General features: G+C 36.1%; 136 protein-coding genes, 1 tRNA gene, 2 rRNA genes and 1 riboswitch. Of the genes, 70 read left to right on the plus strand and 69 right to left on the minus strand.

Features of this window, described 5'->3' with window-relative positions:
• The first annotated feature begins 317 nt into the window (after positions 1-317).
• The 4 genes from B9Y84_RS13090 to rimK are packed head-to-tail and all read left to right on the plus strand — an operon-like array spanning position 318 to position 4,790.
• Positions 318-1,646 carry an O-acetylhomoserine aminocarboxypropyltransferase/cysteine synthase family protein gene (locus tag B9Y84_RS13090; RefSeq protein ID WP_085517832.1) on the plus strand — a complete coding sequence of 443 codons (1,329 nt, stop codon included), beginning with the start codon at positions 318-320 and terminating at the stop codon, positions 1,644-1,646.
• Complete coding sequence (locus tag B9Y84_RS13095) at positions 1,633-2,649, plus strand: homoserine O-acetyltransferase family protein (protein WP_085517833.1); 1,017 nt, start codon at positions 1,633-1,635, stop codon at positions 2,647-2,649. Before B9Y84_RS13090 ends, B9Y84_RS13095 begins: the two co-directional genes overlap by 14 nt.
• On the plus strand, positions 2,636-3,829 hold the full coding sequence (locus B9Y84_RS13100; RefSeq protein ID WP_085517834.1) for a homoserine dehydrogenase: 1,194 nt from the start codon (positions 2,636-2,638) through the stop codon (positions 3,827-3,829). The genes B9Y84_RS13095 and B9Y84_RS13100 overlap by 14 nt, the downstream gene beginning before the upstream one ends.
• Before the next feature lie 49 nt (positions 3,830-3,878).
• Complete coding sequence (gene rimK / locus B9Y84_RS13105) at positions 3,879-4,790, plus strand: 30S ribosomal protein S6--L-glutamate ligase (protein ID WP_085517835.1); 912 nt, start codon at positions 3,879-3,881, stop codon at positions 4,788-4,790.
• 183 nt (positions 4,791-4,973) lie between these two features.
• Here the strand turns inward: rimK and clpX are convergent, their stop codons facing one another.
• The 4 genes from clpX to B9Y84_RS13125 form a co-directional block, all read right to left on the minus strand.
• Positions 4,974-6,212 carry an ATP-dependent Clp protease ATP-binding subunit ClpX gene (gene clpX / locus B9Y84_RS13110; protein ID WP_085517836.1) on the minus strand — a complete coding sequence of 413 codons (1,239 nt, stop codon included), beginning with the start codon at positions 6,210-6,212 and terminating at the stop codon, positions 4,974-4,976.
• On the minus strand, positions 6,212-6,880 hold the full coding sequence (locus B9Y84_RS13115; protein WP_085517837.1) for a ClpP family protease: 669 nt from the start codon (positions 6,878-6,880) through the stop codon (positions 6,212-6,214). The genes clpX and B9Y84_RS13115 overlap by 1 nt, the downstream gene beginning before the upstream one ends.
• 82 nt (positions 6,881-6,962) lie before the next feature.
• Positions 6,963-8,306, minus strand: coding sequence for a trigger factor (tig, locus tag B9Y84_RS13120; protein WP_085517838.1), 1,344 nt, complete (start codon positions 8,304-8,306; stop codon positions 6,963-6,965).
• Positions 8,307-8,392: 86 nt separating this feature from the next.
• A tRNA-Leu gene (locus B9Y84_RS13125) sits at positions 8,393-8,474 on the minus strand.
• Between the two features lie 102 nt (positions 8,475-8,576).
• Between B9Y84_RS13125 and B9Y84_RS13130 the strand changes: the two genes are divergently transcribed.
• From B9Y84_RS13130 to B9Y84_RS13145, 4 genes are all read left to right on the plus strand, one after another.
• A complete protein-coding gene (locus tag B9Y84_RS13130) occupies positions 8,577-10,787 on the plus strand; it encodes a RelA/SpoT family protein (protein WP_085517839.1) in 2,211 nt (736 codons plus the stop codon).
• A gap of 47 nt (positions 10,788-10,834) precedes the next feature.
• Positions 10,835-11,308: a Fur family transcriptional regulator gene (locus B9Y84_RS13135; RefSeq protein WP_085517840.1), complete on the plus strand. Its 474-nt coding sequence runs from the start codon at positions 10,835-10,837 to the stop codon at positions 11,306-11,308.
• 22 nt (positions 11,309-11,330) lie between these two features.
• Positions 11,331-11,669 (plus strand): STAS domain-containing protein, encoded by a 339-nt coding sequence (locus tag B9Y84_RS13140; RefSeq protein ID WP_085517841.1) that lies wholly within the window; start codon positions 11,331-11,333, stop codon positions 11,667-11,669.
• 86 nt (positions 11,670-11,755) lie between these two features.
• On the plus strand, positions 11,756-13,027 hold the full coding sequence (locus B9Y84_RS13145; protein ID WP_085517842.1) for an adenylosuccinate synthase: 1,272 nt from the start codon (positions 11,756-11,758) through the stop codon (positions 13,025-13,027).
• Positions 13,028-13,309: 282 nt separating this feature from the next.
• Here B9Y84_RS13145 and B9Y84_RS13150 read toward each other — a convergent pair whose 3' ends face one another.
• The 6 genes from B9Y84_RS13150 to B9Y84_RS13175 form a co-directional block, all read right to left on the minus strand.
• On the minus strand, positions 13,310-14,761 hold the full coding sequence (locus B9Y84_RS13150) for a M20/M25/M40 family metallo-hydrolase (RefSeq protein ID WP_085517843.1): 1,452 nt from the start codon (positions 14,759-14,761) through the stop codon (positions 13,310-13,312).
• 628 nt (positions 14,762-15,389) lie between these two features.
• Positions 15,390-15,977: a DUF6624 domain-containing protein gene (locus B9Y84_RS13155; RefSeq protein WP_085517844.1), complete on the minus strand. Its 588-nt coding sequence runs from the start codon at positions 15,975-15,977 to the stop codon at positions 15,390-15,392.
• Between the two features lie 82 nt (positions 15,978-16,059).
• Positions 16,060-17,067 carry a ligase-associated DNA damage response exonuclease gene (locus B9Y84_RS13160; protein ID WP_085517845.1) on the minus strand — a complete coding sequence of 336 codons (1,008 nt, stop codon included), beginning with the start codon at positions 17,065-17,067 and terminating at the stop codon, positions 16,060-16,062.
• Positions 17,068-17,086: 19 nt separating this feature from the next.
• Positions 17,087-17,542 carry a MarR family winged helix-turn-helix transcriptional regulator gene (locus tag B9Y84_RS13165; RefSeq protein ID WP_085517846.1) on the minus strand — a complete coding sequence of 152 codons (456 nt, stop codon included), beginning with the start codon at positions 17,540-17,542 and terminating at the stop codon, positions 17,087-17,089.
• Between the two features lie 61 nt (positions 17,543-17,603).
• A complete protein-coding gene (locus B9Y84_RS13170) occupies positions 17,604-18,818 on the minus strand; it encodes a chorismate-binding protein (RefSeq protein WP_085517847.1) in 1,215 nt (404 codons plus the stop codon).
• A gap of 2 nt (positions 18,819-18,820) precedes the next feature.
• The gene (locus B9Y84_RS13175; RefSeq protein ID WP_176223796.1) at positions 18,821-19,246 is read right to left on the minus strand and encodes a hotdog fold thioesterase; all 426 of its coding nucleotides are present in this window, start codon (positions 19,244-19,246) and stop codon (positions 18,821-18,823) included.
• Positions 19,247-19,352: 106 nt separating this feature from the next.
• Between B9Y84_RS13175 and B9Y84_RS13180 the strand changes: the two genes are divergently transcribed.
• A complete protein-coding gene (locus B9Y84_RS13180) occupies positions 19,353-19,973 on the plus strand; it encodes a histidine phosphatase family protein (protein WP_085517849.1) in 621 nt (206 codons plus the stop codon).
• A 351-nt stretch (positions 19,974-20,324) separates the two neighbouring features.
• On the opposite strand, the gene B9Y84_RS13185 is transcribed toward B9Y84_RS13180, so the two are convergent.
• The gene (locus B9Y84_RS13185; protein ID WP_085517850.1) at positions 20,325-21,665 is read right to left on the minus strand and encodes a short-chain fatty acid transporter; all 1,341 of its coding nucleotides are present in this window, start codon (positions 21,663-21,665) and stop codon (positions 20,325-20,327) included.
• Between the two features lie 60 nt (positions 21,666-21,725).
• A complete protein-coding gene (locus B9Y84_RS13190; protein ID WP_085517851.1) occupies positions 21,726-22,730 on the minus strand; it encodes an acyl-CoA reductase in 1,005 nt (334 codons plus the stop codon).
• Positions 22,731-22,922: 192 nt separating this feature from the next.
• Here B9Y84_RS13190 and B9Y84_RS13195 point away from each other — a divergent pair, with 192 nt between their 5' ends.
• Positions 22,923-23,366: an OsmC family protein gene (locus tag B9Y84_RS13195; protein WP_085517852.1), complete on the plus strand. Its 444-nt coding sequence runs from the start codon at positions 22,923-22,925 to the stop codon at positions 23,364-23,366.
• A 35-nt stretch (positions 23,367-23,401) separates the two neighbouring features.
• On the opposite strand, the gene B9Y84_RS13200 is transcribed toward B9Y84_RS13195, so the two are convergent.
• The 9 genes from B9Y84_RS13200 to B9Y84_RS13240 form a co-directional block, all read right to left on the minus strand.
• On the minus strand, positions 23,402-24,076 hold the full coding sequence (locus tag B9Y84_RS13200; RefSeq protein WP_085517853.1) for a KdsC family phosphatase: 675 nt from the start codon (positions 24,074-24,076) through the stop codon (positions 23,402-23,404).
• Complete coding sequence (aroF, locus tag B9Y84_RS13205; RefSeq protein WP_085517854.1) at positions 24,076-25,074, minus strand: 3-deoxy-7-phosphoheptulonate synthase; 999 nt, start codon at positions 25,072-25,074, stop codon at positions 24,076-24,078. Before aroF ends, B9Y84_RS13200 begins: the two co-directional genes overlap by 1 nt.
• A complete protein-coding gene (locus B9Y84_RS13210) occupies positions 25,071-26,072 on the minus strand; it encodes a CBS domain-containing protein (protein WP_085517855.1) in 1,002 nt (333 codons plus the stop codon). Before B9Y84_RS13210 ends, aroF begins: the two co-directional genes overlap by 4 nt.
• Positions 26,073-26,289: 217 nt before the next feature.
• Positions 26,290-27,123: a shikimate dehydrogenase family protein gene (locus tag B9Y84_RS13215; RefSeq protein WP_085517856.1), complete on the minus strand. Its 834-nt coding sequence runs from the start codon at positions 27,121-27,123 to the stop codon at positions 26,290-26,292.
• Positions 27,124-27,133: 10 nt separating this feature from the next.
• Positions 27,134-27,958 (minus strand): ATP-grasp domain-containing protein, encoded by an 825-nt coding sequence (locus B9Y84_RS13220; protein WP_245830868.1) that lies wholly within the window; start codon positions 27,956-27,958, stop codon positions 27,134-27,136.
• A gap of 61 nt (positions 27,959-28,019) precedes the next feature.
• Entirely contained in the window at positions 28,020-30,527 is a 2,508-nt protein-coding gene (locus B9Y84_RS13225) for a DUF5686 and carboxypeptidase regulatory-like domain-containing protein (RefSeq protein ID WP_085517857.1), read from the minus strand.
• A gap of 140 nt (positions 30,528-30,667) precedes the next feature.
• On the minus strand, positions 30,668-31,915 hold the full coding sequence (locus tag B9Y84_RS13230; RefSeq protein WP_085517858.1) for a hypothetical protein: 1,248 nt from the start codon (positions 31,913-31,915) through the stop codon (positions 30,668-30,670).
• A 216-nt stretch (positions 31,916-32,131) separates the two neighbouring features.
• Positions 32,132-32,905, minus strand: a complete 774-nt coding sequence (locus B9Y84_RS13235) for an anti-sigma factor family protein (protein ID WP_085517859.1) — start codon at positions 32,903-32,905, stop codon at positions 32,132-32,134.
• On the minus strand, positions 32,895-33,506 hold the full coding sequence (locus B9Y84_RS13240; protein WP_085517860.1) for an RNA polymerase sigma factor: 612 nt from the start codon (positions 33,504-33,506) through the stop codon (positions 32,895-32,897). Before B9Y84_RS13240 ends, B9Y84_RS13235 begins: the two co-directional genes overlap by 11 nt.
• Before the next feature lie 212 nt (positions 33,507-33,718).
• Here B9Y84_RS13240 and B9Y84_RS13245 point away from each other — a divergent pair, with 212 nt between their 5' ends.
• Complete coding sequence (locus B9Y84_RS13245; protein ID WP_085517861.1) at positions 33,719-35,674, plus strand: fructose-1,6-bisphosphatase; 1,956 nt, start codon at positions 33,719-33,721, stop codon at positions 35,672-35,674.
• Between the two features lie 148 nt (positions 35,675-35,822).
• Positions 35,823-36,107 (plus strand): hypothetical protein, encoded by a 285-nt coding sequence (locus tag B9Y84_RS13250; RefSeq protein ID WP_085517862.1) that lies wholly within the window; start codon positions 35,823-35,825, stop codon positions 36,105-36,107.
• A 6-nt stretch (positions 36,108-36,113) separates the two neighbouring features.
• Here the strand turns inward: B9Y84_RS13250 and B9Y84_RS13255 are convergent, their stop codons facing one another.
• From B9Y84_RS13255 to B9Y84_RS13285, 8 genes are all read right to left on the minus strand, one after another.
• Positions 36,114-37,451 carry an MBL fold metallo-hydrolase gene (locus B9Y84_RS13255; protein WP_085517977.1) on the minus strand — a complete coding sequence of 446 codons (1,338 nt, stop codon included), beginning with the start codon at positions 37,449-37,451 and terminating at the stop codon, positions 36,114-36,116.
• 185 nt (positions 37,452-37,636) lie between these two features.
• The gene (locus tag B9Y84_RS13260) at positions 37,637-38,452 is read right to left on the minus strand and encodes a sulfite exporter TauE/SafE family protein (protein WP_085517863.1); all 816 of its coding nucleotides are present in this window, start codon (positions 38,450-38,452) and stop codon (positions 37,637-37,639) included.
• A 91-nt stretch (positions 38,453-38,543) separates the two neighbouring features.
• Positions 38,544-39,068 carry an inosine/xanthosine triphosphatase gene (yjjX, locus tag B9Y84_RS13265; protein WP_085517864.1) on the minus strand — a complete coding sequence of 175 codons (525 nt, stop codon included), beginning with the start codon at positions 39,066-39,068 and terminating at the stop codon, positions 38,544-38,546.
• 94 nt (positions 39,069-39,162) lie between these two features.
• A complete protein-coding gene (katG, locus tag B9Y84_RS13270; protein ID WP_085517865.1) occupies positions 39,163-41,433 on the minus strand; it encodes a catalase/peroxidase HPI in 2,271 nt (756 codons plus the stop codon).
• 177 nt (positions 41,434-41,610) lie between these two features.
• Positions 41,611-42,210: a class I SAM-dependent methyltransferase gene (locus tag B9Y84_RS13275; RefSeq protein WP_085517866.1), complete on the minus strand. Its 600-nt coding sequence runs from the start codon at positions 42,208-42,210 to the stop codon at positions 41,611-41,613.
• 51 nt (positions 42,211-42,261) lie between these two features.
• On the minus strand, positions 42,262-42,468 hold the full coding sequence (locus tag B9Y84_RS20430) for a hypothetical protein (protein WP_139828035.1): 207 nt from the start codon (positions 42,466-42,468) through the stop codon (positions 42,262-42,264).
• Positions 42,465-42,779 carry a rhodanese-like domain-containing protein gene (locus B9Y84_RS13280; protein WP_085517867.1) on the minus strand — a complete coding sequence of 105 codons (315 nt, stop codon included), beginning with the start codon at positions 42,777-42,779 and terminating at the stop codon, positions 42,465-42,467. The genes B9Y84_RS20430 and B9Y84_RS13280 overlap by 4 nt, the downstream gene beginning before the upstream one ends.
• On the minus strand, positions 42,776-43,039 hold the full coding sequence (locus tag B9Y84_RS13285) for a rhodanese-like domain-containing protein (protein WP_085517868.1): 264 nt from the start codon (positions 43,037-43,039) through the stop codon (positions 42,776-42,778). Before B9Y84_RS13285 ends, B9Y84_RS13280 begins: the two co-directional genes overlap by 4 nt.
• Before the next feature lie 512 nt (positions 43,040-43,551).
• On the opposite strand from B9Y84_RS13285, the gene B9Y84_RS13290 reads away from it, so the two are divergent.
• The 4 genes from B9Y84_RS13290 (at position 43,552) to B9Y84_RS13305 (ending at position 47,897) form a co-directional block, all read left to right on the plus strand.
• Positions 43,552-44,034, plus strand: a complete 483-nt coding sequence (locus B9Y84_RS13290) for a DUF4293 domain-containing protein (RefSeq protein ID WP_085517869.1) — start codon at positions 43,552-43,554, stop codon at positions 44,032-44,034.
• Between the two features lie 216 nt (positions 44,035-44,250).
• Positions 44,251-46,215 carry a hypothetical protein gene (locus B9Y84_RS13295; RefSeq protein WP_085517870.1) on the plus strand — a complete coding sequence of 655 codons (1,965 nt, stop codon included), beginning with the start codon at positions 44,251-44,253 and terminating at the stop codon, positions 46,213-46,215.
• Between the two features lie 5 nt (positions 46,216-46,220).
• A complete protein-coding gene (locus B9Y84_RS13300) occupies positions 46,221-47,021 on the plus strand; it encodes a DUF2490 domain-containing protein (RefSeq protein WP_176223797.1) in 801 nt (266 codons plus the stop codon).
• A gap of 6 nt (positions 47,022-47,027) precedes the next feature.
• On the plus strand, positions 47,028-47,897 hold the full coding sequence (locus B9Y84_RS13305; RefSeq protein WP_085517872.1) for an MORN repeat-containing protein: 870 nt from the start codon (positions 47,028-47,030) through the stop codon (positions 47,895-47,897).
• Positions 47,898-47,911: 14 nt separating this feature from the next.
• On the opposite strand, the gene B9Y84_RS13310 is transcribed toward B9Y84_RS13305, so the two are convergent.
• Both B9Y84_RS13310 and B9Y84_RS13315 read right to left on the minus strand, forming a co-directional pair.
• Positions 47,912-48,544 carry an outer membrane beta-barrel protein gene (locus B9Y84_RS13310; protein ID WP_085517873.1) on the minus strand — a complete coding sequence of 211 codons (633 nt, stop codon included), beginning with the start codon at positions 48,542-48,544 and terminating at the stop codon, positions 47,912-47,914.
• A 63-nt stretch (positions 48,545-48,607) separates the two neighbouring features.
• On the minus strand, positions 48,608-49,399 hold the full coding sequence (locus B9Y84_RS13315) for a DUF4197 domain-containing protein (RefSeq protein ID WP_085517874.1): 792 nt from the start codon (positions 49,397-49,399) through the stop codon (positions 48,608-48,610).
• A 131-nt stretch (positions 49,400-49,530) separates the two neighbouring features.
• Between B9Y84_RS13315 and htpG the strand changes: the two genes are divergently transcribed.
• The 3 genes from htpG to crcB all read left to right on the plus strand — a co-directional run bounded on the left by htpG (position 49,531) and on the right by crcB (position 52,808).
• Positions 49,531-51,420 carry a molecular chaperone HtpG gene (gene htpG / locus B9Y84_RS13320; RefSeq protein WP_085517875.1) on the plus strand — a complete coding sequence of 630 codons (1,890 nt, stop codon included), beginning with the start codon at positions 49,531-49,533 and terminating at the stop codon, positions 51,418-51,420.
• 129 nt (positions 51,421-51,549) lie between these two features.
• Positions 51,550-52,440: a toxin-antitoxin system YwqK family antitoxin gene (locus tag B9Y84_RS13325; RefSeq protein ID WP_085517876.1), complete on the plus strand. Its 891-nt coding sequence runs from the start codon at positions 51,550-51,552 to the stop codon at positions 52,438-52,440.
• On the plus strand, positions 52,437-52,808 hold the full coding sequence (gene crcB, locus B9Y84_RS13330; RefSeq protein WP_245830869.1) for a fluoride efflux transporter CrcB: 372 nt from the start codon (positions 52,437-52,439) through the stop codon (positions 52,806-52,808). Before B9Y84_RS13325 ends, crcB begins: the two co-directional genes overlap by 4 nt.
• Before the next feature lie 70 nt (positions 52,809-52,878).
• On the opposite strand, the gene B9Y84_RS13335 is transcribed toward crcB, so the two are convergent.
• Complete coding sequence (locus tag B9Y84_RS13335; RefSeq protein WP_085517877.1) at positions 52,879-53,820, minus strand: hypothetical protein; 942 nt, start codon at positions 53,818-53,820, stop codon at positions 52,879-52,881.
• Positions 53,821-54,292: 472 nt separating this feature from the next.
• Between B9Y84_RS13335 and B9Y84_RS13340 the strand changes: the two genes are divergently transcribed.
• The gene (locus B9Y84_RS13340; protein ID WP_085517878.1) at positions 54,293-58,636 is read left to right on the plus strand and encodes a T9SS type A sorting domain-containing protein; all 4,344 of its coding nucleotides are present in this window, start codon (positions 54,293-54,295) and stop codon (positions 58,634-58,636) included.
• A 248-nt stretch (positions 58,637-58,884) separates the two neighbouring features.
• On the opposite strand, the gene porU2 is transcribed toward B9Y84_RS13340, so the two are convergent.
• Both porU2 and B9Y84_RS13350 read right to left on the minus strand, forming a co-directional pair.
• Complete coding sequence (gene porU2 / locus B9Y84_RS13345) at positions 58,885-63,888, minus strand: putative type IX secretion system sortase PorU2 (protein WP_085517879.1); 5,004 nt, start codon at positions 63,886-63,888, stop codon at positions 58,885-58,887.
• Positions 63,875-64,951: a putative type IX sorting system protein PorV2 gene (locus tag B9Y84_RS13350; RefSeq protein WP_085517880.1), complete on the minus strand. Its 1,077-nt coding sequence runs from the start codon at positions 64,949-64,951 to the stop codon at positions 63,875-63,877. Before B9Y84_RS13350 ends, porU2 begins: the two co-directional genes overlap by 14 nt.
• A 365-nt stretch (positions 64,952-65,316) precedes the next feature.
• On the opposite strand from B9Y84_RS13350, the gene B9Y84_RS13355 reads away from it, so the two are divergent.
• From B9Y84_RS13355 to B9Y84_RS13370, 4 genes are all read left to right on the plus strand, one after another.
• Positions 65,317-65,691 (plus strand): PadR family transcriptional regulator, encoded by a 375-nt coding sequence (locus B9Y84_RS13355; protein ID WP_085517881.1) that lies wholly within the window; start codon positions 65,317-65,319, stop codon positions 65,689-65,691.
• Between the two features lie 53 nt (positions 65,692-65,744).
• Positions 65,745-68,237 (plus strand): PspC domain-containing protein, encoded by a 2,493-nt coding sequence (locus B9Y84_RS13360; protein ID WP_085517882.1) that lies wholly within the window; start codon positions 65,745-65,747, stop codon positions 68,235-68,237.
• A 105-nt stretch (positions 68,238-68,342) separates the two neighbouring features.
• Positions 68,343-69,722 (plus strand): MBL fold metallo-hydrolase RNA specificity domain-containing protein, encoded by a 1,380-nt coding sequence (locus tag B9Y84_RS13365; RefSeq protein WP_085517883.1) that lies wholly within the window; start codon positions 68,343-68,345, stop codon positions 69,720-69,722.
• A gap of 163 nt (positions 69,723-69,885) precedes the next feature.
• Positions 69,886-71,295 carry an MBL fold metallo-hydrolase gene (locus B9Y84_RS13370; RefSeq protein WP_085517884.1) on the plus strand — a complete coding sequence of 470 codons (1,410 nt, stop codon included), beginning with the start codon at positions 69,886-69,888 and terminating at the stop codon, positions 71,293-71,295.
• Between the two features lie 119 nt (positions 71,296-71,414).
• Here B9Y84_RS13370 and B9Y84_RS13375 read toward each other — a convergent pair whose 3' ends face one another.
• From B9Y84_RS13375 to B9Y84_RS13390, 4 genes are all read right to left on the minus strand, one after another.
• A complete protein-coding gene (locus tag B9Y84_RS13375) occupies positions 71,415-72,149 on the minus strand; it encodes a LytR/AlgR family response regulator transcription factor (protein WP_085517885.1) in 735 nt (244 codons plus the stop codon).
• A complete protein-coding gene (locus B9Y84_RS13380) occupies positions 72,146-73,186 on the minus strand; it encodes a sensor histidine kinase (RefSeq protein WP_085517886.1) in 1,041 nt (346 codons plus the stop codon). The genes B9Y84_RS13375 and B9Y84_RS13380 overlap by 4 nt, the downstream gene beginning before the upstream one ends.
• 8 nt (positions 73,187-73,194) lie before the next feature.
• A complete protein-coding gene (locus B9Y84_RS13385; RefSeq protein WP_085517887.1) occupies positions 73,195-73,938 on the minus strand; it encodes a LiaF transmembrane domain-containing protein in 744 nt (247 codons plus the stop codon).
• Positions 73,939-74,123: 185 nt separating this feature from the next.
• Positions 74,124-77,375: a S41 family peptidase gene (locus tag B9Y84_RS13390; protein ID WP_085517888.1), complete on the minus strand. Its 3,252-nt coding sequence runs from the start codon at positions 77,373-77,375 to the stop codon at positions 74,124-74,126.
• 236 nt (positions 77,376-77,611) lie between these two features.
• On the opposite strand from B9Y84_RS13390, the gene B9Y84_RS13395 reads away from it, so the two are divergent.
• The 3 genes from B9Y84_RS13395 to B9Y84_RS13405 are packed head-to-tail and all read left to right on the plus strand — an operon-like array spanning position 77,612 to position 80,173.
• Positions 77,612-78,190: an RNA polymerase sigma factor gene (locus tag B9Y84_RS13395; RefSeq protein WP_085517889.1), complete on the plus strand. Its 579-nt coding sequence runs from the start codon at positions 77,612-77,614 to the stop codon at positions 78,188-78,190.
• The gene (locus B9Y84_RS13400) at positions 78,177-78,836 is read left to right on the plus strand and encodes a hypothetical protein (RefSeq protein WP_085517890.1); all 660 of its coding nucleotides are present in this window, start codon (positions 78,177-78,179) and stop codon (positions 78,834-78,836) included. The genes B9Y84_RS13395 and B9Y84_RS13400 overlap by 14 nt, the downstream gene beginning before the upstream one ends.
• Before the next feature lie 20 nt (positions 78,837-78,856).
• A complete protein-coding gene (locus B9Y84_RS13405; protein WP_085517891.1) occupies positions 78,857-80,173 on the plus strand; it encodes an outer membrane beta-barrel protein in 1,317 nt (438 codons plus the stop codon).
• A 796-nt stretch (positions 80,174-80,969) separates the two neighbouring features.
• On the opposite strand, the gene B9Y84_RS13410 is transcribed toward B9Y84_RS13405, so the two are convergent.
• Complete coding sequence (locus B9Y84_RS13410) at positions 80,970-82,526, minus strand: M20/M25/M40 family metallo-hydrolase (protein ID WP_085517892.1); 1,557 nt, start codon at positions 82,524-82,526, stop codon at positions 80,970-80,972.
• 223 nt (positions 82,527-82,749) lie between these two features.
• On the opposite strand from B9Y84_RS13410, the gene B9Y84_RS13415 reads away from it, so the two are divergent.
• Positions 82,750-83,952, plus strand: a complete 1,203-nt coding sequence (locus B9Y84_RS13415) for an MFS transporter (RefSeq protein ID WP_085517893.1) — start codon at positions 82,750-82,752, stop codon at positions 83,950-83,952.
• A gap of 70 nt (positions 83,953-84,022) precedes the next feature.
• On the opposite strand, the gene B9Y84_RS13420 is transcribed toward B9Y84_RS13415, so the two are convergent.
• The 3 genes from B9Y84_RS13420 to B9Y84_RS13430 are packed head-to-tail and all read right to left on the minus strand — an operon-like array spanning position 84,023 to position 88,525.
• A complete protein-coding gene (locus B9Y84_RS13420) occupies positions 84,023-86,560 on the minus strand; it encodes a YbcC family protein (RefSeq protein WP_085517894.1) in 2,538 nt (845 codons plus the stop codon).
• A gap of 59 nt (positions 86,561-86,619) precedes the next feature.
• Complete coding sequence (locus B9Y84_RS13425) at positions 86,620-88,227, minus strand: proton-conducting transporter transmembrane domain-containing protein (RefSeq protein ID WP_085517895.1); 1,608 nt, start codon at positions 88,225-88,227, stop codon at positions 86,620-86,622.
• Positions 88,228-88,237: 10 nt separating this feature from the next.
• Entirely contained in the window at positions 88,238-88,525 is a 288-nt protein-coding gene (locus tag B9Y84_RS13430; RefSeq protein ID WP_085517896.1) for a hypothetical protein, read from the minus strand.
• A 106-nt stretch (positions 88,526-88,631) separates the two neighbouring features.
• On the opposite strand from B9Y84_RS13430, the gene B9Y84_RS13435 reads away from it, so the two are divergent.
• The 7 genes from B9Y84_RS13435 (at position 88,632) to B9Y84_RS13460 (ending at position 95,611) form a co-directional block, all read left to right on the plus strand.
• The gene (locus B9Y84_RS13435; protein ID WP_085517897.1) at positions 88,632-89,528 is read left to right on the plus strand and encodes a LysR family transcriptional regulator; all 897 of its coding nucleotides are present in this window, start codon (positions 88,632-88,634) and stop codon (positions 89,526-89,528) included.
• A 410-nt stretch (positions 89,529-89,938) separates the two neighbouring features.
• Positions 89,939-90,168, plus strand: a riboswitch (cobalamin riboswitch).
• A gap of 93 nt (positions 90,169-90,261) precedes the next feature.
• Positions 90,262-92,151 carry a TonB-dependent receptor gene (locus B9Y84_RS13440; protein ID WP_085517898.1) on the plus strand — a complete coding sequence of 630 codons (1,890 nt, stop codon included), beginning with the start codon at positions 90,262-90,264 and terminating at the stop codon, positions 92,149-92,151.
• A complete protein-coding gene (locus B9Y84_RS13445) occupies positions 92,148-93,260 on the plus strand; it encodes a DUF5074 domain-containing protein (protein ID WP_085517899.1) in 1,113 nt (370 codons plus the stop codon). Before B9Y84_RS13440 ends, B9Y84_RS13445 begins: the two co-directional genes overlap by 4 nt.
• A 63-nt stretch (positions 93,261-93,323) precedes the next feature.
• The gene (locus B9Y84_RS13450; RefSeq protein ID WP_085517900.1) at positions 93,324-93,704 is read left to right on the plus strand and encodes an acyl-CoA thioesterase; all 381 of its coding nucleotides are present in this window, start codon (positions 93,324-93,326) and stop codon (positions 93,702-93,704) included.
• Complete coding sequence (locus B9Y84_RS20655; protein ID WP_176223799.1) at positions 93,701-93,859, plus strand: C1orf53 family protein; 159 nt, start codon at positions 93,701-93,703, stop codon at positions 93,857-93,859. Before B9Y84_RS13450 ends, B9Y84_RS20655 begins: the two co-directional genes overlap by 4 nt.
• A gap of 95 nt (positions 93,860-93,954) precedes the next feature.
• Positions 93,955-94,902, plus strand: a complete 948-nt coding sequence (locus B9Y84_RS13455) for a DUF3667 domain-containing protein (RefSeq protein WP_176223800.1) — start codon at positions 93,955-93,957, stop codon at positions 94,900-94,902.
• 1 nt (position 94,903) lies between these two features.
• Positions 94,904-95,611, plus strand: coding sequence for a Dph6-related ATP pyrophosphatase (locus tag B9Y84_RS13460; RefSeq protein ID WP_085517902.1), 708 nt, complete (start codon positions 94,904-94,906; stop codon positions 95,609-95,611).
• A 43-nt stretch (positions 95,612-95,654) separates the two neighbouring features.
• Here B9Y84_RS13460 and B9Y84_RS13465 read toward each other — a convergent pair whose 3' ends face one another.
• Positions 95,655-97,859: a choice-of-anchor B family protein gene (locus B9Y84_RS13465; RefSeq protein ID WP_085517903.1), complete on the minus strand. Its 2,205-nt coding sequence runs from the start codon at positions 97,857-97,859 to the stop codon at positions 95,655-95,657.
• Positions 97,860-97,865: 6 nt separating this feature from the next.
• Positions 97,866-98,861: a methylmalonyl Co-A mutase-associated GTPase MeaB gene (gene meaB / locus B9Y84_RS13470; RefSeq protein ID WP_085517904.1), complete on the minus strand. Its 996-nt coding sequence runs from the start codon at positions 98,859-98,861 to the stop codon at positions 97,866-97,868.
• Between the two features lie 128 nt (positions 98,862-98,989).
• Here meaB and B9Y84_RS13475 point away from each other — a divergent pair, with 128 nt between their 5' ends.
• Together B9Y84_RS13475 and B9Y84_RS13480 are read left to right on the plus strand one after the other, a co-directional pair.
• The gene (locus B9Y84_RS13475; protein WP_085517905.1) at positions 98,990-100,264 is read left to right on the plus strand and encodes a CHASE2 domain-containing protein; all 1,275 of its coding nucleotides are present in this window, start codon (positions 98,990-98,992) and stop codon (positions 100,262-100,264) included.
• A 10-nt stretch (positions 100,265-100,274) separates the two neighbouring features.
• A complete protein-coding gene (locus tag B9Y84_RS13480; RefSeq protein WP_085517906.1) occupies positions 100,275-101,201 on the plus strand; it encodes a hypothetical protein in 927 nt (308 codons plus the stop codon).
• A 54-nt stretch (positions 101,202-101,255) separates the two neighbouring features.
• Here B9Y84_RS13480 and B9Y84_RS13485 read toward each other — a convergent pair whose 3' ends face one another.
• Positions 101,256-101,936: a Crp/Fnr family transcriptional regulator gene (locus B9Y84_RS13485; protein ID WP_085517907.1), complete on the minus strand. Its 681-nt coding sequence runs from the start codon at positions 101,934-101,936 to the stop codon at positions 101,256-101,258.
• Positions 101,937-102,073: 137 nt separating this feature from the next.
• On the opposite strand from B9Y84_RS13485, the gene B9Y84_RS13490 reads away from it, so the two are divergent.
• The 3 genes from B9Y84_RS13490 to B9Y84_RS13500 are packed head-to-tail and all read left to right on the plus strand — an operon-like array spanning position 102,074 to position 103,742.
• Positions 102,074-102,604 (plus strand): CopD family protein, encoded by a 531-nt coding sequence (locus B9Y84_RS13490; RefSeq protein ID WP_085517908.1) that lies wholly within the window; start codon positions 102,074-102,076, stop codon positions 102,602-102,604.
• A gap of 24 nt (positions 102,605-102,628) precedes the next feature.
• Positions 102,629-103,291, plus strand: coding sequence for an SCO family protein (locus B9Y84_RS13495; protein WP_085517909.1), 663 nt, complete (start codon positions 102,629-102,631; stop codon positions 103,289-103,291).
• Positions 103,281-103,742, plus strand: coding sequence for a c-type cytochrome (locus tag B9Y84_RS13500; RefSeq protein ID WP_085517910.1), 462 nt, complete (start codon positions 103,281-103,283; stop codon positions 103,740-103,742). Before B9Y84_RS13495 ends, B9Y84_RS13500 begins: the two co-directional genes overlap by 11 nt.
• A gap of 3 nt (positions 103,743-103,745) precedes the next feature.
• On the opposite strand, the gene B9Y84_RS13505 is transcribed toward B9Y84_RS13500, so the two are convergent.
• The 3 genes from B9Y84_RS13505 to recA form a co-directional block, all read right to left on the minus strand.
• Positions 103,746-104,138 carry a hypothetical protein gene (locus B9Y84_RS13505; protein ID WP_085517911.1) on the minus strand — a complete coding sequence of 131 codons (393 nt, stop codon included), beginning with the start codon at positions 104,136-104,138 and terminating at the stop codon, positions 103,746-103,748.
• 63 nt (positions 104,139-104,201) lie between these two features.
• The gene (locus B9Y84_RS13510; RefSeq protein WP_085517912.1) at positions 104,202-104,816 is read right to left on the minus strand and encodes a DUF3267 domain-containing protein; all 615 of its coding nucleotides are present in this window, start codon (positions 104,814-104,816) and stop codon (positions 104,202-104,204) included.
• Between the two features lie 132 nt (positions 104,817-104,948).
• The gene (gene recA, locus B9Y84_RS13515) at positions 104,949-105,980 is read right to left on the minus strand and encodes a recombinase RecA (protein WP_085517913.1); all 1,032 of its coding nucleotides are present in this window, start codon (positions 105,978-105,980) and stop codon (positions 104,949-104,951) included.
• A gap of 103 nt (positions 105,981-106,083) precedes the next feature.
• Here recA and B9Y84_RS13520 point away from each other — a divergent pair, with 103 nt between their 5' ends.
• The 5 genes from B9Y84_RS13520 to B9Y84_RS13540 all read left to right on the plus strand — a co-directional run bounded on the left by B9Y84_RS13520 (position 106,084) and on the right by B9Y84_RS13540 (position 110,872).
• Positions 106,084-107,214, plus strand: coding sequence for a hypothetical protein (locus B9Y84_RS13520; RefSeq protein WP_085517914.1), 1,131 nt, complete (start codon positions 106,084-106,086; stop codon positions 107,212-107,214).
• Entirely contained in the window at positions 107,211-108,245 is a 1,035-nt protein-coding gene (locus B9Y84_RS13525; RefSeq protein ID WP_085517915.1) for an aminopeptidase, read from the plus strand. Before B9Y84_RS13520 ends, B9Y84_RS13525 begins: the two co-directional genes overlap by 4 nt.
• 111 nt (positions 108,246-108,356) lie before the next feature.
• Complete coding sequence (locus tag B9Y84_RS13530) at positions 108,357-109,046, plus strand: response regulator transcription factor (RefSeq protein WP_085517916.1); 690 nt, start codon at positions 108,357-108,359, stop codon at positions 109,044-109,046.
• A gap of 8 nt (positions 109,047-109,054) precedes the next feature.
• Entirely contained in the window at positions 109,055-110,140 is a 1,086-nt protein-coding gene (locus B9Y84_RS13535) for a sensor histidine kinase (protein ID WP_085517917.1), read from the plus strand.
• An 18-nt stretch (positions 110,141-110,158) separates the two neighbouring features.
• Positions 110,159-110,872 carry an RluA family pseudouridine synthase gene (locus B9Y84_RS13540; RefSeq protein WP_085517918.1) on the plus strand — a complete coding sequence of 238 codons (714 nt, stop codon included), beginning with the start codon at positions 110,159-110,161 and terminating at the stop codon, positions 110,870-110,872.
• A 9-nt stretch (positions 110,873-110,881) separates the two neighbouring features.
• Here the strand turns inward: B9Y84_RS13540 and B9Y84_RS13545 are convergent, their stop codons facing one another.
• Genes B9Y84_RS13545 through B9Y84_RS13565 form a run of 5 tightly spaced genes read right to left on the minus strand, consistent with a single transcriptional unit; the run spans position 110,882 to position 118,043 of the window.
• On the minus strand, positions 110,882-112,498 hold the full coding sequence (locus tag B9Y84_RS13545; protein WP_085517919.1) for a MutS-related protein: 1,617 nt from the start codon (positions 112,496-112,498) through the stop codon (positions 110,882-110,884).
• 34 nt (positions 112,499-112,532) lie between these two features.
• On the minus strand, positions 112,533-113,720 hold the full coding sequence (locus tag B9Y84_RS13550; protein ID WP_085517920.1) for a hypothetical protein: 1,188 nt from the start codon (positions 113,718-113,720) through the stop codon (positions 112,533-112,535).
• A complete protein-coding gene (locus B9Y84_RS13555) occupies positions 113,717-114,619 on the minus strand; it encodes an outer membrane beta-barrel protein (protein ID WP_085517921.1) in 903 nt (300 codons plus the stop codon). The genes B9Y84_RS13550 and B9Y84_RS13555 overlap by 4 nt, the downstream gene beginning before the upstream one ends.
• Positions 114,591-116,291, minus strand: a complete 1,701-nt coding sequence (locus B9Y84_RS13560) for a DUF1501 domain-containing protein (protein ID WP_085517922.1) — start codon at positions 116,289-116,291, stop codon at positions 114,591-114,593. Before B9Y84_RS13560 ends, B9Y84_RS13555 begins: the two co-directional genes overlap by 29 nt.
• 3 nt (positions 116,292-116,294) lie before the next feature.
• The gene (locus B9Y84_RS13565) at positions 116,295-118,043 is read right to left on the minus strand and encodes a DUF1800 domain-containing protein (RefSeq protein WP_085517923.1); all 1,749 of its coding nucleotides are present in this window, start codon (positions 118,041-118,043) and stop codon (positions 116,295-116,297) included.
• A 232-nt stretch (positions 118,044-118,275) separates the two neighbouring features.
• Between B9Y84_RS13565 and B9Y84_RS13570 the strand changes: the two genes are divergently transcribed.
• The 6 genes from B9Y84_RS13570 to B9Y84_RS13595 all read left to right on the plus strand — a co-directional run bounded on the left by B9Y84_RS13570 (position 118,276) and on the right by B9Y84_RS13595 (position 123,547).
• Entirely contained in the window at positions 118,276-118,653 is a 378-nt protein-coding gene (locus tag B9Y84_RS13570) for a hypothetical protein (RefSeq protein WP_139828036.1), read from the plus strand.
• Between the two features lie 44 nt (positions 118,654-118,697).
• Positions 118,698-119,801, plus strand: a complete 1,104-nt coding sequence (locus B9Y84_RS13575; protein WP_085517925.1) for a cytochrome-c peroxidase — start codon at positions 118,698-118,700, stop codon at positions 119,799-119,801.
• A gap of 44 nt (positions 119,802-119,845) precedes the next feature.
• Positions 119,846-120,589: an MbnP family protein gene (locus B9Y84_RS13580; protein ID WP_085517926.1), complete on the plus strand. Its 744-nt coding sequence runs from the start codon at positions 119,846-119,848 to the stop codon at positions 120,587-120,589.
• Between the two features lie 24 nt (positions 120,590-120,613).
• Complete coding sequence (locus tag B9Y84_RS13585) at positions 120,614-121,369, plus strand: MbnP family protein (RefSeq protein WP_085517927.1); 756 nt, start codon at positions 120,614-120,616, stop codon at positions 121,367-121,369.
• 161 nt (positions 121,370-121,530) lie between these two features.
• Positions 121,531-122,574 carry a cytochrome-c peroxidase gene (locus tag B9Y84_RS13590; protein ID WP_085517928.1) on the plus strand — a complete coding sequence of 348 codons (1,044 nt, stop codon included), beginning with the start codon at positions 121,531-121,533 and terminating at the stop codon, positions 122,572-122,574.
• A gap of 1 nt (position 122,575) precedes the next feature.
• The gene (locus B9Y84_RS13595; RefSeq protein WP_085517929.1) at positions 122,576-123,547 is read left to right on the plus strand and encodes a hypothetical protein; all 972 of its coding nucleotides are present in this window, start codon (positions 122,576-122,578) and stop codon (positions 123,545-123,547) included.
• An 86-nt stretch (positions 123,548-123,633) separates the two neighbouring features.
• Here the strand turns inward: B9Y84_RS13595 and B9Y84_RS13600 are convergent, their stop codons facing one another.
• The 4 genes from B9Y84_RS13600 to B9Y84_RS13615 all read right to left on the minus strand — a co-directional run bounded on the left by B9Y84_RS13600 (position 123,634) and on the right by B9Y84_RS13615 (position 129,582).
• The gene (locus tag B9Y84_RS13600; RefSeq protein ID WP_085517930.1) at positions 123,634-125,865 is read right to left on the minus strand and encodes an NADP-dependent isocitrate dehydrogenase; all 2,232 of its coding nucleotides are present in this window, start codon (positions 125,863-125,865) and stop codon (positions 123,634-123,636) included.
• A gap of 348 nt (positions 125,866-126,213) precedes the next feature.
• On the minus strand, positions 126,214-127,032 hold the full coding sequence (panB, locus tag B9Y84_RS13605; RefSeq protein WP_085517931.1) for a 3-methyl-2-oxobutanoate hydroxymethyltransferase: 819 nt from the start codon (positions 127,030-127,032) through the stop codon (positions 126,214-126,216).
• Positions 127,033-127,041: 9 nt separating this feature from the next.
• Positions 127,042-128,568, minus strand: a complete 1,527-nt coding sequence (locus B9Y84_RS13610) for a sensor histidine kinase (protein ID WP_085517932.1) — start codon at positions 128,566-128,568, stop codon at positions 127,042-127,044.
• A 159-nt stretch (positions 128,569-128,727) separates the two neighbouring features.
• Positions 128,728-129,582 carry a DMT family transporter gene (locus B9Y84_RS13615; RefSeq protein WP_085517933.1) on the minus strand — a complete coding sequence of 285 codons (855 nt, stop codon included), beginning with the start codon at positions 129,580-129,582 and terminating at the stop codon, positions 128,728-128,730.
• Positions 129,583-130,132: 550 nt separating this feature from the next.
• Between B9Y84_RS13615 and B9Y84_RS13625 the strand changes: the two genes are divergently transcribed.
• Positions 130,133-130,420 carry a GNAT family N-acetyltransferase gene (locus tag B9Y84_RS13625; protein WP_085517935.1) on the plus strand — a complete coding sequence of 96 codons (288 nt, stop codon included), beginning with the start codon at positions 130,133-130,135 and terminating at the stop codon, positions 130,418-130,420.
• A gap of 53 nt (positions 130,421-130,473) precedes the next feature.
• Here the strand turns inward: B9Y84_RS13625 and topA are convergent, their stop codons facing one another.
• Entirely contained in the window at positions 130,474-132,831 is a 2,358-nt protein-coding gene (gene topA, locus B9Y84_RS13630) for a type I DNA topoisomerase (RefSeq protein ID WP_085517936.1), read from the minus strand.
• 136 nt (positions 132,832-132,967) lie between these two features.
• Between topA and B9Y84_RS13635 the strand changes: the two genes are divergently transcribed.
• Entirely contained in the window at positions 132,968-133,465 is a 498-nt protein-coding gene (locus B9Y84_RS13635) for a SixA phosphatase family protein (RefSeq protein ID WP_085517937.1), read from the plus strand.
• Positions 133,466-133,471: 6 nt separating this feature from the next.
• Positions 133,472-134,545, plus strand: a complete 1,074-nt coding sequence (locus tag B9Y84_RS13640) for an agmatinase family protein (protein WP_085517938.1) — start codon at positions 133,472-133,474, stop codon at positions 134,543-134,545.
• A gap of 65 nt (positions 134,546-134,610) precedes the next feature.
• On the opposite strand, the gene B9Y84_RS13645 is transcribed toward B9Y84_RS13640, so the two are convergent.
• Positions 134,611-136,644 (minus strand): tetratricopeptide repeat protein, encoded by a 2,034-nt coding sequence (locus tag B9Y84_RS13645; protein ID WP_139828037.1) that lies wholly within the window; start codon positions 136,642-136,644, stop codon positions 134,611-134,613.
• A gap of 128 nt (positions 136,645-136,772) precedes the next feature.
• Between B9Y84_RS13645 and B9Y84_RS13650 the strand changes: the two genes are divergently transcribed.
• The 3 genes from B9Y84_RS13650 to B9Y84_RS13660 are packed head-to-tail and all read left to right on the plus strand — an operon-like array spanning position 136,773 to position 138,817.
• Positions 136,773-137,315 (plus strand): LVIVD repeat-containing protein, encoded by a 543-nt coding sequence (locus tag B9Y84_RS13650; protein ID WP_085517940.1) that lies wholly within the window; start codon positions 136,773-136,775, stop codon positions 137,313-137,315.
• Between the two features lie 25 nt (positions 137,316-137,340).
• Positions 137,341-138,114, plus strand: coding sequence for an LVIVD repeat-containing protein (locus B9Y84_RS13655; RefSeq protein WP_085517941.1), 774 nt, complete (start codon positions 137,341-137,343; stop codon positions 138,112-138,114).
• The gene (locus B9Y84_RS13660) at positions 138,107-138,817 is read left to right on the plus strand and encodes a hypothetical protein (protein ID WP_085517942.1); all 711 of its coding nucleotides are present in this window, start codon (positions 138,107-138,109) and stop codon (positions 138,815-138,817) included. The genes B9Y84_RS13655 and B9Y84_RS13660 overlap by 8 nt, the downstream gene beginning before the upstream one ends.
• Positions 138,818-138,877: 60 nt before the next feature.
• Here the strand turns inward: B9Y84_RS13660 and B9Y84_RS13665 are convergent, their stop codons facing one another.
• Genes B9Y84_RS13665 through proC form a run of 3 tightly spaced genes read right to left on the minus strand, consistent with a single transcriptional unit; the run spans position 138,878 to position 141,743 of the window.
• On the minus strand, positions 138,878-140,077 hold the full coding sequence (locus B9Y84_RS13665) for a glutamate-5-semialdehyde dehydrogenase (protein ID WP_085517943.1): 1,200 nt from the start codon (positions 140,075-140,077) through the stop codon (positions 138,878-138,880).
• 48 nt (positions 140,078-140,125) lie between these two features.
• A complete protein-coding gene (gene proB, locus B9Y84_RS13670) occupies positions 140,126-140,923 on the minus strand; it encodes a glutamate 5-kinase (RefSeq protein WP_085517944.1) in 798 nt (265 codons plus the stop codon).
• 13 nt (positions 140,924-140,936) lie between these two features.
• On the minus strand, positions 140,937-141,743 hold the full coding sequence (gene proC, locus B9Y84_RS13675; protein ID WP_085517945.1) for a pyrroline-5-carboxylate reductase: 807 nt from the start codon (positions 141,741-141,743) through the stop codon (positions 140,937-140,939).
• A 644-nt stretch (positions 141,744-142,387) separates the two neighbouring features.
• Between proC and B9Y84_RS13680 the strand changes: the two genes are divergently transcribed.
• Entirely contained in the window at positions 142,388-144,451 is a 2,064-nt protein-coding gene (locus tag B9Y84_RS13680; RefSeq protein ID WP_139828038.1) for a SpoIIE family protein phosphatase, read from the plus strand.
• Here the strand turns inward: B9Y84_RS13680 and B9Y84_RS13685 are convergent.
• Genes B9Y84_RS13685 through porX form a run of 3 tightly spaced genes read right to left on the minus strand, consistent with a single transcriptional unit; the run spans position 144,448 to position 147,671 of the window.
• The gene (locus B9Y84_RS13685; RefSeq protein ID WP_085517947.1) at positions 144,448-145,677 is read right to left on the minus strand and encodes an alanine dehydrogenase; all 1,230 of its coding nucleotides are present in this window, start codon (positions 145,675-145,677) and stop codon (positions 144,448-144,450) included. The two genes, B9Y84_RS13680 and B9Y84_RS13685, sit on opposite strands and share 4 nt — an antisense overlap.
• The gene (gene tsaE, locus B9Y84_RS13690) at positions 145,670-146,119 is read right to left on the minus strand and encodes a tRNA (adenosine(37)-N6)-threonylcarbamoyltransferase complex ATPase subunit type 1 TsaE (protein WP_085517948.1); all 450 of its coding nucleotides are present in this window, start codon (positions 146,117-146,119) and stop codon (positions 145,670-145,672) included. The genes B9Y84_RS13685 and tsaE overlap by 8 nt, the downstream gene beginning before the upstream one ends.
• On the minus strand, positions 146,109-147,671 hold the full coding sequence (porX, locus tag B9Y84_RS13695; protein WP_085517949.1) for a T9SS response regulator signal transducer PorX: 1,563 nt from the start codon (positions 147,669-147,671) through the stop codon (positions 146,109-146,111). The genes tsaE and porX overlap by 11 nt, the downstream gene beginning before the upstream one ends.
• A 32-nt stretch (positions 147,672-147,703) precedes the next feature.
• On the opposite strand from porX, the gene B9Y84_RS13700 reads away from it, so the two are divergent.
• The 11 genes from B9Y84_RS13700 to B9Y84_RS13750 all read left to right on the plus strand — a co-directional run bounded on the left by B9Y84_RS13700 (position 147,704) and on the right by B9Y84_RS13750 (position 158,594).
• Positions 147,704-148,924, plus strand: coding sequence for an HD domain-containing protein (locus B9Y84_RS13700; RefSeq protein WP_085517950.1), 1,221 nt, complete (start codon positions 147,704-147,706; stop codon positions 148,922-148,924).
• A gap of 25 nt (positions 148,925-148,949) precedes the next feature.
• Entirely contained in the window at positions 148,950-149,999 is a 1,050-nt protein-coding gene (gene lpxD, locus B9Y84_RS13705; protein ID WP_085517951.1) for a UDP-3-O-(3-hydroxymyristoyl)glucosamine N-acyltransferase, read from the plus strand.
• Positions 150,000-151,394, plus strand: coding sequence for a bifunctional UDP-3-O-[3-hydroxymyristoyl] N-acetylglucosamine deacetylase/3-hydroxyacyl-ACP dehydratase (locus B9Y84_RS13710; protein WP_085517952.1), 1,395 nt, complete (start codon positions 150,000-150,002; stop codon positions 151,392-151,394). It abuts the gene before it with no gap.
• 53 nt (positions 151,395-151,447) lie between these two features.
• A complete protein-coding gene (gene lpxA / locus B9Y84_RS13715) occupies positions 151,448-152,227 on the plus strand; it encodes an acyl-ACP--UDP-N-acetylglucosamine O-acyltransferase (RefSeq protein WP_085517953.1) in 780 nt (259 codons plus the stop codon).
• A gap of 74 nt (positions 152,228-152,301) precedes the next feature.
• The gene (locus B9Y84_RS13720) at positions 152,302-152,919 is read left to right on the plus strand and encodes an ABC transporter ATP-binding protein (protein WP_085517954.1); all 618 of its coding nucleotides are present in this window, start codon (positions 152,302-152,304) and stop codon (positions 152,917-152,919) included.
• Positions 152,920-153,009: 90 nt separating this feature from the next.
• Complete coding sequence (locus B9Y84_RS13725) at positions 153,010-153,447, plus strand: hypothetical protein (protein ID WP_139828039.1); 438 nt, start codon at positions 153,010-153,012, stop codon at positions 153,445-153,447.
• A gap of 69 nt (positions 153,448-153,516) precedes the next feature.
• Positions 153,517-154,053 (plus strand): NUDIX hydrolase, encoded by a 537-nt coding sequence (locus B9Y84_RS13730; protein WP_085517956.1) that lies wholly within the window; start codon positions 153,517-153,519, stop codon positions 154,051-154,053.
• Positions 154,043-155,098, plus strand: coding sequence for a saccharopine dehydrogenase family protein (locus tag B9Y84_RS13735; RefSeq protein WP_085517957.1), 1,056 nt, complete (start codon positions 154,043-154,045; stop codon positions 155,096-155,098). Before B9Y84_RS13730 ends, B9Y84_RS13735 begins: the two co-directional genes overlap by 11 nt.
• Positions 155,099-155,280: 182 nt before the next feature.
• Positions 155,281-155,991: a tetratricopeptide repeat protein gene (locus B9Y84_RS13740; protein ID WP_085517958.1), complete on the plus strand. Its 711-nt coding sequence runs from the start codon at positions 155,281-155,283 to the stop codon at positions 155,989-155,991.
• Between the two features lie 314 nt (positions 155,992-156,305).
• The gene (locus B9Y84_RS13745; RefSeq protein ID WP_085517959.1) at positions 156,306-157,268 is read left to right on the plus strand and encodes an L-threonylcarbamoyladenylate synthase; all 963 of its coding nucleotides are present in this window, start codon (positions 156,306-156,308) and stop codon (positions 157,266-157,268) included.
• A gap of 138 nt (positions 157,269-157,406) precedes the next feature.
• Positions 157,407-158,594, plus strand: a complete 1,188-nt coding sequence (locus tag B9Y84_RS13750; RefSeq protein ID WP_085517960.1) for a phosphoglycerate kinase — start codon at positions 157,407-157,409, stop codon at positions 158,592-158,594.
• Positions 158,595-158,659: 65 nt separating this feature from the next.
• Here the strand turns inward: B9Y84_RS13750 and B9Y84_RS13755 are convergent, their stop codons facing one another.
• A complete protein-coding gene (locus tag B9Y84_RS13755; RefSeq protein ID WP_085517961.1) occupies positions 158,660-159,430 on the minus strand; it encodes a LexA family transcriptional regulator in 771 nt (256 codons plus the stop codon).
• 971 nt (positions 159,431-160,401) lie between these two features.
• Positions 160,402-162,195, minus strand: a complete 1,794-nt coding sequence (locus B9Y84_RS13765; RefSeq protein WP_085517963.1) for an SLC13 family permease — start codon at positions 162,193-162,195, stop codon at positions 160,402-160,404.
• Between the two features lie 596 nt (positions 162,196-162,791).
• Between B9Y84_RS13765 and B9Y84_RS13770 the strand changes: the two genes are divergently transcribed.
• Positions 162,792-163,115, plus strand: a complete 324-nt coding sequence (locus B9Y84_RS13770) for a hypothetical protein (protein WP_085517964.1) — start codon at positions 162,792-162,794, stop codon at positions 163,113-163,115.
• 229 nt (positions 163,116-163,344) lie between these two features.
• Here the strand turns inward: B9Y84_RS13770 and rrf are convergent.
• Positions 163,345-163,456 (minus strand): 5S ribosomal RNA (rrf, locus tag B9Y84_RS13775).
• 135 nt (positions 163,457-163,591) lie between these two features.
• Positions 163,592-164,552 (minus strand): 23S ribosomal RNA (locus B9Y84_RS13780); the annotation flags it as partial.

Raw genomic sequence — 164,552 nt, forward strand, 5'->3', positions numbered from 1 at the left:
CGTACTTCACGCTAGCGTCAAATCAACAGGATTAGCATCTCATAATAATCCTTTTTATCAAAACAATACTACAGATCTTTACATGCGAATGTGCATGTGCTGTTGTTGCTAACTAACAGCTCAACTCTAATTGGATTCATTCTGATAGTCCGAAGGGAAAATCTACATCCTTTTTGTTTTTATAAACCCTATCTGAATTAGTTTAATCCATTCAAATTCAATTATTTAATTAATCGTATATACTCAATTGACTTTTCGATTGAGCTCAACTTTACAAATTACTATTTCAAGAAATATCCATTTTAAATTTAAAAATTATGTCAACTACACAGAAATTCGAAACATTACAATTACATGCAGGTCAGGAAATTGATCCAACTACTAACTCCAGAGCAGTTCCAATATACCAAACCACTAGTTATGCTTTTAATAATTCTGAGCATGGAGCAAACTTATTCGGCTTAAAGGAATTTGGGAATATCTATTCAAGAATCATGAATCCAACCAATGATGTATTTGAAAAAAGGATTGCTGCTCTAGAGGGTGGTGTGGCTGCAGTTTCAGTTGCTTCCGGTCAAGCGGCACAGTTTATCGCTTTAACAAATATTCTTGAAGCAGGTGACAATTTTGTTTCTACTAAATATCTTTACGGAGGAACTCACATACAATTCAAAGTTTCATTCAAGAGATTGGGCATCGAAGCAAGGTTTGCCCCAGATGAGGAAGTGGAGTCTTATGAAGCTTTAATTGATGAAAATACGAAAGCCATTTATCTGGAGACTATTGGAAACCCAACTTTCAACATTCCAGATTTTGAGGCAATTTCTGCTTTAGCCAAAAAGTATGACTTGCCTTTAATTGTAGACAATACCTTTGGTGCAGGAGGTTACTTATTTAGACCTATTGAACATGGCGCCAATGTAGTGGTAGAATCTGCTACTAAATGGATTGGAGGGCATGGAACTTCTGTCGGTGGCGTATTGGTGGATGCAGGAAACTACAATTGGGGCAACGGAAAATTTCCACAGTTTTCTGAGCCATCAGAAGGTTATCATGGACTAAATTTCTGGGAGACGTTTGGAGAAGGAAATCCTTTAGGACTTCCAAATATCGCTTATGCTATCAGGGCCAGAGTAGAAGGATTGAGAGATTTTGGTCCTGCACTGAGCCCATTTAACAGCTTCTTATTGCTACAAGGTTTAGAAACGCTTTCATTAAGAGTGCAAAGAACAGTCGATAATGCTTTGAAATTAGCTTACTGGTTGGAGAAACACCCTCTAGTAGAGAAAGTAAACTATCCGGGATTAGAAAGTAGTAAGTACTATCAATTAGCTAAAAAGTACCTTCATAATGGTTATGGAGGAGTCTTATCATTCACTGTCAAAGGCGATAAAGAAGAAACAAAGGCTTTTGTGGATAATTTGCAATTAGTAAGCCACTTGGCCAATGTGGGAGATGCTAAGACTTTAATTATTCAACCATCTGCTACTACGCATCAGCAGCTGTCAGATCAGGAGCAATTATCAGCTGGTATCACGCCAAATATGTTAAGAGTATCGGTTGGAATCGAGCATATTGACGATATAATCGGAGACTTCACTCAATCCTTTCAACAGATCGAAGAGAAATCATATGCCACAGCATAGGTTACCATATAATTTTCAATTAGAAAACGGGGAAACCCTGCAAGGAGCATCTCTTAATTATGAAGTTTTAGGAGAAATTTCAGACGGTAAGGAAGTGGTTTGGGTTTGTCATGCTTTTACTGGAAGCGCCACCGTCAAGGATTGGTGGTCTTCCCTTTTTCTCGAAAATGGTGGGTTTATTGATCTAAATCAGCACATTCTGATTTGCGCAAATTTATTAGGCTCATGTTATGGAAGCACTGGACCAGATACGATAAATCCTGAAACTGGAGAATCCTATGGTGGCGATTTTCCTTCAATTACAAACAAGGATGCAGTAAGAGCCTTTATCGAATTAAGGAAGGAGTTAAAGATTTCTAAAATTCATTATTTAATCGGAGGCTCATTAGGTGGTCAGCAGGCGTTGGAGTGGTCCATTTTGGAACCCGAAATTATAGAAAATCAAATTCTAGTGGCTTCCAATGCTAGACATTCCGCTTGGGGGATTGCCTTTAATGAATTGCAAAGACAAGCTATTGAGCTAGGTGTAAATGGTACTGAGATTGACAAGCAAAAAGCACTTTCATTAGCGAGGAGCATTGCTATGTTGAGCTATAGAAGTTACGCGGACTTTGAAAGTAGCCAAAATGGAAAAGCGGCCAATGGTGACTGGAAAGTATCATCCTACTTAAAATATCAAGGTAAGAAATTCAACGGAAGGTTCAGCAATAATAGTTATCGAATACTTTCCCAAATGATGGACGCTCACAATATAGCTGAAGGAAGAGGCGATAATCTGAAAGAAGTGCTGGCATCGATAAAAACTAGAACCCTGTGCATCGGGATTGATAGTGATAATTTATTCCCGCTAGCGGAGCAAAAGTTCATTAGCGATTATATTCCTTGTGCACAACTGGAAGTTATCAAATCCTCAAAGGGACATGACGCATTTTTAATAGAAGGAAACTTGATTTCAAAATTCATCAAAAAACACTTAAGTAATACTTTATATGAAGAACTTTAAAGCAGGATTATTTGGATTAGGTGTGGTAGGATCCGGAGTTTACACGGCTCTTCAGCAAAATCAAAAATATGGAATTAGCATAGAGAAGATAGCCGTAAAAAATATTGATAAAGAACGAGACTTCGATTTACCTACCGGAATTCTCACTGCGCAATCCGATGAAATTTTAGAAAATGAAGACATCGATTTCATAATTGAATTAATAAATGACCCGGAAGAGGCTTTTACTATTGTTAAAAAAGCATTTGAAAAAGGTAAATCAGTGGTGAGTGCCAATAAAAAAATGGTGGCACTTCATCATCAAGAATTATTGGAACTAAGGGAGAAATATGGTGTCAAATTCTTTTATGAAGGTGCCGTTTGCGGAAGCGTTCCAATTTTACGGTTGCTCGATCAACATTACAAGTCAGACAAGATAAAATCTGTAAAGGCCATCGCTAATGGGACTTGCAATTTTATTCTTTCTAAAATGACAGCTGAAAATCAGGATTACGATTCAGCTTTAAAAGAGGCTCAAGATTTGGGTTTTGCTGAGTTAGATCCATATTCTGATGTAAGTGGTGAGGATACTCGCTTCAAATTAGCGATCATGGTTTATCATGCCTTTGGAATTTTTGTTCATCCTCAAGAAATCCCGTTGGAAGGAATTGATTATTTGGATGAAACACTCGTCCAATTTGCTCAAAAGCATCAATTGAAAATTAAATTGATTGGAGAAGCCTGTAATATAGGAGGCAAAATTAATGCAAAAGTAGAGCCGCAATTGGTCAATGAAAAGCAGGATTTCTATAATATTGAAAATGAATACAATGGAATACTTGTCAATGCTGAATTTACAGCTGAGCAATTTGTCAAAGGAAAGGGAGCAGGAAGTTTCCCTACAGCATTAGCTGTTCTGTCTAATTTGAAAGATTTGATATACGATTTAGCTATCGCTAAGTATTCAATTAAGCCAAATATTACATACTCTACAGAAATTGAAAGGGAAATCTACTTTATAGGAGGATTTGAAACCGAGCTATCAGGACTTGAGATATTAGCTAAAGACGAAACTTACTGCTTAGCAAAATCCGATTTTAAAGAATTGGAAAAACTTAAACAAAAGCACCCTAATCTGTATTGGGTAAAGATATCTCAAGATATTTATGAAATTATTAAAAATCAAGAGGTTTTGATTTAGGTTAGCCGTCTTTTTTGATTTACTTTGGCTTATAAAAAAAGAATCAATAATGAAAATTGCAGTCCTATCAAGAAATCCCAATTTATATTCTACTAGAAGACTTGTTGAAGCCATAGAGCAAAAAGGTCATGAAGCACTTCGCCTTGACCATATGCATTGTGATATAATAATGGACGAGGCGGGGCCCTCTATTTATTATCACGGTGAAAAATTAGAGAAAATCGATGCTATAATCCCCCGGATTGGTGCTTCGGTTACTTTTTATGGTACGGCTGTAGTTCGACAGTTCGAAATGATGAAAACATTTAGCGCAGTGGATTCATTGGCTATTACCCGTTCAAGAGATAAACTTCGAAGTTTGCAAATTTTGTCTCGTTCAGGATTAGCCATGCCAAGAACTGCTTTCACTAATCATTCCGAAAATGCTGGAGATTATATTTTGGAGCATTTAGGAAAAGCACCTGTCGTTTTGAAATTATTAGAAGGTACTCAAGGATTAGGTGTCGTTTTAGCGGAAACACGAAAGGCTGCAGTTTCAGTTATTGAAGCTTTTGAAGGGTTAAAAGCACGAATTATTATGCAAGAATTTATTAAAGAGGCCGGAGGAGCTGATATCCGTGTTTTTGTAGTAGATGGAGAAGTGGTAGGTGCAATGAAAAGGCAAGGGAAAGAAGGCGAATTTCGTTCTAATTTACACAGAGGCGGCTCTGCTAACGTTATTAAATTGAGCCGTGCTGAAAAGGCGGCTGCTTTAAAAGCAGCCAAGTCCATGGGATTAGCTATCGCAGGTGTAGATATGCTGCAATCTTCTCGCGGACCTTTAATCTTAGAAGTGAATTCTTCTCCAGGTTTAGAGGGTATCGAAAAAGCAACAGGAAAGGATATTGCTTTAAGAATTGTGGAATATATAGAGCGAAGCAAGGACAAAAAACGATTACCTAAAGATAAAGTAAAAGCGTAGTTTAAGATACAATATTTTAGAACCTAGAATCAAAACGAAGTTAAGATTCTATTTTTTATGATTATTTTCAATTTTTCACTTACCTCTTGTATTTAAAAATATATAGCACAAAAAAAGGAGATTTATCGAACGATAAATCTCCTTTTTACAGTCTAAAATCTGATATCTAGGTTCTAGAATCTCCTACGCAACCCTCAAGTTTTTATATTTCGATTTCTCGAATTTAGAAGCAGCATATTTTTCATCTATGATCAATTCCGTTCCAGATGATTCCCCATCGAATTCGAACATGGCATCTGTCATGATAACCTCACAGATTGACCTTAAGCCTCTGGCACCCAATTTGAATTCCACTGCTTTTTGTACAATATAATCTAAAGCAGAATCCTCAAACACCAATTTAATTCCTTCCATATCAAACAGTTTGGTATATTGCTTAACCAAGGCATTCTTCGGATCAGTTAAAATTGATTTTAAGGTGTCTTTACTTAACGGATCTAAGTGAGTTAAAACTGGCAACCTTCCTATCAACTCTGGTATTAGACCAAAATTCTTCAAATCCTGAGCAGTAATATATTGTAGTAAGTTTTCCTTATCTATATCTTCCTCTCTCGTATCTGCTTTGGCAAAACCTAAAGGAGTAGTGTTCAATCGGGAAGCAATTCCTCTGCTAATTCCATCAAACGCACCACCACAAATAAACAGAATATTTTCAGTATCCACATTGATCATTTTCTGGTCAGGATGCTTTCTACCACCTTGTGGCGGAACATTTACAGAAGTCCCTTCCAATAACTTCAACATAGCTTGCTGTACCCCTTCCCCACTTACGTCTCTTGTAATTGAAGGATTGTCTGATTTACGTGCTATTTTATCTATCTCATCAATATAAACGATACCTCTTTGTGCAGCCTCCACATTATAATCAGCAGATTGTAAAAGTCTTGTTAAAATACTTTCAACATCTTCACCCACATAACCCGCTTCGGTTAAAACAGTAGCATCAGCAATACAAAATGGAACTTGCAAAATTTTAGCTAAGGTTTTAGCCAAATAGGTTTTCCCTGTTCCTGTTTCTCCTACCATAATGATATTTGACTTTTCTATTGTCACATCATCTTTAGTAGATTTTTGCATCAATCGCTTGTAATGATTATAAACTGCAACTGAAATAAACTTCTTAGCTTCATCTTGCCCTACAACATATTGATCCAAATGCGATTTCATTTCAATCGGGCGAATCAAATTAAATTTAGGGTCTTTTGAAGATGATTTTGTTTTAACCTCCTCTTGTAAAATTTGCTGTGCTTGAGCAATACACTTATCGCAAATATGCGCATGTATTCCTGAAATCATCAAATCAACATCTTTTTTATTGCGTCCACAAAAGGAACAGGTTACTTGTGTTTTGTCTTCTGCCATTACTTTCTCACTAATACTTCATCAATCAATCCGTATTCTTTAGCTTCTTCTGCTCTCATCCAGAAGTCCCTATCAGAATCTTTTTCTACTTGCTTATACGTTTTACCACTATGTTTAGACAGTATGTTATACAAATCTTCTTTAACAGAGAGGGTTTGTTTCAAAGAAATCTCCATATCAGAAGCTTGACCTTGCATACCACTCATCGGCTGGTGAATCATTATTCTTGCATGTGGCAATGCTGACCTTTTCTTTTCAGCTCCACCTGCTAATAAAACAGCTCCCATACTTGCCGCCAATCCTGTGCAGATCGTTCCTACATCAGGGGAAATGTAATGCATGGTATCATATATACCTAGACCAGCATAAACAGAACCCCCAGGGCTATTAATATATAGACTAATATCCTTTTTTGCATCTACGGATTGTAAGAATAATAATTGAGCGGTAATTACATTAGCTATATTATCATCTACCTGCATACCTAAGAAGATAATTCGATCCATGATTAAGCGGGAAAAAACATCTATTTCCCTGAAATTGGTGGGGCGTTCTTCAATCACAGCTCTGGTCATATTTTCTACCTGCTGTACATATGAGTCCACCAAACTACCTGATAAGCCTTCGCCTTTAACGGCAAACTTCCTAAATTCCTCTTTATTAATCATTTAAGTATTTTTGTTATAAATACAAATTTAAAAAAAAAGTCCTTCTTTAAAAGGACTTTTCAATTAACGGTAAAAATAGCTTTTAGTTCTTATCGACAGCCTTTTTAAAGCCGTCTAAATCAACTTTCTTTTCTTTGATAGAAATTTTATCCTTAATAAAGTCCAAAACTCTTTTATTTAAAAGCTCCTCATAAACTTTTCGGTAGTTTTCGCCATTTTCACCCTGCAGGTAATTCTGCGCAAAACTATCCATGTTATCACCTAGCTGATCAGCCATTCCGTATGCACCAAATTGCTCTGCAATCATGCCTTTAGTATAACTCATAATATCATCGTTCTCTACTTTGATACTATCCTTATTGGCATCAGCTACTTTGTTTTTGATTAAATTCCAACGCAAATCTTTGGTATATAGATCATACTCTTTATCGATTTGCTCTTGCGTCACTTTTCCTTCATTGCTTAATAGTAACCAATTTTTCAAGAATTCATCTGGAAGCTCAAATTTAGTCTTCTCTACCAAACTATCGACCAAATCTCTATTGAGAAGATTTTCTGTTTCTCTATCGTAATTCTCTGCGATAGTCTCTTTAACTTTTTGATCAAATTCGGCTCTAGTTTTTACAGCATCTTTGCCAAAAACTTTCTCAAACAACTCCTCATTAATTTCAGCAGGCTTCGTTCTCTTAATATCCGATACTGTCAAAATGTATTCACCAGAAGCAGCATTGGCATCAGTTTCATTCTGACCTAACAATCTTGATTTAGCTTCAGCTGATTTGAAGGTTTTCTCAATATCAAATTTGATTTCATCACCTTTCTTTACTCCAACAAATTGCTTTTGTGCTTTCTTCTCAGCATCCTCAATTGGGAGCACTACTTTTTCTTGAACTTCACCATCAGCAGTACTCAACTTACCTTCCAAAGAATCTTCAGCTTTGCTTTCTTCTACAGATTCAGTATCACCATGTTGCTTAGTTAAGTTATCCATGGTTTCCTTCATCACCTTGTCGGTCACTTCAATCTTGTGTTTTTCAATTTTGAATTTTTCATCTAACTTGATGTCGAACTCATCTACTAAACCAAGAGTATATTCAAATTCAAACTCCTTTTGGTTATCCCAATCAATTTTAGCAGCATCTTCCTGATTAGGAATGGGCTCACCTAAAATCTTTAAATCATTCTGTTTAATGTAATCAGTTAATGATTTTGATAACAAACTGTTGATCTCTTCAACCAAAACGCTCTTTCCATATAACTTTTTAATATAGGAAGCGGGCACTTTTCCAGGACGAAAACCTTTAATATTGGCATTTTTCCTGTACTCTTTGATTTTTTGTTCAACATTAGGTTGATAATCAGCTTCATTTAATATAATTTTAATAGAAGCATTGGTGTTGTCCTTTTTGTTGAGTGTAATGTCCAAAACAATTAAATTTTATAGTGTTATCAATATACAAAAAAACCCTTCCTTCCTGTATTACTTTACTGGAACTAAGGGTTTGAAAAGTGTGCGGATGAAGGGACTCGAACCCCCATGCCGTGAGGCGCTAGATCCTAAGTCTAGTGCGTCTACCAATTTCGCCACATCCGCATTCATTAATTTGAAGGGCAAAGGTACGTAAAAATATTTTTGCTGCAAGTCGGAGAAATGTTTTTTTATTGGTTATTTTGAATTTTAGTTTTTAAAGCATTTATGCAGAATATAGATATAGAAGAAGAACGTAAAGTCATCCTTAGAGAATACCGCAAATTGCTGAGGAAATCAAAGCCATTCCTAAAAGACGGGGATGCCAAATTGATTAAAAAAGCTTTTACTACCTCCATGGAAGCGCATAAAGACATGAGGCGGAAATCAGGGGAGCCCTATATTCTTCATCCTATTGCTGTAGCCACTATTTGTGTCGAAGAAATTGGATTGGGTACCACCTCTATCATCTCCGCTCTTTTGCACGATGTAGTAGAAGATACCGATTGGGAATTAGAAGATATTGAAAGAGAGTTTGGTCCTAAGGTTGCGCCAATTATAGATGGTTTAACTAAAATTTCTGGTGTATTTGAATACGGCACTTCTCAGCAAGCTGAAAATTTTAGAAAAATGCTATTAACTCTTTCGAAAGATGTAAGGGTTATTTTGATCAAATTAGCTGATCGTTTGCATAACATGCGGACGTTGGAAAGCATGCCAAGGAATAAGCAACTGAAGATCGCCTCTGAAACTATTTTTCTTTATGCTCCACTTGCTCATCGATTGGGACTTTATGCGATCAAATCAGAGCTTGAAGACCTCCATCTAAAATACACGGAATCGGAGGTATATCGAGATATTGCCAACAAAATCAACAATACAAAGGCCGCACGGAAAAAATTTATTAATAATTTTGTTGCTCCTATTGAGGGTGAATTGGATAAGCTCAAATGGAATTATTACATAAAAGGAAGGCCAAAATCAATTTACTCAATATGGAGTAAAATGAAAAAACAAAATATACCATTTGAACAGGTATATGATTTATTTGCCATCAGAATTATTATCGAGGCCCCTGATGAACACGAAAAGGCGGCATGTTGGGAAGTATATTCAATAGTTACCGATTTCTATAAGCCTAATCCAGATCGCCTCAGAGACTGGATTTCAACTCCTAAAGCAAATGGCTATGAATCATTACACACCACTGTAATGAGTGATAACAGTAGCTGGGTCGAAGTCCAAATCAGAACGAGTAGAATGGATGAGATAGCTGAAAAAGGCTACGCTGCTCATTGGAAATACAAAGACTATTACACCAAACCAGAAGAAACCCGATTGGAACAATGGATAGCACGAGTTAGAGAAATGCTAGAATCAAATGATACAAATGCTATTGAATTCCTCGATGATTTCAGGTCTAACTTATTTTCAGATGAAGTTTTTGTTTTTACACCAAAAGGAGAGTTAAAAACTTTACCCACTGGAGCGACTGCTTTAGATTTTGCCTTTGATATCCATACAGAAATAGGTGCCAAATGCTTAGGTGCTAAAGTAAATAATAAGTTAGTGCCTTTAAATTACGAGTTGAAAAATGGCGACCAAGTCGAGATATTAACTTCCAATAAGCAGAAGCCAAGTGAAGATTGGTTGAGGTTTGTTGTTAGTTCAAAAGCCAAGTCGAAGATTAAAGATGTATTAAAAGAGGATAAAAAATATGCTGCTGTAGAAGGAAAGGAAATAGTTTACAGAAAGCTGAAACAAATGAAGATTACCCCTTCGGATGAAGTAATCAATAAGATAAGAGCTTATTTTGAAGAGAAAACCCCGCTCGATTTATATTACGGCATAGCAACAGGAAAGCATGACCCGAAAAATATCAAGAAATTCCAAGATGAAGTATTAGAAGGTCCGCAAAAGAATACAAAGAGAATTAGATCTTCCGCTGATGCAAAATCCTTTGAGCAGGAATTGAAAAAAGCCAAGGGAGAAGATATGCTGCTAATAGGGGAGGATATGGACGTGGTTGATTATGTTATAGCACCCTGCTGCAACCCTATCCCGGGAGATGAGGTCTTTGGTTTTGTGACAGTTAATGAAGGAATAAAAATTCACCGCACCTCTTGTCCTAATGCACCAGAACTGCTTTCTAACCATGGCAATAGAGTTGTAAAAGCTAGATGGACTTCTCAACAGGAAATAGCATTTTTAGCCGGCTTACAAATTATTGGTACCGATAGAGTAGGATTAATAAGTGATGTGACACAAATTATATCCAGCGAATTGGAAGTAAACATGCAGTCCATTTCCGTTGATACTAAGGATGGTATTTTTGAAGGAAAAATTCACCTCTTTGTGCAAAATACCAAGCATTTAGATCAGCTGATAAGAAAATTAACAGCCGTACGTGGGATAGTGAAGGTGAACCGCTATGATTAATTGTAGATTTCCTATATTTGCGACTGAAGAAGGGAGATGAAAAAATTATGGCATTGAACGAGAAGGTTTATAAAGAAGTAAAACAAATTTTCACGGCTTATTTAGAAAATAAAGGATTAAGAAAAACGCCTGAACGATACGCAATTCTAGAAGAGATTTATACACGTACAGGGCATTTCGATGTAGAATCACTCTATATCAGCATGAAAAATAAAAATTATAGAGTGAGTCGTGCGACTGTTTACAATACATTAGATTTGCTTGTAGAATGTGACTTGGTAAGCAAGCACCAATTTGGGAGAAATCTGGCGCAATACGAAAAATCCTACGGTTACAAACAACATGATCACGTGATCTGTGCCGAATGTCATAAAGTTGTCGAGTTTTGTGACCCAAGAATTCAAAATATTAAAACGATGATTGGAGATTTACTGAATTTCCAAATCATGCATCACTCATTAAATTTATACGGTATTTGCGGGGATTGCCAAGCAAAAATAAAAGCCGAAGAGCAGAAATAATTTTTTTAATCAATAAAATAAAATGGATTACAACAAAGAAGTCATTGATAACATTCTAAACTTAGAAATTTCCGGTGACCTTATAGGAGAAAATAATGGGCCAGGATTAGTTGAATTATTAAATGATGAAATTAATAAAGGCATTACAAAATGTGCTATTGATATCTCGGGTGTTAGGTACATGAATAGTAGTGGAATTGGGGTTTTGATTACCATTCTAACGAAACTGCGCAATAAAGATGGAGAGGTTGTATTAATTAATCCCTCCGAACAAGTGAAAAAATTATTAATCATCACTAAGCTTAATAATATATTCACCATCTACGATACGAAAGAGGAAGCCATTGCAAGCTTCAAATAAGTAGGATTAGTTCAAATAGTTTAAATCAGAGTTTTATCAGCTGCAGTAGTAATTCTAAACGCTGTACTAATTTAAAATCATAAATAATGAAAATGGATGTTTTGTTGGGTTTGCAATGGGGGGATGAAGGTAAAGGAAAAGTAGTAGATGTTTTAGCACCCAAATATAATACTGTGGCTCGATTTCAGGGTGGTCCAAATGCGGGCCATACCCTAGAGTTTGATGGGATAAAGCATGTTCTACATCAAATCCCAAGTGGAATCTTTCGTAATTCTATTAAAAATGTAATTGGAAACGGAGTAGTTTTAGACCCTGTCATTTTCAAAAATGAAATTGAAAAGTTAGCCCCTTTCAATATCAATTTTAAAGATAATTTATGGATTTCTAATAAAGCGCAGTTGATTTTGCCAACGCACCGACTTTTGGATGCTGCCTACGAGAAATCTAAAGGGAATAAAAAAATCGGATCAACATTGAAAGGTATTGGTCCAACCTACCAAGATAAAGTTGCTAGATTGGGATTACGAGTGGGAGATATTTTCTATTCAAACTTCCCGGATAAGTATAAGAAATTAGTGGATATTCATAAGATGACGCTAGATTTTTATCAATACGATTACGCTGAGCTAGAAGAGGCTGAAAAAACATTTTTTGAAGCGCTGGAATATTTAAAAACGTTTAACGTCAGCTCAACGGAGTACTTGATCAATAAAGAATTGAAAGCTGGAAAATCAGTATTAGCTGAAGGCGCTCAAGGTTCTTTGTTGGATGTGGACTTTGGTAGCTATCCTTTTGTAACCAGCTCAAATACAATGACAGCTGGTGTCTGTACCGGCTTAGGTGTTGCACCTAATAGTATTCAAAAAGTATATGGTATTTTCAAAGCTTATTGCACGAGAGTGGGTGGCGGTCCCTTCCCTACCGAGCTATTTGATGAAGATGGTATAGAATTGCAGAAAGTGGGAAACGAATTCGGTGCTACTACAGGTCGCCCTAGGAGATGTGGGTGGTTGGATATCCCTGCTTTGAAATATGTGGTGATGATCAATGGTGTCACAGAATTATTCATGATGAAAGCTGATGTTTTATCAGGTTTTGAAAAGATAAAAGTCTGCACTCAATATGAACTGGAAGATGGTACTATAACCGATGAATTCCCTTATGACATAGTGGATTCTGAAGTAAAACCAGTCTATGAAGAATTAGAAGGTTGGAATTGCAACTTGGATAATATTGATTCTTTTGATGCAATGCCACAGTCATTGAAAGACTATATAACCTACATAGAAGAGAAATTAGGAGTACCTATCAATTTGGTCTCTGTTGGGCCTGATAGGACTCAGACTATTTTAAGATAGACATTAATACTAAGGGGTGAAAAAGGAAGTTGAGTGATTGGCTTCCTTTTTTTGTTTAGAATAATGTAATCATCCTTGAGATTTCTCTTTGCGATATTTGCTTTCTATTATCTGTTCAAAATACATTTCGATCTCCTGTATAAAGAAAAAGTTAGAAACTGATAAAAATAATATTTCTGAGGACCAAGTAGAGAAGTTATATGTTGATTGTGGTTGACTTACTATCATTACGAAAAAAACCTATCCGATAATTTCCATTCATGGCTTCAATAATGGAGGACGTTAATTCTTTAGCCCATCTCTTGCTAATAATTCAAGTACTTCACTAATCAGTTTAACTCGATATTCCAAACGTTTAAAGTTTATTTTATTAGCTGTATCTGTAGATTTATGATAATCTGTGTGCAAGCCTGTAAAGAAAAAGATTGAAGGAATTCCCTTTTTATAAAAGCTATAGTTGTCAGATCTGGTGAATATGCCTGAAGGATCCTGCGAATTATTTAATGAATAATCGAATTCACATTTTTTATAAGCATTATCAGCCCTTAACATTAATTGATGTAAATTTTCGTTTTGGTCTGAACCAATGCAGTAGAGATATTTATTATTAAAGTGCTTATTATCTTTTCTAGAAATCATATCTAAATTAAGATTACAAATGATATTATCGGATTCGAAGGATACATTATTTACATGATATTTTGAACCCAATAATCCTACTTCTTCTGCTGAAGTTGCCAAAAAGAGTATATTATAAAGTAAATCATTAGATTGAGAAAATTTCTGTGCTAATTCTAATAATGCTGCAGTTCCTGAAGCATTGTCATCAGCACCAGAAAAGATCTGATTGTTAACTACACCAAGATGATCATAATGTGCTGTGATAACAATAGTCTTGTTTGATTTACCTTGAAGCAAACCGCCCACATTTGCTGTTGTTATATTCTTTTCAACCTTTTCAAATTTCGCTTTCACTTTTGATATAGGAGCCTCTTCGATTCTTTTTTGTTCGATCAATCTGCTTAATTGGCTGATTGATAAACCACTAATTTTTTGTATTTGATCGTTAGGGATTAGGATACTATTAACATACTGAATCGTGTCCCATGCTGCTCGTTTGTCTTGCTGTATTTTTTCATCAATTAAAGCGTATCTTTTGGCAAGGTAATGATCTTTTAATGTGAGTCGTATCTGTTCAAACTGCTTGTCATTCTCTGGATTAGCTAAAATTACTCCAAATGCATTTCTTTTAGCCAACTGTTTCTTAAATTTTATACCCGCTCTCAGGTTATCTATGAAGATCAAAACAAATCGGTCTGTTACATCGATTCTATTCAATTCTTCTTCTGATCCCAGACCACCGAAAACAATTTCTTTTTCTACTTCTTCATTTTGAACATCACTGCCTTGAAAAACCATATTCTCAAAATTATTTAATTTACTAATAGGAGAATGAATATATACCTGACCCCAGTATTTCTGTTTTAGCTCAAATTCTTCGAAATAGCTGTTCTCATTAATTGTAATTAAACCTAAATTTTTAAATGTTTGAGAAATAAAATCCCCAGCTTTGCGATGACCTCCGTTGTCGATACCTCTACCTTTCAGAGAATCTGATGACAAAATTCGCACAATACTTTTGAGGTCATTCCTGTCAATATCAACGGACGCTTGTTGTCCAAATCCTTTTATCACAAAACTTATTAAAATCGCTACTATTATTGCTCTTCTCATGTGTGTAATATTGTTTTTTAATAGCTACCCCAATTATCGAGGGCAGACCACGGGATCTTTGATTATCCCGAAAGCTTTCGGGACACCTTCGTCTGCCTGCCGGCAAAGGCAGGGTTGGCTTAAAATTCGAAGCTAAATTTTTAATGTTGATTTCATGTGTATATTATGCTTTTTAATTGCCACATGGAATTCCCATAAATCTATTCATCCTTTGGTTGGTATATTAAGGATTCTAGATTTATGCTTATTTCATGTGTTTAATGTTTGACAGTCCAAATTTTTATAGATTGCTAGTACAATTCATCTGTTTGTATCAATCATCAGCTTTGATTCAGAAGATTACTTGTAAAATTTTCAGTCTGTTAATTGAGTTATTGTTAAATAGATGCCTTAAATACTTAATATTTCCGGGTATAGTCCATTCTCGTACAGTAAATTTTCCCCTAAAATTATAAACCGAACCATCTGTTTCACTTCTAATGGGAGTTCTGAAAGCTACATCTATATCCCGACTGTCTTTTTTTTGGAATTGAGCAGGAGCAATAATCAGACTGAACACTTGGCAGATAATCTCCTTACATGAGCTTTTAAGCAGTGTTTTTTTTAATAATCATAGGTGTGGTTTTAATTAATCTAAAGCTATATTATTCTGTTTGGCATACTTTTCAATTTTAGCTAAGCCTACTTTTTTTCTTCTCTTATTAACATTTTTAAAATCTTCAATTTCATTAAATCTTAAAGACGCTGATTTTTCATCGAAGTAATATTGAGTCCCAAAGATTTGAGGTAGATCATTACGCACTTTTAATCGATCTATATAAAGTGCATAACTATTTTCCTCGATTTTATCTGCTTCATAGGCCCTTTCTATAATATCTTTAAAGCTTTCCATCTCTTCTGTTGAAGAATGTTGGATAGCTAAAAACAGTCCCATATTAGCAAGTTCGCCTATCTCTTTTTTGCTTTTCCAGCCATATTCGTTGAGAAATAAAGTGACCTTTTTTAATAGAGTGGCATCAAGAGTTTTTATCTCATCATTCAAAGCTTCCTGTTCAGCTTCGGGATTTATTTGCTGTCGTAGTTTGATAGATTTGATCGTGAGTTGCTCTATTCTTTTCACTTCCTCTTTAAAATCATTGTCAGATTGATCCTGAGAGTACGAAGGAAATAAAGTTATAAAGAAAATTGAAATGCTAAGGGTAAGTAAGTGTTTCATTTATGTGTAGGTTAATGGTTAAGCGATTTTACAACGAACATAGGGGTAAATTAATTATGCTTAAAGTAAATTATTGCCAACTTCACAACTCACTATCTAAGCTCTCCCCCTCAAATTGACTATCTAAACTAATCGCATTTAGCCCTTTTTCCTCTTTCAGATATTTAGTAAATACATTGGAGTATCCATGCGTAGAATATACCGTTTCAGCTTCTGATAATTTCACTGCTTCCAGTAAACCAGTCCAATCCGCATGATCAGAAAGCACAAATCCTCTATCTGCAGCTTTTCTTCTTCTAGTCCCTCTCAACATCATCCAACCTGAAGCAATTCCTGTACTGTAAGGCGCTAATTTTTTCATCCAAGGAGTACCAATAGATGCTGGCGTTGCGATTACTAAATTCCCTTTATAATCCTTTGTCGGAATATCGTTCGTGATTTTGATAGTTTCAGGCAATTCTAAACCTGTTTTCCGCAAGGCTTCTGTGGCATTTTCAACTGCGCCATGCGTATAAATTTGACCGATTTCGGTATCCACATTTTTCATTATCCTTTGGGCTTTGCCCAGGGCATAAGCGAAAATGACTGATGTCTTACCATTCTCATTATTTTGTCTCCACCAGCTATTGATCTCTTGAAAAGTCTCATTTTGAGGCTTCCATTGATAAATAGGTAAACCGAAAGTGGTTTCTGTTACAAACTCATGGCACTTCACTGGTTCAAAAGGGGTGGATAATCCGTCATCTTCCAACTTATAATCTCCTGATGCAACAGACACCTTTCCTTTGCACTCTAATCTGATTTGGGCTGAGCCTGGAATATGGCCAGCAGGATGAAAACTGACTTTAACTCCGTTTATGGAAATAGGCTTATTGTAGTTAACAGTTTCTATTTTAATACCATCTCCCAATCTTTGTCGCATAATAGCTTCAGATTGATGATGAGCTAAATAATACTGATGCCCTGACCTCGAATGATCTGCATGTCCATGAGTAATCAAAGCTTTTTTAACTGGTCTCCATGGATCAATATAAAAGTTACCTTGAGGGCAGTAAATCCCCTTATTCGTAAATTTTAAAAGTGAATCCATGAAAGTTTAACTTAATAGACTAGGCTTTGTTTTTGTTAACTTTAGAAATAATTCTAGATAACTCATGCAACTCCTCTGACGTGAGTATACCAAAAAATTCGCTCATTTTTTCTTTGATGATGGGCTCGATCTGAACAATCAATGCTTTTCCATCATCATTGATCGATATAGCTGAATTTCTTCTATCATTTTCTTGTCTTGACCTGTTAATTAATCCCTTTTCCACTAATCTTTGCACTATACGAGAAATATCAGGTACATTTTCTCTCAAATAGCTTTTTACCTTATTCAGGTTCATCGGTTGTTTTGAATGGTCATTCAGGATTGCTAGCACTTCATATTGCTGACGCGTAATATCAAATACTTTCATTGCCCGAGAAATATTATAAGATAATTTCTGTTGACAGCTAAGCAACGTAGCAAATGTTTGACCTATTAATGAATTAGTATGTTCTCTTTCGGATCCGCTCTTCATTGCTATATTCGATTAAAATAGCTTAATCATCGATTAACAAATTAAAATTACGGATTATTGTTTAGATTCCGAAAATAACATCAGACAATACCTTACATTTCATTTCGGTTTCCTCCCACTCTTTTTCTGCTTTTGAATCTTCCGTGATTCCAGCCCCCGCATAAAAAGTAACGGTTTGATTATTGATTTGACAGCATCGCAAATTAACAAATAAATGACTCAAGCCAGATAAATGAACAGGTCCCATGAAACCACTAAAATAGCTACGATCATGTTTTTCTTTCTTAGAGATAAATTCTAGGGCAGATTCCTTCGGCATACCGCAAACGGCAGAAGTGGGATGTAATAACTTTAACATTACCGAACCTAATTCTGGAAAGTTGGCTGACTCAGTATGTACTTTGAATGTAGTTTTCAAATGCAATAGATTTCCAGCCTCGACAGTTTTAGGACCTATTTCATCAAAATCTCTAAGCCTAATTTTCTTGAAACAGTTAATAATATATCTTGAGACATAAGCTTGTTCTTCTATCTCCTTTTGAGTCCAGGTAGTTTCTGCTATGCTCTTTTCAGACTTCCGCTGCGTACCTGCCAAAGCCATAGTTTTAAAATATTCTCCCTTTTTATCCTCTATAAGTGTTTCAGGGCTAGCGCCTAACCATAGTCCTGTCTTGGCTGAAAAAGTAAGATTTACAAATGCATTTGGATACTTATAGCAAGCATTTATAAATGCTTGACCAAGATTTACATTATTATCACTTTCAATGTGCTTAATTTTGGAAGGTACTACTTTGTAAAACTCTTCCCTTTTAATCGATTGAATCCCTTCCTCTACCATCTGAATATATTCTGAAGAGAAGGTAGATCTCAGATTATCGTTTTTTGCTAAAATAGAAAAGTCAAATTCCGAAGCCTCTTCAATTTTCGCTTCTATTTGCTCACTTGGAGACCTTAACCAATCAAGGGATATTTCAGCTGTAGTATCATTGTCATTAGGGGTTAACAAAATTTCTCCTAGTACTTCTGCCTCAAAATGCACAATTTTATTTAAGCCAGTACGAAAAGGGTGCATGAGAAAACCTGAAGATAAATCCTCCAAATTTAGCTCCTGAATATATTTTCCACCAGATAAATCACATAGGATCTTTAATTTTGATTCATTGGGCAGCCTGTAAACAGCTAATGCTGCACTATTCGTCTGCGCAAATCCTAAAAATTTATTCAAGTGAGCTTCAGCAGTGAGCTGCTGATTTATTTCTTTTGTGCTTTTTTCCAAAACTATTTCTTGACTACTGCCATAGTAATACGACTTACACACACTAATTGTTCACGCTCATTCTTAATTTCTATATGCCAAACTTGTGTAGTTCTTCCTACATGAACGGGCGTAGTTTTTCCATATACCCAGCCCTCTTTTATTCCACGAATGTGATTTGCATTTATATCTAAACCAACGCAATAAAATTTCTCTGAATCTACCATTAACATAGCAGCCACACTTCCTAAAGTTTCCGCCAATACAACTGATGCACCGCCATGCAATAAACCATAAGGCTGGTGTGTCCTTTTATCTACTGGCATCTTGGCAACTAAGTGGTTATCACCAACCTCTGTAAAACTCATCCCTAACACTTCAGAAATCGTGTTTTTACCTAGTTTATTGAGCTCTTCCAAACTTGGTTTTTGAATAAATTTCCTATCCATAGTAATTGCAGTGATTCTGTTTTGTAATTTCGAACCGAAAATTACGGATTCGCATTCAATTTTGAACAATTTTTTTGTGATTTTGATTTACTCTGAAATATAAAAAATGGTAAAAGATATATACATAGTGCGCCATGGGCAAACTGATTACAACCTTAAAGGGATTGTACAAGGTAGTGGTGTAGATGCTTCGCTAAATGAAACTGGAAGAAGTCAAGCCAATCAGTTTTTTACAACTTACGGAGATTTTCCATTCGATAAATTATACATCTCTACTCTAAAAAGGACTCAGGAATCTGTTCAGGGCTTCATTGATAAAAACTTACCATATGAAAAGCTTTCTGGCTTAAATGAAATTAGCTGGGGAACTCGAGAAGGTCAACCCTTCACTCCCGAGGAAAATAAATACTATTACGCCATGCTGGACAGATGGAAAGAGGGTGAAACTTCACTACCGGTTGAAGGAGGAGAATCTCCTGATCAAGTAGCTATGCGCCAATTAGAAGCAATGAAACATATCATGAGTAAAACAGAAGAACGTAAAGTCTTGATTTGCATGCATGGGAGAGCAATGCGAATTTTATTAGCTCATTTATTCAATTATCCACTCTCCGATATGGATATCTTCGAGCACACTAATCTGGGCTTGTATCAAATTAGAGCCACGGATAATATGTTTCAGCTGGTGAAGTATAATGATCGAGGGCATTTGAGTGATACTATTTAAAGAATTGTAAAATAAGTTTATATAGGTAAGAAAAAACTTAAGTGCTATTTTTTAGTTGTTCATCTTTTTTTTTCTTAATAAAAAAGAAACAAGAAATCAAGAAAATTTAATGCTTCAACCCTCAAACCCTACGCTGGCCCGCTAAACTTTCATCCCTCCCGCTTTTCCAAGTTCCTCGGAAGTGGTCGTGTTAGATCTTTTGCCACTTCCTAGTAAAAATGATATGGTTTTTCATCGAAGTTTAGTTTCAAGTTTAAAATCACTTAAGAATAAGAAAGTAGACTTGTCCTCCATCCCGCACGCACGGAACAACTTAAATCAAAATTTACAAATCTGTTAATTTGAGGCAAACTAACATACCAACAACCCTACAATAAAAATCAAACTACCTAAAATCAAAGCAAATAAACTGTAAGGCAGGATATCTTTAGCTTTCAGTTGTGTTATCCCTAGAAGTGGCAACGCCCAAAAAGGCTGTAACATATTGGTAATCTGATCACCATAAGATAGTGCCATTACAATCTTAGGAATGGGGATATTTAAAGCTTTAGCCGCTTCCACTACAATTGGTCCTTGAACTGCCCACTGTCCGCCCCCTGATGGAACAAAAAAATTGACTAAGCCTGCACTAAAGAAGGTCAAAATAGGAAAAGAAGTGGCGGTTGAAATTGAAACGAAGAAATCGGATATTAAAATTACTAAGCCAGAATATTTCATAATACCCATGATACCAGAATAGAGAGGAAACTGAATCACGATACCTGTTACGCCTTGAATTCCTCTATTCACTGCGGCCATAAATTTGCCCAAACTTCCATGCAGGAGTATTCCAAAAGTAAGCAGTAAAAAATTGACGAAATTCAAATCCATAAAAGCTTGATTTGATTGAATCTTATCGAATGCAAACAATACAGCACTGATGAACATAACGCCTCCTAATACATAAGCGATCCATGCTTTATTTTCACTATCATCACTTAGCTCTTCTTTAACCTTTTCTTGTTGATGGCTAAGTAAAGAATGGTAATCCGAATTGGGCTTAAAATAGTTTCCTAAGAGATAAAATAGAGTGGGGACAGCGATCAAAAGAAGCAAGCTTATCACAATATTCATATTCGAAAAGAGCGTCTCAGAAATGCCAATAATGCCAATTTCCTCAATTAAGAAATGATTAGCTTCAGCTACTTTTAGAGGTGCAGAAGCAGATAATCCTCCATGCCAGACCATCATTCCAGAATAGCCAGCTGCACCTAAAACTCCATAATTAAAAGCTTTATTTTGGGTTGTAAAATTCTCTCCTATTCTCCGGCTTAAAATAGCACCAAAAACCAAGCATAAGCCCCAGTTCAAAAAACTCATGATGATGGTAAAAAAGCTAATAAAAAAAGCCGCTTGTGCAGTATTAGTTGGAATTGACCCGATCTTATTTATGAGTCTTGAAAAAAATGGGGTTAAAGCAAGTGTATGTCCTAAGAGCAGTATTAAAACCATCTGCATGGTAAAGGCCAAAAGCTCCCAAAAACCTGTTTGCCAATAGCCTAAAATACTTTGAGATTGTTTGAACAAATTTCCATCCTGCTCGGTAAAAAATAGTGCTAAAGCAAAAGTGATCCCGCTTAAAAGGATTGCAATTACAAAAGGAGAAGGCAAAAATCGCTCTACTAGTTTGATGTAGGATCTGGAAAAAGACATTTAGAATTTTTCTTGAAAATTACATGGCTATAACTAATTGTCCAAAAATATAGCCTTGAATTACTTTAAGGCTGAAAGAAATTTCAACGTATCAACACCATCAGCATAGTCCCACAACTCTGGCTTTTGAGCTTGTCCTGGTTGCAAATCGCTTCCTTTTTGCACTACACATTGAATTTGCTCCTCTTTTTGACCCAGCTTAGCTTGTAAGTCTGTTTCATCCTTATAAAATTCGTAAAACAATACGGAAATGGGTGACACTAGTGCTTTGTCCTCTTTCATAAGGAAAAAGCCAGAATCTAAATGGGGCTCATCATTTACTAAATAAATGGATTTGTTATAATCATAATTATTTACCCATTTATGATGATCAGCCACCCATTTGAAATCATCCAATGCTTCAATGAAAGGTGAGAAATTAAATCCTTCAGGAACCAAAAGTTTACTTACGTTTCGACAACCCAACCCATAATATTGAAATATATCCTTACCCACAGCTTGAATTTCTTCGTCAGACTCCTTTCCTGTTAAAACGGCTATGGAGCTTCTGTTTTTTCGGATAATGTTAGGATATTTACCAAAATACTGTTCAAAATATCTTGCCGAATTATTGCTTCCTGTTGCAATTACTGCATCAAAACCACTAATTGTTTCTTGCGTCAGTTCAATCCTATTTTCAAATCCTGGCTGTATTTTTACTAAAAGTGACACTACTTCTTTTAATAAATATGGGTCTTGAGAGCTAATTTTAGCGACCACGCTGTGGCCTGAAATGAGTACGGATAAGAAATCATGAAAGCCAACTAAAGGAATATTACCCGCCATGATGACAGCTATTTTTTTACTGCTTTCCGTTGGTAAATCATATTGTTCAACCCATTTCTCTAATTTATCAGCTTCCAGCATCTCTCCTATTGCTTTAACTGCATGAAATACATTCTCACGTGTGAACCAATTATTATAAGCGGTAGCACGGAAATACCATTCATCTAGTTCCGACTCACTTAGATTTCTAAGTTGCTCTCCTAGGGCCTTAAATGCTTGTACTCGTTGCTGCAAATTCATATTTAGCTATTAATTTGAAAAATGAAATGCAAAATTAACGGAATATAGATAGAATAGAAATAAGAAAGACAGATAAAAGCGGGAGTTAGAAGTTTAATGAACCTGAATAGGATTTGGATTGATAGTCACTTAATTGATCATGTAACAAATAAGAATGAGCAGGGTTAAAATACATGAACTAAAATACAAATTATGGCTATTAAAAGAAAAGTAAATGCAAATTGGAAAGGAACTGGGACTGAAGGAAAAGGTCACTTAAGCAGTCCTAATAATTTTTTTGAAAATACTCCCTACTCTTTCAAGAGCAGATTTGAAAATGAGGATGGAAAATCAGGTACTAATCCTGAAGAATTGATTGCAGCTGCTCATTCCGCTTGTTACGCCATGGCATTAAGCGTGGAGATTTCAAAAGCAGGACATACACCTGACGAAATAGATGCTAATGCCGAAGTAGTGCTTGACAAAGAAGGCGAAGGCTTTGCCATTAAAGAGATAAAATTGACTGTGAAAGGAAAAGTAAGTGATTTGTCAGAAGAAAAGTTTTTGGAAATGGCTGAAGGAGCCAAAAAAGGTTGCCCTATTTCAAAGGCTTTGAGTGCTGTCCCCATCTCATTGGAAGCAAGCTTCGAAGCATAATACTTAAAGGCATGGCTAGTCCCATGCCTTATTTTTTATTTTTCTAACGGCTCATCTAATAGATAAAAATCAATAAACTCCCGAACACAGGCATGACCTCCTTTAGTTTGGAGTACCAAGTTAACTGACTCCTTTATCTTTAAAACTGCATCAGCGGGACAAGCTGAAAATCCGACAGCTTGCATAACTGCTAAATCATTTATGTCATCTCCGATAATAGCAACTTCTTCAAGGCCAATTTCCAATTTCTCACACCAATCTAATAAAATATCCATTTTAGGATCTCTGCCTACATAAATATGTTTGATTTTAAGCATTTCTGCTCGATCTTTTACCATATTTAGCTTAAAGCCAGATGAGATAATTCCTGCTTCAATTCCAAACTGATCAAGGGCACGAATAGCCATACCATCTTTGGCATTGTATTTTTTGAACTGATCTCCACTTTCTGTGAAATACATCCCAGCGTCAGTCATTACGCCATCTACGTCAAGAATCAATAGCTTTATCTTTTGCAACTTCTCTTTATCAGCAAACATTGGTCGGCTCAACATATTTGCATGGTCAAGCTGATTTTCTAAACAAAACAATTTGAAAGCACCTAAAGAAAGCTCATTGAGATTTGAAATATTGTACTCTGCTAAAAAATTAGCAAGGGTTTGGTTTTCCCTTGCTAAATATAATTCAAGATTTCTTTTTAAAAGATCCATTAAACAATGTTATAGCCTACACTTTTAGCCACTGGCTCAATGGCGGTTTTCAATGCTCTTAAAGCCTCATGCGTTAACTGCTGTGCTGCATCAGATTTTGCTACAGACGGATTTGGATGAGCTTCAACCAACAAACCATCTACTCCCATTGCTACACATGCCTTTGTCAGTTTTTCAATTCCATAGCGATACCCTAAAGCATGGCTTGGATCTAAGATTACTGGAAGATTGGTATATTCTTGTAAGTAAGCTACTCCACATAAATCTAATGTAAAGCGTGTTTTTGTTTCAAATGTTCTGATTCCTCTTTCGCATAATACCACTTGATCGTTTCCACCAGAAAGTAAAAACTCAGCTGCCTGAACAAATTCTTGAAGAGTAGAACCAAAACCTCTTTTCAGCAAGACGGGTTTATTTGCTTTGGCGCAAGCCCTTAAAATTCCTTGGTCATACATGGCTTTTGCACCAATTTGTATGATGTCTGAATGCTCGATTACTTCATCAATATGAGTAGCATCTCTAGCTTCCGTAATTACTTTTAGCCCATGCTCCTCTCGCATTTTTGCTAATAAGTGCAAGCCTTCTAAACCGAGACCTTGAAAACTGTAAGGGCTAGTTCTTGGCTTATAGCAGCCTCCTCTTAATGTGGTGAGGTTTAAAGATTTCAATAATTCAGCACTTTGCTGTATTTGCTCCTCAGATTCTACTGAGCAAGGACCACTAATTAATATTGTATTCTTTGTATTGCCTCCAATGGAAACATTTCCAAATTGCACTTCTCTTGTTTCTTTTCTGTACTCTCGTGAAGCTAATTGCATATCATTGGCAAAAACCCAATGCTCTTCAGTCTTCCCTTTCACTTCAGAAGGCAGCTCTTTCACCGATGAAGACGTAATTAACACCTCTGTCCCTTCAGAATGAATATGGAAAGCTTTAATCTGTTCTGCTATTTTTGCGGCTTCAGCCGATTTAATGTCTTTGTTTAAATGAATTATCATATCTCTCCTTTTATCAAGTTCACAAAAGTAACAATTCCTACTGCATTTCCCTTATCATTCAAGACTGGAAGATAGGTCACAGGAAAAGAATACTGTCGAACCATATGAAGCATTGTATCTACGCCATCAGTATCTAAAATAGTGATTGGTTTTCTGTTAATCATCTCCTGTGCATCCATACCATGGATGTCGGATAAATTATCTAAAAGTGTTTTACGCAATTCGGCATTTGAGATAATCCCTTGGAAATTATGATTATCCTCCACCAAAAGGAAGCCCAACTTGCCATCCGTAATACCCGAAAGAATATTCTCCAAGTTTAAATCTTTAAGATCTATGATGGGACATTCTTCTCGAGGAATCATAAAATCCTTTACTTTGAAAGTGGATTGGATTTCTCTTTTTGTTAAATCCATTAGTGCGTGTCCAATGCTAGCAGCCTTGAATAAAAAGCTACCCGAAACGGAAGTATGAACCCCCATATTCCTTAAAATGAAAGAGACCTCGCCATTCACTCCACCATCAACATGCACATTCTTTTGAGGATATTTCTTTTTGAAATTTCTGATTTTCTTGAAATTCACAGGATCAAATACTCCCCCGCTTTGGCCAGGAATTGTGGCCATCATCAAAATGAAGTCAAAATCACTGAATTCATCAAAAACTGAAGTATCTGTGGGCGTAATAATCGCTAAGCCCTTTTGTCCAGTGATATCCGCTGGCATTTTAAAATCATTCGGTAATTGTTCGTATTGAAAAGTCACATACTCTACCGGATACTTTCTCAATAGATCAAAATATTTCTCTGGGGTCTCTGTAATGATGTGAAGATCGATTGGAAGTTTGCACCAACCTCTAATATTAGCGATATCTTCAAATACAGCAGGATCATCATTACAATCTACGTGCAATAGATCCACCTGATGAGCTTCTAAATCTTCTATAGTTTCTTTTAAAGGTCTGTTTTTATCGGAGTAAATCGAACCTGATATTTTCATATTTATTTAATTTCTTTTGCATGAATCCCAGTAAATAAGCAATCTCATGCACTTCATAAAACTTCTTTCTAAACGAACGCCAAAATTAGCTCTAATAATGTAAAAGATAGAGAAAACTACATGCTAATTTTGGCCTTAGCACTGTTGCCGTTGAAAACTTATGTATTTGAGTAGAATAATAGAAGTTAATAAGCTTTACTAAATGTATATCATAATGCTATTTATCTAAGCCCCAGCTTTGTATAATCTTCTCTTCAGAAATATCGCCAATAAACAGTTGATACTGTCTAATTAATTGGGCTTTGTACATGGCACTGCCTGGTATGAATTGGATCCCATTCTTCTGGCAATAAGATTTTAAATAATTAGTCCTGTTATCTTTTTCCGGCATATTGTGACAAAAAAGCATTTTACAATTCGCAATCAATTCAGAAAAGCCTGTTGCATCCAAAAAATTAGGCTGCGATGAAATAGGAGTTGCATCTACTACTAAGTCATAGAGTGTTGATATTTTATCATCTTCAATTCTTAAATCCTCTTTTTTAGCCTTCACTTTTTGAGGATTTCTTCCCGTCATCATTACTTTCAAACCCAGGTCTTTTAATATGTGATAAGCTACGCCAGATACACCCCCATTTCCGTAAATTACAGCTGTTTTAATAGAATTTGGAGTTGATTTCAAAGCATTTTCTAAAGCAGTTTTTAATCCTAATGCATCCGTATTGTATCCATAAAGTTTCCCATTTTCATTCACTACTGTATTAACAGCTAAAGTTTTTTTCACAATAGGCTCTACTTCATCTAAGAAAGGAATGATTTTAGATTTGAGTCCGTCTTTACCAGTGACTGCGCCACCTCTTGAGATAGGCGAACGCAAGAGGTTAGCATAGTCTTTTGCAGCGATTTCGTGAGGAAAAGTAAAATACAGCAGATTAAGTCCTAATTTCTGAAGGGCTGTATTATGTCTTTCAATAGAGCTCGCACTTCCTGAGGTGGAGAAAATGAATTTTGAATTGGGCTCTACTGATACTTTAAATCCTTGTTCTGACATGCTGTTTTACTTAGAAAGTGATTTCTTTCAATGATAATACAAACTTTTTAATAAACGCTCTTTTTAAATCGTCACTCAACAAATCTAAAGATAAGAACGGATTCAGATCCTCCAATTCTACCAATAATAAACTTCCGTCTGTTAGTTTGCATGCATCCACTCTTTGAATTCCTCTTTGCATATTATTCCAGTCTATGAATTTTTGGGCAAAAGCCAGATCATCGGTTGAAGCATCATAAAGTTTTAAATCCCATCTTTTATCTTTGTTCGGAGCATAAAGTGCATATTGAAACTCATTATTTATGAAATAAAAGGAAACCTCATATTCAAAATCAATAAAAGGCTGAATGAGCTTACTTTTTAAATCGGCTTCATTTATTTCCGCCCTACTCACTTTTTCCATACCAATAGAATCTGCTCCGTTTTTAAGTTTGATCATATATTCCTGAGATGGTGAAAGTAGGTTCAAATCAGAGATTTTATCAATTGTAGGAATAACAGGGAAATCTTGAGCAAATAGATCCAAAAGGTACTGCTTCCCTTTCATATCGGCTTTTCCATCAAATGAATTGAAAGTTGGAATTCCTTTTTGCTTTACGGCTTCTACAAATTCATTGAAATAATCTTGATAGTAGGCAACAGGTCCTGTATTTCTGAACACTATAATTTCTGCTTTGTCTAAAAATGCTAAGGCCTGCTGAGGATTGCCAATTAAGATATTAAAATGCTCTTTGAACTGAGAAGTGATATATAAATCCTCTTCATAGTAATCTCTGCCTTTCGCTGGGTAGTAAAGGTCTGTAAGGTATAATAAGGTGGGGTTATCTGCCATCATGTTTGAACTTTGCAATACCATTGTAGTCTATCTTTAAAAGTATTGAAAAATCGGATCAAAATTAAAAAGAGGAAGTAAGAATAAAACCATGCTGCAAAAAGCGTTCATTTTCATACCCAAAATAATAATTAAGTCGAATTGGATAAAAGGAAGATGTTAATCCGACACCTAGCTCAAGTAGCCTAGGGCTCTCTGCTGTTTGTAAATAATTAGCCATAAAATAAGATTTGAGACCAATCTTTTTCAACAGTGGTATTCGACCTAAAATAGCTCCGTCAAAATCATGCTCGAAATTTGCTCCTGCAAAATATCCCGAAGTGCTATGTTGATAATAGTCAAGTAATTGGAAAGCTAAGCCAAATTGTCGCTGATTTTGAGAAAAAGCTGTTTGATTTCCCATAAAATGAAAAAAATCAATAGGAGTCAAATTCCTTCTGGATAAATACTGTCCATAACTGACACTGATTTTGCTAAAACCTACAGAATTCAAACTCCATCCATCTGAAACATTCCCCCAAAACCTACTGTACTCAGTATCCAGAATCCCTACATCAACTCCAGCTCTAAATATCGGATATTTAGAAGATAAGGGTATTTTCCTTCCATTCACCAGATCAAATTTTCTTTTTGGTTGGTAAGAGAGTAAAAGACCGGATTCTAAGATATCATTTTGCTGAAACGATCGGTATTCTCCCTGAATAAAAGCCTGGTTTGGTGTGAATTCTCTAGGTTCATCCTCTTCATTATACCAATTATAATCAGAGCTATTTGGCAGAGCATATCTTCTATCGTAAGAAGCCCCCACCCTAATATCGAATCCATTGACTAACTCTCTTCTCCAGTCTAAAGACAAATAATCCGTTCTGTAGAGCTTTTGATAGTTTAATTTTGCAAGTAATGTATAATCGAGATTTACGATATTTGAAATGGACTTATTCCCGGATATCTGTTCAACATAGCTCCCTCCTTCAAGCTCAATTGTACTAATAGTAGCGGGGTTCAATTCATATAAAAATGATCCTCTGCCATAAAAATCTTTACTAGCAAATCCGTATCTTATTGCTGCAGTCGCTTTATATCTATGATTATTTCTAAATTCATTCCGAAATATTATTTCTGGTTTTAAAACTCCGCCTTCAACAGTATTGAAAGTAAATACACTGAAATCAAGGGCCAGTTTCTCATTCAATTTCCATTCGCCTGTAGTGATTGCTAACCCAAATAATTGTAATGGCGTTTTCTTCTTTTCTCCTGCAATAAGGCTTTGATATAGACTGTCATTTTCACTTTTCTTAAATTCATAAGGTTTTTCCTTTATGGCTTGATCCATTTGATAGGCTAGTTTCTCATCTTCCGTCAATTCAACTTTTCTGCTAGATTTCCACCATGAGGCAGGCTTTGAGTAGTCTGATTTATCAATTATCTTATTAAGTTGCTCTGACTGCTCAGGCTTAGTAGCATTGAAATTATAATCATAGGCCACATTATGATAATACACTTCCAAATTACTACCTGGTTTCTCTAAAAATAAGTTGGAAGAAAACGGTAGAAAAGTTTCTTCAGTATCATCTTTAATAGTTTGAGTACTTATCTCAATATCACCAGCTATACTCTTTAGGAATAAATGAGACTGATATATCCTCCAGCTCTCATCAATTACATATATTTCACCAGTAAAAGTATTTCTGTCCGACCCTTTAGGAATTAACTCAATTTTATGAATAGTGCGGCCAGCTTCCTCAAAAGAACCTAAAAAATCGTAATCATAAAAGCTAAATGCATCAGTAGCAATTGGAGATGCAATTCTTATTTGTGCCATTTGAGATCCTACTGAGAAAGGTCTGTTTTCGTACAAATTTATAAATACTGGGTTGTTTTGACTAGCATTTAAATCATCACCCAACACCAGCGATGCTTTTAATTCCTGAAATGTATTGTTGTACTCATATTGATAAATCCTATTGACAGATTCAGACAGATAGAATATCCCATTTCTAGGTGTAAGCATCGTACCAAAGAAGCTAATCATATTATCTGAATTGGTCTCTGCCTTTCCAAAAAGCTTAGTATAAATACTATAGCTTATGCCTTTATTTTCCTTCAAATACTTCTCTCGGTTTTTTTGGGCATTTCGGATTATTTCATAAGCAGGATTTTCAGCTTTAGCACTTACTTCCACTGCATTTAAAAAGACCTTCTCAACACTTAAAGCCGGATTAATCTCTATTTTTTCATTGGCACTAAGTGAGATTTCACGGACTTCACTTTTATAGCCAATAAATTGAAAGCTGACTTTATAGTTGCCAGGCTTTAGTTTTAAAGAATACTCACCATCATAATTTGTCGATGTACCGATAGCTTGCCCCAGTACCACCACATTAGTGTAAGGCATTTTTTCTCCAGATTCAGTTGTTACAAGCCCATAAATGCCTGACGATTGAGCGAAAACTGAATGATTTAATAAAATCAAACCAAAAAGTAAAAATAAGAATAAGGATTTCTTGGATGGAAATGGAAAAACATTTTTTCCTAGGGAGGCTTGGTCAGAGCCAAAGAAAAATTGAAGCATTGTGATAGTCCTTTTTTTAATTCGAGGGCGAATATAAGGAATTGAAACTAAACACTTCTCAACAAATAACTTTTAAATATCATGAAAGGGAAAATCTCCAATTCAAGTGGCAATATTGAATTGGAGGTTATGAATCTCATTTATTGTAACTCACCTTTTGATACCTTTATTTCACTTAAGGCTTGATCAGTATTTAATTTACCCGCATTGAGCTCGTTTAAAGTCTTTCCTTTCAGTTGCAACTCCAGACTGGAAGGTATTTCGCACTTAGCACATTTGGTGATACTCACTTTAAAAATTAACTGCTCTGCATCGCTCAAGCTCTTTACACTCTTTCCGTATTCTATGATATTCTTTTTCAATTCCTTCTCAAATTTAGGGTAAAGGCTTTTGATCAAGTTGTCTCTCTCTTCTTGCGATAGGTTTTGCTTATCTTGTGTGGGCACATTCCACCTTGCACTTTCTTGTACAGAAGAAACCATGTTCATATAAAATATAACTCCCAATCCCTCGATTTGCTCGTAAGGCATTCCTCCATGAAGGTAGTACGTCTCTGATAAATCCCGCGCATACAGTCTTTTCAAAATGGTTTGAAATAAGGTAAGATCTTTAGCCAAAGGTTTTGCCTCTTTTTTCTCCGTTACAACTATTCGGCTTTTAGCTTCCTCTCTGTCTATTTTACCTGCTTGGAAAGCCCTGATGTCTCTCATATTTGCTTCCACAGATAATCTGTTAGTTTTTATTCTTTCTACTATTCCAGCATCCTGATAAAATCTTACATCATGACCTTTTGCCATTACGAGAATCTTATCGGAGTCGTCCAGTTGGCTAATTAAATGTCCGTAATCCAATAAAAAATCAATTACATTTTCTGTATTATCAATATTTTTTTGCGCTCGCATGCTGTCCATTTCCTGCAGTTTGAATTGCGCTCGTTCCATAGCAATAGCTGCTCTATTTTCCAATTCAGCTTGTCTTTCAGCAAGCTCTTTTCTCCGCTCTGCTCTCTCCTGTTCCATTTCTGCACGCATTTCAGCATCTACTTCCTCGTCAGCCATATCAATTTGCATATCTTCGATGACTTCAAAGCTTTTTGCTATAGCATTAGAAATGTCAGGCATCGGAGGCATTGGTGGCATTTCAGCACTAAAACCGAAACCAAATACATTCCTTTTTGGTAATGATAGAATTACTCCATAGCCTTCAATGTATTGAGTTTCTTTTTCACGATCGCTACTCCAATGCTTTGATGAGTTTTCATTCACAAAACTGTTCAAAACAGTCTGCGCTACTTTCAAATCTTTTTCCATTTTTTGTTGATCAATTCCCTGACCAAACACAGAGCCTATAAAAAGGCTTAGTACTATTATCAAATTATATTTTTTCATCGTTCTATTGTTTTAAAGTTTTTTTTTGGCACAAGCGCCTGCTTGTGGTTTACTATTAATTTCTCAATCTGCAACCCTTTCCGCCAGCTGTCGAAAAGGCGATTTTTTTTAACTTAATTGCTTCTTTGAGCTGACTTAAAAAAGGTTCAAGCGACTACTTGAGCCCTTGTGAAAGAAACCACATTAGCGTAATCATGCTTGTGCTTTCTTTACTATTTAATAAGCTTGCTCTTCTTGTTGATTACTTGCAAGACTGTTTATCATTTGACCAGTCTCAATTTTAAATAAGTCTTTATCAGATTCCATCAATTCCATTTTGGCGAAAAGGTAATCCATATCTTCTTTTCTCTGTTCTTCTATATAACCGGCAAAATTTGTCAGCAGCTTTTCAGTGTAAACCTGCTGCTGTTCATTGCTTTCCTTCCAATAGGTTTGCATCATGTCTACATTGCTTTCTTGTAAGTTTGCCATATAGCGATTAATCAACTGCTTATTTTGTTGACTTTGCTGGGCTAAATACTTCTCCAACTCCTGTCTATTTCCCTCTCTTTCAGTGTCGATCTTCTCCTCGTAGTTTGCCAATGCGTTAGAAACCATTTGTTCGATGTCATTTTTTTTCAATTGGTTTTCTGTTTGCATTTGCTGTCCTAATGCAATTCGAAATTCACCACCTTTATTACTGACTTCCAAGCCTGTAAATTTTGCTGCTACCATCAGAATCAAAAGTGAGGCTGCAATGGAAAGAAACCATTTCAATCCATTTTGAGATGAATTTCGCTCTTCACTCTGCTGGACGTTGAAAAATGGTGGAGCACTCACTTTTTCATCTTCCCAGTTCTCCATCACATCTTTACTAGTTCGAAATGAATTCAACTCTTCTTTTAACTCAGGATTACGAGCCAATTCTTCCTCAAAAGCTTTCTTTTCTGTTGAATTAAGTTCATCATAGAGGTAATCCATCAATTTTGCTTTCCAATCTTCAGTTTTCATATCTCACACTATTTTCAGTAATATTTTCTTTCGCTAACAATTTTCTCATATGGGAAAAAGCATAGTACAAACGCGATTTCACCGTATTTTCAGAGACTTTTAAGGCATCTGCAATCTCCCGAAACTTTAAACCTTCATATTCCTTCATGATCAAGACCTCTCGCTGATCTTTGCTTAGTTGTTGCAAGCATTTTGTCAAAATCTCTCCCAATTCTCCCTGCAAATAAGTTTGTTCAGGATTACTTTCTCCCTGTTTTGAAATTTCCCAAGCAGGACTACTTTCTTCCTCCTGTTTAGGCAATAGTTGGTCAAAACTTAACCACTTATGTCTTTTTCCTTTTCTACTTTCCTGTCTACAAATGTTGGTAACGATAGTATAAATCCACGATTTAAATTTGTTACACTCTTTTAATTGCCCAATCTTATGATGCATGGCAATGAATGTCTGTTGAGCTGCCTCCGAGGCCAAATCAGCATCACCAAAATATTTAAAGGCATAATTATAGATACGCGGATACCACTCCCTCACGAGTTCGCCTTGAGCGTAAGTGTCTCCTGTTTGAGCTTGTGATATTAAATCTTCTTTTTGCACCGCATACATCTTGTTCAGTTCAATTTATGACTTATTTAAATTTAGGATGAAGGGTATGAAGAAAAAGTTTTAACTCGGTTAAATTATTTCTAAAGTTGTGAGAATTTTCCTTCTAGTGGTTCAACCAATAAGGTAATCGGTTAAGAAAAACAGTTTGGATAAAATGATTGGTTAGTTATGATAGAAACCGTATCTTCAAATAAAGCAATTAGCTATAACTAATGTCATTGGACAAAAAATATCTCAAACTCCTTTCTGAAAAGTATCCCAATCAATTAACTGTTTCTACAAAAATCGTTTCTTTAAGTTCGATCTTGAATTTGACTAAAGGAGCTGAGATATTTATAAGTGATGTTCATGGAGAACACGAAGCATTTCAACATGTAATGCGAAATGGTTCTGGAGTAATTAAGCAAAAAATAAAGGATCTTTTTACTGAAGAGCTTTCTGAAAAGGACATAGCCCAGTTAGCAACCCTCATTTATTACCCGAAGGAAAAGCTAGAATTAATAAAAAAAGATTCTGAAAATATTAAAGAATTTTATAGAAAGACAATTTTCAGATTAATCCAGCTTACAAGAGGTTTCGCTTCTATTTATGCCAGTAAAAAGCTACAAAGTCTACTACCTAGCGGCTTCAATGAAATCATCACCGAATTGGTTGCGGAAAGAGATTTAGGTGAAGAGAATGATTATTATGAGCATTTGATCAACAGTATAATTGAGATAGAACAATCGGACAATTTAATCATTCAACTTTCATTTTTTATTCAAAAATTGGCTATCCACAAAGTGCATATTATAGGGGATGTTTATGATAGAGGGCCAGGTGCAGAAATCATCATGGACGAACTGATGAACCACTATTCGGTCGATTTCCAATGGGGGAATCATGATATTGTATGGATGGGCGCAGCTTGCGGATCAGAAACTTGTATTGCCAATGTACTTCGACTATCTCTGCGTTATGCCAACACTAATACCTTAGAAAGAGGATATGGAATAAACCTAATGCCTTTGGCCTCTTTTGCTTTAGAGTATTATAAAAATGATGACAGTATTATTTTTAATCCGAAGGTAGCGCCTGATGAGATACACAGTAGTTCTGAAGAATGGTTGAACCGATTGATGCACAAAGCCATTTCTATCATCCAGTTTAAATTGGAGCACCAATTAGTAAAACGGAGACCTGAATTTGGAATGAATGATCGGCTTTTTATGTCTGAAATAGATCTGAAAAATGGCCATGTTCAAATTGAAGGCAAAACCTACCCTTTAAAAGACCATTACTTTCCAACTTTAGAAAATGGATATTTAACAAAATTACATCCTGAAGAGAGGTTTTTGATGGACCTATTGGTTGAATCTTTTCAAAAAAGCACAAAACTTCAAGCGCATGCCAACTTTCTGTTCGAAAAAGGTGCAATGTATAAAGTCACCAATAAGAACCTATTATATCACGGGTGTATCCCTTTAAATTCCAATGGATTATTGAAAGAAGTACGAATAGACCATCAAGTGTATAAAGGAAAGGAATTGATGGACTATTTCGATAAGCAAGTAAAATTGGCTTTTTCGGCCAGAGATTCATCTGAAGAAAAGAAGAAGGGAGTGGATATTTTATGGTACCTATGGGCAGGGCCTGATTCTCCGATTTTTGGAAAGCATAAAATGGCCACATTTGAACGCTATTTTATCGATGATAGAAGTATACAAAAAGAGCAAAAGAACTATTACTATACTTATCGTGATAATGCAGAAACTTGCAAAATGATTTTGGAGGAGTTTGGATTAGGACCCGATGCCGTAATTCTAAACGGACATGTACCAGTGTCAGTAAAAGAAGGTGAAAGTCCTATTAAAGGAGCGGGTAGATTGGTTGTAATTGACGGTGGTTTTTCCAAAGCCTATCAAGATCAAACTGGAATAGCTGGCTTTACATTGATGCATAATTGCTACGGACGGCAATTAATCGCACATGAGGCTTTCGATAGTCAAAAAGTGGCTATTGCTGAAGAGAAAGATGTAGCTTACAGTGAGGTTTTTCTTGACCAATCTGAGACCAAACAACGAATAAGGGATGTGGATGATGGACAAATTATAAAGGAGCGCATCGATGATTTAAAGGAATTATTAGAGGCCTATAGAAGTGGTGAGCTCAAAGAAAAGACCGTTTGAAATAGATTCTAGTTATAAAACATCTTTATTGATTTTAAAATCATCAAAATTCCTAATGAATATCATTTAAAATTTCAATATTTAATTACTTAAGTATTTACAGCCGCATTCCCCACATATCCGTTTACACTAGCTAAAAGTAAATAAAATGGGAACGCAAATTTTAAAAAAGGAAGATCTAGCTCATGTACATTTTACACTTAAGGAGGTAATTAGCGATCTAGATCAAAAACATCATCTAATGTCGGAATTGATTCGTGCTCAATCTTTAGGAAACTTATTGAAAAATAAAGTTAAAATAATTTTCCACCTGCAGGATGGATCGAAGGGCGAGGTAGAAACTACAGTTTGGGGAGTAGGTGAAAACCACCTGATGTTAAAAGGTGGAATCCATATCCCTATTAGAGCAATAGAAAGCATAATTACTATTTAGTACTTATTATTTAAACTGCTCTACTGCATCACTTAAATCATACACCTTTGCATTTGGCAAAATACTTTTCACAATACTAAATCCGGCAGCAGACCTATAGCCACCCGCACAGTGTACAATCACAGGTTTCTGCGTATCAATTTCATTAGCTCTTTCCCTTAATTCGGGTAACGGGATATTTTTTGCTGAATTAAAGAATTTCCCATCTTCTACTTCTGATTTATTTCTAATATCAATAATAGTGTATGCATCAGGATTCTTTTTAAAATCATCCAGTGGTACCAAAGCATCTGTTACTACTTCACCTTGCGGATTAACAACTCCTGCTTCTAAATTAGATTCGTAGCCAATTTTGGCTGCTCTATAAATGGCAAAATCTAAGTCATCTTGATTTTCAGCCACTACATAATATTTCTCTTCTGGTCCCACTATTGAGCCCAACCATGTTTCAAATTTATCACCCTCTTGATTTTGAATATTAATGGCCCCTTTCAGATGTCCTTTCTTAAAAACCTCCTTGAGTCTTGCATCAATAATGATTGACCCCTTTGGAATCTCAACTGCCTCTTTTCTAGTAGCATTTTTAACAGATTTTTCTAGCTCGGCAGCGCCTTTTCTATTGACCTCCACACTATTCGGAAAATACTTAGGAATGAATGACTGACCTTCTAAAAATGCATCTACGAACTTATCTTTATCTTTGATTTGAAATGCCCAGTTATTGGCTTTCTCATTTGCTATAGTACTACTTAATTCACTGCTCATATTTTTGCCACAAAGGGAGCCAGCACCATGAGCAGGATAGACAATCGTATCATCAGATAATTCAGAAAAGACGTCATGTACAGTGTCGTACATCATACCTGCCAAGTCCTTCCTACTCACTTGAATATTTCCTGCTCCTTCTCTAAGGTCAGGTCTACCAACATCACCAACAAAGAGGGAATCTCCCGTAAATACTGCCTTTTGGTTTCCTTTTGAATCAAGCAACAAATATGAATTATGATCTGGAGAGTGACCTGGTGTGAATAAGGCTTTTACTGTCGCTGCACCAATTTTCACCTCGTCACCGTGCCCCATATGCATGTAGTCATAACTAACTCCTACCTTTTCATTTACATAAATAACCGCCCCAAATTTCTTTTGGATCTCTAAGTGACTACTAATAAAATCTGCATGCGGATGAGTTTCAAAAACTGCTATAATCTCTGCATCATGCTGTTTGGCAAAATCTACATATTGTTGAATATCTCTCGATGGATCTACTAGCGCTACCTGACCTTCACTTTCAATCGCGAAAGATCCTTGCGCTAATGCTTTATCATAAAAATGTTTAATATTCATATTATTTCGTTTTTTACTTCTTATCATTTTTTACGGGAAAAGCAGTGATAAGGATAGTAACATTGGTTACAGAAGAAATTGCGAAACAAGCCTGCTAGCTAAACCATTAAACTCACAAAATCAAACATTGATTAAATGAAAAAGGGCTCGAAAGCCCTCCTCAAAACAAATAATCTGTTAGCAGCTTACAGGAATAATTCTTTTACAATCATGACAGACCCCATAATAAGTACGAACCACCCAAAGCCTTTCTTCAATTTCTGGCCATCAATTAAATTAGATAAGTAAGTACCAATAAAAATACCAGCTCCGGCTATAACAGTAAATATGATCAAAAACATCCAGTCTATATCACCGCCAGATTGAATATCACCAATGAAACCTATAAGTGATTTTGCAGCAATAATCAGTAAAGAAGTCCCAACTGCCTCTTTCATTGGAAGCTTAGCTAAGACCACCAATGCAGGAATGATTAAAAAGCCACCACCAGCTCCTACCAAGCCAGTTAAAGCACCTACCACTATACCTTCTATAATAATTAAGGGATAATTAAATTTTTGAACAGTATCAACCTCTTCTGCTGCTTCTTTTATCTTTTTCTTGCCTTTAATCATTGAATAAGAGGCTGCAATCATCAAAATAGCGAAAATCACCATGATCCCAATGGACTTAGTAATCTCTAAACCTGCTATTGTAAACCAAGTATCTGGTAAAGCAGGAACCAAAAGCAATCGAGTAAGATAGACTGAAATGAAAGCCGGAATAGTAAAGACAATTCCTGTTTTATAATTAACAAGTCCTTTCTTAGCATAGCTCAAGCCTCCAACCAAGGAACTAAAACCCACTATAAATAAAGAATATGCTGTAGCGGTCACTGGATTAATTCCTAGTAAATAAACCAAAACAGGAACCGTTAAGATGGAACCTCCACCCCCTATGAGTCCTAAAGAAATGCCAATAATGGCTGCACTAAAAAATCCTATTATCTCTATCAATGTCATAATATAAATTAAATTTTTAACAAAAGTAGAGGCTTCTGCATCTTAAAGGCGTAACAAATGTTACTGCAGGAATTGAAAAGTATGATAAATATCAAGAATACTTTAAGAAAGGAATCAAAGCCATTACCATGGCATGCTCATAGTAAGCTTTTCTGTCGATCTCTCCATGGGTGAGTATTCCAACAGCTCCATCTTTTTGCTTCGAATTTGATCGACCAAAATAGATATCATCTGCCTCTCCTAATTCAATTCCCTCCGTGACCATTTTAGCTATAGGTTCAGGTATATAAAAGACAGCGGTTTGCGCTTGGCTTTTTTTAATATTTGACTGCACTACAATCCAAGCAAAGGCCTGCATCCCGAACTCATCTTGATGAACGCCCCCTTCAATCCCTACCCAAAAATCAGCATTCGGAAATTTTGATTTCGCATTTTCTGATCTATTGGAGGCCCCTTTTCTAGTTTCCTCATGTGTCATAGGTTGGTCACTGACATTGGAAGGAACTGATACGCCTTCAAAAATAAGATCTTTTTTCTTCAGCATTCTTTGAAATCCAGCTTTAGTGGCTTCTATTTTTACAGGATTTTTGGAGGCTATGATGACAGTATTTTGCATAGTTGCTACAACATTTTATTTAAAAAAGGCGCTAATATAAGAAAGGCCGAACTGAAGAGTTCGGCCTATAGTAGTCAGACTTAAGATAAGAAATCTACTGATAAACTAAATCAAATCTATCTAACTTCATAATTTTATCCCAAGCGGCCACAAAATCATTCACAAACATTTCCTCAGAATCTGCCTGCGCATAAACCTCCGCAAGAGCTCTCAATTCAGAGTGAGAACCAAAAACTAAATCCGCTCTTGTTGCGGTGTATTTTTGCTCGCCTGAACTTCGATCCTTTCCGATAAATTGTTCTTTGGTATCATCAGTTGCTTCCCATTCTGTGCTCATATCTAACAAATTGACAAAGAAATCATTGCTTAATTGTTCTTTATTATCAGTAAAAATACCATGTTGAGAACCATCAAAGTTAGCTCCTAAGGCTCTCATACCACCTACTAAAACAGTCATTTCTGGTGGAGTCAAGGTTAAAAGTTGCGCTTTGTCTATTAATAATTCCTCAGTGGAAACAGAGTATCTGGTTTTTAAATAATTCCTAAAACCATCAGCCATTGGCTCTAATAAGTTCATAGATTCAATATCTACTTGCTCTTGCTTAGCATCCATTCTACCTGGAGTAAACGGCACTTTAACAGTGTAGCCTGCATTCTTAGCTGCTTGCTCTACTCCTGCCGCACCTGCTAATACGATCATATCAGCCATTGATACTTTTTTGGCACCAGAAGATTTATGAAATTCATTCTGAATACCTTTCAAAGTACCCATTACTTTTTGAAGTTGTGCAGGGTTATTAACTTCCCAGTCCTTCATAGGCGCTAATTGAATATGAGCTCCATTTGCTCCTCCTCTTCTATCGGAATGACGATAAGTTGAAGCTGAGGCCCAGGCAGTAGACACCATTTCGCTAATGGACAAATCAGAATTTAAAATCTGAGTTTTCAATTTTTTGATATCATTGGTATTCACCAAAGGATGATCAACTGCAGGAATTGGATCTTGCCAAACAAAATCTTCTTTAGGATATTCAGGCCCCAAATAGGTGGTATTAGGACCCATATCTCTGTGCGTCAATTTAAACCACGCTTTTGCAAATGCATCATTGAACAAAGCAGGGTTTTCTAAGAATTTACGAGATATTTTAGCATAAGCAGGATCTTCTCTTAGTGATAAATCTGTTGTAAACATAGTCGGCTTCAGCTTTTTAGTTGAATCAAAAGCATCTGGAACCATTACTTTAGGATCTTTAGCCACCCATTGATGAGCACCTGCCGGACTTTTCGTTAACTCCCACTCATTTTCAAACAAACTCATTAAATAACCATGACTCCATTTTGCAGGAGTATTGGTCCAAGTTACTTCTAAACCAGAAGTAATCGCATCTTTGCCTTTTCCTGATTTATAAGAGCTTTTCCAACCAAAGCCTTGCTCTTCCATATCTGCAGCAGCTGGTGCAGCACCTACATTATCCGCTGGTCCGGCACCATGAGCTTTTCCTAACGTATGTCCACCTGCTATGAGAGCAACTGTTTCTTCATCGTTCATTCCCATTCTACCAAAAGTTTCTCTGATATCGTGTGCAGCTGCTATTGGATCAGGATTTCCGTTCGGTCCCTCAGGATTAACATAAATCAATCCCATTTGAACTGCTGCTAAAGGATCTTCTAAATCTCTGTCTCCCGAATAACGCTCCTCATCGCTTAACCATTTCTCTTCAGAACCCCAGTATACATCTAATTCTGGCTCGTAAACATCTTCTCTACCACCGGCAAATCCAATAGTTTTAAAGCCCATATCTTCTAGCGCAACATTTCCTGTTAAAATCATCAAATCCGCCCATGAAATTTTATTACCATATTTCTGCTTTACTGGCCACATCAATCTTCTGGCTTTATCAAGATTACCATTGTCTGGCCAGCTATTCAAGGGAGCAAATCTCTGCTGTCCGGAACGAGAACCTCCTCTTCCGTCACCTGTTCTGTAAGTACCTGCACTATGCCAAGCCATACGAATCATGAAAGGTCCATAGTGCCCGTAATCTGCCGGCCACCATTCTTTTGAATCCTTTAAAGTTTTTGCGATATCAGCTTTAAGTGCATAATAATCTAGACTTGCGAAAGCTTTTTTATAGTCATAATCCTTGTTCATAGGAGTTGACATTTCAGAATTCTGTCTTAAAATGCTCAAATCTAATCTGTTCGGCCACCAGTCATTCAATTGACTAGCTTTCATTGCAGATGGGCTTTTCTTGGTCGCACCGGAGTAAGCATCTGCCTCTGCAGTCTTCTCTTCACCATTTTGGCATGCTGTAAACATGATCCCCGTGATAAATAATAGGAGTATTGGAATTAGTTTTTTCATATATATGTGGTTAAAAAATTAAACTTGATGCAATGATACGCTATTAATTAGATGTACATACAATCGATTCAGATGATTTTATAAATAACTATATAGATTTTATCTATGTATAAAAATAGATTCTGTTCCCGATTTCTTAAAGTACCTAGCATCATTACTTTAAAAGCTATTTAAAAGTCATCCTATTTTTGTTGCAATAAGTCTGATTACTTCAGCTTTGCCTTTGTGAAATGCACCTTCTGATAAATTAATTTCTAGACTTTCCAGATTTTCAATTTTCAACTCTTTAAAATCTTCTCGGAGCATTTCTTCAGTATAAAGCATCTCAATATTTTTCGGCCCACCTGATGTATTTTCCATTTGCTTTGGATTAAAGGCTTCTAATATCAATTTCCCACCTGGTTTTAACCATTTAACTGCCTTTTGGTGCGCAATTTTCCTTAACGCTTCTGGAAAATGGGCATAAATTAAAGCCACCACATCTGCTGAATTTTCTTTATAATCCTTTTCGTGGATATCGGCTATTTCAAAATTAGGCCTAACTGCTTCTTTTTGAGCTAATTTATTCGCTTTTACTTTGGCAGAAGGGCTGAAATCAAAGGCATTTACTTCCCAACCTAGTTTGGCCGCAAAAACTGCATTTCTTCCTTCACCATCGCAGGGTAAGATGATTTTGCCTATTGGTAAGTTTTCTAATTCTTCACGAAGAAATTCATTGGGTTCTGTACCATAAATGAACTCCTGTTTCGCATATCTTTCATTCCAAAACTCCTTCATTTGTTAATTTTAAATAAAAAAAAGCCGGCTTTAACCGGCTTTAAACTCATTCTATTTTTTCGGAATATCACAATTCCCATTAGCACATGATCCACCTCCACAGCCTTGATTAAGCAAAGCTAAAAAGGTAAATAATGCTCCTACTGAACCAGCGAAAATTTCTAACTCCGTAATACCGACCAAAACCAAATAGAGACCAATCGCTAAACGAAGCCAGCGCATAAATCCCCACGGTGTATGTATGATGGTCTTAATCATGCTATTTTGCGATTGAGAGATGTCCACGCACCACCATTGTATACATTTTCGTATCCTTTAGATTTTAAAATGCCTTTGGCTGTTCCACTTCTCATTCCAGAAGCACAACAAGTAATGATGGTTTTATCTTTATTCTTCAATTTGGATAGATTTGAAGAAATGCTATCAACCGGAATATTCAGAGCATTTTTAATATGACCCTGTTGAAATTCTCCTTTAGTTCTGACATCGACAATAACAGCACCTTCTTCTACCAATGCTTTCATATCAACTGCCGGCCCTAAGCCGAATAATTTTCTCAGGAAACTCATAGTGCTAATGCATAGTTTTCAGCTGCAAACCACGAACCTCCGTTGTGACAGTTTATTCCTTTGGATTCCAAAATTTGTTGTGCCATTCCACTTCTGTTACCGGATGCACAGCATAGAATGATTTCACCTTCAATTTCGCTAATTTCATCTAATCTTCCATCAATTTCATTTAAAGGGATATTCAGGGCTCCCTCTGCATGTCCCATTACGAACTCCCCTTCTGACCGTACGTCAATAATTGTTTTATTTGAATTTTTCATTTGTATCTTCTTTTTTGAATCACAATGCTAAGTAACGGACTTTCAGCGAATAGGATAGTAACAGATGTTACAAAGCGCTGATCGCGATATAATGAACTTATTGCTGATGTTATTTTAAGTGTGAAGGTACTTAGGCGATTAAATGCACTTACATTACACATATCCGCCAGCATTAGCAGATTATTATACCTTTGTATACTCATTGAGCTTATAGGCCGTTTAAATTAACTTATTTATGCTACCTGTGCAAATCGATTAGTAAAAAAGGCAGTAGATGAACTTGAAAGATAGCTGATATGAATTATGCGGAGTGCAGAGATTCGAACCCATGACCACTTGCACCACATGCAAGTGCGTTACCGAACTGCGCCACAGTCCGATTAGTGACTACAAAATAATCCATACCCATTATTTTGCAAAGATTTATTTAGCAAAGCGTATTTTTATCGGCCTTCCATTTACCCCAACTAATTTTTACTGTATATTTGCAAAATACATAAAAGCACTTTTCGATGATTCAAAGAATTCAAACTGTATTTTTATTAATTGTAGGATTGAACATGTTGGTATTCCTATTTGCTCCTCTATGGCAAAAAGTAGACACTAACTTAGGCGCTTCGTATACTTTAACAGCTTTTTATCTAGAAACTGTCACTTCTCCTGAGGAAGGCGTTAAAAATGAATTTATGCCATATGCAATACCTGGAATATTAGGGCTCTTGTCTGTTTGCGTTGCCTTCATAGCTATTGGAATGTACAAAAAGAGAATGCGACAGATCATGTTATCCACTCTTAATTCTCTCTTAATTGGTACGGCATTAGGGCTCTCTGCATACTGGTCTACCCAAGCAGATGGTAATATTTTACCTGGAATACAAGGTTCCTATAGTTATGGTTTATTCTTACCAGCTATTGCTTTAGTATTTAATTCTCTTGCCGTTCGATTTATTCGAAAAGATGAAAGATTGGTACGTTCAATGGATCGATTGAGATAATCCCGATTTTAATTTGATATGGTTTTGATTAGTGCTATTGTCAAAAAGCAAGAAGCACTGATTAAGTAGAAGACTGTAAACTATCAAAAAGTCTAACATATTTAAAGATTTACCGGCCCTATGAATCATAATTTATGGAGTATTTAGAAAGTTAAATCAGTCTTTTAGGGCTAATCAAAATAATTATTACATTTGAAGGTAATATCATTACTATTTATGAGGACAATCAAAAGACCTGTCTTAATTTTGCTAATAACGCTTTGGCTATTCACTCCTGAGGGATCTGCGCAAAACACCCAAACTTACGATAGTATTTATGTAAGCAATGGAAAAAACTTTTTAGCCAAATACGAATTTTACCTAAGCCAAGGAGATACTATATACAATGGTGAATTTGAGCTGAACCAGCAATTTGAAAATCAAGAAGATATTTATGAATATTTGTCAGTTGAAGGCTTTTTTATAGAAAATAGGGCTGATGAAAATTGGCAACTTAAAAAAGGTTCTTTTGCTCCCTCTGGATCTGGCTACTATAACGATTATACCTATTCTTATAAGGTTAACGGAAATGAATTTATGGCCACAGGCAAATTCATGGCAGGAAAAAAGATCGGAGATTGGAAACTGTATGATTGGCAAATAAGAGATTCAAAAATTAAAGACACCACTTTTGTAGCTACCATCAATTTCAAGGACGACAAGGCGGATGGTGAATTCCAATTACAATTTCAAAATGATATTTTGGAAGGAGAATTAGATGGTAATGAAAAAGCCTCTGGTGTGTGGTCTTTTTACAGATTAAATAAAGCTAATCAGAAAATATTGCTAAAAGAATGGGTATTTAAAGAAAATGTGCTGGTGGCTAAAAGGTTAATTAGAAATCAAGAAATTCAACAGATTAACTTTGATGACCCTGGCAATAATAGCTTATCTGAAAAAAAGATTCTTCTAGATCAGGATTTCCTTGAAATTATTGAATTAAAGGCCAGAATTTCGAACGAAGAACTGCATTTAACATTTAAAGAAGAGGATGGAATCAGCGATTTGTACTTTATTTTACTAGACAATTTGGAATTAGTAGATAAGACCTTCTCTCCTATCCTAAAAAACAACATAAAACCAGCTATTGTTACCATTTTAAAAGCAGCTGAATTAGATACAATAGAACAGGATTTACTGCAGAAAATTCGACTACAGTATGAAGAAAACCTACAACAAACGAAACTGATATTAAACAATCCCCAGTTCAATATCGCAAGTGTATCTACCTGCAAAGTTTCACAATTCAAGAATGTACTAGAAGATATTAAAGATTACTTTTTAGCCCCAACATATGATATTCTGTCTCTTTATGATGATGACCAACTTAAGTTTTTCAACAGAAATCAACTAATTCAGTATAAAATTGACCTTTATGACGAAACAGCTATAAATAAAGTTTTTAAGAGTGATTCATTGTCTCGGAGTTATGAAATTAAAGCTGACTTAAATTTTTCTGCCAAGCAAAGTAATCTATCTAAGCTGGCAACTTTAATGGAATCACTAGGAATAGAATTGAAACTTATTGAAGAAAATTTGCAGCAATTCTTGGAGGAATTTCAAGAAGAAGAAAAATTAGTAGCATTAGAAAACGCGATGCTCGCAAAATATGAAAACACTAAGCACTTGGCAGATTCCCTAATTACAGGCGAACACGATAACTTTGCAGGCATCGATGTTACTGAAGCTATCATTAAATTTGCAGATGCAGAGCTCGCAATGTATTCAAACCTTCCAACAAGTGAAGAGAAAATAAGGGCAATCGAGCCACTTATTAATTGTTTTAATAGGACTGAAGAATTGATCTACACCATAAATAAAGCACCTGAGAGCATTTACAAAATAAACGAAGCCTATACCAAGGAGGTATTTAATCCTTACACTTTCACCAATATGGAAGAAAAATCGAAACCATCTATTTATAAAGCATTCAACAAACTACTTCTACCGGGTATATTTCAAAATATGCAGCGTTTGACTTGTGATAATATGGCTGCCTACCAAGCGAACTTCAAAATATTATATGAGGAGATGATAAATGTGCTGAATGAAGAAAATACTAACAGAATGGAAAGAAAGGTAAAAAGGGCAAAAACCCCTGCAAAAGCCTCTGAAGTACTAGAAATGGAATTAAGCTTTTAATGGAAATGAGAAATTTTTTACTTATCATTCTTTTCAGCAGTTGCTTTCACCTTTCCGCTCAGGAACTGGAACCGGAATTTGAAGATCTAAGCACCAATCTCTGGCTCAGTTCTTATAATAAATTCAGAATAGCTGAGAAACTATATTGGGCTGGAGAAATGCATTACAGGAGAGTTGGAAGCACCAATACAACCCCATTTGTCGATAGAATGGCACAAATATACAATCGTCACGGACTAAATTATGTTGTTTCTCCCAACTTCAATTTTACAGTAGGAGGAGTCTTAAGACTAAATTTTACTCCACAGCCTGGCAATAGCGATTATGACCCTATTTATATAGAGCCAAGAATCTGGCATCAATACCTTTTTGTATTGCCTTTCCCAAGGTTTATGTTATATAATAGAATAAGGATAGAACACAGATGGAAAAGAGGGAGCTTAGCTGCAAAGGATGAATTCAAATTTGGCAACCGGTGGCGTTACAATTTCTATATGAAGATACCAATCAATGGCGACAAATTAAAGCCAGGAACTTTTTACTTCTCTCCTAGTGTAGAATTAATCATGCAAAGTGGAAAAAGCGTTGTCGGAAGTTTTGTCGAAGACTTAAGATTGTATGGAAATCTTGGGTATATTGCTAGTCCAAGGGTTTCCAGTTCTATGGGACTTATGTATACTACAGGACAAAATCTCAATGATCCAACTTTATACAGAAGGAGATTGATCATTAGACTAAGTACTTATATCTCATTAGATTTCAGAAAAGAAGAGCAAAAAATACCGACCATTAAATTCTCAGATTAACTTAAGATGAACAAATTACAAAAAATAGTGCTTTATGTCGCTCCTGTTATAATTGTAGGTTGCTTAATAGCTATCTTCTTAATTACTGAAAAGAAAAACGATTTCAAGTTAGAAGCCCAAAACAAAACGGAACAACTTCACAATTTAGAGCAGCAAAGAGTTTTATACCGTCAAAAATCTAATGCTGATGAGCTATTTATCGCTGGGCGGTATGAAGATGCCATGGATATTTACCTCAGCATAGCAGATTCGATAGATAATAATACCTTTTTAAAAAGCCGGAAAGAAACTATCGCCAAATTTAATTATTTAAGATCGGAACTAGATAGCACGCAAAGTATGAGCAGTTCACAGTTGTCCAATATGCAGCGTGAACTGGATAAGAAAACAGTTGAAATAGAAGCTACTTACCAAGATAAAATTGATTCAATTAGCAATGAATTAAATAATAAAATAGCTTCACTCAATAAAGAAATCCGACAAAAAGAGCAGAAGCTTCAAAATAAGGCAGACCTTGGCCGTTTAACTTTTTATAACGCAAATGGAACCAAAATCTCTTACTTTGGAGAAGTGCAATTCGGGAAAGCCAATGGTGAAGGAGTTGGTCATTACAGCTCCAATAGTGTTTATGATGGAGATTGGAAAAACAATATGAAGCATGGGAAAGGCACTTATAAATGGGTTGATGGCCATAAATATGTAGGTCAATATCAAAATGATAAGAGAGAAGGAACAGGTACCTACTATTGGAATACAGGAGAAAAATATGAAGGGCAATGGAAAAATGATAAAAGGAATGGTCAGGGCACTCTATATGATAAAGACGGTAATGTGAAATTGAAGGGAGAATGGGAAAATGATGAGTTAGTGCAGTAACTGGCCTCTTCCTATTACTTCTTGATTATATTCAACAGTTTATCCATTTTGACTTTACCATATAATTGCACTACCATAGAATAAGGAAGCTCCCCATTATCTGCAAAAATATTATCATAGGATTGTAATGGAACAAAGCTGTAATTAAATCGCCCCCCTATTGTAAAATCATCACTTAAGTCATATTCAAGACCGAAAAGTGTTGCGTAATCCATCGCACTTACCGTACCTCCCAAGTTTTCCTTTATCTTTTGATCATCTACAGAATAGTGATAACTCCCTCCTAAAAAGATAGAAGGCTGAATCCCTAGATTTATTGTGAATTTTTCATCCAATAAAATCCCAAACATAATAGCAAAGTCAAAATAATAAAGATTGATATTATTTACATTTTCACTATCCCAATTCCATGAACCTTTTTGAGTAACTAATGCCTCCATCTGAACAAAAAGCTTTTCCGTAGCCCCGAAATTTTTATAGACACCTAATTGAGCGCCCGGTTTTAAGTTGGTATTTCCTTGCCCATTTACAGTGGAAATCACTAAGCCGGTTTTTAATCCATAATCCTGTGCTTTTAAATGCGCAGAAGAAAGGATCAGAAAACTGGAAATTAAAATAGCTAAACTTGAAATCTGCTTTACATTCATATTAAAATATCGTCAAGGATCTAATACCTCTAAATCCATTCAAAATATGCGCAAATTTATAAATTATTGTTGAGCAAATACCTTTTTCAGAATATCATTTATCCTTGCTGCAGGGTTTTCTCTGATATCTTTTTCTTTCAAAGCAACTTTTTGAAACATTCCATCCAAAGCGCGCTCAGTCACAAAACTAGCCAAATCCTTTTCTTTTATGGGGCTCAGCTTTAATACATTAATAAGATCTTTTCTTTCTACTTCATTGTAGGTCTTAACAAATATACTGTATAGCTGCTCGCTACTTTTATCATATACGATGGGATCATCCAAAACATCTTTAATATCGGGCTTAAAAGCAGTTACTAATTGGTTGAAAGTGTTGTTTCGCAAATAATTTGTAGCAGCATTATCACTGCCTTTTAGAATAGTAAAGCCATCTTGAACCGTCATGCTACTAATAGCATTCACGAAAATAGGCTTAGCCTTAACGACCGCTTTTTCAGCTGCCCGATTCAAACTCACTATCATATCTGCTTCAATACTTTTTATCAATTCATCATAAATTTTTTTGCCGGCAGTGGTAGATTTCAGTTGTAAAATAGCAGACTCTAGTTCAGCAGGCAGAAATATTTTTACTGCTTCATCCTTTAAGAAGCCATTGGTTGTAGCTAATTGATCCACTCCAGCTTTAGTCCCCACTTCCAAAGCAGACTTTAAACCTTTAATGACTTCTCGTTCGGTCAACTTCCCTGACTGACTGCTATCCAAATCATAGTCTTTTGCAACTTGTTGTAAAACTTCACAAGCATTAAACAAAAGAATGCAAAAAATGGTAGATAAAATTAGGCTTAGCTTCTTCATTGTATGATATTTTTTCAGTCTATGCAATTTAGAGATTTTTTTACTGCCAAGCTGACAGCAAAAGAATAATAAAAGATAAATGGAATAGGAATTGATACTAGGGAATTGATTAAATCAAAATAGTAAATAAAATGCAAGAGAAAGGTAGTATTTCGATCCATTCGGAAAATATTTTCCCAATAATCAAGAAATTTTTATACTCTGACCATGAAGTATTCCTTCGTGAGTTGGTTTCCAATGCAGTAGATGCCACCCAAAAAATCAAAAGCCTTGGAACATTAGGCGAATATGATGGTGATTTGGGCGATTTAAGCATCGAAATCAAAATCGACAAAAAGAAAAAAACGTTACATGTCATCGATAAAGGAATCGGGATGACAGGTGAAGAAATTAAAAAATATATTAACCAGATCGCTTTCTCCGGAGCCACTGAATTCGTAGAAAAATATAAGGAAAAAGGAGAAGGATCGGGAATAATCGGCCATTTTGGTTTAGGTTTCTACTCTGCCTTCATGGTAGCCGATAAGGTAGAGATAAATTCCCTTTCGAGAGAAAAAGATGCTACTCCTGCAAATTGGATTTGTGATGGCAGTACTGAATTCGAACTTAAAGAAGGAAAGAAAAAGAAAAGAGGGACAGAAATCATTCTGCACATCAATAAGGATTCAGAAGAATTTTTAGAAGAGCACAGAGTTAATGAAATCTTAACCAAATACTGTAAGTTCCTGCCTGTTCCTATCATTTTCGGTGAAAAAGAAGAAACTATTAAAGAAGGAGAAGGAGATGATGCAAAAGAGAAAAAAATAACCAAACCAAAGGTTATCAATAATACGACTCCTCTTTGGACTAAAGCGCCCACTGAAATTAAGGATGAGGAATACATTGAATTCTACAAAGAACTTTACCCATTTAGTGAGGATCCATTATTTTGGATTCACTTAAATGTAGATTACCCTTTTAATTTGACCGGTATTCTGTATTTCCCTAAAATCAAGAATGATTTTGATATTCAGAAGAATAAAATTCAGCTATATTCTCGTCAAGTCTTCATAACAGATGAAGTGAAAGATGTAGTGCCGGAATTCTTGATGTTGATGCACGGAGTAATTGATTCTCCTGACATTCCATTGAATGTATCGAGAAGTTACTTGCAGGCTGACAGCAATGTGAAGAAAATCAATAATCACATTACCAAAAAAGTAGCAGACAAGCTGGCCGAGCTTTATAAAAATGATAGAAAGTCCTTTGAAGAAAAATGGGATAGCGTTGGACTTTTCGTGAAGTACGGTATGATGAGCGATGACAAGTTCTATGATAAAGCAAAAAAATTCTGTCTATTGAAAAGCATCGAGCAAAATAAGCTTTTCACTTTAGATGAATATAAGGAAAACATTGCTGGAAATCAGACTGATAAGGACGGAAACGTAACTATTCTATATGCTACTAATCCTGATAAGCAAGATGCTTATATTACTTCGGCTCAGAAAAAGGGCTATGATGTGGTGCTATTGGACAGTCCTATTGACAGCCATTTCATCAATCAGTTAGAGCAGAAATTGGAAAAAACCAATATGAAGCGAGTAGATGCTGATATTGTAGACAAATTGATAGATAAGGACGAGAAAGCAGAAAGCGTATTATCCGATGAAGAAAAAGAGAAACTGAAAACAGTTTTTGAAAATGCTATCAATAATTCATCTATGACGGTTGCTGTTGAAGCGCTATCACCTGATGAATTGCCTGTTTCTCTGACTATGCCAGAATTTATGCGCAGAATGAAAGATATGCAACAAACTGGCGGTGGCGGCATGGCTTTCATGGGAGGAATGCCTGATCAGTATAATCTAACCATTAATGCTAATCATAAAATGGCTTCAAAAATATTGAAAGCGGAGAGCGAAGAAGCGCAAAAGAATATTGCAAAGCAGAATTATGATTTGGCGCTACTTTCACAAAATATGCTAAACGGAAAGGATTTAACTAACTTCATCAGCAGAAGTGTTGAGATGATGGAGAAATAATTACGAATTAGGAATTGATTAATTACAAATTGGAAAGATCAAATTCGTAATTCGTAATTGAAAAATTAATAATTATTATAGACAGCCCGGAATTTTCAATAACTTCGGGCTGTTTTCGTTTAGCACAATATGAAGAATTACCTACTCATAACGATTATAATCATCAGTTTGCCTCTGTCTTTAGTGGCACAAGAAGAGGAAATACCAAAAGATACTATCCCTACCCCTTCTGACACTATTAAAAAAACTTTTCAATTTCTTGACGGAGCACCTGTAACCATTGATTTACAGACTGAGGAAGAAGAAGATGAGGAGGAGGAGGATAAAGAAAAAAAGAAAAAGAAAAAACGTAATTTCTATTACGATAAAAAAGTACGTAAAAACTATACATTATCAGGGTATGGAAATAATGTAACTCGCGAGCTATTCAATTATCTAAAAAAAGAATATGTAGGTCCAGATCCTTATGTGAGAGACTTTTACTGGTATGATTTCAAAAGGAAAGAAATCAGAAGTACGAAAAATGCAGATCCTAAATTTGCAGGAATTCTACACGGGCCTTATGAAAAAATGAAGGACGAACAAGTCATTGAAAAAGGCATGTTCTGGAATGGCTTGAAACATGGTCGCTGGATGAGATACGATAATAATGGTATCCTCATGGATAAGCTCACCTATTTTAAAGGCTGGCCTATAGATTCCAAAATTAGCTATTATGATGAAGAGAAAAGAGAACATGTAAAAGAGGTCATTCCAATTGAACATGGTGAGAAGGAAGGCACTTATCTTTACTTTCACAAAAATGGACAAGTTGCTGTACAAGGTGAGTACAGATTTGATGAAAAAGTAGGTTTATGGGCTGAGTACTATGACCTAAGAAGAAGAAGAAAAAAGACAATTCAATACGGCCGTGATCCATTTGCCAAAGATTTCGAACCCTACATCAATCAAGAGTGGGATGCATCCGGCAAATTAGTTTATGATAGAGAACAATGGAACCGTAAGTTTGCCTCAAAATGATTAAAAATATCCTCTTAATCGGATTAGGCGGTGGATTGGGAAGTATAGCTCGATACGCCACCTCTCAATATGCTGACAAATATCTGTCTAGCGTTCTCCCGTATGGTACTTTTATCGCCAATATTTTGGGTTCTTTACTAATTGGTGTGCTGCTAGGCTACTTAGTTGACCATCCTTCTCAAAATTTCAAACTACTATTAGTAACGGGCTTTTGTGGTGGCTTTACCACTTTTTCCACATTTACATATGAGAATTTCAGTTATCTGCAAAACGGACAAATTGGGCTGTTTTTACTATATACTTTAGGGAGTGTAGTAATAGGATTACTGACTGTTTTTGCGGGTTTTAATTTGGTGAAATTATTTTGATAGCAATTCCAAAGATTTTGCAAAACTAATCCTTTCCAAAGTCTAGAACTTTGGAAAGGATTAGTTTAATTTAATTAGAACTCGAAGCCTTTCCTTTTCCTTCTTCTTCCCCTACTTTTTCAGGCGTCAGTTTTTGCAATCGATCCAATTCCGCCTTGAGCTCTTCATTTTCAGAATTAAGCGAAATAGCCTTTTCATACGCTTTAATAGCTTCTGAATAATTCTCCATTTCTGTCAAAAGCTCTGCGTAAGTTTTATGCGTCCACCAATTTCCTGGGTAATAGTAAGTATTAAATTGAAATACTAATAGCGCCTCTTTTTTTCTATCAGAAGTGGAAAGCACTCGTCCTAGCGTATTTAACTCCACATAACGCCCTACCTTATAATATACCGTGCTGTATATACTTTGAATATTTTCATACACTTCTTCCATCGTCATACTATCAAATATTTGAAGCAGATAATTGGCTCCTGCATAATTGGGAGCAGAAGGGTAGCCTAAGGCAATTTGGGCTACATCGGTTAGCATATCTGTACTGGGAGATTCGACTATCCGAGCGTATTCCTTTCCTCCCTCTTTAAATATGAAAGTGGGAACTCTGTGAATATTTAATCCCTTTTCTTCTCGCTTAGGACCCTGTTTATAATCATCTCCTGAACCATAAAGTGCAGTAAACCTTAATTGGTCTCGCCTTAATCCCAATTCATCCCAAAGCTTTAAAAACTGAGGAACCCATTCTTGACTATCTCCGCACCAAGTCCCTAAGTAAATATCTACTTCTTTATCTTGGAGATTTTTCGCCCATTCGAAATCTGTTTTCTCCAATTTTAAAGTATCATAGTTACTCTTAAACCAAGTGGAGTAAGTAGTATCTTCTTTAAGATAGTCTATTGGGAATTCTCCCCAGATGTGTTTATCACCTTCATCAGTGGTATAGAATTGAATATCTTGAGCTAATGCAGTGCTCACAGAAATAAGTGCAATAATGCTTAAGGATAATAGTTTTGTCATAATATTTTGAGGTTCAAGATTAGATTAAACAGAATTTAAACTACTAAATTAAATTTAATAAACTGATTTACTTGTTGAATATTGTGAGAAAGGTTTAAAGTCCTCCTCATAATGCCTTAAAAATTTGCTCCTAACTAATATAAAATAGTTGCTAGAAAGCTTCGATTATTTATATAAGGAGTATCATTCTATCAAACTAAGTGAAATCCTTTCCTTTGCAATATATTAAATCTATTGAATACTGTTCAACTTTTTAGGCTAAGGCAACTATCAAAGACAGAAAAACAACTCCTAAAAACCTAATTACTTGCAAAGAAGCCGTCCATGTAAGACTTTACCTAAGTTTTAATTATATAATAAGGTAATATTTTTTTATCTTCATGCTTACAAAAGTATAACTTATAGAAGCAAAAAGACGCTTCGTAGAAAAAGAAGAAATTAAACGATTCTAAAATTTACATTTATTGAACATATGAAAACACTGAAATTATTTTTACTGTTGCTTTTAAGCTCAATTTCGGCCATGGCTCAAATAAACTTTAAGCAGGTTCTCCCACCCGCCCCAGCTCCTCAGATTATCCCAGTATTTTCTGAAGTAGATCAGGGATCGATTGCATATGCAGATGTTGACGGTATCAATGGGCTTGATGTTTTAGTTACAGGAAGCAATAATGCAGATGAGCCTATAGCCAAACTTTATATCAATGATGGAAGTGGCAACTACTCTGAAAAGATCGGTACTCCTTTCGTAGGGGTAACACAAGGATCAGTAGCTTTTGCCGATATTGACTTAAATGGAACACAAGATGTACTTATAACCGGATTTGATGGTACTAATCGCATAGCAAAACTATACACTAATGATGGCAACGCCAATTTCATCGATGAGGGAAGTATCGCTATTTTTGGAGTAGCACAAAGTGCTATTACTTTTGCTGATTTCGATGGACAAAATGGCCCTGATGTTTTAGTCACTGGTATAAGTGCAGGGGGAAACCAGACAAAAAGTCTTTACATCAATGATGGAGACGGAAATTTCAGCAATGTAAACGCAGCGAATATCGCAGTTTTAGCTGCAGTAAATAGAGGAGCCGTTGATGCCGCTGACATTGATGGCGATGGTGATGTAGACTTAGTGATTACAGGAGATGAAAACTTGTCAAATGCACCTGTAACTGAAATTTATCTGAACGATGGAAATGCGGATTTCACCAAACTCACTGGTACCACTTTTGTGGGTGTGGAAGATAGTGATGTTGCATTCGCTGATTTGAATGGAGATAACACTCATGATTTATTGATTTCAGGCTTCAATAGTTCAGGTAACCCCATAACTAAACTATACACTAATGAGATAGTAAGTGGAAATGCTACCTTTACAGAAATGTCTACAACTATCGATGCCTTAGGATTCAGCTCTTTTGCGATTGCCGATGTCGATGGTCAAAACGGGTCAGATGTACTACTAACAGGTTCTTCTACAGGCGGTAGCTCCCCTGTTAGCAAACTTTATATCAATGATGGAGCTGGAAATTTTACTTTAGAAAGTGGAACAGCTTTTACAAATGTGTTTAGAGGCGCTGTGGCCCTTTTAGACCTAGATGGCGATAATGATCAAGACTTGGTAATCTCAGGTCGTAAAAGTGATGGAAATCCTATCACTGAAATATTTGGTAATGACGGTGCTGGAGCATTTACATTAGCCACGGGAACTCCTTTTATTGGAGTTCGCTTAAGTGCAGCAGACTTTGCCGATATCGATGGAAACGGTTCGCAAGACGTCTTAATTACCGGCCGCAACAAGGATAATGTTTCAGTAGCTAAATTGTATACCAACGATGGAAATGGAAGCTTTGTGGAAGTAACAGGTACTCCATTCACTGGAGTTGGAGATAGTGACGTAGCATTTGCAGATGTGGATGGTATAAACGGTCCTGATGTTATAATTACTGGCGTTACCAACCCTTTCCCTTTTAATTATTTAACAAAATTCTACACAAATAATGGAAGTGGTGTTTTTACTGAAGAAACAGGAGCCCCTTTTACAGGTCTTGGATTCGGATCTATTTCGTTTGCAGATGTAGATGGTGTGAATGGTCTAGATGTGGTCATCACAGGTCAAAACAACGCTGCTAGTCCTGTGACTGAACTATATACAAGAGATGGTCTTGGAGATTATTCGGCAGCAGGAACTTTCACCGACATCACGAAAAGCTCAACAGCCTTTGCCGATATGGATGGTGAAAATGGCCCTGACCTTATCATTTCTGGTGAGAATTCTACCGGAACGGAAACCACTGAACTCTACATAAATAATGGAAGCGGTGGCTTTTCGTTAGACACTGGAACTCCTTTTGAACCAGTGAAAAACAGTGCGATTGCAGTTGGAGATGTAGTTGGTAATAGTGGTCTTGATGTATTGATTACTGGAACTGATGGTTCTGGTGATCCTGTAACTAAGCTTTATGCTAATAATGGTACTGTTGGAAATCCTACTTTCACAGAAGTTGGTGGGACTCCCTTCGAAGTTGTAGATAATGGTTCAGTAGCTATTGCAGATATAGATGGAGTGGATGGCAATGATATCATCATTTCAGGAGAAAATAGTTCAGGTGAGTATATCACTAAGCTATATATCAATGATGGAAGTGGTAATTTTACAGAAGTAACCAATTTACCATTTGATGGTGCCTTTCAAGGCAATATATCATTAGCAGATGTGGATAGTGATGGCTTAATAGATGTATTGATTACAGGAAGAAACAATGCTGGTATCAATATCTCTAAATTGTATAGAAACGTAACTGATTTCATTGAGCCTAATATTACTTCAGCACCTACTGCTTCAGTGGAGGAAAACGTAACGAGCAGTTTCTATACAGCCACTGCTGACAAACAGGTAACATTTACTTTAGGCACTTCCAAAGACGAAGAATTTTTCAAAATAAACGGAGGTCAACTCAGTTTTCTAAATGCAGCTGATTTTGAAAACCCACAAGATGCCAATACTGATAATGTGTATTTAATAGATCTAATTGCCACGGACCAAGCTAATAATGTAGTTACAGAGCCAGTAGCTATCACAGTTACTAACGTAGACGATGTTGATCCTACTATCACTTCGGGAGCTACTGCTTCAGTACCTGAAAATACAACAGGCACGATCTATACAGCCACTGCAGACGAAGCTGTTACTTACAGTTTCGGAAGCAGCAAGGATGAAGCATTATTCACCTTATCAACCGATGCTATAAGCTTTACTAGTGCACCAGATTTTGAAACCCCGCTAGATGCCAACGCGGATAATGAATACCTTATAGATTTAATCGCCACGGATAATAATGGCAATTCTTCTACTAAGGAAGTAGCGGTAACTGTAACCGATGTGGTTGAAGCAGGCCCTGTTATCACTTCACCAGCTACTGCAACAGTGGCAGAAAATGTGACGGGCACAGTCTATACTGCCACCGCTGATATAGCTGCCACCTTTAGCTTAGGAGACAGCAAGGATGAAGCGCGATTTAGTATTTCAAATGGAGCCATCAGCTTCGATAGTGCGCCAGACTTTGAAGCACCTTTAGATACCAATGGGGATAATATTTATCTGTTAGATCTGATCGCTACTGATGGTGACGACAACAGCACCACAAAAGCTATAAGCATTACAGTAACAGATGTTGATGAAGGAGGTCCTGTTATCACTTCACCAGCTACCGCAACAGTGGAAGAAAATGTGACGGGCACGGTCTATACTGCCACAGCTGATGTTACTGCAACCTTTAGCTTAGGAGACAGCAAAGATGAAGCGCAATTTAGTATTACAAACGGAGCCATCAGCTTCGATAGTGCGCCAGACTTTGAAACTCCTTTAGATGCCAATGGGGACAATATTTATCTCTTGGATTTGATCGCTACTGATGGGGACGAAAACAGTACCACAAAAGCAATTAGCATTACTGTAACAGATGTTGATGAAGCAGGCCCCGTTATTACTTCACCAGCGACAGCAACAGTAGAAGAAAATGTGACGGGCACAGTCTATACCGCCACAGCTGATGTTACTGCAACCTTTAGCTTGGGAGACAGTAAGGATGAAGCGCAATTTAGTATTTCAAACGGAGTCATCAGCTTCGATAGTGCGCCAGACTTTGAAACTCCTTTAGATGCCAATGGGGACAATATTTACCTCTTGGATTTGATCGCTACTGATGGGGACGAAAATAGTACTACAAAAGCAATTAGCATTACTGTAACTGACGTAGATGAATCAGGACCAACTATCACTTCATCTGCTTCCGTATCAGTAGAAGAAAATGTAACAGGAACGGTCTATACGGCCACTACTGATGTAGCTGCATCATTTAGTTTAGATAGCAATAAAGATGGGGCCTTATTCAACATATCAAGTGATGCCATTAGCTTTAAAACTGCACCTGACTTCGAAGCACCCGCTGATGCTAATGCGGACAATGTGTATCAAGTGGATCTAATTGCTACTAATGGAGAGGGATTCTCTACAACAAAAGCTATTAGCATCACAGTGACAAATGTTGAAGAAGAACCACTTTCTAATTCAGATGAAATACTTGGTAAGATTTATCCTAACCCGGTTCAAAACACTCTATTCATTCAGCCCGTAAATATGTCGAAAGATGCTTTGATCCGAATTACGGATATCGCTGGAAGACTTCAGAAAACCATTAATTATGGTGGATATGAACAGGAGGTAGATGTATCGGATCTTGAGGCTGGCGTTTATATGCTTAAGATCAGCTCAAACGGCAAACAGATGCTGTTGAAGTTTATTAAAGAATAAAATGCAGGACGACACAAAATCATAAAAAAGGCTAGCCAATATTGGCTAGCCTTTTTTATGTACGATGGCAAAGGAAGGTAATGCTCAAGCTCACCTCAAACTCTCTAAATCTCTAATTTGGATAAAATGAGTTAAGAGACAAGTAAAAAGCTCAAAGAACTTAAACTTCTATAACTCTTGAATATTTTATTAGATTCAGCTCAGTTTATACTAAAATCTTTTTGTTTGTTTAGATAGGTCAAAGCCCCTCATCTTAAAATATATAACTTCCCATATCCCTTGGTAAAAGCCTTATCGCCTGCAGTCGCTCTTTGCTCCATGAATGCACCATCCTTCCTGACAAGCACTCGATAGAGATAAACGCCATTTGCCAGTTTGTCGCCAAATTCATCTTTGCCATCCCAGGCGTAATCTGTGATGTTATTTCCAATATGGATAGGGCCAATCTCATCTTGCAAGATTTCTCTGACCACACGGCCGGTCACTGTCAAAATCTGAATTTTAATTTCCTGAGGTAAATCAGTACCCGTTAAGGTAAAAACAAATCGTGTACTGGTGGAAAAAGGATTTGGATAAGGATAAAAGTTGGTAATAGTTGAAGCATTTACTACTTCAAATCGAACTTTATACGGCTCCTCCCCTGCCGAATTTTCACTGGCATCTGTTGCTTGCACACTCAGTTGAAAATTTCCGTCTTCTAGCCCTACCGGTTGATAATTAACAGTAAAAGGGTTGTCCTGACTTGCCGGAATCCACTCTACATTTGAGTTGGAAAAGGATATTCGTTCACTTACACACTCTTCACAGTCTCTTCTCAACTGAATTTCAATTCCAGTCGTATCCGTTTTATTAATTAATCTATTTTCGTCTTTAAGTGTGATCTGAATGTAAGGTCTTGGAGAGACAATATCTCCATCTAAAATGGAGATTCCATCAAATGTGACCTCCACTAAAGGTGGAAGTGAATCCTCTTTTACTATAAATAAACGATTATAGTTTATTAAATTATTAGTAAACCGCTGCTCGGCGGATGCTTTATCTGGATTGAAATTCAAAATTAAATCATTTTCACCTACTTTTCCTCGAGTATCCACTGCAATAGAAAAAGTAGTATCACTTTCTGCTGATAAAGGTGCCATTTGAAAATCTTCATTAAAAAACGATCGGTTTTCTCTGTTGAACAACTGGCGTCTGTAGCTTATTGGTTGATCGAATGGATTAGGTGTTACATTGAAAACTTGAAAACTTTTGGCGTACGTTTCTCCTTCTGCCAATTCGACTGCGGTTTCGTCATTTTCTTCGGCAGGAATCAATACCGCATCAGGAACTTCATCATAAATCACCTGCCAAGCCAATAGCTGCGCTGGTGTTAGATTATCGGGATCTGATAAAGTTACTCTCAACTTTAGTTGGGGATAAAGCTCAGCATCTATAGTTGAAATATCTGATGGGAAATTTGCATCCGAAATCAATAAAGTCTGATTATTAAGGGTGTCAATTCCAAAAATATCTAAGCGGATATTATCAGAAACTTCTACATTAGTAAAATCAGCATTGACCGAAGTCCAAGATTTAGCAGGACCAATAGTTCTGGAAATGACAGTGCCTGATTCAAAGCGTGCAATGAGCTCTTCATTTAAGGTTAAAGTCTGCTCTTTTGTGGGCGTTGCCGATGATTCATCTGCAACAATTTCAGTACCATTACCTGCTCCTGCCCCTTTTCTTCCAAGTAAAATATAAGGCTCTCCATTTTGTAAATTATCTAGTGCAGCCGCTGAGGCCCCTAAGTCTAGTAGCTCCGCTCTATTATTGCCTCTTAAAACATTCCAAGCTACGCTGTCATAAGAAGTTAATAAGACAAAATCATCCTCAGGTAGTTCATCGTAGTACTTCTTAAAATATTGCTCTGGCTGATTTAATTGAGTGTTTCTAATTTGATTGATGACTTGAGGTCTGATCCCGCACGATAAGGGATCCAAGATATCAAAATCTCCATTTGAAAGAATTACAAAAGGAACTGCAGAAGATTTATCAAATGCCACTAAATTGAGCGTATTAACAGCGCAAGGACCTAATTGACTACCAGAAGTAGCGTATTGATTCCCATTAATTCTTATGCTAATAGAGCTATTTTCGCTATTACCGGGTGCTGCTACTTCAAGATTCAAAATATTTTCTTCAAAACTCCATTCATTAGCTATTGTTAAGCCTTCAATATCATTCTGTTGAATTTGATCTTCACTATTTTGTTTCCATCCTTGTTTCAGTGTAGCATCATATACAAAACTAGTGGTGGTCCATTCATCCAACTCTCCTGCTTGTGGATTTGCAAATTTTGACCTCCAATAATAAACTTGCTCATCCTGGTTCATCAAATCAATCTCCCACTTTGCTATAACTCTTGCAGTGATGGTTTCTGATTTCAAAAATGGGCTATCAAAGCTTCTTATGGTATCCAATTGTAAAAGAAAATCTCTGGCCGAGGATTTCAAATCAATAGATTGAGCTGTTAGAGTTAGATTTTGAGTATTAACGATCCCCTCATTGTATGGATATAAATTCAAAGTTGTTCCTAATGATATAAAAAATTCAATTTGTGCTGTATTATTATTTTCATTTATCTCTTCAATATTTCCTGCAGGATCTATAATCACCTCAAAAATATTTTGTCCAAAGCTCTCAGGCCTATCATTAATAACGCTAACTCTGGCAGTATCCTGAAAATGTACAGCTGATACATATTGTGTATCTTGTAAAATAATTTCACTATTAGGCAATGTCCTTTTGATTAAAATACCGATCGAATCTTCATTGGTTATCCCATAGTTTTTAATGATCACATCAATGCCAAATTCAGGAGTTAGTGCATCGATTTCTCCTCCATCCAACGAAACCACTTCCAAGGATTCATCCGTTATTTCATAATCGGGATTTTCAGCAGGAAAAAGTCTGTAAGCAGGATCACACATCAAATTCATTTGCTGCGCTTGCGATAGATATAAAGGTGCTGGATTGCTGCCAAAAATAGACAGGTAATGATTAGTGATTTCTCTATGAACAAGCCCAATTGGCTTACTTATCAAACTAGAATCACCGTAGGCTTTTGCATAAAAAACATCGCTATAACGTTTTAATTCATTGGAAAACCCTAAATATGAATGAGCTAAAACACCAGTTGCACCTTTATTTGCGGTATTTACCCAGTTCTCTCCGAAGGTATCAGCACTTTTGGCTATTTGGTAAAAAGCACCAGCATCACAGCCATTAATTAATATAAATGGGTATTTACCTTGATTATTGTAGCCTAAACTCTCATCAGATACTTGCCCTATGTCAATATCTGCAGTATTGGGACTGGAGTGTCCAAAAAATGTAATAAGATTTAATCCCTGATTGACTTGATCAGCAACATTAATAAACTCGACTACTTGAGTGGTTTCTTTCGTCAGGTTAGAAAAATCCCCACCTATATACGGACTGGTTTCGAAATCAGCAAACTCATTTATATAGTTGATAAATCGATTGACTTCGAAAAAAGAGATCCCTCCACTTAAATTTAAAAAATGCTTTCTCCTTAAATCATCAAAGGGTTTAGATTCCATCTCTTTTATTTTATCGAGATAGTTCGCCACAATTTGACTATTGTGTGCATTTAAACGCCCAAATGATATAGATGCCCTATTATTTTCCGAAAGGTTAAAACCATAAAGAATATCAGAACCGGGAGAGCCAGCAGTGGGGACAAATTCTCGATATAAATTATCGGTAAGCTCCGTTCTTCGATGGTAGTCATGATACCAGTTCATTCCCTTACCCATAAGAAAGACCATTTCAGTCTTGGTATTCTGTACTAAAAATTCCGTAAATCGATAAATAGCCAAGGGAGAGATTTCGCCATAGTTAAATTGATTGTAAAGCCTCAAAACGTCTACAGTCAAGGTGTCGTAACCTCCGCCCTGCACAGATGCTCTGTAGGTGGTATATGCCCTCACTGGGTTAGTATATTCACCACTTGCTTTCATTAATTCAGCATGACTAATCACTACATAATCCGGATCGACATTATTTAAATTTCTGAAAGTAATTTTTTCTATTTTTGGACTAATAAAGTTCTGATTTTGAAGATATAGTTCAGTTTCATTAAAGGTATTTTCAATCACTGTATTGATTTCTGCCCCTATTCTGTTGGTACTCAAAAATTCAGGTTCATTAAAATTGTCGATTCGATATAGTCTTGCAGTGCTGTTGGTATTGAGAAACCTTAAAAAAGAAGATCCAGTAGGATTCTCATTTAAGATAAATCGATTTCCTGCTTCATTGTCAACATTGGTTGTTCTTTGATAATCCAATTTTATGTAAGAAGCAGAAATTCTATCCGGCCCTTCAGCCTGAGGGTTAAGACGAACCACTAAACTTCCATTATTATTTACATCAGTCCATTCTAAATCTATATTGAAAACCTGAAATTCGTAATTATCAAAATTAACTATACCAACTGCTCGTAAATTACTCTCTGTTGGACCAACCAATATCTCCGTTTGATGCGGTCGCATATTTCTACCTTGAATTAATACTTCTAGATTAGGAACCGGTGATGACTGATTTATTTGCCTTATGTTGCTTACAGTGAAATTTGTAGCATTTGTAAAAGCAGACCCTGTCCAAGCTTCACCTAAATCAAAAGCAGAATTGTAGATATCATCTTGTGGATTATAGCGCTGACCTCTGTCTCCATTATTAGTAAAAAGTTGTAATATCGATTGTTGAACAGATTCCTCCTCTGGCAGATTCTGTGTATTATTAATGATATTTCTTTCGATCATTCTTTTACCTAAAGTGCCATCAGACCTCCACGTCAAGAAATAAGCAGTGGTATCTGAAAAAAGATTATAAAACTGATGAGGCTGGTGATTAGGATCTTGATAAAGGGGAGTATCAGAAACTCCATCGTTCGATTTGCCCAAAAATTGAATGGCATCTCCTTGATCAATCCTGCCATCATTTTGCCCAACTATCCTAATAGCAATTTCCTGCCCTCTATGATACATTCTTATTGCTCGGGCATCTATTGTTGATAAAGGAACACCTACTTCCAATAGATCATTATAATCTAATTCAAAAGCAGCATTAGTCCCTACTGAAATTTTAAAATACGATTGATTGAAATTTATCCAAGACTGAGGGTTCTGTGCCCAAAGAGTATGACAAAAAATGTAAAGCGATATGAAAAATAAAATGCTATTTTTTCGCATTCCAATTAAAAATCATAGTGAATACATGAGAATAAAGTGATTCAGAACTATTTCCTAAATCAGTAAAGGCGTAATCAATTTGAAGTGCTTTATATTTAAAACCTACTCCAATATTAGCTTGCCCATTCCATCGTTCACTTCCATTAAAATTCTTTATTTTTTGAAGATTATTTCCTCCAAATCTTAAAAAAGCCATATTATCGTAAGCTAACTCAAGCCCAGCTCTAGGATCTATAGAGAATTGATCTTCGCTGATATAGGTATTTCGTTGACCATCGAAAGTGGCGTCAAAATTTACCTCCGCCATAAGGGAAAATTTATAAGGCAATTCTTGTGTGTATGCTGTTCCAAATACTAATCGTGGAACAGCCATTTCGGTTGTATTTTCAGGAATTTCATTATTGGTTTGCGTATAAATATCTTCAATAAGAGTTATATTATGATACCAGGTGGTAAAGGTGCCAGTCACGTCTCTAGCTACTAAAGCAACATCCAAGTTCTTCCATTTATAGTGAGTGCCTAAATCAAAACCAAAACCCCAAGCTTTAGCAAACTCCCCGACAGTTCTATGAATCACTTTTGCATTAGCGCCAAATGATAATCCATCCAAAAATTTTAAATCACGCGCATACGAAAACTGGAAAGCGTAATCAGCTGCGGAGAAGAAACGGATGTTATCATAATTTAAAGCTCCATTTGCATCATAAAGATAGCGAGTATCTGGTATATCATCCACTCCAAACCTGATCAAAGAAAAGCCCATTTTACTATCTGCATCTATAGAAGTTGCAAAGCCAATATAGTCGTAAGCAGCAATTCCAGCAAAGTATTCAGCATGCATTAAATCTAGCGAGTGATCAGATTTCAAGCTTGTTAATTTCGCTGGATTCCAATATCCAGCTGAAGCCCCGTCAACAGAGGCAACTGTTGCACCGCCTAAAGCAAAAGCGCGAGCTCCCACTCCTATTGCCAGAAACTCATTGGCATATTTCGGCTTGGACACTTGTGCTGAAAGCTCAAATGAAAGTACCAGAAACAAAAAAATGGAAAGCAGTTTTTGCATTAATTCAGTCTAACTTAAACAATTATCAAAATTAATAAATATCCTATTAAAAAATTGTCTTCAACGATCATTTCTAATAGTTTCTTAAATTAATCAAATTATCCTAAGGTAGAAATTTAGAGCTGTTCATAATCGTACGCTTTCCTCAAAAAATTGACCTCTAACGTACAAATCTATCTAAAATAGAAATGCTGGCATCTAGCTCCTGAAAAATAAAAAGTTTTACTCACTGCATTTAAACGTACATTTTTAGCATCATTGACTCTCTATCTTTCATTTTTGATTTTAAATGGTATTAATCTTGGCATAGTATGAAAAGGATTGGTATAGCAGCCAATAATTAATCATCATTAAAGGATAATTCTATGATAGCAGAAAAGATAAAAACACAATTACGGACTGGGGTTCTGGAATATTGTGTGATGCAGATTTTAAGAAGAGGAGAAGTATATGCCTCTGACATTATTGACGAATTACTGGAAGTAGACCTCATCAAAGTTGAAGGAATTATATATCCACTTTTGATGCGATTAAAACAAGAAAATTTAGTTCAATATGAATGGAGCGAAGCCCAAAGTGGCTTGCCTAAAAAACAGTATCAATTAACTGATAGTGGGCAAAATACCATTAAGGCATTGGATGAAACTTGGATTGAGATTAATAAATCAGCCAAAAAAATCAAAAAAAAGACTGATGAGCAATTAAAAGTAGCCAAGCAAGAATCTCAAGAAGGTAACTAAATGGCTCAACATTTCTCATTAACATTAATCTAAAAAATCTTAATTTTAAAGCAATGAAAAAGAATATAAGTATAAATATAGGAGGCATAATATTCCATATAGAGGAAGATGGCTTTGACAAGCTTAAAAACTATCTGGATGCCATCAACCGCTATTTTTCTGATTTCAAAGACAGTCAGGAAATCATCAGCGATATTGAAAATCGTATAGCTGAAATCTTCCTAGCCAAACTAAAAGATGACAAACAAGTCATTGAACTAGAAGATGTGAACGCTCTAATGGTTGCTTTAGGTAGTATAGAAGACTTCCAAAAAGCAGAAGCAACTGAAGAAGCATATGAGGAAAAAACAGAAGAAAGCTACAAAACTCAACAGCCAAGCGGAACCAAAAAATTATATAGAGACACTAAGCGATATATTTTCGGGGGTGTTGCCGCTGGTTTGGGGCATTACTTTAATATCGATGTATTATGGGTCAGATTACTGTTCATTCTAGGCTTTTTGGGATTATTTCCATTACATCCTACCTCAGCAATTATTTTGATTGCCTATATCGTTATGTGGATATTCTTGCCTGCGAATCCTAATTTGAAAGAGGATGAAAAGATCAAGAAACTATATAGAAGTCAAGAAAATAAAGTAATTGGAGGTGTTGCTCGCGGTTTAGCAGCTTATTTTGGAACAGATGTAGCAGTTATCAGAGTATTGTTTGTATTACTACTGATTCCTGGTGGTGCTGGTCTGATTATATACTTAGTACTTTGGTTTATTACACCAACCGCCAAAACTGTGACCGAGAAAATGCAAATGGAGGGAACTCCTATAACGCTCAGCAATATTGAGAAGAATATTAAAAGCAGTTTGAAGGTTGAGAATGGTGAGGAAACTACTTTAGTAAAAATCTTATTATTTCCCTTTAGATTAATCGCTATCGTTTTAAATGGACTAGCTAAAGCGCTAGGTCCCATATTGAATTTCATTGTAGAAGCTGCAAGAATAATTTTAGGAATTGTACTCAGTTTATTGGGTCTAGCACTAGGTGTTACGTTTATTATTTTACTATTCGTATCGCAAGGAATATGGTTTGAATCAGCTAATATCAATTTCTTTGATATCCCGAATGAATTAATAGCCAATACATTTTCATTGGAACTAGTGCTCATTAGCTTCTTGTTTTTAATCATTCCTGCCCTTTTCATCATGGTATCTGGAATCAGCGTAATGGCTCGTAAGTGGTTGATGAACAGAACCGTTGCTTTTTCATTATTAGCTGTTTGGTTCTTGAGTTTAATAGGTGCTGCCATCCTAATTCCAACTACAGCTATGAATTTCAGAAATGATGGAGAAGTTGTAGAAACTTATGAATATGAACTGCAAGATAAGATTGCAGTTCTTACGCTCAATGAAGTAGGCTTTGAAGACTATGATGTTACCAATCTAAAAATTAGAGGATATGAAGGCGATAAGATTAAATTAGAAAAACGGTATAAAGCTCAAGGCAGTAGCAGAATTGATGCAGAGAAAAATGCAAAAATGACATATCATAATGTGGCATTGAAAAATGATAGCATTCTACACTTTGATTCAAATATTCGCTTCCTGGAAAATGCAGCCTTTAGAGCGCAAAGTCTTAATATGATTCTTTATGTTCCTTATGGTCAAGAATTTGAGATGGATCGAAAAATGCGCCACATTTTACGAAATACCATCTATATTAATGGCTACACAGTTGGGCAAATTCATAACAATCGTTGGACTTTTGAAGAAAATGAAGGTTTGAATTGTTTGACTTGTACAGAAAAAAAATCAGAGAGTAGTAGTAACATTATTTCTAATCGGACAGAGTCAGATCGGTTTTTTGCCACACCCTTCGACTTTGAAAGTGACGCCTATGTGCGAACTTATGACATTGTTGATTTTAGTAAAGTTTCAGCTGCCACCGGCATCTTTGTTGAAATCAGACAAGGAAACGGTTATGACTTCCAATTAGTGGCAGACGAACAGGAAGATCTACAAGACGTCCGCTTTGAGGTGAAAAATGAAAGGCTCAAGATCTACTTTGAAAGTGAGGAATGGGATTGGAATTTATTCTCTCCTGATACTTGGGATTGGGAAGGCAGTTTACCCAAGGTAAAATGCATCATCACAATGCCCAAGCTAGAGGAGCTAGAGTTATCTTCTGCTGCTCAAACGCACTTATTAGGTTTTAAAGGGGATAAGTTGAACATTCAAATTGGGTCTGCTGCCAGACTTTATGCAGATGTCAATTACAATGATTTAAACTTAGATGTATCCAGCGCTTCAAAGGTAAAAATCAAAGGTAGAGCTGATAATATGAATTTAGATATCAGTAGTGCCGCCAGATTAGAGGGCTTTGATTTGATCGTTAGAAATGCAGAAGTGGATGCTTCCAGTGCTTCTAAAGCAGAAGTTCATGTTACTGCTTATCTCGATGCAAGTGCCAGCAGTGCAGCAAAAGTAACCTACCAAGGACGCCCTCGCTTAGAAAGTAATAGCAGTAGTGGGGCAAAAGTATCTGCTGACTAAAACACTCTAATTTCAAGCCATGCTTTTTGGGCATGGCTTGAAATAAATCTAATAGCACTGTAATTCTACTATTTTTTTGCATCTTAGATGGCATAACAATTTTCTATGGATGTAAGAGTGAAATTTCTAGGTGGAGCACAGTCAGTAACAGGCTCAAAATTTCTATTGGAGGTTGATAATTATCGATTATTGATAGATTGCGGGCTATTCCAAGGGCTGAAGAAATTGAGACTGCGAAATTGGGAAGAATTTCCAATTGATGTAAATGAAATTGATGCAATAATTCTAACCCATGCCCATTTAGATCATTCGGGTTACGTCCCAAGATTGGTGAAACAAGGTTATAAGAAAAATGTCTATTGCACAGAAGGAACAGCTGATCTCTTGGAAATAATGTGGATGGACTCAGCCAAGCTACAGGAGGAAGAAGCTGAATTCGCAAAGCAAAAAGGCTATTCTAAACACAAAAATCCTTTGGCACTTTACGGTCAAAAAGATGCAGAAGCATCCTTAAAGACTATCATTCCAAAATCATTTGAAAAATCATTTGACCTTACAGAAAACATCCAAGTAAAGTTTTACCCTGCTGGTCATATCTTAGGCGCAGCTTCTGTAGAAATAATCTTACAAGGAGATAATCAAAGAAAAAACATCATCTTCAGTGGAGATTTAGGACGGAATTCTGATCCTGTACTCTTCCCTCCTACTTTATTCAAGCATGCAGATGTGGTATTTTTGGAATCCACATATGGCGATCGACTAAATGATGTTGCTAAAGTTCAAGATGAGCTTAAAAAGCATATTTTAGAACATATGAATGATGGCGTTATCATGATTCCGGCTTTTACTGTCGGTAGAACCCAGAACCTTCTATTCTACGTGCATGAGTTGATGAAAACTGGTCAAATACCACATTTACCTGTCTACATAGATAGTCCAATGGCCATCAGTGTTACACATTTGTATAAGAAATATACCGAACAACACCGCTTAGAAGATAAAAGCATTTTTGAAGACAAAAACTTCCATTATGTAAGGGAGCATCAACATTCAAAAGCACTAGATGAGTTAAAAGATCGAGCGATCATTATTTCTGCTAGCGGAATGCTCACCGGGGGCAGAATATTAAGCCATCTATTTAAAAGGCTGGGAAATGAAAACGACCTACTTTTAATGGTTGGATTTCAAGCGGTCGGTACACGTGGGAGGGATATTCTAGAAGGCAAAGAAAGCGTGAAAATTTATGGCGAGGAAGTTCCTATTAAATGTAACTTTACTAAAATAGACGGGCTATCAGCTCATGCAGATCAAACAGAACTCCTTGATTGGTACGCTACATTTGTGGATGCTTTAAAACTCACATTCTTGGTTCATGGAGAGCCAGAAGCAATGGATGTCCTGAAAACTAAACTGGAGGAACAAGGTGCCAAGAATGTTTTTATTCCTGATTATATGGAATCATTTGAATTATTTTCTGGTATTTAGCTCTAATGCTTTCGCCATTTATTTATGCTGAAAAACACTAATTATGTGATAAAAATCATAGATATTACTGATTGAAATCATTGGTCTCAAAAAAAGTAATAAATGTTACTAACATACTGATTATCAGTTCGTAATATTATATATAATAAAATTTTGAAAAGCCATGAAAATCGAACAAATCTACACTGGATGCCTAGCTCACGCAGCATATTATATCGAAAATAATGGAGAAGCCGCAATTTTCGATCCTTTACGAGAAGTACAGTCCTACATTGACAGAGCCAACAAAGATAAAGCAAAAATCAAGTATGTCTTTGAAACGCACTTTCATGCAGACTTTGTCAGTGGTCATTTAGACCTAGCAAAAAAAACAGGTGCAACAATAGTTTATGGGCCTACAGCTAAACCAGAGTTTGAAGCCTATGTGGCAGCAGATAAAGATATCTTTGAAGTTGGGAATTGTAAAGTAAAAGTATTGCATACCCCTGGTCACACAATGGAAAGTACCACCTACTTGCTAATAGATGAAAAAGGACATGATCATGGTATCATTACAGGAGACACCTTGTTTATTGGAGATGTAGGCCGACCAGATCTAGCACAACATGTTGCAGAAGATCTAACAGAGGAAAAATTAGCAGGATTGCTGTATGATTCATTGCATGAGAAAATCCTTCCTTTAGATGACCATCTGATCGTATATCCTAATCATGGTGCTGGCAGTGCTTGCGGCAAAATGATGAGTAAAGAAACAAAAGATACTTTAGGTCATCAAAAAGCAACCAACTACGCCCTACAACCGATGGAAAAAGCTGAATTCATTGAAAAATTATTGACAGGATTGACTTCTCCCCCTGGCTATTTTCCAAAAAATGTAATGATGAATATTAAAGGATATGAAGCCCTTGATACTGTACTTTCCAAAGCAAAAAGACCTTTGAGCCCAGCAGCTTTTGAGGCAGCAGCTAACGAAACAGGCGCATTAGTTTTGGATACGAGAAGTTCAGAAGATTTCGCTAAAGGTTTTATCCCTAACAGCATTAATATTAGTCTAGACGGAAGTTTTGCCATGTGGGTAGGAGAAATGATCCCTGACATAAAGCAAAAAATACTTTTAGTATCAGAAGAAGGGACAGAAGAACAAGCAATGATTAGACTTTCGCGGGTTGGCTACGATCACACCATTGGTTATCTTGATAGAGGTTTTAATAGTTGGAAATATGCTCATAAAGAGATAGATAAAATAAATCGCATTGATGCTAAAGAATTAGACAGAAAAATGAATAGTTCTCCCATTATCATAGATGTCAGAAAGAAAAGTGAATATGACGCTGAACATGTTATCGGAGCAATTAATATTCCGCTCAACCAAATAAATCAACATCTAGCGCAATTACCTAAAGACAAACCCTTTATTTTACATTGTGAGGGTGGTTACAGAAGCATGTTGGCAGGTTCGATTTTAAAAGCCAGAGGCTGGGACAATTTTGTTGATGTTAGTGACGGTTTTAAGGGAATAAAGGAAACCAATATTCGAGTATCCGAATATGTTTCCCCTACTACTTTACTTTAATCTAATATTATTAGAATTCTAATGGCAGGTGGCTAACCTGCCATTATGTATTATAAAAAGTCCAGGAGGACATTTAAACCAATACAGTTTTCGCCACGGAGTAATCAAAAAGTACTAGATTATATTCCCAAAGCGCTCTTCAATTTAGGATATCCCGTTTTGCTAACAGGAATCTGCTCACCGCATTTCAAAATCAGAATATGACTATCTTTTTTGTATACTTCTATTTTCGTGATTTCTGAAATTTTCACTAAATAAGAACGATGAACCCGTACAAAAACTGTAGAATCAAGATGCTTTTCAAAATAGCTTAATGTTTTATTTTTGAGAAATTTACCTTCTTGAGCATAGATATTAACATAATCATCATTGGCCTCTAAGTAGTTGATTTCTTCAGTTGGAAGAATCTTGATATCATTTCTATCTTTCAAAACCACCCTACTTAAATATTCCTTTATCGGGGAGGATTCATTATCTAGCAATTCCTTTATATTTTGAGCTAAGCCACTCTGTCGATATTTTTCTATGGCTTTATCAAATCGCTCCTGGGAAAAAGGCTTAAGCAAATAATCTATGGCATTTACTTCAAAAGCTTTAAGGGCGTATTCATCAAAAGCAGTAGTAAATATTACAGCAGGAATATTCTCCACTAACTCAAGCATTTCAAACCCATTTATTTTAGGCATTTGGACATCTAAAAAGATAAGATCTGGTTCGTATTTCTGAATAGCTTTTAGCCCTTCAAATCCGTCATGACAAACTGATACTAAGTCAAAATCCTTATGCCCAGCCAAAAACTCTTGGACTAATCCAGCTGCCAATGGTTCATCATCAATTATTATAGTTTTTATCATGCTAGCTGAGGAATTAAAAGTTCAACTGAGAATTCGGATTCATTTGAATTAGTTTTTAATAAGTCATAGCGACCAAAAATAAGAAAAAGCCTTCTATTGACCGCCTCCAATCCGAAACCTGCTCCTTTCGCTTGCCCTGCTTTTCGATCGAAAGGATTACGTACCACTACTTGGAGATTTTTACCTCTTTTTTGAAACTGAATGGCAATACTCACTTCCCCCGTTAAGCCATAAAGGCCATGCTTGATTGCATTTTCCACCAATGGTTGTATCATTAAATGTGGTAGTTTTAAATCACTGATGTCTTGATCAATCGAAAAATCAACGTTCAAGCGATGTCCAAAACGCACTTTTTCTATGTTTGTGAATAGCTTTAAAAAGTCAATCTCTTCTTTAACAGCAATCCATTTGCTCGACTCTGTTCCAATGGTTCCTCTAAGGAAATCAGACAACTGTAAAACCATCTGTCTCGCTTGATCTGGTTGTGATCTAACTAATGCACTTATAGAATTTAAGCTATTGAATAGAAAATGAGGCTGTAATTGCTGGCGGAGCTGATACAATTCGGCTTCTTTGGCCATCTGTTGCATTTTCACCTCCCTTTCTTCTACTTCTGACTGCTCCTCGATTTTTCCTTGAAAATTTAACATCAGTGAATAAGAGGTGAATATTAGAAAGAGTATGAAACCACGTACTGCAAAGCTATCTGAAATAAAATTATCATCTTTCATGCTGCCGGGCAACACCCAATTGAATAATAAATCTCCAGCATACAGCACAATTACGGTCAGTATGAATGGTAAAAAGAATACTAAAAAAAAATTGCTTTTACTAGGAAGATAAAACCTAAATATGTTCTCAAGGAGCATAAACCCCAGCAATACCATCAGCGTGTATGCTGTAGCATCAATTAAGCCAGAAGAGAGACTTAGCCCGTACTGCACCAGCAAGATCGTGCATAAGCTAATCCAAAGTATTAAAATACCGATCAGCTTGATCCACGCATTTTCTTGTTGCCTAATGTATTGCAAAAACATCGTTAAATTTAGTAGGATTTGAATTCTAATCCTCCAAAACTAACAGAACCTTTGATATACAAAATTTTTCTATCTGCACCATCTCCTGATGGAAAGGCTCTCTTATCTTCAATTCCAGAAAAAACATTGCTTACATCAGCTTGAATCTCCCAGTGAGGTGGAATTATCAATTTGAGTCCACCGAAGATTACCTCCACATCTAGGACAGCACTTTCATGTATTTCAGCTTTCGATAAATCAATATCTGCTCCCCCAAAGGCAGTAGTAATTTTACCTCCTTTAAAATCCTTCGAAATCAACCTCCTTTGAACGGATGCAAATACTGCTTCTGCTTTGATATAATCGCTCTCCACAATCTTAGCATCAGAAACACCGATATTCTCAGTAAAAGTCTCTTCCGATTCTCCAGTGCTATTACCAATCTTAGAAGATCTTCTGCTTACAATCAGGTACAAACCGACAATTATTATCCCAGCCGGAAGCAGCAAGTCATAATACTCTGTAGGAATTAGATTCTCACGTCTAATCAAGAAAAAACTACCTACCAATAGCATGATAATACCGAAACTATTTTTCAGCCCGTGGCGGACAATGGAGAAAATCCCCACTCCAATCAAAATGAATGGCCAACTAAAAATCCAGCTGAACTCAATAATATCCATTCTGTCCAATAATAATATACTTCCGATGACTAATAAGAGTAGTCCAAAAGAGAAGTTGTTTTTGCCTTTGTATCTTTCCTTGTTTTCCATGTTTGTTAATGAGTGCTTTAAATGATAAAACAAACATACTATCCTAAAGAATTACATACTGGTGTTAATAGGCAAGAAAAAGCAAAATCTAGGTGAGTGGCGGAATTGAGTCGGTGAAAATAGCCCAAAAAATATACGAATTGCGATAGCCTTTTATAGCTACCGCAATTCGTAATTATAAATTACTAATTATCATTATCATAACCTTCCGGTCTTTTCCATCTTATAGGAGCTTCCGGTTCAGGCTGCATTTCAAATTCTTCCGTTTCTAATAATCTTAGGGCCTCTTCAACTGCTCTTTGCAATTGCGCATCTTTCCCTTGCAACGCCATTTTTGGATCATCAATTACTTCCACATCAGGCGCTACTCCCTCTCCTTCTACTGCCCATTCTCCGTCCGTATCATAAAAACCACCTCTTGGGGCTACCATTCGTCCGCCATCTATGAACTGAGGCGTATCCCAAGTTCCTACCAATCCACCCCAAGTGCGAGTTCCAACTAATGTACCGATCTCTTTTTCTTTGAACATGTAGGGTAACAAATCGCCACCAGAACCTGCTCTTTCATTTATGATCATCACTTTTGGTCCCCAAATACCAGCAATTGGCGAGGTCCAAGGTCTATTATCCCCCGCTTTACTATTGAAATATCCGATTGGCTCACGCGTCATAATGTCAATCATATAATCTGCAGCAGAGCCTCCTCCATTATTTCTTTCATCTAAGATCACTCCTTTTTTATCTTGCTGTGCAAAATAGTACCGATTGAAACTGGTAAAACCAGGTCCGCTGGTGTTGGGAATGTACACATAAGCCAGTTTCCCATTGGACATTTCATCAACTTTCCTTCTGTTTCCTTCAACCCAGTCAATATACCTCAGTCGATATTCATTGCTCACTGGTTTAACGTAAACTCTTTGCGCACCTGATTTTGAAGCAGTATTATTCACCATCAGAGATACAGTTCTACCAGCAGTTTGTGCAAAATGCTCATAAATATTATCATTAGCTGTTATCTCACTACCATTGACTTCCAGTACAAAATCTCCTTCTTTTATTTTCTGTCCCGTTAATCCAAGAGGAGCATCAATATCTGGATTCCAGTGCTCACCATCATAAATCTTAGTGATTTTATAATACCCATTTTCGATTTCGAAATCAGCCCCTAAAAGCCCAACAGGTACTCTTTCCACATCCGGCATATCTCCACCAGACACATAAGAATGGCCAATAGCCACTTCCCCACTTAAAATATCTACCAAATAATTTAAATCTGTTCTATGGTGCACATGCTTCACCCAAGGCTGATACCAGCTGTAGACTTTATCCCACGGAGCTCCATGCACATTATCGACATACAAGAAATCACGCATAAAACGCCATCCTTCTTTGAAGATTTGAGCATATTCCGCTTTTGGATTCACTTTCATTTGAGCAGAAACTGATAGTTTATCTTCCGGCTTAGGTTTGCCTTTTGTATCGGTAATACTCCAGCTACCGCCTTTTTGAAAAAGTGTAAAATTCCCATTTTTGGATAAAATCATCTGACTTACCCCCTCTTCAAAATCTTCTGCCTTTTCCTTTTTCACATCATAGCTATGTACTTTCAGTCCTTGCTGATTTGGGATAGATTCCGCTATGTACAATTGATGTTCCTGCGAAGACTTAATAAACTGGTAATTCCGCTCAGGTAATTCTAAGGAAACCACTCTGTTTTGAATGTTAGTAAAATCAATCTTTACAGCCTTAGCTTCTTCTTTTTTATCCTTGCTATCTTTCTTTTCCTTAGACTTATCGTCTTCCTTCTTCAGCTCCTCTTCATCACTCTTCGGCAAATTTGGAGCCTGCCCATCTGCACTTAGCACAATTGCATAAAGACTTCTGGTGACGGAAGGATCATAGGAGCTCATATCTAGCCATCCTGAATTCAAGCCGTAATCAGTGCTTGCCAAGAAATATAGATATTCACCTGACTGATCCCATTGTGGAGAAGTTGCGTCTGCCAAAGGATCAGAAACCTGATGACTTCGACCGGATTGGGTGTCATAAATAAAAATAGCTTTAAAATGACTATTCTGCTGTTTTTCATAGGTAATATATCGACTATCTGGTGACCAATGAGGATTCAAAGTTCTATTGGGATGAGCATAGCCATCAGTGTCTACCTTTTTAATTTGACCATTTTCCAAATTGATATACCAAATGTTATAGTCTGTGTCAGTATAGGTTATCATTTTTCCATCTGGAGACCAATCTGGAGTGAAATAGAAAGTCGGATTTTCTAATGGATAAGATTTTTGCTCTTCGCCAAATTGATTGGCTACTACCAGTTTATATTCACCGCTTGTATCGGAAAACCAAGCAATTTTCTCACCCCTAGGCGACCAAATAGGAGATCGGTCAGCCACTCCACTACTTTGCGAAATATTACGCCAGCTTCCCTCCTCCTTCGGGAACGTGAAAATATCTCCTCTATATTCAAAAATAGCTCTTTTACCATTCGGAGACAGGTTAGGATTGCGCACGTTTCCAGCGCTAACATCTTCCCATCTTTCTCTACTGAAGTTCAAATCCCCCTTTACACTGATATCTAATTGTTCTGCAGACTTGTCGTTGGTATTTAATAAATGCAGATAACCGCCCTGTTCAAATGCAATTTGATCTCCAAAAGCATCTAAACTTTTAACATCAAATTTTTTATGAAAGGTAAGTTGTTCTTCCTTTTGAGTAGCTATGTCATAACTCCATATATTGCTCACATAATCCCTTTCTGATAAGTAATAAACCTTTTGCCCCACCCACACCGGATCTAAATGTCGCTCTTGATCCAGTTGTGGTGTTCTGATTAACTCCTGGTTTTCTAAATTCAGGATCCAAATTGGCATGGCTTGACCTCCTCTATAATTTCTCCATTCAGGATCCCATGAAGTGATAGGTGTATAGGCTAGATACTTTCCATCGGGAGAAACTTCTCCATAAGCTGCTCTGATATCAATTAGTGGCTTGGGGAAACTACCGTTTCTGGAAACAGTGTATAACTGAGAAGATTTAGTAGGATGTGCCTTCCTGCCGCTTCGGAATAGAATATCACCTTCCGGAGTCCAGCCTTGAACAAAATCTCCACCAGGGTGATAGGTTAGTCGCTTAGGGGTACCTCCGTCAACAGGAATTACATAAACATCAATATTACCATCATACTGAGCCGTAAAGGCGATCCATTTTCCATCGTCAGAAAAATGAGGTGCTGATTCATAGCCTTCATAAGTAGTTAAACGTACAGCATCACCTCCTTTAAGCGGAGCTTTCCATAAATCATTAGCATAAACAAATACGACATGCTCAGTCGATAAGGTAGGTTGTCGCAAAAGCATAGTACCTTGAGCAAATGTTTCAGCAGAAACAAAGGCCATCAACATCAATAGAAATATTTTCTTCATAGGAACAGAATTTTTGTTTTGAAAAGTAAGCTAAGGAATTCATTCGAAATTTAATAGAGTATTTACATGAGCGCACCTTAAAATGAACACTTTTCCAAATTAGCTTAAAATAAAAATCTGTTAAAAAAGGACTTAAATGAATAGCAAAGCGATAATTTCAATAATTTTCAAAAAACTTTATCAACCCACGCAACCGATTTGAAACTTACTGCATCTTCTTGATGTAACCAGCAAAAATGAAAGTGTTTATCAACAAATCTAAAACGGAAGAAGACTTAATAGCAGGATGCATTAAGCAGAAAGCAAGCGCACAGCGCGCCTTGTTTGATAAATACTCCGGAAGGATGTTAGGCATTTGCAGAAGATATGTAAAAGACGTATTAGAAGCAGAAGGTGTGATGATCACAGCTTTCACTAAAATATTCGAGCGCATTGAGCAATATACAGGTGAAGGCAATTTTGAAGGTTGGATGAAGCGCATCATGGTAAATGAATCGCTTCAATATCTACGGAAGCATAAAAACATGCAACTCAATATGGATATAGAAGAAGCACATCATTTACCAAATTACGATGCAATGGAAGATCACCTGCAGACAGAAGATTTGATGCAAATGATAGGTGAGCTACCCGTGGGATATAGAACAGTTTTTAACCTCTATGCCATTGAAGGTTATTCTCATAAGGAGATAGCCGAACAGTTAAATATTAATGAAAACACGTCCAAATCGCAACTTAGCAGAGCAAGAGTTTACTTGCAAAAGCAGTTAGCGGTTATGGAACAAGAAATAGCAATAAGTCATGGAAACTCATAAAATAGATCAATTATTCAAGCAAAAACTGGATCGCCATAGCGAACCAGTATCTGCCGATGCATTTGCCAAAGTGCAATCCCAAATGAAAGGGAAAAAGCAAAAAAAGGGCTTCCCGTGGATGATAGCTGCAAGTATTAGTATTTTATTGGCGCTATCATTCGGGCTGGTTTATAATTATAACCAGCCGGAAGAACCAGCTTTAGCCAAAATTGAATTAAACAATGCTCAGCTTAGTTTTGAAAATAGTAGAATAGGTTTACAACCTACAATTAATGAAAAGGAGCCGGTGCAAAATACGGTTTCAAAGAACAAAGCTGTAAAATCAAATGATTTACCATCCTCTTCTAAGCTAATTGTTGAAGAGACAAGCAGAATGGCTTCTATCCAAAAAGTAAGCGGCTTCAAAGCTGATTTTAATATTAACCTTGTTCCAGAATTAAAATCATCACCAAAAAAACAAGAAAATCAGGTGATTGTGGAAATTCATTATGCTTATGCTGAAACAAAAAAAGAACAAACCCTAATAACCAAGAGTAACAATAAACTTAAATCGCTGGCCAGTGAATTCAGTTTATCGGAATTGAGAAGTGCTAAAAACGAATTATTTGCTTCTGCACTTCAATTTAACCGAAAAGACAATAAATAATTAATCTAAAAAAGACAGAGATGAAAAATTTAATAAAAATATCAATGATTTTTTGCCTAGGCCTTATGAGTCATTTGGCTAGCGCAAGTGGTTGGAACTCTGACACCCTGAAGGTGATCCAAGGAAATGGTGAAATGGTGAAAATTATTTTGAATAATATTCAGAATAAACAGGAAGTGAAAGCTTTTAATTTAACAAAGATTGTAGAAAGCATTTCCGAAAATAAAGACGATTTAGAAAATGCAGAAATCCTGATTACGGGTGAGAACAAGACATACATGCTAAAACAATCAGGTGACTACTATTATTTAAGCGAATTAAGCAAGAAAAAAAATGACCGCTATGAAGTTCGCATATTTGAAACAAGCTCACGTGCAGAATTAGAGAAATTTAAAACCGAAGCAAGCAATAGAGGTATAGACGTAACATATGAAAATCTGCAAATAATCAATGGCAAAATAGATGCCATCACGCTCAAAGTAGATTGCAACGATGGGTTTTCTGGGACTGCCTCGACCACCAACATTCCAGATTCAGGAATAGGTTTCATACGAGACTACAGTGAAGGTTCTGAGGTGCCATTTGCAATCGGAAAAGTCTTTGGCAATGAAGAGCAAGAGGACGAAAAAGATTGGAAAAATGATTTCAAAAAGGAATTTAATACTGCATTTAATGAAGAAAAAGTAGTGGCAAAAGATAAAAATAAGTTTATCTCTCATGATCATGATGTTGACTTTTCTATAGGGTTAAATAATTATTTAAATTCCAACAACCAATTTCCAGATACAGACAATAAAGATTTTGCCTTAGACCCTTTAACTTCTTGGACGTATGGGATTCACTCTAACCACAAGATATCAGTTAGCCCTTACTTGAAATTTAATTTTCAATTAGGTCTATTGTGGAACAACTTTGCCTTAGCAGATAACAATTATCAATTTATAAAAGGCCCTGAGCAAGTAGAGTTACTGAATAATGATCTAGCACGACCAGATATTAATCCAAGTAGAAGTAAATTAAACATCACCTACTTGAATTTAAATGTTGTCCCTATGTTTCACTTCGGAAAAAGCAGTAATGCCTTCAGAATTGGTGCGGGTCCATTTGGGAGTTACAGAATAGCTAGTAAGTCCAAATTCAAATACGATGACAATGGCAAGGACGTGGTAAAAAATAACTTCCATATCAACAACTGGAAATACGGCTTAAAAGCGCAGGTTGGTTGGAAGGGAGTGGACCTCTTTGCTACTTACGATTTGAGTCCAGTCTTTATAGAAGATAGAGGACCAGAGGCTAACTATCCATTGAGAGCGATTTCTTTCGGAGTGATTTTTTAGAGGACTCTTAAAATTCTCCTCCAAATAGAAGAGAAGAACATTAGAAAAACCTGGCAGCTTTAATAAACCTGCCAGGTTTTTTATTTACAATTGATAAATAGAAATATAAAAATCAATACCTCATTAATACTCCTATTTTTATTCATTTCAATACGCACTCAAGCACAGGGCAAAAGTTTTGATCAAGTCAATGGAAAGCAAATAGGTAAAAAATAAAAAACTTTATTATTGTAGATTCAGAAGGAAATAGCTTCAGTTTGCAAAATGATTTAGGAGATGCTTCTGTCACTTTATTACTTTAAAGAAGTCTATGGTACCCATTTTGCAATCTTCATTTGAGTTATTTCCAAGAAGAAGCGGGAAAAATTGAAAGCATGGGATCAAAAGTGATAGCTGTCTCTTCTGAAAAGTAGGATAATCAGGAAACGACCAAATTTAAAATAGGACCTGAATTCACTTTACTATTTGACAAAGATTATAAAGTTAGTGTAGATTTTGATGTTGCTTTTGTGTCAAAAGACCCGCTAATTCAAATTTTTGATAGCCGGTTAGGAGCTGCTTTGGAAAATGCACATTCAGATGATCCTAAAAGAATAACAATGCCCTCCACATTTACCACCAACCCAAAATGAACGGTGATTTGGTGGTATTTTTAGTAGGGATTTTAAAGAAAGGGCAAGTGCAGAGGAGATTATAGGGTAATAAAGAATTTATAGGGAATTGTCCCAATGCAGGAGTGTATGTTTAAAAGAAAAATAGCACTGAGGTACCCCAGTGCTATGATATTAATTTTCAGTTAATCCTTTCCACCATCTCTTTGCGGTGACCTTGGTTCAGGCCAGGAATATTGTTCGCCTGTGCGGGAATTAACAGGTAAAACTGCTTTCTCTCGTGACGTAGTTTCCTCATCTTCACTGGCCATGTAAGTCATAATAGCAGTGAGGATCGCATTATTTCGAACATCATCAAATACTATTTTATCGTAAGTATCTAAATTAGTATGCCAAGTATAATTCCAATAACTCCAACTAAGTGAACTTAAAGAAAAAGCAGGAGCGTCAGCTGCTACAAAGGAAGCATAATCTGAACCTCCTCTAGAAGGTGTACCTGGAAAGGTAGTTTCAATTTCATCTTTATAAGTATCAGGAACTGCTTCTAGCCATCTTCCTATGTAATCATATGCATGCAAAAAGCCTTGCCCTGAAATTCTTACTACTCTTCCTGTTCCATTATCTTGATTAAAAACTGCTTGAACATTTTCTACTATTTCAGGGTGATCCTCTACAAAAGCACGAGATCCATTTAGGCCTTGTTCTTCACTAGCCCAATGACCTATCAAAATTGTTCTTTTAGGATTAGGATATACTTTCTTCAAGATACGAGCTGCTTCCATCATGGTGATAGTCCCTGTTCCATTATCCGTTGCACCGGTAGCTCCATCCCAGGAATCCAAATGTGCAGATAAAATCACATATTCCTCTGGCTTTTGAGTTCCTTTTATTTCAGCGATAGTGTTGAAAGTTGGAACAGTACCTAAATCTTTGGATTCGGATACAATTTTCAATTTTGGAGTATTACTACTTTTCGCTAATCGATAAATCATCCCATAATCTTCCAAAGACATGTCCACCACAGGTATTTTTTTAGTATTGGCACTGAATATTTTATTTGCTCCAAAACCATTTGACCATCTGGATTGGATTAACCCAACTGCTCCGGCATTTTCTAAAGCCTCATTGAAGTTTCTATAATTATATCCGGTAGCATTAATTTTCTCTCTCCAAGCTTCAGTCTGGGCATCACGCTCTTCCTTCATCTTTTCGAAAGATTCTTCTTTTGCAAATTCTTCCCAATTATAATCTGGTCTCCCTGTAGGCTGTGGCATAGAAATTAACACAATTTTCCCTTTCACATTTGACAACCATTTTTGAAAAGAAATCGAATCTTCTACTTCTTCGGGAAACGTAATCACATTAGCAATAATCCCTTTTTTTGAAGTACTCGGGCTCCAAGCCAATTGCATGGCACTTAAGCTCACCACTCTAGGTTCCAACATGTCTACATGGGTAATACCACGTTCCCAGCCGCGCCATTTTCCGTACTCTTGATTTTCAGCTTCAATGCCCCAATCTTCATATTTGCTAATAACCCAATCATTTGAGTTTTTCATTTGAGGGGTACCTACTAATCTAGGCCCAACTAAATCCATTAACTCATGCGCCAAAGATTCTAATTGTGAATTCCCTTCGCCTTCTTCTACAATAGAATTAATAATCTCTTCCTTTGATTGTGAAAAAACTATCGTGCTTGAGAAAACACAACAAATCATAAATAGTAATATCAATTTCTTCATAGGTTTTTATATTTTAATGTTTGAGAAACAAGTTATCTAAAGAAAATTAATTTTATACTTCATTTTACACGTATGGACAAAGTGTGATCTTGTATGGATCATTATTTACTCATCACTATAGTAATGGCTTTGAATTAGAGGTTTCAAATTCAATATTCTACTTTTGTTACATAATATCATTTTCATTCTGATCAGCTTTGAAAGCTAAAAAAACACTCTTTAGATGAATCAAATACAATTGGGGCTAAAAGAAAACTGGAAACAGTTTACATTACTGGTTATAGTCAATGCTTTTGTTGGTGGTATGGTGGGAATGGAGCGAAGTATATTTCCCCAATTTGCGGAAGTTGAATTTGGCGTAGCTTCTAAAACTGCCATTTTGGCTTTTATTACTGCCTTCGGGATAAGCAAAGCCATCGCCAACTACTATACAGGCAAACTGGCCAATAAAGTCGGGAGGAAAAACCTACTGCTCCTTGGTTGGATATTGGCTATCCCAGTTCCTTTCATGCTGATTTATGCGCCAAGTTGGACATTCGTCATAATCGCCAATATTTTATTAGGATTAAGTCAGGGATTAACCTGGAGCAGTACTGTAGTGATGAAAATTGATCTTGTAGGCGAAAAGGACCGTGGTTTTGCCATGGGATTAAATGAATTTGCAGGGTATTTTGCTGTGGGTATAGTAGCTTTCATAACTGGCTATGTAGCCAATAGTTATGGCATTACACCCTATCCTTTTTACATCGGAATTTTCCTTTCGATCGGTGGTTTTATTTTGACTTTACTCTGGGTGAAAGATACAAGAGGTCATGTAAATAAAGAAAGCGGGACTGACAAAACCACGCAGTTGAAAAATATCTTTTTGGAAACCACTTTCAAAAACAAAACACTGAGCTCTGTTACCCAAGCAGGTCTAATTAATAACCTGAATGACGGGATGATTTGGGGACTTTTACCGATGGTACTTTTTTCATTGAATTATAACAATGAAAATATTGGGATCATCACTGCTATCTATCCTACCGTATGGGGAATTGGTCAATTATTTACAGGTAAAATGTCCGATCATTACTCTAAAAAAGGGATGTTGTTTTGGGGCATGTTATTACAAGGAATTGCCATACTGTTTATTCCTTACAGCAGCAGTTTTGCAGTTTTAGCGGGACTATCAGCTATTTTAGGATTGGGGACTGCCTTGGTTTACCCTACTTTTTTATCGACTATTGCACAGGCCACCAGTCCGCAGCAAAGAGCTGAAAGTATAGGGACATTCAGGCTTTGGAGAGATTTAGGCTATGCTTTTGGCGCTGTAATTTCTGGAATTACTGCTGATTTATTTGGGGTAGATTATGCTATTTTATTGATTGCAGGTTTGACTATTATATCTTCCCTTATTATCAAATTTAGAATGCCTGCAAAATAAGTGATGGCCTTAAATATAAAATAGCATCTTGACCGAATCAAGATGCCATTTCCCCTTCAGGCAATTTGAATTAAACTAACTCTTCAATCAATTTTTCATTTCGCTCAAAAATCCCTTCCTCCACATTCAACTTTTTCCACTTTAATTCTCCATCATATATATCAGTGACCTCTCCTTCATCATTCATAGCCATTAAAAAAATCCAGCGATTATCGCAAAGTTCTCGCACTGAATCATGCTTTTCCAACATCTGTATCATGGCTTCTTTTGGTGCATTAATTACTACACTTAATCTTAATGGTTCGTGTTGATAGTTTACCCCGTCATATATGGATTGCATCGGTAATCCTGATCTTAAATCTCCTGCAAACCCTTCCAATACTCCCACTCCTGAGGTCACATTATGCAATGTCTTATTACCTGACCCAAAATGTTTGTTATCTACTGTTGAAGCATAATATTGTAGGTTTATCCAACTGGTTACAATCATAGGTGCAGTCATGATTGCCTCTAAAACTGCAAATCCTTTATCATCTTTCCAATTATAAGAATGCAAGAAGGAGCGTCCCTCTAAATTCAACCCACGGGTAATGGTTCGCGGGGCCACCACAAACGAAGAACAACCTGCAAGTCCCCATTCCGGTCTAATCTGCGACCAATCATTGCTTCTTGACCGAACAAAAGAATCAATATCCCCATCACCTTCCATACTCATTCTCAAAACTCTTTCTGCCCGTGCGGATTTACCAGCCTGACGAATTCTTTGCTTGATGTTTTCTAAATCTTCTTGATGAGAATCAGGAACTAAATCTGTATTGAAGAGTGATACTTCATCCGTAGTGGTGTCATGCAAACAAGCAAGAAAATAAGTTGTATCTGGAATAAAAATGTTATCTATTGCCAACTGCCTCCTTACTTCTTTATCATTTAATATAACGGAAGCTACTTTTGCATTAGCTTCTCCTGATTGTCCTGCGCAGGCTCCACAATCCAATCCGGAAGCATGTGGATTATTTACTGAAGTGGATCCATGTCCAACAATCATGATCATGCGAGCAAAATTATTCGTTAAGGACATAGCTTGCAATGCTCCTTTAGCCATATTCACTCGATCGGCCAAGGGAATTCCCGTGATCTGTCCCCCATTCTGACGACTTTCAATGTCAACAGATAAATTTTCAATTTCCTTTTTACTTAGCCCATTGTGTTGTGGATGTGGAACGGGTCTTGTAATCCCGAATGAATCCGTAAAAAGTTTAGGAAGTAATGAGAGACCAACAGGGCTCACAAAACCAAACGAAGTTATAGCGCTAGATTTGAAAGATTTCCAAGCAAAACTGAAAGCCCTGTTAAGCTTTCTTCTTAAAATCACTTTTTCGTTTTGGTTCTGATCATCTATCTTTTCTAACACCTTATATCCTGAAGGTATTAAAGCCGGGCATTGATCGTATCCATCATCATGTCCAACTTTCACAAAATTGATTGGAAAGCCAAAGAAGCCAGCAAACCCTAAGGTTTCGAATTCTGGTGCTACCGACTCCAAATTCCTGCGGTACACTTCCGAACGAACATCAATACAGAAAACTGCTTGAACTTTACACTTTATATTTTCTTGATTAGATTGAACTTTTACTTTAAATTTTCCGGTTAATTTTCTTTGAGCAGATAAATCATAGGCTTCTTGCAAAATAAGTAAATCTGAAATTGCCGAATTGCTACCTTCAGAAAAACCCTTTTTGATCATCTCCTCTTTTGCAATCTTCCACTGACTTTCCAACACTGGATTTTTCAAAGCATTGAAAATTCCATATTCCCAACACACCAAAATAGACAAAAACTCACTTACCAATTCCTCTTCTCTTCCATATCTATTGCTATCCCAATCGAAATGAGCAATATAGGAAGACCAACCCCCGACTCTTAGAAGTAAACTATGCAGGTAAATAGGAAGTGCTTCTTCATCGAGACCCAAACTATCGATTGCGATTTTCGCGGCCTCGGTAGGATTATCAGGTAATTCAGTGATCAACTGATGAAATCCCTTAAGACCCATTAAAGAAGGTGACCTGTTCGTTTCAGCTTCTATTTTCCATGCAGAAAACAAACTTAACTGATGCTTATCTTTTTTCCATTGGCTTTGAGCCTGATCAAAATAAGATGATGCCCATGATGAGATACAATCAAGCATAAAATCCGGCCAGTTGGCCGAGCTAATTTTCCTTGCTACCTCTGCAACCGTATTAACTTTAGGAGTCTTTACTTTTTCAAAATCCTTCGATTTTAAATCCCTGATAAAAGAAGGAGCATCATCATACTCAATTGTCTTATTCTTTGCTAATACTATTTCTATGTCCTCTAGCAATAATTTGTTTTCTTGAATTGCTTTTAGATAGTAATCTCGTGGCATGGTCGTCTGAATGCCCGCCTGAAAAGACAATTGCCGGGCAATTGATTCAAAAGAATGCCCACTAAGCCCCAAGTATGGATTAACTGCTACAAAATTCTCCAATGGCCAGAGAGGAGCAATTTTCTTTGCAGCAGTATGTAAAGCCTGGGCCATTTTTTCATTAGTAAAAATTATTTCAGAAGTATTGATACTATTTGACATTATCAATTGTTTTTTTACACAAAATTTGATTGCAATAAATATTTAGTAAATAACTTACCCTAATCATATCTCTTTATTAGATCGGACTCTTCTTTAGAAGTCTTGACATATAAAGCACCCACTAGACGATCAAATAGCACATTAGCATATAACCCATTCCGAAAATGGATTGACCACCTTTGCCAGATATCTTTATTCTTAAGCATAGGAGCAAAGATTTGAATGAGGACCAATCCTCCAAAAATAATCAGCCAAAAGAAGAGCAAAATAGTAACTGCGGTAGATGGCTGGCTAATAGCAGGTATTTGAGATTTCAAAATAGTGCCCATTAGCGTTTCGAGACTAAAAAACGCTAAAGCAACGAGAGTGGCCATTGCTACCACCCTTGAAATCAACTTTCTTCCTGCGGAAGAATCAAAAGCAGTACCTATCAATAAAGATAAGCCCATTACTATTATGCAGCTAATAACCAGCAGTGACAATTCTTCAATGGGATTGACTCCCCAGAGATATGCCAAGCCACTAAAAATTGTAAAAGCCAAAATAATACTTATGATTAGAACAATCGGATTAGCCGTTCTCTTTGGTAAAGAAATTTTTGATGCTTTCTTAACATCTATAAAGCTTCCTGATGAAAGAAAAGCATGTGCTTTATAAAAAGAATGAGCAACCAAATGCAACATAGCTGCGGCGTATATTCCAAACCCACATAGCAGCAAACTAAAACCCATGTGCGAGATACTGGAATAGCCCAAGGCTGTTTTAACGGAAGACTGCGTCATGTAAGCAATCGAACCAAAAATAGCTGTGAATCCTCCGAACACGATCAACAAAATGGGTGCAGAAGTTGACTCCATCATGACAAATGACATTCTGGCTACTAAAAATGGCCCAGCATTCAATAGACCAGCATGCAACAAGGCAGAAACAGGTGTTGGAGTCTCCATTACTTCTACTAGCCATGCATGGGTGGGAAACAAGGCTGATTTCAAGATGGCCGCAAGAGCAATAAGTGCTGCAGCGATTTCGATAGAGGGATCTAAAGCATTAGGGCTACTTTTAAGCCCGGAGAATATTTCTTGCAAATTACCTGTTCCAAAGTGATTATATAATAGAACTATTGCTCCTAATAAAAATAAATCGCTCAATCGAGCAGCTATGAACTTCTTCCTAGCAGCTAATTTAGATCTTCGTCTTCCCGAATAGAATAAGAGCAGTCGATGCAAAGATATGCTTGTTAAAACCCAGGCTATCCATAGCATTCCTAAATTGCCTGCAAGCACTAATAATTGTACCGAGGCAATAGTAGCAGCAAGTCTTCCTATAAAGACTCCTTGTCTATTGTCTCCATCCATATAGTTAAAACTAAACCTCATCACTATAAAACTGATCAGATTAATCATACTGAAAATCAGCACGCTTAGTGAATCCAGTCTAATTGAAAATCCCAGATTATTAAAATCATAACTTTGGCTTTCCAACAAACCAAATTGATAAACAATCACAACACTGATTAAGGCTACTATTATGGCCAAATAACTGGAAATTCGACTCACTCGAATCAAGTTATGGGGCCTTAAACCACGGATAAACCAAGATAAGATAGCGATAACCACGAATAACAAGGGAGAAACTAAAACCGATATTGTAAATAGATCTGTGGTCATTTTAACAGTATTATTTTAATTCGAGAGTTATAGTTGAATTGATTTTTACCGTTTTACCAGCTGCTTTAGCAGCATCAATGATAGCTAACATCTTTTCTCTACTTTCTTTCAATTCTTCAATTCGCTTTATTGAGTTTTCATCGACTTTGCCAAGTCTTTCTTTAGAACTAAAATCCTTTAAATTGTGAAAATTGATTTTTTGAATTATCAGGTTTGAAACAATTTCTCGCGCATCTTCTGCAGAATATTCGCCTCTTACTAAAGCTTCAGTTTGCTTATTCACTAATACTTGTTCCATAATAAATGACAATGTTTAATGTTTTTAAAATTTATTTCTACAAATTTGCGAAACATTATTCATATATTTTTATTTATATGTTTTATACAAATCATAAACTATTATTATGAACTATACTATACATCAATTAAAGATATTTCTGAAAGTGGTACAGCACGAGAGCATTACAAAAGCATCCGTAGAACTTTTTATGTCACAACCAGCTGTTTCTATCCAACTAAAAAACTTTCAAGATCAATTCGATATATCCTTATATGAAATTGTAAACAGAAGATTGCATGTCACTGATTTCGGGAAAGAAATAGCCTTGATTGCAGAAAGAGTAATAGAAGAACTAAATAATATCAATTACAAAACAGAAGCCTACAATGGCATGCTGACAGGAAAACTTAAAATATCCTGTGCTTCTACTGGCAAATACGTTGTTCCATTTTTTCTTGAAGGATTCTTATCGAAAAATTCTGGTATAGATTTACTTCTAGATGTCACCAACAAAAGTAAAGTGATTCAAAGTTTGAAAGACAATGAAATAGATTTTGCCTTAGTCAGTGTATTACCTGATTTACTAGACGTTGAAGAAGAACTGTTAATAGATAATAAATTATACCTGATAAGCAATCAAGAGAGTCATAGTGAATTAAAGCCACTCATCTATAGAGAAGAAGGATCAGCTACAAGAAGTGCCATGGAACATTACTATGGAACTCACAATTCCAACTATCGTAAGAAACTAGAATTGACATCAAATGAAGCTGTAAAGCAAGCTGTTATCGCAGGATTAGGTAATTCTATAATGCCACTAATTGGCATAAAAAATGAATTGCTAGATAAGCAATTGTTTATTTTACCTTCAAAGGATTTACCTGTAAAAACAAAATGGAGATTAATTTGGCTTAAGGGCAAAAGAATGTCTCCAGTTTCCCAAGCGTACTTAGACTTTATCAGGTTAAATAAAAATGAAATTCTCGATCAGAACTTTAAATGGTATCAGAACTTTAAGTAAATGATTTCTACTCATTTTAAACCTTTAATCCCATTGTTTTTTAACAATTCCGAATTAAGCTGATTCGCATTTGTAATCGTAGTATTCAACCCACCTTGCTGCCAGTAAAAAAGATTAGGCTGCAGGCCAATGATGACCATGACCGATCATAGCCAGCATTCTTAATTGATGAATTTTAGTATGTTCTAAATCACTATAAAGAACCCATCTATTTAATTCATCAGAACTTCTCTTTGAATAGTAGCTGAAATAGAGGGAATCGATCAGTCCCTAACTTTTAATCCAAATGATCCGATTCTTAGAGAAACTGCGATGATAAAACTAAATGCTATCATAAGCTTAATAATTAGTATATTCTTTACAACTAAATATAACTAGTATTTCCTTGGCTTGTGAAAAGCTTTTCTCTACATTTGCATACGAATTATGGTTTCTGTTGGAAAACATTCCTTCAGGATTAAAAGGGAATTCGGTGCTTGGTTTTGATTTTTGAAACTAATATTCCGAAACTGTCCCCGCAACTGTAAGTCCAATTTTTTATTGAATTGCATTACCCTTGCCACTGACCGCTAGCTAGCGGTTGGGAAGGCCGCAACTTCAAAGGACGAGTCAGGAGACCTGCCATAACCTATAATTATTTTCGACTTTCGGGTGAAAGGTCAGGAATGTACGAAAGCTATAAGCTAACTTTTTTACATCTGATTTTGACCGTGGTCGCATTAAACTATATTTTATGCGATTAGGTATCTTATTTTTATTGTTATTTTTCGGATACGAAATAGTAGCGCAAAACTCACAAGATAGTATTCCTGTCTTGAAAGAAGTATCTGTGTCTGGTAATTTTGAAAAACAATTTCTGCCAGGAAATAATATCATATTGCCCAAAGCTAAAACCCTTGACTTTTATAGTGGCGAAAACATTAGCAGCGTTTTATCCCAAAATAGCAGTATCTATTTCAAAGAATACGGGAATGGAATGCTCACTACCATTGCATTCCGTGGTACTAGCGCAAGCCAGACTGCAGTACTTTGGAATAATTTCAATATCAACAGTTTTACCTTAGGGCAAACTGATTTTTCATTAATTCCCGTTGAAGCCATTTCAGAAATCTCAGTTATCCCTGGAAGTGGAAGTAGCATGGGTGGTAATGGCGCTTTTGGAGGGGCTGTTCTTTTAGAAAACCCATTGCAGTTTAAATCAGGTCATCAGTTGTCATTCGGTCAACAAATTGGAAGCTTTGGACAACTCAATAGTACTTTATCCGCGCATGGAAGTAATGGAGACTGGGCATACAGCAGCAAACTGTATTGGGGACGAGCAGAAAATGATTTTGAGATTCTACAAACGGGTGATAAACAGAATAATGCAAGCTTTGACAGATGGGGTATCAATCAAAACATTGGATATAAAATTAGTCCTAATAATACGTTGAAATTAGCCGTTTGGTACAACGATAATTTTAGAGAAATACAACCTCCTATTGGCTCCAACAGAGATATAAATGAACAGTCAGACTATAATTTGAGAACTCATCTAAATTATGAGAGAACTGAAGAGAAGAGTCATTTGAATATTGGAACGGGCTATTTTATTGACGAAATGGATTACAGATTAAATCAAGCTGTTTCTTACTTTATAGTAAATCGATGGGAAAGCTTTGCCGATTTTAAATATCATTTCTCAAGCAAACATCAAGTACAATTGTCTACACGCCACAATCATATAAAAGCTAAAAATCAGAGTTATGAATTTGGTAGTGCTCAAGAAGAGCGCTACAGTGTCCGTGCTTTATTCAAAGGAGAAATCTTTATGGACATTGACTATGCATTTCATTTAAGACAGCAAATTGTGCCAGGAGTAACAATTCCAATTTCTCCTTATATTGGTATATCCACTCCTTTCTTTAAGACGACAAATCACCAATTAAACCTGAAAGTAAATACCTCCTACAATTACCGTTTGCCGACTTTGAACGATAGATTTTGGAATGAAGCAGGAAGACCCAATCTTAATTCAGAGACTTCTTGGAATAAAGAAGCTTCCTTATCCTCTCAACATCGGTGGAATGATATAAAATCAATGTTCTCTATAACTGCCTATCATAATCAAGTAGATAATTGGATTCAATGGATTCCAGACAATAACAGTCAATGGAGGCCAAGAAATATTAAAAAGGTGCTGGCACGAGGAATTGAAACAAGTGCATCTGTTGAGTTTCCTGTAGCATCAGAATTGAAATTTGAAGCCAACGGACAATACAGCTACACAAAATCAACAGTGCAGGAAAGTGAGGGAAATCAAAATGAAATTGGTAAACAATTGATTTATACGCCCCTTCACAAAGCTAACGCTTCCGCTTCCATTATTTGGAAAGAATTTTCAATAGATGTTTTTCAACAGCGAACTGGAAAAGTTTTTACAACCAATAGTAATTCAGAAGTATTTGCTTTACAACCCTTTTTCCTAACTGATCTGGGATTGAATTGGAAATCCAATCTATGGCACCTATCTGCTAAAGCTCAAAATCTATTCAATCAAGAATACTCCCTCTACTCAGGCTATGCTATGCCCGGTAGAAATTATCAATTAACAATTCAATATAAAATAAATTTCAAAAAATGATCAACTTTAATTTAGCAAAAAATTCAGCTTATTTAATACTATGCTTACTTCTGATTTTTACTGCATGTAAAGAAGATGAGGTAACCCCAGACGATGAAGCTGAAATCGTAGAATCAGACAGTTTAGTATTAATAACAACTAATATATTGATTTTTCATGAAGGTGGTTTTCAGGCAAATAATGCCACAATTGGCTCTTATAATCCTATAACTCAGGAATACCAATCTACTTCATTTCGAGATGAGAATGGTAGCTTTATAGGAGACGTTCAGCAAAGTGTACTTTCAAACAATGGTATTTTCTACAGTGTTTTAAATGGTAGCAATGCAATAAAAGTGCTGGATTCAGCATCCCTCTCTCTTTCAGTCACTATAGAAGATGAAGCAATAGATAAGCCTAGAAATATTGCAGTTGCAGGAGACAAAGCATATTTAAGCAACTGGGGGCCTTACAATGATAATTTTGGTTTGTCAGATAGTCGAATCTTGACTATTGACTTAAATAACAATTCAGTCACAGGTTCGATTGATACTCAGGAAGGTTTAGAGGATGTCCAAATTATAGGCAATACATTACTTGCAACCAGATTCTTCTTTGGAAGCTACCAGCATTTGACCTTTATTAATTTAGATAATAATGAAATACTAAATGATATTGAATTACCTGCTGGCCCTGAAGAAATCTTAATGGATGCTTCAGGCAATGCATGGGTAGTGTGCAATAGCGGTGCATTACTAAAAATTGATATTGAAAACACCTCTATAGCCGAAACGGTGGAACTAGGTGGTGAAATTTATGGAGATGCAGATATTTATGAAAATGCTATCTATTTCCTTCAGAATAACGAAGTCAAAGCTTATAATTTATCATCTGGCTCAATCACTTCTATTGCTACCACGAAAGCAATACAAACTCCTTATGCATTTGCAGTAGACCCTGTAAGCGGAGCTATATACATAGGAGACGGTGTTGACTTTAGTGATGGTGGAACTGTTCTAATTTACTCTCGTGACGGGGATTTGATTAATGAATTTGTATCAGGCATTCTTCCGACTCAATTTGTTTTTGAAACTGAACTTCAGGTTTTTGAAGAAGAAGAAGAAGACTAAACCAACAAGTCAATAAAGATGGTGCTAAATCTATTCAACCATAGTTTTTGATATTCCAGAAATATGAAAACAGACAAAAAACAAAATGCAATAACCAAAGTAACTAAGGCTATTTTTCCAAATACAACGAACCATTATGATACGCTTTTTGGAGGAACGGCTTTACAATGGATGGACGAGGTGGCTTTTATTACAGCCACCCGTTACTCCAGACAGAAAATGGTGACAGTCAGTAGTGATAAAATTGACTTTAATAAAGCCATACCCGCAGGAACTATAGTTGAAATGATTGGACAAATCGAAAAAGTAGGAAATACCAGTTTGGAAGTGCGTGTGGATGTATTTACAGAAGAAATGTACTCAAACAATAGGGAAAAGTCTATTTCAGGAAATTTCACCATGGTGGCCATAGATGAGAACAAAAAACCTATCTCGATCATATGAAAAGAGGAAATATTAAGATAGAAGAGGAAGACTTTTATATGGAAAACGGATTTTTCGTTTTCACTGAAAAATATCATCTCAAAAGAGGCTACTGCTGTGGTAATAGATGCCGCCACTGCCCTTACAATTTTAAAAATGTGAAATCAAAAAAATAAGGAAAACATTAATATAATTTTTTACTTTCGTAGCAACCTAACTGAACATAAAATTGAAAAACAAGACTACGAATTGTCTTAATTGCGGTGAAAATTTGGACACTGAACAAAACTATTGCCCTAATTGCGGACAAGAGAATTCGGATAAAAAGCTACCCTTAGGTGCTTTTCTGAAGGATTTCTTTTCTAATTACCTAAGTATTGATACTGTTATTGTTAAAACCATCAACCCCTTTATATTTCGACCCGGGAAGCTGACTAAAGCTTTTAATGATGGTAAAAGGAGACGTTATATTAATCCCATAAGGCTGTACTTAGTCTTTTCTCTCTTTTATTTTTTTATGATCAGCCTTACTGTTCCGAAAGATTTTATTGATGACAGTATTCGCACCATAATAAATCAAAAAGCAGTTCTAGATTCGGTCGAAGTTGGTAAATTAGATAGCGCAGGTATAAATACTATAATAGCCTCAGCACAACTACCAAAAGACTCGGTAGAAACAAATAATAAAGAAGATCGATGGGCTACTTTAAAATATTGGGCAAATGACGACAATTTAAGTGATAATGAATTTCAAGAAAATCTAGAAAATGTAGGTGGGGATCTAGCAAGTATTATCGACATTTCCATCATAAGGGGATTCATAAAAAATTCATCCTTTTTTACCTATCAAGCAATCAAGAATCTTCCGCTAATGATGTTCTTCTTTCTGCCCATTTTTGCACTTATTCTTAAATTACTATTTTTTAAGAAGCAGTATTATGTGGAGCATCTGATACATGGTCTGCATTTACACTCATTTGCATATTTTATTTATGGATTAGTAATTTTATTAGTCAGTTTATTCACAATTAGTGAAGGATGGGTGATATTTTTAAGTTTTTTATGGGTAAGCTCTTATACGCTTTTCTCGATTAAAAGACTTTATGGAAATAGTTGGCTGAAATCAATTTTGAAATTCTTTGTTTTAGGATTTGTTTATTTCTCCCTGCTCCTTTTCGGTACTCTTTTTGAACTATATATTTCATTGCTGACATTATAATATGAAACAAAAAATAGCAATTAGCTGGAGTGGAGGAAAAGATGCTTGTCTTGCTCTCCACTACTTGTTAAAATCTCAAGAATATGTGGTTGACCACTTGCATACAGTCATTGGTGAAGAAACCAATAGAGTAGGAATGCATGGTATCAAAAAAGAACTAATAGAAGCTCAAGCTACCGCAATCAACATCCCGCTAAAAATCAATTACTTACCATCTGATAAAAGCAATATATCTTATGAAAAGGTGATGCTTGACTATGCTTTATATTGCAAATCGAAAGGTATTAACATCATTGCATTTGGAGATATCTTTCTTGAAGAATTACGAAATTACCGGGAGGAGAAAATGGCTGAAGTAGGTATGAAATGCATTTTTCCTCTATGGAAAAAGCCCACAAAGGAGGTAATTAAAGAATTTCTAAATTTAGGTTATCAAACCAAGCTTTGTGCCGCTGATGCTTCAAAAATAAGTAAGGATATTGTAGGAAAAACTATTACTCAAGATTTTCTTCAAGATTTCCCCAAAGATGTCGACCCGTGTGGTGAAAATGGTGAATTTCACACTTTTGTTTACAATGGACCACTATTCCAAAATCCAATAGATGTCCATTTAAAATCAATTCAATCTCAATTCTACGAATATCAAATTGAAAAAGAGGGTGAAACAAAAGCAATAAAAAGTGAATTTTACTTTGCTAATTTTGAATAAAAGCAATTCGGCTAATGCCTAAGCACTGCCGACTTAGCTTAATCTATTTTTTGATTATCTTCTTAACGGCTCTCTCCCCTTTCACATTAGTTAAAATAAGGAAATAAATGCCCTCATTCCATTTAGCCATTTTTATAGATGTTTCATTTTGAAGCGTATTAAGATCATACATTTTTCTTCCGTCAGCAGATATGATACTTATGTTTTGCACGCTTTCGGGAGTATCAAAACGGATATTCAATTCTTCTTGAACTGGATTTGGATAAATTTTTACTACTGCATCCAAAATATTACCATTACTAAGTACTGCTTCATCAATTGTGAATGTTGCAGTTCTCTCTCCGCAATCATTAAACGCCGTTAATCTAACCTCATGAGGCCCCTCACTATCATAGGTGTGTACTGGGTTTTTGTCAGTTACTATCGGTGACCCATCCCCAAAATCCCACTCAAACTCAGAAGAATTTCTGGTCATATTAATGAATGATATTTCACCTTCTTCAACTGAGACTGTAAAATCAACAAAAGGCAAACACTGTGATAAATTAACACTATATACAAATTCAGATGAGCCACAGTCATTTGATGCAGTAAGTCTAACCTCATAAGTTCCTGAATTCATTTCATAAGTATGAACAGGATTGGGCTCCGTAGATATTTCTGATCCATCTCCAAAGTCCCACTCAAACGACTGCCCCCCTAATGTAGAATTTTCAAATTGGGCCACTAATTGATTTATAGAAGCGGAAAAATTCACACTTGGTAAGCCATCTACTTCATTAGATAAATAAGTAATTATTGTTTCACCATTTTCCAACTCCATTTTACATCTAAACCTCATTTCCTCTAATCCTTCAAGTGCAGGATTAATTGTCAGCTCAGCAGTATTCACGCCTGAGTAGTTACTGTCATCAGAGAGGTCTTCGGGTGAGCCATTATTGATTGTTTGCCATTGATAATTAGTGGCTGTGAACCCATTTGCAATTCCTACACTTAGAACAGCTTCATCACCACAAGAAGTAAAAACTGGATGCTGTGTGATAATTTGCTCTATGTTTGGCTTTACGAGAAATAGACCATTATTAATATCACTAATAGCAACAACTCCGCTTTCGAAATATGGATAATTACTCCAAGATCCATTAAAAGAAGTATTATCACCTTGAGCATAGGTGTCAAAATATGCCACCTCTCTCAAATCTCCTTTACTGACTCTACTACCATCTAGAATAATCAAGCCATTAGTATAATTAGACTGATAAATCAGATTTCCCTTAGTGTATAAATTATGATCAATGGCGACACGCTCTGAAAAGTATTGATTAATTAAAATTGGATTATCCAAATTGCGAACATCCCAAATGAGGGTTCGGGTGTTTTCAACCGAATTCCCTTCATCTAATTCATCGTTCGATATAAAAAATTGTTGATCTTCGGTTAACCATCCCTGATGGGAATATGCCGATTGAGGATATCCTTTCTTAGCTATCAGTTGTGTAGTCTCTTTGTCCTGAACATTTGCAATGGTCACAGTATTTTCATTTGCATTGAAGCATATTTCTTGCCCTTGATAATCTTCGTCAGGACCGCTGTAAATAACGCACTGTGCGTCATGCGTATATCCATCTGCATCAAAACATCCAGCAAATACTGGATTCTTTGGATCTTGGATGTTCACTATATGTAAACCTCCAGAGCCACATCCGTTTCCTGCACCTCTCGCCCCCACAATGTAAGCAAAGCCGGTTTCTTCATTTATTACAACATTATGTGCACTTGAAACTCCTGTATAAACAGCATCAGCAGTAAATTGCTCATCTGGATTATTTACTGTCCTCAACCTGCTCAAATCAAAAACTTGCATCCCATGGCCTGTGTTATTATCGGCTACTACAAAAGCATGGTTTTTATAGACTTTAATATCTCTCCACGAACTAGCATTTCCGGTTTGACTCGGCAGTCTTCCTTTAATTACAGGTGAAACAGGATTACTTATATCAACAAAAACAACGCCATTCGTTTGTCCCATTAGCACATATTCTTTTCCTCCAGAGGGGTCAGTCCAACCCCATATATCATTACCTTGCACACCTGACACTCCAGATAGGACACCGTTATCTAGGCTTGACAATAAATCAATCTGATTACATGGATAACCACTGGCTGTTCCGTCTTCACATGGAGTCTGAGCCGAAACAAAACTATATATTGAAAGAAAACAAATGAGGATTATATACTTTTTAGTCATGATAGTTTATTTAAAATAATGGTTTAGAAGGGTTCTTGCTGCCTGTACTGAATGTTTATTTCCTTTTCTTACTAGATCCTCAAATTTGGCTAATTTTTCTATAATTTCAGGACTTTTGTAGAAGTTTTGTTTTAAATAATAATGTATCGTTTGATGCATCCAATGAATTGCTTGCTCTTTTCTATTTTGATCAAAATAACCAGATTCATTTTGTTGAATATTAAATTCAGTCAAAAGATCTAAAATGGATGGGAGTCCATCATCATTTAAAGCAGAACAAGTTTTAACTTTTGGAAGCCATCCATTTTCATTAGCTGGAAATAAATGCAATGCATTTTCATATTCACTTTTTGCCCTATTAGCATTTTTAACATTATCTCCATCTGCTTTATTAATGGCAATTGCATCCGCCATTTCCATAATTCCTTTTTTAATCCCCTGAAGTTCATCTCCGGCACCGGCTAGCATTAGTAGCAAAAAGAAATCTACCATGTTTTTTACGGCTGTCTCTGATTGCCCAACACCTACTGTTTCAATCAAAATGTAATCATATCCCGCGGCTTCACAAAGCAACATGGTCTCCCGTGTTTTTTGAGCTACCCCACCCAAGGCATCTCCAGACGGAGATGGCCTTATAAATGCCTGTGAGGATCTGCTTAGCTTTTCCATTCTCGTCTTATCTCCTAAAATACTCCCGCCCGTTTTTTGACTAGAAGGATCTACCGTTAGTACAGCTAGTTTTTTATCGCTATCGATTATATGCCTGCCAAAAGCTTCAATAAAGGTACTTTTACCAACTCCTGGAACTCCTGTAATTCCAATACGGAAGGAATTTCCAGTATATTGATATACCTGATCAATTAGTTTTGCAGCCAATTCATTATCGCTATCTAAAGTACTTTCTACTAAAGTAATCGCCCTACTTAAGCCCACTCTATCCCCGGAAAGAACTCCTGATTTATACTCCTCTAATGATAATCTACTTCTTCTTTTCAAGCTCATTTGAATTTAAACCCAAAAGTTAAGATGCAAAATCACTAAAATACAATTTTTTTGCATATAATTGTTAAATTCAATAAAATATCATAATTTTACTATTCAGATAAAAAATTTAACTATTTTAATATAGTATGAATTTAAAATTTTTACAAAATCGATGGTTTGATTCCTTACTTGCTACAATATTTATATTTGCAGTTATTAGAGGACTTTCTTCCTTTCTAGGGATTTTTGACGCCATCGATCCTGTAGGAGAAGCACTAGAAGATGTTGAATTTACTGATGTAGTTTATTCAAATTTAAGAGAAGCCCCTCCTGCAGACGAAAACATTGTATTAGTTAACATAGGGAGATTACCTCGTAGAGCCATTGCGCAACAAATTGAAATTATTGCTAAATACAATCCCAAGGTAATAGGGTTAGATACTATGTTTCCATATGCCAAGAGCCCAGAAGAGGATAGTGCGCTAGCAAACGCACTCTTAAAGGTTGATAATTTGGTAATGGCTTCAAAATTATTAAAGCTCAACGAAGAAAAAGGTACTTTCGATTCCATGCGGATGTCAGCACCAAAATTTAGACCTAACGCTGATTTTGCTTTTGCTAATTTAATAACCGGTGAAGGTATCGAACAAGAAGATGTAAAAACATGCCGATCAATACCACCTACGCTCCCTTACAAAGATACAACGCAAATGGCTTTTGCGGTTAGATTAGCTCACTACTATGCTCCTGAAAAGGTGCAAATCCTGTTAGATCGAAATAACGAAACTGAAATCATTAATTACAAAGGAAATTCATTGGGCTCACTTTCTAATTTCGCGACCACTTTTTTCGCCTTAGATTGGTACGATGTATTGGATGAAAATTTTGTTCCGGAAATGATAGAAGGTAAAATTGTAATATTTGGCTTTTTAGGTGACCAATTTGGAGATAGATACAATGTAGAAGATAAATATTATACTCCTTTGAACCAAAATTATGCAGGAAGGGGTGAACCTGATATGTACGGGGCTGTAATTCATGCTAATATTATTTCAATGATAATGGATGAGGACTACGTCTACAAAATTAATGAAACAACGCAGTTTATTATAGCATTCATACTATGCTACATAAACGTATTTTTGTTCATGTGGGTATATTATGCTCTTAAAAACTGGTATGATGGGATTACTAAAGTGGCTCAACTATTGGAGTTACTGTTAATCATAGTTGTTATCATTTATAGTTACCATCTTTTCAATTGGAATTTAGAATTAACACTAGCAATGGGAGCAGTAGCGGCAGTAGGTGACTCCTTAGAGGTTTATAATGGAGTAATTAAAAACATGTTCACTAAAGAAGGTAGAAAAGAACTATTTAGTGTTGAAAAAAGAGAAACAGACAAAATAGAAATCAATTAAATCAATTATTATGAAATCGTTTATCAAAATTTTAGTTGTAGCATTGTGGCTAGGTAACTATGCAGCAAATGCCCAAAGTTATGTATTTAAAGTACTGGCAAACAAAGGAGATAATTCAGTGAAGATTGAAGGTGCGGATTGGACTAAACTTAAAACAGGTCAGTCATTGAATTCAGGTGATGAATTAAAATTATCAGAAGAAGCTTACTTAGGCTTAATGCATAATTCAGGTAAAACGCTTGAAGTTAAAACGGCTGGTTCTCACACGGTATCAGGTTTAGCAGCAAACCTCAAAAGCAAAAACACTAGTGTTGCCAGTAAATATGCTGATTTTGTTATGAACAGGATGAGTGATGATGAAGGTAGCGCGGATTACAGAAAAAGTTTAGGCGCAACTGGAGCAGTTGACAGGGCATTGGCAAGTGGCGCATCTATCAAAATAATGGCTCTAAGCTCTAGTGAGATAATTAATGATGAGGTTATTCTAAGGTGGAATGAACCTAAACAAGAAGGCGAAGAAGAAGCACTAACATATGAAGTGACTTTCAGTAATTTATTTGACGAGACAATTGCCACTGAAACGGTAGACAACACTTCCTATCTATTAGATAGAAGTAAAAAACCATTCGCAGGCGAAAACTTCATCAAAGTGAAAGTTCAAGTTAAAGGAGAAGACCTGAAATCTGATGATTATGCTATTACCATTAAGCCTGAAGAAGAAACCGCAGAAATAAAAGAAACACTGGAGCAATTAAAAAGCGAAATAGAAGGAGAATCTGCTATGGATAAATTAGTGATGGCTGCTTTCTATGAAGACAATGACTTACTATTAGATGCATTAACTGCTTATGAGCAAGCTATCCAGAAAGCACCAAATGTTCCGGTTTTTGAAAAAGCCTATGAAGATTTCTTAATCAGAAATGGATTCACTAATTGATCATTAAGACCAAAACTAAACTAAAGAAGGAAGCCTGAAAAGTGCTTCCTTTTTTTATGCCAACAATTCCATATCTCTAATGAGAATCTTCCTTCTGTCAAAATTGATGATGTTCTTCTCTCTCAGTTCATTGAGGATAGTGGTTACAGTTTGCCGAGAAGTACCAGTTAAGGCCGCAATATCTTTATGGGTTAAATGGCTTGGTATCATCATTTCAAAACCAATTTTCTTACCCTTTTCATTAGCTTCATCTCGTAGAAATTCTACAATCCTGGTGCGGGCATCTTTGAAAACCAAAGATTCAAGTCTTCTTTCCGTTTTTCTTAAGCGCAAACCAATCAGTTTCATCATTTTAAAACTCAAGGGCTTATTATTAGCCATAAGAGTTTTCATATCTCCTAAAGTCATTGGGCATACGATTGTTTCGCTGTCCATAGCTTGTGCAAAATCTAATCGTTTATCCTCGCCAGTCAAGGCTAATTCACCAAAAATCTCTCCCTTGCTCAATATCGCTTTCACCGATTCTTTTCCGTCTTCCAAATAAGATCCAATTTTAACCCTCCCTTCCGCAATCATGTAGATATAGTGAGAAGCTTCCTCAGGAAAATAAACAAACTCATCCTTTTTGAACTTAGTCATAGGATGGTCATCTTCAATACCCTTAATTTTGTGAGGGCAAAGAATGTTAAATAAATCAACATTTTCAAAATACCAAAGTTGAGTTGGTTCTGACATTTTCCTTATAATAAAGTATTATGCTTTCTGTTACTATTTACAATTTTATACTTTACGGAACTAAACAATAATAAGTTCATAATTATTACTTTTGCATAAGCAAAAAACAATTTCTTTATAAATCGAATTAGCGAAACATGTATCTATACATTAAATCCTTGCATATTATATTTGTAGTCACATGGTTTGCAGGATTATTTTATATCGTAAGACTTTTTATTTACCAAACAGAAGCTCTCCAAAAAACCGAACCTGAAAGAGGAATTCTTCATGCTCAGCTTAGTAAGATGTCTCGACTATTATGGAATGTCATTACATGGCCTTCTGCGATCATAACTTTGGTACTTGCTACATCTTTATTGGTTTTACAACCAGCCTGGTTAAAACAGCCATTTATGCATATCAAGTTAAGCTTTGTCTTTTTACTTTACCTTTATCACTTTTCTTGTCACTACATTTACAAAAAACTGCAAAAAGGTGAAATCAAATACAGCTCCACACAGTTAAGAATTTGGAATGAAGTTGCAACTCTTTTTTTAGTAGCCGTTGTATTTCTAATAGTACTTAAAAATGAATTAGACTGGATTTGGGGAACCGTTGGTTTCATAGGATTTGGACTACTACTAATGGTAGCCATCAAAATCTATAAAGCCATTAGAGAAAAATAGAAATCACAATTCGTAAATAATGATATGAGCAATTTAAAATCAACTTTCCTTTTCACTTTAATCACTCTAACACTGGCCGCCTGTGGATTAGAGAATCAAAAAAATAAAAAAGCAGAATTCCCTATTTTGGGTCGAAAGCAGTACGTGGAAAAGATTGTGGATGGAAAAACAGTAACTGACACTGTTGACCATAGAATTCCTGACTACAAACTTGTTAATCAAGATAGTAACTGGGTTACACCAGAAACTTTTGAAGGACAAGTATATGTGGCAGATTTCTTCTTCACCTCTTGCCCCACCATTTGCCCTACCATGAAAAAGCAAATGCTAAGAGTATATGAGTCATATAAAGATAATGATGAGGTTGCAATTATCTCCCACACCATTGACCCAGAATATGATACTGTTGCTCTATTAAGAGATTTTGCGGCAAAATTGGATGTAAAAACTCCAAAGTGGCACTTCGTTACTGGAGAAAAAGAAGCGATTTATGAATTAGGACAGAAGGGCTATATGGTAACAGCCATGGAAGACGAAAATGAAGTAGGCGGTTTCCTTCATAGTGGTGCATTTGTCTTAGTAGATAAAGAAAGAAAAATAAGAGGCGTTTACGATGGAACTCGAGCAGAGGAAGTAGATAAATTAATTACTGATATTGAACTACTTTTGCAAACCTATGAAGAATAAGAAGTTCCTCTATTCAATTTTCCTCATCAGTATTATACTTTTTTCATGCGGCAGTTACGAAGAATTTAAGAACGCTGCCACAGAGAATTACTCAGATGAAAAAATGCAAAAGTATGCAAAGTACATGATTCAGGGAAAGCAACTTTACACTACCCATTGTAGTAATTGTCATCAAGAAAATGGGGACGGTTTGGGAAAGCTATTCCCCCCTCTAGCAAAAGCAGATTATATGCTTGCCGATGTACCAAGAAGCATTTGTACAATAAAAAACGGATTAAAAGGCGAAATTGAGGTGAATGGAAAAACCTACAATCAGGCAATGCCGTCATTGAATAGATTAACAAATTTAGAAATAGCTGAAATTTCTACTTACATCTACAACAGTTGGGGCAATGAAAAAGGCATGATTGAGTTAGAAACAGTTGAAGAATCACTTTTCAGTTGTCAGTAATTATTATTTTAAAAATTCCTCTGCCTCAGCAATACTTTTGTTCATTTCTCTGCTAACCTCGGAAATAGCCGCCTTTTGACTGTTAAGATATTCTATTTTTTCATCCTCAGTCATGTCTTCCATTCTAGGATCATAATTCCTCATCCAATTCATCATTGCTTTATCCGATTCTTCTAAAGCTATTATCAAATCCTGAATAATATCGCTTGCATCAGCAGAATCTTGCTTATTTTTTAGCGATTTTTTCAATTTCATGATATCGTCCATTTTAGGCATTACTTCATCATGAATGGCAATAGTTTCAGATTTTAATTCTTCAACTTCCTTTTCTTTTGATTCACAACTTAAAGCAATTATAGCAAACAAAAATAAAGTGACTCTCGATAAAATTCTCATGTTAAATGATCTATGATTTAAAGCAAAAACGAAAAGAAATTAAGGAAGTTTTGTGAATCTCGTTTAAGGTAGTGACTTATAGAAAATTGTTTTATTTTCCTCTGAGCTATAGATATAGCAATTCGCAAACTTATATAAGTAACTACAAACAGCTAAATCTTTCATAGCGTAAAGCGCATGAAAAAAGGAAAGAGATAGTAGGCCAAACAACCATATACCGTTAGTAAAAAAAGCTAATATAAAAGGCAGAATGGAGAAAATTAAAAATGTGATAATACAGATCAAGTAATAATTTCTTTTACTTAAAACGAAATCATTAGCTTGAATATTGAAACGAAATAGATTCCAATTCCAGTTGAATTTAATGGAACTCGCTCCGTAGACCTTAAAACAAAGCGCCTGCAATAATTCATGCAAAACAGGGCTTATCAATAGAGAGAATAGCAAGCCACCTGTTAACCCAACAATCCACAGCCGGTGATCAATAGCTATCAATTCATTACTAAAGAAAATATAGATAAAGCCGACAAAGCCTGCTAATAGATAAGACCAATATAGTTTAGTAATAAGATTATTCCTTCGAATGAAAGTGGTGATAAATAAAAGCCAATCAGCACTATCTATGATGGATAGCACATTTTTATAATTGCTTTTATTTTTCAATAGTTCAGGACTCATTCTCACATAAATATACGTGAAAATAAAGCTGAAGATTAATAGTTCGTATTAAGCTTTAGTGAATTTTAGATGTAGGTGGATACAAAAAAAGCAGCTATTCTTTAGTAGCTGCTTTCCCTCCCTATTCATTGACTATTTTTTGGCTTTTTCAGCCTTCCCTTCCAAATCTTCACCATTTATCTTAGCTCTAATTTTAGTTTCTAATTCTTCCATTAATTCCGGGTTATCTAAAATTAACGTTTTAACAGAATCTCTTCCTTGTCCGAGCTTATTATCCATATAAGAGAACCAAGAGCCTGCCTTCTTAATCACTTCCAATTCAACACCTAAGTCGATGATTTCCCCAACTTTCGAAATCCCTTCTCCATACATGATATCGAATTCAACTACTTTGAAAGGTGGAGCCATCTTATTTTTCACAACCTTAACTTTCACTCGGTTTCCGGTGATATTATCAGGGCCTTCTTTTATGCTTCCAATCCTTCTGATATCTAAACGAACAGATGCATAAAATTTTAAAGCGTTCCCTCCGGTCGTGGTTTCAGGATTTCCAAACATCACCCCAATTTTCTCTCTCAATTGGTTGATGAAAATGCATGAACAACCAGTCTTGCTTATAGCACCAGTTAGTTTCCTAAGTGCTTGAGACATTAATCGGGCTTGAAGACCCATTTTACTATCTCCCATTTCACCTTCCAGCTCTCCTTTCGGAACCAAAGCAGCCACAGAATCTATCACTACAATATCTAAAGCCCCTGAACGAATTAAGTGCTCTGCTATTTCCAAAGCCTGCTCTCCACTGTCGGGCTGAGATATCAATAAATTTTCTGTGTCTATTCCTAACTTCTCAGCATAAGCTTTATCAAAAGCATGTTCAGCATCTATTATTGCAGCCATTCCACCAGCTTTTTGAGCTTCAGCAATACAATGCATTGCCAAAGTCGTTTTACCAGATGATTCTGGCCCATAAACTTCAATTACTCTTCCTCGTGGAATACCTCCAGTTCCCAACGCAATATCTAATCCTAAAGAACCTGTGTGAATGGAGGGAACATCCACTACCTTTTCATCACTCAACTTCATTACAGAACCTTTCCCGTAAGTTTTGTCCAGTTTATCAATAGTTAGTTGTAATGCTTTTAATTTTTCGCTTTTTTCGCTCATCTTTAATAATTTGTATAGGGCTTATTTGTAAATTGCTGCATCGAATTTAGCAGGAAAAGAAACAATTGCCAAATGCTTTAGCCTTGCTTTATAACTTAATTTTATGCAATTCAAAATTATTTGTGTTTCCATCATTTTTTTAGTCTTTTTTACTAATGCACTGGTGGCTCAATTAGACAATACTGGCTTCGAACAGCCCATCAATAAAGACAGTACGATAGATGACCCTTTTAGCTTTTCTTTAAGGGTTTTGTCTTTCAATAAGAATAATGAATACTTCAATGAAATCGTAAAGGGTTATACCTTATTTGGTACAAGATTTATTCCTAGCATTGGATACCAATTGCATGAACAAGTAAATATTCAAGCAGGTATATTTTTACAAAAAGATTTTGGGAATAATAACCTCACCTATTCTATTCCTTATTTCAGTATTTTATACGATTGGAATGACAGTCAATTAATTTTCGGAAACTATAATGGTTCTATCCATCACCGAATGTTAGAGCCTTTAGAAGACTTTGAAAGGCTATTAGTTGATACTCCGGAAAATGGTTTGCAATACTTATACAACACAGAGAAAATTTTCTTTGATGCCTGGATCAATTGGGAAAAGATGATTTATCAGGACTCTCCTTTCAAAGAGGAAGTGTCAGGAGGATTAGTGGCCAGCTATGACATCATTAAAAAAAACGGAAACGAAATGAGTCTTCATTACCAATTCAAGGGGTACCATCGGGCAGGGCAGATCGACAATGTGGAAGGTTCTCCTCTTGTGACACGCTTCAATAATGCAGTTGGAGCATCTTACCATAAAAAGTTAAATTCGAGCTTTGTAGAAGGACATAAGTGGGAAGGTTACTTCCTGCACTATATTGATAATAGTTTCGATTATATTTTACCTTACACACAAGGGTACGGCTATTACCTCAACGGTACTCTTGAAACTAAAATTGGAGATTTCATGATGAGTTACTGGCAAGGAGATCATTTTTACTCATATAAAGGCGGTAGATTATATCAATCCTACAGCACTGATCCCAATTCTAGATTTTTTGAAGATGAACGAAAACTCCTCATTCTAAGAGTTATGAATGAATTTCACATCGGGGAGTCTTCCACACTACTACTAAGGTTTGAGCCCTACTGGGATTTTAACAATAAGATATTCGAATTCTCTCATGCAGTATACTTTAATATTTTTAAAACCCTTCCAATAAGAAAAAATAATTGAAATCTATTTTCCGCAAAATACTACTCCTCGCTTTAACTGTAATCACTATTTTCGTTGTTTTAAAATGGGATTTAATTCGATATGGCTGGCAACAAGCTAAAGGTCAATTAGCCATCATGTATAATGCTGAGCCTTTGAGTGCTTATTTGAAAAATCCAACCTACCCTGATTCTTTGAAGGCCAAAATAGCATTAGTAAAATCTGTGAAGTCTTTTGCAAAATCTGAATTAGGGTTTTCTTCTGAGGAACAATACGAAAAAATGTATGACCAAGAAGGGAAAGAATTGATGTGGGTAGTCACAGCCGCTTATCCCTATAGTCTTGAAAACTATGAATGGAAATTTCCTGTTTTAGGAAAAGTAAGCTATAAAGGATTTTTCATTGAAAGGGAGGCTATCAAACTACAGCAAGATTTGAAAGACAAAGGATTTGACGTTCGACTTAGAACGGCAAGTGCTTGGTCGACTTTAGGTTGGCTAAATGATCCTCTTTTAAGTAATGTACTACAATACAACGAAGGCAGATTAGCTGAATTAATCCTCCATGAGCTCACGCATGATGAAATATTCATAAAAGACAGTGTGGACTTCAATGAAAATTTAGCTTCTTTCTTTGGTCAAGAATTTACCAAAATGTATTTCGAGCAGCGATCTGAAACAGCTAGTGAATATTATCAGAAATATTTAATACAGCTTAACGACCGTCATACCATTACTGAATTTGTGAGAAATTACTTACCAAAATTTGATAGCCTGTATCACCAAATAGAACACTTTAACACTACAGAAAAAGAAAATCAGAAGTACTATTTTATAGAAAAGTTTAAAAGTGATCTTCAAAATCAAAAATTTAAAAGTTCGAAATTTGATGCGCTACTTGATAATGAAATGAAGATTAATAATGCTTATTTGCTTTCATACAAACGATATTCAGGTCATCAGCAATTACTTGAAATGGAATTAGAAGAGCAATTTAATGGCGACATATTAAAAATGTTGGAATTTTATCAAAAGAACTTCAATTCTTTATAACAGATGTATCCTTAAGTTTAATTAGATATTAAGAAATTGTTATTACCATTTTAATAGCTTAATTTATAAATATTTTTATCGAATTTAGCCTAAAACAAAACATACTTAACCATGGGAAACAAGCAAAGCCATAAGGTGCTTGTCGTTGATGATGAATCAGACATTCTAGAGCTTTTGGAATATAACCTCACTAAAGAAGGCTATGAGGTAAAAACGGCTCAAGACGGAAAAACGGCAGTTGAAAAAGCACAAAAGTTTCAACCTCACCTGATCCTGCTTGATATCATGATGCCTAATCAAGATGGTGTAGAAACTTGTCGTCAACTAAGGGAAAATCCTGAATCGGCCAATGCATTTATTATTTTCCTTACGGCTCGTTCAGAAGAATACTCAGAAGTGGCGGCTTTTGAAAATGGCGCTGATGATTATATCACTAAACCGATTAAACCTCGCGCTTTAATGAGTCGCATTAACGCCTACTTTAGGCGCGATATAAAAAAGCAGAAAGACAGTAATAAAATCACTATTGGGAATTTGACGATCGACAGAACCAGCTACACAGTAACTGTTGATGGAAAACAAGTTTCATTACCTAAAAAAGAATTTGAATTGTTGTATTTCCTGGCACAAAATCCTAATAAAGTTTTCAACAGAGATGACCTTTTACAAAACATTTGGGGCTCGGATGTATATGTACTAGCAAGAACCGTGGATGTTCATGTCCGGAAAGTAAGAGAAAAAGTAGGCGATGGCTACATTTCTACTGTTAAAGGTGTGGGTTATAAATTTGATATGGAATAGAAGAATCTATGCTTTTTAATTCCAGAGGAGTTTCTGTTTTATTAGCTATTTCAATAGCCATTGTCACAACTGCTTTCCTAAGCTTACTGGAAGGTATTGGGACCACAGCACTTATCTTAACCTTTATTTTGTCCGCTTCTTCAGCCTATCTGCTCATCAGTATAGTCTTAGAATTTCTCTTTTTTAAAGAAATAAATAAACTCTATGAAGTCTTTAACAAACTAGGCGAAAAAAATTACTCATTCGTTAACGACATAGAAACTCAAAAATCTTTCAACCCTTTACGAAAAATTAATCAAGAAATTTTCAGTTACGCGGCCAATAAACAACAAGAAATTGATGAGTTGAAAAGAATGGCTACCTATAGGCGTGAGTTTCTGGCAGATGTTTCTCATGAATTAAAAACCCCGATTTTTGCTGCGCAAGGTTTTGTTTATACGCTTATTGATGGAGCAGTTAAAGACAAAAAAGTAAGAGGGAAATTCTTAAAAAAAGCTGCCAAAAGCTTAGATGGATTAGAAATGTTAGTCAATGACTTACTAACCCTGTCTCATATAGAAGCAGGTGAAATAACTATGCACTTTGAAGAACTTGATTTACTTGCTTTAGTTGAAGATGTTTTTGATCAATTTGAGGGGAAAACCGACAAAAAGAATATGAATCTTCAATTTGACAAGGTTTATGATGCTCCAATCAATGTAATTGCAGATTACCAACGAATTTATCAAGTTATTGTAAATTTGATATCCAATGCCATAAAATATTCCGATGAAAATACCGAAATTGTAGTCGGATTTGAAGTAACCGAAAAAGATGTGACAATAGCCATACAAGATCATGGTGCAGGAATTTCACCAGAACACATCAAAAGGATATTTGAAAGATTTTACCGAATCGATAAAAGTAGGTCGAAAGAAAGAGGTGGGACAGGCCTGGGACTGGCTATTGTAAAGCATATTATAGAGGCACATGGCTCGTCCGTTTCGGTTACAAGCACGGTAGGAAAAGGCTCTTTATTTAGCTTCAAGCTTCCAGCAAAAAAAATCCCGGAACCTTATGTGCCTCAAGTAGATGAGGAAGAAGAGGCAGAGTAGATTAATATTAAATTTAAAATGTATTACAAATCAATTAAACCTCTGATCATAGAAGAATCAGAAGACTACATTTTCATCAACAAACCACCGTTCGTTTCTACCTTGGCAGATAGAAACGACTCAGTAACCATCTTGTCATTAGTTAAAAAGTATAATGACGATTATCAAATCTGTCACCGACTGGATAAGGAAACCTCAGGAGTGCTCTTGGTGGCAAAAAATCCTGAGGCTTATAGAAATGCATCCATGCAGTTTGAGCACCGGCAAGTGGAAAAAATCTACAATGCTATTGTTGATGGTTTACATCAATTTAAGGATGAAGAGGTGAATTTACCATTACACACAACTGCTTCAGGCTATGTTAAAATTTCTCACCGACAAGGAAAAGCTGCCAAAACTATTTTTAATACGGTGGAAACCTTCAAAAAGCATTCATTGATCGCATGCAAACCCGAAACAGGCAGAATGCATCAAATTAGAGTTCATTTAGCATCATTAAATGCCTCTATTACTGGTGATGAAACTTATGGAGGGCAATCATTATATTTATCCTCCTTTAAAAAGAATTTTATTATTGGGAAACAAAAGGAAGAACAACCTCTTATAAAAAGATTTGCATTGCATGCGGTCAGTATATGTTTAACTGATGTAAAAGGTCAAATTATTTCAGTTGAGGCTCCTTATCCCAAGGATATTGAAGTAGCATTAAAGCAATTGAGGAAAAATACTTAACGCTTATTTCTACTTCTGTTCCATTTCTAAGTGAATTGCAGTCGTTTTTGCCTCGTCAATAATAGGGTTTGGGTACTGATTGATCTCTAATATCCTAATAGCATTCCTAGTTTTCAATTTTCCACTTTTTAACTTGTAATCAAAGTCTACGTAATCGCCATTAATTACTTCACTAAAATGGTAGAGGTTATACTCATCTTTCAATAAATCAGTCAGTTCTATGTCATGAGTAGAAACAAATACTACATTATTATTTCGAGCTAGGTAAGAAAGCACTGCCTTACCGGCTGAAATTCGTTCAATGGTATTGGTTCCCTTAAAAATTTCGTCAAGTAGAAATAGATAAGAATTATCGCGCTCTGAACAATTAATAATTTCCTTTATAGTAGATACCTCTTCAAAATAATAGCTTTTATCATTCATCAAGTCGTCACTGATCCTAATAGCTGAACTCAATCTCATTTTTGGTAAGGAAAATTTGCTAGCAAAACTGGTATTCAATGAAATCGAAGTAATCAAATTAATTCCAATAGATCTAATGAACGTAGTTTTACCGGACATATTAGAACCAGTTAATAGTACAGATTTACCATGGGTGTCAATATCGTTTTCTACACAATTTTCAATAAGGGGGTGATAAATACCAGTCGCTTGCAGTCCTGTTTTAGCTTCCGTGAAATTTGGTATGCAAAATTTATCAGCGCCTGAGCGTAGGGATGCAATAGAATAAAGCATATCAACTCTTCCTAATGCATTAAATAAATGTATAATATGATCTTGATTACTATCTATCTTTTTTAAAGCCCTGAAAAACAAAATAGGCTCTAACAGCAATAGTATTTTTATTATTTCAACACTTCCCCAAACCAAATTACTAGCATCTCCTTGTAATTTATTTTCCATTTGAAATAGGGCAAAATGCTTTTTCAATTTACCTAAAGTGGAAATAGACTGCTCTACTTCAATCTCATTGAATATAGTGTGGTCAGCTGCGTGCAGATTTTTTACAACAGAATGCAGTTTTAATAACTCTGGCAGGGATGAGATATAATGTTGCTGATTATTCTTATTTCTATAGTGGATCCCCATGTTAACTATCACTAAAATGGGGATCAGGTAGACCATAACATTAGAAAAAAGTAAACTAATGATGGAAAGAAAAGAGAAAATTGATAAAAAAGGCAAAAATTGATACCATGATGGCGCTTTGATAATTTTATCCTGAAATAATTTGGAAATATAAAATGCCTCAGTGCTATTCAGTCTTGAAAGCTGTTTTTCCAAACTTGCCCTCAAGTTTTCATCTGCGCTAATTCTTTTGATAAGGTTCTCATCTTCAGCATCAATTTGATTAACTACATCAATTAACCTCAAACGACTGTATAAGGACTGCTGTCCTACTTTAGATTTGGTTCTGTCTAAATACATGAATAGCTCATCAAAATCTAGATCATTGCAAACCTTATCGGTTATAACATGCGATGAATCTGATCTATGAGCCTTTTGGAAATATTCTGAAATCCAGCTAAACAGAAAAACTTCATTTTTTAAATCACCGAACTTTTGGACTTTCTCCTTTTTAGAAAACTTACGATTAAATAATTTCAAAAAAATAGATCTATACATGAACCGCAAGATGGTTTAAATTTTTAAAACCAGCTTATAAAATCTCCAGTAATTGGGCTCTAGTGATTTTTTGCAAGTAAATTCTTTCAAATCTTCCTGCCAAGAATGTTGTTCCTGCAATTGCAATTCCACCATCCTCGAGTTCAATTATGCTTGAAAGGGTAAATGGGTTTAAGGTGCCCAAATAGTAAGTAGCTTCTAATTGACCAGAGTTTATATCATAAAAGTAGAGTACTACTTGTCTACCTTCTGTCTCGGAGGCAATTATTACTAGCTCTCTGTTAATGCCATTGAATGGTATAATTCTACAAACCGCCTTTTCTGCTATTTCAGGAATATTTCTATCAAATAGATTGACTGAAGAACTAATATTGTTCAAGGGCAAAGTTGTTTTCGCATTCATAAAGTGGTCAGAAAACTGATAGCCGACAATTGTAAAATCTGAGGCTGCCGTTGAGTAGGCCGCTTTTAAACCTGCGTCACTTCCCTGGCCTTGTAAAACGCCAGTAGGATCGTCCCCAAAATTAGTAAATACCATGGATAAGGTATAGTTATAAAATCCATTAAAATAGTATCGGTTGCCAGCTGTCTGTCCACAGAAAAATGGTAATCTGGCACTTCTCTTGGTAAAATGATTGACAATCGCATCCTGTACATCACTTCCAGGGCCTATGGAATATCTAGCTTGTTGTAATATACGTCCTTCGCGACTTACCTCAGTCAAAATCGTATTCAATCCGTCAGGATCATAAGAAAGGAGCAATAAATTATTGTTTGCCGTCACGTTTGCAGCAAGCGGATACGAAGCAGTAGTATTCAATGCGATGGTATTCAGCGTACTATCTTCAGATATTACGGCAAGATAGGGCCTTAGTGAATTTCTATCCATACAGAAAAAATACAAAGAAGTACCCACCTTCAACAATGATTTAGTGGGGGCAACAAAGTTATCCTCCAATTGCTGCTCATTCACGAAATCCCCAATTGAATCCGTCACCACTAGATTAATGCCTGAAAAATCACTGGATGTAAGTCTTCTCTCTGATAAAACAAAAAAATTATCACCGCTCTGGTGAAGCCCTACAGGACTATAGGAAGCATTATAATTTGCATCATCATAGATTTTTAAAAATGATTGCTGCTCAAGGGATAATTCATCACTTTCACAAGAAAAAATGAAAAATGAGGTGATAAGACCAAGTACTATTAAACTGTTTTTCATAATGCTTTAAACTGGCTGTCAATGAATCGGAGAGGGAAAACAAAACTTAAAGATGCGCTATAATTTTGCAGGCTATAATCGTCTTGCACTTCTCCAAAAGATGAAAAAGTGTTTTCATCAAAGCGAGTCTCACTATTTACGATAGATTGAAAACTGTGTCGGTATTGCACATCTATGATGGATCTTATGTTCCAAAAATCAAAACTTACCCCAACGCCACCGAGTACTCCCCAATTATTTTTAATTTCTTCCTTATTATTGAGCTTAATATTTGCTCTTTGAAATTCTACTGGCTGACCAGAAGCATAATCCGTCTCAAAAATCTGCACCTCTTTATTTGCATCAAATGCAATGGAATAAAAAGCACCTGCCATCACAAAAGGTCGAATTTTATCTCCTATTATATCATATTTTACTGCTACGGGCAATTCGAGAAAAGTAATACTTTGCCTGACATTATAGCTGGTTTCATATTGATCTCTTTCTGTTTCTCCTGACCAGGCTAATTCACTGCTATAATTGATGTTATTTCTGAAAAAAGTCGGAAAGCTCATGATAGAAAAGCCTTTATGATAAAAGGTCACATCCAAGCCAATATGAAAAGCTGGATTCACAAAATTCTCATATTCTTTTTCTAGGTCTTCATTGTCATAATTTATTGGGTTTAGGCCAGAATAGCTTTGGATCAGTGTCGTTTGACTGAAGTTTGTTCCACCCCTCAAACCCAACCACCACTGGGTGTTGAGGAATTCCTGCGCTTGAGAAGCAGGCGTACTTGGCTTTTTTCTTCTTTGAGCTAATCCATCAAAGACTGTGAAAAATAGAAAAAATATCAATACAATTGGAAAAAATTTAGCTCCAGGCATAAAATCAGTTTTTGATAAGTTTTTTAGTGTCATTGATATTTTTTGCGTTTACTCTTATTGTATAAATACCAGATTTCAAACCAGATACATCTAACTGAATATCGTTACTACCTTGAAGAAGTCCCTTATTAAGCACCCCAATTGACTGCCCATTTACACCAAGAATCTCAATTCTTACTTTACCTGGCTCATTACTTTGAATTCGTAAGTTAGTTTGATCTCCAGCAGGGTTTGGAAAAGGATTATCAACCTTAAAATGCTTTCCTAACCAGGAATTAGTACCAGTTATGCTGTTTGAAATCATTTCAACATCAGGCAAAGGATTGCCATTTTCATCCGTTGCATTGAAGAAATCCTTAAAGAAAATATCATCATTAATACTTTGTTGATCAACCCCCAGCCATTCATGCAAAATGCTTGCATAGAGTTGACGGTAATCAAACTGCAAATCAATATTATTCTTATTCAAATCAGGATTGGTTCCGAACACTCCGGGATTTACCCTGTTTCCAAATACCATCACCGAGCCACCTTTCCCGTGATCTGTTCCATAACTTCCATTGGAAGGTATTCGCCTTCCAAATTCGCTCATACTGATAGTAAGCACCTTGTCTTCCATTCCTCTTGCTTTCAAGTCAGCATGAAATGCTTTCATAGCAGCAGAAATATGGTACATTTTAGTGGCGTGCACTCCCATGGTAGTATTAGTACTTTCTACTTGTCCGGCATGGTTATCAAAACCACCCATTTTCACTAGAAATACTTTAGTTTTGATACCTCCTCCCAATAGTCGAGAAACTAACTTTAACTGACCGCTCAATGGATTCCTTAAACTGCCAGAAGGGGCATTAAATGGATAGATTTCCGGATATTCAACTGAACTTTCATTTGAAGATTGATAAATCTCCTGCAATCTTTTGATGTAAGTTTCTGACTTATCTTCCAAGCCTAATATCCAGTCCATTTCCTTTTTGTAGGGAGAACCATTTAAGTGCTCAGGCGGAAGACCCCTTGGGTCAACGCCCTGATCAGCAAAACCTTCTAAGTTTTCTATTTGATTCAACAACTGTCCTGGGCTATTCCCTAATGAAATAGATGTAGGAATATTACCTTCCTGATGAAATAACAGAGAAGTGTCATTTCCCATTTCCAAAGCCAAAGGGTCAGGCATGGCCGTATTAGGAAAATCATCAGGGTAGGCAGAGGGTGCATAAACCTGGTTTAAATATCTTCCAATCCATCCTGACGAATAATAATCGTCATAATCGCCCCCCATAAACCAAATATCACGACCTCTGAAGTGTGACCCATTATTTTTAGGATATGACACTCCCTGATACATTGCAGCTTGTCCCCTATCGTACATGCTTTTGAAATCAATCATATCAGGATGGAGCCCTACCTGGTCAGGTGCAGCCAAAGTACTGTCTAGCGGAATTAATGTTCTGTTACCACTTTTGTAAGGGATGGCAATATTTGCCCTTCTGTTGTAATATAGGTCATAATTTTCGATAGGAATGAAACTATTAATGCTATCGTTGCCACCATGCAACTGAAGTATGACTAATACCTTATCATTGTCACTTTTTGGTAATAGATTTTTAAGCGGCTGATGAGAGGATAAAAGACGCAAAGGGATTCCTTGAAAGGCAATAGGTGCGCCAGCTGCAAACCCTAGTTGTTTTAAAAATTTTCTTCTATTCATAGCCTACATCAATTGATATTCAGGTGATTGCAAAATAGCATTAAAAAGATCTTGTAATTGTCTTTCTACGGTTTCTCTGTCTACTCCTTGTGTCCAGCGAAAAGCCCAAGCTTCTTCAGGATTTTCATCTATTTGAAAAGTTTTTAAAAATGCATCTAGGAAATAATTCAATCTTTCTTCAGTCAAAGGACTGGTATCAGGGTTTTGAAAACCTAAGTTATCCGTCAGCGCCAAAAATTGATTCGCAATTTCAATTACCAAATCTTTCGCATTCGAGGCCGTATTATTGTTAACATATTTTTCGACATATTCTATTGGGGTGCTTACTTGAACTGCCATTCCTTCCATATTGGCACTACTGACGCTTTGTACATAAGCATATCTTTGCGTTAAATAAGAAGTAGTTATCCAACCACGATGATAAATGGGGAATTGATGATATGCCAAATAACCAGCTACTTCGAATGGCTCGTAAAAATTCAAGCCCATATCCCCCATTTTCCCCAACCAATCATTTGTGATTTCATAAAATGCATCGGGGTTCAAAAGATAATCTGGCAATTGCAATTCTACACTTCTTGCATGACCGATTATTAAATCCAATGGACTTTTTATGATGCTTCCGAAATTATCATCTGAAATACCATCGGCTCCTTCATAGAATTCCCGACTACTGAATAAAGCTTGTAAAACAGCCTGCAAACTAAAATCTTGTTCTACAAAGACGGAAGCCATATCTTTAATTACTCCATTTTGAATTTCTTCCGTTATTTCATGGTAAACGAAAAAGCGATAAATCTTCCTACAGATATGAATTGCAGTTTCCTCTTGCTGAAAAATAACATCAATGAATTGTTTAATTTCATCTAGCGCGCTTTCATAGGTTGCTTCTCCATTCAACAATAATTCGGGGTTTGGAGTAATTATAGCATTATTGAAGCGAAAACTTAATTGTTTACTGTTGTTATCATGCTGAGCAGCTGTTAATCCATTTCCTTTGGCAATTCCCGTTGGCAGTGCAGTTTGTTCATCTATAAAACTAAAAGTGGGATCCACGTTGAACCCTGACAAAATCCTTGCGCCTTCTTGGACATCCTGTTCAGTAAAAGTGCCATAATCCCCAACGGCATTATCGCCTTTATCCGTTCCTTCCAAGCCACGTCCTACAGAATATAATTCTAGCAATTCCCTAGCATAATTCTCATTCGGACTACCCTTGACGTTTAACCTACCATCTAAAAACTGCAACATGGCATTATCTACAGAGGCTTTCTTGACCAAATCTTTGAAGCTCAAATCTTCTTCCAAAAACTGGTCAAAGGCAAATTGTCTGAAAAGTTGATTTTGAAAGTATAAAGCTCTACTGTTACCTACAACCGAGCGTTTTGTAGTGAAATGCGTATGTAAAAAATAAACAACTCTTTCTTTGAAAACATAGGCCAGCTTTTGCTCATCTGCTACATTTGGGCCAAGAAATTGACCAAGCTGCCAACCTAAAAAGTAGCGTTCCAATTCAAATCCTTCACTGTTGGCGTCTGTCGTACCCGACAGCATCCACTCTTGACCCGTTGCTGGATCTATTGGCGGCTGGGGCACTGGAATGTCTGGAACAAACAGTCTGTCAAATGCCTCCTGAGGTGTGAGCTGAGAAAATTCTTGAACCAAATCCGGAGTTGCACCAAATATAGTTCTTCTCAAAAGATGAGAAGCTCTTTGATTTCCTAAAGGCTCATTTAGTGGAGTTAGTGGCATAATATTCGATTACTTCAATATCAAAAATATAAAAAAAAATCTTCACAAATAATTTTATCGAACATTTTCATCGATTAGTCGAACGAACATGGGCCTTAAGGGAGTAAGTTTTAGGTAACAATTGTAACTAACGATCTCCTTTCTTTTACATTATACACTTTAATCGTTAGCATCAGACGAACTATTTTTTAATATGATTGATTAAAGATCAAAATACACTACTTTTGTAATTGTGAAGCAAAAAGTCATCACTATAGCGCTACTACTATTTTTTCTTTGCCATACTTTCATGTTCATGGTCATCAGGCTTAATTTTGAAGTAAATAGAGATAGACTAGCGGAATTGTTTTGTGTAAACCAAGACAAACCGATGACTATGTGTTATGGGAGTTGTTATTTAAATGATCAATTGAAGAAAGAAGCTGAAAAAAAGAGTTCTGAAAAAAATACCATGTCAGAGCAAATCCAGCTAGACAAGAGCCCTAAGACGCTCAGCATAAAAGAGTTTAACGCTGATATTCCTACACAGCACTCTTATCCTCAGTATTCGAATATCTATAAGTTCTTATTTGAATTTGACATTACGCATCCTCCCTGTCTAATAGCTTAAATCTTATCGAACCCAAGTTTTAACTATTACACAATAATCGAAAAATGAAAAGTAGAATTCTATCTCTACTTTCCCTCTTTCCCTTGTTAATAGCTTGCAATCCTGAAGAATATTCTCCTGTTGTAAAAGATGGATATGAAATAAACCCACCTGTTTATTTTGGGGACTATCAGGAACGTATCCCTAATGACAATCCAATTACTAAAAATGGATTTGCCCTAGGAAGAAAGCTATTTTATGAAACAGCTTTATCTGCGGATAATAGCATTTCTTGCGGAACATGCCATCAACAGGAATTGGCATTTACTGACGGAAAAGCGGTAAGCGAAGGAGTTGAAGGAAAGCTAGGAAAAGTAAGCGCCATGTCACTAAGCAATTTGCTATGGACAGAGAATTTCACCTGGACTGGTAAATTTAATCGTTTGACAGATCAATCGCTTGATCCCATAAAAAATCCAGTGGAGATGCATTTACCTTTGGAGCAAGCAGTAGAAAAGCTTGAAGAGCAAGGATATGCTACAGACTTTCAAAAAGCATTTGGTTCTTATGAAATCACTGTTGAAAGAATTGGGAAAGCACTTGCTCAGTTTCAACGTGCATTGATATCGTCTGACTCTAGATATGATCAATATTTGAGAGGCGAAATTCAAGCCTCTCCAGCCGAATTAAATGGGATGAACCTTTTTTTCACTCATCCAATACCGGGCCAATTGAGAGGAGCGAATTGTGGCGATTGCCATTTGGGGCCACTTACTTCTGGGGATATTGATGAATTTCAAGGATTCCATAACAATGGATTGGATACAGATGAAACTATGGATAGTGGCTTAATGAGTGTTACGGGTAAGCCTGAAGATAAAGGGCGTTTCAAAGCCCCTACGCTCAGAAATATAGCTGTAACAGCACCATATATGCATGACGGAAGATTCAAAACTTTAAAAGAAGTCATGGACCATTACAATTCAGGAATCAAGAACAGCAAAACATTAGACATTCTGATTATTGAAGGCAGCAATGAGCCCGTAGGTGTTCATGATGAAATTAGGCTGCACTTGACCGAAAAAGAAAAAGAAGATGTAATCGCTTTTTTACACATGCTTACGGATGAATCTTTTTTAAACAACCCAAAATTTTCTAACCCTCACTAAATCGAGGATTCGAAATGATAATTTTTAAAGACTGAAGAAATAAAATGAGAACAATAAAAAATAAATTTATGTATGCCTCAACTCTGGTTTTGGCGTTGTCAGTCACTTCTTGTAATGACACAAAGGAACTCGATAAAGGCACCTTAATAATTCAATTTGAGAATCTTTTGGATGGAGAAGCCTTGAAATTTGAAGGGACTAGATACAATAGAGATCAAGTTGATTTTCAGATAGCGGTATTAAAATACTATATCTCTAATGTGAAATTTTTGGATGAAACTGGTCAGGTTATCTATACTGAAGAAGAAAGCTACCATTTATTGGAAGAAACAGCCTCAAGAAAAGACTTGGCTATTGAACTGACAGAATTAGAAGTGCAAGAGGTTTCCAGCATAGAGTTTTCTATAGGAATTGATCCTGAGAAAAATTTAAGCCTAGATAACACGGGAGACCTAGACCCAAGCAATGAAATGGCCTGGAATTGGGATACAGGCTATAAATTCCTACTTATGGAAGGTGAAATATTCGAGTCTGAAGGAACAAGGAAAGGAATGGTTTATCACATTGGCGGAAACGAAAATTATAAAACAATAAAAAAAGAAGTTAACACCAAAATTAAAGCAGGTACAACAACTACGATAGAAATCAAGGCAGAAGTTCTATCTCTGTTCGATGCTCCACACTATATCAATATAAATGAAGTAAATGTGGCAATGGGCGGAGAAAACGCAAGTAAAATAGCTGAGAATTATGCTAACAATTTCTTTTCAATTAATACTCCAAATTGATTTTAAAAATTAAAAAATAATAAAATGAAAAATCTATATATTCTATTAACAGCAAGCATCCTCATGTTTTCTTGTAATGACGACATGGACGAAAACATCATCCAAGAGGATGTATCGTTTAAGTTCCACTTTCATCCTACTGTTGGTAGGGAGGAATTTTCCACAGATCAAGCTTACAGCATTAACAATCACGAAGTAATTTTTTCCACAGTGTCATTTTACGTTTCTAACTTATCCTTGCAACACAAGGAGGGACAAGAAGTAACACTTGATAATGCTACTGAAGAGAAAGATGATGATTTGTTCCTATTGGTTTCTGCTGACAAAATGATTTATGAAGGCGTTACGGTTCCTGGCGGGGAATATAGCAATTTATCTTTCCAAATTGGGGTGGATACGGTTGTGAATAAAACAATAGAACCCTCTGCTTGGCCTTCCGATCATGCATTGTCTGAGGATTACCCTGGCTTTGCCTACTGGAGCTGGAATTCAGGCTACAAATTTATTGTAGCTGAAGGAACCATTGATGGCGAAGCCTTCAAATATCATATTGGGACTAATGCTCTTATCAAGGATATTAATTTATCAGAAGGTTTTATGCTATTGGAAGATGGAAACGAAATCATGATTACCTATGACATTGCGGAGTTTTTCTCCGGCATCGATTTAAGTAATCCTGAAAACCTAGTCAATATGACTTTTGGTGACCCAGTGCTAGCCGCTAAGATTGCCGATAATGTAGGTAATTCAGTAAAAATAATGAATGGCCATAGCATGTAATTACCAGAAGAATCAGAACAAAGGATTTTACTTATAAATCTTTTTTCTAGCAAAATGGCGCACAAATAATCAATCTTAAGTCATTCGACTGTTGTACCTGATTTAGCACTACTTAAGAACGTATTTGTGCGCCTCTCACAATCTTTTATCAACTATGAGATATGCTAAAAATACATAAAAATTATATTTTCTCTTTATTACTCATACTTGGATTTACTATTGGAGGGTGTAACGAGAAAGAAATAATCCCACAGTACACAATAGAGGTTCCTGATAACTTGGGTGGATATTTACCACAAAACGGGAGAAACAAATTTACTGAAAAAGGAGTCTTGCTTGGAGAGAAAATCTTCTTTGATCAGCGATTTTCCTCCAATGGAAAGGTCTCTTGTGCAACTTGCCATGAGCCTGAAAGAGCATTTACTGATGGTTTGGCATTATCTAATTTAGGAGTTTCAGGAAAGGCTTTAAACCGAAATTCACCTACTCTCGCAAATGTTGCTTGGGCAGTTGGTCTATTTTGGGATGGAGGAGCACTTAATTTGGAATCTTTAAGCTTCGGCCCACTGACGCATGTTGATGAAATGAATAATGATTTGGATAGCTTGGTAGACTGGCTGTCAAATGATCCTGAATACTCCCCTTTGTTTTTAGAGGCCTTTCCAGCTTTAGGCGTTTCTTCAGCTTCAATTTCCAGAGCGTTGGCACAATTTCAACGAACTTTGATCTCAGCAAATTCAAAGTATGACCAATATACGCGAACTGATGAAAATATATTTTCAGCAGCAGAAAAAAGGGGGCTTCAATTGTTTACCCAGCATTGCAGTAGTTGCCATGAAACCGATCACTTGACAGATTTCGACTACCATAATAATGGACTTGATTCCGAGTTCAATGATACTTCCTTAGAAGAGGTTTTTATGGGCCGTTACAGAATAAGCCGAGACGAGCGCGACATTGGAAAATATAAGACCCCGACCTTAAGAAATATCGCATTAACAGCGCCCTATATGCACGATGGAAGATTTCCAACCTTAGAAAGTGTCCTAATTCATTATGCAAAAGGGGTTCAAGATTCCGAAACTCTATCCCCAATCTTAAAGGACGGTGAGCAGCTCGGAATCAAATTGAGCCCCAAAGAGCAAAGTGAAATTATTGAATTTCTACATACTTTAACTGACGAAGAATTTATAAATAATTATTGAAATGAATAAAAAAATAATCCTGCTAGTTGTCCTTACAAGCTTGCAAAGCAAATTATTGGCATGTGATGTTTGCAATATATTTGAATTTAAGACTGTAGACCAAAAAAATTATATAGGGGTCTTCTATCATTATATGTCTTTCAATGGCTATGACCATCTCAACCAACCACACCAATTATTTTCAAAATCTCCACAAATGCATGAGTTGGATGGCTCAAACCTATTCTTTGAAAAAAAGCAACAAGACTTTGAGAAATATTCAACCTTCGCATTAAGAGCTAATATAAATCTATTTAAGAATTTTAGATTGAACGTATTGCTGCCATATGAACATACAGTGGTCTACTACAATAAAGTATGGTCTACTTTAGACCCTGTTTCGGATACCACCATGTTATTATCTGGATTGGGGGATGCTATCGTGGGAATAGACAAAAACATAAGATTCAAAACTGATCAATTCACCCACTATCTAATCCCGGGGCTTAGCTTGAAGTTACCCACAGGGATTACCAATATAAAAGATAACGCAGACGAGGTATTTGATCCGGAAATACAGCCTGGGACAGGAAGCCTCGATGTGCTATTGAAGCTTAATTACACTTTGACTAATGGAAAATGGGGTGTGTTTTCTGCAACAAATTATAAAATAAACAGCACTCATAACGGCTATAGATTTGCCAACAGCTTTAATTTTCAATCTGATATTTTCTTAATCTTAGGTAATCCTAAAAAACAATTTATACCTCAAGCAGGCTTATACTTGGAAAGAGCTGGCAATAACCTAGACAATGGTAATATTATAGATTTCACTGGAGGCAGTACTGTATTTTTCGATAGTGGTATGGAATTGCGACTAAACAATTCTATTAGTTTCCAATTTTCAGCTCAACTACCCATTTACGATCAAAGAAACAACACCCAAATTGGCAATGCGGGTAGATTAAATGTAGGCCTGATAAAGATGATTTAGGATATTAAAACAAATAGCCCACCAAGTATTTGAAAAAAAGAGGGCATTTAGTAAGGAAAATATCTTACAAAATGCCCTCTAATCAATTATGAAACTATTGAATCAAGTATTTCATTTAAGGTCTTGCTTGGTCTCATTTGCTTTATCAATATGCTTTCTTCGGGTTTATAGTAACCTCCCATATCAACCGACTTGCCTTGCGCTGCTATCAATTCTTCATTGATTTGTGCTTCTTTGGCGCTCATATTTTCGGCTACTCTGCTAAATATCTTTTTCAAATCTGCATCTTCATCTTGATTTGCCAAAGCTTCAGCCCAATACATCGCTAAATAAAAATGACTTCCTCTATTATCAATTTCATTTACTTTTCTTGATGGAGATTTATTTTCATCCAAAAATTTTGATGTCGCATTGTCCAATGCTGCACCTAAAATTTTCGCTCTCTCATTTCCAAAAGTTTTACCTAGATGATCTAAAGAAACTGCTAAAGCTAAAAATTCTCCCAACGAATCCCATCTTAAGTGGCCTTCTTCCATGAATTGTTGCACATGCTTGGGAGCTGATCCACCCGCACCTGTTTCGAATAATCCTCCACCGTTCATTAATGGAACGATAGATAACATTTTAGCGCTAGTTCCTACTTCCAAAATCGGGAAGAGGTCTGTTAAATAATCTCTTAACACATTCCCTGTCACAGAAATTGTATCTTTTCCTTCTACTATTCTTTCAAATGAGAAGCGAGTTGCCTCTACAGGATTCATGATTCTAATGTCTAAACCATTTGTATCATAATCCTTCAAATATTCATTCACCTTCTTGATCAATTCAGTATCATGTGAACGATTGCTATCTAACCAAAAAACGGCTGGATCGCCTGTATCTTTGGCTCTGTTAACTCCTAACTTCACCCAATCTCTAATCGGAGCATCTTTCACTTGGCACATTCTCCAAATATCGCCTTCAGCAACTTCGTGGCTTAATAATACATTGCCATTAGCATCTGTAACTTCCACAGTTCCTGCTTCTGGAATCTCAAATGTTTTATCGTGAGAACCATACTCTTCAGCTTTCTGTGCCATTAATCCCACATTGGAAACGCTTCCCATCGTAGCAGGATCCAAAGCACCATTTTGCTTACAAAAATCTATAGTCTCTTGGTAAACCCCTGCATAACTCCTATCTGGAATAATGGCCTTAGTGTCTTGCGTTTTATTATCTTTATTCCACATCTGACCAGAAGTTCTAATCATTGCAGGCATAGAAGCATCAATGATTACATCACTCGGCACATGTAGGTTGGTAATTCCCTTGTCGGAATTTACCATGGCCAAATCAGGACCCTCATTGTAGCAAGCTTCAATATCTGCTTCAATTTCATTCCTTTTACCTTCATCCAAGTCGTCAATTTGCGTTAAAATGGAAGCAAATCCGTTATTTACATCTACTCCAATTTCGTCAAATGTTGCTTGGTGTTTCTCAAATACTGGTTCAAAGAAAGCTTTTACGGCATGACCAAAAATAATTGGATCCGATACCTTCATCATGGTGGCTTTCAAGTGAATGGAGAATAAGACTCCTGCCTTTTTCGCCTCCTCTTTTTGGTCTTTTAAGAAAGCACGCAATGCGGATGCACTCATTACAGCAGCATCAATAATCTCACCTTCCTGAAGTTTCAATCCACTTTTCAGCTCTTTAACTTCTCCCAACTTTGTTTTCAGTTCAATTTTAACTTCTGTTGCAGCAGGTAATGTGATTGACTTTTCACTTCCGTAAAAATCACCCTCACTCATGCTGGCTACATGACTCTTAGAATCTTTACTCCAAGCCCCCATGCTATGTGGATGCTTCTTAGCAAATTCTTTTACAGCTTTAGGCGCTCTCCTATCCGAATTACCCTCTCTCAGAACTGGATTAACAGCACTTCCTTTTACATTATCGTATTTAGCTTTTACTTGCTTTTCCTCATCATTTGCAGGTTCATCAGGATAATCTGGTAAATCATATCCCAATGACTGCAATTCTCTGATAGCAGCCTTCAATTGGGGAATAGAAGCACTAATATTTGGTAGTTTTACAATGTTAGCTTCTGGACTTTTAGCGATTTCACCTAGTTCCGCTAAATCGTCATTTATTCGCTGTTCCGGTTTTAATCTGTCGGGAAATTGCGAAATGATTCGTCCTGCTAAAGATATATCTCGCGTCTCTACCACTACCCCTGCCGAATCAGTAAATGCCTTTACAATCGGAAGAAAAGAATAAGTTGCTAAAGCCGGAGCTTCATCTGTTTTAGTATATAAAATCCTTGCAGTTTTTGACATGGTTAATGTATTTGTTTTAAATTTTAATAGACATCAATAAGTAACGGTCATTCGAAAGCCTTGTTCCAAAATTCAGGACGCGAAATTAAATAAAAGTAGGTCGATATAAAATTATTTCTTGAAGCATCCACTCCACGGAACAAACAATATCAGAAACAAGCAGTTCCTCAAAAAAAGAATATGGAATTTGTTATTGCCGGAGGTACTGTTTTAATTGCTATTGGAGTGGTCTACTTTTCACTCAAAAGAATCTTTCGTGACTCTTAGTAGTGCAGAATCCTGAAGACAGAAAAGCACTCTTTGTACTTTTCAAGACACTAGTGAAGTTATATTTACTCAGAAATAAATTTAGTACATTTCATCTTCGTTTGGGAAGTCCACATTTTTCACATCTCCTACATATTTTCCGATTGCTTCCGTGATGATTGTATCAAGACGAGCATAGTGCCGTAAAAATCTTGGTTTGAATTCGGTAGTAATACCCAATAAATCATGAAGGACTAAAACCTGTCCGTCCACATAAGGCCCGGCACCAATTCCGATGATCGGAATATTTACTTCCTCAGCTACTCTTTTAGCTAGTTCTGCTGGTATTTTTTCGAGCACGATACTGAAACAGCCGCACTCTTCTAGTATTTTAGCATCCTCAATTAATTTTTCAGCTTCTGCCTCCTCTTTGGCCCTAACAGTATAAGTACCGAATTTATAAATGGATTGAGGGGTCAAACCTAAATGTCCCATAACTGGAATTCCTGCACTTAAAATTCTTTTGATAGATTCTTGAATCTCAGCTCCACCTTCCATTTTTACTGCATGACCACCTGACTCTTTCATAATACGAATAGAAGAACGCAAAGCCTCTGAAGAATTCCCTTGATAAGAACCGAATGGAATATCTACCACTACAAGTGCTCTTTCAACAGCTCTTACTACAGCAGAAGCATGATAAATCATTTGGTCCAGCGTAATAGGTAAAGTAGTTTCATGTCCGGCCATAACGTTGGAAGCCGAATCACCGACTAAAATAACATCTACACCAGCAGCGTCCACTAATTTTGCCATAGAGAAGTCATACGCAGTTAACATTGAAATTTTTTCATTGCGGTTTTTCATTTCCTGCAATTGGTGCGTAGTGATTTTTTTTAAAGGCTTCTTATGAACTGACATTTAACTATTTTATTTATAATTCTCTATGTTATAACTATTTGGAATAATAATGGTAAATTTTGTCCCCTCTCCTTCTTCAGATTGGACATCAAGTTTAGCATCTAATTTTTTAATGACATTTTTAACGATATACATTCCTAAACCACTTCCTTCACTGTTTTCAGAGGCTCGATAAAACATATCAAAAATTTTCTCTAATTTATCGTGGGGAATACCTTCTCCATTATCTTCTATTATAATCTTCGCCTCTTCAGCCGAAGTTTGAATATCAATATTAATATAAGAAAATTCAACATCTAAATTTTTCCTATACTTTATAGAATTTGAAATCAGATTATTTAAGATGATACGAATTTTGGTCAGATCTGAATGAAATGGATACCATTGAATTATCTTGGTCCGAATTTCAAGGTTCTTGGTGGTGTAAACATGATGAAAATTGGTAATACTGTTATTAACTTCCACCATGAAATTAATTGGGACAGCTTCAGGCTCTTCCATTCTATTATCGCGGGACATAGCTAATAAATCAACTACGAATTTATCTAACCTGTTAATACTTCCAGTAATCATCTCAATAATTTTCCGAATTTCGGAAGGCCTACTTTCAGTTTTCAGAATCTCTATTAAGCCCATTAAGGACCTTAAAGGAGAACGAATGTCATGTGACGCATGGTACACAAAATTATCTAACTCAAAATTTAATCGCTGTAGCTCTATCAAATTCTCTTTAAACTCGCTGATATCCCTGAAAATAATATCATAATATGCTTGATCATTGGACTCAACTTCTATTGCTGATATTGAGACCCAGGTCTCTGACTCATCCCAACGCTCAAATTTAGCTTCAAACTCCTCAATTGAATCCTTATTATTCAGTTGCCCTAAGAATTTTTTGACATCATCTCTTTCTTTGAAAGGATCAGTCATTTTCATATAACGTTTCTTTTCAGGGAGGGCTAATATATTAAGTCCTTTCTGATTGATTTCTACTACTTCTAAATCAGATTTCTTTACTCTCATGATTCCGATCAGGGAATTCTGAAAAAAGTTCTTATACTTTTCTTCGCTAGATTTAATGATTTCATCACTTTCTCTTTTTTCAGTAATATCCCGATGAGAACCTGAAACCCTTATAGGCTCACCTTTTTCATTAACTGTAAGCTTTGCTGTAGATCTTACCCAAATATAATGACCGTCTTTATGTTTAAGCCTAAATTGAATATTGTACTCCGCTCTCTCCCCTCTAATAAACTCATTTAAAGCATTTACTGCAAAATTTCTATCTTCAGGATGCATCAATTTTTCCCAAAGCTCAAAATATTCCTCGAATTCTTCCGGGTCATATCCTAACATGGAAATCCAAGGGGGCGAAATAAAAACCTCTTCAGTTACGAGATTCCGATCCCACAAACCTTCATTTGCTCCAGCTGCAGCATATTGATACTGCGCTAGCCTTTTTTCAACTGCTTCGAGATCTTGTTTTAATTGAAGATTTTCCTTTTCCAAAGAGATATTTGATTTACTTTTATTCATGCAAAGTTCTTAGCTTCATGAAATATTCGCTTTAAAGATAAAACAATCTTAATTGAAGCCTATTTTTAATAATCCCATAAATTGAGAAAAACCTTTTTAAGGAGCAATCAAAATCAAATCAATTCGATAACATGGCCTATTTGTTCGAGAAAAAAGCAGTTATTTATGCTTCCTGATTTGCTCTATCCGATTTTTAAACCAAACATTAAGAATTACACCTAACAATATTAAGAAAATTCCAGAAAAAACTATCCAATTATAAGATTCATCGAAAAACACATATCCGTAGCCCAACGCATACACAATGGTTAAATACTTTAAACTCGCTACTTTTGATAAATCTTCAGCCTGATAAGACATGGTCATAAAATACTGTGCAAATTGCGTCAAAACACCTATTGCAAGCAATATGAGCCATTCGTTTCCGACCGGCATTTCCCAATTAAAAACAGAATAAAGTCCTGTGAGTGGAGTGGTTACCAAGGGAAAATAAAAGACAATCACCAGTGGATGCTCTGTCATTTTGATTTTCCTGATGATATTATAAGCCAAACCAGCAAAGATAGAAGCACTAATTCCGATTATGAACATCCGGATGGAAATCCTAGGATCAAAACCTTGGATAATTATTAAACCTACAAATGCCATAACATAAAAAATCCACTGCTTAGGATGCACTCTCTCTTTTACAATGAAAATTCCTAAGATAGATGTGAAAATGGGAGAAAGGAATTGCATCGTCACAGCAGAACCTAACGGTATATTTTGCAGTGTGTAGAAGTACATCGTCAAGGCCACTGCTCCCACGGCACCTCTAGCCACTAACAGTTTTTTATTATTCCCTAAGACGGGAACTCCTATTGATTTTAAATAAACAAAACTCATGACGAAAGAAATGAGTGATCGGAAAAACACTATTTCCACAGCAGGAATATTGGGCAACATTTTCACAAAAACGTTCATTGTTGCAAAGAGAAACCCTGCTATAAGCATATAAAGAATACCTTTATTCATAATAAAACTTAAGCATGCAAAGCTAAAAGCTTATTGTGAAAAGGGGCAACAATACTCGTAAATAATGAAAAATAATAAATTTATAGTTGATGAAACCAATAATAAATGATTTCATTAAAAACTGAGTAAACTCCTGTTCTAGACTTCAATCTAAAATTCTCTTTTCCGGAATTCTGTTTACTACTTTTAACAATAACTAATGATTTACGGCTTGAGTCGGATACTTCATTGCTTGAATTTTCAATCTGCTTTATAAAGCCCACTTTCTTTTCAATCAAAGATGAGCTAGTGTCGACATTTTTATCATTTAATGACTGCGGCACAAGCAACTTGGTACTCCAAGATATGAGCAAGCATAACAAAAAGAATCTCTTCCAGAAAGGCTTCATTTACTAGTCTTTTATATAGCTACAAAAGCAAGATACCGCTCTAAGCAAAAAAGTTGCATTTAAGCCTATGAGATTTCCTTTAAACAAAATTTCTTATAGCATTTTTAAAAATTTTCAGTTATAGCTTTTAAATTGAAACTTTGAAAAATAATTGAAAGCAAATGGAAAAGGAAATACGATTTCTATCATCAGAAAATAAAGGGAAAGCATATCTTGGGGATATAAATTCACCCGATGCACAAATGACATTTTCAATTACACCCAACTCTCTGTGGATTATTGATCATACAGAGGTGGATGAAAGCCTAAAAGGTCAAGGGATAGGTAAAGAACTATTGCTTGAAATTGTAGAAAAAGCTAGAAATTCAAAAATTGAAATTTTGCCTTTATGCCCCTATGCAAAACATGCTTTTGAAAAAGATGAAAGCATTCAGGATGTTCTAAAGTAGAAAAAATAGCCTATGAAAATAAAAGAACCTGATTACTCAGGCTCCTATATTCATTATTTCTTCTTGCTCGCTTTCTTTTTAGGAGCTGCTTTTCTGCCGCCTTTTTTATTAGGTGTCTTCTCAGCTAATTCCACGCATTCCTGATAGGTCAAATCTGTTGGCTCCGTATCTTTAGGGATTTTGACATTCTTTTTGCCAAATTTGATATAAGGTCCCCATCGTCCATTCAAAACTTGTACATCAGGATCCTCATCAAAGCTCTTGATGAATTTCTCTCTATCTGCTTTACGCTTTTCTTCGATTAGCTCAATTGCTCTATCAGCGGTGATATCTAAGGGATCTTCACCCTTTGGAATGCTGACAAACTTACCATCATGACGAACATAAGGACCAAATCGACCGATAGCTGCTACCATCTTCTGATCTTCATATTCTCCTAAATCTCGAGGTAGCTTGAAAAGTTCCATCGCATCATCGAGTGTAATGCTTTCAATAAACTGGCCCTTACGCAGGCTAGCGAATTTCGGCTTCTCTGCCTCTTCGTCTTCTTTATCAGGTGTTTCTCCTAATTGCACTAAAGGTCCGAATTTCCCTAAACGAACAATTACTTTTTTACCTGTTTTTGGATCTACACCTAACTCTCGGCCAGTGTTGACATCTTTCCTTTCTATGCTTTCTGCTTCATCAACTTTTTCATGAAACTCACCATAAAATTTCTTGATCATATTGTTCCAGATCTTCTCGCCCTTCGCAATTTCATCAAATTCTTGTTCCACTTTAGCCGTGAAGTTATAGTCCGTAACATTAGGAAAATGCTCCACTAAGAAATCATTCACAACCATCGCCAGATTGCTTGGGAATAATTTATTCTTTTCTGTTCCGGTTATTTCAGTTTTCTCAGAACGATTAATTTTTCCATTCTCTAAGACCATCTCCACATAGTTCCGATCTTTTCCGTCACGGAATTCCTTATTGACATAGCCTCTTTTTTGAACAGTAGAAATAGTAGGCGCGTAAGTAGAAGGTCGACCAATACCCATTTCCTCAAGTTTCTTCACCAGAGTGGCTTCATTGTATCGAGCGGGCGCTCTAGTAAATCCTTCTCTGGATTGCATTCTTCTCAGATCCAAACTTTGGCCTACTTGCAATGGAGGTAGCATTCCCTTAGTCACATTGCTCTCCCCTTCTTCCTCATCATCTGTAGATTCAATGTATACTTTTAGGAATCCTTCAAATTTCACAACCTCACCACTTGCACTTAAAGTTTCATCGGTATTCGATATATCGATGCTTACATTAGTCTTCTCGATTTGAGCATCTGACATTTGAGAAGCAATAGCTCTCTTCCAGATTAAATCATACAATCTTTGTTCATTATAATCGCTGCTCGCTTCTCTTGTAGAAAAGTTTGTAGGTCTAATGGCTTCGTGAGCTTCCTGTGCACCAGCTGATTTTGTTTTAAAAGTACGTGTGTGGGCATAATCAGCACCATACTCAGATTTAATTTCCCTCGCAGCACCATCTTTAGCTTCATCGGATAAGTTCAAGGAATCTGTTCTCATGTAGGAAATCTTACCTGCCTCGTATAACCGCTGCGCTAGAGTCATAGTTTGGGAAACAGAAAATCCAAGCTTTCTAGAGGCCTCTTGCTGCAGAGTGGAAGTAGTAAAGGGAGGTGCAGGAGTTTTCTTTCCAGGCTTTTTCTCTAATTTACCTATAGAAAACTCAGCATCTAGGCATTTCTCTAAAAAAGCCATGGCTTCTGCTTCCGTTTTATATCGACCTGGGAGCTCCGCTTTTAATTCTTTGCCTTCTACATTAAAAAAGGCCTGTACTTTATAAAAGGACTCAGGTTTAAACTTTTCAATTTCTCTTTCCCTTTCTACCACTATTCTTACAGCAACAGACTGCACTCTACCCGCAGAAAGTCCTGTTTTGATTTTTTTCCATAAAATTGGAGAAAGTTCAAAACCCACCAATCGATCTAAAATTCTTCTGGCCTGCTGCGCATTCACTAAATCTATATCAATGCCTTTAGGAGAATTAATTGCATTTTGAATAGCTGATTTTGTAATCTCCCTAAAAACAATTCTTTTGGTTCTGGCATCGTCTAAGTTCAAAGCTTCTTTTAAGTGCCATGAAATAGCTTCTCCTTCGCGGTCATCATCAGTTGCGAGATAGATCATTTCTGCCAACTTCGCTTCCTTTATTAATGCCTTTATTACTTCTTTTTTATCCTTAGATACTTCGTAAGTAGGTTTAAAATCGTTTTCTATGTCGATGGCATTATTTCCTTTTGGTAAATCACGAACATGGCCGTAGCTCGAAAGCACCTTATAGTCTTTCCCTAAATAACCTTCAATAGTTTTGGCTTTCGCAGGTGACTCCACTATCACTAAATTTTTCGACATATCTATTGGCTTATTTTAATTTGAAATTCAAATATCATTATTTTTTTTTAGAAAAAAAGAATTTAGGTTTTTAGTCGTTTATTGAGATAGTTTAACGAATGTTCCTAATTTTACTATCAAACAGCTAATCAATCAAATGGTTAAAGATCTTTATTTAATTCGCCATGGCGAGGCAGAAGAACCAAATGCCGGCTTAAAAGATGTGGAACGCCAATTAACCGCTAAGGGTTTGCAGGATGCCTCAAAAGTGGGCATATACCTAAAGCAAAAGGAGTTTCACCCAGATATTATGTTGCATAGCATTGCTGAAAGGACTACTGAGACCATGAACAGGATAAACGAGCAGCTTGGAGTCAAGCCCGACCATATTGAAGCTTCTGAAGATATCTATGAGGCTTCAGCAAGGATCATGTTGCGAGTGATTTCCGAAATTCCTGCAGAAATGCGTTCTGCTGTGGTGATTTGCCATAATCCATCTATTACCTATCTTTCTGAATATATAACAGGTGCAGAGGTAGGCTATGTGGAGCCGGCAGGCATCGTACATATCCAGATTCCTTTTTCCTCTTGGTCAGAGGTATCGGAAAAAAATTGTGACTTAATAGAATACATTAGACCAGAAGATATTCAATAATAATTTATGACAAAGAAACAGGAAATTATTAACGCCTTTGATCCAAATGGTTTGGGTAATGTAGAGCATATTTTTGCTCTTCCCTTTGATGAAAAAACTGCAGATTTAATTTTAATTCCAGTGCCATGGGAGGTAACAGTTTCTTACGAAGCAGGTACTGCTCAAGGGCCTCAACATATCTTGGAAGCCTCCACTCAAGTGGACTTATATCAGAAAGACATTATTGATGCTTGGAAAATGGGAATTAAGATGCTCCCTCTTAATCAAGATTTATTAACCAAAAGCAATAAACACCGAATTTTGGCTGAGGAATATATCAGCTTATTGGAAGCAGGGGAGGAAAAAACTGAAAAGGGCACCAGCATATTGCAGGAAGTCAACTCAGTTTGCGCTGAAATGGTAGAATGGGTGAAATCAGAATCTCTAAAACAACTTAATAAACATAAGCTACTAGGATTGGTTGGCGGTGACCATAGTACTCCGCTAGGGGCAGTACAAGCTCTAGCTACTCAACATGAGTCATTTGGAGTATTGCAAATTGATGCTCATATGGATTTTAGAAAAGCTTATGAAAATTTCGAATATTCTCATGCCTCTATTTCCTATAATATGCTACAGACTGTCCCTCAAATTGAAAAAATGGTGCAAGTAGGCATTAGAGATTTTTGCGAAGAAGAAATTAAATTTGCTGAAAAGCAGGGTGAAAGAGTGAGTGTCTTCTATGATGACGATATAAAAGTGGGCATGTTTGAAGGTGAATCATGGACGATAATTTGTGATAGAATCATTAAAGAACTGCCTAGTGAAGTGTATATCACCTTTGATATTGATGGCTTGAGACCAGAATTGTGTCCCAATACTGGCACTCCAGTGCCTGGCGGCCTAAGCTATTCAGAGATCATTTATTTATTGACCAGACTCGTGAAAAACGGTAAGAAAATTATTGGTTTTGACTTAAACGAAGTAGCTCCAGGAGAAAATACCGATTGGAATGGAAATGTGGGAGCTCGAATTTTGTATAGACTTTGCAATTTAATGGGCGTTTCTCAGGGGAAATTGGAGTGGGATGAGCGTTTTTAAAATAAACGTAAAAAAATAACTTTTTTTTAAGCCCCAGATGCTTTTCTGTTTGAAGTATTAAAACCCTAAACCCTAAACCCGATCACCAACATATCATCAGTTTGCTGCATCTCACCTTGCCATCTTTTCATCTCCAGTTCAAGGCTCTTGCCTTGTTCAGGCAGGCTTTTATTTGAAATGCTTTCTAAAAGTGATTTAAATCTTTTCCGTAAATACTTTTTCTGCGTTTTAATTCCAAACTGATCTGGAAAACCATCGGAACTTAAATAGAAGGTTTGGTTTTTCTCAAATTCAATTTCCTGAAAAGTGAATTTCTTATCAGGACTATTAAAATACTCCCCTACTGTAAAATTATTACCTTTAAACTCTTTTAATTCATTATCCTCTACAACATAAAGCGGTCTTTTAGCTCCTGAAAAAGTAACTAACTGTCGTTCATAATCGATTTTACACAGCGCCACATCCATGCTGTGATTCGATCTTGTCACTTCTTTTTGCTTCAAAATATCCATCACTTTTATGTCCAGTTTAGCCAATATTTTATGTGGCTCAATTTCGTGTTCTTCATTTACGATTTGGTTCATTGTTGCATTGGCGATCACTGTCATAAATGCACCTGCCACACCATGTCCTGTGCAATCAATTAAAGCTAAAATATCGCATCCATTCTGACGAGAGTACCAATAAAAGTCACCGCTCACAATATCTTTCGGTTTATAATATACAAAAGAGGAAGGAATATTTTCTTTGAAACTATTCTTGTTCATGATACCATCCTGGATACTCTTGGCATATTCGATGGAATCGGTAATATTTTGATTCCAGCTTTCCAATTTCATTTTTTGGATCTCAATTGCTTGTTTGCTTTTAAGAATTTCTTCGTTCTGATATTCCAGCAAAGTCTTCGCTTTGCGATTTTGTTTGAATTTTTGAAAAGAGATAATAGCCAAAGACAATAATAAAATTGAAAAACCGAACGCACCATAAGTAAAGAGTTGACTATTTTGATATTGCAAATCCTTAATCTCTGACTCCTTTCTCAATAAAGCAATCTCTTTTTCCTTTTGCTCTAATTCAATACTTTTTTCGAGTTCAGCAATTGCTCTTCTAGATTTTTCATTGAATAAACTATCGTTCATTATATGATACTGATTCATATACATATACGAATTTTTCAAATCTTCCAAATGAATATAAACCTCAGCAAGAGTACTGAAGGCATCTAATAATATGGGCTTTGCATTTATTGAATTTGCAATGTCAACAGCATCTAAAGCTGCATTTTTTGCAGCCATATGACTCCCTCTCGCATTATGAAGTCTAGCAATTTTGACGAGCGCAGCTGAAACTCCAAATTTATTGTCAGCAGCTTCCTCTTTCTTCAGCGATTTATTGAAGTAATAGAGTGCACTGTCATAAGCTTGACGATTGAAGTAAATTTTTCCAATATTACTATAGGGGTCAAATAATGATGATTGCGAAGGGTTTTGCTCGTAAATTCTTAGAACTCGCCTGTAGTAGTCCTCGGCTTCGAACTCTTGGCCTTGATCTAGATAAATATTACCAATGTTATTGAGAATCCTAAGTAATCGAGGAACGTCCTTCAACTTTTCAAATATCTCTTTGGCATCCGTATAATAATCTAAAGCCCTCTCAAAATCTTCGTTGATTGAATAGATGTTTCCGATATTACTTAAAGATTTCCCTATCCCTTCCTGATTACGCAAAGAATCGTAAAGATTAAAAGATATTTTGTAGTAATTAAGCGCCTTATCGTAATCACCTTTTTGTTTGTAGTAAACTCCAAGATTATTGTTTGCTGTAGCTTCTCCTTGTAGAAAATTAATCCTCTTAGAAATTTCTAAAGCAGTATTCGCATACTCAAAACTTTTTGCAGGTTGGCTTTTGTACTGAATTCTAAATAAGGCATTTAACCTCATAACTTCAGTGCTATCTATTGTATCCCCTTTTCTTTGTGAAAAAGAGTCGAAGGCAACAGTAAAAACAACGATAAGCACTAAAAAAAATGACTTTTTTGCAATCATACTAAATCTATATCTTGCTAAGATGCTATAAATATTTGAAAAAGTAATATTCAAAACTGCTATATTTATTTAGAATACATACAATTTGATCATTAATTTATTTCATTTTTACTAGAGTATCATTACAACCAATCTAATGCTACATGTGTCATTAATTCGAACTAATAAATTTCATAAATGCAATGAAAGCACCTCTACTAAAACTATTAATACTTTCAAGTCTTTGCTTTAGCTTACTTGCTTGTGAGCCTTGGGAAAGAGTTCCTGATTTTGACGTTGAGCAAGTTGAAGGATACAGGCCAATTTATGCTACCGAAAGTGAGAAACAAATAAAAACTTTGCCTGCCCAAGAGATTGACGACCCTGGTAAGATTTATGTCATCAATGACTATTTGCTACTAGTTGACCGACTAAAAGGCATTCATGTTTTCGATAATAAAAATCCTGAAAATCCTCAAAACATTGGTTTCATTCAAATTACCGGGAGCAACGATGTAGCTGTACGAGATAATATTTTGTATGCAGATCAAGCTACTGATTTGTTAGCTATTGATATTAGCAATCCCGAAAATGTTAAAATAGCTTCTCGGGTTAAGGGTGTTTTTCCATTTGGTATTCAATACCCTCAACAGCAAGGGGTGTATTTTGAATGTCCTGATCCCGAAAAAGGCTTAGTTATAGCTTGGGAACTAACCACCTTACAATCTCCAAAATGCTACCGTTAATTTCATTAAAAACTATCCTTGCACCATGAAAAATTTAAAATTATACCCAGTCTTAATACTTTTTACTGCCTTAGTACTTTCGGTCCTGACTTCATGCTCAAGCGACTCAGAATTTGATGGCTCTGGAGAAGGTAAAGGAGGATCAATGGCTAGATTCACCTTTCTAAAAGGCTATTTATACGTAGTTGATCAAAGCACCTTAAAGACTTTTGACATCAGTAATCCTGAAAATCCAAATCTTCTGGGAACTGAGAATGTAGGAGACGGTGTAGAAACCATTTTTCCATACGAAAATTATTTGTTCTTAGGTACTCAGTGGGGAATGAAGATCTATTCTGTTGAAGATGACCCAATCCCAAATTTTCTATCGGACTTTGAACATTCATTTTCTTGCGATCCAGTGGTAGTATCAAACAGTATAGCATATGTTACCTTAAGAAGTGGAACTACTTGTCAAACGGGAGAGAATCGAATGGAAGTGGTTGATGTCTCAGATTTACGAAACCCGCGCCTCCTGAATACTATCCCCATGGAAAATCCTCATGGTTTATCGGTTAGTGATACTGTACTTTTTGTTTGCGAAGGTGATTTTGGTTTTAAAGTCTTCAATATTAAAGATCGATCAAATCCTGAATTGATATCGCACTATGATAGTATTCCAAGCTACGATGTGATTACTAATTATGGAAGGAAAGAATTAATTATCACAGGTAGAAACGGAATATTTCAATACGATTATCAAGATCCTTATCAATTAAAAGAATTAAGTCAAATTTTAAGTACTCAGGGTAATGAATAAAGCTTTACTTATTATCTCAATGGGATGTATTAGTTTTGTTTGCTTCGCTCAAGAAAATCACTCCACTAAAGATAGTATTGTCAATGATTATAAACCATTATTACTATCATATATTTCATTAAGCTCTAATTTCGAAAGTTATAATTCGTTTGATTTAGGTTTGATGAGCTCCCTTGGAGCAAGAACTGCTATTGGAGGAGAATTGGGCTACATTTACAACCTGCAGGGTCTAAATCAAAGAATAGAAGATAATTGGTATACAGACGTGTATGGCATCAAAGCATATTTTTACTATCGCTATTTTTTTCAAATTGATGAAAACTATCCCTACCATTCTAAAACTTTTATAGATATAGAGCCACAATTTTATTGGACAAGTTTTAAAGCTGAAAGAATTGCCGGTTATGCTTGTAATGATCAATTTGGAGATTGTGAATATTACCGGTTTTATGATTCCAGAGTTAATAGAATTGTGCCTGGCTTGAATATCAAGTTTGGCAAAGTCTATGATTACGACCCATTTTATATCACGCTTTTCCTAGGTTTAGGATATAGATATATTCAGGAATATTCTGAAATGAATGAGAAGTCCGTGCTACCAGAAAAAATTTTTGATCGGAAAGGAGACCTTAGCGATCTACAAACTGGAGGAGTAATAAAACTAAGATTGGGCTTGCAACTAGCCTACAATCTTTGGAAGTAACTATTTAAACAAAAAAAGCTTGCCTATCGGCAAGCTTCTATTGTTAGAAAAATTGTTTGACTATTTTCTTATTTGTCCATTTCCCAGAACATAGTATTTATTAGTCACTAATTGTTTTAAGCCTAATGGACCTCTATGGTGTAGCTTATCAGTACTAATCGCTAACTCTGCTCCTACTCCCATTTGACCCCCATCTGTGAATCGGGTTGAAGCATTATGATAGACAGCCGCACTGTCAATTTGCTCCATAAATTTCTCAGCATCGGCCTGTGTCTCAGTTAAAATAATATTAGAGTGGCCCCCAGAATACGTATTGATGAAATCAATAGCGTCATCTAAGCCATTCACTGAAGTCATAGCTGCCTTCATCGCTAAGAATTCTTCATACCAAACATCCTCATCCTCTATTTTATCATTCGTCTCCAATTGACCAATGACTTTTCCGCTAGCTACAATTTGAACTCCTTTATCAGTCAAAGCCTTCTCGATGGCTTTCAAAGTTTCTTCAAACTTAGGATGATTTTCATCTACCAAAATTTTATCCAAAGCATTACAACCAGAAATTTTATCAGTTTTAGCATTGACCAGCACTGGAATAACTTTATCCATATCAGCATCTGGTGCCACATATGCAAAATTATTTCCTCTACCACTTACAAGAACAGCACACTTTGCATGCTCTTTAACGAATCCAATCAATTTTTCGCCTCCTCGAGGTACGATTAAATCTAGTGGTTGATCAGGATTTCTTAAGAATTCCTGTGTAGTAGGTCTGTCCATTTTCAGATATTGAATCCAGCTTTCCGCTAGCCCATTATCTTGCAATGATTTGTGCCAACATTTCACAAGCTCTTCATTACTGTGATGAGCCTCTTTCCCTCCTTTTAGCAAAATTTTATTATTAGCTTTAAAAGCTAATACAGCTGCTTCGATTGTTACATCTGGTCGAGACTCATAGATAATCATGATTGTCCCAAATGGAGCTGCTTTATTAGTTATTTTCAGACCGTTTTCAAGCGTATCTTCACTAATAACTGTTCCTACAGGATCGTCTTGATCTTTCACTTCCTGAACCGCTCTGATCATGTCATCAACTTTTGCTGAATCTACCACCAAACGGTCGTACAGTGCTTGGTCATCCCTGTCAAATGCATCTAAATCTCTTTTATTAGCATCTATGATAGCATCTCTTTGTTTGTCAAGATTATCTATCATCGATTGTAAAACTGCATTTTTGATTTCTGTATTTAAAAGCTTCATAAAAGCGTAAAAATTTTAGTTAAAAATAATTTACTAGGAGCATAAGGATTATGATTCATCTTCTTTATAAATCCTTGTTCCGACATCTTTACCATGAACAATGTCAATTATTACATCCTCACGTTTACCGTTAGCAATGTAAGTAACGATATCTTTCGATGCGGCACCTTTTGCTACATTGATCTTGGATTCCATTCCTCCACGACCCTCTCCTTCTTTTTTATCGGATTCTTGGATAAATTGTTCCACTTCCTGATCAGTAGTTACGCTTTTAATCACATTAGAATCGTCATGATCCGGGTGTCCATCGAAAATTCCATCTGTATCCGTTAGTAAAATTAATGCGTCAGCGTTTACTAATTCTGCCACTAAACTTGCTAACTCATCATTATCAGAGAACATAGACATTGATAAAGAAACTGCATCATCTTCATTGGCTATTGGAATAATTCCTTGACCTAATAAACCTTCATAGCAGTTTATCATATTGTCCCTATGTCTACCGAAATCGAAATCTCTTTTAGTAGCTAACACTTGAGCACATCTCATACCATAATCATGGAAAATACTGTAGTAATGACGCATCATCCTTGGCTGCCCAACAGCAGAATAGACCTGCCTCCTTTGTGCTGCATTATCGATAGTGTCAATTTTATTATCGTCCAAAACTTCCTTACCAGCTATCACGGATCCTGATGAAATAAGAACTGTCATCACATCCTCTTCGTAAAGACGCGCCACCTGATCCACTATTCTTTTCAAGATCGGAACCACAATGCGATTATCCTTATTGGTCATCACATTCGTTCCGATTTTTACTACTATTCTTTTCTTATCGTTTTTCACAATACAATTTTATTTATGATTCTTTACCTAATTCTACAGCTCTATTAAATGCTGCATAGGCTGCATCTTCAATTAATTGCTTGATGTTATTATCTTCCATAGAATCTAAAGCAGCCCGGGTAGTTCCTCCTTTTGAGGCAACTCTTTTCATCCATCCTTCAGGACTTAAATCAGATTTGTTGAATAATTCCACAGCTCCTTCGAAGGTTGTCCCAACTAATACTTTGGAATCATGAGCAGAAAACCCCATTTTTTTTGCTGCTTCCATCATTGAATGCATGAAATAGAATACATAAGCAGGACCACTTCCTGATATACCTGTAGAAGCATCCACATCATTTTCTGTATCTAACCTCACAGATCGGCCTGTAGTATCCAATAAATTTTCAACAGTGGATAGCTCTAATCTTGAAACCTCATCAGAAGCAGTAAAAGACGTTAATCCCTTCCCAACTTGAGCAGGAAGATTAGGCATTGCTCTCACGACCTTTGTAATTCCCAAACCATCTTTCATACTTTGAATGGTTACACCGGCCATGATTGAAATTACAATCTGATCCGGAGACATCATAGGCTTTAGTTCTTCAAATAACTCATCAGTGTGATAAGGTTTTACGGCAATGAATATAATATCAGCTTTTGGAAGGCAATCTGAGAGATTAGTAAAAACATCAAAACGGCTGATTTTCTTTAGTTCCTCTGTTTTTTCAGGGCTGGTATCTGATATCATTAAATTGTGATTAGACAGAAATTCAGATTTCACTAAGGCTTTCGCATAAGCTAAGCCCATATTTCCAGCTCCTATTACAAGTACTTTCATGTGTAGTATTTTTGTTTATTAAATATAATTAATTAATTCCTAACGTCCTTCTCTCTATGCAAGCATTGTGCATCTAAACCCAATCTCATTGGAAAACTAGTGATTTTATAAAAAAAAGTAATACCTATAAACCTCATTATCAATTTGTTAAACTACCAAACTTGCTTGAATCAAATTAAATTAAACCTAAATTTAGTATTTTGAATTCTTGCGCCATATAGTCGGAAAGCTGCAATAATGACAGACTATTTGGCATTGATCAAGAAATGGCATGCAGGTCATCACACCATTACAACTCTACTATACTGCATTAAAAATTTTTAAATCAATTCCCTTCATATGTTATTTTTACTTTGTCTTAAAGCCTTTTTTTAAGATATTTTTAAATACACAAACCCTAACCATAACATTAAAAGCTGAATGTTACTACCGAGTTCCAATTCTGAGTATCAATTAATATAAAAAATAGTGTTGGTCTTTGCATCAATCATTACTTTGGTTAAAAACTAGCTAAGTCTAGCACAGGAAGGACTTAGCTACTACTAAGTCCATTTAAATAAAATTGCATTAATCGTTAGAACCATTGATTTATTGTGAAACGAATTGATAAATTGCATTTGATTTTATTGATAATCCTGCTGAAAGTGCATAAGATATTTATTGTTTTCTTTATATTTTTCTCGCTACCGTCTGTTGGTCAATCTATAAAAGACTTGGAGGAAGAACTGCTTAAGACTAATTCCGATTCTCAACGAATGAGGCTCTACTATGAGTTAAGTTCAAAATATCAATTAAACGACAATGAGCAAGCCATTTCTTATGCAGAACAACTGCTAAAATTAGCCAACCAAAAAAAGGATACTCATAATATTGTCTATGGAAAAGCGATGATTGCTTACTCGTATTACAATTTAGGAGCACTGGACAGAGCCTTGAAAATTTATTTAGAAGCTAATAATCTAGCTGTAGCATTCGAAAACGAAGAATTAAAGGATTATATAATAACCCATCTTGCCCTTACCTATGATGAAATGGGTAATTATTCTAAAGCACGAGAATACTACAACTATAATATTCAATATGCGAAAGAAAACCAATTGCCACAGGATCAGATGATAGGTCTTTTGAATATTGCTGATATGTTCGTTCGAATGAAAGAATATGATTCTGCTGAGTATTACGCCAAAAAAGCGGTTAAATTTGACGATCAAAGCGATGAAAATGTCAAATCTATTGCGTACATAAATTACGGAGTAGCACTAGAAAGGAATAATAATTTTGACAAAGCTTTAATATATCTACTAAGAGGATTAGAGATTCAATATACCTCAGACCCCGATTTTGCAGCTATCAGTGAGGCTTACCTCACAATCTCTCATATCTACTATAAGAAACAGCAATTTCAAAACGCATTACAATTTGCAGATTCATCCATCATCAATTCAAAAAAATCCGAATCAAACTATTATTTAAGGAAGGGATATAAATTAAGAAGCAACATTCAAAAAGCACTAGGAAATAATACCAGAGCATATGAGGACTTGAAAAAATTCGTTGAAACCAACGATAAAATCTACAGCGAAGAAACAACTGAAAAATTTCTTGAATTGCAGGAGCTATATGAAGCTAAGCAGCGAGAAGCTGAAATAAATCTTCTCAAACACCAAAGGGAAGTAAGTAAAGACTCCATTACCAAAAAAAATATTATCATTATAGGCTCTTTAATCATACTATTGCTGCTAGCTCTATTTTTAGTTGTGTATATCAGCAGAAACCGCTTAAAACAAAAAGCATTGACTCTGCTGAATTCCCAAAACCAAGAAATAGAAGAAAGAAATCTTCAATTAGGCGAAATGACAGAAGAGCTCAAAAGTCAAAAAGAGGAAATAGAATCACACCGAGATCAATTATCAGATGCATACGAGATTTTGGAAAAGAGGAATAAAGATGTAACTGACAGTATAAATTATGCTCAGAAAATCCAAAATTCTTTACTACCTAATCTCAGCACTATCAAAGAGGCACTGCCAGATTCATTTGTCTTTTATAAAGCAAGAGATATTGTAAGTGGAGATTTTTACTGGTTTCATCAAAAAAAATCGGATAATAAAGACATTAATTTTTTAGCTTCTATAGACTGCACAGGGCACGGAGTACCGGGAGCATTCATGAGTATGATAGCAGATGCTCTATTATCTCAAATAATAATAGAACTAGATTACAGTCAGCCTGCCGAAATTTTAAGTGAAATGGACAGACGTCTAAGAATCATGCTAAAACAGGATAAGAAATATAGTAATGATGGAATGGAAATTGGGCTCTGTGCAATTCAGCAGGAAAAAATTATTTTTGCAGGCGCAGGACACCGTCTAGTCTATTTTCAAAATAATGAATTGAAGGTGATAAAAGGCAATCGCTTCTCAATAGGTGAAAATTACATCGTACAGGATAAAATGGAATTTGAAGACCATATAATCTCTACAAAAGAGCCTTTAATGCTATATTTGTTTTCTGATGGTATTCAAGATCAATTTGGTGGGCCAAACGATAAAAAATATGGCATTAAACGGCTAAGAAACTATTTAGCAGCAATCCATAACGAACCTGCGCATCAGCAACAAATCCACATAGAAACCATAGTGAAAAATTGGAAAGGCACTAGAGAGCAAGTTGATGATATGCTTTTAATAGGTTTCCGATCGCACTAGAATCTTGCAGCCATTAATAAACTCAACTCCTTATATTTTAAATTAAACTTTTTAGCTAAATGCATATTAGTTAGGCTTCCTTTATAAGTATAAACACCTTTCATAAACCAAGAATGACTAAATATCATTTCTTCGATTCCACCTGAATCACCGGCCTGTAGCAACATAGGTGTTAAAATATTACTAACGGCATTACTAGCAGTTCTTGAAACTCTTGAAGCAATATTAGGCACGCAGTAATGAATAACGTCAAATTTTTTAAAGGTAGGCTCATCGTGAGATGTGACCTCCGATGTTTCAACACAACCACCTTGATCAATACTGACGTCAATAATCACAGCGTTTTTACGCATATTCATCACCATTTCCTCAGTAACTATACATCTATTTCGACCTTTTTCGGCTCTTATCGCACAGATTAAAACATCTGCTTCCATAAGAGAGTCACTCAGCATCACAGTGTCTAAGGTGCTCGTGTGTACGGGCTGACCTAAAGCATGCTTAATTCTTCGCAGTTTGTAAATGTGATTATCGTAAATCTCAATATTAGCTCCTAAACCTAATGCTGCTCTTGCAGCATATTCACCAACAGTACCTGCTCCGAGAATGACCACTTTTGTTGGCCTAACACCAGTTATTCCTCCTAAAATAATTCCCTTACCGCCACTCAGGTTACTTAATAATTCGGTAGCTATCTGAATGGCCGAAATGCCGGCAATTTCACTCATGGCACGCACCACAGGCATTCCACCTACCTTATCTTCTATTAATTCAATACCAATTGCATTGATTCTCTTCTCGTTTAAATACTGGAAGTATTCTTTGTTCAGCTGCCCAAACTGTAAGGCAGAAATCAAAAAACTACCGGGTTTGAACATCTCAATTTCCTCCTTAACTGGAGGTTCTATCTTTACTACTAATTGTGCTTCAAAGGCTTCCTTTGCGGAGTAAACAATTTTTGCTCCCGCATCGCTATATTCATTATCTGTAAAGTTACTGCTCAAACCCATCCCGCTTTCTACTATCACTTCATGACCATTATTGGATAATAGTGCTACTGCTCCTGGCGTTAAGGGAACTCTCTTTTCTTGAAGGGAAATCTCATTAGGAACACCGATTTGCATAGCATTTTTCCCTCTTTCTACTGCTAACAATTCCTCTTGAGGATATAAGGCACTTTTTCTTGCCAGAACGTCAAATCCTTTTCTTGAAACTTCCTTAGCCATGCTTACTTATTTTAAAATTCCTTTTTGTCTGTTGATCGGAAAGTTGAATATCAATCAGTAAAAAGCGATCAGGGATTAGAGATGGAATCAATTCAGGCCACTCTATTAAGCAAAGTTTATCTGAATAAAAATAATCCTCTACTCCTATTTCAAATGCTTCCTGCTCATTTTCAATTCTATAGAAGTCAAAATGATATAGCAGACCTTCTTTAGCTGACAAATATTCATTCACCAGGCCAAAAGTCGGACTACTTACATGATCATCCACTTTTAAGTAATCACAAAGATGACTAATAAAAGTGGTCTTGCCCCCACCCATTTCAGCTTTAAATAGCCAAATTTTATAACTTTTTCCAAAAGCATATATATCCTCCACCGTAAGAGGTAAGTCTCGCAAATCTACTTCCGAAAATGATATGCTTTCAGAGATTTCACTTTCCATCCTTCGAAGTTAATGAAATAATGGGAATTATCATTTCTTCCATTGAAACTCCTCCATGCTGAAAGGTATCTTTAAAGTAATTTACGTAATAGTTATAGTTGTTTGGATAAGCAAAAAAGCTCTCACCTTTGGTGAAAACATAGGATGTACTCACATTGATTTTTGGTAAATGGAAACGTTCTGGTTTTGGTGCCTCCAAAACATCATTACTATTCTTATAACCAAGATTTTTTCCCTGCTTGTATCTCAAATTGCTGTTAACATTTCTATCTCCCACAATTTTAAATGGCTTTTTTACCCTGATGGTACCATGATCAGTAGTAATGACTACTTTCGCTTTTTTCGTGGAAATTCTCTTTAGCAAATCAAGTAGCGGGGAATGTAAAAACCAGCTTTTGGTCAATGAACGATAAGCTGATTCATCAGGTGCTAATTCTCTAATCATTTTCATATCTGTTCTAGCATGAGACAGCATATCTACGAAATTGTATACCAAAACATTCAAATCATGATCCATCATAGCAGAAACATGCTCCAACACCTGCTTCCCTTGATTCACATTCACAATTTTATTGTAAGTGAATTTCCCCTCTATATTCTTTCTTTTAAGCTGACGCTCTAAAAATTTATCCTCAAAATTATTTTTACCTTCGTCATCATCTTCCGTTACCCACAAATCAGGATGTTTTTTTGCCATTTCATCAGGCATTAAACCTGAAAAAATAGAATTTCGGGCATATGCTGTTGTGGTGGGGAGAATGGAATAGTAATTATCCTCTTCTTCTATGTTGAAATATTTTAGAATTTCAGGCTCAATCAATTTCCATTGATCAAATCGTAAATTATCTATGACAATAAAAAAGACAGGCTCTTCTCCCATTTTCGGAAAAACCTTTTCTGCCATCAATTGATGACTCAACAAGGGAGCTTCATCTTGATAATCATTCAACCATCCCTCATAGTTGTCATCTATAAATTTCGCGAAATTAGAATTAGCTTCTACATGCTGCATAGAAAGCACTTCTGACATACTCTGGTCATCTGTTTGATCTATCTCTAAATCCCAAAAAACGAGCTTTTTGTACATTTCCGCCCATTCCGCATGATCCATCACATCTCCAAAAGCCATGCTTATATTTCGAAAATCCTGCTGGTAGCTTTGGTTAGTTTTTTCAGATACCAATCGCTGGTTATCCAAAATCTTTTTAACTGAAAGTAAAATTTGATTAGGATTGAGAGGCTTGATTAAATAATCAGCGATTTTCGAACCAATTGCTTCTTCCATTATGTATTCTTCTTCGCTTTTGGTAATCATCACAACAGGAAGATTGGGATTATGTCCTTTAATTAGGCTCAAGGTCTCTAGGCCTGTCATACCAGGCATGTTTTCGTCTAGAAATACGATATCAAATTTCTGTTCTTTACATAAATCTACTGCCTCAGAACCATTATTTACTGGAGTAATTTGATAACCTTTGTTTTCTAGAAAAATAATATGGGGTTTTAGCAGATCAATTTCGTCATCTGCCCATAAGATTTGATAATTTTGCATAGTTTATATTTGAGCCGTTAAATTTATTTGATTTGAAGAAGTTAAAAAAGGTAAACGATCCTATTTATGGATTCATTACAATAAAAAGTGAATTACTTTTTAGTATTTTCAATCATCCGTATTTTCAACGCTTACGCAGGATAAGGCAATTGGGTTTGAGTGAACTGGTTTATCCTGGAGCTACGCATACTCGCTTTCATCATGCATTAGGCGCAACTCATTTAATGGGCCTAGCATTAGACCACCTAAAGGACAAAGGAGTTAGCATAAATGAGACAGAATATGAATCAGCCCAAATTGCAATCTTACTTCACGATATAGGACACGGACCCTTCTCACATGCTTTGGAGTACAGTCTGATCAAAGGCATAACGCATGAAAATATCTCATTGCAATTCATGAAATTGCTTAATAAGGAATTCACTGGGCGATTGGATACTGCAATTGCGATGTTCAAGAACACTTATAAAAGAAAATTCTTCCATCAATTAATTTCCAGTCAACTTGATGTCGACAGACTAGATTACTTAAATAGAGATTCTTTCTACACTGGCGTATCTGAGGGCAATATCAGTGTTGACAGAATTATTAGCCATTTGGATGTGATTGAGGATGAAATTGTAGTTGAAGAAAAAGCCATTTACAGTATTGAAAATTTCCTAAACGCCAGAAGATTGATGTATTGGCAAGTTTACTTGCATAAAACAGCACTTAGTGCAGAAAGAATGCTAGTCCACTTAATCAGCAGGGCGAAAGAGGTTCATAGCTTAGATAATATCTCAGGTCCGCTAAGATATTTTCTAGAGAATGACTTTTCTTTAGAAGAATTTCAAGAAAATCCTGAAATTGTTCATCAATTCTCAAAGTTAGATGACTCAGATATTTGGCATGCCATCAAAATATGGGGAAATAACAAAGATAAAGTGCTGAAAAATTTAAGTCAGCGCATCCTCCAAAGAGATTTATTCAAAATCAAACTGGGAAACGAACCACTGAAAAAAGTAGATATTAATACTTTGAAAGGAAAAATAACGCAAGAATTTAATTTATTAAATAAAGAGGCCGCCTTCTTCATTTCCCATGGTGAGGTAACCAATTCAGCCTATGTTTTAGGCGGAAAAAGCATCAAAATAATTACCAAAAAAGGGCATTTAATGGATATTACTCAAGCAGCCGATTTACCAAATATCAAAGCTATGAGTAAAATAGTCAAAAAATATTACCTATGCCTGCCTAAAACCGTATCTTTGTAAATTATAGCAACCATAATTAGAATACATGGAATTTAGCGTAAATCAAATAGCTGGAATGATCGGAGGTACGATTGAAGGCGATGGCGAAAGATTAGTAGACAACCTAGGAAAAATAGAAGAAGGTAAAGCCCGAACAATCAGCTTTTTATCAAATGATAAATATGAAAATTTTATTTATAAATCTGAGGCAGCTGCCATCATAGTCAAAAATAATTTCACACCAAAAAGTACCATTAAACCAGCATTAATAAAAGTTGAAGATCCATATTCTGCCTTTACTAAGCTTTTGGAAGAATATAACAAGATCATGTCTTATGCTAAATCTGGTATAGAATCACCTGCTTTTATTGGTGAAGGAGGTACTATAGGAGAAAATATATACAGAGGTGCATTTTCATATATAGGCCATAACGTAAAAATCGGTAGCAATGTCAAAATTTATCCTCAAGCTCACATTGGAGATAATGTAGTGATTGGAGACGGCACCATTGTTTTTCAAGGTGTTAAAATTTATGCTGACACTAAAATTGGTAGTAACTGCAACTTTCAAGCTGGCGCAGTCATTGGAAGTGACGGTTTTGGTTTTGCTCCTCAAGCGGACGGCACCTATAAGACTATCCCACAATTAGGGAATGTTATTATTGAAGATAATGTCAGTATAGGAGCCAATACAACCATCGACTGTGCCACATTAGGTTCAACCATTATAAGAAAAGGCGCTAAAATTGATAATTTAGTGCAAATTGCTCATAATGTTGAAATAGGCGAAAATACTGTAATAGCATCGCAATCAGGGATATCGGGCAGCACAAAGATCGGTAAAAATTGTGTGATTGCAGGACAAGTGGGAATAGTTGGGCATATTGAAATCGCAGACAAAACTACTGTAAGTGCCAAATCAGGTGTTTCTAAAACAGTGAAAAATCCGGGTACCATTCTTTCCGGAATGGTCGGTTTTGAACATAAACAGTATCTCAAAGCAAGTACTTTATTTAAGAGATTACCGGAATTACACCAACAAGTTCAGCAATTGGAAAAAATAGTTTTAAATTTGCCGACTGAAAAAAAGAACTAAATGTATAATAAGCAGCATACCATTAATAAAGAAGTTAGTGTTTCAGGTGTGGGACTTCATACTGGTCACAAAGTAACATTAACCTTCAAACCAGATGAAATTGACAGCGGTATAAAATTTCAAAGAGTAGATTTACCAGAAAAGCCAATAATTGAAGCTGATGCTGACTTAGTGGTAGATACATCACGAGGCACGACCATAGCAAAAGGAGAAGCTAGAGTATCTACCGTAGAGCATGTTTTATCTGCATTAGTTGGTTTACAGATTGATAACGTTCTTATTGAAGTAGATGGCCCTGAAACCCCTATAATGGATGGCAGTGCTACGCTTTTTTATGAAGCTTTGGAATCGGTTGGCTTATTGGAGCAAAATGCATTAAGAAACTTTTTTGAAGTTCCCGAAGGCCTCTTTCTCACAGATGATGAGAAAAACGTAGAAATGGCTTTATTGCCTGTAGATGACTATAGAGTAACAGTCATGATTGACTACAATTCTAAAGTTTTAGGTAGTCAGCATGCCTCATTAAACAACATTGCAGATTTCAAAAAGGAAATCTCTACTTGTAGAACTTTTGTTTTCCTTCACGAACTACAGCAACTGTATAACAATAATTTAATCAAAGGGGGCGATCTTAACAATGCTATTGTGGTGGTTGATAAATTGGTTTCCGATGAAGAATTAAAAGAACTCGCTCAAATTTTCAACAAACCAAATATCGAGGTAAAAGAAGAAGGAATTCTTGATAATATTGAATTGCGGTTTAAAAATGAGCCCGCCCGACACAAGTTATTGGATGTTGTCGGTGATTTAGCTTTAGTCGGTAGGCCCATAAAAGGTCAGATACTAGCTGCTCGTCCTGGCCATTCAACTAATGTTGCTTTTGCTCAAAAGATCAAAAAATATATCAAAAAAGCGGAGAAGTCAGCACCGAAATATGACCCTAACGCAGAACCTGTAATGGATATTGAGGGGATTTCTGCTATGTTAAGGCATAGATATCCTTTTCAGTTAGTAGATAAAATCATTCATCAGGATCACAAAACTGTGATAGGTTTGAAAAATATCACCATTAATGAAAACTTTTTTCAAGGTCATTTCCCCGGAAACCCTGTTATGCCAGGTGTTTTACAAATTGAAGCTATGGCACAAACGGGTGGCATTTTAGTGCTTAGTTCTGTTGATGACCCTTCTGAATACTGGACCTATTTTTTAGGCATTGATAATTGTAGATTCAGGAAAATGGTGAGGCCTGGTGACACTATCATCCTAAAATGCGAACTATTAGCTCCGATAAAAAGAGGAATAGCCAAAATGCAAGGATATGCGTATGTAGGAAATAGTATCGTCAGTGAGGCTACACTTACAGCGAGAATAGTTAAAAAAGATGAAGAATAAAGCCTGTTAAAGGGTGCAAGAACAAGCATTTTTTTGCTTAAATAATAATTTACATGGATAAGTCATTAAACTATATTCATCCTGATGCTAAGATTGGTCAGGATGTAATAATCGAACCTTTTACCTTCATTGATAAAGATGTAGTAATTGGAGACGGCACTTGGATTGGGCCGAATGTCACAATCAATTCTGGAGCAAGAATCGGTAAAAACTGTAAAATATACTCAGGAGCCACAATTTCAGCTGTCCCTCAAGATTTAAAATTTAGCGGAGAAGTAACCACAACGGAAATTGGTGATGATACAGTCATTAGAGAGTATGTCAATATCAGCAGAGGAACAAGCGATAGACAAGTCACTAAAATTGGTTCTAAATCACTGATAATGGCTTATGTCCACATTGCACACGATTGTATTATAGGCAATAACTGTATACTAGTTAATTCAGTTCAAGTAGGTGGTCATGTCTCAATTGACGATTGGGCTATCATTGGAGGAGCTACTGCGATACATCAATTTGTAAAAATCGGTAGCCATGTGATGATATCAGGTGGGTCTTTAGTGAGAAAAGATGTCCCTCCATATGTAAAAGCTGCTCGAGAACCCCTTACTTATTGTGGAATCAATTCAGTAGGATTGAGAAGAAGAGGCTTCAGCAATGAAAGGATAAACGATATTCAAGAGATTTACAGAAGTCTCTATTTAAGTGGGAAAAATAATGCTGAAGCCCTAGAAAATATAGAGACTTTGATAAGAAGCAGTGAAGAACGTGACAATATCACAGCCTTCGTAAGAAAGTCAGAAAGAGGTATTATGAAAGGTTATGGCAATTGAAATAACAGTGTTCTTAAATCAATAAAGAGTGAAATATCCTAGTAATATTTTTGAGGAATTATAATTAGGAGCTTATGCAACTAGTACTTGAGGGGCTATCCAAAAAATATCCAAAAAATAAGCTGTTTGAAGATTTAAACCAGACATTTGAGTCAAATAACGCTTATGCTATAACGGGAGAAAATGGGAGTGGTAAGTCAACCTTAGTGAAGATTATTGCCGGAGTAACAGCCCCTAGCAAAGGACAGGTGAAGTTTATAGAAAGAGGAAAAGATGTGAAAAAAGAGCACATCTATAAATTATTAGGTATTTGCGCACCCTACCTTACGCTGATTGAAGAATTCACTTTGAAAGAGCATTTAGAATTTCATTCAAAATTTAGAAGTCTTCAAGTCGGAAAAAAGCTGATGGATGAAATTGAAAATGCAAATTTGCATAATAGTATTAATAAAGCTGTTGCTGAATTCTCTTCCGGGATGCAGCAAAGATTGAAATTAATATTATGTTGTTGTTTTGAAGCTAAAGTTATACTTTTAGATGAGCCTACAGCACACTTAGATTCAAAAGGGATTGCTTGGTATAAAGATCTTTTAAATCGGACTATTGATGAAAAAATTACACTAATCGCATCAAATGACCCAGCTGAATACAATGATTTTGCCAAAAAAATCATTAATATTGGCATTGAATAAAATTAAAATATGAAATAAATTATTGGATTGTGAACAATAATTCAGATTTTTGAACATTAGATTATAATAACTAATTAACTAATTATGAAAATGAATATTAAACTTTTAAGCTTTTTAGCATTATCTTTTCTTGTGATCTTCAGCTCATGTAAAAAGGATGATGATCCCAGCCCTGAAGAACAGAAAATTGAGGAATTAAGTGGAACTTGGGATATTGTTAGTGCCAATGTTTTAGACGAAGATCTAACAGGTATTTCAATAAATTTCAATGCTAGTAATACTACTTATTCAGTATCTGGCCTAGCAGCATTCACTGACGCTAATTTAAATCATACTGAAGTCTTAGGTGCAAGTGGAAGTTTTAGTTTAAATGAGAACTTAGATGTTGTTACTTTAGCAAATGGAGGTGATTTAACCATAGGTAATATCAACAAAGAAACTGGAGATTTAACGTTGAGTTATTCAGCTCCTTATCCAAAAGCAACTGATAATGCAACTAATATTACGTTGAGCTTAAAGTTACGATAATATAAATTAAATTGTTTATATAAAGCCATCTGTTGAGATGGCTTTTTTTTTATCCGCTTGCCTATAAAAATGGAACTACTAAAAAACTACATCCCAGTTTCAGAAACAGAACAAAGATATAAAGAAAAAATGCTAGAACTTTACGAAACGAAAGGTGAACAAGCATTTAACCGCAGTAATTTAGAGGCACATTTTACAGCTTCCGCATGGATTGTAGATCCTTATTCAAAAGAAATCCTTTTACTGCATCATAAAAAACTAAATAAGTGGCTACAGCCAGGCGGTCATGCGGACGGTGAAACAAATTTAGAGGCAGTTGCACGAAAGGAAGTCAAAGAAGAAACTGCATTAGAGAACTTACATTTAATAAGAGATGAAATCTTCGATATCGATATCCATTTAATACCTGAGAACAAAGGAATTCCTCAACATGAGCATTTTGACGTCAGGTTTGCTTACTTTTGCAATGATATTGAAAAAACTCAAATCAACTTTGAAAGTAACGACTTCCATTGGATTAATTTAGACAAGGTCGAATCTTTAACAAATGAACCATCTATTTTAAGAATGAAAGCTAAATCAAAATTACTATTAAATGGAATATAGAATTCTGATATATGGGGCGAACGGATACACGGGACGACTAATAACAAGAGAAGCGAAAGAAAGAGGCATTAAAATAGACATTGCAGGTAGAAATGAAAAAGCTATTAAATCACTCTCTAAAGAATCTGGCTTTTCATACCACATCATTGACCTTTCGCAAACAAATGAACTAGAAAAACTCTTAAAAGACTTTGATACAGTTATACACTGCGCAGGTCCCTTTTCAGAAACGGCAATTCCTATGGTCGAGGCATGCATTAATTCTAGCACAAATTATCTGGATATTACAGGAGAAATCTGGGTGTTTGAAGATATAATGAAATATCACGAACAAGCAAAAAAGGCTGCCATCGCCCTTATTCCTGGAGTAGGTTTCGATGTGGTTCCTACGGATTGTTTATCAGCATATTTAAAAGAAAAGCTTCCAACTGCCACATCCTTAGAGCTAGCCTTTGTGGGTTCAAAAACAAGTATGTCTCGTGGAACTGCAGTAACAATGGTAAAAAACATTTCGAAAGGTGGTTTTATCAGAGAAAAGGGGCGAATTAAAAATGTACCCTTAGCTTATGATACAAAAGAATTCCATTTTTCACATCGAAATCAATGCTGCATGACAATTCCTTGGGGAGACCTAATGACGAGCTATCACCAGACAGAAATTCCAAATATAAAAGTATTTAGCGGAGCCAGTATTAAAATGATTAATCGCATCAAACGATTTAGAGGCTTCAAATTTCTATTAGCTATCGGGTGGATACAAAAATTGATAAGGCGTAAGATTGAAAACTCGATTACGGGTCCAGCTGATGCAAACCTAAAAACGGGAAAAACCTATATATTAGGACGAGTATCTGATGATACTGGTCGAAACTATACGGCAGAATTGATCACTCCAGAAGCTTATTTCCTTACAGCAAAGACCGCATTAGCATCTGCATTGAAACTGAAATCCCATAAAGTATACGGTTATTTAACACCAGCTCAGGCTTTTGGAAAGGATTTTATTATGGAATTTGAAAATGTGGAAAGAATTGACAAAACATAAAAAAACCCCGGTGAACCAAACCGGGGTAAACTATCAACCTTAAAATTACGCCCATTTGAATAAATGAATCGTAAAGCTTAATACAAATGTAAAACGCTTTTTTCAAACGTAAATAGCACAAACAGTATTTAAATCATTCATGTAAGGTTTTTTATATTTTACAACATTAATTGTTTAAACATATGTTCAAGGTTAACACTATTATTTTAGTAATTTGCTCCACATTTTTCTTCGCTTGCAGCCCGTCAGAAGAGGAATTAATGCAAGAGAGTAGAAAAAATATGGGCTCTGAAAATTACAAAGAAGCCATAAAATACTTAAATCAGGTACTTTCTAAGAATAATACTAATGCAGACGCCTACAATATGAGAGGAGTAGCATATTTGCAAATATTAGATTATTCAAAGTCAAAAGAAGATTTTACGGAATCAATAAAAAATGATTCCTCCAACTATAAGCCGTATTATAATAGAGGAAATCTCCATTTAGAGACCAAAAGTTACGAAAAAGCGCTATTAGATTACAATAGAGCTATAGATTTGCGACCAAATAATGCAGACTTGTTCATAAATAGAGCAACAGCATTATTTGAATTAAAACAATATGATGCAGCTCTAGAAGACAACAGATTTGCTATTAAACTATCTCCAAATAATTATATCCCATACTTGAATAGTGCGAAAACATTAATTCAATTTGGATCCTTCAGCAAAGCAGATAGTCTACTAGACCTAAGTCTGAAAATCAATCCTGAAAATGGCGAAAGCTTCTACTGGAGCGGATTCATAAAAATTAATACCGACCAAAAAGACGCAGGTTGCGATGATTTAATAAAAGCCAAGAATAGAGGCTTTCAGGATGCTATTGAAGCATTAGATAAGTTTTGTCAATAGAATTTCAAGGGAGTTGTACAACAGCTCCCTTGAAATCTCCAGCACACCTCAATATTACCTAGAAGCTAATAAAACCATTGCAAAGGCTATTACACTTAACCAAAATTTATAAGTTGCCAAAGCTGGAATCGCAATAATTCCTAATTCCATAAAGACCAGCACCAGTATTATAACGATAGCAACTAGCTTAATTAAATTTCTCGATTTTCTGCTCATAATTTTAAGTGTTTTGGTGATTTCAATGATAAATATATCATTCTCATTTTACAAATCTGCACTTCCTAAAAAATTAACTTAAATTTGCTTTCTGAAATATGGCAGAAATTAATAACGATATTAACCAGGCGAAATACATACTAGACGCAGACCAACTGATCGGTTTGCCGACAGAAACAGTATATGGACTGGCAGGAAATGGCATTAAATCAGAGGTTGTCAGTAAAATCTTCGAAGTAAAAAACCGACCTCATTTTGATCCATTAATCCTTCATTCGTATAGTTTGGAAGCAATTAGTGCATATGTCAAAGAAATACCTGAAACTGCAAAAGTTTTGGCTAAAGCATTTTGGCCAGGCCCTCTGACCATTTTGTTGGAACGCAATGAAAAAGTACCTGACCTAACATGCTCAGGATTAGATAGAGTAGCTTTCCGGATCCCAAATCATCCTAAAGCGCTTAGCTTACTTCAAATATTAGATTACCCTCTAGCTGCCCCTAGTGCAAATCCTTTTGGGTACATCAGCCCTACTAATTCGCAGCATGTTCAACAGCAATTAGGAGCTAAAATCCCGTTCATTTTAGAAGGTGAACTTAGTGAAGTTGGGATAGAAAGTACTATCGTTGGATTTGAAAATGGAGCAACTATAATTTATCGACTTGGGGGATTGGATATAGCTGCAATTAAAAAAGTAGTAGGCGAAGTAAAAATCCTTCCTCATTCAAGCTCAAAACCTGATGCGCCAGGAATGCTTAAAAGTCACTATGCACCACGAAAAAATATAATACTAGGAAAAATAGACGAGCTAATACCACAATATCCTAAGCTAAAACTTGGAACTTTAACATTTTCCAAATTTTATGAAGATGTGGAAGTGTCTCTGACGCTTTCAAGATCTAGGGATATGCACGAAGCCGCAAAAAACTTATTCTCCCTTCTTCGTAAATTAGACGAGAGTAATGTAGATTTGATAATAGTTGAAAAGGTACCGGCTGAAGGTTTAGGGAATGCTATTAATGATAGGCTACAGAGAGCAGCTGTTAAGGAAAAAATTGTATGACAATACCGATTTAAAAATCAAATCAGCATAAGTAGATTAAGGCGTGATCATAACTACTCTACCCATTTGAGCAAGTAGACAAGTTATAAATAGTTACAGCCAATTACATATAACCGAATTAAAAATAATAAAATACTCATGAAAACCGTAAAAGACTACTCATTTGAAAATAAGACGGCATTAATCAGAGTCGATTTAAATGTTCCGCTAAATAAAGATTTTCAAGTAACTGACAACACCAGAATCAAAGCTACTATTCCTACCATAAAAAAAATATTGGGAGATGGTGGAAAAGCCATTTTAATGTCACATTTAGGCCGACCTAAAAATGGTCCAGAGAACAAATTTTCTTTACAACATATAGTACCCGATTTAGAAAAGGCATACGGAACTAAGGTTCATTTCAGTGAGGACACTGTAGGTGAGAAAGCAGAATTAGCAGCTCATAACCTAAAACCGGGCGAAGTATTATTATTAGAAAATGTCCGCTTTCATGAAGGAGAAACTAAAGGCGATGAAGCATTTTCAAAAGCGCTGTCAAAATTGGGAGATGTATATGTGAATGATGCTTTTGGTACCGCTCATCGCGCCCATGCGTCCACCACAGTAGTAGCTAAGTACTTTGAAGATAAAATGGCAGGATATGTCATGGCTGCAGAAATAGAGAATGCTGATAAGGTACTAGAAAAGGCAGACAAGCCTTACACAGCGATTATGGGGGGAGCAAAAATATCTGATAAAATTTTAATCATAGAAAAACTACTAAATAAGGTAGATAATCTCATTATTGGAGGAGGAATGTCCTATACTTTTTTCAAGGCTATGGGAGGAAAAATAGGAAACTCTTTAGTAGAAGAAGATAAACTTGACTTAGCAAAAGAATTGATTCAAAAAGCCAAAGAGCAAGGTGTAGAGTTAAAATTACCGATTGATTCAATTGTAGCTGATAATTTCGCAAATGATGCTAATACCAAAATTGCTCAGAACCACGCCATTGAAGATGGATGGATGGGATTGGATATTGGACCCGAAGCAACTGCAATTTTTCAAAAAACCGTAGAAGAATCAAAAACCATTTTATGGAATGGTCCTATGGGGGTATTCGAAATGGAAAATTTCGCTAAAGGAACGAAATCAATAGCAGAATCTGTCGTGAAAGCTACGGAAAATGGAGCATTTTCTTTAATTGGTGGTGGCGATTCTGCGGCAGCAGTAAATAGCCTTGGGTACGGAGACAAAGTCAGTTACGTATCCACTGGCGGAGGTGCCCTACTTGAATATATGGAAGGCAAGGAACTACCAGGTGTAGCTGCTCTGAAAGCCTAAAATCAAACGGCTTCCTCTAGTTTTACGACTAACGGAAGTCGTTTTTTTATCTATCTTAAAGAGGCCTATTTCTTCAGTTTAGTGACCTCTTCCTTAATTTCTAGGACAATATCCGTCAGCTCTCTAAGGCTCATTGGAGGATTTCCAGTATTTTTAACATCTGGGAATTGAGTGCTGATAAATGCTTTTGCTTCCCAAACTTCCATCACACTCTCAATCGCTATTTCATAAGGAGAATAAACTGTATTATCAGAAACCATAAATAACACCCCTTTCTCGTCAGCATAATTAAAAACCCTCTTATAAACAACCCCCTCCTGCTCGCTCACTATTATATAGGTCTTGCCATTACGAATCGATTCTGGACTTTCTACATACTCACCAATTATGATGGTCCCAGGCTCAAGCGGCAACATAGAATCACCGCTAATCTCAAAAGCGCGATAGGTGTTATTTCTTGGTAAATTGGGCAACTGGAAACGGGGAAGTTCTTGTAAATACTCGGGATCCGCATAGCCATTAGTATAACCTGCCGAGGCTTTTTGAGGTACTAATTCAATATTCTCCCGCTCATGACTATCCACAGTAATTGCTAAAACTTTGGTGGGCTTTCGACTGACTACCATGGGACTAGATAAATCTTTACCCAATAAATCATCAACACTCACATTAAAAAGTTCTGATAACTTCAGTAAAGTTTGAATTCTTGGATCAGCCCTTCCCTCTTCATAAGAGCCAATCTGTGGACGTTTAACACCTAGCCCATCGGCCAAGTCTTGCTGCGTCCATCCTTTTTCCTTTCGCAGATATTTAATATTATTATTAATCAAGCTCATGTTTTTCAGGTTCAAGTACCAAAGTTTTAAAATCAGATACAATCATTGCTTTTCATTATTTGGTAGATTCCAAGAGTTTTTTAGAGAACTAATACTTTAAAGGACACCAAACCCTATGTTTTTCCAAATTCCATCTATTTGTACTCATTTTAATCTACCTTTTAAAAATTGTAATATGGTAAATCCGTCCTCTAAATATTTTAGGCCAACTACCTTATCCTTAGATTAAGAAGTTTTTTCAGAAAAATCTCAAAGACGAGCAAAGATAACTAGGCTTCACGAAAAATCATCACATCATTTCGTTCTCTGCATTCCCCATTTAAATTATACAAAACCTTTTGATGTAAAGAAATTTTATCTTCTGCGCTACTAAATCGATTCTTTATCCTTCCAACCACATCTCTCAACGTATCTTGTGGTTCTGCGAGGGTATAACCATACCAGCTACTTTCTCCGGATTGAGTCTGAACACGAAAATGTACCTGACATCGGCCTGAAATCAGACGTTTACTTGACAATTTAACTTTGACATCCATCTTCTTGTATATTTAGTAGTACAAGTGTTTACTATATTTATTAGTATTATTACTTATAAATTTAGTAATAAATACTATAAAAACCAACATTAAACTAAATATGTTAGTTTAATGTTGGGTTGGGAGATGCATCTACATATACTCGACTAAATTCAATACCTATAGATCAATTGACTAGAAGCTCCTCACATACAAGAAAGACGTAATGCATCTACTTATGATTGAACTATTTTTTCGAATTACTAGTGCTAAAATATACTGCTGATTTTAGAGTAAGCTCATAGCCTCAAATCCATTTCCAGCAAATTAAAATATAGCCATGATGAACATTGTAATGAGGCAGGATGGCCTTTCAAAAGGCATCTAACCTCTAGTTATCCGGAAGCTCAAAAAGACTACCAACTTAACCGCCAGAATAATCACTTAAATTTCAGATTAAAAAGAATAAAATACAGGAATCAAAAGTGATGCAATAATCCAAAAAATTATTCCTAAGGGTGCTCCTATTTTAAAGAAATCTTTAAATTCATAATTACCTGCACTATAAACCATGGTATTGGTTTGATAGCCTATAGGCGTCATAAAACTGGCACTTCCCGCCATCATTACTGCTACTAATAAGGGTAAAGGACTAAATACTAAAGCTTCTGCAATTGCCATAGCTAGCGGTGCCATTAAAGCCGCCGCAGCATTATTTGACATGATCTCTGTAAATACCATCGTGAGGAAATAAACTAGAGCGATGATTAAAAAAGGAGATATCTGACTTTCTGTGAAAGCTGTTAAATGGGTCACTAACCAATCATTCAGTCCACTTTTTTCCATTGCAGTACCGAAACTCAGAGAGCCGGCAAGTAGGAAAATAACTTGCCAATCTATCGAACGATAGGCATCGGTCATGCTTATAATTCGAAAAGCGCCCAAAATAAATACGCCTGCCCAAGCAGACGCTACAATGGGTAAAATATTGAGCGTAGCCGTTAAAATTACTAACCCTAAAACACCTGCAGAAATAAAGAGATTTTTTCTATCTGGTATATTTAAATCACTCTCTCTAATGGATAAAAAAGGTGCATTAGGGTTACTCTCTGCCTTTTGCAATAGTTCATAACCCTTCTTACTAGTTTGTAATAATAGAATATCTCCCACCTTAAGTCGAATATTCTCCATGTCAGTAAATTTCCGCTGACCACGATGTCGGATCGCTAGCAGATGGGAATGATAATTTTTTAAAAAACTTATATTTCTAAGTTTTCTGTCTACCAATTGAGTACCCGGCATAATAATCACTTCTACAACTTTCGTTTCTTCTTCAGGAAAATACTTATCTGTTATAGATTTTACGATAGAAACATGTTGATCTGCTACTACTTTCTTTACTTTATCCAACTCTCCTTTAATTAACATCGCATCGCCCGCCTCCAGCTTTGTACTCATTTCCGGATTTCGAAAGGACTCATCACCCCTTTTTAACTCCTGCACTTCAAAAGATAAATCCTTTTCCTCAAATAATTCTTCAATACTTATCCCCTTCTTCTGATCGGGTAACTCTTGTATCTGAATTTCAGTTAAAAACGTCTTTATCTGGTCCACATCTTGTAGAGGCTTCACTTGAGACTCCTTTGGCAATAAACGCTTCCCAAAAACCATCAAATAAACTAATCCCGTAACCAAAAAAACAATTCCAATTGGGGTCATCGTGAAAAGCCCAATTTCATTAAAACCATTATCATTAGCAATACCTGCAACTAAAAGATTAGTAGAGGTTCCAATTAACGTACACGTTCCTCCTAATATGGCACCGTATGAAAGTGGAATGAGAAACTTATTAGGATATAGATTCAGTTTTTTTGCAGCTTTCGAAACAATCGGAATAAAAGTTGCTACAACAGGTGTATTATTAATAAATGCTGAAAGTAAACCAACACCAGAACTCATTCCTAAAACAGCCCCACTATATGACTTATTAAAAAGTCTAGTTGTTAAAGGAGCTAATAACTTGATGACCCCATTCCTAATTAACGCACTACTTAAAATAAACATAGCCATCACCGTCAAAGTTGCGCTATTCGAGAATCCTCTAAAACTTTCTTCTGGCTCTAAGACTCCCAAGATAATCCAGAGAACCATTACACCTAAGGCTACCAAATCTACACCTAAAGTCTCTGTAGCCAACAATACAATAGCCGATACAATAACACAGATAGTGATTACAAAAGATAGCTCCATAGGTTTCGAATATAGATGTCAACTAATTTGTAAGCAAGAATATCTTCAAATACATCCAAATACACTAGGCAAAAATTCAATATTCTATACATGAAGATTTTAGTAACTATAAAATCAACGAACCAAACTGCTTATTTTTCAAACTTATATGTGTAGCAGTTATTCGCATATTAGACATTGCATTCCCGTATTTCTACTATTCAAAACTAACTTGCGATCTTGCACTATATTAATAGACTAAATTACAGAGCTATAAAAAAATATGGTCGAATAAAATCTTGGATAGTTTCATAATAAGACTTAGAAATTTAAAATGGCAGTGGGCGCTACCTTGCCTTATTATCAATTATTGTTATCTTATAATTATTACTAGTTTAAACACAATAAGTTTATTCCCTTGAAATTCGTAAAGCATTTACTTTTTTTATCAGGCTTAATTACATTAATTACTTCTGTGAGCTAAAGTCAAGAAGCTGTGAGAGACACCTTAAGCACTGACAAAAAACGTTATCTTTGGGACAATAGGATTCGTTCCATTATACTATGTTGCGAATATCTCCAATGAAAGAAAAATTGTAGAGAACACCAATAGTTTCTTGCGTTCGTATTGGTTAAAAGTTTCCGCTGGAACTTGGGCAGCATGGTCAGTTGGTGGGCCTGTCTATTCAAGTGGAATTACGGCATTAACAGGCTTAAAAAACATTCACATAATGTTTAACATGGGTATTGCGGTCTTACATGACAGAAAAATGAATCAAGAAGCTGTAAATAACCCATACCAAACAGGACAAATTGCATCAAAGTCTGATTACATTGATGTACGTTTGGCAGGAGGCATTGGATTAAGGTATCAAGAGCCTAAAACACCTTTCGTTTTTAGAATTAGAGTGAGTTACCCCGAATCCATCTATATAGGTTGAGGAGTGAGTTTCTAGCTCATCCAACTCAATATAAGTATTGCACACTGACTTAACTATATTCCTGCCAATGCAAAAGAGAAGAACCTTATACAACATAGCAAAATTAAGAATTGTAACTTTAGCTGCTTACATGAAGAGCTATTAGTATTCAAATTGCGGATTTGTTACTTAGAAAAGTACAGGCACAAAAAAAACCCTGAAAGATCACTCAATCAGGGTTATAAATAAAAGTTGGCAACGACTTACTCTCCCACCTTTTACGGCAGTACCATCAGCGCTGGTGGGCTTAACTTCTCTGTTCGGAATGGGAAGAGGTGTACCCCACCGCTATAGTCACCATAAAGCGTTAAATATCCTTATGATACTTTTAATCCCGATTGCTCGGGAGGGTGTATCAGTATTTTAAATTAATCTCACCTTTTGAGATTAATCAACATGTTAATGTGAAAGAGTCTTAAAGTAAACACAAGACTGTTGAACGGAAAGCTACGGATAATTAGTACTACTCGGCTATGACATCACTGCCTTTACACCTGTAGCCTATCAACCCCATCATCTATAGGGTTCCTTTAAAGAAGTCTCATCTTGAGGCGGGTTTCGCGCTTAGATGCTTTCAGCGCTTATCCCTTCCAAACATAGCTACCCAGCGATGCACCTGGCGGCACAACTGGTACACCAGCGGTTTGTCCAATCCGGTCCTCTCGTACTAAGATCAGGTCCTCTCAAACTTCTAGCGCCCACAACAGATAGAGACCGAACTGTCTCACGACGTTCTGAACCCAGCTCGCGTGCCACTTTAATGGGCGAACAGCCCAACCCTTGGGACCTTCTCCAGCCCCAGGATGTGACGAGCCGACATCGAGGTGCCAAACCTCCCCGTCGATGTGAGCTCTTGGGGGAGATCAGCCTGTTATCCCCAGAGTACCTTTTATCCTTTGAGCGATGGCCCTTCCATGCGGAACCACCGGATCACTATATCCGTCTTTCGACCCTGATCGACTTGTAGGTCTCACAGTCAAGCTCCCTTATGCTATTGCGCTCTACGCACGGTTACCAAGCGTGCTGAGGGAACCTTTGAAAGCCTCCGTTACTCTTTTGGAGGCGACCACCCCAGTCAAACTACCCACCACACAATGTCTCCGCTTATCACGGATTAGGCATCAGATAAAATAAGGGTGGTATTTCAACAAAGACTCCACCATGCCTGGCGACACAGCTTCGAAGTCTCCCACCTATCCTACACATATTTTACCCAATGTCAATGTGAAGCTATAGTAAAGGTTCATGGGGTCTTTTCGTCCCGTTGCGGGTAAGCGGCATCTTCACCGCTACTACAATTTCACCGAGCTCGTGGCCGAGACAGTGCCCAGATCGTTACACCATTCGTGCAGGTCGGAACTTACCCGACAAGGAATTTCGCTACCTTAGGACCGTTAT

Origin of the sequence: Marivirga sericea (assembly GCF_900177665.1) — a bacterium.
GTDB lineage: Bacteria > Bacteroidota > Bacteroidia > Cytophagales > Cyclobacteriaceae > Marivirga > Marivirga sericea.

What these genes read in the sequence shown, in the direction of transcription:
- B9Y84_RS13420 (WP_085517894.1), bottom strand. Translation starts at nt 86,560, where the DNA reads ATGTCAAATAGTATCAATACTTCTGAAATAATTTTTACTAATGAAAAA.
- B9Y84_RS13580 (WP_085517926.1), top strand. Translation starts at nt 119,846, where the DNA reads ATGAGAACAATAAAAAATAAATTTATGTATGCCTCAACTCTGGTTTTG.
- B9Y84_RS13560 (WP_085517922.1), bottom strand. Translation starts at nt 116,291, where the DNA reads ATGAATAGAAGAAAATTTTTAAAACAACTAGGGTTTGCAGCTGGCGCA.
- B9Y84_RS13520 (WP_085517914.1), top strand. Translation starts at nt 106,084, where the DNA reads ATGCAATTCAAAATTATTTGTGTTTCCATCATTTTTTTAGTCTTTTTT.
- topA (WP_085517936.1), bottom strand. Translation starts at nt 132,831, where the DNA reads ATGTCGAAAAATTTAGTGATAGTGGAGTCACCTGCGAAAGCCAAAACT.
- B9Y84_RS13550 (WP_085517920.1), bottom strand. Translation starts at nt 113,720, where the DNA reads ATGAAAAACAGTTTAATAGTACTTGGTCTTATCACCTCATTTTTCATT.
- B9Y84_RS13540 (WP_085517918.1), top strand. Translation starts at nt 110,159, where the DNA reads ATGTATTACAAATCAATTAAACCTCTGATCATAGAAGAATCAGAAGAC.
- B9Y84_RS13745 (WP_085517959.1), top strand. Translation starts at nt 156,306, where the DNA reads ATGGCAGAAATTAATAACGATATTAACCAGGCGAAATACATACTAGAC.
- B9Y84_RS13155 (WP_085517844.1), bottom strand. Translation starts at nt 15,977, where the DNA reads ATGAAACACTTACTTACCCTTAGCATTTCAATTTTCTTTATAACTTTA.
- B9Y84_RS13235 (WP_085517859.1), bottom strand. Translation starts at nt 32,905, where the DNA reads ATGAAAACTGAAGATTGGAAAGCAAAATTGATGGATTACCTCTATGAT.
- B9Y84_RS13610 (WP_085517932.1), bottom strand. Translation starts at nt 128,568, where the DNA reads ATGAATAAAAGTAAATCAAATATCTCTTTGGAAAAGGAAAATCTTCAA.
- B9Y84_RS13415 (WP_085517893.1), top strand. Translation starts at nt 82,750, where the DNA reads ATGAATCAAATACAATTGGGGCTAAAAGAAAACTGGAAACAGTTTACA.
- B9Y84_RS13145 (WP_085517842.1), top strand. Translation starts at nt 11,756, where the DNA reads ATGAAAATGGATGTTTTGTTGGGTTTGCAATGGGGGGATGAAGGTAAA.
- B9Y84_RS13465 (WP_085517903.1), bottom strand. Translation starts at nt 97,859, where the DNA reads ATGACTAAAAAGTATATAATCCTCATTTGTTTTCTTTCAATATATAGT.
- htpG (WP_085517875.1), top strand. Translation starts at nt 49,531, where the DNA reads ATGCAAGAGAAAGGTAGTATTTCGATCCATTCGGAAAATATTTTCCCA.
- B9Y84_RS13340 (WP_085517878.1), top strand. Translation starts at nt 54,293, where the DNA reads ATGAAAACACTGAAATTATTTTTACTGTTGCTTTTAAGCTCAATTTCG.
- aroF (WP_085517854.1), bottom strand. Translation starts at nt 25,074, where the DNA reads ATGATAATTCATTTAAACAAAGACATTAAATCGGCTGAAGCCGCAAAA.
- B9Y84_RS13245 (WP_085517861.1), top strand. Translation starts at nt 33,719, where the DNA reads ATGTCATTGGACAAAAAATATCTCAAACTCCTTTCTGAAAAGTATCCC.
- B9Y84_RS13255 (WP_085517977.1), bottom strand. Translation starts at nt 37,451, where the DNA reads ATGAATATTAAACATTTTTATGATAAAGCATTAGCGCAAGGATCTTTC.
- B9Y84_RS13410 (WP_085517892.1), bottom strand. Translation starts at nt 82,526, where the DNA reads ATGAAGAAATTGATATTACTATTTATGATTTGTTGTGTTTTCTCAAGC.
- B9Y84_RS13735 (WP_085517957.1), top strand. Translation starts at nt 154,043, where the DNA reads ATGGAATATAGAATTCTGATATATGGGGCGAACGGATACACGGGACGA.
- B9Y84_RS13730 (WP_085517956.1), top strand. Translation starts at nt 153,517, where the DNA reads ATGGAACTACTAAAAAACTACATCCCAGTTTCAGAAACAGAACAAAGA.
- B9Y84_RS13755 (WP_085517961.1), bottom strand. Translation starts at nt 159,430, where the DNA reads ATGAGCTTGATTAATAATAATATTAAATATCTGCGAAAGGAAAAAGGA.
- crcB (WP_245830869.1), top strand. Translation starts at nt 52,437, where the DNA reads ATGATTAAAAATATCCTCTTAATCGGATTAGGCGGTGGATTGGGAAGT.
- B9Y84_RS13355 (WP_085517881.1), top strand. Translation starts at nt 65,317, where the DNA reads ATGATAGCAGAAAAGATAAAAACACAATTACGGACTGGGGTTCTGGAA.
- B9Y84_RS13545 (WP_085517919.1), bottom strand. Translation starts at nt 112,498, where the DNA reads ATGTATAGATCTATTTTTTTGAAATTATTTAATCGTAAGTTTTCTAAA.
- B9Y84_RS13160 (WP_085517845.1), bottom strand. Translation starts at nt 17,067, where the DNA reads ATGGATTCACTTTTAAAATTTACGAATAAGGGGATTTACTGCCCTCAA.
- B9Y84_RS13165 (WP_085517846.1), bottom strand. Translation starts at nt 17,542, where the DNA reads ATGAAGAGCGGATCCGAAAGAGAACATACTAATTCATTAATAGGTCAA.
- B9Y84_RS13350 (WP_085517880.1), bottom strand. Translation starts at nt 64,951, where the DNA reads ATGCAAAAACTGCTTTCCATTTTTTTGTTTCTGGTACTTTCATTTGAG.
- B9Y84_RS13335 (WP_085517877.1), bottom strand. Translation starts at nt 53,820, where the DNA reads ATGACAAAACTATTATCCTTAAGCATTATTGCACTTATTTCTGTGAGC.
- B9Y84_RS13115 (WP_085517837.1), bottom strand. Translation starts at nt 6,880, where the DNA reads ATGATTAATAAAGAGGAATTTAGGAAGTTTGCCGTTAAAGGCGAAGGC.
- B9Y84_RS13425 (WP_085517895.1), bottom strand. Translation starts at nt 88,227, where the DNA reads ATGACCACAGATCTATTTACAATATCGGTTTTAGTTTCTCCCTTGTTA.
- B9Y84_RS13500 (WP_085517910.1), top strand. Translation starts at nt 103,281, where the DNA reads ATGAAGAATAAGAAGTTCCTCTATTCAATTTTCCTCATCAGTATTATA.
- B9Y84_RS13200 (WP_085517853.1), bottom strand. Translation starts at nt 24,076, where the DNA reads ATGGATCTTTTAAAAAGAAATCTTGAATTATATTTAGCAAGGGAAAAC.
- B9Y84_RS13215 (WP_085517856.1), bottom strand. Translation starts at nt 27,123, where the DNA reads ATGTCAGAACAAGGATTTAAAGTATCAGTAGAGCCCAATTCAAAATTC.
- B9Y84_RS13295 (WP_085517870.1), top strand. Translation starts at nt 44,251, where the DNA reads ATGAGGACAATCAAAAGACCTGTCTTAATTTTGCTAATAACGCTTTGG.
- B9Y84_RS13195 (WP_085517852.1), top strand. Translation starts at nt 22,923, where the DNA reads ATGGCTATTAAAAGAAAAGTAAATGCAAATTGGAAAGGAACTGGGACT.
- B9Y84_RS13600 (WP_085517930.1), bottom strand. Translation starts at nt 125,865, where the DNA reads ATGTCAAAAACTGCAAGGATTTTATATACTAAAACAGATGAAGCTCCG.
- lpxD (WP_085517951.1), top strand. Translation starts at nt 148,950, where the DNA reads ATGGAATTTAGCGTAAATCAAATAGCTGGAATGATCGGAGGTACGATT.
- tsaE (WP_085517948.1), bottom strand. Translation starts at nt 146,119, where the DNA reads ATGGAAAGTGAAATCTCTGAAAGCATATCATTTTCGGAAGTAGATTTG.
- B9Y84_RS13190 (WP_085517851.1), bottom strand. Translation starts at nt 22,730, where the DNA reads ATGAATTTGCAGCAACGAGTACAAGCATTTAAGGCCCTAGGAGAGCAA.
- B9Y84_RS13495 (WP_085517909.1), top strand. Translation starts at nt 102,629, where the DNA reads ATGAGCAATTTAAAATCAACTTTCCTTTTCACTTTAATCACTCTAACA.
- B9Y84_RS13175 (WP_176223796.1), bottom strand. Translation starts at nt 19,246, where the DNA reads ATGGATAGGAAATTTATTCAAAAACCAAGTTTGGAAGAGCTCAATAAA.
- B9Y84_RS13315 (WP_085517874.1), bottom strand. Translation starts at nt 49,399, where the DNA reads ATGAAGAAGCTAAGCCTAATTTTATCTACCATTTTTTGCATTCTTTTG.
- B9Y84_RS13480 (WP_085517906.1), top strand. Translation starts at nt 100,275, where the DNA reads ATGAAATCGTTTATCAAAATTTTAGTTGTAGCATTGTGGCTAGGTAAC.
- B9Y84_RS13575 (WP_085517925.1), top strand. Translation starts at nt 118,698, where the DNA reads ATGAAAAGTAGAATTCTATCTCTACTTTCCCTCTTTCCCTTGTTAATA.
- B9Y84_RS13305 (WP_085517872.1), top strand. Translation starts at nt 47,028, where the DNA reads ATGAACAAATTACAAAAAATAGTGCTTTATGTCGCTCCTGTTATAATT.
- B9Y84_RS13510 (WP_085517912.1), bottom strand. Translation starts at nt 104,816, where the DNA reads ATGAGTCCTGAACTATTGAAAAATAAAAGCAATTATAAAAATGTGCTA.
- B9Y84_RS13405 (WP_085517891.1), top strand. Translation starts at nt 78,857, where the DNA reads ATGAAAAATTTAATAAAAATATCAATGATTTTTTGCCTAGGCCTTATG.
- yjjX (WP_085517864.1), bottom strand. Translation starts at nt 39,068, where the DNA reads ATGCAAAATACTGTCATCATAGCCTCCAAAAATCCTGTAAAAATAGAA.
- B9Y84_RS13640 (WP_085517938.1), top strand. Translation starts at nt 133,472, where the DNA reads ATGACAAAGAAACAGGAAATTATTAACGCCTTTGATCCAAATGGTTTG.
- B9Y84_RS13310 (WP_085517873.1), bottom strand. Translation starts at nt 48,544, where the DNA reads ATGAATGTAAAGCAGATTTCAAGTTTAGCTATTTTAATTTCCAGTTTT.
- katG (WP_085517865.1), bottom strand. Translation starts at nt 41,433, where the DNA reads ATGAAAAAACTAATTCCAATACTCCTATTATTTATCACGGGGATCATG.
- B9Y84_RS13150 (WP_085517843.1), bottom strand. Translation starts at nt 14,761, where the DNA reads ATGAGAAGAGCAATAATAGTAGCGATTTTAATAAGTTTTGTGATAAAA.
- B9Y84_RS13290 (WP_085517869.1), top strand. Translation starts at nt 43,552, where the DNA reads ATGATTCAAAGAATTCAAACTGTATTTTTATTAATTGTAGGATTGAAC.
- rimK (WP_085517835.1), top strand. Translation starts at nt 3,879, where the DNA reads ATGAAAATTGCAGTCCTATCAAGAAATCCCAATTTATATTCTACTAGA.
- proC (WP_085517945.1), bottom strand. Translation starts at nt 141,743, where the DNA reads ATGAAAGTACTTGTAATAGGAGCTGGAAATATGGGCTTAGCTTATGCG.
- B9Y84_RS13395 (WP_085517889.1), top strand. Translation starts at nt 77,612, where the DNA reads ATGAAAGTGTTTATCAACAAATCTAAAACGGAAGAAGACTTAATAGCA.
- B9Y84_RS13555 (WP_085517921.1), bottom strand. Translation starts at nt 114,619, where the DNA reads ATGACACTAAAAAACTTATCAAAAACTGATTTTATGCCTGGAGCTAAA.
- B9Y84_RS13300 (WP_176223797.1), top strand. Translation starts at nt 46,221, where the DNA reads ATGAGAAATTTTTTACTTATCATTCTTTTCAGCAGTTGCTTTCACCTT.
- B9Y84_RS13460 (WP_085517902.1), top strand. Translation starts at nt 94,904, where the DNA reads ATGAAACAAAAAATAGCAATTAGCTGGAGTGGAGGAAAAGATGCTTGT.
- B9Y84_RS13440 (WP_085517898.1), top strand. Translation starts at nt 90,262, where the DNA reads ATGCGATTAGGTATCTTATTTTTATTGTTATTTTTCGGATACGAAATA.
- B9Y84_RS13585 (WP_085517927.1), top strand. Translation starts at nt 120,614, where the DNA reads ATGAAAAATCTATATATTCTATTAACAGCAAGCATCCTCATGTTTTCT.
- B9Y84_RS13625 (WP_085517935.1), top strand. Translation starts at nt 130,133, where the DNA reads ATGGAAAAGGAAATACGATTTCTATCATCAGAAAATAAAGGGAAAGCA.
- B9Y84_RS13655 (WP_085517941.1), top strand. Translation starts at nt 137,341, where the DNA reads ATGAAAAATTTAAAATTATACCCAGTCTTAATACTTTTTACTGCCTTA.
- B9Y84_RS13685 (WP_085517947.1), bottom strand. Translation starts at nt 145,677, where the DNA reads ATGGCTAAGGAAGTTTCAAGAAAAGGATTTGACGTTCTGGCAAGAAAA.
- B9Y84_RS13505 (WP_085517911.1), bottom strand. Translation starts at nt 104,138, where the DNA reads ATGAGAATTTTATCGAGAGTCACTTTATTTTTGTTTGCTATAATTGCT.
- B9Y84_RS13365 (WP_085517883.1), top strand. Translation starts at nt 68,343, where the DNA reads ATGGATGTAAGAGTGAAATTTCTAGGTGGAGCACAGTCAGTAACAGGC.
- B9Y84_RS13475 (WP_085517905.1), top strand. Translation starts at nt 98,990, where the DNA reads ATGAATTTAAAATTTTTACAAAATCGATGGTTTGATTCCTTACTTGCT.
- B9Y84_RS13375 (WP_085517885.1), bottom strand. Translation starts at nt 72,149, where the DNA reads ATGATAAAAACTATAATAATTGATGATGAACCATTGGCAGCTGGATTA.
- B9Y84_RS20655 (WP_176223799.1), top strand. Translation starts at nt 93,701, where the DNA reads ATGAAAAGAGGAAATATTAAGATAGAAGAGGAAGACTTTTATATGGAA.
- meaB (WP_085517904.1), bottom strand. Translation starts at nt 98,861, where the DNA reads ATGAGCTTGAAAAGAAGAAGTAGATTATCATTAGAGGAGTATAAATCA.
- B9Y84_RS13400 (WP_085517890.1), top strand. Translation starts at nt 78,177, where the DNA reads ATGGAAACTCATAAAATAGATCAATTATTCAAGCAAAAACTGGATCGC.
- B9Y84_RS13535 (WP_085517917.1), top strand. Translation starts at nt 109,055, where the DNA reads ATGCTTTTTAATTCCAGAGGAGTTTCTGTTTTATTAGCTATTTCAATA.
- B9Y84_RS13430 (WP_085517896.1), bottom strand. Translation starts at nt 88,525, where the DNA reads ATGGAACAAGTATTAGTGAATAAGCAAACTGAAGCTTTAGTAAGAGGC.
- B9Y84_RS13710 (WP_085517952.1), top strand. Translation starts at nt 150,000, where the DNA reads ATGTATAATAAGCAGCATACCATTAATAAAGAAGTTAGTGTTTCAGGT.
- lpxA (WP_085517953.1), top strand. Translation starts at nt 151,448, where the DNA reads ATGGATAAGTCATTAAACTATATTCATCCTGATGCTAAGATTGGTCAG.
- B9Y84_RS13135 (WP_085517840.1), top strand. Translation starts at nt 10,835, where the DNA reads ATGGCATTGAACGAGAAGGTTTATAAAGAAGTAAAACAAATTTTCACG.
- B9Y84_RS13325 (WP_085517876.1), top strand. Translation starts at nt 51,550, where the DNA reads ATGAAGAATTACCTACTCATAACGATTATAATCATCAGTTTGCCTCTG.
- B9Y84_RS13590 (WP_085517928.1), top strand. Translation starts at nt 121,531, where the DNA reads ATGCTAAAAATACATAAAAATTATATTTTCTCTTTATTACTCATACTT.
- B9Y84_RS13360 (WP_085517882.1), top strand. Translation starts at nt 65,745, where the DNA reads ATGAAAAAGAATATAAGTATAAATATAGGAGGCATAATATTCCATATA.
- clpX (WP_085517836.1), bottom strand. Translation starts at nt 6,212, where the DNA reads ATGGCAGAAGACAAAACACAAGTAACCTGTTCCTTTTGTGGACGCAAT.
- B9Y84_RS13750 (WP_085517960.1), top strand. Translation starts at nt 157,407, where the DNA reads ATGAAAACCGTAAAAGACTACTCATTTGAAAATAAGACGGCATTAATC.
- B9Y84_RS13725 (WP_139828039.1), top strand. Translation starts at nt 153,010, where the DNA reads ATGAATATTAAACTTTTAAGCTTTTTAGCATTATCTTTTCTTGTGATC.
- B9Y84_RS13380 (WP_085517886.1), bottom strand. Translation starts at nt 73,186, where the DNA reads ATGTTTTTGCAATACATTAGGCAACAAGAAAATGCGTGGATCAAGCTG.
- B9Y84_RS13140 (WP_085517841.1), top strand. Translation starts at nt 11,331, where the DNA reads ATGGATTACAACAAAGAAGTCATTGATAACATTCTAAACTTAGAAATT.
- B9Y84_RS13530 (WP_085517916.1), top strand. Translation starts at nt 108,357, where the DNA reads ATGGGAAACAAGCAAAGCCATAAGGTGCTTGTCGTTGATGATGAATCA.
- B9Y84_RS13260 (WP_085517863.1), bottom strand. Translation starts at nt 38,452, where the DNA reads ATGACATTGATAGAGATAATAGGATTTTTTAGTGCAGCCATTATTGGC.
- panB (WP_085517931.1), bottom strand. Translation starts at nt 127,032, where the DNA reads ATGTCAGTTCATAAGAAGCCTTTAAAAAAAATCACTACGCACCAATTG.
- B9Y84_RS13450 (WP_085517900.1), top strand. Translation starts at nt 93,324, where the DNA reads ATGAAAACAGACAAAAAACAAAATGCAATAACCAAAGTAACTAAGGCT.
- B9Y84_RS13435 (WP_085517897.1), top strand. Translation starts at nt 88,632, where the DNA reads ATGAACTATACTATACATCAATTAAAGATATTTCTGAAAGTGGTACAG.
- B9Y84_RS13225 (WP_085517857.1), bottom strand. Translation starts at nt 30,527, where the DNA reads ATGCTTCAATTTTTCTTTGGCTCTGACCAAGCCTCCCTAGGAAAAAAT.
- B9Y84_RS13280 (WP_085517867.1), bottom strand. Translation starts at nt 42,779, where the DNA reads ATGAGTTTCCTGAGAAAATTATTCGGCTTAGGGCCGGCAGTTGATATG.
- B9Y84_RS13240 (WP_085517860.1), bottom strand. Translation starts at nt 33,506, where the DNA reads ATGTATGCGGTGCAAAAAGAAGATTTAATATCACAAGCTCAAACAGGA.
- B9Y84_RS13385 (WP_085517887.1), bottom strand. Translation starts at nt 73,938, where the DNA reads ATGGAAAACAAGGAAAGATACAAAGGCAAAAACAACTTCTCTTTTGGA.
- B9Y84_RS13390 (WP_085517888.1), bottom strand. Translation starts at nt 77,375, where the DNA reads ATGAAGAAAATATTTCTATTGATGTTGATGGCCTTTGTTTCTGCTGAA.
- B9Y84_RS20430 (WP_139828035.1), bottom strand. Translation starts at nt 42,468, where the DNA reads ATGATTAAGACCATCATACATACACCGTGGGGATTTATGCGCTGGCTT.
- B9Y84_RS13765 (WP_085517963.1), bottom strand. Translation starts at nt 162,195, where the DNA reads ATGGAGCTATCTTTTGTAATCACTATCTGTGTTATTGTATCGGCTATT.
- B9Y84_RS13230 (WP_085517858.1), bottom strand. Translation starts at nt 31,915, where the DNA reads ATGAAAAAATATAATTTGATAATAGTACTAAGCCTTTTTATAGGCTCT.
- B9Y84_RS13275 (WP_085517866.1), bottom strand. Translation starts at nt 42,210, where the DNA reads ATGAAGGAGTTTTGGAATGAAAGATATGCGAAACAGGAGTTCATTTAT.
- B9Y84_RS13445 (WP_085517899.1), top strand. Translation starts at nt 92,148, where the DNA reads ATGATCAACTTTAATTTAGCAAAAAATTCAGCTTATTTAATACTATGC.
- B9Y84_RS13740 (WP_085517958.1), top strand. Translation starts at nt 155,281, where the DNA reads ATGTTCAAGGTTAACACTATTATTTTAGTAATTTGCTCCACATTTTTC.
- B9Y84_RS13650 (WP_085517940.1), top strand. Translation starts at nt 136,773, where the DNA reads ATGAAAGCACCTCTACTAAAACTATTAATACTTTCAAGTCTTTGCTTT.
- B9Y84_RS13180 (WP_085517849.1), top strand. Translation starts at nt 19,353, where the DNA reads ATGGTAAAAGATATATACATAGTGCGCCATGGGCAAACTGATTACAAC.
- B9Y84_RS13090 (WP_085517832.1), top strand. Translation starts at nt 318, where the DNA reads ATGTCAACTACACAGAAATTCGAAACATTACAATTACATGCAGGTCAG.
- B9Y84_RS13665 (WP_085517943.1), bottom strand. Translation starts at nt 140,077, where the DNA reads ATGAAGCTTTTAAATACAGAAATCAAAAATGCAGTTTTACAATCGATG.
- B9Y84_RS13095 (WP_085517833.1), top strand. Translation starts at nt 1,633, where the DNA reads ATGCCACAGCATAGGTTACCATATAATTTTCAATTAGAAAACGGGGAA.
- B9Y84_RS13100 (WP_085517834.1), top strand. Translation starts at nt 2,636, where the DNA reads ATGAAGAACTTTAAAGCAGGATTATTTGGATTAGGTGTGGTAGGATCC.
- B9Y84_RS13660 (WP_085517942.1), top strand. Translation starts at nt 138,107, where the DNA reads ATGAATAAAGCTTTACTTATTATCTCAATGGGATGTATTAGTTTTGTT.
- B9Y84_RS13595 (WP_085517929.1), top strand. Translation starts at nt 122,576, where the DNA reads ATGAATAAAAAAATAATCCTGCTAGTTGTCCTTACAAGCTTGCAAAGC.
- B9Y84_RS13485 (WP_085517907.1), bottom strand. Translation starts at nt 101,936, where the DNA reads ATGTCAGAACCAACTCAACTTTGGTATTTTGAAAATGTTGATTTATTT.
- B9Y84_RS13490 (WP_085517908.1), top strand. Translation starts at nt 102,074, where the DNA reads ATGTATCTATACATTAAATCCTTGCATATTATATTTGTAGTCACATGG.
- B9Y84_RS13720 (WP_085517954.1), top strand. Translation starts at nt 152,302, where the DNA reads ATGCAACTAGTACTTGAGGGGCTATCCAAAAAATATCCAAAAAATAAG.
- B9Y84_RS13220 (WP_245830868.1), bottom strand. Translation starts at nt 27,958, where the DNA reads ATGATGGCAGATAACCCCACCTTATTATACCTTACAGACCTTTACTAC.
- porU2 (WP_085517879.1), bottom strand. Translation starts at nt 63,888, where the DNA reads ATGCGAAAAAATAGCATTTTATTTTTCATATCGCTTTACATTTTTTGT.
- B9Y84_RS13130 (WP_085517839.1), top strand. Translation starts at nt 8,577, where the DNA reads ATGCAGAATATAGATATAGAAGAAGAACGTAAAGTCATCCTTAGAGAA.
- B9Y84_RS13370 (WP_085517884.1), top strand. Translation starts at nt 69,886, where the DNA reads ATGAAAATCGAACAAATCTACACTGGATGCCTAGCTCACGCAGCATAT.
- B9Y84_RS13250 (WP_085517862.1), top strand. Translation starts at nt 35,823, where the DNA reads ATGGGAACGCAAATTTTAAAAAAGGAAGATCTAGCTCATGTACATTTT.
- B9Y84_RS13635 (WP_085517937.1), top strand. Translation starts at nt 132,968, where the DNA reads ATGGTTAAAGATCTTTATTTAATTCGCCATGGCGAGGCAGAAGAACCA.
- B9Y84_RS13615 (WP_085517933.1), bottom strand. Translation starts at nt 129,582, where the DNA reads ATGAATAAAGGTATTCTTTATATGCTTATAGCAGGGTTTCTCTTTGCA.
- porX (WP_085517949.1), bottom strand. Translation starts at nt 147,671, where the DNA reads ATGCAAAATTATCAAATCTTATGGGCAGATGACGAAATTGATCTGCTA.
- B9Y84_RS13185 (WP_085517850.1), bottom strand. Translation starts at nt 21,665, where the DNA reads ATGTCTTTTTCCAGATCCTACATCAAACTAGTAGAGCGATTTTTGCCT.
- B9Y84_RS13285 (WP_085517868.1), bottom strand. Translation starts at nt 43,039, where the DNA reads ATGAAAAATTCAAATAAAACAATTATTGACGTACGGTCAGAAGGGGAG.
- recA (WP_085517913.1), bottom strand. Translation starts at nt 105,980, where the DNA reads ATGAGCGAAAAAAGCGAAAAATTAAAAGCATTACAACTAACTATTGAT.
- B9Y84_RS13565 (WP_085517923.1), bottom strand. Translation starts at nt 118,043, where the DNA reads ATGCCACTAACTCCACTAAATGAGCCTTTAGGAAATCAAAGAGCTTCT.
- B9Y84_RS13210 (WP_085517855.1), bottom strand. Translation starts at nt 26,072, where the DNA reads ATGAAAATATCAGGTTCGATTTACTCCGATAAAAACAGACCTTTAAAA.